Origin of the sequence: Synechocystis sp. PCC 6714, from assembly GCF_000478825.2 — a bacterium.
In the GTDB taxonomy this organism is placed as follows: domain Bacteria; phylum Cyanobacteriota; class Cyanobacteriia; order Cyanobacteriales; family Microcystaceae; genus Synechocystis.
On record NZ_CP007542.1, the window covers coordinates 2,013,119 to 2,243,804 of the forward strand.

Annotated in this window: 212 protein-coding genes, 3 tRNA genes and 1 other RNA gene (2 of these 216 cut by a window edge); 129 read left to right on the plus strand and 87 right to left on the minus strand. The window is 47.7% G+C overall.

The genetic code is table 11. The features are described from left to right. From rfbD to D082_RS09265, 11 genes are all read left to right on the plus strand, one after another. Positions 1–142 carry the end of a dTDP-4-dehydrorhamnose reductase gene (gene rfbD, locus D082_RS09215; RefSeq protein ID WP_028947950.1) on the plus strand. Its footprint begins 749 nt before the window's first position, so the window shows 142 of its 891 coding nt (coding positions 750–891); its start codon lies off the left edge, out of view; it ends in the stop codon at positions 140–142. Positions 143–257: 115 nt separating this feature from the next. Then, positions 258–1,766 carry a ferredoxin--nitrite reductase gene (locus D082_RS09220; protein ID WP_028947949.1) on the plus strand — a complete coding sequence of 503 codons (1,509 nt, stop codon included), beginning with the start codon at positions 258–260 and terminating at the stop codon, positions 1,764–1,766. Positions 1,767–1,939: 173 nt separating this feature from the next. Then, entirely contained in the window at positions 1,940–2,389 is a 450-nt protein-coding gene (cynS, locus tag D082_RS09225) for a cyanase (RefSeq protein ID WP_028947948.1), read from the plus strand. A 15-nt stretch (positions 2,390–2,404) separates the two neighbouring features. After that, positions 2,405–3,577: a molybdopterin molybdotransferase MoeA gene (locus D082_RS09230; protein WP_028947947.1), complete on the plus strand. Its 1,173-nt coding sequence runs from the start codon at positions 2,405–2,407 to the stop codon at positions 3,575–3,577. Beyond that, positions 3,553–4,536 carry a GTP 3',8-cyclase MoaA gene (moaA, locus tag D082_RS09235; protein WP_028947946.1) on the plus strand — a complete coding sequence of 328 codons (984 nt, stop codon included), beginning with the start codon at positions 3,553–3,555 and terminating at the stop codon, positions 4,534–4,536. The genes D082_RS09230 and moaA overlap by 25 nt, the downstream gene beginning before the upstream one ends. Beyond that, positions 4,537–5,580 (plus strand): cyclic pyranopterin monophosphate synthase MoaC, encoded by a 1,044-nt coding sequence (moaC, locus tag D082_RS09240; protein ID WP_028947945.1) that lies wholly within the window; start codon positions 4,537–4,539, stop codon positions 5,578–5,580. Further along, positions 5,564–5,809, plus strand: a complete 246-nt coding sequence (moaD, locus tag D082_RS09245; protein WP_028947944.1) for a molybdopterin converting factor subunit 1 — start codon at positions 5,564–5,566, stop codon at positions 5,807–5,809. The genes moaC and moaD overlap by 17 nt, the downstream gene beginning before the upstream one ends. A gap of 7 nt (positions 5,810–5,816) precedes the next feature. Then, positions 5,817–6,254: a molybdenum cofactor biosynthesis protein MoaE gene (locus tag D082_RS09250; protein WP_028947943.1), complete on the plus strand. Its 438-nt coding sequence runs from the start codon at positions 5,817–5,819 to the stop codon at positions 6,252–6,254. A 101-nt stretch (positions 6,255–6,355) separates the two neighbouring features. Further along, positions 6,356–7,261 (plus strand): carboxylating nicotinate-nucleotide diphosphorylase, encoded by a 906-nt coding sequence (gene nadC, locus D082_RS09255; protein ID WP_051738792.1) that lies wholly within the window; start codon positions 6,356–6,358, stop codon positions 7,259–7,261. A gap of 125 nt (positions 7,262–7,386) precedes the next feature. Next, complete coding sequence (locus tag D082_RS09260; protein WP_028947941.1) at positions 7,387–8,625, plus strand: hypothetical protein; 1,239 nt, start codon at positions 7,387–7,389, stop codon at positions 8,623–8,625. A gap of 82 nt (positions 8,626–8,707) precedes the next feature. Beyond that, positions 8,708–10,087: a Mur ligase family protein gene (locus tag D082_RS09265; RefSeq protein ID WP_028947940.1), complete on the plus strand. Its 1,380-nt coding sequence runs from the start codon at positions 8,708–8,710 to the stop codon at positions 10,085–10,087. A 71-nt stretch (positions 10,088–10,158) separates the two neighbouring features. Here the strand turns inward: D082_RS09265 and D082_RS09270 are convergent, their stop codons facing one another. Further along, the gene (locus D082_RS09270) at positions 10,159–10,815 is read right to left on the minus strand and encodes a cobalt-precorrin-8X methylmutase (protein ID WP_028947939.1); all 657 of its coding nucleotides are present in this window, start codon (positions 10,813–10,815) and stop codon (positions 10,159–10,161) included. Beyond that, complete coding sequence (locus D082_RS09275; RefSeq protein ID WP_028947938.1) at positions 10,816–12,387, minus strand: pitrilysin family protein; 1,572 nt, start codon at positions 12,385–12,387, stop codon at positions 10,816–10,818. 160 nt (positions 12,388–12,547) lie between these two features. Between D082_RS09275 and zds the strand changes: the two genes are divergently transcribed. Beyond that, positions 12,548–14,017: a 9,9'-di-cis-zeta-carotene desaturase gene (zds, locus tag D082_RS09280; RefSeq protein ID WP_028947937.1), complete on the plus strand. Its 1,470-nt coding sequence runs from the start codon at positions 12,548–12,550 to the stop codon at positions 14,015–14,017. Between the two features lie 25 nt (positions 14,018–14,042). Further along, on the plus strand, positions 14,043–14,486 hold the full coding sequence (locus D082_RS09285; protein ID WP_028947936.1) for an SRPBCC family protein: 444 nt from the start codon (positions 14,043–14,045) through the stop codon (positions 14,484–14,486). Positions 14,487–14,885: 399 nt separating this feature from the next. On the opposite strand, the gene D082_RS09290 is transcribed toward D082_RS09285, so the two are convergent. Continuing rightward, entirely contained in the window at positions 14,886–15,440 is a 555-nt protein-coding gene (locus D082_RS09290; RefSeq protein ID WP_028947935.1) for a hypothetical protein, read from the minus strand. 477 nt (positions 15,441–15,917) lie between these two features. Here D082_RS09290 and D082_RS09295 point away from each other — a divergent pair, with 477 nt between their 5' ends. The 9 genes from D082_RS09295 (at position 15,918) to D082_RS09330 (ending at position 25,428) form a co-directional block, all read left to right on the plus strand. After that, a complete protein-coding gene (locus tag D082_RS09295; protein WP_028947934.1) occupies positions 15,918–16,901 on the plus strand; it encodes an aldo/keto reductase in 984 nt (327 codons plus the stop codon). A gap of 85 nt (positions 16,902–16,986) precedes the next feature. After that, positions 16,987–17,889 carry a fructose bisphosphate aldolase gene (locus tag D082_RS09300; protein WP_028947933.1) on the plus strand — a complete coding sequence of 301 codons (903 nt, stop codon included), beginning with the start codon at positions 16,987–16,989 and terminating at the stop codon, positions 17,887–17,889. A 223-nt stretch (positions 17,890–18,112) separates the two neighbouring features. Beyond that, positions 18,113–18,637 (plus strand): ATP-binding protein, encoded by a 525-nt coding sequence (locus tag D082_RS09305; RefSeq protein WP_028947932.1) that lies wholly within the window; start codon positions 18,113–18,115, stop codon positions 18,635–18,637. After that, positions 18,634–18,873: a hypothetical protein gene (locus D082_RS09310; RefSeq protein ID WP_028947931.1), complete on the plus strand. Its 240-nt coding sequence runs from the start codon at positions 18,634–18,636 to the stop codon at positions 18,871–18,873. The genes D082_RS09305 and D082_RS09310 overlap by 4 nt, the downstream gene beginning before the upstream one ends. Then, the gene (locus D082_RS19420) at positions 18,854–18,985 is read left to right on the plus strand and encodes a hypothetical protein (RefSeq protein WP_144428759.1); all 132 of its coding nucleotides are present in this window, start codon (positions 18,854–18,856) and stop codon (positions 18,983–18,985) included. The genes D082_RS09310 and D082_RS19420 overlap by 20 nt, the downstream gene beginning before the upstream one ends. 183 nt (positions 18,986–19,168) lie before the next feature. Further along, positions 19,169–20,359, plus strand: a complete 1,191-nt coding sequence (locus tag D082_RS09315; RefSeq protein WP_238546673.1) for an EAL domain-containing protein — start codon at positions 19,169–19,171, stop codon at positions 20,357–20,359. Next, positions 20,347–23,250: a hybrid sensor histidine kinase/response regulator gene (locus D082_RS09320; protein WP_238546674.1), complete on the plus strand. Its 2,904-nt coding sequence runs from the start codon at positions 20,347–20,349 to the stop codon at positions 23,248–23,250. Before D082_RS09315 ends, D082_RS09320 begins: the two co-directional genes overlap by 13 nt. Positions 23,251–23,452: 202 nt before the next feature. Continuing rightward, a complete protein-coding gene (locus D082_RS09325; protein WP_028947929.1) occupies positions 23,453–23,788 on the plus strand; it encodes a hypothetical protein in 336 nt (111 codons plus the stop codon). 5 nt (positions 23,789–23,793) lie between these two features. After that, positions 23,794–25,428: a CocE/NonD family hydrolase gene (locus D082_RS09330; RefSeq protein WP_238546675.1), complete on the plus strand. Its 1,635-nt coding sequence runs from the start codon at positions 23,794–23,796 to the stop codon at positions 25,426–25,428. On the opposite strand, the gene D082_RS09335 is transcribed toward D082_RS09330, so the two are convergent. Next, positions 25,414–26,013 (minus strand): ribonuclease HII, encoded by a 600-nt coding sequence (locus tag D082_RS09335; protein ID WP_028947927.1) that lies wholly within the window; start codon positions 26,011–26,013, stop codon positions 25,414–25,416. The genes D082_RS09330 and D082_RS09335 overlap by 15 nt on opposite strands. A gap of 83 nt (positions 26,014–26,096) precedes the next feature. Next, complete coding sequence (locus D082_RS09340) at positions 26,097–28,115, minus strand: Rne/Rng family ribonuclease (protein ID WP_028947926.1); 2,019 nt, start codon at positions 28,113–28,115, stop codon at positions 26,097–26,099. 91 nt (positions 28,116–28,206) lie between these two features. On the opposite strand from D082_RS09340, the gene D082_RS09345 reads away from it, so the two are divergent. Beyond that, on the plus strand, positions 28,207–28,452 hold the full coding sequence (locus D082_RS09345) for a hypothetical protein (RefSeq protein ID WP_038530638.1): 246 nt from the start codon (positions 28,207–28,209) through the stop codon (positions 28,450–28,452). A 315-nt stretch (positions 28,453–28,767) separates the two neighbouring features. On the opposite strand, the gene D082_RS09350 is transcribed toward D082_RS09345, so the two are convergent. Together D082_RS09350 and D082_RS09355 are read right to left on the minus strand one after the other, a co-directional pair. Next, on the minus strand, positions 28,768–29,733 hold the full coding sequence (locus D082_RS09350) for an SPFH domain-containing protein (protein WP_028947924.1): 966 nt from the start codon (positions 29,731–29,733) through the stop codon (positions 28,768–28,770). Between the two features lie 196 nt (positions 29,734–29,929). Next, entirely contained in the window at positions 29,930–30,604 is a 675-nt protein-coding gene (locus tag D082_RS09355) for a hypothetical protein (protein ID WP_238546676.1), read from the minus strand. A gap of 216 nt (positions 30,605–30,820) precedes the next feature. Here D082_RS09355 and D082_RS09360 point away from each other — a divergent pair, with 216 nt between their 5' ends. Further along, complete coding sequence (locus tag D082_RS09360; RefSeq protein ID WP_028947922.1) at positions 30,821–32,542, plus strand: transglutaminase family protein; 1,722 nt, start codon at positions 30,821–30,823, stop codon at positions 32,540–32,542. Between the two features lie 131 nt (positions 32,543–32,673). On the opposite strand, the gene psaK is transcribed toward D082_RS09360, so the two are convergent. From psaK to rnpB, 6 genes are all read right to left on the minus strand, one after another. Continuing rightward, the gene (gene psaK / locus D082_RS09365; RefSeq protein WP_028947921.1) at positions 32,674–32,934 is read right to left on the minus strand and encodes a photosystem I reaction center subunit PsaK; all 261 of its coding nucleotides are present in this window, start codon (positions 32,932–32,934) and stop codon (positions 32,674–32,676) included. A 134-nt stretch (positions 32,935–33,068) separates the two neighbouring features. After that, complete coding sequence (cobK, locus tag D082_RS09370) at positions 33,069–33,854, minus strand: precorrin-6A reductase (RefSeq protein WP_028947920.1); 786 nt, start codon at positions 33,852–33,854, stop codon at positions 33,069–33,071. Between the two features lie 23 nt (positions 33,855–33,877). Then, positions 33,878–34,636, minus strand: a complete 759-nt coding sequence (gene lptB / locus D082_RS09375) for an LPS export ABC transporter ATP-binding protein (RefSeq protein ID WP_202963072.1) — start codon at positions 34,634–34,636, stop codon at positions 33,878–33,880. 23 nt (positions 34,637–34,659) lie between these two features. After that, positions 34,660–35,196 carry an LptA/OstA family protein gene (locus D082_RS09380; protein WP_038530646.1) on the minus strand — a complete coding sequence of 179 codons (537 nt, stop codon included), beginning with the start codon at positions 35,194–35,196 and terminating at the stop codon, positions 34,660–34,662. A gap of 158 nt (positions 35,197–35,354) precedes the next feature. After that, positions 35,355–35,717 (minus strand): DUF1818 family protein, encoded by a 363-nt coding sequence (locus tag D082_RS09385; protein ID WP_081857632.1) that lies wholly within the window; start codon positions 35,715–35,717, stop codon positions 35,355–35,357. A gap of 77 nt (positions 35,718–35,794) precedes the next feature. Continuing rightward, an RNA gene (gene rnpB / locus D082_RS17440) (RNase P RNA component class A) lies at positions 35,795–36,230 on the minus strand. A gap of 116 nt (positions 36,231–36,346) precedes the next feature. Here rnpB and D082_RS09390 point away from each other — a divergent pair. Further along, a complete protein-coding gene (locus D082_RS09390) occupies positions 36,347–37,243 on the plus strand; it encodes an amino acid ABC transporter substrate-binding protein (RefSeq protein WP_028947916.1) in 897 nt (298 codons plus the stop codon). Between the two features lie 136 nt (positions 37,244–37,379). Here D082_RS09390 and D082_RS09395 read toward each other — a convergent pair whose 3' ends face one another. From D082_RS09395 to purE, 4 genes are all read right to left on the minus strand, one after another. Further along, positions 37,380–38,315, minus strand: a complete 936-nt coding sequence (locus tag D082_RS09395) for a hypothetical protein (RefSeq protein WP_238546677.1) — start codon at positions 38,313–38,315, stop codon at positions 37,380–37,382. Between the two features lie 325 nt (positions 38,316–38,640). Then, complete coding sequence (locus D082_RS09400) at positions 38,641–39,327, minus strand: TrkA family potassium uptake protein (protein WP_028947914.1); 687 nt, start codon at positions 39,325–39,327, stop codon at positions 38,641–38,643. A gap of 25 nt (positions 39,328–39,352) precedes the next feature. Beyond that, positions 39,353–40,279, minus strand: a complete 927-nt coding sequence (gene argF / locus D082_RS09405) for an ornithine carbamoyltransferase (RefSeq protein ID WP_028947913.1) — start codon at positions 40,277–40,279, stop codon at positions 39,353–39,355. A gap of 109 nt (positions 40,280–40,388) precedes the next feature. Then, positions 40,389–40,919 carry a 5-(carboxyamino)imidazole ribonucleotide mutase gene (gene purE, locus D082_RS09410; RefSeq protein ID WP_028947912.1) on the minus strand — a complete coding sequence of 177 codons (531 nt, stop codon included), beginning with the start codon at positions 40,917–40,919 and terminating at the stop codon, positions 40,389–40,391. 109 nt (positions 40,920–41,028) lie between these two features. Between purE and D082_RS09415 the strand changes: the two genes are divergently transcribed. The 5 genes from D082_RS09415 to D082_RS09435 all read left to right on the plus strand — a co-directional run bounded on the left by D082_RS09415 (position 41,029) and on the right by D082_RS09435 (position 45,751). Next, complete coding sequence (locus D082_RS09415; RefSeq protein WP_028947911.1) at positions 41,029–41,394, plus strand: single-stranded DNA-binding protein; 366 nt, start codon at positions 41,029–41,031, stop codon at positions 41,392–41,394. A 102-nt stretch (positions 41,395–41,496) separates the two neighbouring features. Continuing rightward, positions 41,497–41,730, plus strand: coding sequence for a hypothetical protein (locus D082_RS09420; RefSeq protein WP_028947910.1), 234 nt, complete (start codon positions 41,497–41,499; stop codon positions 41,728–41,730). 21 nt (positions 41,731–41,751) lie between these two features. Then, positions 41,752–42,630 carry a 4-hydroxybenzoate solanesyltransferase gene (locus D082_RS09425; protein WP_028947909.1) on the plus strand — a complete coding sequence of 293 codons (879 nt, stop codon included), beginning with the start codon at positions 41,752–41,754 and terminating at the stop codon, positions 42,628–42,630. Positions 42,631–42,810: 180 nt separating this feature from the next. Next, positions 42,811–43,749, plus strand: coding sequence for a glycosyltransferase family 2 protein (locus D082_RS09430; RefSeq protein WP_028947908.1), 939 nt, complete (start codon positions 42,811–42,813; stop codon positions 43,747–43,749). A gap of 319 nt (positions 43,750–44,068) precedes the next feature. Then, positions 44,069–45,751, plus strand: a complete 1,683-nt coding sequence (locus tag D082_RS09435) for a hypothetical protein (protein WP_028947907.1) — start codon at positions 44,069–44,071, stop codon at positions 45,749–45,751. A gap of 128 nt (positions 45,752–45,879) precedes the next feature. Here D082_RS09435 and D082_RS09440 read toward each other — a convergent pair whose 3' ends face one another. Then, positions 45,880–46,485 (minus strand): thylakoid membrane photosystem I accumulation factor, encoded by a 606-nt coding sequence (locus tag D082_RS09440; protein WP_028947906.1) that lies wholly within the window; start codon positions 46,483–46,485, stop codon positions 45,880–45,882. Between the two features lie 56 nt (positions 46,486–46,541). Here D082_RS09440 and D082_RS09445 point away from each other — a divergent pair, with 56 nt between their 5' ends. Beyond that, positions 46,542–47,072 (plus strand): J domain-containing protein, encoded by a 531-nt coding sequence (locus tag D082_RS09445; RefSeq protein WP_028947905.1) that lies wholly within the window; start codon positions 46,542–46,544, stop codon positions 47,070–47,072. Between the two features lie 117 nt (positions 47,073–47,189). After that, complete coding sequence (locus D082_RS09450; RefSeq protein ID WP_028947904.1) at positions 47,190–47,969, plus strand: tetratricopeptide repeat protein; 780 nt, start codon at positions 47,190–47,192, stop codon at positions 47,967–47,969. Positions 47,970–48,007: 38 nt separating this feature from the next. On the opposite strand, the gene D082_RS09455 is transcribed toward D082_RS09450, so the two are convergent. The 5 genes from D082_RS09455 to D082_RS09475 form a co-directional block, all read right to left on the minus strand. Next, positions 48,008–48,295 carry a DUF2288 domain-containing protein gene (locus tag D082_RS09455; protein ID WP_028947903.1) on the minus strand — a complete coding sequence of 96 codons (288 nt, stop codon included), beginning with the start codon at positions 48,293–48,295 and terminating at the stop codon, positions 48,008–48,010. 124 nt (positions 48,296–48,419) lie between these two features. Then, positions 48,420–49,064, minus strand: a complete 645-nt coding sequence (gene msrA, locus D082_RS09460; RefSeq protein ID WP_028947902.1) for a peptide-methionine (S)-S-oxide reductase MsrA — start codon at positions 49,062–49,064, stop codon at positions 48,420–48,422. A gap of 55 nt (positions 49,065–49,119) precedes the next feature. Continuing rightward, a complete protein-coding gene (locus tag D082_RS09465) occupies positions 49,120–50,208 on the minus strand; it encodes an ArsA family ATPase (protein ID WP_028947901.1) in 1,089 nt (362 codons plus the stop codon). Between the two features lie 135 nt (positions 50,209–50,343). Continuing rightward, positions 50,344–50,541 (minus strand): DUF2862 domain-containing protein, encoded by a 198-nt coding sequence (locus tag D082_RS09470; RefSeq protein ID WP_010871443.1) that lies wholly within the window; start codon positions 50,539–50,541, stop codon positions 50,344–50,346. A 244-nt stretch (positions 50,542–50,785) separates the two neighbouring features. After that, complete coding sequence (locus D082_RS09475; RefSeq protein WP_028947900.1) at positions 50,786–51,961, minus strand: transaldolase; 1,176 nt, start codon at positions 51,959–51,961, stop codon at positions 50,786–50,788. A 180-nt stretch (positions 51,962–52,141) separates the two neighbouring features. On the opposite strand from D082_RS09475, the gene D082_RS09480 reads away from it, so the two are divergent. From D082_RS09480 to hrcA, 3 genes are all read left to right on the plus strand, one after another. Continuing rightward, a complete protein-coding gene (locus tag D082_RS09480) occupies positions 52,142–52,711 on the plus strand; it encodes a shikimate kinase (RefSeq protein ID WP_028947899.1) in 570 nt (189 codons plus the stop codon). A 57-nt stretch (positions 52,712–52,768) separates the two neighbouring features. Next, positions 52,769–52,853 (plus strand) — tRNA-Ser (locus D082_RS09485). A gap of 184 nt (positions 52,854–53,037) precedes the next feature. Next, positions 53,038–54,174 (plus strand): heat-inducible transcriptional repressor HrcA, encoded by a 1,137-nt coding sequence (gene hrcA / locus D082_RS09490; protein WP_028947898.1) that lies wholly within the window; start codon positions 53,038–53,040, stop codon positions 54,172–54,174. A gap of 377 nt (positions 54,175–54,551) precedes the next feature. On the opposite strand, the gene cysH is transcribed toward hrcA, so the two are convergent. The 3 genes from cysH to D082_RS09505 form a co-directional block, all read right to left on the minus strand. After that, entirely contained in the window at positions 54,552–55,301 is a 750-nt protein-coding gene (gene cysH, locus D082_RS09495; RefSeq protein ID WP_028947897.1) for a phosphoadenosine phosphosulfate reductase, read from the minus strand. 153 nt (positions 55,302–55,454) lie between these two features. Next, on the minus strand, positions 55,455–56,036 hold the full coding sequence (gene hemJ, locus D082_RS09500) for a protoporphyrinogen oxidase HemJ (RefSeq protein WP_028947896.1): 582 nt from the start codon (positions 56,034–56,036) through the stop codon (positions 55,455–55,457). 144 nt (positions 56,037–56,180) lie between these two features. Continuing rightward, entirely contained in the window at positions 56,181–57,656 is a 1,476-nt protein-coding gene (locus tag D082_RS09505) for a GH3 auxin-responsive promoter family protein (RefSeq protein ID WP_081857697.1), read from the minus strand. A gap of 261 nt (positions 57,657–57,917) precedes the next feature. Between D082_RS09505 and D082_RS09510 the strand changes: the two genes are divergently transcribed. Beyond that, positions 57,918–58,646, plus strand: coding sequence for a response regulator transcription factor (locus D082_RS09510; RefSeq protein ID WP_028947895.1), 729 nt, complete (start codon positions 57,918–57,920; stop codon positions 58,644–58,646). Between the two features lie 60 nt (positions 58,647–58,706). Here D082_RS09510 and D082_RS09515 read toward each other — a convergent pair whose 3' ends face one another. The 4 genes from D082_RS09515 to D082_RS09530 all read right to left on the minus strand — a co-directional run bounded on the left by D082_RS09515 (position 58,707) and on the right by D082_RS09530 (position 62,331). Continuing rightward, a complete protein-coding gene (locus tag D082_RS09515; RefSeq protein ID WP_028947894.1) occupies positions 58,707–59,597 on the minus strand; it encodes a bile acid:sodium symporter family protein in 891 nt (296 codons plus the stop codon). Between the two features lie 172 nt (positions 59,598–59,769). Further along, positions 59,770–60,873 carry a threonine-phosphate decarboxylase CobD gene (gene cobD / locus D082_RS09520; RefSeq protein ID WP_028947893.1) on the minus strand — a complete coding sequence of 368 codons (1,104 nt, stop codon included), beginning with the start codon at positions 60,871–60,873 and terminating at the stop codon, positions 59,770–59,772. 13 nt (positions 60,874–60,886) lie between these two features. After that, entirely contained in the window at positions 60,887–61,189 is a 303-nt protein-coding gene (locus D082_RS09525; RefSeq protein WP_014407089.1) for an HU family DNA-binding protein, read from the minus strand. Positions 61,190–61,479: 290 nt separating this feature from the next. Further along, the gene (locus D082_RS09530) at positions 61,480–62,331 is read right to left on the minus strand and encodes a GNAT family N-acetyltransferase (protein WP_028947892.1); all 852 of its coding nucleotides are present in this window, start codon (positions 62,329–62,331) and stop codon (positions 61,480–61,482) included. Between the two features lie 181 nt (positions 62,332–62,512). Here D082_RS09530 and D082_RS09535 point away from each other — a divergent pair, with 181 nt between their 5' ends. The 3 genes from D082_RS09535 to D082_RS09545 all read left to right on the plus strand — a co-directional run bounded on the left by D082_RS09535 (position 62,513) and on the right by D082_RS09545 (position 66,131). Beyond that, the gene (locus tag D082_RS09535) at positions 62,513–63,982 is read left to right on the plus strand and encodes a hypothetical protein (RefSeq protein ID WP_028947891.1); all 1,470 of its coding nucleotides are present in this window, start codon (positions 62,513–62,515) and stop codon (positions 63,980–63,982) included. 105 nt (positions 63,983–64,087) lie between these two features. Next, positions 64,088–65,524 carry an ATP-dependent DNA helicase RecQ gene (locus tag D082_RS09540; RefSeq protein WP_028947890.1) on the plus strand — a complete coding sequence of 479 codons (1,437 nt, stop codon included), beginning with the start codon at positions 64,088–64,090 and terminating at the stop codon, positions 65,522–65,524. Between the two features lie 136 nt (positions 65,525–65,660). Next, the gene (locus tag D082_RS09545) at positions 65,661–66,131 is read left to right on the plus strand and encodes a hypothetical protein (protein WP_081857633.1); all 471 of its coding nucleotides are present in this window, start codon (positions 65,661–65,663) and stop codon (positions 66,129–66,131) included. A gap of 459 nt (positions 66,132–66,590) precedes the next feature. Here D082_RS09545 and aroF read toward each other — a convergent pair whose 3' ends face one another. The 10 genes from aroF to D082_RS09600 form a co-directional block, all read right to left on the minus strand. Beyond that, on the minus strand, positions 66,591–67,646 hold the full coding sequence (aroF, locus tag D082_RS09555) for a 3-deoxy-7-phosphoheptulonate synthase (RefSeq protein ID WP_028947887.1): 1,056 nt from the start codon (positions 67,644–67,646) through the stop codon (positions 66,591–66,593). Positions 67,647–67,860: 214 nt separating this feature from the next. Further along, positions 67,861–68,337: a PAM68 family protein gene (locus tag D082_RS09560; RefSeq protein ID WP_028947886.1), complete on the minus strand. Its 477-nt coding sequence runs from the start codon at positions 68,335–68,337 to the stop codon at positions 67,861–67,863. A gap of 17 nt (positions 68,338–68,354) precedes the next feature. Beyond that, the gene (rpsO, locus tag D082_RS09565) at positions 68,355–68,624 is read right to left on the minus strand and encodes a 30S ribosomal protein S15 (RefSeq protein WP_028947885.1); all 270 of its coding nucleotides are present in this window, start codon (positions 68,622–68,624) and stop codon (positions 68,355–68,357) included. A gap of 176 nt (positions 68,625–68,800) precedes the next feature. Next, entirely contained in the window at positions 68,801–69,814 is a 1,014-nt protein-coding gene (locus D082_RS09570; RefSeq protein ID WP_028947884.1) for a permease, read from the minus strand. Between the two features lie 101 nt (positions 69,815–69,915). Next, positions 69,916–70,392, minus strand: coding sequence for a M48 family metallopeptidase (locus D082_RS09575; protein WP_028947883.1), 477 nt, complete (start codon positions 70,390–70,392; stop codon positions 69,916–69,918). A 75-nt stretch (positions 70,393–70,467) separates the two neighbouring features. Continuing rightward, positions 70,468–70,977, minus strand: a complete 510-nt coding sequence (locus tag D082_RS09580; protein WP_081857634.1) for a hypothetical protein — start codon at positions 70,975–70,977, stop codon at positions 70,468–70,470. 94 nt (positions 70,978–71,071) lie between these two features. Further along, positions 71,072–71,557 carry an allophycocyanin subunit alpha-B gene (gene apcD / locus D082_RS09585; RefSeq protein WP_028947882.1) on the minus strand — a complete coding sequence of 162 codons (486 nt, stop codon included), beginning with the start codon at positions 71,555–71,557 and terminating at the stop codon, positions 71,072–71,074. A gap of 111 nt (positions 71,558–71,668) precedes the next feature. Then, positions 71,669–72,931: a methionine adenosyltransferase gene (gene metK / locus D082_RS09590; protein WP_028947881.1), complete on the minus strand. Its 1,263-nt coding sequence runs from the start codon at positions 72,929–72,931 to the stop codon at positions 71,669–71,671. A gap of 123 nt (positions 72,932–73,054) precedes the next feature. After that, the gene (gene dusA, locus D082_RS09595; protein ID WP_028947880.1) at positions 73,055–74,083 is read right to left on the minus strand and encodes a tRNA dihydrouridine(20/20a) synthase DusA; all 1,029 of its coding nucleotides are present in this window, start codon (positions 74,081–74,083) and stop codon (positions 73,055–73,057) included. 12 nt (positions 74,084–74,095) lie between these two features. Then, positions 74,096–74,704, minus strand: a complete 609-nt coding sequence (locus tag D082_RS09600) for a Uma2 family endonuclease (protein ID WP_028947879.1) — start codon at positions 74,702–74,704, stop codon at positions 74,096–74,098. 276 nt (positions 74,705–74,980) lie between these two features. Here D082_RS09600 and infC point away from each other — a divergent pair, with 276 nt between their 5' ends. Next, positions 74,981–75,514, plus strand: coding sequence for a translation initiation factor IF-3 (infC, locus tag D082_RS09605; RefSeq protein ID WP_028947878.1), 534 nt, complete (start codon positions 74,981–74,983; stop codon positions 75,512–75,514). Between the two features lie 178 nt (positions 75,515–75,692). Then, complete coding sequence (locus D082_RS09610; RefSeq protein WP_028947877.1) at positions 75,693–76,550, plus strand: YaaW family protein; 858 nt, start codon at positions 75,693–75,695, stop codon at positions 76,548–76,550. Positions 76,551–76,576: 26 nt separating this feature from the next. Here the strand turns inward: D082_RS09610 and D082_RS09615 are convergent, their stop codons facing one another. Then, a complete protein-coding gene (locus tag D082_RS09615; RefSeq protein ID WP_028947876.1) occupies positions 76,577–77,125 on the minus strand; it encodes a metal-binding protein in 549 nt (182 codons plus the stop codon). Between the two features lie 97 nt (positions 77,126–77,222). On the opposite strand from D082_RS09615, the gene D082_RS09620 reads away from it, so the two are divergent. Next, positions 77,223–77,295, plus strand: a tRNA-Val gene (locus tag D082_RS09620). Positions 77,296–77,355: 60 nt separating this feature from the next. On the opposite strand, the gene D082_RS09625 is transcribed toward D082_RS09620, so the two are convergent. Continuing rightward, complete coding sequence (locus D082_RS09625; protein ID WP_028947875.1) at positions 77,356–79,638, minus strand: exopolysaccharide transport family protein; 2,283 nt, start codon at positions 79,636–79,638, stop codon at positions 77,356–77,358. Between the two features lie 718 nt (positions 79,639–80,356). Between D082_RS09625 and D082_RS09630 the strand changes: the two genes are divergently transcribed. From D082_RS09630 to D082_RS18320, 22 genes are all read left to right on the plus strand, one after another. Then, positions 80,357–81,031 carry a Uma2 family endonuclease gene (locus D082_RS09630; RefSeq protein ID WP_369796145.1) on the plus strand — a complete coding sequence of 225 codons (675 nt, stop codon included), beginning with the start codon at positions 80,357–80,359 and terminating at the stop codon, positions 81,029–81,031. 31 nt (positions 81,032–81,062) lie between these two features. Next, the gene (locus tag D082_RS09635) at positions 81,063–81,893 is read left to right on the plus strand and encodes an ABC transporter permease (protein ID WP_028947874.1); all 831 of its coding nucleotides are present in this window, start codon (positions 81,063–81,065) and stop codon (positions 81,891–81,893) included. Between the two features lie 77 nt (positions 81,894–81,970). Beyond that, on the plus strand, positions 81,971–82,120 hold the full coding sequence (locus D082_RS18575; protein WP_158506506.1) for a hypothetical protein: 150 nt from the start codon (positions 81,971–81,973) through the stop codon (positions 82,118–82,120). Next, positions 82,113–83,081 carry an NAD-dependent epimerase gene (locus D082_RS09640; protein ID WP_028947873.1) on the plus strand — a complete coding sequence of 323 codons (969 nt, stop codon included), beginning with the start codon at positions 82,113–82,115 and terminating at the stop codon, positions 83,079–83,081. Before D082_RS18575 ends, D082_RS09640 begins: the two co-directional genes overlap by 8 nt. A gap of 202 nt (positions 83,082–83,283) precedes the next feature. Continuing rightward, positions 83,284–83,526, plus strand: coding sequence for a hypothetical protein (locus tag D082_RS09645; RefSeq protein ID WP_028947872.1), 243 nt, complete (start codon positions 83,284–83,286; stop codon positions 83,524–83,526). Between the two features lie 10 nt (positions 83,527–83,536). After that, positions 83,537–85,429 carry an ABC transporter ATP-binding protein gene (locus D082_RS09650; protein WP_051738793.1) on the plus strand — a complete coding sequence of 631 codons (1,893 nt, stop codon included), beginning with the start codon at positions 83,537–83,539 and terminating at the stop codon, positions 85,427–85,429. 96 nt (positions 85,430–85,525) lie between these two features. Continuing rightward, positions 85,526–86,200 (plus strand): PD-(D/E)XK nuclease family protein, encoded by a 675-nt coding sequence (locus D082_RS09655; RefSeq protein ID WP_028947870.1) that lies wholly within the window; start codon positions 85,526–85,528, stop codon positions 86,198–86,200. A gap of 46 nt (positions 86,201–86,246) precedes the next feature. Next, positions 86,247–86,810, plus strand: a complete 564-nt coding sequence (locus D082_RS09660; RefSeq protein ID WP_028947869.1) for a Uma2 family endonuclease — start codon at positions 86,247–86,249, stop codon at positions 86,808–86,810. Between the two features lie 132 nt (positions 86,811–86,942). Continuing rightward, positions 86,943–87,893 carry a bifunctional 2-polyprenyl-6-hydroxyphenol methylase/3-demethylubiquinol 3-O-methyltransferase UbiG gene (locus tag D082_RS17365; RefSeq protein ID WP_081857635.1) on the plus strand — a complete coding sequence of 317 codons (951 nt, stop codon included), beginning with the start codon at positions 86,943–86,945 and terminating at the stop codon, positions 87,891–87,893. 27 nt (positions 87,894–87,920) lie between these two features. Then, positions 87,921–88,880: a bifunctional 2-polyprenyl-6-hydroxyphenol methylase/3-demethylubiquinol 3-O-methyltransferase UbiG gene (locus D082_RS09670; RefSeq protein WP_028947867.1), complete on the plus strand. Its 960-nt coding sequence runs from the start codon at positions 87,921–87,923 to the stop codon at positions 88,878–88,880. Between the two features lie 3 nt (positions 88,881–88,883). Continuing rightward, a complete protein-coding gene (locus tag D082_RS17370) occupies positions 88,884–90,131 on the plus strand; it encodes a glycosyltransferase (protein ID WP_028947866.1) in 1,248 nt (415 codons plus the stop codon). 25 nt (positions 90,132–90,156) lie between these two features. Next, the gene (locus tag D082_RS09680) at positions 90,157–91,218 is read left to right on the plus strand and encodes an NAD-dependent epimerase/dehydratase family protein (protein WP_028947865.1); all 1,062 of its coding nucleotides are present in this window, start codon (positions 90,157–90,159) and stop codon (positions 91,216–91,218) included. Continuing rightward, positions 91,215–92,429: a glycosyltransferase gene (locus D082_RS17375; RefSeq protein ID WP_028947864.1), complete on the plus strand. Its 1,215-nt coding sequence runs from the start codon at positions 91,215–91,217 to the stop codon at positions 92,427–92,429. Before D082_RS09680 ends, D082_RS17375 begins: the two co-directional genes overlap by 4 nt. 24 nt (positions 92,430–92,453) lie before the next feature. Beyond that, complete coding sequence (locus D082_RS09690; protein ID WP_028947863.1) at positions 92,454–93,791, plus strand: glycosyltransferase family 4 protein; 1,338 nt, start codon at positions 92,454–92,456, stop codon at positions 93,789–93,791. Between the two features lie 31 nt (positions 93,792–93,822). Beyond that, on the plus strand, positions 93,823–95,145 hold the full coding sequence (locus tag D082_RS17380; RefSeq protein ID WP_028947862.1) for a glycosyltransferase family 4 protein: 1,323 nt from the start codon (positions 93,823–93,825) through the stop codon (positions 95,143–95,145). Continuing rightward, positions 95,145–95,732: an acyltransferase gene (locus D082_RS09700; RefSeq protein WP_038530669.1), complete on the plus strand. Its 588-nt coding sequence runs from the start codon at positions 95,145–95,147 to the stop codon at positions 95,730–95,732. The genes D082_RS17380 and D082_RS09700 overlap by 1 nt, the downstream gene beginning before the upstream one ends. A gap of 3 nt (positions 95,733–95,735) precedes the next feature. Beyond that, the gene (locus tag D082_RS09705; RefSeq protein ID WP_028947861.1) at positions 95,736–96,770 is read left to right on the plus strand and encodes a glycosyltransferase family A protein; all 1,035 of its coding nucleotides are present in this window, start codon (positions 95,736–95,738) and stop codon (positions 96,768–96,770) included. A 39-nt stretch (positions 96,771–96,809) separates the two neighbouring features. Further along, positions 96,810–97,052, plus strand: a complete 243-nt coding sequence (locus D082_RS09710) for a sulfotransferase family protein (RefSeq protein WP_028947860.1) — start codon at positions 96,810–96,812, stop codon at positions 97,050–97,052. A gap of 243 nt (positions 97,053–97,295) precedes the next feature. Further along, a complete protein-coding gene (locus tag D082_RS09715; protein WP_202963073.1) occupies positions 97,296–98,021 on the plus strand; it encodes a CmcI family methyltransferase in 726 nt (241 codons plus the stop codon). Positions 98,022–98,113: 92 nt separating this feature from the next. Further along, positions 98,114–99,112: a glycosyltransferase family 2 protein gene (locus D082_RS17385; protein WP_028947858.1), complete on the plus strand. Its 999-nt coding sequence runs from the start codon at positions 98,114–98,116 to the stop codon at positions 99,110–99,112. Between the two features lie 28 nt (positions 99,113–99,140). Continuing rightward, positions 99,141–100,139 (plus strand): glycosyltransferase family 2 protein, encoded by a 999-nt coding sequence (locus D082_RS09725; RefSeq protein WP_028947857.1) that lies wholly within the window; start codon positions 99,141–99,143, stop codon positions 100,137–100,139. 3 nt (positions 100,140–100,142) lie between these two features. Further along, positions 100,143–100,745 carry a hypothetical protein gene (locus D082_RS18320; protein ID WP_144428729.1) on the plus strand — a complete coding sequence of 201 codons (603 nt, stop codon included), beginning with the start codon at positions 100,143–100,145 and terminating at the stop codon, positions 100,743–100,745. 97 nt (positions 100,746–100,842) lie between these two features. On the opposite strand, the gene D082_RS09730 is transcribed toward D082_RS18320, so the two are convergent. Then, positions 100,843–101,046: a hypothetical protein gene (locus D082_RS09730; RefSeq protein ID WP_038530674.1), complete on the minus strand. Its 204-nt coding sequence runs from the start codon at positions 101,044–101,046 to the stop codon at positions 100,843–100,845. A 16-nt stretch (positions 101,047–101,062) separates the two neighbouring features. Here D082_RS09730 and D082_RS18325 point away from each other — a divergent pair, with 16 nt between their 5' ends. The 14 genes from D082_RS18325 to D082_RS09795 all read left to right on the plus strand — a co-directional run bounded on the left by D082_RS18325 (position 101,063) and on the right by D082_RS09795 (position 113,626). Then, entirely contained in the window at positions 101,063–101,497 is a 435-nt protein-coding gene (locus D082_RS18325; protein WP_144428730.1) for a hypothetical protein, read from the plus strand. A gap of 5 nt (positions 101,498–101,502) precedes the next feature. Then, complete coding sequence (locus D082_RS17390; RefSeq protein ID WP_028947856.1) at positions 101,503–102,486, plus strand: glycosyltransferase family 2 protein; 984 nt, start codon at positions 101,503–101,505, stop codon at positions 102,484–102,486. A gap of 75 nt (positions 102,487–102,561) precedes the next feature. Next, positions 102,562–103,086 carry a Uma2 family endonuclease gene (locus D082_RS09740; protein ID WP_081857636.1) on the plus strand — a complete coding sequence of 175 codons (525 nt, stop codon included), beginning with the start codon at positions 102,562–102,564 and terminating at the stop codon, positions 103,084–103,086. Positions 103,087–103,355: 269 nt separating this feature from the next. Further along, a complete protein-coding gene (locus D082_RS09745) occupies positions 103,356–104,345 on the plus strand; it encodes a glycoside hydrolase family 105 protein (protein ID WP_051738794.1) in 990 nt (329 codons plus the stop codon). A 103-nt stretch (positions 104,346–104,448) separates the two neighbouring features. Continuing rightward, on the plus strand, positions 104,449–106,044 hold the full coding sequence (locus D082_RS09750) for a hypothetical protein (RefSeq protein ID WP_028947854.1): 1,596 nt from the start codon (positions 104,449–104,451) through the stop codon (positions 106,042–106,044). 20 nt (positions 106,045–106,064) lie between these two features. After that, complete coding sequence (locus D082_RS09755; protein WP_028947853.1) at positions 106,065–106,571, plus strand: hypothetical protein; 507 nt, start codon at positions 106,065–106,067, stop codon at positions 106,569–106,571. Between the two features lie 113 nt (positions 106,572–106,684). Continuing rightward, positions 106,685–107,236: a Uma2 family endonuclease gene (locus D082_RS09760; RefSeq protein WP_028947852.1), complete on the plus strand. Its 552-nt coding sequence runs from the start codon at positions 106,685–106,687 to the stop codon at positions 107,234–107,236. 111 nt (positions 107,237–107,347) lie between these two features. Further along, positions 107,348–107,785, plus strand: coding sequence for a DUF29 domain-containing protein (locus tag D082_RS09765; RefSeq protein WP_028947851.1), 438 nt, complete (start codon positions 107,348–107,350; stop codon positions 107,783–107,785). Positions 107,786–107,787: 2 nt separating this feature from the next. Continuing rightward, complete coding sequence (locus D082_RS09770) at positions 107,788–108,762, plus strand: glycosyltransferase family 2 protein (protein ID WP_028947850.1); 975 nt, start codon at positions 107,788–107,790, stop codon at positions 108,760–108,762. Between the two features lie 4 nt (positions 108,763–108,766). Continuing rightward, positions 108,767–109,930, plus strand: a complete 1,164-nt coding sequence (locus D082_RS09775; RefSeq protein WP_028947849.1) for a glycosyltransferase family 4 protein — start codon at positions 108,767–108,769, stop codon at positions 109,928–109,930. 40 nt (positions 109,931–109,970) lie between these two features. After that, positions 109,971–110,951, plus strand: a complete 981-nt coding sequence (locus D082_RS09780) for an FkbM family methyltransferase (protein ID WP_028947848.1) — start codon at positions 109,971–109,973, stop codon at positions 110,949–110,951. Between the two features lie 256 nt (positions 110,952–111,207). Beyond that, positions 111,208–112,131 (plus strand): hypothetical protein, encoded by a 924-nt coding sequence (locus tag D082_RS09785; protein ID WP_144428731.1) that lies wholly within the window; start codon positions 111,208–111,210, stop codon positions 112,129–112,131. 96 nt (positions 112,132–112,227) lie between these two features. Further along, complete coding sequence (locus D082_RS09790; protein ID WP_038530680.1) at positions 112,228–113,106, plus strand: glycosyltransferase family 2 protein; 879 nt, start codon at positions 112,228–112,230, stop codon at positions 113,104–113,106. A gap of 37 nt (positions 113,107–113,143) precedes the next feature. Further along, entirely contained in the window at positions 113,144–113,626 is a 483-nt protein-coding gene (locus D082_RS09795) for a DUF29 domain-containing protein (protein ID WP_028947845.1), read from the plus strand. Positions 113,627–113,694: 68 nt separating this feature from the next. Here D082_RS09795 and D082_RS09800 read toward each other — a convergent pair whose 3' ends face one another. After that, a complete protein-coding gene (locus D082_RS09800) occupies positions 113,695–114,564 on the minus strand; it encodes an ATP-grasp fold amidoligase family protein (protein ID WP_158506507.1) in 870 nt (289 codons plus the stop codon). Between the two features lie 164 nt (positions 114,565–114,728). Between D082_RS09800 and D082_RS09805 the strand changes: the two genes are divergently transcribed. The 9 genes from D082_RS09805 to D082_RS09845 all read left to right on the plus strand — a co-directional run bounded on the left by D082_RS09805 (position 114,729) and on the right by D082_RS09845 (position 124,301). Continuing rightward, the gene (locus D082_RS09805) at positions 114,729–115,844 is read left to right on the plus strand and encodes a glycosyltransferase (RefSeq protein WP_028947843.1); all 1,116 of its coding nucleotides are present in this window, start codon (positions 114,729–114,731) and stop codon (positions 115,842–115,844) included. A gap of 381 nt (positions 115,845–116,225) precedes the next feature. After that, positions 116,226–116,678 (plus strand): hypothetical protein, encoded by a 453-nt coding sequence (locus D082_RS18330; RefSeq protein WP_144428732.1) that lies wholly within the window; start codon positions 116,226–116,228, stop codon positions 116,676–116,678. Between the two features lie 6 nt (positions 116,679–116,684). Beyond that, a complete protein-coding gene (locus tag D082_RS09815; RefSeq protein WP_028947841.1) occupies positions 116,685–117,860 on the plus strand; it encodes a glycosyltransferase family 4 protein in 1,176 nt (391 codons plus the stop codon). Positions 117,861–117,913: 53 nt separating this feature from the next. Beyond that, on the plus strand, positions 117,914–119,320 hold the full coding sequence (locus tag D082_RS09820) for a hypothetical protein (RefSeq protein WP_028947840.1): 1,407 nt from the start codon (positions 117,914–117,916) through the stop codon (positions 119,318–119,320). Continuing rightward, positions 119,317–120,465: a glycosyltransferase family 1 protein gene (locus tag D082_RS09825; protein ID WP_028947839.1), complete on the plus strand. Its 1,149-nt coding sequence runs from the start codon at positions 119,317–119,319 to the stop codon at positions 120,463–120,465. Before D082_RS09820 ends, D082_RS09825 begins: the two co-directional genes overlap by 4 nt. Positions 120,466–120,636: 171 nt before the next feature. Then, positions 120,637–121,422, plus strand: coding sequence for a glycosyltransferase family 2 protein (locus D082_RS09830; protein ID WP_028947838.1), 786 nt, complete (start codon positions 120,637–120,639; stop codon positions 121,420–121,422). Next, positions 121,406–122,401, plus strand: coding sequence for a UDP-glucose 4-epimerase GalE (gene galE / locus D082_RS09835; protein WP_038530685.1), 996 nt, complete (start codon positions 121,406–121,408; stop codon positions 122,399–122,401). The genes D082_RS09830 and galE overlap by 17 nt, the downstream gene beginning before the upstream one ends. 20 nt (positions 122,402–122,421) lie before the next feature. After that, complete coding sequence (locus D082_RS09840) at positions 122,422–122,964, plus strand: WcaF family extracellular polysaccharide biosynthesis acetyltransferase (RefSeq protein ID WP_028947836.1); 543 nt, start codon at positions 122,422–122,424, stop codon at positions 122,962–122,964. A gap of 62 nt (positions 122,965–123,026) precedes the next feature. Then, positions 123,027–124,301: a glycosyltransferase family 4 protein gene (locus D082_RS09845; RefSeq protein WP_051738797.1), complete on the plus strand. Its 1,275-nt coding sequence runs from the start codon at positions 123,027–123,029 to the stop codon at positions 124,299–124,301. Between the two features lie 82 nt (positions 124,302–124,383). Here D082_RS09845 and scpB read toward each other — a convergent pair whose 3' ends face one another. Genes scpB through D082_RS09860 form a run of 3 tightly spaced genes read right to left on the minus strand, consistent with a single transcriptional unit; the run spans position 124,384 to position 126,727 of the window. Then, positions 124,384–124,872, minus strand: coding sequence for an SMC-Scp complex subunit ScpB (gene scpB / locus D082_RS09850; RefSeq protein WP_028947835.1), 489 nt, complete (start codon positions 124,870–124,872; stop codon positions 124,384–124,386). A 49-nt stretch (positions 124,873–124,921) separates the two neighbouring features. Continuing rightward, positions 124,922–125,236 carry a hypothetical protein gene (locus tag D082_RS09855; protein ID WP_028947834.1) on the minus strand — a complete coding sequence of 105 codons (315 nt, stop codon included), beginning with the start codon at positions 125,234–125,236 and terminating at the stop codon, positions 124,922–124,924. Between the two features lie 51 nt (positions 125,237–125,287). Beyond that, positions 125,288–126,727 (minus strand): cyclic nucleotide-binding domain-containing protein, encoded by a 1,440-nt coding sequence (locus D082_RS09860; RefSeq protein ID WP_028947833.1) that lies wholly within the window; start codon positions 126,725–126,727, stop codon positions 125,288–125,290. Between the two features lie 302 nt (positions 126,728–127,029). On the opposite strand from D082_RS09860, the gene remA reads away from it, so the two are divergent. Further along, positions 127,030–127,299, plus strand: coding sequence for an extracellular matrix/biofilm regulator RemA (gene remA / locus D082_RS09865; RefSeq protein WP_028947832.1), 270 nt, complete (start codon positions 127,030–127,032; stop codon positions 127,297–127,299). Positions 127,300–127,448: 149 nt separating this feature from the next. Here the strand turns inward: remA and pgeF are convergent, their stop codons facing one another. Beyond that, entirely contained in the window at positions 127,449–128,243 is a 795-nt protein-coding gene (gene pgeF / locus D082_RS09870) for a peptidoglycan editing factor PgeF (protein ID WP_028947831.1), read from the minus strand. A 303-nt stretch (positions 128,244–128,546) separates the two neighbouring features. Between pgeF and D082_RS09875 the strand changes: the two genes are divergently transcribed. The 9 genes from D082_RS09875 (at position 128,547) to D082_RS18745 (ending at position 137,381) form a co-directional block, all read left to right on the plus strand. After that, positions 128,547–129,431: a methyltransferase domain-containing protein gene (locus D082_RS09875; protein WP_028947830.1), complete on the plus strand. Its 885-nt coding sequence runs from the start codon at positions 128,547–128,549 to the stop codon at positions 129,429–129,431. Between the two features lie 23 nt (positions 129,432–129,454). Further along, positions 129,455–130,474, plus strand: coding sequence for a 4-hydroxyphenylpyruvate dioxygenase (gene hppD / locus D082_RS09880; protein WP_028947829.1), 1,020 nt, complete (start codon positions 129,455–129,457; stop codon positions 130,472–130,474). A 56-nt stretch (positions 130,475–130,530) separates the two neighbouring features. Next, the gene (locus tag D082_RS09885; protein WP_028947828.1) at positions 130,531–131,901 is read left to right on the plus strand and encodes an aldehyde dehydrogenase family protein; all 1,371 of its coding nucleotides are present in this window, start codon (positions 130,531–130,533) and stop codon (positions 131,899–131,901) included. A gap of 8 nt (positions 131,902–131,909) precedes the next feature. Continuing rightward, on the plus strand, positions 131,910–132,659 hold the full coding sequence (locus D082_RS09890; RefSeq protein ID WP_028947827.1) for a TIGR04283 family arsenosugar biosynthesis glycosyltransferase: 750 nt from the start codon (positions 131,910–131,912) through the stop codon (positions 132,657–132,659). Between the two features lie 114 nt (positions 132,660–132,773). After that, positions 132,774–133,769, plus strand: a complete 996-nt coding sequence (locus D082_RS09895; RefSeq protein WP_028947826.1) for a DnaJ C-terminal domain-containing protein — start codon at positions 132,774–132,776, stop codon at positions 133,767–133,769. An 18-nt stretch (positions 133,770–133,787) separates the two neighbouring features. Beyond that, positions 133,788–134,450: a class I SAM-dependent methyltransferase gene (locus tag D082_RS09900; RefSeq protein ID WP_028947825.1), complete on the plus strand. Its 663-nt coding sequence runs from the start codon at positions 133,788–133,790 to the stop codon at positions 134,448–134,450. A gap of 273 nt (positions 134,451–134,723) precedes the next feature. After that, a complete protein-coding gene (locus D082_RS09905) occupies positions 134,724–136,394 on the plus strand; it encodes a SulP family inorganic anion transporter (RefSeq protein WP_028947824.1) in 1,671 nt (556 codons plus the stop codon). A gap of 29 nt (positions 136,395–136,423) precedes the next feature. Next, positions 136,424–137,137, plus strand: a complete 714-nt coding sequence (locus tag D082_RS09910; protein ID WP_028947823.1) for a potassium channel family protein — start codon at positions 136,424–136,426, stop codon at positions 137,135–137,137. Positions 137,138–137,228: 91 nt separating this feature from the next. Beyond that, complete coding sequence (locus tag D082_RS18745) at positions 137,229–137,381, plus strand: hypothetical protein (RefSeq protein WP_193386658.1); 153 nt, start codon at positions 137,229–137,231, stop codon at positions 137,379–137,381. Between the two features lie 26 nt (positions 137,382–137,407). Here D082_RS18745 and D082_RS09915 read toward each other — a convergent pair whose 3' ends face one another. From D082_RS09915 to D082_RS09930, 4 genes are all read right to left on the minus strand, one after another. Then, entirely contained in the window at positions 137,408–138,895 is a 1,488-nt protein-coding gene (locus D082_RS09915; RefSeq protein ID WP_028947822.1) for a hypothetical protein, read from the minus strand. A 293-nt stretch (positions 138,896–139,188) separates the two neighbouring features. Then, entirely contained in the window at positions 139,189–139,638 is a 450-nt protein-coding gene (locus D082_RS09920; protein ID WP_081857638.1) for a hypothetical protein, read from the minus strand. A gap of 284 nt (positions 139,639–139,922) precedes the next feature. Beyond that, the gene (locus D082_RS09925) at positions 139,923–145,859 is read right to left on the minus strand and encodes a translocation/assembly module TamB domain-containing protein (protein ID WP_028947821.1); all 5,937 of its coding nucleotides are present in this window, start codon (positions 145,857–145,859) and stop codon (positions 139,923–139,925) included. A 148-nt stretch (positions 145,860–146,007) separates the two neighbouring features. Continuing rightward, on the minus strand, positions 146,008–147,378 hold the full coding sequence (locus D082_RS09930) for an AAA-like domain-containing protein (protein ID WP_028947820.1): 1,371 nt from the start codon (positions 147,376–147,378) through the stop codon (positions 146,008–146,010). A 126-nt stretch (positions 147,379–147,504) separates the two neighbouring features. Between D082_RS09930 and mscL the strand changes: the two genes are divergently transcribed. Next, a complete protein-coding gene (gene mscL / locus D082_RS09935; RefSeq protein WP_028947819.1) occupies positions 147,505–147,942 on the plus strand; it encodes a large conductance mechanosensitive channel protein MscL in 438 nt (145 codons plus the stop codon). Here mscL and ruvA read toward each other — a convergent pair. Further along, positions 147,936–148,571, minus strand: a complete 636-nt coding sequence (gene ruvA, locus D082_RS09940; RefSeq protein WP_028947818.1) for a Holliday junction branch migration protein RuvA — start codon at positions 148,569–148,571, stop codon at positions 147,936–147,938. The genes mscL and ruvA overlap by 7 nt on opposite strands. 32 nt (positions 148,572–148,603) lie before the next feature. Further along, the gene (locus D082_RS09945; protein ID WP_028947817.1) at positions 148,604–149,380 is read right to left on the minus strand and encodes a TIGR00297 family protein; all 777 of its coding nucleotides are present in this window, start codon (positions 149,378–149,380) and stop codon (positions 148,604–148,606) included. A 178-nt stretch (positions 149,381–149,558) separates the two neighbouring features. On the opposite strand from D082_RS09945, the gene D082_RS09950 reads away from it, so the two are divergent. The 6 genes from D082_RS09950 to D082_RS09975 all read left to right on the plus strand — a co-directional run bounded on the left by D082_RS09950 (position 149,559) and on the right by D082_RS09975 (position 156,172). Then, the gene (locus D082_RS09950; protein WP_028947816.1) at positions 149,559–150,788 is read left to right on the plus strand and encodes an FAD/NAD(P)-binding oxidoreductase; all 1,230 of its coding nucleotides are present in this window, start codon (positions 149,559–149,561) and stop codon (positions 150,786–150,788) included. A gap of 228 nt (positions 150,789–151,016) precedes the next feature. Then, entirely contained in the window at positions 151,017–151,268 is a 252-nt protein-coding gene (locus D082_RS09955) for an RNA-binding protein (protein WP_028947815.1), read from the plus strand. 129 nt (positions 151,269–151,397) lie between these two features. Beyond that, positions 151,398–152,849 carry an Asp-tRNA(Asn)/Glu-tRNA(Gln) amidotransferase subunit GatA gene (gene gatA, locus D082_RS09960; RefSeq protein WP_028947814.1) on the plus strand — a complete coding sequence of 484 codons (1,452 nt, stop codon included), beginning with the start codon at positions 151,398–151,400 and terminating at the stop codon, positions 152,847–152,849. 48 nt (positions 152,850–152,897) lie between these two features. Further along, a complete protein-coding gene (locus tag D082_RS09965; RefSeq protein WP_238546680.1) occupies positions 152,898–153,794 on the plus strand; it encodes a M23 family metallopeptidase in 897 nt (298 codons plus the stop codon). Positions 153,795–153,887: 93 nt separating this feature from the next. Continuing rightward, positions 153,888–154,286 carry a glycine cleavage system protein GcvH gene (gcvH, locus tag D082_RS09970; protein WP_028947812.1) on the plus strand — a complete coding sequence of 133 codons (399 nt, stop codon included), beginning with the start codon at positions 153,888–153,890 and terminating at the stop codon, positions 154,284–154,286. Between the two features lie 104 nt (positions 154,287–154,390). Continuing rightward, positions 154,391–156,172, plus strand: coding sequence for an NFACT family protein (locus tag D082_RS09975; RefSeq protein ID WP_028947811.1), 1,782 nt, complete (start codon positions 154,391–154,393; stop codon positions 156,170–156,172). 116 nt (positions 156,173–156,288) lie between these two features. Here the strand turns inward: D082_RS09975 and nspC are convergent, their stop codons facing one another. Together nspC and D082_RS17750 are read right to left on the minus strand one after the other, a co-directional pair. After that, entirely contained in the window at positions 156,289–157,437 is a 1,149-nt protein-coding gene (nspC, locus tag D082_RS09980) for a carboxynorspermidine decarboxylase (RefSeq protein WP_238546681.1), read from the minus strand. 154 nt (positions 157,438–157,591) lie between these two features. After that, entirely contained in the window at positions 157,592–157,735 is a 144-nt protein-coding gene (locus tag D082_RS17750; protein ID WP_038530698.1) for a chlorophyll A-B-binding protein, read from the minus strand. A gap of 150 nt (positions 157,736–157,885) precedes the next feature. Here D082_RS17750 and D082_RS09990 point away from each other — a divergent pair, with 150 nt between their 5' ends. Next, positions 157,886–158,197, plus strand: a complete 312-nt coding sequence (locus D082_RS09990) for a hypothetical protein (protein WP_028947809.1) — start codon at positions 157,886–157,888, stop codon at positions 158,195–158,197. An 86-nt stretch (positions 158,198–158,283) separates the two neighbouring features. On the opposite strand, the gene D082_RS09995 is transcribed toward D082_RS09990, so the two are convergent. Next, positions 158,284–158,577, minus strand: a complete 294-nt coding sequence (locus D082_RS09995) for a hypothetical protein (protein ID WP_238546682.1) — start codon at positions 158,575–158,577, stop codon at positions 158,284–158,286. A 352-nt stretch (positions 158,578–158,929) separates the two neighbouring features. On the opposite strand from D082_RS09995, the gene D082_RS10000 reads away from it, so the two are divergent. Next, positions 158,930–160,108: an LptF/LptG family permease gene (locus D082_RS10000; RefSeq protein ID WP_028947808.1), complete on the plus strand. Its 1,179-nt coding sequence runs from the start codon at positions 158,930–158,932 to the stop codon at positions 160,106–160,108. A gap of 27 nt (positions 160,109–160,135) precedes the next feature. On the opposite strand, the gene D082_RS18580 is transcribed toward D082_RS10000, so the two are convergent. Next, entirely contained in the window at positions 160,136–160,285 is a 150-nt protein-coding gene (locus D082_RS18580) for a hypothetical protein (protein WP_158506508.1), read from the minus strand. A gap of 336 nt (positions 160,286–160,621) precedes the next feature. On the opposite strand from D082_RS18580, the gene D082_RS10010 reads away from it, so the two are divergent. Further along, the gene (locus D082_RS10010) at positions 160,622–162,088 is read left to right on the plus strand and encodes an LCP family protein (RefSeq protein ID WP_028947806.1); all 1,467 of its coding nucleotides are present in this window, start codon (positions 160,622–160,624) and stop codon (positions 162,086–162,088) included. A 104-nt stretch (positions 162,089–162,192) separates the two neighbouring features. Here the strand turns inward: D082_RS10010 and D082_RS10015 are convergent, their stop codons facing one another. Beyond that, a complete protein-coding gene (locus D082_RS10015) occupies positions 162,193–164,646 on the minus strand; it encodes a GH116 family glycosyl hydrolase (protein WP_028947805.1) in 2,454 nt (817 codons plus the stop codon). Between the two features lie 612 nt (positions 164,647–165,258). On the opposite strand from D082_RS10015, the gene D082_RS10020 reads away from it, so the two are divergent. After that, positions 165,259–167,802, plus strand: a complete 2,544-nt coding sequence (locus tag D082_RS10020) for a PAS domain S-box protein (protein WP_238546683.1) — start codon at positions 165,259–165,261, stop codon at positions 167,800–167,802. Here the strand turns inward: D082_RS10020 and D082_RS10025 are convergent. The 3 genes from D082_RS10025 to D082_RS10035 form a co-directional block, all read right to left on the minus strand. After that, on the minus strand, positions 167,757–169,445 hold the full coding sequence (locus D082_RS10025) for a SulP family inorganic anion transporter (RefSeq protein ID WP_028947803.1): 1,689 nt from the start codon (positions 169,443–169,445) through the stop codon (positions 167,757–167,759). The genes D082_RS10020 and D082_RS10025 overlap by 46 nt on opposite strands. 185 nt (positions 169,446–169,630) lie before the next feature. Continuing rightward, positions 169,631–170,746, minus strand: coding sequence for an ABC transporter permease (locus tag D082_RS10030; RefSeq protein ID WP_028947802.1), 1,116 nt, complete (start codon positions 170,744–170,746; stop codon positions 169,631–169,633). A 13-nt stretch (positions 170,747–170,759) separates the two neighbouring features. Further along, complete coding sequence (locus D082_RS10035) at positions 170,760–171,170, minus strand: pre-16S rRNA-processing nuclease YqgF (protein ID WP_028947801.1); 411 nt, start codon at positions 171,168–171,170, stop codon at positions 170,760–170,762. A 165-nt stretch (positions 171,171–171,335) separates the two neighbouring features. Here D082_RS10035 and D082_RS10040 point away from each other — a divergent pair, with 165 nt between their 5' ends. Further along, positions 171,336–171,857 carry a photosystem I assembly protein Ycf3 gene (locus D082_RS10040; protein WP_010872764.1) on the plus strand — a complete coding sequence of 174 codons (522 nt, stop codon included), beginning with the start codon at positions 171,336–171,338 and terminating at the stop codon, positions 171,855–171,857. Positions 171,858–171,882: 25 nt separating this feature from the next. Here D082_RS10040 and D082_RS10045 read toward each other — a convergent pair whose 3' ends face one another. The 7 genes from D082_RS10045 to rpsB all read right to left on the minus strand — a co-directional run bounded on the left by D082_RS10045 (position 171,883) and on the right by rpsB (position 177,399). After that, on the minus strand, positions 171,883–173,223 hold the full coding sequence (locus D082_RS10045; protein WP_028947800.1) for a GTP-binding protein: 1,341 nt from the start codon (positions 173,221–173,223) through the stop codon (positions 171,883–171,885). Between the two features lie 25 nt (positions 173,224–173,248). After that, positions 173,249–173,692 carry a DUF29 domain-containing protein gene (locus D082_RS10050; protein ID WP_028947799.1) on the minus strand — a complete coding sequence of 148 codons (444 nt, stop codon included), beginning with the start codon at positions 173,690–173,692 and terminating at the stop codon, positions 173,249–173,251. Positions 173,693–173,792: 100 nt separating this feature from the next. Beyond that, a complete protein-coding gene (psb34, locus tag D082_RS10055; protein ID WP_028947798.1) occupies positions 173,793–173,978 on the minus strand; it encodes a photosystem II assembly protein Psb34 in 186 nt (61 codons plus the stop codon). A 101-nt stretch (positions 173,979–174,079) separates the two neighbouring features. Further along, complete coding sequence (locus tag D082_RS10060) at positions 174,080–175,012, minus strand: cation diffusion facilitator family transporter (protein ID WP_028947797.1); 933 nt, start codon at positions 175,010–175,012, stop codon at positions 174,080–174,082. Between the two features lie 64 nt (positions 175,013–175,076). Beyond that, positions 175,077–175,562, minus strand: a complete 486-nt coding sequence (gene ndhN / locus D082_RS10065; RefSeq protein WP_081857639.1) for an NAD(P)H-quinone oxidoreductase subunit N — start codon at positions 175,560–175,562, stop codon at positions 175,077–175,079. 213 nt (positions 175,563–175,775) lie between these two features. Then, complete coding sequence (gene tsf, locus D082_RS10070; protein WP_028947795.1) at positions 175,776–176,432, minus strand: translation elongation factor Ts; 657 nt, start codon at positions 176,430–176,432, stop codon at positions 175,776–175,778. Positions 176,433–176,586: 154 nt separating this feature from the next. Next, on the minus strand, positions 176,587–177,399 hold the full coding sequence (gene rpsB / locus D082_RS10075) for a 30S ribosomal protein S2 (RefSeq protein ID WP_028947794.1): 813 nt from the start codon (positions 177,397–177,399) through the stop codon (positions 176,587–176,589). Positions 177,400–177,451: 52 nt separating this feature from the next. Here rpsB and D082_RS10080 point away from each other — a divergent pair, with 52 nt between their 5' ends. Then, positions 177,452–177,634: a hypothetical protein gene (locus D082_RS10080; protein WP_028947793.1), complete on the plus strand. Its 183-nt coding sequence runs from the start codon at positions 177,452–177,454 to the stop codon at positions 177,632–177,634. 64 nt (positions 177,635–177,698) lie between these two features. Here D082_RS10080 and glnA read toward each other — a convergent pair whose 3' ends face one another. Further along, entirely contained in the window at positions 177,699–179,120 is a 1,422-nt protein-coding gene (gene glnA / locus D082_RS10085; protein WP_028947792.1) for a type I glutamate--ammonia ligase, read from the minus strand. Positions 179,121–179,329: 209 nt separating this feature from the next. Here glnA and D082_RS10090 point away from each other — a divergent pair, with 209 nt between their 5' ends. Further along, complete coding sequence (locus D082_RS10090; protein WP_028947791.1) at positions 179,330–179,848, plus strand: GNAT family N-acetyltransferase; 519 nt, start codon at positions 179,330–179,332, stop codon at positions 179,846–179,848. 34 nt (positions 179,849–179,882) lie between these two features. Here the strand turns inward: D082_RS10090 and D082_RS10095 are convergent, their stop codons facing one another. The 3 genes from D082_RS10095 to D082_RS19045 all read right to left on the minus strand — a co-directional run bounded on the left by D082_RS10095 (position 179,883) and on the right by D082_RS19045 (position 195,122). Beyond that, the gene (locus D082_RS10095) at positions 179,883–180,842 is read right to left on the minus strand and encodes an NAD(P)H-dependent glycerol-3-phosphate dehydrogenase (protein WP_028947790.1); all 960 of its coding nucleotides are present in this window, start codon (positions 180,840–180,842) and stop codon (positions 179,883–179,885) included. 144 nt (positions 180,843–180,986) lie between these two features. Continuing rightward, positions 180,987–186,338: a CHAT domain-containing protein gene (locus D082_RS10100; protein WP_238546684.1), complete on the minus strand. Its 5,352-nt coding sequence runs from the start codon at positions 186,336–186,338 to the stop codon at positions 180,987–180,989. An 87-nt stretch (positions 186,339–186,425) separates the two neighbouring features. Then, entirely contained in the window at positions 186,426–195,122 is an 8,697-nt protein-coding gene (locus D082_RS19045; protein WP_051738801.1) for a CHAT domain-containing protein, read from the minus strand. 289 nt (positions 195,123–195,411) lie between these two features. Here D082_RS19045 and D082_RS10115 point away from each other — a divergent pair, with 289 nt between their 5' ends. The 3 genes from D082_RS10115 (at position 195,412) to D082_RS10125 (ending at position 198,041) form a co-directional block, all read left to right on the plus strand. Then, on the plus strand, positions 195,412–195,684 hold the full coding sequence (locus D082_RS10115) for a hypothetical protein (protein WP_028947789.1): 273 nt from the start codon (positions 195,412–195,414) through the stop codon (positions 195,682–195,684). Between the two features lie 22 nt (positions 195,685–195,706). Next, positions 195,707–196,489: an ABC transporter ATP-binding protein gene (locus tag D082_RS10120; RefSeq protein WP_028947788.1), complete on the plus strand. Its 783-nt coding sequence runs from the start codon at positions 195,707–195,709 to the stop codon at positions 196,487–196,489. A gap of 148 nt (positions 196,490–196,637) precedes the next feature. After that, positions 196,638–198,041 carry an MlaD family protein gene (locus D082_RS10125; protein ID WP_051738803.1) on the plus strand — a complete coding sequence of 468 codons (1,404 nt, stop codon included), beginning with the start codon at positions 196,638–196,640 and terminating at the stop codon, positions 198,039–198,041. Between the two features lie 194 nt (positions 198,042–198,235). Here D082_RS10125 and D082_RS10130 read toward each other — a convergent pair whose 3' ends face one another. Beyond that, entirely contained in the window at positions 198,236–199,768 is a 1,533-nt protein-coding gene (locus D082_RS10130) for a diguanylate cyclase domain-containing protein (protein WP_238546685.1), read from the minus strand. Positions 199,769–199,777: 9 nt separating this feature from the next. Between D082_RS10130 and D082_RS18700 the strand changes: the two genes are divergently transcribed. Next, positions 199,778–200,056, plus strand: a complete 279-nt coding sequence (locus tag D082_RS18700; protein WP_162472467.1) for a hypothetical protein — start codon at positions 199,778–199,780, stop codon at positions 200,054–200,056. Positions 200,057–200,133: 77 nt separating this feature from the next. Here the strand turns inward: D082_RS18700 and D082_RS10135 are convergent, their stop codons facing one another. Beyond that, positions 200,134–200,850 carry a Crp/Fnr family transcriptional regulator gene (locus D082_RS10135; RefSeq protein ID WP_028947786.1) on the minus strand — a complete coding sequence of 239 codons (717 nt, stop codon included), beginning with the start codon at positions 200,848–200,850 and terminating at the stop codon, positions 200,134–200,136. Between the two features lie 890 nt (positions 200,851–201,740). Between D082_RS10135 and D082_RS10140 the strand changes: the two genes are divergently transcribed. Together D082_RS10140 and D082_RS10145 are read left to right on the plus strand one after the other, a co-directional pair. Further along, positions 201,741–203,468, plus strand: coding sequence for an ATP-binding protein (locus D082_RS10140; RefSeq protein ID WP_028947785.1), 1,728 nt, complete (start codon positions 201,741–201,743; stop codon positions 203,466–203,468). A 123-nt stretch (positions 203,469–203,591) separates the two neighbouring features. Further along, the gene (locus D082_RS10145; protein WP_028947784.1) at positions 203,592–204,107 is read left to right on the plus strand and encodes a GNAT family N-acetyltransferase; all 516 of its coding nucleotides are present in this window, start codon (positions 203,592–203,594) and stop codon (positions 204,105–204,107) included. 6 nt (positions 204,108–204,113) lie between these two features. On the opposite strand, the gene D082_RS10150 is transcribed toward D082_RS10145, so the two are convergent. The 4 genes from D082_RS10150 to D082_RS10165 form a co-directional block, all read right to left on the minus strand. Next, positions 204,114–205,571 (minus strand): bifunctional metallophosphatase/5'-nucleotidase, encoded by a 1,458-nt coding sequence (locus D082_RS10150; protein WP_238546686.1) that lies wholly within the window; start codon positions 205,569–205,571, stop codon positions 204,114–204,116. 135 nt (positions 205,572–205,706) lie between these two features. Further along, the gene (locus D082_RS10155) at positions 205,707–205,934 is read right to left on the minus strand and encodes a hypothetical protein (protein ID WP_028947782.1); all 228 of its coding nucleotides are present in this window, start codon (positions 205,932–205,934) and stop codon (positions 205,707–205,709) included. Positions 205,935–205,971: 37 nt separating this feature from the next. Continuing rightward, a complete protein-coding gene (locus tag D082_RS10160; RefSeq protein ID WP_081857640.1) occupies positions 205,972–206,235 on the minus strand; it encodes a DUF6761 family protein in 264 nt (87 codons plus the stop codon). 75 nt (positions 206,236–206,310) lie between these two features. Further along, positions 206,311–206,838, minus strand: coding sequence for an SH3 domain-containing protein (locus D082_RS10165; protein WP_028947780.1), 528 nt, complete (start codon positions 206,836–206,838; stop codon positions 206,311–206,313). A gap of 169 nt (positions 206,839–207,007) precedes the next feature. On the opposite strand from D082_RS10165, the gene D082_RS10170 reads away from it, so the two are divergent. Continuing rightward, the gene (locus tag D082_RS10170) at positions 207,008–207,997 is read left to right on the plus strand and encodes an NAD(P)/FAD-dependent oxidoreductase (RefSeq protein ID WP_028947779.1); all 990 of its coding nucleotides are present in this window, start codon (positions 207,008–207,010) and stop codon (positions 207,995–207,997) included. A gap of 32 nt (positions 207,998–208,029) precedes the next feature. Here the strand turns inward: D082_RS10170 and prfC are convergent, their stop codons facing one another. The 3 genes from prfC to purC form a co-directional block, all read right to left on the minus strand. Next, positions 208,030–209,673: a peptide chain release factor 3 gene (gene prfC / locus D082_RS10175; RefSeq protein ID WP_028947778.1), complete on the minus strand. Its 1,644-nt coding sequence runs from the start codon at positions 209,671–209,673 to the stop codon at positions 208,030–208,032. A gap of 113 nt (positions 209,674–209,786) precedes the next feature. Next, positions 209,787–212,342: a BamA/TamA family outer membrane protein gene (locus tag D082_RS10180; protein ID WP_238546687.1), complete on the minus strand. Its 2,556-nt coding sequence runs from the start codon at positions 212,340–212,342 to the stop codon at positions 209,787–209,789. Between the two features lie 251 nt (positions 212,343–212,593). Beyond that, positions 212,594–213,367 (minus strand): phosphoribosylaminoimidazolesuccinocarboxamide synthase, encoded by a 774-nt coding sequence (gene purC, locus D082_RS10185; protein ID WP_081857641.1) that lies wholly within the window; start codon positions 213,365–213,367, stop codon positions 212,594–212,596. A 117-nt stretch (positions 213,368–213,484) separates the two neighbouring features. On the opposite strand from purC, the gene D082_RS10190 reads away from it, so the two are divergent. Continuing rightward, the gene (locus D082_RS10190) at positions 213,485–214,231 is read left to right on the plus strand and encodes an HAD family phosphatase (protein WP_028947775.1); all 747 of its coding nucleotides are present in this window, start codon (positions 213,485–213,487) and stop codon (positions 214,229–214,231) included. On the opposite strand, the gene D082_RS10195 is transcribed toward D082_RS10190, so the two are convergent. Beyond that, a complete protein-coding gene (locus tag D082_RS10195; protein WP_028947774.1) occupies positions 214,228–215,709 on the minus strand; it encodes a serine/threonine-protein kinase in 1,482 nt (493 codons plus the stop codon). The two genes, D082_RS10190 and D082_RS10195, sit on opposite strands and share 4 nt — an antisense overlap. 69 nt (positions 215,710–215,778) lie before the next feature. Beyond that, complete coding sequence (locus tag D082_RS10200) at positions 215,779–217,584, minus strand: DUF389 domain-containing protein (protein ID WP_028947773.1); 1,806 nt, start codon at positions 217,582–217,584, stop codon at positions 215,779–215,781. 166 nt (positions 217,585–217,750) lie between these two features. Here D082_RS10200 and D082_RS10205 point away from each other — a divergent pair, with 166 nt between their 5' ends. After that, complete coding sequence (locus tag D082_RS10205) at positions 217,751–218,005, plus strand: DUF1816 domain-containing protein (protein ID WP_028947772.1); 255 nt, start codon at positions 217,751–217,753, stop codon at positions 218,003–218,005. Positions 218,006–218,135: 130 nt separating this feature from the next. Here the strand turns inward: D082_RS10205 and D082_RS10210 are convergent, their stop codons facing one another. Beyond that, a complete protein-coding gene (locus tag D082_RS10210) occupies positions 218,136–218,864 on the minus strand; it encodes a Bax inhibitor-1 family protein (protein WP_028947771.1) in 729 nt (242 codons plus the stop codon). A 231-nt stretch (positions 218,865–219,095) separates the two neighbouring features. Between D082_RS10210 and D082_RS10215 the strand changes: the two genes are divergently transcribed. From D082_RS10215 to crtB, 3 genes are all read left to right on the plus strand, one after another. Next, complete coding sequence (locus tag D082_RS10215; RefSeq protein WP_238546688.1) at positions 219,096–219,371, plus strand: hypothetical protein; 276 nt, start codon at positions 219,096–219,098, stop codon at positions 219,369–219,371. Between the two features lie 207 nt (positions 219,372–219,578). Beyond that, complete coding sequence (gene pds, locus D082_RS10220; RefSeq protein WP_028947769.1) at positions 219,579–220,997, plus strand: 15-cis-phytoene desaturase; 1,419 nt, start codon at positions 219,579–219,581, stop codon at positions 220,995–220,997. A gap of 144 nt (positions 220,998–221,141) precedes the next feature. Next, positions 221,142–222,071 (plus strand): 15-cis-phytoene synthase CrtB, encoded by a 930-nt coding sequence (crtB, locus tag D082_RS10225; protein WP_028947768.1) that lies wholly within the window; start codon positions 221,142–221,144, stop codon positions 222,069–222,071. Between the two features lie 174 nt (positions 222,072–222,245). Here the strand turns inward: crtB and D082_RS10230 are convergent, their stop codons facing one another. Beyond that, a complete protein-coding gene (locus D082_RS10230) occupies positions 222,246–222,659 on the minus strand; it encodes an MAPEG family protein (protein WP_028947767.1) in 414 nt (137 codons plus the stop codon). A 176-nt stretch (positions 222,660–222,835) separates the two neighbouring features. On the opposite strand from D082_RS10230, the gene ureA reads away from it, so the two are divergent. The 5 genes from ureA to D082_RS10255 all read left to right on the plus strand — a co-directional run bounded on the left by ureA (position 222,836) and on the right by D082_RS10255 (position 228,223). Next, the gene (gene ureA, locus D082_RS10235; protein ID WP_028947766.1) at positions 222,836–223,138 is read left to right on the plus strand and encodes an urease subunit gamma; all 303 of its coding nucleotides are present in this window, start codon (positions 222,836–222,838) and stop codon (positions 223,136–223,138) included. A 162-nt stretch (positions 223,139–223,300) separates the two neighbouring features. Continuing rightward, positions 223,301–223,373 (plus strand) — tRNA-Glu (locus tag D082_RS10240). 230 nt (positions 223,374–223,603) lie between these two features. Continuing rightward, a complete protein-coding gene (locus tag D082_RS10245; RefSeq protein WP_028947765.1) occupies positions 223,604–224,764 on the plus strand; it encodes a transporter substrate-binding domain-containing protein in 1,161 nt (386 codons plus the stop codon). Positions 224,765–225,112: 348 nt separating this feature from the next. After that, positions 225,113–226,585, plus strand: a complete 1,473-nt coding sequence (locus D082_RS10250; RefSeq protein WP_028947764.1) for a phosphoglucomutase/phosphomannomutase family protein — start codon at positions 225,113–225,115, stop codon at positions 226,583–226,585. 375 nt (positions 226,586–226,960) lie between these two features. After that, entirely contained in the window at positions 226,961–228,223 is a 1,263-nt protein-coding gene (locus D082_RS10255; protein WP_028947763.1) for a bifunctional oligoribonuclease/PAP phosphatase NrnA, read from the plus strand. Here the strand turns inward: D082_RS10255 and D082_RS10260 are convergent, their stop codons facing one another. Beyond that, positions 228,224–229,198 carry a glutaminase gene (locus D082_RS10260; protein WP_028947762.1) on the minus strand — a complete coding sequence of 325 codons (975 nt, stop codon included), beginning with the start codon at positions 229,196–229,198 and terminating at the stop codon, positions 228,224–228,226. It lies immediately after the preceding gene. A gap of 33 nt (positions 229,199–229,231) precedes the next feature. Here D082_RS10260 and D082_RS10265 point away from each other — a divergent pair, with 33 nt between their 5' ends. Beyond that, positions 229,232–230,686, plus strand: the 5' portion of a protein-coding gene (locus D082_RS10265) for a M14 family metallopeptidase (RefSeq protein WP_028947761.1). Its footprint extends 222 nt past the window's final position; 1,455 of the gene's 1,677 nt are visible here — the first part of the coding sequence; it begins with the start codon at positions 229,232–229,234; its stop codon lies off the right edge, out of view.

Genomic DNA, 230,686 nt, shown 5'->3' on the forward strand with positions numbered 1-230,686 from the left:
CCCGGCCCAGCGGCCCGCCTACTCCGTTTTATCTCACCAAAAATTGTTACAGGTTTTACCAGTCCCCCCTCCCCATTGGCGCACTTCATTGCGGGCGATGCTCCACCAAGGGGTTAGCAGTGGGATTTTTACCAAAAACTAACGCATAGATTAAATGCACAAACCGCATAGGCTTGGGCTGACTGTAATTTACGTTACAAAATGTAACAGGAGGAGACTTCTATAGTTGGCGCTACTGTTATCTGGCTTGAAGCGTTGTGGCTAATAAATTTGAGACCGTTAAGGCAACCAAAGATGGTTTGGCTGTCAGGGCTGAGTTGGAACATTTCGCCCAGATTGGTTGGGAAAATATCCCTGAAGAGGACCGGGACCTGCGCCTGAAATGGTTGGGCATTTTTTTTCGCCCGGTCACCCCTGGGGAGTTCATGCTCCGTTTCCGGATTCCCCACGGCTTGCTCACCAGTCAGCAGTTACAGGTCATTGGGGACATCATTAACCGCTATGGCGATCGGGGCAATGGGGACATTACCACTAGGCAAAATTTGCAGATCCGGGGCATTAAAATCGAAGACATTCCCGATATTTTCAGCAAATTAGAAAGCTGTGGCCTGACGTCCGTCCAGTCCGGCATGGATAATGTACGCAACATCACCGGCTCCCCGGTGGCGGGCTTGGAAAAGCATGAATTGATCGATACGAGAGATCTAGTACAGCGGGTGCAGGATATGATCACCAATGGTGGTCAGGGCAATCCTGAATTTACCAACTTGCCCAGAAAATTTAACATTGCCATCGAAGGAAGTCGGGATAATTCTGTCCACGCAGAAATTAACGATGTGGCCTTTGTACCGGCCTATCGGGAAGGAATATTGGGTTTTAATGTGGTGGTGGGAGGCTTTTTCTCTTCCCGTCGCTGTGAGGCGGCCATTCCCCTGGATGCTTGGGTGCAACCGGATCAGCAGGTGGTGGATTTATGCCGTTCCATTTTGGAAGTGTACCGGGACCATGGCCTCCGGGCCAATCGGCAAAAGTCCCGCTTAATGTGGCTCATTGATGAATGGGGATTGACTAAGTTTCGAGAAGAGGTGGCCGCCAAGTTGCCTTTCCCCTTGTTAACGGCGGCTCCAGAGGATGAGTTGGACTGGGATAAGCGGGATCATTTGGGGGTCCATCCCCAGAAACAGGCGGGGCTAAACTATGTGGGGCTCCATGTGCCCGTGGGTCGTCTTTATGCCAGCGACTTTTTTGAGTTTGCTCGTTTGGCCGACACCTATGGCAGTGGAGAAGTGCGACTGACGGTGGAGCAAAATTTGATTTTGGTCAATGTTCCCGATGACAAACTTGATCAGTTGTTGGCGGAACCTCTGCTGACTAAATTCAGGGTAAATCCCCACAATCTGCAGCGGTCCGTGGTGTCCTGTACGGGGGCGCAGTTTTGTAAGTTTGCCTTGATTGAAACAAAAAATCGGGCTTTGGCCATGGTGGACGCCCTGGAAAAAGAGTTGACGGTACCCCAGCCGGTGCGGATCCACTGGACTGGTTGCCCTAATTCCTGTGGCCAACCCCAGGTGGCGGACATTGGTTTGATGGGCACCAAGGTCAGGAAAGATGGCAAAACGGTGGATGGGGCGGATGTCTATTTGGGGGGCAAAGTGGGTAAGGATGCCCGTCTGGGAACCTGTGTCCATAAAAGCATTCCCTGTGATGAGCTCCAACCCCTGTTGGCCCAGATTTTGATTGAACAGTTTGGCGCAGTGCGCCGCTAGTTTACAAGTATTAAGGCCCTATGTTTTACTCGATAGATAAGATAACCCCGCCCTGATGGGTGGTGGCAAATGCTCCCCGGAATTTTTACTGGGAAACTGAGACGGCGGCAGAGTGCCCCGTCAAAAAAACCAATCCATTCAATTAAAACCATTAAATTAATCAGGAACCATCCATGTCGACCACTGTAGTTTCCCCAATCACCACAAAACTTCTGGACGCGAAAAAAGCAAAGGGGATCACGTTCACCGACCTGGAGCAATTGCTCGGACGGGATGAAGTATGGATTGCCGCTGTAATTTATCGGCAAGCGAGCGCCTCTGTCGATGAAGCGACTAAATTGCTTCAATCTTTAGGTTTAAGCGAAGACCTAGTGCCAGAACTGACCACTTCTCCAGTTAAAGGCCTCGGCCCCGTTGTTCCCACCGACCCCCTGATCTACCGCTTTTATGAGATTATGCAGGTCTACGGCATGCCTATGAAGGAGGTAATCCATGAAAAATTTGGGGATGGTATTATGAGTGCCATTGATTTCACATTAGATGTTGAAAAGGAAGCAGATCCAAAGGGCGATCGGGTCAAAGTAACGATGAATGGGAAGTTTCTCCCCTATAAGAAATGGTAATTGGGGGCACCCGAAATGATTTCCGTTGCCGCCGCCGTTGAAATTATCCAAGCCCATTGGCCAGATTTTGGTGACACTACCATTGATGTTGATGGTAGCTATGGGGCAGTTCTAGCGGAATCCATCCATGCTGACCGGGATTATCCCCCCGGCGATCGGGTGATGATGGATGGGGTTGCCCTGGCTTGGTCTGAGTATAGTCAAGGCCGCCGTCAATTCGAGTTATTGGGGACAGTGGCCGCCGGCAATCCGCAATCTAGTTTGCCAAATCCTGCCGGTTGCCTGGAGGTGATGACCGGAGCTTTGTTACCCCACAAGAGTGATTTGGTGATTCCCTACGAAGATGTGGCGATCGCCGATGGTCAGGTGAAAATCATTGATCCTCGGCAGAGAAAACCATGGGAATTTGTTCACCTAAAAGCTAGTGATTGTCAATTGGGAACGGTTATTTTAGAATCCTCCTCGAAACTGAATGGCCCTGCTTGGAGCATTATTAGCTCCTGTGGCAAAGCTAAGGTCAAAGTCAAAAAAAAGCCCCGCATACAAATCATTTCCACTGGCAATGAATTGGTAGAAACTACTCAAAAACCAGAAGCACATCAATTGCGTCGCTCTAATGTTTATGGACTCCAAGTATCTCTGCAGAGTCGAGGCTTTGAGAACATAGGTTTGACTCACTTAGCTGATAACGAAGAGGTAATTATTAGCCATTACCAACGGGCCAAACTGGAATATGACGTTCTGATTTATTCCGGTGGTATTTCCAAAGGTAAATTTGATTACCTACCAAAAGTATGGTCCCAGTTAGGGGTAACTAAATATATCCATGGTGTGGCCCAAAAGCCAGGCAAACCGATGTATTTTGGGGTCGATCACCATAGTCAAACTGTTATCATTGGTCTGCCAGGGAATCCCATTTCTAGCCTGGTTTGTTTACACCGTTACTTTTTAGATAATCCTCCAATGTACGTCCAACTAACTGGGGATTTTACCTTTAAAAAAGACTTGACCTATTTTCTGCCTGTTAAACTGGGTTATACATCCCAGGCTGTAGTTGAGGCAACGATTTTGCCGGTTAAAAATTCTGGGGAATTTGTTGCCCTCGCCAATAGCGATGGTTTCTTAGAGTTACCCCAACATCAGGACTGCTTTCAGGCTGGAGAATGCTTTCCTTTTTATGCCTGGTAGAATTAATATCGCCAATGTACCAGATCTTAGTTGATAATTATGGCCGTCGCATTCGTAAATTAAGGGTTTCCCTAACGGATCAGTGTAATTTGCGTTGCCACTATTGTATGCCAGTGGATGCGGAATTTCTCGATAAATCAACCTATTTATCCTGTGAAGAATATGTAGAGATTATTGCAGAGTTAGTTAACTTTGGTCTCAAAGAAGTGCGTTTAACAGGAGGAGAACCACTACTTAGAAACAACTTTGCTCAAATAGTCCAAGGTATTAGCCAATTAAAACTTAAAAAAATTGGCTTAACCACCAATGGTATTCTTTTAGATAAACATCTGACGACCCTAAGGGAAAACAATATTCTTGATTTGAATGTCAGTCTTGATAGTGTGAACCCCCAAAATTTTGAGCAAATTACCCACGGCAATTACCTTAACAGAATTCTGGGTAATCTGGAATTAGCGAGCATTCAAGGATTTAGAATTAAGCTAAATATGGTGGTAATGAAGGGAATTAATGACCATGAAATTTTTGATTTGATTGAATATGCTCGGCGGTGGGATATGGAAATCAGATTTTTGGAAATTATGCGTATTGGCTATGCGTGTCAACACCAGCAAAATACCTTTATCTCTGCCCAGGAACTACTAACAAGAATTAAGCAAAAATATCATTTGGAACCTATTCAGTCTCCCCTTGATGCCACTGCTTTCCGTTACGTCGCTGACTGTGGGACAAAAATTGGCTTTATTGCTTCTGAATCCAAACCATTTTGTGGTCATTGTTCCCGCTGGCGATTGTCGGTAGATGGAACATTGAGGGCCTGTTTGCTTAAGGATGAAGGGCTTAATATTCGCCATTTTTCCCCTATGGAACGCCAACAAGTTTATCAGCAACTATTGGGTATGAAGCCCTATTTACGCCCCCCGGAGGTTAACCACGCCATGTACCAAATTGGAGGATAAATGTTTACCCATCTCGATGAAAACCAACAGCCCCGCATGGTGGATATTAGCCAAAAAGTAGCTGGCGATCGCCGGGCTGTGGCCCAATGTAAGATTCAGCTACCTAGGGAGATTAAGGATTATTTAACGGGACAGGATATTGTTCTTAAAAAGGGACCGGTGATTCAAACAGCCATTATTGCCGGCACTATGGCGGTGAAAAAAACGGCTGATTTAATTCCCTTTTGCCATACTTTACCAATCCATGGTTGTAAATTTGATGTAAATATTGTTAATCAAGACAAAAATAGTTTAGAAATAATTTTGCAGTGCGCCGTTAATACCAACTATAAAACCGGAGTGGAAATGGAAGCCCTTTGTGGAGCTTCGGTGGCGGCATTGACCATTTATGATATGTGTAAATCCATTAGCTCAGAGATTGTTATTAAGGATACCCAATTAATCGAAAAAACTGGTGGTAAAGCTGATGTTAAGAAAATTCCCCTTTATGGCCTGGTGTTAACTGGAGGAAAAAGTAAACGCATGGGCAAAGACAAGGCCCTAATTAAATATCAAGGGCAATGCCATGGGCAGTATATTTATGATTTATTGTCAAAATATTGTGAACAAGTTTTTCTCTCCGCTCGACCGGGGCAGTGGCAGGGAACTCCGTTGGAAAATTTACCAACCTTAGTGGATGTGGGGGAAAGCGTAGGGCCCATATCAGGAATATTAACAGCTTTGCGAAGTCACCCCAAAGTTAACTGGTTAATCATTGCCTGCGATTTGGCTTACATTAACCATGGAATGATAGAGAAACTAATTATCCACGCCCGACAAGATGTGGTGGCCACTTGTTATGCCAATGGTGATCAAGGTTTCCCTGAAGCCCTTTGCGGTTTCTATACTCCCTCTGCCTTAAAATTGTTTACTAAAGCTAAAAATATTGGTTTACATTGTCCAGTTAAAATTTTGCAAATGGCAGATTGTCAATTAATTAAACCAGATAATTTACTCGACATTACTAACGTTAATACTCCGGAGGAATATGGCCAAGTCAATTAAACTGAGATATTTTGCTTTTCTCCAAGAGCAAGCTAAGGTCGCCGAAGAAAATTTGGTCACGGATTTGGACACTTATCAGGAACTGTACGAATTACTATCAAGGCGTTATGGTTTTAACCTATCCCCTTCCCAGGTTAAAGTTGCTGTCAATGATAATTTTGCCGATATGGATGAAGTAATTTTAGACCGCTCCACCGTTGTCTTTATCCCCCCCGTTGCTGGAGGCTAAAAATTCAATGGAGTTAGTTCTATTTGAAATCACCGATCAAGCGATAAATTCCCAACCTTTAATCGCCACCCTACGCCATGATCAGGCAGGAGCTTTGGTTACCTTTGAGGGCTGGGTCAGAAACCATAATGATGGCAAATCCGTTAGCTCTTTGGAGTACCAAGTTTATCAAGAACTAGCCGTTAAAGAAGGTTTACAAATTATTAATGAAGCAAAGGAAAAATACTCCATTCACCAGGCGATCGCCGTCCATCGCAGTGGTCATTTACAAATTGGAGAAACGGCGGTTTGGGTAGGCACCATAGCTAGCCATCGCCAAGCAGCTTTCCAAGGTGCCCAATACATTATTGACCAAATTAAAGTTAGGTTACCCATTTGGAAAAAAGAACACTATTTGAATCATCCAGCGGAATGGGTTTATTGTCGTCATCACCATGGCAATTAGCGCTTGCGTAGGACAGGTCAACCGTCGTAATCTTCTTTGATCGGGAATGTTTGATATGGCGGTGGGGGACATTGCAATAAATTTTGCCAAGGACAGTTAGCATGAACTATCACGATAAACTAAGAACGCCTGCTTCTTTGGGGCAAGGGATTGTCAACCATTTACCCCCCTGGATAATCATTGACCCTTGGCTCCAGCAATGGTTGGCGGAGGACATTGGCCGGGGAGATTGGTCTACCCAGGGTCTGGGTTTACAGCATCGGGGCCAGGCCCGCTGGGTGGCCAAGGAAAGCGGTGTGATGGCGGGATTACCCATAGCTGCCCGCATTTTCCAGTTATTGGACCCCTCCATGGAGTTTGGGGGACTAGACCAGGAAGGTAAAACTGTGGAGGCTGGGGCCGTAGTGGCCACCATGGCGGGGAATTTAGGTAGTTTACTGACCGGGGAGAGGGTCGCCCTCAATGTGGCCATGGGTTTGAGCGGCATTGCCACCATGACTCAAAAGTATGTCCAGGCGATCGCCGACTATCCCACCCGCTTTGTGGATACCAGAAAAACCACCCCAGGGCTGAGAGTGTTGGAAAAATATGCTAGTCGTTTGGGGGGAGCCATCAACCATCGCCTCGGCTTGGATGATGCGGTGATGGTCAAGGATAACCATATTCAGGCGGCGGGAAGCATTACTAAAGCAGTGCAAACCCTGCGGCAAAACTTGCCCTATCCCCTGGCCATTGAGGTGGAAACCAGCAATTTAGCGGAAGTGCAGGAGGCGATCGCCGCCCAGGTGGAAATCATTATGCTCGACAACATGGATACGGCAACCATGGCCCAAGCGGTGGGGTTAATCCGCCAAGCGAGTCCCCTGATCCGCATTGAAGCTTCCGGTAACGTTACCCTGGCTAACATCACGGCGATCGCCAGCACCGGGGTAGATTTTATTTCCAGCAGTGCCCCCATTACCCGTTCCCCCTGGTTAGACTTGAGTATGCAGATTGGGCAAAATTGAGCTAGTTGGGCAAATTTACAGCCAGGGTTGGAAACTTAAACCTAAGTCTGGCCATCTTCAATAGGCAGTAACGGTTTGTCCGGCAGACCCCCATTGCTTTCTGCTCCCCCCAGCCCAAAGTTTTTATGAATAACTCCGATTTCCTTTCCTTTTTCCCCGATCCTGAAACAAATGGAACAGCGGACTCCAATACCCAAGATTTGGCCATAATATTTGATGGGCTGAACGGAGAAGCATCGGAACAGGGAACTCCAGTGGACAACGACGATTTCAGCGCCATGCTCGACGGCATCGAGATGTTGGAAGAAATGCTGGTGGAAACGGAACTAGCGGGGGAAGAAGCTCTCCAGGAAATGACCCCTTTGGAACAGGAAACATCCGTCATGTTTGAGGGAAATGATTTGCACTACGAAGAAATGGACGAAGATGCCATTTCCCTAACTCCCCCCTTTCTGCGAGCCTATGAAGTTTTGCAAGAACAGGTTATTAGCCTGGGGCAACGTTTGGCCTCCACAGAACAGGAGCTAACGGGCCACCGACGCCGGACTTCCAGTGCCGAAAGCTTGATCGAACAACAGGCGATCGCTTTGACCCAGGCCCAAGAACAACTAGCCCATACGGTAGCGGAATTGCAAATTTACCAAGAGGCCTGTAAACAACAACAGTTACAGGTGGAAACCCTGACGGAACAATTGGCCGCCAGCCAGGAACTGGTCATCTTCCAGCAAAATCAGTTAAACAATGGGGCAGAGAATAATGGGGCAGAAATCCAGGAACTCCGCACCCAAATGGCTAGCTTGGCGGCCGAGAATGGGAAGTTAAAAAGTCAGATCGGTGACCACAGCGGGGAAGTGGCCCGGCTTGAGCAACAACTGACTGAAATGAGTGCCCGCCTACAACGACAACAACGCTACGCTTTGCAATATAAATCGGCTCTGGAACAGTGCTTAGCCCAACCTGATTTCCATCCCCCTGCCGACATTATTGCATTGGTGGCTGGTTTAACGGGGCAATCTAAGGAGTTGAAACCCTGGGCCAGTGTGGGGGATGTGTTGGCTTCCTTTGCCAGTGGCAATACTGAGCCGGCCAGTGCTCCTGTGGTGGATCTCACACCGGGCTTGGTAAACTTTTCCCCCTCTCCGGACAAACAAACTGCTTCCCAACCATTGCCGAGTAACAAGGAGCAAAGAGATTACAAGAATAAAGCAGAGAAGGGAATTGCCTCTGCCCCCTTAGAGCCGGCTAAACCCATTGCCCCTATCCCGGCCATTGACCGACTCAGTTTTGCGGTGAAGGAGCCAAGACCTTCCCGTCGCCCCATTGATTTGCCCGGCTTTTTACCCCGCGCCACTCCGATGGGGTAATCTTCAGCGGTAATGTTGAACAAAGACGGTAGAGATTGATTTTCTTACCTTGCTTGGGGGCAGTTTATTTTTCTTAATATTCATGAGTAATCTTTCGATCGCCGATGGGATACGCCTCGGCATTGCAGTGGGGGTGGCCAAGACTGTTACGGCCGTGGTTAAAGCCCTGCGGTTGGGGTCTGCCAGTGTGTTGCCGGGGGAAATTGCCCGTCGTTTACATCCAAAGATGCTGGGACTGTTAGCCCAACAAGTATCCCAAGGGGTAATTTTAGTGGTGGGTACCAACGGCAAAACCACTACTTCATTGCTGTTACGGAAAATTTTGGTAGACCAAGGCTATCAGGTTACCCACAATGCCACCGGCGCTAATTTAATCAATGGTTTAATTACCGCTCTGCTGGCCGATGCCAACTTATTTGGGCGTTTATCCACCGATTTTGCCATTTTGGAAGTGGATGAAAATGTGCTTCCTCTGGTGCTAAAAGATTGTCAACCCAGAGCGATTTTGGCTTTGAATCTTTTCCGGGATCAACTAGACCGTTACGGCGAAGTGGACAGCATTAGTCAGCGCTGGCAAAAGGCGATCGCCCCTCTGCCGACAGATACCATCATTGCAGTCAATGCCGATGATCCGACCCTTTCCCACCTGGGGCAAAGGTTAACTCAGCAGGTTTGTTACTTTGGCCTAAGTGAACCAGATTTGTACCTGGAAGAAATTCCCCATGCAGTGGATTCTATTTACTGTCCCCAGTGCGGCACTTCCCTCGATTATCAGGGGGTTTACCTTTCCCATTTGGGGGATTTTCAGTGCCCTAGCTGTGGATTCCACAAAAGCCAGCCCGCTTTCCACAGCAGTGAATGGCCCCAAATTCTTATCGGTGTTTATAACAAATACAACACCCTGGCTGCCGGTTTAGTGGCCCAACAATTGGGTATCAACACAGAGAAAATTTTCAACAATATCCGCAGTTTTAAGGCGGCCTTTGGTCGGGCAGAGGAGTTGAACGTAGACGGTAAACACGTCCGCATTCTGCTGTCGAAAAATCCGGTGGGCTTAAATGAAACCATTCGAGCTGTCAATGACCTCAAACTTGAGGGACAATGCTCTACCACTCTATTAGTGCTGAATGATCGCATTGCCGATGGCACCGATGTTTCTTGGATTTGGGATGTGGATACGGAGCCCCTGGTGGCCTCTGGAGGAACCTTTGTCGTCAGCGGCGATCGCCTTTATGACATGGCCCTGCGTTTGCAATATAGCCAGGAAAATTTAATCCAACCGGGTCAAGCTGAAGAACCGTGGGACGGCCAGGTTTCGAGGCTAATTTTGGAAGAAAATCTCGAAAAGGCAGTGCAAATTGCTTTGGAGCTAACCCCAGAAGAGGAAACTCTCCATATTATTCCCACCTACACCGCCATGCTGGAAGTGCGGGGAATTTTAACTGGCCGGAAAATTCTCTAGAAGCCTTTTTGAAGGGTTTTAGTTTTTGCCATCCATCAACTCACTGAAACCCCGGCAATACAGGAAATTGTTTACCGAGATTTCTGCCAAGCCAACATCAGTAATGCATTAACAATTCCCGCCGCCACGGGGGAACCACCCTTATTGCCTTCCACCCTAATTTGGGGACAAGGGAGCACCGATAATGCTTTTTTCGCCTCTAAAACCCCGATGAAGCCTACGGGAACCCCGATTACTAGGGTCGGTTTTGACCTGTTCTCAGAAATGGCCTGACAGAGGGTTAACAAGGCAGTGGGGGCATTACCAACAACGTAGATAGCGTTGGGAAATTGGGCAATACAGCGGTTCATGCCGGTTTCTGTGCGGGTCTTGCCGGGGTCAGCGATGGGAGCAAAATCGATCGCCGTTTGGATGGGGTTGTTAAAAGTCCGCTGGACTAAACCTTGGATGCCCTGTTTGACCATATTCACATCCACCACAATGGTTTGGCCCTGGCGTAAACCCTCTATCCCCCTGGCGATCGCCTGATGTTCCGGCAGATCTGGATCAAATTCAGCCTGGGGTAAATCCGGGGCAAAACGGAGTAAATGCAAAAAATCAAAATCCGCTGTGCTGTGGATCACCCGGCGGGCAATGGCGTATTCCTGGGGAAATAAATTATGAGGCCCCACAGAACGATCGATGTGGGCAAAGCTTTCGAGCAAAATGGGATGTTCTAGGGGGGTCATTTAGTTGCTGGACTCCGGCAAAATCCGACCAATGGTGCTGTTTTCCGGGCGAAAAGTTTCTTTAGCCACCCGTTGAATATCTTCTGGGGTGACAGCGGCGATCGCCTCCAGTTGGGCAAAGAGATTGCGCCAATCCCCCGTGCGGACGTTATATTTCACTAACAGTTGGGCCATGCCCATATTGGAATTGAGGGATTGCAAAACTGAAGTTTGCAGTAAATTTTGGGCCCGTTCCAGTTCTTCCGGGGTCACAGGCTCCGTTTTTAGCCGTTCAATTTCCCCATGTAACGCTTGGCTAAGTTCATCTAAACTGCGACCGGGGGCACTCTGGGCGTAAAACATCAACAAATTGGGAAATTTATCCGCTGGAAAACCGTTAAAGCCCTGGGCCATCAGCGCCAACTGTTGTTCTTCTACCAAAGATTGGTACAAACGGGAAGTGCGCCCACTGCTGAGAATGGTGGTCATCACATCAAACACCGCACTGTCGGGATCATCAAAAGCGGGGCTGTGGTACCCCTCGAAATACCAAGGTTGGGAAGGTAAGGTCAGATTAATTTCTTTCTGTTCCATTTGAGGCGGCTCCACCACCGTTACCTGGGGCGTGGGAGGGCTTTTGGGAAAACGACCAAAATACTTCTGCGCCAAACTTTTCACTTCCTGGGTATTCACATCCCCCACAATGGCAATGGTCATGTTACCAGGGGTGTAATATTTCTCGTAAAAATCCGTCACGTCCTGGCGGGAAAGATTGCGGATATCTTCGTCGTAGCCAATCACTGGGCGGCGGTAGGGATGTTTGGTGAAAGCAGTGTCTAAAAATTCTTCTACCATCTGCCCTACGGGGTTATTTTCTGTCCGCATACGCCTTTCTTCTAGGATTACCTCCTGCTCTTGATAGAATTCCCGAAACACCGGCTCCAAAAATCGTTCCGATTCCAAAGCCATCCACAGTTCGAGCTTATTGGCGGGCAAACTGTAAAAGTAAAAAGTAGCATCGGCGCTGGTGGCCGCATTTAAACCCACCCCCCCGGCCATCTGGATAATTTGCCCAAATTCATTTTGTTGGACTAACGCCTGGGCCTGCTGTTGGATTTGCTCAAATTGCTCTTGTAACTTAGCCTCTGCTGTCTTGTCTCCCTTGGCCCTAGCTTGGGTAATTTTTCCGAATACCTGGTCTAGCTGATCGAGCAATAACTGTTCCTGGGCAAAATCCTTAGTGCCAATGCGTTCTGTGCCCTTAAACGCCATGTGCTCCAAAAAGTGGGCCACCCCCGTTTTTCCCACCGGCTCATCCACTCCCCCCACATCAAAGTAGGTGTAAAAAGACACCACCGGAGCCTCTTTATTTTCCATGACAATAAATTTCAAGCCGTTATCCAGTTGAAACTCCGTTACCCGTTCGATCGCCTGGTTGAGGTAGGGAGTAAGGGTTTGGCTATTGCGGTTATTAGTCGGGGCCAAGTCAGCGGCGATCGCCGGCTGGGGCAACAGTATGGGGCTATGGAGAGCCAGCAGTAAAGCAGTGGCTACAAGACAGCGGGACAAAGAACTCAACACAGACAAGGGCATGGGGAAAATGAATGATCAACACAAACTACTTCTAGCAATCACTTTAGACCATCGACGCTGATAACCTGGGCGCTTGCCGGGAGGGTTCAACGAACATTAAAATTTGTAACAGTGCCAACTTAGCGGGCCAGTTAAAGTCAAATCAGAGGGTGAAGCGGAAATGCGTGTTGCAATTGTGGGAGCAGGATTGGCGGGGATGGCCACCGCTGTGGAATTGGTGGACGCGGGGCACGAAGTGGAACTTTACGAAGCCCGTAGTTTCATCGGCGGTAAAGTGGGCAGTTGGGTAGACGGCGACGGCAACCATATTGAAATGGGTCTGCATGTCTTCTTTGGCTGTTACTACAATCTTTTTGCCTTGATGGAAAAGGTGGGGGCCAAGCAAAATCTACGCCTCAAGGAACATACCCACACCTTTATTAACCAAGGAGGCCGCATTGGGGAACTGGATTTTCGTTTTTTTACCGGCGCTCCCTTCAACGGTTTAAAAGCATTTTTCACCACGTCCCAACTGGATACCAAAGACAAAATCGCCAACTCCATTGCCCTGGCCACCAGTCCCATTGTGCGGGGCTTAGTGGACTTTGACGGAGCCATGAAAACCATCCGGGATTTGGACAGAATTAGCTTTGCGGAATGGTTCCTCGCCAAGGGAGGCAACGAAGGCAGTTTGAAAAAAATGTGGGACCCGATCGCCTATGCGTTGGGTTTTATTGATACGGAAAATATTTCTGCCCGCTGTATGTTGACCATTTTTCAACTGTTTGCCGCCCGCACGGAAGCGTCGGTGTTGCGGATGTTGGAAGGCTCTCCCCAGGAATATTTGCATAAACCGATTCAGGAATATTTGGAAAAACGGGGAGCCAAGTTTTACACCCGGCACAAGGTTAAGGAAATTAAGACCAAAGTTACGGATGGGGAAACCAGGATAACGGGCTTAGTGATTAATGATGGCTCTGACACCAAAACTGTGATCGCCGATGCCTATGTGGCCGCCTGTGACGTGCCGGGCATCAAAAATCTGTTGCCGGAAAGCTGGCGTACCCAATGGGACTTTTTTAACAAAATTTATTACCTGGACACTGTTCCGGTTGCCACAGTACAACTCCGCTTTGACGGTTGGGTAACGGAAATGAATGATCCCGCTAAACGTAAACAGTTAGAACAAGCTTTTGGCCTGGACAACCTTCTCTATACCAGCGATGCGGAATTTTCCTGTTTTGCTGACCTGGCCCTCACTAGTCCCGCCGATTATTACCGACCCGGGGAAGGCTCTCTCCTGCAATTAGTGCTCACCCCCGGTGATCCCTTTATGAAAGAGTCCAACGAGGCGATCGCCTATCGGGTGCTCAAACAAGTCAAAGCTCTCTTTCCCTCGGCGGCGGATTTGAATATGACTTGGTACAGCGTCGTTAAATTAGCCCAATCCCTATACCGGGAAGCGCCGGGCATGGACTTATTCCGTCCCAGCCAAGAAACTCCGATCGCCAACTTCTTTTTAGCCGGTAGCTACACCCAACAGGATTACATCGATAGTATGGAGGGAGCTACCCTGTCCGGTCGCCAAGCGGCCCAGGCCATTTTTGCTAATCAGGCCCGTTTACAAATCCCTGTCCCTTCCCTCCCATAGATTTTTTAAAATCCCATCAAACCCCATGGCTAATTGGTTAGAACATAGTGTGCAAGTGGAAGTGGATGCCCCCATTGACTTGGTGTGGCAACTGTGGTCTGACCTGGAGCAGATGCCCCGCTGGATGAAATGGATTGATTCCGTCACAGTGCTGGAAGACAACCCTGATTTATCCCGTTGGAAACTCGCCACTGGGGGTTGGGAATTCACCTGGCTGTCCCGCATCACTAATTTAATCACCCAGCAAATTATCCAATGGGAATCGGTGGATGGTTTGCCCAACCGGGGAGCAGTGCGCTTTTATGATCGCCATGGCAAAAGCATTGTCCGCCTTACCATTGCCTATAGCGTACCGGGTTGGTTGGGGCTATTGATGGATAATCTTTTCCTCGGTCGGGTGGTGGAATCTACTATCCAAGCGGACTTGGAACGCTTCCGGGAATATATTAATAAGTTGCAGGCTTCATAAAACGGCGATTCTTAATCGGGGTTACCAACAGGAGTTGAAATTTGTCTTGGTGCTGTAGACCAGCTTTAAATATTGGCTATCAGCGTTGACTTCTAGTAAAACCTGGCAATTATAGTCAATCAAAGTAAGGTTGAGACGACTAAGGTCTTTACCAAAGAGGCTTTTAGCTCCGGTCAGTGTCTTACTTTCAATTAAATCAACTATATCTACATCCTCAATGCATGGTAGCAATCTCCGGTGCCATCAAATCCAAACCCCACAAAAAGAGAGGCTGTAGTCAGTCGGACTTGAAATTGTTTTTAGCTGAACGACCTACTTCATTTTTCCCTAGCAATCTCTATTCCTCAATCGACCATCTCAATACGGTCAGTGTGTCAGTAAATTATTAAGCTACCGCAATTATTTTTGATCCATGTCTTTATAGTCTTTAAAATTTTGTTCTGCATACTCTTCTAAGTCTTTGACACACTTGAAATACTGATGTAATCCATTGGCAAATGATAATAAATCTGTGTTATTTATTTTCATGTCAATTATGGTTTTAATGGCAAAAAAATGACTACAATCTTCAATCTTAATAACTAATTTTAAATAGTCAGAATTCAAGAACTGTATTTTCAAGTAAATTTTTGCAATGTTTTCCTCAGTTTTGATTCTGAAGTAGTTTAGATATTGCAGCCAGGTAGCATAATTACCCAGTTGCCCTAAGATAAGAGGTGCTTGATCATAAGGATTTATTAATTTACACATTTCTTGCAAATCAGATAAGCTAGGGTATTCGTCTTCTATATTAATGTTTGTTTTGTTTGCAAAAGCTCTAACTATATTTTTTGCATCACCAATTATTCGATAAGTCTTCTGGGCAATATATTGATACAAATTCTCTCTATCTTTCTGATTTTTTATGTGAACCACAAGAAAAAAAAGACGTAGCTTGATATATAAGATAGGCATAATCTTTCAAAGATTTTTGTGATGTTAGTTCCTCCGGTAAATAACTCAGGAATATTCGAGAATACAAACTCGATAATCACAACACTAAGCAGGCAAACTGCAAGAATAATATTGATTTCAATTCTGACAGACGTAAAGTATTTAAACCAACGCTTTAAACCCATCGATACGACCTCATGAATAATTATTTACTATATCAAAGCTTTCCTTATAACACTCTTCATAGTAATAATACGTAAAAATCTGCGGTAAACTATTGCTTTTGGCAATTACACAAATGATAGCATTGATAGCTTTTGCTTTAGTAACTAGTTCAGGTGTAAATTTAACCCCACGATTTTACGAGGATGTTGGGTTCCATTAATCACTTAACTAGACCCAGAAATCTTGCAGAGAGTCATCTTAAACTTAGGCCAAAGAAGAAATGGGCTTGAAATTTCACCAAACGCTATCCAAATAAGTGAAAATTTAGATACCGTGCAGAGTTTCAATAGGATAAATTCAATGAAATATTTCCATTTGAGCAATGGGGATCAAATGCCTGCCCTAGGTCTGGGAACTTGGAAGTCGTCTCCCCAAGTAGTGGGTCAAGCCGTTGAGCAAGCTTTGGACTTGGGATATCGCCACTTTGACTGTGCCGCCATCTACAGCAATGAAGAAGAAATTGGAGCCACTTTAGCCAAGGCTTTCACCAAGGGTGTGGTAAAGCGAGAGGATCTCTGGATTACCTCCAAGCTGTGGAGCAATGCCCATCATCCCGATCGGGTTTTACCGGCTCTCGAAAAAACGTTGCAGGATTTGGGTCTAGATTATTTGGATCTGTATCTAATTCATTGGCCGGTGGTCATTCAACCTGATGTTGGGTTTCCTGAATCCGGTGATCAGTTGTTGCCATTTACCCAAGCTTCCCTAGAAGGAACATGGCAAGCCTTGGAGAAAGCAGTTGATTTGGGACTCTGTCGCCATATTGGGGTGTCTAATTTCAGCCTGAAAAAGTTAGAAATGGTCCTGTCCATGGCCCGTATTCGTCCCGCCGCCAATCAGGTGGAGCTTCACCCTTATCTCCAGCAATCAGATTTACTGACGTTTGCTGAGTCCCAAAACATTTTACTAACGAGTTATTCTCCCCTTGGCTCTGGCGATCGCCCGGCGGCTTTCCAGAAAGCAGCAGAACCAAAATTACTAACTGACCCAGTGATTAATGGGATTGCGGCTGAACAGGGATATAGTGCAGCCCAAGTCCTTTTAGCCTGGGCCATTCAACGGGGAACCCCGACCATTCCGAAGTCGGTTAATCCTGAACGACTACAACAGAATTTGAACGCGGCAGATATCACCCTGACCGATGCCCAAATGGCGAAAATTGCTCTACTAGACCGTCATTATCGCTACGTGTCAGGAGAATTTTGGACAATACCAGGGAGCCCCTATACGTTACAGAATCTATGGGATGAAATCTGAACTGGAGAGCCATAAACAACCCGGTCTTACCTACGATATTTCCTCATTAAAATGTTAGAGAAACTTACCGCAAAAGGAAGGAAGCGTGATGACTCTCAAACTGAACCAGGAACAACTGGAAAAAATGAAATCCCATCCTGGTTTCATTGCCGCCTTGGATCAAAGTGGAGGTAGCACACCGGTCGCGTTGGCCCATTACGGAATTGAACCGGATACCTACTCTGGTGAGGACGAGATGTTTGCACTAGTGCATGAAATGCGGACCCGGATCATGACTAGTCCAGGCTTCACTGGGGAGCGGATTTTGGCAGCAATCTTATTTGAGGACACCATGGACCGGGAAGTTGAGGGACAGCCCACGGCCAACTACCTTTGGAAGCAGAAACAAATTGTGCCGATTCTGAAAGTAGACAAGGGACTGGCCGAAGAGAAGGATGGAAGCCAGTTGATGAAGCCCATACCTCAGCTTGACGAGCTGCTGATTAAGGCCAGGAAAAAAGGCATCTTCGGTACCAAAATGCGGTCGTTTATCAAACAGGCCAATGCCTCTGGTATCGAGGCGATCGTAAACCAACAATTCGAGTTAGCCCAGCAAATCATTGCCGCCGGACTGGTGCCAATCATTGAACCGGAGGTGGACATTCACTGCCCAGAGAAAGCTCAGGCAGAAACGCTACTCAAGGCTGCCATTCTGAAACATCTCGACCAATTAGCCGAAGGACAGTGGGTGATGCTCAAACTCACCCTGCCGGAGCAAGACAACTTCTATACAGATTGCATCGAACGGGCCAATGTCTTGAGAGTGGTTGCTTTGTCGGGGGGCTACTCCCAAGCGGAAGCCAATGAACGTCTATGCAGGAACCACGGCGTCATAGCAAGCTTTTCACGAGCCTTGACCGAGGGACTGACGGCCCAGCAAAATGATGCTGAGTTCAATGCTACGTTGGACAAATCCATTGAAAAAATCTATCAGGCATCGATCACATAATCTGTGGTATGGCAAAGATCAGGACAGTTAGGACTAAAAATCACTGAAAACCTCTCTAAATTAAGGGTTTTAAAATTGAAAATGCCCTAAATAGCTCACTTTTTGCTATAGGTGACAGGTGAAATTGGCTCCTGCCTTCCTCTCGTCTGACTTAAAAACTTAAAAAAAGGATGAATTAATAAAAAAAGAAGTACATTTAGTTGGGTAACTCAAGATTTTCCCCATGATCACAACAGCGTATATCGTTTGTGGGAGTCCCGGTGCTGGAAAAACCTCCTATGGCAAAGAGCTAGCCAAACTAAAGCAAGCTACTTTCCTTGATATCGATACGGTAACGGAACGCCTTGTGAAGTTATCCCTTGAACTGTCAGGAAAAGATGCCAATGATCGAGACAGTTCTTATTTTAAGACCCATTTTAGGAACCCAATTTATGAGCAACTGTTTGACATCGCCCAAGACAACCTAGCTTGGAATAATGTGGTCATAACAGGGCCTTTTACCAAAGAAATCAAAGACCCAGACTGGACAAATAAGCTATCAACTCGCTTTGGAACTGCTGTTGAAGTTCATTATGTCTTTTGTCCACCTTCGATTCGAGAAGTCCGAATTAGACAGCGGAATAATCCTAGGGACATGGCCAAGTTGGCCTCTTGGGAAGACTACTTAGGATATTACGAGTCAGAACCACCACCAGCCTGTGAGCATATCTTGGTTGACAATACTTTTGACCGAGAAATCAATCAATGAGGAATTCTGCTACGGCGGATTTCATAAAAAATTGCCATTTCAAACTGGCTCGTCAACTCTGCGACCAGGGGGATTCCGTGTTTGTGGAAGACTTAGACTTTCCCTTCATGGCCAAGGAAGTGCTGAGCAACCACACTCTTGACACTGGCTTGGAGCAATTTATTAATCAAATCCTATTTTTAGGTTTGTTTTCAAAGGGGGGTATTCTACAGCAAGATAGATCCCAGGGGGACTAGCCAACAATGTCCTGATTGTGGAGCTAGAGTGTCTAATAACTTTAGTGCTAAAATACGCCATTACCCTGATTTTAGCTCTGTTAAACCGGGGATATTGCCGCTGCTCAAGTAATTTGTCCCCGTGGGCAACAGGGAATTGAAAACGTCTGTGGAGTCGAGGTGACAAGGGCTGTGGTAGCAGAGTCTAGTAAACTGGCTGTGAAGCAGAAACCTTAAATTGTGGAGTCTAGGAATCCTCTCCCTTATAGGACGGCGGACGATGTCAACATCAACGGCAAATATGGAGGTTGCTGTGGTGGATAAAACAGAAATCCCAAGACGTTTGTTGGTCCTTGACGATGAAAACGATGTCGCCGCCACAATTTGCATGATGGCCGCAGCCGCAGACTATGACACTGCCCATATTGATGATGCCGACATTTTTCTAGAGAAAGTAATCTCCTGGACACCGACCTATGTGGCGGTGGACTTACGACTAGCGGATCGTGATGGCATAGAAGTCATCCGTAAACTAGCCGAGATGGAGTGCAAAGCGGCAGTGATCATCATGTCAGGCCTAGGAGGGCGCATATTAGAATCTTCCGCCAGAGCTGTTAGTGAAAACGGACTGCGGCTTTTGGGTACCCTGTCCAAGCCCTTCTCCCGTGCTCAACTTTTGGAGTTGTTGGCAACGGATACCCATGAAACTCATTCAATCCGGAGATCCCCAACTCCTCCTGTTTCCCATGAGCAAATCAGCGATGCACTAAAAGCTTCAGCTTTTATCGCCCACTTTCAGCCCAAAATTTCCTGTCTGACCGGTGAACTGGTGGGATTTGAATGCCTAGCTCGCTGGCCTCAACAGAACGGCACCATGGTACCTCCGGATCAATTCATTGGTTTGGCTGAGCAGACCGGGCTGATTGATATGCTGACCAGGCAAGTTTATGATTACGCCTTAGCTAACTTGCCCCTGCGTAACCATGCATCTCCATTGAAATATGCGTTAAACCTTTCGCCAATTAATTTAAAGGACACAAACTTTCCCCACTGGTTAAGGAATAAATGCCGCGAGCACAGTGTTAAGCCATCACAAATTATCCTGGAAGTCACAGAAACAGCCAGTATGGACAATCCGCTAGCATTATTAGAGCACTTAACGCAGTTTCGCATCCATGGGTTTCAGTTGTCTATTGATGATTTTGGTGTCGGCTACTCCTCCCTTGTCCAACTGGCACGGTTACCTTTTTCAGAATTGAAAGTTGACCAAATGTTTGTCAAAACCCTTTCTAGATCCCAAGAGTCCCGGAAAATTGTCACCGCTGTGGTTGGTCTTGGGAAGTCCATGGGTTTGAACGTAGTGGCGGAGGGGGTGGAAGAGGCCTCTGCTCTGGGCCTATTGCGGGAGCTTGAATGCGACGAAGCCCAAGGATATTTTATTGGCCGGCCCATGGCTCCTGTTGCCATCAAGGATTGGAATGGAGTACCGCAAAAATGGACATGTTGAATCAACCCATGGAGTCTCTATACAAAAGACTCTTCAAAGCATCACCGGGTAAAATTCTCGTACTTGAACCGGACAGGTTTGAGATCATTGCCGTCACGGACGAATATCTTAAGGCAACGGTCACCAATGAAAGTGATATTGTCGGCAAGACCCTATTTGAGGTATTTCCCGACGATCCTGATGACCCTAAGGCAGATGGGGTCAATAGCTTATTTGCCTCCCTCCAGCGGGTTGTATCGCTGAAAGCGGCCGATGTAATGACCATACAACGTTATCCCATACGCTTACCCAGTGGTGCGTTTGAAGAAAGATTTTGGAGTCTGGTAAACAGTCCTGTGTTGGATGAATTCGGAATGGTCGAGTTTATTATGCACAAGGTGGAAGATGTGACGGCGATCGTTCATGAAAATAGTTTTTCTATCCTTACAGAAAGCACGGACAGCAAAAGCCGCATTGCTCTTCAGGATATTATTTTGCAGGCAAACGAACTAAAACAGACTTTATCAAAATTGCAGGAGCATGAAGCTCGCATTCGCACTGCGGAGAGGATGCTCAATCTTGGTACTTGGGAATATAACCCCCAGACTGGCAGTCTGAATTGGTCTAGGCAGGTATTTGACATATACGATGTAGCCCCTACTCAAAAAGCACTGAATGTTGAAGAATATTTTGCCATGGTCCACCCGGATGATCGAGAAGCATCCATTGCAATTTATCAGTCCTTTATAGAAGAACATGCTCCCCAAATTGCTTTTGAGCACCGTGTAATCACCCGTGATGGCGATGTTAGGTATGTTAAAGGGGTTGGTGAATTTCATTTAACACCGGACGGGGAAATCGTTGTTGGTTGCGTTCAGGATATTACCTCGTTTATAAGAAATCGCGACAAACTTACCCAGGCAGAATACCTATTACGTCTAGCTGGTGAGAAAGCCCGGCTAGGGGGCTGGCGGGTCGAACTCGATCCCCTGGTGGTCACTTGGACGTCGGAGACTGCGGCGATTCACGGTATGCCAGCCGGTTACTCCCCCCCCGATGTTGCCACAGCAGTTCAGTTTTATGTGCCCGAATTTCGTGAATTGATTATGGGAGCTTTTGAACGTTGTGTTCAGCAGGGTGAGGCTTTTGATGTCATCTGTCAACTTCAAACACCTGACGGGCGAAGACCTTGGATACGGGCCATTGGCGAGGCCGAACGGGATACCCAAGGCAAAGTGATTGTTGTGCAGGGCGCATTTCAGGATATTTCGACCTTACGCGAGGCCCAGGAACGTTTTCAGTTAATATCCAAAGCCACCAATGATGTGATCTGGGACTGGAATTTTGCCACCAATCAAGTCTGGTGGAATGACTCCATGACGGATGTATTTGGGTATTCTTTATCGAGTCTTGAGCCTGGGCCAGAATCCTGGACCCTCCGCATTCATCCCGATGACCGAGAGCGTGTTCTCCAGAGTATCCACCAAGTTATCGACGGTGAAGATAATTACTGGCAAAGCGATTACCGTTTTATTAGAAGCGACGGCCAGTATGCGAACGTCATAGACCGTGGTTTTGTAACCCGTGATGGACAAGGCAAAGCAACCCGTATGGTGGGTAGTCTGCTGGATGTTACTGAGCGCATGGCAATGGAACAGAGGTTACGGGAATCTCAAAAACTCGAAGCGGTAGGGCACCTGACTGGGGGGGTGGCCCATGATTTCAACAATTTATTGACGATTATTCTGGGGAACGCCGAAATGTTGTCAGAACTGGTGACAGATCCAAACCTACAAAGTATGGCCGAAATGACATTGTCCGCCTCTAAGCGTGGTGCCGAATTAACCCGCCATTTGCTGGCATTTGCCCGCCGCCAACCCCTTGATCCCAAAGTGACCGATGTTAATCAGTTGGTGGAGGCGATGTGGGGACTTATTCGTCGAACCCTGCCTGAAAATATTGAACTTGAATTTATCCCCGACCCTGACCTAGGTATCACCGAGATCGACGCTGGGGAACTGGAAACGGCATTGTTGAATCTGGTCGTCAATGCCCGGGATGCCATGCAAGATGGTGGCAAGTTAACCATTGAAACCTCCACTGCGGTGCTAGATAGGGATTACGCCGATCGCCACTCTGAAGTGATACCGGGTGAGTATGTAATGATTTGTGTTTCAGATACCGGCATTGGCATGGACGAAGATACGGTAAGTCAGGCCTTTGAACCTTTTTTCACCACTAAAGCCGTGGGCAAGGGCAGTGGCCTTGGTTTAAGCATGGTCTTTGGTTTTACTAAGCAATCCGGCGGCCATATAAAAATTTATTCTGAACCCGGTGAAGGTACATCGGTCAAACTCTACTTTCCTCGGGCGGGTAGCGCTCAGCAAATAAATTATCAACCGGTGAAGGAATTATTTCCAGAAGGTGGCACGGAGCATATCCTGATTGCCGAGGACGACGACCTTGTACTGAAGCATCTTGAGGGTCAGTTACGTTCCCTAGGGTATCGAGTCACAGCCGTCACATCTGGCCCCGATGCGCTAAAAGCTCTGAGCGTCCATAGCGATGTTAAGCTTCTGCTCACCGACATCATTATGCCCGGCGGCATGAACGGGCGCGAATTGGCTGATCAGTCCCGGGCAATATACCCTAAACTCAAGGTTTTATTTACCTCTGGCTACACCGAGAACGCCATCATTCACCATGGTCGCCTTGATCCAGGGGTGGATCTGCTAAGTAAACCCTATAATCGTTTAGAATTAGCAACTAAGGTGCGACGGGTGCTGGATAAAGACCTGGACGCAACCACTTACGGCGATTCTTCATCCAGTCAGGACTTTGAGATCTTCCCATCAAAGTCACAGCCAAAAATTGACCAACAGAATTTACCTCAGAGGAGAGACAGGAACTAAGCGCCCTGCGTGAAGGTAATAGATGGCAGTCCTGTCAACCCCAGCAAAAAAAATTCGCGTTACCATTGAGGGCAACAAAATTGGACTTGGGTAGTCTAGATTTCCCAGTCCCCTTGGGGGAAAGTCCCTGTTTTGGCCAAGACCCATAACTCTGGGAGCTTTGGCATTGTTGTTGTTGTTGCCACGAGGCGAAATTTTTGTTATGCACTATACCTTTGATATTTTGGGGGTAACACCGGTTTTCACCTTTTTTAACTATCAACAAGAGGTAGAAAATAATCCCCGCCGCAGTATGGCTTACCTGGGCAGTCCCGAATGCACTTTGGACGGTCTAATTCAAGCCACGGAATTAATTCCCGAAAAACCTGATTGGGACTGGGACGCAGTGGTAAAAACCATGGTCAATTTTTGGCTACACCACGAACCCAATATCCAAGCCTGGCGACGGGAAATGGCCAGCTTTAGTGAAGCGACTCTACTGGTGGCCCGGGTAGCAAATACCCAAGTTCTTCGTCAACAGTTTGAGGCCCTGCTCTAATTACTTTGAGTGCCATCCAACCCATTTGCCAATCTATGGTCACCAGGGATGGGGTCCGCTTAGATAGTGATCTGTACTATCCCAACTCCGGTGGACCATGGCCGGCCCTGTTGATGCGGCAACCCTATGGCCGCCGTTTGGCTTCAACCCTGGTGTACGCCCATCCCCATTGGTACGCTTCCCAGGGTTATTTGGTGGTTATCCAAGATGTGCGGGGTCGGGGCAGTTCGGAGGGAGAGTTTGACCTATTTGCCCGTGAGGTGGAAGACGGGAAGGACTGCCTTGATTGGGTGAGCCAATTGCCCCAATGCGACGGCTCCGTGGCCATGTACGGCTTTTCCTACCAGGGTATGACCCAACTTTACGCGGCGGCCAACCACCATCCCTGTCTGAAAACCATTTGTCCGGCCATGATCGCCTGGGACTTGTACCAGGATTGGGCCTACGAGAATGGGGCGTTTTGTCTGCAAAATAATCTTGGCTGGGCCCTACAGTTGGCGGCAGATTCAGCTAAACATCGGAGAGATGGGGCAACTTTTCAACAATTAATGCGCCTAGCAAGAAGTTACGATTTTTCTGATGTCCAACCAGCTATTCCCGATCGCCTGGGGGAGTTGGCCCCGGATTCTTTTTACCATCAATGGATTAGTCAACCGCCAGAAGCAGATTATTGGCAGTGGCGATCGCCGGATAAGCGATGGCAAATTAGGGAAAAAGTTGATATTCCCGTGTTGCAAATTGGTGGCTGGTTTGACCCCCATCTACGGGGCAATTTGCGTTTATATCAAGCATTGAAAAAACATGGTATTAAGCAAAAATTGGTGGTGGGGCCCTGGGGTCATTTTCCCTGGGGCAGTGGGGCCGGGGAACAAAATTATGGTGACTCCGCTATCAGTGCGATGGATAGGTTGCAACTGGCCTGGTTTGATCATTTCCTCAAAGGCCAAGGGCCTCACTTTGATTCGGCTAGTTTAGAGTTATTCGATCTAGGCATCAAACAATGGCGGTACTTAACCGATTGGCCTTCCACCCAACAAAGCTGGTTTTTGCAATGTTCCGGTTTAGGCACCACCCAGGGTAGTGCTTTAACCCCAGAAGTTCCGGCCCAGGAAAAGTTAACAGAGGTAGTTAACGATGTGTGGGTGCACGACCCCTGGCGGCCAGTAACCAGTTTTGGAGGTCACAGCGGCTATCCCCAAGGAATGAAGGAACGCAGTCAAGTGGATGATCGCAGTGATGTGGTCACCTACACCTCTGAGCCTTTAACCGAGAATTTAACTATCTGCGGTGTTCCCAAAATTTTCCTTACGGTGGAATCCGATCGCCTTAGCTTCGATGTGGCGGTTAGTCTAGCTCAAGTTACTAATACCGGGGAAGTTTTTGCCCTAAGCCATGGTTACTGTACTAGCTGCGAGCAAAAAGCTAATTTGGAAATTTTTCTCCAGGCAATTTGTGTAACATTGTCCCCTGGCGATCGCCTGCGAATTAGTTTAGCTGGGGCAAGTTTTCCTGCCTATGCTGTTAACCCTGGCACGGGAGAAAAGGCAATTTTTACTAGGCTAATAGACCAACAAATTATCACGGTAGCTTTAGTTAACAATGGCAACGTAAATAATTATCTACGTTTACCCACCCTTTAACAGAGGTGGAAAACTGTTCAGATCGCCAACAATTTTGCGACAAAAAAGCTGACGATGGAGGGGGGTTTTTCCCAACGTTTTTAATCCCTGGCGATGTTTAACGGTGCCATAACCCTTGTTTTGAGCCAAATCGTAGCCGGGAAAACGTGCCGCTAAGCGGGTAATTAGGTCATCCCGCCAAACCTTAGCAAGGATGCTGGCGGCACCAATGAGCACCGAATGGTTATCCCCTGCGGTGATGGCCATTTGTGGGAAGGCGTACCTAGGTAAAATATCCCGTCCATCCACCAACAGGTAATCCGGGGCAAGGGGTAGTTTTGCCACTGCCCTTTCCATAGCTAATAAACTGGCTTGGCGGATATTAATGCGCTCAATGGTGGGTACATCGGCAAAGCTAATGGCATAACGGTGCAAATATTCAGGCAATTCCCGGGCCAAATCCCAACGACGGTTGGAGGAAAGTTTTTTACTATCTCTTACCCCCAAAGCCCGTAGTTGTTCTATGGTGCCAATGGGAGCTAGCACCGCCGCCGCCACCACCGGGCCAAATAGGGCACCCCGCCCCACTTCATCCACCCCCGCCACCAGGCGATCGCCGGATAGTTCCCAGTTCTCCTGCCACCACTGGCGATCGTCATAGCAAGTCGAATGGAAAATCAAGTTAATATCTACTCCGCCGAGGAACGCCGCCGTCTTCGGCCAGGACGTTTTTTTGTTTCCACAGGTACAGACACTTCCGCCTTCGGAGAAGATTGCGTATCATCAATCGAGATGGGCAGATCACCTTTTTCTTGATCCATAGTTTCGTTAGTTTCTTTGCCTTGTTCCTCGACGCTTGCTGTTTCAACTTCCGTTAAAACGGTTTTCACCTCATCTGGGGAGCCGTTGCCATTATCCAGTAAGTGTGTCGAGGCACCAACCTGACCGCCATTACCATTGACCTCTGCCCCGGAAGAAGTTCCAGCAGTGATCACCGACACCACAAAAGACCGGGGGTCCTGATCGGCGTACTCGGTTTTAATTAAGGGAGAAATTCCCATGCGGGCATAGATATCCTGCTCCAAGGGTGTCATGGCGATATCCAACGGAACCAGCGGTTTTTCCACCCGACGGGCTGGCCGCTCACGGCGTTGGGGGGCTATGGTGGCGGGCTTCTCCTTAGTGGCTGTGGGGGAAGCCCCTTTACTGCGGGAAGTGCCCAAAGATTTAGTTGTTTCCTTCTCGGGAAAATCTGAACCTCGACGACGGCGACGACGACGGTTAACATCCCGATCGCCCTGCTCTTGATAGTTAGGATGGAAAAGTAAATCCAGGGGACTGGATATTTTCGCCTCTTCTTTCTTCGGAGCTTCACTGACCTTGGGACTGGGGGGGGAAAGAATCGGTTTTTCCACTAACCTGGGGGGAATACTACTGCTAACGGCAGTGGGGGCTAGGGAAACAAAACCCTTTTCCCCGGGCAGTTCTACCAAATGCCCCAGGCCTCCACATTCGGGACAGGTTTGCCCAAATAATTCATACAAATTCTGTCCCTGGCGCTTACGGGTCAACTCCACCAGCCCCAACTCTGTCAGTTGGGCAATTTGAGGCCGAGCCTTGTCCGACTCTAGACAACGATTGAAATGTTCCAAAAGTTGCAGTTGATCCTTATGGGAATCCATGTCAATGAAATCAACAATGACTACCCCACCAATATTTCTCAGTTTTAACTGGCGAGCAATTTCCGTCGCCGCTTCATAGTTAGTCCACAGTACCGTTTCCCGGGAATTGGCCGAATGGGTAAAGGAACCGGAGTTAACGTCGATCACTGTCAAGGCCTCCGTGGGCTCAATGATCACATAGCCTCCCGAAGGTAAGTCAACCCTCGGTTTGAGGGCTTCCCGAATGGTGGCATTGACCCGGAAATACTCCAGAATGCTGAGGGCTTCCCGGTGACAATCAATTAGCACCCCCTCTGGCAAACGACCTTGGTCCCAATTCATTAACTGTTGTTTGACCCGTTTCATCCCCGCCGGAGTGTCCACTACAATGCGATTCACTTCGCTGGAATACATATCCCGCAACACCCGTTTGATGAAATCGTCATCCCGGTCCAATAACATGGGAGCACTACGGGTCATTGCCTGCTGTTGCACCAATTCCCACTGCCTTTGCAGATTTTCCAAATCCTCGATGATGGCGTCTTCCGGCACATCCTCTGCTTCCGTACGTACCAGTAATCCCATGCCTGGGGGCTTAATCAACACCGCCAAAGCCCGTAACCGACTGCGCTCCTCTTCTCGATTTATCCGCCGGGAAAGGTTAACCCCTCGGCCATGGGGCATTAGGACAATGTAACGCCCCGGCATGCTGATGTTGCCAGTCAAGCGTGGGCCTTTGTTGCCCGTGGGCTCCTTCATTACCTGCACCAAAACCCTCTGTTGGGGGGCAAGTAGTTCAGTGATGGACGCAGAGGTGCGCCTTAGTCTGATGGGGCCTAGGTCGCTAACGTGGATAAAGCCATTTTTTTCCGTATCCCCAATGTTGATAAAAGCGGCGTCAATGCTGGGCAGAATATTGTCAACTAAGCCTAAATAAATATCTCCCACCTGTTGGCTGCCCGTAGACACCACCAATTCTTGAATTTGATCCTTCCAAAAAACAGCAGCAACCTGATGTTTCTCAGCAATGACAATTTGTTTTGGCATAAATATATCCCTCAAAAGGCCATCCCAAAACCAGCCCAGCATTGGGGACAGGGGGAAAATAGCCTATGGAAAAATGTTGTAATGTTGGACATTGGGTGAACTGAATATTTTCCTCTCTAGGGTCAACCTAACCCTTGGCCCAGTGGGCTATTCCCATCATCTCCTTTGCCATGCTGTGACTGGCGTTTTGGCCACCATTGCTTCCCGACAAGGTTTAAACAAACAGGGACTTTTTGAGTGGCATAAATACGGTCAACTTGCTGGAAAAATCCGTAGATATTCCCAGGGACATCCCCAGGGGACAACCGCCCATCGCACGGACGGGGGAAATAGATAGGCAAGGGTATTGGAGGCAGTTTAAGACGGAAAAAACTATCTGTTTTTCTACACCGCAAGAACGACAACCGGTAACGATTAGAAAAGAAGAATCGGGGGTTGCTTACGGCGATTCACTACAGGGGCATAACTTGTGCTGGTTATCCCTGGATCAAGGCCAACAATTCTGTTAGGCACTGACCCTGAGGGGTTGAAATCCCTCTCAAATAACCCAGGCACCGTCAGAAGAAATAAGCCTAATGCCCGGGAAATTTAAACTGAATATAACCTGAAATGGTAGCCTTTAGCAAGAAAACACCACGCTCCAGGGATTGGGCTAAACTGCCCGATGGCGATCGACTTTATCCAATGCCGCCGCTAACCCTTCGTCCAGAGCACCGTCCCCCACAATGGAGCGCACCCCCTCTAGGGTGGAAAGAATGTTACGGGGGTCGAGGAACATTACCTTACTGCTGTTGCTACTGCCAATGGCAATCCCCATGTTGAGGTACTGCTGGGCTAAGAGAAACTGGAGGGCTTCCCTAGCGTGGCTATCGGACTTCAATTTTTCGGTCAGAATGGCTAGGGCTTCTGCGGTGGCTTGGGCCTCCAACACCTTTTTCTGCTGTTCGGCTTCGGCATTGAGAATGGCGGCTTTTTTCAATGCTTCGGCTTCCAGTACCCTGGCTTGGGCATCCCCCTGGGCGGAGTTGATGGCGGAATCCCGCTGACCTTCGGAGGTGAGAATGGCGGCCCGTTTTTTCCTTTCCGCCGACATCTGTAATTCCATGGAGTCCAGCACTGCTTTAGAAGGCATAATATCCCGCAGTTCCACCCTCGTGACTTTAACGCCCCAGGGGTCGGTGGAAATGTCTAGTTCTCGCAACAATAATTCGTTGATTTCTGTACGGGCGGTGAAGGTTTGATCCAATTCCAGTTTGCCAATTTCCGAGCGGATCTGAGTCAGCACCAGATTGACCATAGCGGATTGGAGATTTTCCACTTTGTAATATGCTTTCTCCATGTCAACGATGCGCCAATAGACCACTGCATCGGCGGTGATGGCCACGTTGTCTTTAGTAATGCAGGATTGAGGGGGAATATCGATGACCTTTTCCCTGGTGGTTTGCCTATAGACCACCCGATCCAAGATGGGGATGGTGAAATTTAAGCCGGGGGTAAGTTTTTTGTTATAGCTCCCTAGCCGTTCCACTAGGTATTCGTTTTTTTCGTTAACGATTTTGACGGAAGTACCGATCGCCGACCCGAAGAAGACGAGAAAGAAGAGAAAAAAAGCTTCCATGGTTAAGCTCCGCTGTTATTGGGAAAAAGGACGAACTCTGGGTCAATGCCGGTGGGGCAAATGATTAAAGCAATTTATTAACTAAACTTTGCGCTTTGCCAACTGAACAAAATTCATTCAGGCATTCAGGTGTGGAAGATGGAAAAACTGACTGAGTGAAAGGCCCTGGGAAGGGAATAACCAGAGCTAACCAGACCTAGAGTTGGATTTGGAACTGATCCAATGGAGGCTGGAAAGGTTCGTCCTGGTCGCCGGGTAAGGCCTGGCTGGGTAAATCCTGGATATGAATTTCCTGCCGTTGCTGTTCATTGAGGGTGATGGGTTGGAGAGTTCCCGCGACAGCATCCAACTGATAGGCTTCAGAAACCAGGCTGCTGGGACAACATTCGGGGTCTCCCTGCTGGTGTTTCAACATGTTGAGGCGGATTTGTCCATCTTTAATCACTAGACTTTGTACCCGGACCCGATCGCCGAGGAAATAGGTATCGGGGTTAGAGGGGGAACCATTGGGCCCCACGGCCACCACCGCCAGGTAGATCAATTCGTCGGGACTAACTACGCTCTGTCTGCGGAGAATTACCGCCGCATCCTGGTCGCCATCTTGGTCCACATCACCAATGGCAATGGGCTTGATCAAATTAAGGCTAAAAGTTCCTCCGGCAAACACACCATTGTTAAGGGAATATGTACTTTGGTCGGGAATGGTGTAGCTCAGGTTTTTTAGCACGTCCACTGTCAAAGGGGAGGCTCCATTCTGGGCGATCGGGGATGGCCCCACCGGAGGGACCGCCTTCACCACAGGCCCCAGAGCTATACCCCCTGCCATGGCAGCGAATAAACCCAAACCCATAAAACCAATCTTATTAGCCATTATCTCAATCCTTTTGGAACTTTTTCTGACCATTGTGCCCAGACAAAAGCACTTTCCCAGGGCCAAAGGACAGTTTAGCGAGGGTTTTTGTTGCCTTGACTCCATTGTAAAGCCATGGCGGCACTCCCCCCAGGGGTGAAAAACGTTCGTGACGAGCATTAGCCCCACTCCAGCCTTTGTTAGGGTATAGAATTGCCTAAGCTGTCCTGCCATCTGGTGTTTATGGTTGCCGATTCCGTGCCCGATCAGTCCTCTTTTGTGGGGAAAACCATCCGTCCCGTTGCCGCTGTTTCTATCCATGGCATTGTCTTTGACGGGGACCGATTGCTGGCGGTGGATAGTAAAAACGGCTATCTGCTGGAGGTTGATCCCCGCACGAACAATACCAAACTGCTCAATGGTCAGTACTGGCAAGAGTTTATTGGTGCCACGGGTTTGGCGGTACCGCAGGGATTGACTACACAGGACGCCAATGGGCAATTATGGTTCACTGCTGGACAGTACGTTTACACTTGCAACCTGGCGGAGGAAGACCTCAAACCTGAAGTATTTGCTTGGTTTGAAGAGCCGGTCAACGGCGTTGCCATTTGGGAAAACACCGTTTACATCACCTGCCATAAACGGGGCTACATTTGGGTTTATGGACGGGATACCCGCAAGCTAGTGGCAACTTTTTACAGTCCTGGTATTGGTGTGGAGAACATCACTGTGCGGGGGGAAGAACTCTGGGTTTGTGACAGCGCTGAGCAGAGTGTTTATTGCCTCGACCGGGCCACAGGAGAAGTCGAGTTCAGTCTGATTACTCCCTTTGAAAATCCCACAGGATTGGCTTTTTACCACGATCAACCCAGGGGCAAAGAAACCCTTTATGTGGCCTATGTACAACAGGAACCATACATCCGGGACAACCCCAATGCCGATCCTAACCATGAGTTGATGTACCGAGAAACCACGTTTATCCACCCCCTATACTTCCACAACGATCACCAAAAACGCTGTACTTTTTCCAACGGTTACCTGGTGGAAATGCGTTATGCGGAAGAATTAGCTCCTCTGGATCCGGTGGAGCTTAAACAGGTGGAATGGCGAATGGCCTTACCAGCGGAAACCCTCCGGCAAAAAATTCGCACCATTGAACCAGTGGGTCTACCCTTTAGCCGCATTGATGATGTGAACGGACAAAAGGTGGCCGTGTTCGAATTTGACCAGCTCGATTTGGAAAGTAGGGCCGTGTTTGGTTGGCGGGTGGAAATGGAGGTGTGGGGGATCAAGTACCGCCTTAAGCCCAGTGATTGCGAGCATCTACCCGCTTTACCAGAAGGCTTTGCCGATCAGTATTTGGTGGATAACGATAACCTCAGCATGGAAACCGATATCATTATCCGGGCCGCCGCTGAGGCGATCGGTCGAGAGACCAATGTCCTCCGTAAGATGTTTAATATCCGCAATTATGTCTATGATCGCCTTTCCTATGGCATTAAGCCCCACATTGACACCCCTGACTTGGCTCTACGCCGGGGGGTGGGTTCCTGCGGTGAATATGTGGGAGTTCTACTCGCCCTAGCCCGTTTAAACGGCATTGCCTGTCGCACCGCCGGTCGCTACAAATGCCCGCCCCATCCTCTCAAGCGTAATTTACCCATGGAGCCGGACTTCAACCATGTTTGGTTTGAGTTTTATCTCCCCGGCATTGGTTGGCTGCCTATGGAATCGAACCCGGACGACACCAACGACGGTGGCCCTTACCCCACCCGTTTCTTTATGGGTCTAGCTTGGTACCATGCTGAAACCGCTAAAGATGTGCCGTTTGAGCAGTTATTCAGCCAAGGTATTCCTGTTAATAAACAGGTGGTTTCCATCGGTGAGTTGGCCATTAACCATGTGCAATTTACTATTCTGGAGGAACTAGACCCAGCTGCACATCTTGCTGATGGCTAAGTCTTCCCCTTCTTTGTTCGTACAGACCCCTGAAAAAACAACGACCAGGCTGACAATTTTCCCTGATAGCCCGATCGCCGTTGCTATTTTCCCAAAGGACAAATGCTAGTCTGAGCAGACCCCACCTAGCCTTAGAGCACTCCCATATTGGCTAAGCCCAGAATGACCCCAGCGCCCAGGATGTGACCAAAGCTGGCCGTGCCCAGCACAGCCCCCAAACCAAAGCCCCCAAAGAAGTTGGCAGAAGGCATAGGAGTGCCAACATTTTGTTGTTTGATGGTCAATTTGCCAAAGGTGATCGCCAAAATATTACAGGCAATCATCACTCCGGCAATTTTAGGACTCCAGGACAAGGTGGTGGGAACGGCGGCGGCCAGTAAAAAGCTATGCATTGAGATTCTCCAGAATTAAAGATGGTTTTTAAAGCCATAACCCCACACTAATGGGGGTCTTTAAAAGTTTCATCTTACGGGGCGACTTTGCCCCTGGGAAACCAGCTTTGCAATACTTAACAAATTTCCTAGTGTCAGTTTAGAAGATGGGTTTGGCAAAATTCTGTGATCTTGTTTAAATCATCGGTTGTTTGCCCTTGAATCTTTGGAGGACGGGCAATTCTAATCAGGGTTACCCCCAATGCTTCAGCCACTTTTTGCTTAACCAATTCTCCCCCCTGGGCACCGGAAGCTTTCGTCACCACTGATTGAATTTGCCATTGTTGCCACAGGGCTTTTTCCAATGGTTCAGCTACGGGGGGACGCATAGCAATAATTCGGTCGGAAGTAAACCCAGCGGCGATCGCCTGGGCTAGGGCCTGGGGATAGGGCAAAATACGGGCAAATAGAATCGCTTGCCTCTGCAGTGGGCCGAAATGGCTTAACCATCGGGCTCCAACGGTCAACAGCACCCGTTTTCCCATCAAGTAAGGCTGATATTGTCCTGCGGTTAAACTCTGAATGTCGGGCACTTCTAGGGTATTTTTTCCCAAAGCTAGGGACATCCGCTCAAATCGGAGATAGGGAATTTTTTGCTTTCTGGCGATCGCCGTAACCGTGGCGGTAATTTGGGATGCAAAGGGATGGGAAGCATCGACAATGACTGCAATGCCATGGCATTGCAAAAAAGCTGGAATCTGTTCTGGGCTTAGTGCCCCTACTTTCACAGTCAAGCAGGGATGAACAGGATATAGAGGCGCAGCTTCCGGGGTGGTTACCGTCACCAGACAGTTTATTCCCTGGGCAATTAACCCTTCGGCAACGACACGACTATCCGCAGTGCCGCCGATTAACCAAACAGTTGGCAGGGTAATCACTATGGTCAAATTATTCGATGGATTATCTACAACTGGAATTTTTCACCCAAGTAATACTGACGCACCAAGGGATTTTCCGATAGCTCCCCTGCACTGCCGGAAGCCAAAATTTGCCCATCCCGCATAATGTAACCCCGGTTAGTAATAGCTAGGGTTTCCCGCACATTATGGTCGGTGATTAAAATGCCCATATTTCGTTCCCGCAACTGGGCAATGATAGTCTGAATTTCTGCCACCGCAATGGGGTCAACCCCCGCAAAGGGTTCATCTAAGAGCAAAAATTTTGGTCCTTCCACCCCGATCGCCAGAGCCCGGGCCAACTCAGTGCGTCGCCGTTCTCCCCCGGAAATTTGTGAGCCCTGGGTGTTGGCAACTTTTTCCAGGCGAAACTCCGCCAATAGTTGCTCAAGCCGATGCTTCCGTAGGGGCAAAGAAACTCCCGTTTGTTCTAAAGCGAGGAGGATATTATCCCGCACACTCAACTGGCGAAATACGCTGGCCTGTTGAGTTAGGTAGCCTAAACCGAGGTGAGCCCGTTGGTTCAGGGGCAAATTAGTTATGTCCCGCTGGTGGAGCCACACCCGCCCTGTATTCGGCTTTACCAATCCCGTGGCAATGTAAAAAGTGGTGGTTTTTCCCGCTCCGTTAGGGCCAAGTAAGCCAACAATTTCCCCCGGGGCGACTTGGGCATTGACCCGATTGACCACACAACGTTTACCGTAAAGTTTATGGATGTTTTCTAAAACTAGGGTCACGATCGCCGTTCTCGCTAAAGAGCCTTTCACCTAATGCCGTTAGTATCCCACAGCTAAGAACCCAGGGGAGGTAAATCAGGCAAAGTGTCACCGGGGAGGGGATTGGGGCCAGCGGGGGCGGGGCCGCCTTGGTTTTGGGATTCTTCCACTAGATAAATTGATTCCACCTGCTGATTTGCCTGGGGATTGGCGACAAAACGTCCTTCATCCACCAGATAGGTCATGGTTTCCGCCCGCATACTGTTGCCGTCCTGGAGCACATAGACGTTGCCACTGAGCACCAAACGCCTCTCTTGGGAAAAATACTGGGCTTGGGCCGCCGTTGCCTGCAAATTCCGGGCAGGATAGTAAACTTGAACGTTGCCCCTAGCGGTGACCACCCCGGTTTGGGAATTGGCCTCTTGGATGTCGGAACGCACAGTCATGGGGCTAGAAGGAGCGGTTTGGGCTACTACAGAGGATCCGTTGCTGAGGGGTAATGAAGACAAACCCACCAATGAGGCAATGGCGATCGCCAACCAGCGGCCAGAACGGGCGACCAAACTGGAGGTGGAAAAACGTTGAGGGAATACCATGGGCAAACGAACCATAATCGCTAACGGGCAAGCTAGGGAAAGAAGCAGGGGAAGATTGTCAACCCGGTAAAGCCTAGTGTAGCGAATTCAGGCAATTTCTTTGCTCTGCCAAGGCCACAAATCCATCCTCCACCCCTGGGCTAGGGACGTTTAGCCTCGGTTTAGGTTTCCCCTTAGCTATGGGTTTGCAAACTGCTTAACAAGCCTGGTACCATTTCCGCCGGCCAACCGCCCTCTACTTTGCGCCCCTGTTGCAGAATAAATCTCAACCCATAGGCGTGGGCATAGCCCTCAATTTCTAGCCAAATTAGCTCACTGCTCAATTCACAGCAAATTTTTTCCTCCTCCATCAACTCCCCGGCGATCGCCGTTACAGTCTGGGCCAACTCCCTGCTCAAGCGATGGAAATCGGCAAACTCGGCCCCAGTCAACTCCACCGCCCAATCTTCGGAACCAATTAAAAAGGGAAAATCGGAAGCATTGGGATCAAAGCCCCAGCGCCAACCCTCACCTTCCTGAATTGTTCTAATTTTCACCTAAACTTTCACTCTGTCCTGGTTGAACAAACAATCGATAAAGTTTCTGGATTTGCTCGGGAAAATCCTTCCAAGGAAAAAGAGAGTTAGTCGTAAGCCGGGTTCTGTTCCAGGATGCGAGGCACCCTTGGGGAGTTATCTATCTGGGAAATTTGTTACCAAATTCCTCAAGCGGTTCCACCAATAATGGGACAGGGAAAAGACCAACCTTTGCCCCTCCGACCTTGCTTCCAACCGGGGTTTACCGAGCCAGTACCTCTCGATACTGCTGGTGCGCTCTTACCGCACCTTTGCACCCTTACCTTTTTCAGTGATCAGACATCAGATTCCAGGTACTAGTCGGTATTTCAGACTGTTCCCGGTCACTGTTTTGCGAAAAAGGCGGTATTTTTCTGTGGCACTATCCTCACGCTCACGCGCACTGGGCGTTACCCAGCAAGTTTGGCCTTTAGGAAGCCCGGACTTTCCTCAGATTCCCTATGACAGGAATCCGCAACTCCCGCCCTAACTCTCCTTTTCTAGTGTGCCATTGATTAGAACTCTGCGCCGGTATGATTTCCGGCAAAAATTGGTTGAAACTTCATTGCCCCCTCCGTAGTCTTGGGAAATTGGTGCTAGGAGTTGTTCCAATGAAAAAATTTGCCTGTTTAGCTTTGTCCATATTACTCAGTGGAGCTGTGGGTTTGCCCAGTTGGGCTGGGGAGGTATTGGACCGCATTCAACAAACGGGGGTCATCAATGCCGGCACTAGGAAAGATGCGGTGCCCTTTGCCTATGTCGATGAAAAGGGGCAATGGGTGGGGTTTTCCCTCGATATTTTGGAGTTAATTCGCCAGGAAACGGAAGCTCGACTGGGTAAACCGATCAAGTTAAATGTGGTGCAAGCCACCGCCGATGACCGCTTTGATCTGATCACCAATCAAACCATTGACTTGGAATGTGCCTCTTCCACCTTCACCTGGAATAGAACGGAAACGGTGGATTTTTCAGTGAGTTACTTTGCTGATGGGACTAAAATTATCACCGCAGCAGATAGTGATTTAGAATCCGCAGATTCTTTGGCCGGTCGGGCGATCGGCGTTATTCCCGACACCACTAACGAAAAGGCTATTCGCAATTTTCAACCCGGGGCTAGTCTGGTATTTGTCAAAGACCAAGCCGATGGTATGGCCAAGCTTGAAACCGGAGAAATCGAAGCCTTTGCCGGGGATGGTATTGTACTAGCCGGATTACGAAAAACTTCTAGCAACCCCCAACAGTGGAAAGTGGCACCCAGTTTTCCTTACCAATACGAAGCCTATGCTTGCCTATTGCCCAAAGATGATTCTGACTGGCGCAATTTGGTCAACTACAGTCTGATCAAATATATGGAAGGGGTAATCAGCGATCAGACCACGGCGGTGGAAATTTACGAACGCTGGTTTGATGAGGAAACCGGTGTGGCGCCCTATCCTCGGGAAACTATTAACGATTATTACCAAGGTATTGTGGACAGTTTTGAGTGGATTCCTATCATTAGTTATTAGCCATATTAATTGAGCAAAATTCGTAGAAAACGACCCTGCCTGATTGGATGGTAGACAAAATGCGTTTGGTCAGAAGAATTAGTTTTAAAACTAAGCTAAACTAATTAATGATTGCAGTCAGAACTTGTTCGGCAAATCAATTAATTTTAATTAATAAGGTAAAGAAAAATTGTTGACTGTTATAGTCAGCAAAAGATGGGATGTAAACTACCCGTAAATTGACTGGGCTATCAAAGTCAGTTTGTATAAAAGGCAACATAAACGGGAGCACTGGACTGCCCGATAACTCCTGGAGTTGTGTTGTGTAAAGCAATCCCATCCCGGAACCAATTTGAATTGGGCTAGCAAAAATATTTTTTCTTAAACTAAGACCAGCGTACGCTGAAGGGTAGCCAAAGTCTGAATCTCTAAAAATATTAAACTCTAAACTAACCACTGAATCTTCAATCAAGCTATTTAAAAAACCATAATTAGGATTAATAATCTCAAAATCGTAGGCGGCTCCAACACCAAAGGGAAAATTATTGACATCGGGTTCTGTATAATCTATATGCCAGGAAATGGGAGAAATAGTTAGATATTTATCGGTTAAAGACCACAAATTTGTAGATGGTTTAATGTTGGCAGTGGGATTATTACAATTATCATTATCTTTTGGAGATTTCACTTGTTCATCAACCAGGAGTAGCTGGTCTAATTCCGCAATTAAACTAGAATCAGCACCATAATCTTCTAAGTTTTTCTGCTTATTTTTATTAATTAAAATAGCTTGAGTCACCGACTCTAATCCTGAATTTTCTGAATTAGTTGACTCGAATTTACTGTGAAGCCTGATCAAATTTTGTTGGTATTGCCAATTATCTAGGTTACTGAAAAATTTTTCTTCCATCGGTGAATAATCTGAAAATCGACCAATGGATCCATTGTCAATAGTTTTTATGCGCCAATTCGAATCAATCTCAATTTCATTTTGCAAACTTTTTTCCCAAGCGTAAACGGAGTCAGCTTGAAACAGGATAAAAATCAAATTGTAAAAGATAAATTTTATTCTCATTCTTTGGCGGCTAAACAATAATGTTATAGTTGATTTAATTGAAAGTAAGACACTGACCGGAGCTAAAAGCCTCTTTGGTAAAGGACTTGGTAGTCTCAATCTTAATTTGATTGACTATATCTCTCGGTTGATTTGAGTGTAGGGTAAACAGCTAAAAATAAGGAAGCCAAAATCAACAAATATATTTGGCAGGACTAATCAGCTCATGTAAATTTGAAATTTAAGCTAGGAATAAAACCCCGAAAGACCCATAGGTTGTATTTTCACTATGACTAGATTGGCATTTGTTGCTAGTTATAAGGCTGATTAATGTGCTCTAGTTTATTGCGCCCAAAACAAAATATTAGACTAGACGACTGATATCTTCGTTGGAACCTAAGAGGACCAGAATCATGCCCCGTTCTAATCGCTCCTGGGGAGGGGGATTGATTTTAAATTTTTCTTCGTAACCCACTGCTAAAACACTAACCCCATGGTTTTTCCGCAATTGTAATTCCGCTAGGGTCTTATCGCAAAACTCTTCCGGGACGAGAATTTCCACAATGCTGTTGTTGGGGTCTAGTTTGAAGCGGTCAACGATCGCCGGGGTGGTGAGGGTATAGGCCAAATCCTGGCCGGCTTTATGCTCGGGAAAGATAATTAGATCAACCCCAAGGCGCTTAAGAATTTTTTCGTGGGTGTCGGAGGAAACTTTGGCAACAACGGACTTTACTCCCCCTTCCTTGAGATTGAGACAGGTAATGATGCTTTCTTTGAGGTAATTACCGATCGCCACAATTACCGTTTCAATTTCAAAAATGCCAGCTTCCCGCAGGGCCGTGTCATCGGTGGAATCGAGACTGATGGCGTTACCCACCACCCGATCGGCCAATACTTCCGCCACCAGTTTGGGATCCTGGTCAATGCCCAACACCTCATAGCCATTGACGTGGAGAGTCTCGCACACTGCCCGACCAAATCGACCCAGGCCAATCACCGCAAATTGTCGTTTTTCCTGGCGAATTAAACTGAGAAAATGACTAGTTTTCATTAATTTCGTTCTAAATTGAGCTGTGTTATACCAAGCCCAGCAGGGCTACCATCAAAGCCTTTTGGGCGTGCATGCGATTTTCTGCTTGGTCCCAGAGTCGAGATTGGGGCCCTTCCATCACAGCATCAGTGATTTCTTCCCCTCGGTGGGCCGGCAAACAGTGGAGGACAATGGCCTCAGGATCCGCCAGGGCTAAGAGTTCTTGGTTAATCTGATAGGGCTGAAAAATAGGGATACGGCTGTTGGCCAAATCTTCTTGCCCCATGCTAGCCCAGACATCGGTGTAAAGAATATGACTCCCCTGGGCGGCGGCTTTAGGGTCATCGGTCAGTTCCACTTTCCCCCTTGGGGCGGCAATTTGTTGGGCCTGTTCAATAATTTCTGCCAAGGGTTCATAGTTCTTGGGGGTAGCCACCCGCACTGTCATCCCCATCATCACTCCCCCTAGGATTAGGGAATGGGCCACATTGTTACCGTCTCCCAGGTAGGTAACTGTTAACCCTTCCAACTTACCAAAGCACTCTTTGATGGTTTGTAAATCTGCCAAAATTTGACAGGGGTGCTCCAGGTCGCTCAGAGCATTAATGATGGGCATTTTGGCATGGTCGGCAAAGGTTTGCAGATCCGCCTGTTTGAAAGTCCGCACCGCCAAGATGTCAATGTAGCGGTCTAGTACCCTAGCGGTGTCCTGAATGGGTTCCCCCCGACCCACCTGGGTAACGCTGGGATTTAAATCCAACACTTGCCCTCCCAGTTGGTACATGGCAGCGGTGAAAGAAACCCTGGTGCGGGTGGAGGCTTTATAAAACAATAAACCGAGGATTTTTTGACAACGGGGCTTGAGCACACCGGACTTGAGATCCGCCGCCAATTGCAAGAGTGATTTCATTTCCTCGATGGTCAAATCGGCGATCGCCAATAGATCCCTGCCCGCCAACGCCTTAATGCCCATAGCCCTTATCCCCCGTTGTCCAATGTGGTGGTCGAATTAACATCTAAATTAAGCCTCATTTTGCCATACTCGGTTGATGGTCTTTGGGCTGTGGCAAAGATACTAAAAGTCACTGATTTTGCTGATCCAGATAAGCCCTGTAACCCAGGCTCTCCAACTGCTTTTGTTTATCCAAAACCATGGTTTCTAAACTTTGGCGATATTGCTGTACTTTTTCTAGCAAAGCTGGATCATGGCTGGCTAGCATCTGCACCGCCAGGAGCCCCGCATTTTTAGCATTGCCGATCGCCACCGTGGCCACCGGAATGCCCCCCGGCATTTGCACAATGGAATAGAGGGAATCTACCCCCTGTAGGGTTTTAGTCTGCACTGGCACACCGATCACCGGCAGAGGGGTCAGGGCCGCCACCATCCCCGGCAGATGGGCCGCTCCCCCCGCCCCGGCAATGATTACCTTTAAGCCCCGCTGGTGGGCCGTTTGGGCGTATTCCACCATTTTTCCCGGGGTACGATGGGCAGAAATAATGGCCACTTCCGTTGCCACGGCAAATTCTTCACAAATGGCGATCGCCGCTGCCATGGTGGGGAGATCGGAATCGCTTCCCATGATGATACCGACCAGGGGAGAGGGGGAAGTCATAGATTAAATAGATTGGATCGAGATGACGAAGATGGAGGTTTGACTTTAAACTGAGGCTAACCGCTAATAGCGTATCGGAAAATCTTCGAGATCCCAAGGAAAGACTTTTATGTCAATCAACAGTATCCATCTAGTGGGGCGGGCCGGCCGCGACCCGGAAGTGAAATATTTTGAGTCTGGTAATGTGGTGTGCAATTTCACCCTAGCGGTGAACCGACGTACAAGCAAGAAGGATGAACCCCCCGATTGGTTTGACTTGGAAATTTGGGGTAAAACCGCTGAAATAGCCGGTAACTACGTCAAAAAAGGTAGTTTGATTGGTATCCAAGGATCGTTAAAATTTGACCATTGGGAAGACCGTAACTCCGGTACCCCCCGTTCTAAACCAGTGATTCGGGTCAATAATTTGGATTTACTCGGCTCGAAGCGGGATAACGTCGAAGGCACCATGAACAATTACCCCGACGAATTCTAGCTATCCGATCAGTTGCTCCCTGCCTACGTCGGTAAATTACGGCGATCGCCGCTGTTGGTCTTTTAGCTAAAGATTTTTTCCCATTACCCATGCCAGAAACCCATGGAAGTCTTTGACCCTACTCCTCCCCCTTGGGTTGAGGACACCGTCCATGCCAGGGGTTTTTGCTGTCCCCAATGCCAGGCCGGTCCCCGTCAGGCCCTCCGGGCTTGGATCAACCGGCGATCGCCAGTGCTGGGGGATGACCAACGGCGCAAATGGCAGGAATTTTACCAATGTGAATGTGGCCAAGGTTGGTGGGCCTGGAGCAGTGACCGTCCTCCTTCCCCGGAGTAAAGTAACTTTTGAGCTTTGCCTATGATTGCCCAAACCCCTTCTTCTCAGCCCATTTGGTTGACGATCATTTATTTGTTGCGGTGGCATAAACCTGCTGGCCGATTGATTTTGATGATTCCGGCCCTGTGGGCAGTGTGTTTGGCCGCAGAAGGTTTACCCCCCCTGCCTCTGCTGGGCATCATTGCTTTGGGAACTCTAGCCACCAGTGGTTTGGGCTGTGTGGTCAATGACCTTTGGGACCGGGACATTGACCCCCGAGTGGAGCGCACCAAAGAACGTCCCCTAGCGGCTAGAACCCTTTCCGTACAGGTGGGCATTGGGGTGGCATTAGTGGCCCTACTGTGTGCGGCGGGGCTAGCTTTTTACCTTACTCCCCTTAGTTTTTGGCTCTGTGTGGCGGCAGTGCCGGTTATTCTGGCTTACCCTGGGGCAAAAAGAGTTTTTCCCGTGCCCCAATTGGTCCTTTCCCTGGCGTGGGGCTTTGCGGTGCTAATTAGTTGGAGTGCAGTCACAGGGAATTTAACCAATGCTGCCTGGGTGCTTTGGGGGGCCACCGTGTTTTGGACCCTCGGCTTTGACACTGTCTATGCCATGGCGGATCGGGAGGACGATCGCCGCATTGGGGTTAATTCCAGCGCCCTATTTTTCGGTAAATACGTTGGGGAAGCGGTGGGGATCTTTTTTGCCCTCACCATCGGTTGCTTATTTTACTTAGGTATGATTCTGGGGCTCAATCCCCTCTATTGGCTCAGTTTGGCGATCGCCATCATCGGCTGGGTGATCCAATACATTCAGCTCAGTGTTCCCACACCAGAGCCCAGATTATATGGACAAATTTTCGGGCAAAATGTCGTTATCGGCTTTATTTTGTTAGTCGGGATGTTGTTGGGCTGGCTTTGATGGTCAAAGAAACAAATACGAAAAGGATGAACCCTCCACCATCCTTTTCAATCCCCCATCCATTGATTTCCTTCCCTAGTCTCTCCATAGTTGGGTTGTCAGTGTGCGGGTCAGGAAAGGGATCTGCCGCCACATGTTTTGCTAAGCTGAAAATCCCCTCGCAAAAACCTGGGCTTATTTATGTTTTTCAGTGTTGTCATTCCCACCTATAACCGTTTGCCGATCCTGGAAAAATGTCTGCGGGCCCTGGAAAAACAGGTTTTTAACCAAGATTCAATCGCTGGTTATGAAATAGTGGTGGTGGACGATGGCTCCACCGATGGCACCGTAGCCTGGCTAGAAGCCCATCGAGCAGAATTTCCCCATCTGCGGCAATTAACCCAAGACCACCAAGGCCCCGCCGCCGCCCGGAACCTAGGGGTAACCGAAGCCCAGGGGGACACGATTATTTTCATTGACAGCGACCTAGTGGTGACGGAGGTATTTCTCCAGGCCCATGCCGAAGGTTTGCAACGGGGCAAGGAACAACACAATTCTGACCGGGTTTTTACCTATGGCGCTGTGGTCAACACTTGCAATTTTGAGGCGCCGGAATCGGAACCCTATAAACTGACCGACTATTCCGCCGCTTTCTTTGCCACTGGCAACGTGGCGATCGCCAAGAAATGGTTGTTGGAGGCGGGGCTGTTCGATATGGGTTTTCAACTGTATGGTTGGGAAGACCTGGAATTGGGGGTCCGGCTAAAAAATCTGGGCTTGAAACTGGTTAAATGCCCCCGAGCAGTGGGCTATCACTGGCATCCCCCCTTCAGTCTGCAACAAATCCCCAAATTAATTGACCAGGAAGTGCAAAGGGGAAGGATGGGAGTGTTGTTTTACCAGAAACATCCCACCTGGGAAGTGAGGCTAATGATCCAAATGACCAGACTCCATTGGCTAATGTGGGGCCTACTATCCTTGGGAGGCCGCCTAAACGAAAAAACCATGGCTCCCCTCCTCCAGTGGCTCATTGACCATGGACGCCCCCAACTAGCCCTAGAAATTGCCCGCATTTTCCTCAATTGGTATAACGTCCAGGGGGTTTATGCCGCCTTTGCGGAAAGCCAAGCTTCCAGCTAAAACTGATTTAAAGCAGGTCAAAGCAGTGCAAAACTGATCTGTTCTGGTACGTTTTCGGGCAGGATAAGACTAATTTTTCCCGAGCCTGCGGGGGTAATTCTTAAGAAATTTTGACTTAAGGGCACCACTTTCCCAAAATTACCTATCATTTAAGCTAATCTTGGTCATTCAATTTATTTACGTACTGTTAGAGTGAATTGAGTTTTCTGGCCCAACCAAGACCACTTTTCCCCGTTGGTCAACCAGACTAACAATCCGTTACTGCAAAGCTCCCCAAAATGGGTCTTTTCTAACTTAGCTGTCACTTTGGAGACATTACATGCAAACTTTATTTTTGGTGTTGGCGGGAATCATCGGTCTAGTCGTTGGTTTTGCCGGTACCTATTTCACCCTAGTTACTAAACTTCAAAAGAGGCTGGAAAGCACTAAAAGTAAACTGGGCCGGGCCAAAAGTGCCAGTGAAGACACTGAAGCTCTCCAATTTCAGTTAGAAGCCCAAAAAGGGGAAACCAAAGCCCTCCAAGCTAGGCTAGAGGCCCTGGAAGCCAACCATCGCACTCAGCTAGATGAACTCCAAGGGACCCAGGCAGCAACCTTAGCCCAGTTAATAGCAGAAAAAACTGCCCTGGAAGAAGATCTCCAATCCCTTAGGGAAAACGCCCCGGCGTTGAATGAGTTGCCCCCCGACCAGAGTGGAGTGATCGCCACTCTCCAAGCCCGTCTGTTGGAAATGGAGCAGGAACACCAAGCCACAGTGGAGGCTTTGCAGAGCCAGTATCAGGCGGAAATTGAATCCCTCCAGCAATCGCCCCTAGCCCCGGCAGTGGAGCTAGAAGAACCATTGGCCCCTGATTTTGTTCCCCCGGCGATCGCCGATCTAGGGGAAACCACTGACGAAGAATTTATTCCAACGGCCGAGCCTGCCGAAGCAACGGAAACCGAAGAAGAAATTGTAGAACTAGAAGCCGTCATCCCTGAGGCGGAAAACTGGGTTGATGGTTCCACCGAGGTGGAAGCGGGAGAAACTGCAGAACAAGTAGAATCTTTTGAGCAAACGGACACAGAGGAATTTTCCCCCTTCGATGCCCCTCCCCCTGAAATCACTGCAACCCTAGACACTGGTGCTGATCTGGAAAATTGGGTTGATGCCCCCGCCGACTCCTTCACAGAGGAAACATCCGAAACATCTCTGCCGGCCACAGGTTTTGCCAATGAAAGCGACTTGGAATTAGAACTGACGGAATTGTCCAGCCTAGAAACGGCAGAATTCCTTGGGGCAGTGGAAGACAGGGATGACGAATTCTTAGCGGAGCTGACCGGAGAAGAGCAAAGGGCTGAATTGCCCTTGTTCGACGAGAAACCAGTGGAAACCATCGGAGAATTGGAAGCATTCAACCAAGAGCTTTCCTTTACCTCCAGCCATGGCGATGATTTAAACCTGCCTGGGGATTTACTGGAAGATTTTGGCACAGATATTCAGACCCCAGGGCCGACCACGGAAGAAATTTTGCCAGGGGATGCCGATGGTGGTGCAGATGGTCTTGACTTCCTACTGGAATTACAAACAGGGGAGCCGGAAATGTTCCCCGGGCAGGGCGAAGAAGAACTATTGCCGGATTTTTCCGCCGAAGAGTCCATCAGTATGAGTTTTACCGGCATGGAGATGTTGACCGAGCAGGGGGAAGATTTCCCTGATTTACTCGGGGCTAACCCGGAAACCCACGGGGGTGATCCGTTCATCAATATTCTGGATGAGGATCCCAATGCTTCGGATAACGATCTTTTGGCCCTCCTGCAAACTGATGAAGGTGGTGCGGATCAACCGAGGATAGACCAGGGGGAAGAGGATGATCTTTTTCCGAGTTTAGTGGATATGCTTGGCGAAGATGCCCCCAGCGATGGTGGTGAATTAGATGATCTTGATGCTTTATTGGGGGATACCAATCTATCCGGGTCTTCAGGCTCCTTGGATGATTTCGATTTTGGTCCCGAAAATCCTTGACCCTTTTTGCAGTCTAGATAAAGTCAACGGAGCGCCTAAACTTGTGATCCCTAGAAAGAATTAGACCAAGAAACGGATAAAGCCAAATTTAAGGGGCCTATCCGTTTTTTGTTGCCGGAAAGAATTGGTTAGTCAACTAATTCACTGTTGAATTCGTTATAAGTGCGTTGTTGAAGTTCAACGGACTCGGAACGGGGCAATAGGTCAAATAAATCCCGTAGAACATCGTCCACCACTTCAAATTTGAGGACCCCCTGGGCATCAAATACTTTTTTACCGTTTTTATCTAGGATCACCGTCTGGGGTACCCCGCCACTGTAATAGTAACCAGGTTCATCCCGGCGGAAGCGCTTTTGGTCAGGGATACCGTCAACGGAAACAGGAATAATGCTAGCAGCCCGGCCGTAAAATTCCTGCATGCGGGAAACGATGAAGGCATATTGTTTGCAGTCCCTACTGTCGTCGAGGTAGTAAACCAAAATAACTGGTAATTTGCGGTCAAAGGATTCCCTTAAATTTAAGCGGGGGGGCACCAGAGAACCATTGCCAGCATAGACAACAAAAATGTTGCCGTCGTAGCGGTCATCTTCCAGAGCGGCGATCGCCGTACCTTGATCAGAGAGGGAAAAGGGTAGAGTTCCCCAGATGCCGAACATTAAAATAACTAAGGCAAAGGTAGCCACAAGAAAACGCCGACAACGGGCTAACCAGGGGAAATACACAGACATATTCATCGTTGAAAAAACTCAGTCTAAAATAGGGCAAAGCCTTTCCCACTTTAAACTTTCCTGTGTCTTCTCAGCCCCATTCCACCCAATCTCGACCCCGACCGGGGGCATCCCCTTCCCCTTTTGCCAACAGTTATTACGGTGTGTTAGAGCTTCACCCCGCCGCCTCCCCCGTGGCCATCCGTCGGGCCTATCGGGAGTTGAGCAAACGTTATCACCCTGACACCACCCTATTGGCCGCAGACATTGCTACGCTGAAATTTCAGCGCTTGAATGAGGCCTATGCTGTTTTGAGCAATCCCGATCGCCGTTCTGTGTATGACTTGCAAATTGGTTATTCTCGTTGGAATGTAATCCAAGTGCCATCGGATCAACCGTGGGGACAAAATCAGGCCACAGTGGACAATTTTGGCAAAAACTCAGCCTATTTGGATGCTAGCGATCGCCCTTTGTCGGCGGGGGAGTTTTTTGCGCTGGCTCTTTTGGGCCTAACCCTGGGGGGCTGTTTGGCCTTGGCCCTGTTAATTGCCTGGCTGAGGGGAGACCCATTGGTAATTCCTAGCTTGCTACCATGGTTCATCAATCTGGGGTAGGAGAGTTTAATTTCAACCCAAACAAATCCCGTTACCCATGGCGAGTACATTGGCCTAATCTAGGCCAACTAAAGCCCGCCTCTGTCCATTGACCCAATGTTAATTTTGAAAAATCCTATGGCATCCCCACATGTTTTTTCCTGGCCCCAACGCTTGACCCTAATGGCTTTAACCTTTGCTTGGGGCTTGAGCTTGCCGGTGTTGGCCCAAACTAAGTCAGCGGTGCAATGGTACAACGATGGGGTGGATAAGCTAGCGGCGCAAAATTTCTCCGGGGCGATCGCCGATTTCACTGAATCCATTAAGCTTAATGACCAGGATGCCGATGCTTACTATAACCGGGGCTATGCCAAACATGTGCTGGGGCAATACCAAGCGGCCATTACGGACTATAACCAGGCCATTAGTTTAAATCCCCAATTTGCCTATGCCCTAGGTAACCGCTGTTACGCCTATTTTTTACTGAGCCAGTACGACAAAGCCATTCAAGATTGCAGCAATGCCATCGAAATTAATCCCAATTATGCGGACTTTTACGTTTACCGGGGTAATTCCCAGTCCCAATTGGGTAATGCCACCACGGCGATCGCCGACTATAACGATGCGATTCGTATCAATGCCCAGCATGCCAATGCCTATTACAATCGAGCGTTGACCCATAACCGTCTCAAGCAAGACCAACAGGCCCTGGCGGATTATAACCAAAGCATTCAGTTAGATCCCGACTCCGCCGAAGCCCACTTTAATCGGGGCTTAACCCAATACCGTCTGGGGGACGAACCCAAGGCGATCGCCGATCTGACCAAGGCCGCTTCGTTGTTCAATGCCCAGGGCAAGGCAGATATGGCGCAAAAAACGGAGGCCATACTGACCCAAATCCGGGCCATTGAGGCTTAGGTTGGACCTTTTAGAAGCGGTGCTTAAAGCCCATCAATTCAACCGGGCTGTACTAATACATAGGGTTGGACGATCAGGGTTTGAAATTCCCGTTCCGGCTGGTCATTCCAATCCGTTAACTCCTGCTCAGTGGGTTTATGGATCAGCAATTCACTAATCCAATGGTTTACTTGGTTGACTTCATCCTTGGCGATCGCCAGACCGACGGAGAGCAAATCTAAACTACCGTCCACCACAATCACCGCATCCCGTTTGGCATGGGGAATGATGGTGCCCCAATCCATGGGGGCTAATTCTTCTTGTAACTGTTTTTGAATATCCGCCATTGATTTTGGATCAATAATGTCTCTCGTTATTTCGTTTACCTTTGGTACTGGTTGAATGAGCTAAGGGGATTATCCTAGACCCATTTCAACTAGGCGCAACCATTGGTGTGAAGTTCTTTAGGCGTTAACTTTTGACTTTTAGCTTATCACTGTACTGTTGGCGGAATTTGTGTAGTTTAGGCAAATCATGCACCAACACATAGGGATGGGCCGGATTCCGTTGGACAAAATCCTGGTGATAATCTTCTGCTGGGTAAAAGGTATCAAAATCATTTACCTCCGTGGCGATCGCCTGGTCAAAGGCCTGACTTTCTTCTAGCTGGTCAATGTAAGCCTGGGCCACCTGTTTTTGTTCGGGAGTAGTGGCAAAAATGGCAGAACGATATTGGCGACCCTGGTCTACGCCCTGGCGGTTAACTTGGGTGGGATCATGGCCGACGGAAAAGAAAATTTTCAGCAATTCCCCGTAACTTACTTGGGTCGGATCGTAAACAATTTCGATGGACTCCGCATGGTCAGTGCCGCCGCCGCTCACCCTGGAATAGTTAGCAGTGGCCTCTGTGCCGCCGCTGTAGCCCGTTTGTACTCCCTGCACCCCTCGCACTTCCTCAAACATGGCTTCCAAGCCCCAAAAACAGCCCCCGGCAAAAACAGCTTTTTCGGTTCCATTGTTGGGACTAGATACCAGAGTAATATCCACCACCGGATCGGGGATGACTTTGGAAAAAGGATTGATTAAATAACCACCCACGGCGATCGCCATACCCACCAGGGCCAGGGTGAACCAGAAACTACGTCTACGGAGCGATTTGGTCAAGTTAACACTAAAAACTAACAATTAAATATCCTCCTTGGAATTTGGCCCCCGCCACTGCCTTACCCCGTAGGTTACCAGGTAGGTCAATGTTGCGCCGCTGATCCCCCGCTTCAATGGTTAACTCTGGCCCGGACTGGGTTAATTTCACCTGACGTTTATCAAAACCGGGTAAAAATACTTTCACCTGGCGGGCGTTAACATCAATTTCCAATGGTCGGGGGGCAGAACCCATGGCCTGGGGATTGGGCAGCGCATCCATTAGGGGTTGCCAGTTACCTTGGTTGTAACTCGGCAGAGCCGCAATGGGCAACGGATCAAACAAATTAGCATCTAAGTTGCCTGCCCCCAGGGGAGTTTGAATCACCCCCTTCACCGTCACCCCCACCTGCTGGGCTCCGCCCCAATAGCTCTGGGCTGTTTTTTGCGCCAGGGCATCGTTACTGGTTACCAAGTAAGCGGCAAACCGATTGGGATCGGCGATCGCCGTTTTACCCTGCTGGAGAAGGTTTTGGGGCCCATCAGGGTGGTTGAGCATTTGGTCCGGACTCCAGTTAACATTCAGTACCGCACTGGCCACGGGCTGCACAAAGGGGGAAAGGGTCTGCACCACTTCCGAATCCGCCAATACCTTTTGGAAGCGGCGCCAATACCAACTGGCAATTTCAGGGATACCCAACATTCTCAGGGTGGAGAGATTGCCCGGACCGTCGTAAATCAGCACGTCATAGCGGCCGCTCAGTTCGTATTCCCGCAGGGCATTGAGCACCAGCACTTCGTCCATGCCCGGCAGAACCCCCAGTTCTTCTCCGTAGATATTTTTCAGCGCTGGCGATCGCAGATATTGGGCTTCCACTTCCTTGAGCTTTTCCCAGCCCCTTTCCAGCAGATGGGTGGAACTGAGTAGTAAACCATCGATGTTTGCTTCTATCCCCTGGGCTGTTTCCGACAGGGCCACGTCCCATTGCCAGGCCAAACTAGGATCTTGCCCTAGCACCAGCACCCTCTGGCCCCCCTGGGCCAGTTTTTTAGCCGCGGCGATCGCCACCGTGGTGCGGCCAACACCGCCTTTCCCTAAAAAAGTCAGAACTAACGCCACAGAAACTTCCTAGAATCCAGCAAAAACAACAAATATTCCCGAACTAGACCGAAATAACGAATGCCATCGGCGATCGGGAAAAGTGAGCAGAGCAAATGGGGAATGATGGCCCAATGGTTAACTCAACTAAACCACCTAGATGGCCTTGAGTTCGTCCTCAAAGAACCAGGTGGCAGTGCGGTCATCAAAGGAAACCACCGCCCCAATGCCACTGCCGTCCGTCATCTTAAAATCTTTAACGACACCGACTTTGCCCAGTTTACCTACCACATCGGGGGAAACCCGATCCCGCAGACGGTAAACCTTAACTTTTTGACCTATTTCAATCGTCATATTGCTTAAATGGTGGTTAAGTAAAGAAACATTGCAATCCCCCTTAGTTTAGCGGAATCTGCGCCTTTCCCAGTCTTGGCCATGGCGACAAATGGGCAAAAAAATTGGCAACTTCATGGGGCCAGAACCAATCACTTCGATGGGGATAAAACAGGATGCAGAGAAGAAAAGCAAAAAAGGGGAAATTTCCCCCATTGTTTACTTGCACACACTAAAGAAATCCAAACTTTGCTGGGCAGTCAACCTAACCCACAGAAGCCAAACGGAAAGCAGCGCCCAAACCAGCGGACATTTCAGCGGCGGTGATTTTGCCATCATGGTCCCGGTCTAGGGCATCAAAAACGACATCGGTGCCGGCCCATTCTTCCCTGGTGATGAAGCCATCCCCGTCCAAATCGTAGGCATGGAAAATTTCCTCTGCTCCATGCTTGATGTGTTCTTGACCATCCAGAACTTTTAACCGCTCTTCTAACAAATGCTCCAAAACTTCCAACGCTTTGGTAAAGCCGGCAATGCCTTCGGCTAGTTTTTCCGAGGCCATGGGATCTTCGGTGTGCATTTTGTCGAAGGTAGTTTTATCCATAACAATTTTTTCAATGTCCTGGGGCACCCTAGTGGGGTCGAGTTTACGGGGTAAATCTCCTTCCGTGTTCCGCAGTTGATCCAATAATTGGGGGGAAATGGTCAATAGGTCACAGCCAGCCAATTCGATGATTTCGCCAATGTTGCGGAAGCTGGCCCCCATCACCTCAGTTTTGTAGCCAAACCGCTTGTAGTAGTTGTAAATGGTGGTGACGGATTGCACCCCGGGGTCTTCGTGGCTAGCATATTCTTTACCGGTACTTTTTTTGTACCAGTCTAAAATGCGTCCCACAAAGGGGGAAATTAGGGTAACTTTGGCTTCGGCACAGGCGATCGCCTGGTGGAGACCAAACAGCAGAGTCAAATTGCAATGGATGCCTTCTTGTTCCAACACTTCCGCCGCCTTAATACCTTCCCAGGTGGAAGCAATTTTGATCAGAATTCGTTTTTTATCAATGCCGGCTTTGGCATATTCCCCGATGAGATAACGGGCTTTGGCAATGGTGGCTTCCGTATCGTAGGAAAGGCGTGCGTCCACCTCTGTAGAAACCCGGCCGGGGATAATTTGCAGAATTTTGAGGCCAAAGGCCACCGCCAAACGGTCAAATGCTAATTGGACAATGTCTTTAATAGGGGCATTTTCCCCGGCTTCATCTTTAGCTTTGAGCAGGGTGCTGTCCACAATTTCCTGATACTGGGGCATCTGGGCCGCCGCCGTGATCAAGGAAGGATTAGTGGTGGAATCCCTGGGGGTAAAGGTTTCAATGGCTTGGATGTCGCCGGTGTCGGCCACCACCACTGTAAATTGGCGCAGTTGTTCGAGGAGATTCTTACCCATAATGGCGATTAAACAAGTTCAACGTCTTTCCCTCCAATGGTAATGGTGATTCCCGAAAGCGAGCCTTCTTTGGACATCAAGATAATTTAAGCTAGGGAACGCCGATGCATTGCCGAACCCTAGGGGGCAAATCAACTTCGGATTACTGTTTACCATTTTTCAACCTCTGCAACTTTTGCCATGGCCCAGGACTTAATTAAAGAACAATTACAAGGCGTTAACCTGTTTCTAATCGGTATGATGGGCAGTGGTAAATCCACCGTCGGGCCTTTGTTGGCAGAACAGTTGGGGTACCGTTTTTTCGATGCCGATGTGTTGATTGAGCGCGTGGCCGGCAAGGCGATCGCCGACATTTTTGCGGAGGATGGGGAGGAGACTTTCCGGGATTTGGAAACGGAGGTGTTGGGGCATCTGGCGGCCCAGACCAGAAGCGTCATTGCCACCGGGGGCGGGGTGGTGCTAAGGCGACAAAATTGGAGTTATTTACACCATGGCCTTGTCATTTGGCTCGATTGTCCATTAGATCTATTGCTGACCAGGCTCCAGGGAGATGAAGCAAGGCCCCTGCTCCAGGTGGAAAATCTAGAGGCACGGTTAGAAAATTTATTGACCCAACGGCAACCCCTCTACGCCCAGGCGGATCTCCGGTTTCCCTTGCAAGCGGATCAGGACCCCCTGGCGATCGCCGGGGAATTACTGGCTACCATCCCAGGACTGCTTAAACCCCAATGCAGTGCTGAACAAAATTGACTGGGCAATGTCCCTAGGACGACCATGGTAAGATGATTAACTAATCTTTGACCCCTTGGAGAGGTGGCAGAGTGGTCGAATGCGCCCGACTTGAAATCGGGTTTGGGGAAACTCAACGTGGGTTCGAATCCCACCCTCTCCGCTTGTTTAAATTTCAACTCAATCTGATCAGTCTAAATAATCTAAACCTAGGGCTACTTGGTAACGAACCAAGCAAATCCCGGGCGATTATTTTATAATCTAGTTTTTTTAGCGACTTTTTCAATCTCAATCCCGGTTTGACAACTCCAGTTTTAATATCTAGTCTTTAGCCCGCATAGGAAACAATGGTGAAGCCCCTCCGCTTAAACGATCGCCATCAGCAAATTCTCCGCGCCACCGTCCAGCACTACATCGCCACCGCCGAGCCTGTGGGCTCCCAAACCCTGGCCCAGGAATATCAATTTGCCGTCAGTTCCGCCACCATTCGCAATGCCCTCGGCCAGCTAGAAAAAGCCGGTTTGCTCTACCAACCCCATGTGTCCGCCGGCCGGGTTCCCTCTGATTCCGGTTACCGCATTTATGTCGATAATCTTCTGACCTGGAGCGATCGCCAAAGCCGCACGGTCAAACAACGGTTAGAAAGTGAAATTAACGGTGATAATTGGCACTTTGAAGCGCTAATTCAAAGAATGGGTCAGATTTTAGCTAGCTTAAGCGGTTATATCGCCCTAATTACCTTTCCCCAAACAGAAACGGTGCAATTGCGGCATTTACAGTTAATGCTGTTGCCATCCAACCAAATATTAATCATTCTGGTGACCGACAGTTACCACACCCACTCTCTCACCCTTGACTTACCCTCCACCATGGAAGCAAAAGAGCAGGGAGAATTGGAGCAGGAATTGGGGATTTTCTCTAATTTTCTTAATGCCCAATTACGGGGTAAGAATCTTTCCGAGCTAAGCCATTTAGATTGGCGGGAACTAGACCAAAAATTTAGTATCTATGCCGACTTTTTACAGGATTTACAACAGCAACTCAAACCGCTTCTGCAACGACGTATGACAGCCCCCCTGGTAGTTCACGGGGTTTCTAAGGTGATCCAACAACCGGAATTTTCCCAGCTAGAGCAAGTCCAGATGTTGTTGTATCTGCTGGAACAGGAACAGGAGCAATTATTTTCCGTACTATTCGACCCCGATGATTATGGAGATAACCTGGCTAACTTGGGCCAGGAAATCAATTTAGTAACCGGGGAAACTGTCCCTAGACCCCGTCCAGTGGTCACTCTCCGCATTGGCGCAGAAAACCCCCTGGAATCCATGCATCCTTGCACGTTAGTGTCTGCTATTTATTGCCAACAGCAGGTACCAGTGGGGAGTGTGAGCATTTTGGGCCCTACCCGCATGGTCTATCAGCAAACCATTCCGTTGGTGGAAAAGGCCGCTGAATGTTTATCGGCAGCGTTGAGCAAAAATTAGCTCTATAAAAAGGGAGTCCCATAGCCCGCCCCATAGCCCCATAGCCCCATAGCCCCATAGAAAGGGTGGCTCAGTTGAAAGCGGTCAGGATCGTGTCAACTAAACCAGGTGAAGCAACACAACAACAGGACTAGATCACCCAAAGAGTAATGCCAATAGGCTTTGCTCCATCCTTGTGTTAACAATGGAATTTCTAATTTATAAGGTACTGTTATTAACTGAGTATTTGTACGTTTATTTAGAATCAAATGTGGCAAAAAGTGAGCTGTTTAGGGCAATTTCAATTTTAAAATCCTTATTTGGAAAGGGTTCTAATGATTATTCGTCCTAACCGTCCCGATCTTTGCTATGGATGATACGAACCAGTACCTTCCAACTTATAAAGCACTGGAATCCAAACTCTGGCCAGCCTCCGGGGACAAGGGCAAATGTAAACCGCATTCCTGTTTTAGGCCATGGAAACGGGTGTCCCTTTCATCTTCATCGTGGGCCATCAGGGGTCGACTGGAGTGCCAATCCCCCACCGAAACATAACCTTGGTCAAAAAAGGGATGGTAGGGTAAATCGTGGGCAGTGAGATACTCATAAACCATCTTGGAATTCCAATCCAAAATGGGGAGGACCTTATACTGATTACCCTGGAGATCCACTGGTTTCAGATTCTGACGGTGGCGAGTTTGATCCCTCCTCAACCCCGTCAACCAGGCGATCGCCTCTAGTTCTTTTAGCGCCCTCTGCATTGGTTCAACTTTACGAATTTGATCATAGCGGTTGAGGGATTCTATATCCTTCTGTTGCCAGAGCTTGCCGTACAGAGCTTCCATGCGAGCTGGGCTGAGGGGGGATTGGTAGACCTTTAAATTTAGCTGTAACCGTTCAGTCAACTGATCTGCAAACTGATAGGTTTCCAATGGCAAATAGCCCGTATCAATCCAGATAACGGGAATATCGGGAATAACACTGGTCACTAAATGGAGCATCACCGCCGCTTGAATGCCAAAACTTGTACTCATCACCAAGCCGGGGCCAAAGGTCTGGTCTGCCCAGGCAATAATTTGTTGAGCGGTAGCGTTTTCCAACTCCGTTTGCAGGGTAGGTAAATCGAGCTTAGTGAGAGTATTGATCATCAGTGGGCGATGGGAGATCGTAGGTAAAGGTCTTGGTGAAACTGTCGTGCAAGAATAAATGGCAGGACAAAAAATTGTTAACCCCAGTGGGGTCGGGTCAGCAAAAATTGAAGAATGTTAATCTGGTTCACTTACCAACCCCAATGCGAAAGACTAATTCTGGGCCGAAGCTGCCTTTTGCTGTTCCGTTAGCAGTGCCTGATCCCGGCGACGTTTTTTGGCATAGAGTTGGATGGAAGCGGCCATGGCAATAACCAAAGCCACAATTAACCAGGTGGTGGCATCTAGGGGTAAGTTGTTTTTAAAAACCGCCAACAATACAATCACCACCAGCAGAATGGTGGGAGCTTCGTTCAAGGCTCGGAATTGCTGTCCACTCCATTGACATTCTCCCTGGGCCAGTTTTTTCATTACCCAGCCACAGTAAAAATGGTAGAGCAAAAGTAATGCCACAAAGGTGAGTTTGATGTGGAGCCAACCGGATTTGAGGATTTCGGGCTCTGTGGAAATTAGACCGATCGCCATGGCCACACTAACGACCATGCCAGGGGTGGTGATGATGTTGTAGAGCCGTTTTTCCATCAACTCATACTGTTTCTTGAGAATGGTTTTGGCCGGTTCTGGCTCCTGGTCTGCTTCGGCGTGGTAAACGAAAAGACGCACCAGATAGAATAATCCAGCAAACCAAACAACAATGCCAATCAGGTGGAAGGCTTTAAACCAGTAGTAGGCCATGGTGAACGTTGACGGTGGACAGAGGAGGACAAATGCTTGCGGTTGGGAATTCCCCAAGGAAGGGGCGAGTTATTCAATCAAACCCAAGGGGGCCATTATATCGCCTCCCCTAATCCCAAACCATTCTGCCCAGGCCCATCAAGCCTAAAAGCTACCACTCCCACCAGAGGCAGGAATACGGAGGCAATATTTTTTTTCGTCTCCCCAACGGCGCTGGTTTAGCCAATGGGGGATTTGATCCGTCACCACTTGGGCGGGGCCTAGTTGACCCAATTGTCGGGCCCTTTGGTAGTGGAAACTGCATTGCAGGGCATGATCCAATTTCTGGGCCAATGTTTCCTTTCCGGCGATCGCCAAGGATAACCCATACAAAATGTAATGGGGTTGGGGGACTTGGGTTGGCACTAAGTAGAGATGACAATTACTGGGGATAAGCCCCAGATTAGCCAACGTTTGGGCGACAAATTCTTCCGTCAATTTTTCCCCCACCATGTCGCTGACCTGATCGCCACGGCCCACTAACGTTAGACAAGGAGTTTCGAAATACCAATGGGAAACCTGGAGGCGATCGCCAAGGCGGTAACGGTATAACCCCCCCAAAGTCGAAATTATTAATTCATAAATTGGTCCCCTTTTTAACTCCGATAAATCCAAAATAGTGCCATCGGGGGCAATGAATTCCAACACAACTTGATTCACCAAAGGTACAAATCCCTTGGCTTTGATCAGAGGAATAGTAATGGGAGCTTCGGTGGCTAATAATCCCTTACCCTGGATTAATACATTGGGAAAATAAGTTTGTAAAATCCGCGCTTGTTCGGCGGCAAATAGTTGATCCCAGCAGGAAATAAGTTTTAACATCGGCCACACCGCTGACCAATCAATCTCCTCTTTTTGCAAGACTTCACGTCTATTGCCATCAAGGCGATCGCCCAGGGCCATAATTAACCTTTGTCGATGCTGGGCCATGAATTCTAATTGTACGGTCAAAAATGTGGGACTCCAGAGGGAAATAATTTCCAAATCTGGGGTCGCCAATAAAGCTAAAGCTAGAACCCAACGAAAAGCTTCCCCATTGGGGAAATGGGCACCGACCCTAACCAAAAAACGTCGACTGAGCCACCGCAGAGGTCCCGTCAAATAATCGGTGTCGTCAATGCCAGCAGGGCGATCGCCAAGGGTGGGAGAAATACAAGCGTAGGTTTTACCCGTGCAAAAATTGGGACCATGGTGGAGCAAATCATAGGCCCAGACAGAGAACATAAAAGTAAAAGTACTGAGCAGACTACGGGTATAGGGAATGTGTTTATTTGCCCCGGCACTACCCGAAGTTTGTTGCCAAGAGAGAATTTTTTCAGGGGTAATAATGCCTTGTCGAGGCAATGCTTTTTGTTTTTCTAACCAGGGGGAAAAATTCCCATAATTAACCAAGGGAATGGCAGACCAAGGAGAATTTTGTTTAATACCGATAGATTGGCCGTAACTGGTGCGAGCTAAGCGCTTAATAAGCTTGGTTTTTAACTGCTCTTGCTCGACTTGGGGTTGGGCTAATGCGGCTTGAAAACGATTAAAGCTTGGCTGTAGTAGGTATCTACCAATAATTAAAAGAAAATCATCCATGGAAATTAGTTGGCCCACTAATTTTTTGATTGCCTAGTTTTATAACAACCAATCAAACACAATTGAGTAAATACTGAAATTATAGTTGGGTAAAAGTAAATATCAGCTAAAATTGGCTTATTAATCGCATTTTCTCCGTAATTCTGCGGATAAGTTTAGATAAATAATCATGAAGAATTGCTAAGAAGAGAGACTTTGTTCGGTAAACTGGTACCGAATCCTTTATTTTTCCAGTTCCTATGCAGCATCTGTATCTAGACTATGACCTCCACAGCGGTGCCCGATAAAATCCTTGTGGTTGACGACGACCATGCCATTCTTCTCCTAATTTCCCGTTTTCTCCAGAGCCATAATTACCAAGTGGAAACCGCTGACACTGCGGCGATCGCCAGGGAGAAATTTACTCGATTCAAACCGGATTTGGTGATTTTAGATGTTAATCTTCCCGACGGCAATGGTTTTAACCTCTGTCAGGAAATGCGTAGTGTGCGGACATTGGTGATGATGCTCACTTGTCTGAGGGATCGTAACCATATACTCGAAGGTTTTGAACAGGGGGCGGACGCCTACCTCACTAAGCCACTGGATTTGCCCGTGTTCCACGCCAAAATTAGGGCTTTGCTCAACCGTCACCTACCGGTGGTTGAATTCCCCGTGGCATCAACGTTTACCCAGGCCCTGATTACCATTGGTAACCTCACCATCAACGGCGATCGATGCGAAGTCACCCGTAAAGGTAACCTCGTTCCCCTGACCCTTTTGGAGTATCAACTGCTCTATTTTTTGGCTACCCACCCCGAAAAAGTCTGGAGCCGTCAGGAACTAATCACCTCCGTTTGGCAAAATCAGCTTGGGGAAACTGTTGAACGGAAAGTAGATGTACATATTGGGCAAATTCGTCGCAAAATTGGTAGCCCGGAAAATCAGTGTATTCGCACCATTCGCGGTAAGGGTTATGTTTTCCAACACGCCCCCACAGGACAAGATTGAACTCTTGCCTCAAAATCAGTGGGAAACCCAACCTTCGACCATTTTAATCACCGTTGTCAGCTAAAAATATTTTTCTGTCGATCGGATTCCAGCGAAAATTTTCGATTTCAGTAGCCCGGCAAAAATAGCGCTGCTGAGGAACATAACGATGGAATAAATCGCAGCGGGAATGGCCATCATGGGATTGTTTAAAAGGGTTGTGGCAATGGCGATCGCCAACGTGCCGTTTTGGATACCCACTTCAATGGTGATGGATTTTCGCTCTGCCAACCCCAGCCCGACTAGCATCGCAATGCCGTAGCCGAGGGCCATGGTTAGCAAATTTAGAGTGATAGTCACGCCCCCCACCTGCAGGAAAAATCCTGCCAAGTTTTGTCGCTCTTTTACTAGAATAGCAACGATAATAGTGCCGAGAAAAAATAGAGAAAGCCACTTAACATTTTGCTCAATTAATGTAGCTAATTTTGGGAAAAAGTGGTAAAAAATCATCCCCAAACTAACGGGGACAATGGTAATTACGGCAATTTGTAGAACAGTTTTTAAAAAGGGTAGTTGGAGAGCAAACTGTTCCCCCATAAAATAGTTGGCGGACAGGTTAACCACCAGGGGAATGGTAATGATGGTAACTAAACTACTAATGGCAGTTAAAGTAATGGAAAGGGCAACGTTTCCTTTGAGCAAATAGGTAATGACATTGGAAGTAGAGCCACCGGGACAGGCGGCTAGAATCATCACACCTACTGCTAATTCCGGGGATAAGGAGAATAACGATGCCAAGGCAAATCCCACCAGGGGCAACATCACCAATTGAGCGATTAAACCGATCACAACAGCTTTTGGTTCTAGCCAAATTCGGTTAAAGTCCTTAATAGTCAGACCAAGCCCCATGCCAAGCATAATCAAGAAAAGGGCTAGGGGCAAAAAAATTGTTGTTAAAAAATTGGACTCCATGGGAGCAGAATCTGAGTATTAATATAAAGAATATAAAGTTAGTAACGTCGGGGAAGCTACTCGCTAAGCTGAAGAAGTAAACCTGCTTCTCTTTGTTCCAACAACATAAAAAAATAAGAAAAAGTTAAAATAATAAAATTAAAAAAAGAAAGAATTTGATCCCCGAAACCCATCAATATCCCACCGTGGCTGTGATGTGCCCTAGGGCTTGGCCCAATTTCTGGTTATCTGTCATTGTCCTTACTGCTATCCGGAAAAAACTATCCCCTAATTCTGGAAAGCTGAGGCAATCACGGATTAAAATTTGAAATTTAGTTAATAGTTCCCGCTGAATGGTAGAACCGGGAATAGCAGTTTTAACCAGCAAAAAATTAGCCTGACTTGGTAAAGGCCATAGCCCCGGCAAAGTCGTTAGGTCTTGTTGCAAGGCTTGCCGGGTAGAGGGTAACCATTGCCAAACCTGTTGACGAAATTCTTCCGTCTGTAAACTGGCGATCGCCGCCGCTTCGGCCAAAACATTAACTGGCCAGGGATCTCGCCAAGCTTGCCATTGGGTCAAAAGATCTGGGTGGGCCAGGGCATAACCCAGGCGCAATCCGGGCAAACGGTAAAACTTTGTCAGAGAGCGGAGAATAATTAAATTAGGATGTGCCTCCAGGTGGGGTACCAAACTTTGCTCTTGCTCTGGGGGCAGAAAATCCATAAAAGCTTCGTCCAATAACACCCATTGATAGTGGGGCAGGAGAGCAAGAATTTCCTCTTTCGCCAGGAGGGCACCGGAGGGATTATGGGGATTATTGAGAATTAAACCCCGTCTTTGCCGCTGGGTAACAATGGCATCAGGGATATTAGGCGGCGATCGCAATTTTTGCCAAGGCCAGGGCTGATCAACCTGCCAGGGAATAGTTTCTAGTTTGGCTCCTGCTCCCCGCCAACTGCGGTCATAGTCTCCAAAAGCTGGGGTGATTACATAGGTACAGTCTAAATTCGCAAAGGTGCGCCCCGCTAATGTTAACAATTCCGCTGAACCGTTGCCCGGCAACACCCAATCCATCGGTAACTGATGATAATCGGCGATCGCCTGACGGAGGAGTGAATATTCGGGGTCAGGATAATGATGTAGGGCAGGTAAAGCCGACTCAATGGCGGCTAGGACAGAGGAGGGAGGCCCCAAAGGATTAATACTGGCGGAAAAATCTAGTAAAGAAAAAGCTGGACAGCCTGCCATCTGCGCTGCCCAACCCAAATTACCACCGTGGTGGGGTCGCTCAAACAAAGGTCAGTGGCAATTATTTTTTCTCAGGAGCAACTTTATCTTTGAACATTTTGCCTGCGGAGAAAGCTGGCACCTTAGTGGCTGGAATGAGCATTTTGTCCCCGGTTTTGGGGTTGCGGCCTTCCCGTTCCTTCCGTTCCCTGGCTTCAAAGGAACCAAAGCCCACCAGGGTCACTTTTTCCCCTTCGGCCACCACTTCCATGATGCAATCAATGGCGGCTGAAATTACCGCATCTACCTCCTTTTTAGTGATGCTTTCCCCCAGTTGCTCCTTTGCTTTGTCTGTGACCGCATGGACTAATTCGCCTTTATTCATCTGAAAAAATCTCCTTGAGAGTGAGTTTGTTGGAATAGACTCATTTTTTAGGCATTTTCTCCCCATAACAGGGTCATTGGGAGGATCCACAGCCTGGATCGACACAGAAATTTGGCATTAAAAATCCCTGAAATCCCCGCAGACTGGCTGTTTCACTGCCTTATTCTATGCACAAAGTGTGGAAGTAGGATCACTTTTCCCCACGAATTTTTGCAGTTTTTAGGGATTTTGTCACAATCCTTTACGAAAAATCGGGCTTTTATTCTCCCCAGTCTGCCCAGGGGTAAAAGTCACCCTAACTCAAAGGATGTAACCCCGTAAATTTTTTCCAGGGCGATGGGGGGAGCTTGCCCGGTGTACATTCGAGCGGTTTCAAAAACCATTTGCAGGGAATACTTAGCTGCTAGGGCGATCGCCCCTTGGTTAGGTTCAGGCACATCTAGGTAAATAACTGCTCCTGGTTCAGGATTTGCTTTGAGGGCCAAAAAGAGGGTTTCCGCCACCCCCGGAGTATCGGCAAACAGGGGACCAATTTTGTAACCTACCCGACAGGGCCGCACCACCCCGTAACCCCGTAAAATTCCATTTTCCCCATAGGCGATCGCCTGATGCCCCCGTTGATGACACCACGTTCGTAAAAATTCTTCCCTGGGGGCAGAAAAACATTGCCCGTCATAGGTCAGTACGTTTTTCCAAGCAATGGTATGCAGCGGGACTAAATGGGGAGACGGAGGAGCCTCCCCACCGGTAACACCCTGGTAACGAATGTTGCGGTAGGCCAGATGAAAACCGGATTTTTGATAATTGGCCTGTTGAGCCAAAACTCCGTCCAAACCGATATTGCAACCCTGTAGATAAGCCATAGCTTTTTGCCAAATTTGCCAACCGTAGCCCTGGCTTCGATACTCTGGTTTGACAATGTAAAAACCGATAAAACCAAATTCCTCGTTGTATTTCACCGCCGAAATAGTGGCAATGGGTTCTCCGTCCAATAAACCCAACAAAAATCCCTGGCGATCGCCTTGGTAAAAACAGTCCGCATCTTGACAACCGGGATTCCAACCCTCTGCGGCGGCCCAATCCAACGCTAAAGCAATCTCCGCTTCAGCCATAGTTCTGATTAAGTATTTCTGCTCAGCCATTGTATTTAGTCACTGTTAATTTCAACTAATTTCAACGTTTGTTGACTTGGTAAAGGGAATTGTAACTAATGGAGAAACCGCCCCAATGCTAGCATTAGCTTGGATTGTCCATAGATTTTAATCAATTGAAAACCTCGAATCTTAACAATCATTAACTTACTCACCCTGGGAGAAACTGCCGATGGTATCGATCGCCGAACGGAAAAAATTAGAACTGCCTCCCATTGCGGGCCAAGAAGCGGAAATATTAGCGGTGGCCAATGACAACAAGCCGGTATTTTTGGAGCAGACAAATTTACGGCTAGAAGATTTGCAATCAGCCTGTGCCTGTGCTTTGCATATGCATCAACCTACCATTCCCGCTGGGCAAGATGGGGCATTGATTTCCAATCTGCAGTATATGTTTGAGCACCCTGGGGAAGGGGATAACCACAATGCTGAACCCTTTGCCTGGTGCTACCGTCGGTTGGGGGAAATGATTCCCCGCTTGGTGGCGGAAGGTTGCAATCCCCGTATTATGTTGGACTACTCCGGCAACCTGCTCTGGGCCTTTCAGCAAATGGGCCGCAACGATATTCTAGATAACCTCAAACGGTTAGCCTGTGATGCCCAATATCAACCCTACGTGGAATGGTTGGGAACCATGTGGAGCCATGCGGTGGCCCCCTCCACCCCTATCCCAGATTTGAAGTTACACATATTGGCTTGGCAACAGCATTTTGCCGATATTTTTGGTGCCGAAGCTCTGCAACGGGTGAAGGGTTTCTCGCCCCCGGAAATGCATTTGCCCAACCATCCTGACACCTTATTTGAATATGTTAAAGCCCTAAAAGAATGCGGTTACCGTTGGTTAATGGTGCAAGAACATTCCGTGGAAAACCTCGATGGTAGCGGCCTTTCTGGTGATCAAAAATATATACCCAACCGTTTAGTGGCCCGTAATTCCCGGGGAGAAACAGTCAGCATTGTTGCCCTAATCAAAACCCAGGGTTCTGACACCAAATTGGTGGCCCAAATGCAACCCTATTACGAGGCTTTGGGCCGGGGTAAGCAGCCCGTGGGCAACCATCAAATTCCGGCCTGTGTGACCCAGATAGCCGACGGGGAAAATGGTGGGGTAATGATGAATGAATTTCCCCCTGCCTATGAACAAGCCACCCGCAAAATGGCAGAAAATGGAGGTAAGTCGGGCACAGTGGCCATTAATGGCACGGAATACTTAGAACTGCTGGAAGCGGCCGGCGTGCAGAAATCCGATTTTCCCCCTATTCAAGCCATCCAGCAACATAAAATTTGGCAACGGGTTAACCCCGAATCCCCCAGCCATGAACAGGTGGAAGCGGCGATCGCCGACCTCAAGGCCACCGACCATCAATTCACCATGGATGGAGCATCCTGGACCAATGATTTAAGTTGGGTACAGGGCTATGAAAATGTGCTCGAACCGATGAACCAACTCAGTGCTAAATTCCACCAAAAATTTGATCGCCTGGTGGCGGAAGATCCCAGGGTGACCCAGCGGGAGGATTATCAAAACGCCCTGCTGTACCTATTACTGGTGGAAACCAGTTGCTTCCGTTATTGGGGCCAAGGCACCTGGACGGAATATGCCCGGGAATTGTATCGTCGGGGGGAGGCTGCTTTAGCCTAATTTTTTCGATTAATGGGGGGTAATCCATCGGCCCTGGACAGGGTTGCAACAAGACCTGCGCCAATGTTCGAATCCCCCGGTAAATCCCTAGCTCCATTGCTCGCCATGGCCGATCGCCAATTACTGGAAGATGCCCTCCGTCGAATTTGGGGTTATGACCACTTTCGTTATCCCCAGAGAGAAGTAATTGATTGTCTATTGGCCGGGCAGGACTGCCTGGTGGTACTACCCACCGGAGGGGGAAAGTCCATTTGCTTTCAACTACCCGCATTACTAAGGGAGGGCCTAACCCTGGTGGTTTCGCCGTTGGTAGCCCTCATGGAAAACCAGGTGCAAAGTTTACGGAGGCACAATCTGCCCGCCGCCTGTCTCCATAGCCAACTGAGTCGCCCGGAAAGAAAACAGGTATTGCACCAGTTGGGCCAACAAAAACTAAAGCTTCTTTACCTTTCCCCGGAAACATTGCTGAGTGAGCCGGTCTGGAATTTACTCCGACAGCCCCAGGTAAAGTTACAGGGTTTAATGCTCGATGAAGCCCATTGCTTAGTGCAGTGGGGAGATAGTTTTCGCCCCGCCTACCGTCGTTTGGGAGCCCTGCGTCGAGGATTAGGGCAAAACAAAGGAGAAATTCCCCTGGCCGCCTTCACCGCCACAGCCGATCGTCAGCAACAGGATTTAATCATAGCGGGATTAAATTTACGATCGCCAAAATGTTTTCAGGTCAGCCCCTATCGCCCCCAACTGCAACTGAAAGTCAAAACTGTACTGAGTGAATATTGCCGACGGCAACAACTGCGGCGTTTTTTGCTCAAGCATCTCCAGGAAACTGGTTTAATCTATGTCCGTACCCGCACCAAGGCCATCAGCCTAGCCCAATGGTTGCAGGAAAGGGGGTTCGACACAGAGGCCTACCACGGCGGTTTAGGGGCTCACCAGCGGCGACAGTTAGAACAGAAATGGCTGACGGGCAAAATTGCTTCGGTGGTTTGTACGAACGCCTTTGGACTGGGCATAGACAAACCCGATACCCGTTGGATATTGCATTACCAAGCCCCCCTAATGTTGATGGATTATCTCCAGGAAGTGGGGCGGGCCGGTCGGGATTTACAACCAGCAGAATGCCTAGCCCTAATCAGTGAACCCACCGGTTGGTTAGACTCCGGCGATCACCAATTGCGTCAATATTTTCTGGCTCAGGCCAACAAACATCTCCAACGAGCACAAGTCTTGGGCAAGCAAATTCCCGTCCAAGGAAACTTAATAGCATTAAAACCCCATTTTCCCGACCTAGAAATGGCTTTGGCATGGCTTCATCGTCAGAGACGTTTGCACTGGCTGGATCCCTTTAACTACCACATTTCCTCTGGCAATAACCAGACAAATCCCCTAGAGGAACTTAAAAGTCAGTACCACCTTATGGAGCAATACCTAACCAGTGGCCGTTGCCGTTGGCAAACAATTTTGGCGGCTTTTGGTGATGATTCTCCAATGGCACAGCAACCCTGTGGCACTTGCGATAATTGTTTAGCCAAACGTCGATAGTTTAAACGAAATAAAGTTAAATAAATTTTGTAGAAAGAGCATTAATATAAAAAACTGTGAATTTTTGAGAATTTAGGGGAATTTCAAGCAAATAAGTGCTAGTATCAGTCCAATTTTGAATGGAAGACTAAATTAAATGGTTTTAGGTCAGGATAAATGCAATGCAACGGGCAAATTTTTCAGTCCTCAAAAACGAATAAGTCATCTTTCACTGATTTTTCTACCGATTATTTCTGTTCTTACAACGGGAGTTTTCGACTCTGTTGGTGCGGCTCCGTTCAATGGCTGTAATGGTTCTGATTGTGTACAACATAATTTACAGACCCAGACAGTTTGCATTCAAGTGGGAACAGAATCTGCTCCCAATGCACCGGTAGGGCCAGGGCCGGGCTGGGCAAAAGGACTAAATACGGAGATTGATCAAAGTATTCTGAAAGGTAATGTGGTTGCCTACAAAATACAGTGGTCTAGTGGATGGTCAGGGTGGTTTGTAACTGGGGTCAATGATTTGGATATAAAATTCAATACTGATTCGGGTAATATGCGGCGAATGTGGTCTTATTTCACGGATCACCGACACCTTTATATTCTCTGTAAACAGGCTTAAATTCGGGCAGTTATTCGTCTTTTCTCATTGCACCATGGTTAGTCGGCCCCCAGTAAGCATTATTATCCGCGCCTACCGATCTGAAAGCACCATTACCCTAGCTCTCCACAATGTGCCGAAACACACCTAAGACCACTAGCAGGTGGCCATGGGGCGGATTATCTGGAACCGCTGGGCCGATAGGACATTGACGACCCCAGGCTAAAACAAATTTTTATCGATGGTACTAGCCAGGGTAAAACAATCGCCAATTGCGTCAATATTTATTAGCCTAGGGCCAGCAGATATAGTTAATTTAATTGAGAGTAAGACACTTACCAGCGCTAAAAGCGTCATTGGTAAAGACCTTAGTCGTCTCAATCTTACTTTGATTGACTATATCTCCAACGGGCATAAACTTTGAGCAAACAAACCTCGCCCAAGGATATAGGTTCCAAGGGCGATATGTAACTCTCTGCCCTAGGCTAGGGCGGCAACTTTTGGCCAACGTCCCACGGTTTCACCAATGACGGCCAACTGAGCCATGGTCTCATCAAAACGATCAGGGGTCAGGGATTGGGGACCATCGGACATGGCTTTAGCTGGATTGGGGTGTACTTCAATCATCAGGGAATCGGTACCGGCGGCGATCGCCGCCATGGCCATGGAGGGCACATACTCGGACTTGCCAGTGCCGTGGCTGGGGTCAATCATGATGGGCAAATGGGTGAGGGAGCGCAGAACAGGCAACACCGACAAATCTAGGCAATTGCGAGTGTAATGGCTGTCAAAGGTGCGAATACCCCGTTCACAGAGAATTACATTAGGATTACCCGCCGCTAAAATGTATTCCGCCGCCATCAACCATTCATCAATGGTGGCTGCCATACCCCGCTTGAGCAGCACTGGCTTATCCTGGGCTCCTACCTTTTTCAACATGGAGAAGTTTTGCATATTGCGGGCTCCCACCTGGATTACGTCCGCCACTTCCGCAATAATTTCCAAATCCGCCGCATCCATCACTTCGGTGATAATGCCCAGCCCTGTGGCCTCCTTAGCTGCCGCCAATAAACCTAAAGCACTTTCCCCATGGCCTTGGAAAGCGTAGGGAGAAGTACGGGGTTTGAAGGCACCGCCCCGTAAAAACTGAGCCCCAGCGGCCTTAACCCGACGGGCCGTTTCCACAATCATAGTTTCGTTTTCCACTGAACAGGGTCCCGCTACCACCGCCACCGGATGGTTCCGGCCGATCGCCACTGGGCCTGCGGGGGTGGAGACAATTACTTCACTGTATTCCCCATGGCGGAAAGTCAAACTAGCCCGCTTGAATGGTTGCTCTACCCGCAACACATCTTCAATCCAGGGACTTACCTCTTGGATTTGCAATGGATCAAGTCCGGCTGTTTCCCCCACCAACCCCATCACAACTTTGTGCTTACCGACAATTTTTTCGGGGGTGAGGCCCCGTTCGGCAAACTCTTTACCAATGCGCTCAATTTCTATTTCTGGGGTGCCGACTTTCATGACGACGATCATGACAAACTTCCTCTTGCGATAGGGTGAAACGGGGTGGGATTAAAAGCTCAGCTAAAGGTTTTACAACAAGTACGGCCTTGAAAAGCTGAGCTAATGCTAATAATTTTAACGAAATTATTTTTACCGGTAGGATTAGCCAACGGTGGTTGGGCAATTGTTAACTTTGTTGACGAAAATTTACAAAAATTCACGAATATTAAGCATCATTCAATATTCAACGATCGCCATTGTCCTGGGCCGTTTGTTGGGCGTTGCGCCAGACGGCGATGGTACGACCGAGGTTGAGGCGAAATTCTGACCAGCCCCAGACACTGCCGGGTTCATCTTCCCAGGAGGTGGAGAAAATACCATAGCTAAGACCCACTACCCCCAGACCGAAGAACAGTAAGCTCACCGCAAACACCACATAGGTGGGGATCTCAAACCAGTCCCGGCTCACTACGAGGTAAAAAAGCACAAAGGACAACATCCCCAGCCCGGTGGGAATGCCGGAGAACAAGGCCATGCGTTTGACCATCCGCTGACTCACTACGGCGGGAATGCCACTGTCCGCTGAACGGCGGCTCTTTTTCTCTTTGGCGCCGCTGGTTTTATTGCTCGGTGCCGCCACTGAAGGGGGCTTTTTTTCAACCTTTTTCTTTTTGGATTTCCGCTCAAAAGGGAGGCGGTCTTGGTTGGTGGGGTCAGCCATGGAAAAAATAGAAAAACTTAACGACGGATACCGAGGCGTTTGATCAGGGCTTGGTAACGTTCTGGTTCCCGGGCATTGATGAAGCTCAATAAACGCTTACGACGACCAATCATTTTCAGCAGGCCCCGACGGGAAGCGTGGTCTTTGGGGTTAGCTTTGAGGTGCCCTGTGAGCTGGGTAATTCTTTCTGTCAAGAAGGCTACTTGCAGATCAGCGGACCCAGTATCAGTCTCATGGGCTTGATACTCGGTCATCAATTCTTGTTTACGGGTTTGGGTTAAGGACATAGTCTCTGTGGAAAAACCTAAGCTGTAGGATATTAGGCGATAAATTTCGTTGCAATCTCTTACTATATCACGTTTATCCAGGGTCTCCGTTTCCCCACTTTGGCGATCGCCAGGGAGGAAATTTCCCGCCAGTGCATAGGCCCTGGGCACCGTTGGAGGGGTAGGGTGGGTCAAACTCAAAACAGATAACTATGGGCCAAACTGAGCAGAAAGGTTAACTGCCCGGCCAGTAGCAACAGGTAAACAACAATGCGCCGCTGGAAAACGGAAAGCAATAGCCCGATGCTCTTGACGTCAATCATTGGTCCAAAAACCAAAAACGCCAACAAGGAACTGGTGGTAAAGGTGGAGACAAAGGAGAGGGCAAAAAATGAGTCCACCGTGGAGCAGACGGATACCACCACCGAGAGGAGCATCATGGCCAAAATGGAGCTAATGGTGCCCTGCCCCAGTAATAAAATCCATTCCCTGGGAATAAAAACCTGAATGACGGCGGCGATCAAGCTACCAAGGATGAGCATTCCCCCCAATTCCCGCAATTCCTGGACAATATTGTCGGTGAACATTTCCCAACGGCTGGGGGCAATGGGCGGTAATAGGGTTTCCACGGCCTGTTCGTCTAACCTCAGTAGTTGATTGCCGGTACCACTACCCAATAGAAAGGTGCCCGATTGTAAAAGGGGGGATTCACAGGCGATCGCCGTTGGAGCTTCTTCTGAACGGTTGAGGTAGGCTAGTCTACGGCCCAAAGCAGGTTTAAGCAGGGGCACGGCATCGAGCTGACGGCTAAATACCCAGCTGATGATAACGGTAATGATCAAGGAACAGACTACCCGGGCCACCACCATTCCCGGTTGATCTCGAAAAGCCACCCAGGTGGACCAAATGACAATGGGATTGATGGTCGGAGCGGCAAGGAGAAAGGCCACCGCCACGGAAGGGGGTAAACCTTGCATTAAAAATCTTCTGGCCACGGGCACATTGCCACACTCACAAACCGGAAACATAAACCCCACCAAGCTACCGGCGATCGCCCCGAGGAAAGGGTTACGGGGAATATAGGCAATTAGCTTTTTTTCATCGCTGAAGACTAACAGGGCGCTGGAGAGCACTACCCCAAAGGTGAGGAAGGGGATGGCCTCCACCAGCAAGCTCAAAAAAATAGTAAAGGCTTCGTGCAATTGGGTCATAGATTTAAGCAAAGCCAGGCAAAGTCAGCCCAGGGGACAAAGACTTCCTGAAGCTCACGGTGAGAGGAGCAAGAGACGATAATACCAAACTGCGATCTTTCCTAAGGTTGGTCGGGGGAACCTGGGGGCTCTGTCCCTCCGCCGCCATCACTGGAGTCAGCGGGAGCCAAAGGATTTTGGGATGGGGCTAATTGGGGATTTTCCACCTGCAATTTGATGGCCGCCAGCAACTGTTTCAGCCCCTCCTCCTCCGGATAAATTTTGGTCAACTTCTCCATTGGGGCGATCGCCCCCGCCAAATCTCCCATTTGTAAACGGGCCTCCACTAGACCCTGTAGGGCATTGGGGTTATTGGGTTCCCGCTCTAATACCTTTTCATATCCCCCGGCGATCGCCTCTAACTGCTCGATTTCCGCCGCCGTCGGTTGCTGGGGAGCCCCATCCGGTTGAGTTTGGACTTGGGTTTGATTGGCATCACCCCTCAAAACCGTCAGCATCGGCACCGTCATCATGCCCAGAAAAGCCAATCCTGAGGCAATAATGAACGTCTTTTGTAAAATCTTTTTGGTGGAAGCCATAAATAAGGGGAAAATTCCCAATAACAACAAAATTTAAGCTTTAGCTCCGCAAACTAGCCCTAATAATCCTTATCGCTAAATGGGAGGCAACGGATAATAGAAAAAATAACTATAAACCCCCCCAGCAAAGGCCAAGCCACAGATTAGGGCTAATAATAACAAGCTTTGCCCCATGCCCATGCCGAGATTCCGTAACTCAATCCGACCCAGAATAGCCGCCGCCAGTAGCAACAAAAATGAAGTGAAATAGTTAAACCACCGCAGGGCCACCACAAAAACAAAACACCAAAACACCATCGACACCATTGACCGTAATTCTGACTTAGCCCAATTACCCACCACATAGGTCATCAAAGTAATCGGGGTGGTCAAAGCTAAAGTGGTTAGGGTGATGATGAAGAGGGTAAAAATATGAATTAAGGCCAGAATCGTTCTCTGGTCTAGCTCAATCTGCCAACCCCTGAGATGTTCATGGAACATCATGCTCCAGGGCACACTAGCTTCAGCCAACCTCCAGCCAAAGGCAACATAGGTAACAATTACCAATGCAATGGACAAAAAAGGAATGGACTTGAGCCAGACCACAGGCAACTCCTCCCTAAAAAGAAGAAAACGAAGAGGGCATGGTCGGCCACAGAAAACCCACCGCCATCTTCGTTAACCTTTGCCCCAAAACCAATCAGGACATGAACTGAATAATGTAATCAAAGTAGGGAGCTGCCTCATTGGCATCCTCTGCACTCAGCAGTCCCAGCGCTGCATTCTTGAGAGCGGTCACCGCATCCACCATCCCTGGCACCGGCACATTCAAAGAGTTGTACATCTCTTTAACGCCGATTAAACCAGTGGTTTCAATGGGTTCCTTATTGCCCGCCAAAACACCGTAGGTGACCAAGCGTAAATACCAACCGTAATCACGCAGACACTGATTATATTGCCGCTGACCGTAGGCATTACCCCCGGGAGCACGGTATTCAGGGTGTTGCTTGAACAGTTGTTTTTGAGCTTGATCGACTATCTTTTTTTCATTTTCGGCCAAGGTCTCCGCAATGCGAATACGCTGGGCACCGGTGGTTAAAAACGCCTGGATCCCTTTCAATTCACCGCTAGTGGGGTAGCGGAGTTGATCGTCGGCTTGCAAAATAACTTGACTAACTACACTCATGATATCAACAAGAATTTCATATCATACTGTAGTTTAGCCTGAGTTGCCCCATACCGCCCCAGGCTAACTGTAGTCCTCCCTCGGCGGTATATTTGCCCAACGGTTAACTGTCTAGACCGCCACTGCTTGGGGGCTGGAGGCGAAAGCTGCCTTCAACACGTCTACTTTGTCGGTGTATTCCCAGGGTAAATCCAGGTCATTGCGGCCAAAATGGCCATAGGCGGCCACGTCTTGATAGAATCGTCCTCCCCTTTCTGCGGGTAGATTTTGCAGATTTAGGGCTTGGATGATGCCAGCCGGTCGCAGTTCAAAGTTTTCTAACACCACTTTGAGCAGTTTTTCTTCGTCCACTTTACCGGTGCCAAAGGTGTCAATTAAGACACTGACCGGGCGGGCAACCCCAATGGCGTAGCTGACCTGTACTTCACATTTATCAGCTAACCCAGCGGCGACAATGTTTTTGGCCACATAACGGGCGGCATAGGCAGCGGAACGATCTACTTTGGTGGGATCCTTACCGGAAAAAGCTCCTCCCCCATGGCGGGAGTAACCTCCGTAGGTGTCAACGATAATTTTCCGTCCGGTTAAACCGGCATCCCCTTGGGGGCCACCCACCACAAATTTGCCGGTGGGATTAACGATGAAGCGGGTTTTATCAGTGGGCTTGAGGTCAATGTCATTGAAGCAATGGCCCACTACCACTTCCCAAAGGTCAGCTTTGATTTTGGCTTGGACAGCGTCGTTATCGGTGATGTCACCAATGTGCTCGTCATGCTGGGTGGAGATGAGGATGGTGTCTACGGCTACGGGAAGACCATCTTCATACATGATGGACACCTGGGTTTTACCGTCCGGGCGCAGATAGCCCAATTGACCGGATTTACGTACTTCCGAGAGGCGGCGGGCCATGCGGTGGGCCAAACTGATGGGCAAAGGCATCAATTCGGGGGTTTCGTTGCAGGCATAACCGAACATCAAGCCTTGATCGCCAGCACCAATTTTATCTAGCTCGTCATCGCTGAGGGCATGGCGTTGTTCCTGGGCCGCTGTGACCCCTTGGGAAATGTCGGGGGATTGTTCATCGATCGCCAGCATGACAGCACAACTGTTGGCGGAGTAGCCATTATCGGCGTTGGTGTAACCAATTTCGGCAATTTTGTTGCGAATTAGTTCGACAAAGTTAATGTGGGCTTGGGAAGTAATTTCCCCCGTCACCAGGGTTAAACCCGTATTCACGACGCTTTCCGCCGCCACCCGACTTTTGGGATCTAGGGTTAAAAGGGCATCGAGAATGGTATCGGAAATTTGGTCACATACCTTATCGGGATGGCCTTCCGTCACCGACTCGGAAGTAAATAAATAACGCTTAGACAAAGTCTTCAGTCCTCGTACACGAAAAGGCTATTGGGCAAACAAGACCTTCAACAAAGCTTGTTAAGCTAAATTAACATTTCATCATACAGGCTGATTGAAAGTTTGGGTTTGTGGCTTCCGCCTTTAGTGGGTCACTGCAATGACTGACAAATCTAGCGATGGGGTTAGGTTCTGTTGAGCTTGGAGAGCTTTTGCTAATAATTCCGGCCCCGAACAGGAGAGTAAATGGGAATCACTCAGGGTGCGTCGCCAGAATTTAGCCCCCGGCTGACCGTTGAATAAGCTCAGTAAATGACGGGTAATTTGGTTAAGGCGATCGCCGTGTTGTAAACGCTCTTCCACATAAGGCAACATAAGTTCAATAATTTCTGCTCGGCTGGGCACCAAATTTGTTTTTTGGTAGATATCCCGGTCCACCGTGGCGAAAAGGTAAGGATTTTCGTAGGCGGCCCGGCCCACCATCACTGCATCCACACGGCTGAGATGTCGGCGAATTTGCTCAATTTGGGTAATGCCGCCATTGATTTCGATAAATAATTGGGGAAAGTCCTTTTTTAATTGATAAATATCTTCGTAACGTAGGGGGGGAATGGTGCGATTTTCCTTGGGACTAAGACCCTGGAGCCAAGCTTTACGGGCGTGGACGGTGAATCTTTGACAACCGGCGTTGGCCACAATTTCGACAAAATGCACTAAATCTTCATAACTGTCCTGGTTATCAATGCCAATGCGATGTTTAACGGTGACGGGAATTTCCACCGCCCTTTGCATCACTTGCACACATTGGGCCACCAAACCCGGTTGAGCCATTAAACAGGCTCCAAAATTGCCGCTTTGCACCCGATCGCTGGGACAACCCACGTTTAAATTGATTTCGTCATAGCCCCAATCCTGGCCAATGCGGGCACATTCCGCTAGTAGTCGGGGATCATCGCCTCCCAATTGCAACGCTACGGGTTTTTCCTCTGGGCTAAAATCCAATAACCTATGGCGATCGCCGTGGAGGATGGCCTGGGCAGTAATCATTTCGGTGTACAGCAGAATGTAGCGGGTTAACTGCCGTAGAAAATAACGAAAATGGCGATCGGTGTGATCCATCATCGGGGCCACACTGAGGGGATTAACGGCAAAATCAGGGAAAACTTTTGTCATTCAGGGCAATACTTACGTTAAATCGGTCTCTATTCCAACTTCATCCACCAATGCCGGCAGATCCAGAGTGGCATAAATTTCTGCTAAGGGAATTTCTAGGTTAAGGGCCTCAATGTCGGCGATCGCCTCCAGGCCCTCATAGGACTTCAGCAACCAAAAATTCTGGGGAGTACGCTGGAAACACTCCACCAAATATTTTTGGGCATTGACCAAAATGTAAGCCTGTAAGCTAGGCAAAGTGCGGTAGTCCTGAAACTTTTGGCCCCGGTCAAAGCCTTCCGTGGATTCTGACAAAACCTCAATAATCACCCTGGGATATTGAGCTATAGAGGAATTGACATCATCATTGTCTTCGCAAGCAACAACAACATCTGGGTAGTAGTAACGTCTCTGATTTAAAAGCATCACCCTGATGTCCGCCATAAATACCTGACAATTATTCCCCATCAATCGGGAGCGCAAAGCTAAAGCTAAATTAAGAGAAATTATGTTGTGGGCCTTGGTTGACCCGGCCATGGCGTAAATCTGGCCATCTATGTATTCATGCCTAACATCACTGCGGCTTTCCAGCTCTAGGTAATCTTCAGGGGAAAAGTATTCATTGGAGGAGAGAGCAATCATAGATCCTGAATATCCTGCAAAGTTTGCGGAACCTGTTTGTCCCCATTCTATTGCGCTACTCCCTTTCGTTAAATATCTTTACGATCGCCATTGGCCAGCCATGGGGAGCTAGAATACAGGCCGGATAACCCCATTTACCCTTTCCCAAAGCCAGAGTACCCTGGGGGGAAGCGAACAAATAGCGGGCCGAAAAGCCGAAAGAATCGGTAAAATGGCAGAGTTAGCACTTTCGCTTGTAAACCCAACATTACCTACAAACTTCAACAAAAAACACCTGTGGCCGATAAAAGAAGACCCCAACGCGACTTACCTCAAATCAACGAAAGAATACGTTTCCCAGAAATACGAGTCATTGACAGTGACGGTGCCCAGTTGGGGATCATTACCCCCAATGAAGCCATGGAAATCGCCGATGAGCGGGGGCTCGACCTTGTGTTAGTGAGTGAAACCGCCGATCCGCCCGTGTGCCGGATTATGGACTACGGCAAATATAAATTTGAGCAGGAGAAGAAAGCTCGGGAAGCTAAGAAAAAACAGCATACCGCCGATGTTAAGGAAGTAAAAATGCGGTACAAAATCGATGAACACGATTATCAAGTGCGTATTAGCCAGGCAAAACGATTCCTCAAAGCGGGGGATAAAGTTAAAGCAACGGTGAACTTCCGGGGCCGGGAAATTCAGCACGCCCATTTGGCCAAGGAATTACTGGACCGTATGGCGACGGATTTGGCCACTGAAGCGGACATTCAGCAGGCCCCCAAACGGGAAGGCCGCAATATGATGATGTTCCTTTCCCCAAAAAAGGTCTAGCCATACTTGAGTAGTGAAACCGGGCTATTGAAATAGTTTAAACAGTAGTTTTTTTAATCCCCTCAGATTTTCCTGGGGGATTTTTTGTGTAGCTGTTGCAAAACCGTTAATCTTGTCCCCATCCAACCCAAGTTTTCTGCCCCTGTCCTAGAATGGGGAAGTCAGCAAAGCCCCACTGGTGGAGGAAAAGGTCTTGGACGAACTACGCTCAGCGTTGGAGTTGGCGACGGAGGATGAACTGACCCAACTAACGCAAATTCTCTTTTGTAGAAAATTTAATCCTTTGGATTATCTGCAAACCCCTCTGCCGGTGGAGGTGCAAAGCTTGGATCGTCCCCTCTGGGAAAGTTCCTTAGAAGAAAGATTCCGCTACCTGGCCGCCGATGGTCTAACCGTATTGCGGGGCAAGGCTAAACGGTTCAGCTATCGGGATACTTTAATTCGGGTTTGTCAATTCCTCAAGGTGCCCTACGCTCAGCAGATGACCACCTTAGATTTGGAAACGGATATTTTTCTCCACTTGGTCAACCAGGCTTGGCAAAAGTTGCCCCCGACGGAGCAGAGCAATTTAACCCGCAAAATTCAACAATCTTTGATTAACTCCCCCTTGCCGGAACCCCTGCCTCTGCAAATTCAACACAATCCGGTCAATGTTATTCTCAAGGGCGGCGGGGCGATCGCCGTTAGCTCGGTGCTGAGACCCTTACTGTTAGGACGGATTTTACAACAGGTGACGCTACACATTGCCCAATATCAAGTGGCTAAATCGGTGCTGGTGAAGGGGGGGCTAAATGCGGCCACCCAGTTACAAAATCAACTGGCTTTGCAAACGGCTAAGCAGGGGGTCTTGATGGGAACAGCCCGTTATGGGGCGGTGCGGACAATTTTTTCGGTGTTGGGGCCGGCCCTGTGGGGATTATTCCTGGCGGATCTGGGTTGGCGGGCGATCGCCACTAACTATGGCCGCATCATTCCAGTAATTTTTACCCTGGCTCAAATTCGTTTAACGAGGGAAACCTGCTGGCAACTGGCCTAGTTTGGGGAAGGAAAAATAACGAAAAACTAGGAACGGCGGCGGGATTTAGACTCCCCTCGGCTGGGGTGCTTTTTTTGCCTGAGCCTTTTTTTGAGCCAACTACCGCCCCAATCGCTCACACTATGGGCCATGGCCCCTGCTTCTAAGCCAACAAAAATTGTTAGTAGCTCCCAACGGTGGTGCCCCAGCCATTGTCCCAGGACCAACCAGTCAATCCTCTGTAAATCGAGCTTTTGCAACAGTATCAGCACCGTGCCTACACCCGCTGAAACCAGTATTAGCCAGCTGCCTAGATAAAATAAGCGCAAAACAGTACCGATTAAAAAGCCGTGGGAAAGGGGCGATCGATGCCGAATCAAGCGACGATAGGGAAGCCAAATCCACCTCAGCCAGCCCCAACGTTTATATTGACAGGAATGGATATCCAAATCCGGACCAAACATCAGCCCACTAAACCCAAAGGCGATCGCCATTAGCAGGGTCAGTCGGGCGCTACTGGTGCAAATAAAAGTTATAGCCATGACTCCGGGAGTCGCCCCCAGGGTAATGCGGTCATGGGTTTTACCTGCGGGCATAGGACAAGGGGCTGAGAAATTATAAAAGAAGGAAAATTTTGCCGACGGCGATCGAGAAAAACGATAACCTATGATATAGTGATTAAGCGCGAGTAAAGGGCGATTAGCTCAGTTGGTAGAGCGCCTGCCTTACAAGCAGGATGTCGGCGGTTCGAGCCCGTCATCGCCCATATAGTCACTTTTTGTCCTATCTGACTGCTATTGCTTCCAAAGGGCGGGGTTTTGCAGTGCTACTGGTCTGCCTGGGCAAGTTTTTGGCGGCCATAGTAACGGTTGTTGTAGTAGCGCCCATAGTAGTAACCATAACCGCCGGAGGTAGAAGTGATGGCATTGGCCACAATTCCGATGACGTTGAGATCAGCCAAGGCTAATTCCCGGAAAGCTTCCTTGAGGCTATCCTTACGGGTTTTGTTGAGACGCACTACTACCACCAGCCCATCGGTTTGATCTGCAATGAGACGGGAATCGGTTAGACCCAAAATAGGAGGGGTATCAATCAAAATTAAATCGAAAGTCTCTTTCCATTGGTTCATTTTGACGACAAAATTTTGGGAAGCGGAGACTAACTGCTCCGGGGTCATGGTGTCGTCTTGGACTTTGAAGTAGAACAAGTTCTTGCCCAAAAGCTCCGGCAAATCATCGTTTTGACCATTGGAATCCCCCGCCAAGCTGTCGAGCACCCCATTGCCATCCGGGGAAGCATTGTCGCCCCCAAAGCCAGTAATTTTAGCTAACTTTAACCAAGCTTGCTTTTGGGGGAAATAGCGATCGCCATCCACCAGCAGGACTTTTTGTCCCAACTTAGCGGCGGCCTGGGCTAAGAAGAAAGAAGTCGTCGATTTGCCGTCACCGGACTCAGCGGAGGTGACCACAAAGGAATGGCACTGGCGTTTGCGCTTGAGGAAAAACAGATTGGAGTAGAGCCTGGCATAGGACTCCTGCATGGCCTCATTGGGTAAAGGTGACCCATACTTAATGCTAGCTCGCAGTTCCTTTTCCAAGGGGATATAGCCCAGAATGGTGTGACTATAGCTAGACCTTAAGTCTTCAACGCTATGATGTCTGGGGTCTAGTTTATCTAACAACAGTGCGGCGGCGCATCCAGCTAATAGTCCCAGCAGAGTGGAGAAGAGTATGTCCCTGGGGAGGGTATCAATTGGTTGATTGGGCAGAGTAATATTAGAGATCAACCGCCAGGGAACGTAGTTCTTCGTGATCTCTATTTCTAAAGCCTGTCTAGTTGCAGTCAACTGGTCTAGTCCACTCTTCTGTCGATCAAATTCTTGCTTGATGGTCGCATACTGACCAGAAATGGTTGTTATCCTTTCCAATTGTTGCCTTAGCTCTGTTTCTGCTCGAATTAATTCTTGTAGCTCCAGATTCATTACTTCGAGCTCTACGCCAACATTCGCCAGTTCACCTAAAGCCGCCGCCTTGGGGCCGCCTACATCAGTTGAATTAAGCACCTCATCAAGGCTTCTTCTGCCGATGGAACCAGGCGCCCCGCGATCAATCTCGGCTTGGATTAACTGTAGAATACTTGCTTTTTCCTCTTGCAACTGTTGAACTTGGATACTTTCAGGAGTGTAGATGGTCAGGGACTGTACCAGTTTCAAATTTATCTCATTTAAACTGTTGACTAAACCAGCGTAGACTGGTGATTGACCCAAGGAACTTAGGGCAAAAGCCTGGTCATTCCCAACACCGGTTTTCTGTTCTAGAGCTTCTTTTCTAGCGTTCAGTTGTTGTATTTTTAGCTGTAGATTCCTTCTTTGATCGACTATGGTATTTAGTCTGGAGCTAGCATTTTCCCCTGCACTCTCCGGATTGAAGATGTTATTTTCCCTTTGAAGCCTTAAAAGTTGAGACTGAAGAGACCTTACCCTCTCTTCAAATTCTGGTAAACGTTCATTGACAAACCGAAGCCGTTCATTGTCCTGGAAGTCTCTTTGCTCTGCTGCATAGTTGATGTAGGTGTTAGCCAGTTTCTTCAACACGGCCTGAACCCTTTCCCGGTTTTTGTCCCGGTAAGATACGACTATTATGTCAGCATCTGGCATTTTGGTAATGGACAAGTTGGACAATACTTGCTGGTAGCTTAGTCTTTCCGCATTTATGGATGATGGATCTTCATTTTCTATATCATCCCAGACTTGGGAAAGGAGAGTATTACTCTTGAGTAACTCGATCTGAGTGGCAAAATAATTTTGATTATTCTGGCGCCCACCGAGCAACCCACTGGGTTGGATTGCAGTGAGGGGATTTAATCCTTCCACTGGTGGAGGGGTGACCAGTAATCGAAAACTGGACTCGAATATTTCCGGTTTGTCGATTTCCCTTCTAAAATTAAACCCTCCAACAACCAGAGCGACTAGAATGATAACCCACCATCTTCTCCGTAATATTCCCGTCAAGCCAGCGAGGGAAAGAGATTCGGTTTCTTCAGCACCGTATGCTCCGACTAGTGGAGGGGGGGGACTGCCTTGGGGCAATTCTGGGTAACTGTAGGTCATCTTTTTTAGGAATAGCTATAGACGGGGGTGACCAAGGAAATTGGCCATGGTTTAGTACCTAGTATTAGTGGGGGGAGGAGTTTCATTTATCTAGGTCAATGTTACCTTTATTTCCGACGACTGTGCAGGGTGGACTTAGCATGAATTTGTATGGCTCTAGGGGAAGGACTTGCCTTACATCTCCCTAGTTCCTCCGGCGAAACAATAACTTACTTTGGGTGGCGATCGCCTTTAATTGGGAAACCTGGGTATTTAATTCCTTCGCAGCAGAAGCGGTCAACTGGACAAAATCGAGCTAATCAATTAGATTGAACTCCAGTCATGGGCTGCTGAAGGTTTGTTCTGGTCAAGGAATTCCCCGGCAACAGGACTGGACAGTTTAGAGTAAATCAAAAACAACTGAATTTTACACTCATGCTTTAGCCGGAGCCTTGATGATCCCACGGATCTCGGTTTCGTCTGCCGTATTCTTAGAACTGACTAAGAACGTACATAGGGTTCGTGCGGCCAAAACCAAGACGGTGCCACGGGTTTGCTAATTACCAGTGGGGTTCCGGTCGGTGGCAAAGGACTATGATAAAAATTAATTTTTACTTACTCTCTGTAGCCAACAGGAGGACATCATGCCAGCGATGACGGCCCAGGAATTAGAACTGCAAATGCCCGATGCCCGCCAACTGTTGAGTGAAGAACCAGAAATGTGAGTGAAGAACCAGAAATGGAAAGTTCTTTGCACTATACGCAACTTCTCCTGTTGGTAACTAGTTTGGAATGGGCATGGCGAGACCGGGATGATTTTTTTATCGGTGCGAACCTAACCATCTACTTCAGTCGTCAGCAACTTAAGCATCGGGATTTTCGGAGTCCTGACTTTTTCCTGGTCAAAAATACGACAAGGGAACCACGGAACTCTTGGGTGGCATGGGAGGAAGATGGCCGCTACCCTGATTTAGTTATTGAATTTTTGTCGGACTCCACAGCCAAGGTAGACCGCACTACGAAGCGTGAACTTTATGCCACCAGGTTCCACATTCCGGAATATTTTTATTTTTCGCCAGAAAATCTAGAATTTGCTGGTTTTAAACTGGATTTTAACGAGTATGTTCTCCTAATTACCAATGAACAGGGCTGGCTATGGAGTGAGGCTTTGGGTTTCTTCCTGGGCATCCAGAATGGCCAACTACGTTACTTTTCTTTGGAGGGAACTCTAATTCCTACCCCCGATGAGGCGGTGAGGCTTGAAGTTTTAAAAGCTAGCCAAGCTATGACCACGGCGAAATATCAAGGGGAAAGGGCAGAACGGGAAGCGCAAAGGGCAGAATGGGAAAAATCTAAAGCCGATCGCCTGGCGGCTAAGTTAAGGGAGTTGGGATTAGATCCCGATGATATTTAGTTAGTAAACCCGGCAAAAACTTACTTTGACCATGAGTACTTCCCCTCCAGAACTGATTATTGAAGCAGGGCGCACGGAGCGTCAGTATTGGCAAGACCTATGGCGCTATCGGGAGTTATTTTACACCCTGGCCTGGCGGGACATTGCGGTGCGCTACAAACAAACGGCGATCGGTGTGGCCTGGGCCCTGATCCGACCATTTTTGACCATGGTGGTGTTCACGGTGGTGTTTGGTAAGTTGGCCAATTTACCCTCGGAGGGGGTGCCCTACCCGATTCTGGTGTTTGCGGGCATGTTGCCCTGGCAGTTTTTTTCCACTTCCCTTAGTTCCGCCAGCGAGAGCCTAATTACCAATGCTAATTTAATTTCTAAAGTATATTTTCCCCGGTTAGTGGTGCCCACCAGCGCAGTGGTGACCAGTTTTGTCGATTTTTTAATTTCCGGGATGATTATGGTGGGGTTGATGGCTTGGTATAACTTTCTCCCCAGTTGGCATGTGGTCACGTTGCCTTTTTTTATTTTGATTGCCTTTATGGCTTCCATGGGAGCAGGGTTATGGCTTTGTTCCCTCAACGTCAAATACCGAGATTTTCGTTACATTGTGCCGTTTATTGTCCAGTTCGGGCTGTACATTTCCCCGGTGGGTTTTAGCAGTAATGTGGTGCCGGAAAGGTGGCGTTTGCTCTATTCTATTAACCCGATGGTGAGTGTGATTGATGGTTTTCGCTGGGCGATTTTGGGGGGAGAGTCAACTCTGTTTTGGCCGGGATTTTTGTTGTCTTTACTGTTGGTAATAATTATTTTTGTGACGGGCATTCTCTATTTTCGTAAAGTGGAACGAACTTTTGCTGATGTGATCTAGGCCATGAAAACAGGCAGGTGGGTGGTTTTATACCTTTGATAAACAATCGCACATTGAGCTGAGAGATTAGCAACTTTATGGCAGATACGGTTATTTGGGTTGAAAGTTTGGGCAAGAAGTACGTCATTGGCCATCAACAGCAGAAACGTGACACAGCTCTGCGGGATGTGTTGAAGAAAAAATTCTCAGCTTGGAAAACAAACAAAGGCGTAAAACTGTATGAGTAGAGTTTTAGTGACGGGGGCGGCGGGGTTTATTGGTTTCCATTTATGCCAACGTTTATTGGCCGATGGCAAAGTTGTTGTGGGTCTGGATAATCTCAATGATTATTACGATGTTGCCCTTAAGCAGGCCCGTTTGGCTCAATTGCAAGCACAGCCAAATTTTAGCTTCACGAAACTCGATCTAGGCGATCGCCAAGGTATGGCGGAGTTTTTTACCCAGGAAAAGCCAGAGTTGGTGGTGCATTTGGCAGCCCAGGCGGGGGTGAGGCATTCCCTAGAGAATCCTCATGCCTATGTGGACAGTAATCTGGTGGGGTTTGTTAATGTTTTGGAGGGCTGTCGCCACCATTCAGTCAACCATTTGGTCTATGCATCGTCTAGTTCGGTGTATGGGGCGAAGCAAAAAATTCCCTTTGCGGTGACGGACAATGTGGATCAGCCGGTGAGTTTGTACGCGGCAACGAAAAAAGCCAATGAGCTGATGGCCCACACCTATAGCCATCTTTATGGGTTACCGACGACTGGACTCAGGTTTTTTACGGTTTATGGCCCCTGGGGGCGACCGGATATGGCTTATTTTTCTTTTACTAAGGCAATTTTGGCAGGGAAACCGATTAAGGTGTTCAACCAAGGGCAGATGCGGCGGGACTTTACCTATATTGATGATGTGGTTGAAGGATTAGTTCGAGTGTTGCCATCTATTCCCCCCGGGCCGGTGCCCTATCTGCTCTACAACATTGGTAATCACAGTCCGGTGGCTTTGCTGGATTTTATCCAGATACTAGAGGATTGTTTAGGTAAAAAGGGGGAGAAAGTTTTTTTACCAATGCAACCTGGGGATGTGGTAGAGACCTATGCCGATGTGTCTTCCCTAATGGCAGATGTGGGCTTTTCCCCTTCCACTCCCCTGACTCTGGGCTTAAATAAGTTCATCGGTTGGTATCGGCAGTTTTATGGATCATAGGCCTGGCGATCGCCTTAATTGATTGGTATGGTAAGTTACAAAAGAAGCGCACTGATCTGTGGCGTATCTGGTCAGGATAGAGCCTATTTAGCCCAGCTACTTTTGCAGAAAGGCTGACAGGCTCGGGGGACTTCCCGATATGCCAGGGTAGCCAGTAGCCAGCTTCGGCAACCTAGTTCATCAAAACTAAGCCCGGGACAATGTGATTGCCACCGGCAAAAGTAATTCCCTGCGAGATTTTGTCCGCCTTACCTTTGAGGTGCTAGGTTTGGACTGGCAAAAGTATGTGCAAACGGAGTCGGGGCTATTGCGGCCCAACGACATCAGCAAGACCATTGGCGATCCAGATAGGGCTAAGGCGGAGTTAGGCTGCCAGGTCTGTTGGGATTTGCCGATGGTTATTGAAGCTATGGTCAGGCAAAATCTGACCAAAACCAACCCATAGTTCTAACGGTGTGAGCTTGTTAAAGAAAGCCCAGCTTAAGCATTTCCAAGGGAAAACAATCTCCAAATTTGGGGCTCGTTACCTCAAAACCGAGGCTGATCGCCTGATTTTACAATCGGCCTGGGAGAACCGGGGACTAATCCTGGCTAATTTTGCCACGGGCATTGTGGGGGCATTGTTTGAAGGGGGCACCTTTGGCATCATTTTCCTGGCGGTGACCCTATTGAGTGAACCTCAGGAAATAGACTGGAATCGCTATGCGCTGTTGGCGGGGGTGCCGAGACTGACCAATTGGCTAAATGCCCTCGGCCAGGAAACCCTCTTCCTACTGCTCTTGGCATTGGCGGTAACCGCCCAGATTTTGCTTGGCTTATGCAACTATTGGAACGCCGTCACCGCTGGGGATTTGGGGGTCAGACTCCAGGTTAAATTCACGGAGTATCTCCACCGTCTCATTCTCAGTTTCAGCTTTGCCTGTGCCAGCCGCTATAAAGTGGGGGACTTGACTTCCTATGCGGCCAGTGCCGGCCCCACAGTAAAAACTCAGATTACCCTTGCCAATACCCTCATTAGCAACTGTCTTCTGCTTTTGGTTTATCTGGCCATTTTGGTGGCCGTTTCCCCTTGGTTACTGCTGGCGGCCCTGATAACTGCATTGGTTTTCTATGGCATCCAAAAACAGCTACTGCCCCGCATTCGCTACTACTCCAGCGTCAACGAGATGGGGCTGGTGGAAATCAGCAAACAGGTAACGGAAAATTTGCAGGGGTTACGGCTACTGCACACCACAGGACGCCACTGGCGGGCGGTAGACCAGGTGAAAAACCTGGTGGAAGAGGTGAAGCCCGGCTTGCAAAAACAAATCCGTTTACTTAATATCACTAATCCCATCACCCAAACGTTACCGGTGGTTTTGCTGGCGGTTATCGCGGCGATCGCCTTTTTGCTCTTTTCCCAACGCAGTACGGGAGTGTTGCCCAGTTTGGTCACCTTTGTGCTGGCGCTGCAGAGGTTTAACATCCGTTTGCAGGGGGTCATTGGGGCCCTAACCGGTTTTGCCAGTAATCATGGCAGTTTAGGTCGTTTTCAAGCAATTCTCGATCGCCGGGATAAGGAATTTGCCCGTTTGGGGGAAGTACCATTTACAGGACTGGAAACAGACATTCGTTTTGCTGAGGTTAGTTTGTGTTACCAGGTGGAGCAGGGGGAAGTTCTGCGGAATATTGACCTGGTGCTACCCCGGGAGAAAGTAACTGCTCTGGTGGGGCAGTCGGGAGCTGGCAAGTCCAGCTTGGCGGATTTATTGGTGGGGCTTTACGAACCGACCCAGGGCCAAATTTTGGTTAATGGGCGGGATCTGCGGCAATATGATCTCACTAGCTGGCGGCAACGGCTGGGGGTGGTTAGCCAAGATACGTTTCTGTTCAACGCCACCATTCTGGACAATATTCGTTTTACCTGTCCCACGGCTACGGATTGGGAAGTGATCACTGCGGCCAAGGCGGCCCAGGCCGATGGTTTCATTCAGGATCTACCTTTGGGTTATCGCACAGTGGTGGGGGAACGGGGTTACCGGCTCAGTGGTGGGCAACGGCAACGGTTAGCGTTGGCCCGGGCAATTCTGTCGGATCCTGACCTGTTAATTCTCGATGAGGCCACCAGCGCGCTGGATACGGTGTCGGAACGCTTAGTACAGCAAGCCCTAGACAAGTTTGGTAAGAATAGAACCGTGTTGGTCATTGCCCACCGTTTGTCTACCATCGTTAATGCAAACCAAATTGTGGTGATGGAACAAGGTCGCATTGTGGAGCGGGGTAATCACCAGCAGTTGTTAGATCTAGGTGGTTCGTATGCCCATTATTGGTCGTTGCAGTCTGACCAGAGGCTCGAAGTTAATCGGTAAATCGAACTGCGGTTAATTGATTGTGCCCCGTACAATGGTAAGCCAGTGGTTCTATGTATCTAGACTCCAGACTGTAGATGAATAGGAGAAATTGATATGACTGAAGCGGAAATTAGGGCCTTAATCCAAAGAGAACTACCTAGGGCGATCGCCGAAGAACCGGCCATCCGAGATTTTGTTCCGCGGACGGTGTCGGAATACTATGCCCCCCGGACAGAGTTCGACCTGAAATTTGACCGGGTTCTGGATGAGTTACAACGGGACCGGGAAGAGCAAGCCCGTAAATGGGAGAACAATACCCAACGTCTAGACAGACTAGAGGCCCAGAACAGTGCCACTCTGGCGGAAATTCAGAAGGCGAATCGTCGCTATGAAAGCACTATCGGGGCCTTGGGTTCCCGTTGGGGTCTCTACTCTGAAGCTATTTTTCGCAATGGGCTGAAGGCAATTTTGGAAGAATCATTTGGGGTGGAGGTACTTAATCTGAATGAGTACGACCAGGAGGGGATAGTTTTTGGTCGCCCAGACCAAGTGGAAATTGATGTAACTATCAAAAATGGGGTGACTATTCTCTGTGAAATTAAATCTTCCATGAGTAAGTCGGATATGTATATTTTTGATCGTAAGGCTACTTTTTATGCCCAAAGGCACCAACGGCCGGTGACTAGAAAAATTGTCATGTTCCCCATGGTGGATGACCGAGCGAAGCCAGTGGCGGAGGTGTTAGGCATTGAACTGTACAGTTACAACGATCAAGTTCAAGAAATTTAAGACCAAATGTTGTCAAAGTCAGCTTAGTTCTGAAATGTGAATTCCTATGGCTACCGTTTTAGACCTTCAGCCGATTGTTTCCTTGAGTCGAGAGCAGTTTTATCAACTCTGTCAAAATAACCCTGACCTAATCTTAGAAAGAGACCCCCTAGGAAAGCTGATTATCATGTCTCCAGTTGGCGGTGAAAGCGGTGCCCAAGAAGCGAGTCTTATTTTTGAGGTGTCTCTCTGGAATCATCGGCGTCAACTCGGCATTGTTTTTAGTTCTTCGACAATATTTAGTTTGCCCCAAGGCGGCGATCGCTCTCCCGATGTAGCTTGGGTTTCAATGTCAAGGTGGGAACGGTTAACCCCAGAAGAGCGAGAAGGGTTCCCCCCAATTTGCCCTGATTTTGTCATTGAACTAAGGTCAAAAAGTGACCGTCTCAAACCATTACAAGACAAGATGTCAGAGTATCTAGCATCCGGTTTAAAACTAGGTTGGTTAATCAATCTACAACAAAAACAAGTGGAAGTTTACCGCCCAAATCAACCGACAGAAATAGTCAATCTCCCTACAAATTTGTCGGGAGAACAAGTTTTACCGGGGTTTACCATTTCCCTTTCCTAGTCTAAATTTTCAAAATAACAGCCTTTTACCATGGCAAAATACTAGTCTGCTCTTTTTTTGCTTCAGTTTTCCTTTATTCGTCTATCAAATTGTTAATTTAAACTTTTAGAATTCAAGATACTAAGGCTAAAAATGCCCTTCCAGAACAATTCTCTGCTTCCCGTATGCCGGGCATGTGACTCCAATCAGTTAGATTATCTCTGGGACTGTGCTCCTTTCCCCGATCGCCTGTTGGTAGAGATGGGACAATCTACGCTGTCGGCAGGGAAGCTTTACAGGTGTCGGCACTGTGGCCTGGGGCAACGTTGGCCTTGTTTAACAGAGGAGGAGTTACAGCAAATTTATGCTTCTGCCCCTAGTGGAGCCATGGACTATGAGTTTGAACGCAATGGGGCTTGGTCGAAAAGTCGGGAATTATTGCTGAAGCGTTTTGGCAATGAAGAACTGATTTCTGTACTGGATGTGGGTTGTAATGAGGGGAAGTTTTTGGCCAATTTGCCGGAGTGTTGGCATCGCTTTGGGGTTGAGGGGGGTAAAGAACCAGCAAATGTTGCTAAATCTAGGGGCGCTTCCATAATTGCGAGCCGAGTGCAAGATGTGGATTCCCAATGGCATCACTATTTCGATGTGGTGACCCTGTTTGATGTGTTTGAACACTTGCTTAATCCTTTGCAGGGCATTCAACGGGCTAAACAATTGCTGAAACCAGGGGGACTGTTACTGATTAGCACTGGCAATATAGATGCTTGGACTTGGCGATGGTTAAAAGGGCGGCATTGGTATCTACAAACGCCTTTGCATCTTTCCTTTGCCTCCCGCAAATTTTTCCGTTATGTTGAGGCAAATCTCTCTTTTAAAGTGCAGGGTTTTTATAAAATTCCCCATCAGTTGGGAACCCGTCAAGAAATTTGGGATGATCACATTAAGGCAATTTATCACGAGTGTTGGCAAAGGGGCGGTTTGTGGCGATTTCCCCAAAAGATAATATTATCAATGTCTAATTACTCCCACCTTAGACATTCAAGCAGTGTGCCTTGGACAATGAAACTAAACGATCATTTTCTCACTTCCTTTCTTAATTAAATACCACTAATCAATTCAGCTTTATTTATGGATATAATTGAAAAAACCGATGTTAAATGTCCTTTGTGTGGAGGATATTCACAACATAACCGCCACATTGATAGATTTTTTTTAAAGAAAGAGTATCAAACAAAAAACGACAATAGAGATTTTCCACCGGACTTATCCTTCGAGGATTCAGATGAATTTAAATGCACTGAATGCGAGCTAGATTTTTCTTATCCTATGAAGGAAGGAAGTAATCTTTTTTATAAATACATAACAAATGATGGCTCTTACTATGCAAACAATAGATGGGAATGGACGGTACTATTAGATATTTTTTCAAAACAGCTTGTTTCTACTCCTCTAAAAGGCTTAGACATTGGTTGTGGAAATGGCCCATTTTTGAAAAAGACTAGCCAGTTAAATGAGGTAAACTTTGAAGGAATAGATACAAACTCAAATGCGATCACTCAAGCTTGTGCAATGGGATTGAAGGCATCATGTAATAGCATTCGGACCTTAAAGGAAACTCTTAACAATCAAGAAAAATATGATATTGTTACTTCATTTCATACAATGGAACATGTATCTGATCCAGTTGTTTTTGTGAGGGAAGCTTTAAATCTTTTAAAGCCGGGAGGACGATTCTTCTTTAGTTTACCTTTAACACCTTCTGGGCTTGAGATATTTCACTTTACACCTCGGAATCACGCTCCTCACCACTTAACACGTTGGAATACTAAATCATTGAACAAACTTGCTAAATTACTAGATGTTAGTATTGAGTTTCGCTTCCCACCTCCTCAACGCTCAAAAGAGCGTGCATTATATTCACTTGCATATGAGTATCTTCCAAGAAAAGCTTTGTTTGACAGAAGAAAATGGAATCTTCTTCCTTTTCTCCATCCGATAAAATTCATTCTTTATTGGACTACCTACAAAAAGCTTTCCAAAACGAAGCAAATTCATGATGTTGTGCTATGCGAAATCAAAAAACCGTAAAAGATGAAAAATAAACAATTGCTAGAAAAACTTTCTAATCCTTCTAAACTATTCAAAGCAATTTGGTGGAGGATATTTGGTCGAGTTATTGAAAATCACAAAATATACAAAAAACAGCTTGAGCAGAAATATAAAATATATCCAGTTGTATCTGGTATAGGAGACTTATCAAGTTGTTCCCAAAGAGCTCTTTTGTCTTACATAGTTACGCCTTTTCTTGATGGCTTTACAGAAGAGATTTATCGCACTCATACAAATTATCAAAAGACTCAAGAAATTGTTGAAATTCTAAATGCTATGGGTTTTATTGTAGATGTAACTGATTGGCGTAACTTCTACCCACCAAGTATCAGTGATTATGATTTAATAATTGGACAATACTTTGGGTTTGTACAATCTTGTATCAGCTCACCATATAGAAAAATTCCAAAAATCTACCTTGGGACTGGTTGCTATGCTGGATTTATCAAAAAAGCACTCGCTTTAAGAGAAGAAGAAATCAGACGCAGACGCAATTTTATAATTCCACAGTCATATATTGATGACGAAGGCCCAAAGCTGGCTACCGATATATTTTTTGTAGGAAACTCTACAACTCATCGTTCCTACAAAGAAATTACGTCAGCTAAAGTATTGCAGTTGTGTAATCCAGTAGTTAAAGGAATCAAAAATACACTTGACAATAAAGATTTTGCTGCTTCAAGATTTTGTTTTATGTGGATGGCCGCCTATGGTACTGTTAGGCGTTCACTTGATGTATTACTAGAAATATTTGCTGAACATTCTGAGTTTGAGCTTTGGGTATGTGGTGGGATTGAGCACGAAAAAGCATTTTTTAACGCCTATCGTCATGAGTTGTTGGATTTACCTAATATCCATTATGTGGGCTGGTTAGATGTAGCCGGAGAAAAGTATCGACAAATAACTAGCAAATGTGGATTTATGCTATACCCGTCTGTATCAGATGGTATGCCAGGCTCAGTTGTCAATGCTATGTATGCAGGTGTAGTACCGATCGTTACCCCAGAAGCGGGAATGGATTGTGGAGGATATGGATTTGAAATTCCCAAAATTGATCATGAAACTATTTATCAGATCGTATGCAAAGCATCATCTATGTCACCGGAAGAACTAGAAAATGAGTCCCACGCTGTCCATGAATTTACATCCCAGCGATATTCACCTAATGCTTTCAAAGAATCTTTTGCGGAGGCATTAGAAAAAACATTGAAAAGACACGGTTTACTGTAATCTACAACTTTGACCCACGACATATATGAGCTTTAACAGCCAAGTTCTCATAACAGGCTCTGCCGGCCTAATTGGCTCTGAAGCTGTTCGGTACTTCACCCAACTGGGTTGGCACATTAGGGGCATTGACAATAATATGCGGGCTGATTTTTTTGGTCCCGACGGCGACACATCTTGGAACCTAAAGAGGTTAGAGATAGAATGCCCAGACTATCAGCATTACAGCTTAGATATCAGGAACCGCCCAGCAATACTGGATCTGTTCGCAGAACAAAAGTTTGACTTGATTATCCATGCGGCCGCCCAACCGTCCCATGATTTGGCAGCTAGTCGTCCCTTTGATGACTTTGATGTCAATGCTGTTGGTACCCTGAATTTGTTAGAAGCAACTCGGCGACATTGTCCGGAAGCAGTTTTTTGTTTTCTCAGCACCAATAAAGTCTATGGTGATGCCCCCAACGAATTACCCTTGGTAGAACTAAAAACTCGTTGGGACTATGGCAATCCAGAGCACTACGGTGGCATTGCAGAAACCTTTCGTATTGATCAGAGTAAACACAGCCTATTTGGAGCCAGTAAGGTGGCCGCTGATGTGATGGTGCAGGAATATGGGCGTTACTTTGGCATGAAAACCGCTTGTTTTCGGGGAGGATGCCTGACGGGGTCGGCCCACAGTGCCGCTGAGTTACACGGCTTTTTAGCTTACGTGATGCGGGCCTGTGCCGAGGGACGGGAATACAAAATTTACGGCTACAAAGGCAAACAGGTACGGGACAATATTCATGCCTACGACGTGTGTGCACTATTACATCAGTTTTATCTACATCCCCGTTGTGGGGAGGTGTATAACTTAGGGGGCGGCCGGGATAACAGCATCTCCGTCATCGAAGCCATTACCAAGGCAGAACAGCTTTTGGGGGAACCATTCCGCACCATCTATGTTGACAAAAATCGGGAAGGAGATCACATTTGCTATATCAGTGACCTAACCAAAATTAAATCCCATTTTCCTGATTGGCATATCACCCGTAGCATAGACTCAATTCTGGAAGAAATGGCGACTATGTATTTACTCAGTCAAAAATGACTAAAACTCTAATTGTTGTTGGTTCCGTTCCGGGCGGGGCAAATGTGGGACAAATTCTTCTGCGGGATATGTTGGCAAGCCTACCAAAGGAAGATTACTTTGTTGCGGCCCTCCTCGATCCAAAAGAACAATCGGCTTGGCAAGAACAGAATCCAGAGCCTCCAGCTAACCTAGTTTTTTTTCTGAATCGTCCCTCGGAACATGCGGTACGTCCTTGGAATAATCGTGCGGGCGGTTTATGGTCTGGGCTGAAACGTCGACTTTCCTACGATCGCCAAGTAAAAATTTTGGCCAATAGGTTGGAGCAGTACATTGGAGAAGTGGGCATTACCAGACTGTGGGGTATCCTCAATATGACCACCGTGGTGGACGTGCTGTTCGACCTGGGGAAACGGTGTGATTTACCTTTGTTGACCCAAGTGTGGGATGACATTGACTATCTGACCCAGCAACGGGGACTTGATAGCACTCTGCGGCAACGCACCCAGAAACGGTTTGGCCACCTTTTGGCCAAGTCAGTTAAAACTGCGGTGATCTGTGAAGCAATGGCTAAACACTACAGCAAATACTCTGGCGATCACTGTGAAATTATTCGCCATGGTTTAGCGGATCAAGTAACAGCCCAAACTGATTACACTTCTCCCGCGGAATTTTCCATCGGTTTTTCAGGAGGAATGTATGCACCGGAAGCATGGCAGGCATTGTTTGAAGCGTTAGCGTACCTAAACTGGCAGGTGGCCGGGAAATCAATTAAGCTTGTTGTCCTCTCCGGTAAAATCACCCTGCCCTGTCGTAGTCCAGCCAATGTGCAATATTTGGGTTGGCGAAACACGGAGGAAGTGAGAAGTTATCTGGCTCAGTGTGATTTGTTGTATGTGCCCTATCCTTTTGCTTCCCACCTCAGACCCTTAGCTCAGTTGTCATTTCCCACTAAGCTCAGCACCTATGTCAGCCTAGGGCGGCCTGTTTTTGCCCATGTCCCCCAATATGGTTCTTTGGTAGATTTTTATGATAAATATCCCCTGGGAGCCCTTTGCACTTCCTTGGATGCTAAGGTCATTGCCGAAAAAATTGCTGCTCTGGCAGAAGATACTAATCTCTATGAAGCTTCAGCCAAAACAGTGGCATGGGTGGGGGAAAAAGAATTGAGCCAGGCTAATTTTGTCAGGCAAGTTAAAAACTTTATAGGAGCAGAAGCTGTTGCCGGTTAGCTAACTCCGTATTAACATCTTCCAATGCGCTCTTCTATCCGTTTATTATTCCTCCTGCCCACCAGTTCCGTCGCTGGCGGTGTTCAAACCTGGTTGGATGAGATTAATGATTATTTAACAACCCAGAATTTTAAAGTAACCGTTGGACTTTTACGGGGGCAAAAGTTTAACCAACCGGAGCGTTATCATGATGCCCATCCGCAACTATCTACCCTTGAAGTTGACGGTCGGGGTTGTAACCGAGATGGCAGAGTGCGGGCTTTGATGCGTTGCATTAAGAAAGTTAAGCCCGATATTGTGATTCCGTTAGGCATTGCCGATGCTTACGAAGCAGTTATTCGCTGTAAGCAAAAAGGAATGGAAACTCGCTTAGTGATCCATGCTCAAGGTAATTTGGAACCGATGTTGGCAGATTTGGCTATGTATGGCCAATGGATTGACCAAGTAATTTGTCCTGGGTGTTTAACAGCTAAAGTGCTCATTCAATGGGGGGGGATCGTTAATGACCGAGTTCACCACATTCCCAATGGAGCAAACACCCCCAGACTTATAGTCCAGCCATCCCAACAAGGTAATCCCGTCCGCATCGGCTATATTGGCCGTTTGACTAGCCTCGATAAAAGAGCGCTGGATTTAATTGCACTGCATGAAGAACTGGAAAAGCTCAATGTAAATTATCAGTTAGACATTGTGGGGGACGGCCCCTGCTTTGCCCAACTTAGTGAATCCTTGGGGAATCTTGCCCCCAAAGTTAAGCTCCACGGTGCTCTGTCTCGGGACACGGTTTACCAAGAAATATTTCCCAATCTTGATGTATTGGTTTTGCTGTCATCATCGGAAGCCTTTGGCATTGTCATTGTGGAAGCTCTGATGCACGGAGTTATCCCGGTCACCTCCCGTTATGCAGGCTTTTATGCTGAGGGTCTAGTGAAAGAACATGAAACTGGTCTGTCTTTTCCTGTGGGGGATATGGCCCAGGCGGCTCGACAGATCCTGCGTGTAGCAGAGGATAGTGGTTTGCGCCAACGTTTATCAGAAAATGCTCGGATTCATGGCCAACAATATACTTGGGAGAATTCCCTCACCAGTTGGAAAACAGCGTTAGAAGCTGTAATGGAGCGTCCTCCCCTAGTTAGCCTTAGCCTTCATCCCTTACCTCAGATTCCCACTACCTCCGGGAGATTAGATCGATTAGGGGTTCCCGCTGGTGTCATCGATGGAGTTCGTCGTCTGCGTCGCTCTTTAATCGGTTCTCTTGTTCCGGCGGGGGGAGAAGAGTGGCCGTTGTTCTATCGTCATCATTCTGAATCTTTGTTAAAAGAGATTTCGGCGGCTTTAAAAGAGTTAGACGTCAATCCATGAAAGTATACAGGTATTTAAAGTTTCCGTTTTTATGACCCCTCATATCCTCTTTATTGCTCCCTCCGCCTACACCCTTAGTGGTTTAGCCACTTGGTTAGATTACCTGCTACCAGGCCTGGAAAAGTTAGGTTGGCGTACCACCCTGGGACTAGTGGAAGGAGCGCGGGCCCATCGCCCCAAGGATTATTTGGCGGTTCATCCCTGTCAATCGGCGATCGCCATTACTTGTAAGACAGCAACCACCCAAGGACGACGTTGGGCGGTGCAAAGGGCGATTAAGCAATTATCACCGGATATGGTAGTGACGGTTAATATTCCCGATGCAGTAGCGGCAACAGCAGAACTCAGGAATCAAGGGAAAAGCGAAGCTAAAATTGTCATGACTTGCCACGGTATTCAAGAGGATTTATTTGCTGACATGAAATTGTTTAAGCATGCCTTAGATGCTGTGGTTTGCACCAATAAATTAGCCTGTAGGTTAGCGGAGGATTATGCCGGTTTAGATAAAAGATCAATATTTTATGCCCCTTGTGGAACTGACATAAAACCTTTATCTTCCCGTCAAAAACCTAACAATTTATTTACCATTGCCTACTCAGGAAGGCTTGAACAAGGTCAGAAGAGAGTCCATGACTTAGTTGAAATCGTGAATAATTTGAAAAGAGTCGATATAAAGTTTAGATTGTTAATTGCTGGTAGCGGCCCTGAGGAAACTCCCCTCAAAGGCTCCCTGATAGACGCTGAAGAAGTTTTTTTCTTAGGCCAGCTAAGTAAAACTAATTTAGTTACTCAAGTTTATCAACAGGCTGACGCTTTGATAATGCCATCATCTTGGGAAACAGGACCCATTGTCATTTGGGAAGCAATGGCCACAGGGGTTCCAGTAGTGAGTTCCCGCTACGTTGGTAGTGGCTTAGAAAATGCCCTGAGAGATGAAGAAAATTGTTTGTTGTTTGTGGTGGGGGATTGGGCTGGAGCTAGTGAACAAATTTTACGACTTTACCGTGATAAGGAATTATGGCAAAGGATCAGAAAAGCTGGTTGGCAAACAGTCAAACAAAGATATTCCGAGGTAGCGTCAGTGCAACAATGGCATGAGGTGTTTGAGCAAGTTTTATTAAAACCTCTATCAAGTATCCAGGTGGTTAATAGAAGCAATCGCCCCTCTAACAATCGATTAGACCGAGTTTTGGGTCAAGCTAATGCGGAAAAGGTCAGAGTTTTGTTAAACCGTAAGGGGCCCCTTTGTGATCCAGGGGGAGAATGGCCCCATAGTTGGAGTGGAACCCCAACTGAGCAAGAAGAAAATGAGTTTGGCCGTTTGGCTCAAAGGTTAGATCAGTGCCAGCAATAATGTTTGATTTACTTCGAGGTATTTGGCAACTGCGGGATCCCCTGCTTGTTCGTGACTTAGGTGAAAGGCGATTTCACTTGGCGCAAATCCATGCCCTGCGGCAACAGTTTCCCCAAGCTAAGCTCAGCAGTGACATTACTTTGATCAACCATCAACCCCAACGATTAACCCTCACTGGGTCGGTTACCATCAGCGAAAATACCATCCTCGCCTTTGGTGATGACCTCAATGGCTACGGTAATATCGTCATTGGCGATCGCACCTGGATTGGGCAGTACAACAATCTGCGGTCTGGGGGAGGGAACATTGTGATTGGGGAAGACTGTCTCATTAGCCAATTTTGTACCTTGGTGGCTAGCAATCACCAAAAAGCAAAGGATAAGCCGATTAAAATACAGCCATCGGATCAAACTAAGACTGGGGTTATTTTAGGCAATGATGTTTGGTTAGGGGCCGGCGTGACAATATTGCCAGGGGTTAAAATTGGCAACGGTACTGTGGTTGGGGCCAATGCGGTGGTGAACAGAGATCTGCCTGACTATGAAATTTGGGGCGGGGTACCGGCTCGAAAATTGGGGGAGAGATAACCAATGGCAACACTAAAAGAACAGTTGGGTTGTTGGTTAAATGAACGTTGGAAAACAGAGTTGGTATTGAAAGCGCCCAGACTGGCGGAATCCCTTGGCCTGAGCTGGCTAGATTTATGCAATCGTTCTGAGCAGTTACTAATAGATCCAGTTACCGGCGGTAGAATTTGCCAGTGGCAATTTAGCTCTCAGTTAACGGCGGCTCGTTTCTTTCCAGAAGTTGGGCGCAGATTATTGCTCCATTGTCTAGATATTTGGCCAGTTAACTTTCGCCCCATTAATGTAGCCAACGAAAGTTTCAAACCTGAGATAAGTATTATTGTAGGTGTGCGAGGAAAAAGTCGTCTCCCCCAATTTTTTGCTTGCTTAGCCTCATTAGAAGCTCAAGAGGCAATAGATATTGAAGTTATTGTTATTGAGCAGAGTTGGGAGAAAGAATTTGAAAAAATACTACCCCAAAATATCAGATATTTTCATCAAAATATTCCTACTCCCGATATTCCTTATAATCGCTCTTGGGCATTCAATTTTGGTGTAAAACAAGCCCGTGGAAAATATGTTGTTCTCCATGACGCTGATATGCTTGCACCAAAACAATTTGCCCGATCCATTGCCGATGTTTTAGACAAAGGCATAGACGCAGTTCGCCCACCTAGATTGATTTTTTACCTAGATCAATTTACATCTAAACATATCCAAGACAAACATCAACTGCCTGATAAATTGACCATCAGTAAAATTATTGCTAATAACCGTACCCCTGTAGCAACAACAAAGGAAGCCTATTTGAATATCGGCGGGCATGATGAGGCTTTTTGGGGTTGGGGAGGGGAAGATGATGAATTTATGGATAGGTTGAGAACTCTAAATATTGCCGAGGGGGGCTGGTTACCCATAATCCACCTTTGGCATCCTGTGGCCCCGAAGAAAGCTAGCGGCGATCGTAATGCCCAGTTGTGTGATACTCGGTTAAAAATGCCTGTGCAACAAAGAATTGATGAGTTGCGAGCACGGGCTTGGGGAGAAACTAAGCCATAAACCATCGGTAAACTACGCTTTTTTCAAACCATCATAATTATGAATTGGAAGCTGACAACGGGTAAAGTAATTAAAGCGTGGCAAGACTACCCCGAACAACGGCAAGAAATAGCTCGGGTTCCCGCCGGTCGACCTATTTTTGTGACAGGAACCCACCGCAGTGGTACAACTTGGTTTGCTAGCATGTTAGCCGCATCGGGAATTTGGTATGTTCATGAACCATTTAGTCCCCTCAAGAAAAAGTGGGTAGAATGGTTAAGTTATCAATCCCCAAAAACATAGCTCATCTAAACAAAATGGTTAAATCAATAACTCCAAACTATACTTTTATTCAACAAAAAATATCAGCTATTTCTTTGGAAACAGGAACTGAGCTGATAAAAATAGCTAATAAATTACCAATCAATCCTTCCCTGTGATAACTTTGTAGGGAATATAGTGGCAGTTCTTCCATGAAATATTTGTGCTGACAACTTAAGATCTCGTTCAGCTAATCCATTAGCTATAGCTATCAGGAGTTTTATTGTGATTAATCAGTTTAGAAAAATTAAAAATAAAATTTTCAGAAATCAAAATAATCCGAATGCTTTACCCTGGAAAAATCCTGCAAATCACAAGCAAATAATAGATGATTTTCACGGTCTATACTATGATTCTTTCCGTAGTGGTAAAACTTGGGCAGATACATGGTTTTTAGGAGTTAAAACAGAGAAATGCCCGCTTGATTTATGGTTATATCAAGAATTAATTTTCAATCTTAAACCGGACTTAATTATTGAGACTGGCACTAGATTTGGGGGGTCGGCTTTATTTCTTGCAAGTATATGTGATTTAGTAAATAAAGGCTTAGTTGTAACCATTGATATAGATACTGAACCAGAGAGACCTAATCACTCAAGGATTAAATATATTTCAGGTTCGTCAACTGATCCATTGATTCTTCAAAAATTAAAATCTGATTTCAACATAGATAACCTTGAAAGTATTTTAGTCATTCTGGATTCAGACCATTCTGAATCCCATGTATTTGAAGAATTAAAGCTTTATTCACCGCTAGTAACTATAGGTTCTTATATAATTGTTGAGGATAGTAATATTAACGGAAACCCTGTCCTTCCTAACTGTGGTCCTGGGCCAATGGAGGCAATTCAGCGATTTGTCAACAATAACAAACTATTTATTATCGACTCTTTTAATGAAAAATTGCTATTGTCTTTTAGCCCATCTGGCTTTCTTAAACGAGTTCAATAATTGAACCTAGTTTTTAATATTTGAAGACCTCAACTCTCTTATTATATTTAACCTTTATTCAAATAAAAATTCGAGTAGCTTTTTTTGCACTAATGAAAAAACCTAAAGTTAGCGTTGTGATTGCAAGCTATAATACTGCTCGCTTTATAGGTAGAGCTATAGAGTCAGTAATTGCAACGGAATATCCTAATCTGGATTTAATAATTGTTGATGATGGTTCTACAGATGAAAGTTTAAATGTTATCAGCAGTTATACCTCTCGTACTAAATGGATAAGACTATTAGAGCATCCTAATCGAAATAACAAAGGAATTGCAGAAACTCGTAATCTGGGAATTGATCAGGCATTAGGAGAATATATTACTTTTTTAGATGCTGATGATACATACAGAAAAAACAGATTTGAAATAGCTATTCCAATGATGGAAAGTAATCAAGCAATTAATACAGTTTGCGAACCATATGCTTTGGTTAGAGAAACAGTTAATTTGTTAAGTAATGACTTTTTAAATGAAAATGAATCTCAATTTTTAGTGTCAAGTATTTTCGAAAACCAATCAGATTCACTAAAAATGATTGAGGAGATACTTAAAGGTGGAGCATTACCCCAAACCAATGCGATCACAGTCAGAAGAAATGCTTTACACAAAGCTGGAATGTTTCCAACTAATCTTAAATATTGTTTAGAGCGTCCTCTTTGGTTGAAACTTTTTTGCTTAGGTGGCTTTGTTTCGGCCGGAACGGAAGCAAACAGCAGATATCACTTACATGACAAGTCTACCTGTGCAACGAACCAATCAACCGCTGCTTTTCGCTGGGAAGATACTATGTCTTACATTAATGTCTACTCCTGGCTAAAGAAAAATAATTTAGACCCTCAATTTCAAGATATTCTTAAACATAAAATAATTAATAAATATTTTCACTATACGACCTATGCTAGAGGAGTAAAGCATAAAATGAACAATATCTTGTTTCCTCCTATGCAAATGGTAGTTTCAAATCCTGAACTTTTGTTTTTACCTAAATTCTGGAAATCCTCATTCAATATGCTCTTAGGTAAATATAACCCAGACCATGTAAGTCTTTAGAACTTTAGAAATCAAAATAGTTGCACAAATGCAAAGGAAGTCAAGCGTCACGGTAATTATTCCCGTTTGTAACAATGAAAAAACAATTATCGATTCATTGCAATCTATTTTAGATACTTCATATGAAAACTTAAAAATTATTGTTTTTGATGATGGGTCTACAGATTCAAGTATTGAAAAAGTTTACGAATTCAGGAATCAGAATAAAAATTTAGAAATTAAGGTTTTCACTCATTCCAATAATCAAAACAAGGGGGTAAGCTTCACAAGAAATCAGGCTCTAAAGCACACTGATAGTACTTACGTGTCTTTCCTAGATGCTGATGATATTTACTTTTCCAATCGTTTTGATGAAGTAATTTCACTGCTGGATAATGATTTAAGTATTGATGCGGCATTTGGACTGTTTGAGAGATACCAGGAACCTTGTCCCACATTGTCTACTCCTTTCTTGAAATCCAATTATCCAAACTCTAACTTTTTGATAAATAATTTCTCCGACTTACAAATTGGAGAGCCTGTTTCGCTTGCTAGCTTTTTTTCTGGGGGCTCTGGTATCCATATCAGTACTATAACCTTTAGAAACAGTAGTCTACAAAAGCTGGAAGGGTTCCCTGATTTAAAATTTAGCGAAGATCATGCTCTTTTCATACGGGCTATATCTACACAAAAAATCGTGAAAGCCACCAATCAATCTGTGTCAATTTATCGAATTAATAGTCAATCATCGTGCTTTAAAGGCAAGAATACAATAGAATTTAATTACTCAAATATTTTGGCCTATTACGACACTATAAACTGGTTGCAAAAAAAATCACCTTCTAACATAGCCATTAGGATTTTGAAAGAGAAAATACCTGGCAAGTTATTTTTTTCTTACTCGAAGCCACTTCAAACCGCTCAATCAAATCAAGCAATTATGAATATTTTTATAAATGCACTTGTTTTTAACCCTAGTTTATTTTTCAATTTAAATTTCCATAAAATTTTACTAAAGTCTGTGATCTTTATTCTACTCAAATTTTAGCTAATGAACATCACTTCACAATTAAACTACAAATATTTATTTACATCTTTTTCTTGTGCACTAGTCACTACTATTTTAGTCTATTTCCTAAATAAAAACTCTCTTGTTATAAGCTTTGATAGTTGGTCTTATTGGGAAGCCGCAACTTCAATAGCACAAGGGACAGGATACAAAAGTTTACTAGGAAAATCTATAGTTGCGTGGCCGCCTTTATTTTCTCTTTACTTATCTATATGGACAGGAACAGATAAATATTTGTCTTTAGCTGAAATTAAAACTTCAATTCTTTCTCTTGCTTTTATGTGTGCCTTTGTTTGGTCTATGCTGATAAACTCAGAGTTTAAAGAGAAATTGTATATAGTCTTAGTCAGCAACATTTTTATCATATTCGCTATTCCACAACTTTATACTTCTCTACTTTCAGAAACTTTATGGTTTCCCCTTGTTGGTTGTTTGTTTTTAATTATTAGCCTTAAAAAAAATTCAAGTTTTGCTAAAGAATCAACAATTTACAATATTTCATTTTCATTTATGATTTTCTTGTGCTTGATGACAAGAAATTCTTCTGTGATTTTGGGTCCACTTTTTCTTTTTTTGTTTACCTAGATTGCAACATAAAAGTAGCTTTCCGACTATTTTTATTTCTACTTCCCTCTTATCTTGGTTGGTTTAGTTGGCGTTATTTTTCAGGACAGTCTTCAAGTCATTCTCCCACACCTAAACTTTCTCTTTTTTTCGATTCTGCTAGTAATTTATTTGTTATTTTTTTAGATTTCCTATCCCCACGATACTTTTTCTTAAATCTGCTTGGTTTTTTATTATTGTCTGCTGTATATATACTTTCTTCTTTTAATTTTACTAAACCTCCTACAATCAATACGCAATTTTTAAAATCCAAGTCTTTCAACTATTTTCAATTTTCTTTGGGTTATTTATTTTGTTCTTTCTTGCTTTCTTTTTTGATTGGAATACCAACTAATGAGCCAAGATTTTATTATCTTTCTGTTTTGACTTTGTTTATTTCCTTGGTTCATTTTACTTTATTTAAAAATCGTCAATTAAGCACTCCAAACAAGCTCAATATAGCATCAAAACTACGCTTGATAGCAAAATACCTAATATTGATTTTAATCTTTACCTATCTCTACAGAAATCTTTTTTTCATTGATCTTTCACGATCCTATTCTCCAAATTTTTCTGACAATTTCTACTTGTCAAAAGAATATATTACAAATTTAATCTTAGAAATAAATGAAGCATCTAATCGTGGCGAGAGCATAGAGACTTTAGCACAAGACAATGGCATATCTATGAATAGGTATTTAGTCTGGAAAAAAGATTTTGAGCGTTATGAGTAGCTGCTATGGATTTTAAGTTTCAAAAAAACCACTTACAGTCTGGACTGGTAACTATTATTATTCCTTCTTTTAATAGAGTTAATCTTTTAAGAGATTGTTTGACTTCAGTTTTTAAGCAAATCTATAAGACCACTGAAATTATTGTTGTAGATGATGGTTCCACTGATAACACTTCAGAACAGATCAATGGAATAGAGTCAAATAGCCCGGTGCCAATTCAATATATCTACCAAGCTAATGCCGGGCAGGCGATCGCCAGGAATACCGGGTTAGCCCATGCTAGAGGAGAATTTATCCAATACCTAGATTCGGACGATTTATTAGAACCCACCAAACTGGAGTTACAGGTCAAAGCCCTCAGGAATAATCCTGATGCGGGGGTAGCCTATGGCATTACCCTGAGAAAAAACATGCTAACGGGGGAAACGAAGCCCTGGGCCAGAACAACAGAGAAGATAGACAGTATTTTTCCTGATTTTTTGCCCCAACGGGGTTGGGACACCAATGCCCCACTATGGCGGCGGAGTGTGTGTGAAGTCATTGGCCCTTGGGGGAATTTTCGTTGCATGGAAGATTGGGAACATGACCTACGGGCTGGGATGTTAGGGGTCAAAACAGTCCATGTACCCGAAGTGGCGGTAATTGTCCGAGACCACCAAGGCGATCGGGCCAGTGGCATGGGTTCTGGGTTTACTCCCAATTTGACTAGAGACTTCTTCCGGGCCCATAAATCAATTTGGCTGAGGATGAAAGCCCAGGGACTTACGGATTGGAGTTATTTGGAACAGTTTTCACGAAAAATGTTTTGGATTGCCCGCATGTGTGGGGAAAGGGAACTGATCCCAGAAGCCAATGAAGCTCTGACTTTTGCCACAGAGATGGTCGCTATTCACAAAACTCCCTGGGAAATGAGAACCTTTAAAGCCTTAACAAAAACCCTAGGTTGGCCCAGGGCTGTTACTTGGATGGAAGCCATCAAAAAAGGTTGAAAAAGCTTCATTCGGCGATCGCCATTGGTGTGAACTAAAATAGCCTTTATATGAGATTCAGGGGAAGCAGTAGAGATGTTTGTCGAAGAGAAAACTAGCGCCAACCCACCCCAGTTGGAAAAGCTTGTTACCCTAGGGGAATTCCTGGATTGGTATCCCGACGGTTACGAAGGGCGGTTCGAATTACACCGTGGAGTAATCATTCAAATGCAACCAACTGGCACCCATGAACAGGTAGCTGGTTTTTTGGCATCAAAATTATCTGTTTATATCGAACGCTTCAACTTACCATTGCTGATTCCCTGCCAGAGCCTAGTCAAGGCAATCAACACAGATAAATCAGCCTATATCCCCGATGTTATGGTGCTGGATAATGAGGCTCTTAAACAGAAAGAACCAATGTGGAAGCGGCGATCTACCATTACCCAAGGAGAAACCGTTAAATTGGCGATCGAGGTGGTAAGCGCCAATTGGCAAGATGATTATTTGCTCAAATTAGGGTTACAAGTATGGCCACAAAGGAGCAATCAAGGAAACAGGGTTGTCACCCGATCTCTTTCCCGCTATTTTTCCTTACTCCTGGCAACAATTAATGAATGATCTTTTTTATCCTGATTAAGTAATCGAACAAAAACTTAAAAAGTTCTTTTTACAAACATTAGCAAGAACTTAATAACTATCTTGCAATATCTGAAGTTATTCTTAATTTATTAAAAATAATGTCGCCATATTCGTGGTTTCAATGCCATAACAAAAAATGGAGATGGAAAATTTTTCTTGCTTTTCTAATTAGTTTTGTGCTTGTGCTGGGATGTCAATCTCCCCCTCCCCTATCCCCGAATTTAACTACATCTGCAGTTACCCAAGCAATGCATAGAGTAGCCGATTGGCAATTGAAGCATCCTTCCAAACACCCCCCAACTCATTGGACTCAGGCGACTTATTACACGGGGATGATGGCATTAGCGTCAGTATCTGATGATCAGCGCTATCTAAAAGCCATGCGAAAAATGGCCAGTAAAAATGCTTATCAACCTGGTTCTAATCGTTTATTTGCGGACGATCAAGCTGTGATCCAAACCTATGCCCAACTATATTCCATTGATCGTAAACCAGAAATTTTAGATCCGAGCATAGAACTATTTGATTGGATGTTAACGTTGCCTTTTGATGAATCATTAACCTGGAATAACAATATTCATAATCGGGAGTGGGCCTGGTGTGATGCTCTTTTCATGGCTCCTCCTGCTTTAGCTTTAGTTAGCCAAGCTACTGCGAATGAAAATTACCTGCGCTTAATGGATCGTTTGTGGTGGAAGACTACTGACTACCTTTATGATCCCCAGGAGAACCTTTATTCTCGAGATAGTCGATTTTTTGAGCAACGTGAACCCAATGGGAAAAAAGTTTTCTGGAGCCGTGGTAATGGTTGGGTTTTAGCGGGTTTAGTACGAGTGTTGCAGGCTATGCCTCCAGATTTTCCTTCCCGTCCTCGTTATGAAAACCTTTACAAAGAAATGGCGAAAAAAATAGCAACCTTACAGAGCGAAGACGGTTACTGGCGCTCCAGTTTACTAGATCCTAAACATCTACCCAATCCAGAAACCAGCGGTACTGCCTTTTTTGTTTATGCTTTAACTTGGGGAATCAATCATGATTACCTACCCAAAGAACAGTACCAAGATAGTGTTGAACTTGGTTGGAATGCCTTAATTCAAGCAATTCATCCCAATGGCAAGTTGGGCTATGTTCAAACCATGTCAGTCAAGCCTGGAGCTACTAGCTATGAAACCACCGAAGTTTATGGAGTCGGGGGGTTTTTGTTGGCCGGTAGTCAACTGCTCCAAATGATCAGATAACACTAGTCGATAATTTGGGGGGCTCAAGGATTATAACTCACCGACAAAAATGGTTGAAAACAACCTTTAATTTCATTTGGAGCAATGACTTATTGGACCTTCAATGACACCAAGTTTTTGGTTTCGTGACACCCTGATAATTCTTGGTGTCATCCTAGCGGGAATTAACCTTTGGCAACCGACCTTACCCTGGTTACGACAAGGCAAAATTTACGTATCCCCCCAAGGGAAAGACTGGTATTTAGGTGGTAGTTCCCAAACCGCAGTGAGAACCATCCAACGGGCCGCCAACCTGACCGCTCCAGGGGAAGAAATTATTATTTTGCCGGGTATTTATCGGGAAGAGTTGCGTATCCGCAGAGGTGGTCGGCCCAATCGCCCCATAACCTTTCGGGCCGAGCAACCCGGCACCGTTACCATCACCAACCAAGCCCCCACAGAAGTAACAGCAAGCTTAGTCTGGCAAGCTGAGGGAGGAGGTATTTATTCAGCGGCAACCCTCTGGCCCATCTACTTTGCCCTCTATGGGAACAGAATTTTGTACCATGTCCGCTGGGGAGGGCTGGAACGCCTGCAAACATTAACGGCCCAGCCTAACGCCTACGGAGCTTTTACCTTTGACCCCAACGGCAACCGCTTGTATCTGTTTTTACCCAATGGAGAAAACCCGGATAACAATAAATTAGCAATTCACCGTCGGATCCCTTCCCCCCGAGAATGGGGTAACAGCCGAGTGGCCAACATTTGGCTGGAAGCAAAACATCTCGTCTTTGACGGCCTAAATTTAGAACTGGGGGTTGGCTCTAGCTTTCTACTCTGGGATAGTGGCCACGTTACCATCAAAAATTGCCTACTGACCGGTGCCAGTATTGGCATTAGCGGACAACCCCACCTCCAGGCCCCATCCCATCTGACCGTTGAGCATAATCTGTACCATAACTATCCCCAATATAAATGGCTGAGGCAATGGCTTCCTTGGCGAGATGTGTACGCCCACTACTCCACCTCCAGCTTGATTTCCTCCAGTGCGCCCCACCTAACTGTCCGCCATAACCTTGTTACCCATAGCGGCGATGCTCTGCAAATTTCCCCCCGCTTAAACTACCCCGACCAAAATGGGGCTGATATTTACGGCAACCTGCTCATGTACGGCACCGACGACGCCATCGAAATGGACGGCCTCGCCCAGCAGATCCACTTTCACCGGAACCTGGTGTACGACTTTTATCAAAACTTAGGCACCAGCCCCGTACTAACCGGCCCAGTGTTGGTGGAAAATAACCGCTTTCTCCATCCCGCCGGGGGAGTGAACGGTTCCCAAGTCAAATTGCTCAATCCTTGGTATAAACCCGGTGCTCCCGATAACCGTAGCCCGATCCAAAATATTCACATTCGCGATAATACCTTTGTGGGCAATTATTTGGCCTATTGGGGGCCGCCGGTGGAAAACGTAGTGGTGGAGGATAACACCTTCGCCGTGCAGGGCAGTAAAGATCCCCCTTGGCATCCTGGGGTAACAGTCCGTGACAATCGGATGATTACGCTACCCCGCAGTGGTCACCCCAACCCCGGCACAGATCCCCAATGGTGGGCTGGTTGGTCCATTCCTCGCCCAGGGCCCCATTGGCTAAATTACGATCAGCACCCCGCCACCCAAGAAATTCCCCAAGTTCTTTCCCCGGCACTGTTCAAAGAGTAAATTCTCTGAGACATTTTCCTATGAGCCAAAAATTTGGTTTGCCCCGTAGCAGGTTTCTGCACGATCGCCCTTGGTATCCCCTGCTGAGTTGGTTGGTGTTGGTTAGCTTGGGGTCCACATTGGGGGCGGTCGGAGGCTTAGTGTTGGGTAAAATGCTCCATCGTCTTAGTTACGACTACATTGTTATTCCTTACGAATACCAAGATTGGGGACTGCGTTTTGGACTGTTTGTTGGCACCCTATTAGCAGCGGCTCAAACCGTCGGCCGGCGATCGCCGTTAGCCCTTGGGCGCCCCTTACTGGGTTTATTGGCGGTGGCCACCATCACCGGCATCGGCATTGGTCTGGGGGCATTTGGGTCCCACATCCTCTATCAAACGGGCCTGTGGCAACCGATGCAATGGCAGTTACCCAATCCTAGTCGTCAGGCTATTTTGGTGGGGGCGATAATGGGCCGTAATGGGGGTGCAGTGGTGGGCATAACCCTCACTCTGTTGTGGTTACGGTGTTTCCCCAGGCAAATCTAGCCAGAAAAGCCAGAAAAGCCAGAAAAGCCAGAAAAGCCAGAAAAGCCAGAAAAGCCAGAAAAGCCAGAAAAGAATGATAATTGGCATGGCACTCCGTTAATCTACAGTCAACCATGGCGTTAACTACTTATAAATGGACCACCGAAAAATATCACCAAGCCATTGACCAAGGACTATGGTCTGATGAACGGGTGGAGCTATTACGGGGAGAAATTATCGTTATGGCACCGGAACGGGAGCCCCATGCCTACGCCAACACTGAAGTCGCCGACTACTTGCGCCGCCAATTGCAGGGGCAAGCCCAAATTAGGGACGCCAAACCCATTACCCTGCCCAACTATTCCGAGCCTGAGCCGGACATTGCCGTCGTTCAGCCTCTGGGACCAGCATACCGCCAGCACCATCCTTACCCCGAAAATATTTACCTGATTATTGAGTTGTCCTACGCCACCCTGAGCAAGGACCTCAACGAAAAAAAATCTATCTATGCAGAAGCGGGCATCCCGGAATACTGGGTTGTGGACTTGCAACATAGACAACTATGGGTATTTCGGACTGTGATAAATGGACAATATACCGCTGAAGAGAGATTAACCTCTGGCACCATCACCCCCATGGCTTTCCCCGCCCACACCCTGGAGGTACAGCAACTCATCGATCCCTAGTTGCCCATTGCCCTCAACTCCCCCGCTGATATAGGCCTGGCACCGACTCAGGATAAAGGCACAAAAAATGCCTAGACCTAAGTTTTCCCATTAGGGCAAAGAATCACACCAATGAACCAACCTCTTTACGAACGAGATTTTTATAGCTGGACCATTGAACAGGCCCAAGCCTTGGCTGACCACAACATCGGGCAATTGGATTGGCAACACTTAGCGGAGGAGTTAGAGGATTTGGGCAACCGCCATTATGACCAGTTAAGTTCTCGCCTCAGTATCTTGATCGCCCATCTGCTCAAATGGCAATACCAGAGCGACCAGCAATCCAATTCCTGGAGGGCTACCATTCGGGAACAGCGTCGCAAAATTGATCGCCTCCTACGCCGTAATCCAGGCCTCAAAAGTCGTTGGCAAGAGGCACTGGCGGACGCATGGCCCGACGCGCTAGATTTAGCGATCCGGGAAACTGGCTTGGACGAGGAGTTTTTTCCCCAGCACTTTCCCTTTACTACCCAGCAACTGCAAGATCCTAATTTTTGGCCGCAAAAGTAATTATGCCGACTATCTCCGTGGTGATGAGCGTTTATAACGACGCCCAAAGGGTACAAGCTTCGGTAGCGAGTATTCTCGGGCAAACGTTCACGGATTTTGAGTTCATTGTCATTAATGATGGTTCCACCGATGGCACGGGGGAAATTTTGGATCTCCTAGCAGCCCAGGATGGCCGCCTGCAGGTCATTCACCAAGAAAATACAGGATTGACTAAAGCTTTGATCCGGGGTTGTGCCACCGCCAAGGGGGAATTTATTGCCCGCCAGGATGCGGATGATTACTCCTTGCCCGATCGCCTGGGGCAACAGTTGGCCTTGATAAATAGCAACAGCCGCCTTGGTTTCGTATCCTGTACTACCCAATACATTGGCCCCCAAGGTGAACCCTTATCAATAATTAAAAGATCTGAAACGCCCGAGCACGCTACCCAAGAGTTATTGCACCATCGCCAGGGCCCCCCCGCCCATGGCAGTGTACTTTTCCGTAGTTCTGTTTATGATGCTGTTAGTGGTTATCGTCCGGAGTTTTATTTTGCCCAGGACTCGGACCTCTGGCTCCGTATGGCCCAAAAAGTGCAGTTTGCCAGTGTGCCAGCCGTACTGTACGTCCACCGTCGGGAAATGGGTTCCACTTCTGGCCTGAATCGAGTTATTCAAGCCCGTTTTGGGGAATTAGGGCAACTATGCAAAACAGCTCGTCTCCAGGGAAAATCTGAAGTACCCTACCTGGAAGAAGCCCAACATTTACGGACCCAGATACTAACCCGTCGGGGCCAAAAAGAGACCCCTGATCGCCGGGCCCTGGCCAGAGCTGCCTACTTTCTAGGTTCCCAACTACTCACCAATGGCGATCGGCGGGCGATCGGCTATCTTTGGCAGACAGTGAGTCTTTGTCCCACCCATTGGAGGAGTTGGTGCCGTTTAGCCCAGAGCCTTGTCCAATTTCCCTTTGCTAAAGTCCATTCCCTAACCTATTAACCCCATGTCCCCCTCCCCGTTGCGTATTTTGACGGTTGCTGATACCCCCTGTGACCCCAATTCTGGGGCGGCCGGCACAGTCTACTACACCAACCAAGCTCTACGACAATTGGGCCATGAAGTGGACGAAATTTGGGCTGATGACCTGGGGCCTAGGCGCATTGCCCACGGTAATCTCCATTCCCTATTGGAGCAACCCAGAGCCTATCGTCATGCTGTGATGAAAGCCGTCAGCAAAAAAAAGTATGATGTTGTGCAAATGAGTCAGCCCCAGGCTTATTTAGCGGCCAAAGCTTTAAAACAATCTGGCTTCAAAGGTTTGGTCATTAACCGCAGTCATGGTGTGGAACTTAGGGTTGATGAAGTTTTACCCTATTGGTATAAAAAACTGGGGATAAAAGAATCTCGATTTCCTACATTTGTTACCGCTACTCTACGTAAACTGCTGCAACGACAATGGCATGAAGTGGTCAAATATTGTGATGGGATTATTGTGGGGTGCCAGTTAGATTGTGACTTCCTCAATTCTAAGTTTAGTCTTAGCAATTGCCATATTATCAAAATTCACCATGGAGTATCGGATATATTGTTTGAAGTTCCAATAAATAAAGGAAATAAAACAACAAGCAGTAAAAATAAAATTCTTCATGTTGGACAGTATGCTTTTTTTAAGGGATCAGAAATTTTAATTGAAATCATCAATAACATACTAAATGAAAATAGAGACTTACAATTTACTTGGGTTTGTGCACAGCAAAATCATAATCAAATTAAATCGAAGATCAGTGATTCGCTCTCTGAGCGTGTGCAGCTCCTGGATTATCGCCCAATTGAAAAACTGGTGGAGGTGTATGATTCACATGACATATTTCTATTTCCCAGTTTTTACGAAGGGTTTGGAAAAGCTCCCTTTGAAGCTATGGCAAGGGGATTATGTGTGGTTGCATCAGATGAAGGGGGCATGCATGATTACATTCAATCTGGTGTGAACGGTTATTTGTGTGAAGTTGGTAATGTGCCTGAATTTGTCAAAACCTTAAGAAGAATTGTAACCGAAGTAGACAATCAAAATGTGGAAAATAAGGCTATCATTCAATCCAAGTCATTGTCGTGGAAGTTATCGGCGATAGAAATGTCTAATTTTTATAAATCCTTGTTTAATTCCTAGTTACCGCACAGATAACTTCAAAAAAATTGTATAAAGAATAATGCAAATTATAAAAGCAAATAACTGGTCTGACTCCCCAGAATTCACTCAATTCCCCCTCCTATTCCGTCTCTGGTTATGGTGGTGTTCCAAAGGTAGAAAGCGAAGTAATGGAGGAACTTTTGGTGGCAATCAACTATTCACAATTGCAAAAAAATATTTCTCAATTTTTCCCTATAAAACCAAAAACTTGATTTCGATTTGGATAGAAAGGTGGCAATTATACATTGTTTTAAATTTACTTGATTTTCAAGTTTATCAACACACCATTCCGTCTATTTCCAATAATAAAAGCGAATTTCTATTGCAAGAAATGTTATTGAAATCAGGAGATGTTTTTCTAGACATAGGTGCCAACTATGGCATGTTCACCCTATTTGCTTCAACACTAGTCGGCGGTGAAGGAAAAGTAATCGCCATAGAACCTCAACCCCGTCTTGCTGAAGCGTTAAGGCAAAGTAAAATTCAGAACCAACTCAAACAAATGTCAGTTCTTGAAATTGCGCTGAGTAATCAAACTGGACTGGAAGAATTTGCTGTGCCCAGCCGTTCCTCTGGTATTGGTTCTTTGTTCCAAGAACATGCTGGAGGTTCTTCCAAAACCACTAAGATTAATGTCAATGTTAAAACTTTGGATCAGATCACCGAAGAAATGCAACTCTCAAAAGTCAATCTAATCAAGGTTGATGTTGAGGGAGCTGAACTATTAGTTTTTCAGGGAGGTCAATTATTTTTGAAAGAACAATTTCCCTTTATTTGGTTTGAAGTAAATCCTGGAGCTCAAAGCATAGCTGGTGTTTCAATATGTGAAATACTAGATTTCTTAAAAAAATTAGGCTATTGTAAATTTTATGAAATATCTAGCTTAGTGCAAGGAAATTTAATAGAACCAAAAGAATTTTCCAAACTCACAAATTTATTGGCTGTTCATCAAGAACAACTATCTGAGTTTGAGAACCTTACTCCTAATTTTGAATACTAATTTTAAGTACAGATTTAAAAATCATCAAAATAAGCAAGCTATTCTAAAAAAGAAAGTCACTCAAATCTTTAAATGTTAGTTGCTTTTACCGTAATTTCTTGGCAACTTAGCTCCACCAATTCGACTTATAGTTGATTTAATTAAAAGTAAGACACTGACCAGAGCTAAAAGCGTCTTTGGTAAAGACCTTGGTTGTCTCAATCTTACTTTGATTGACTATAACATATAAAACCTTAATATAATTCACTGAAAATTTATGGCTAATCCTATTGTATTAACAATATCCACTGGACGTTGTGGCACGACTTTTTTGTATAAAAGCTTTCAAAATATACCTCAATTAAACGCATATGTGTTTCACGAAAGTCTTCATGCAAATGTAGCAAAACCTGCTATGTATCATAGGTCGTATACATCAAATTTACAAAAAACCATGCTTGATAATCTGTCCATCAGTAGACAAGTTGAAAAATGGTTAGAATTAGCGGATGGTCGCCCGGTTATTGAATTTGGTTGGACTACATCTGCTTTAGTGCCATTACTCCATTCACTTATAGGTAATCAATTAAAAGTTTTAGTGTTACATCGCCACCCTATTGCTGTTGCAGGATCATTAACCAACAAAGGACACTATACCAAAAATAAAAACCCCGCTTGGGCAATATCACCGATGCATTCAAGGGTCTTATTCCCGGAATTCAGTGCCCGCTGGCCAACTATGAGCCCCTTCGAAAAAAGTTTATATCGATGGCTAGAAATAACAGCCTATGGTTTTGAAATAGCTAAACTGTATTCTGACATTGAAATCATGAATATTTCCAGCAATAAACTTTTCAACGATGAAACCTTACTTTCTCACATTGCTGATTTTTGTCGAATAGCCAAACCAAATTTGGTTGCTCCATCCACTTATAAAAATAAAACTAGTGGCCATGACCGTGAAATTCGTCCCGTTGGCGAGGAATGGCAAAATTATCATCGGCATCCTGAGTTCTTAGACTTTGCTACTAAAATAGGCTATGACATGTCGATGAATAAAGTAAAAGAGATAGTATCGAGTTATCAAATGCCAGACGAATTTTTTCCAACTTTCAGAAAATATACCAAATACTGGCAGATTCGTTTCTACCTAGGTTCTTTGATAAAAGATCTAACAAAGAAAAATATTTGGTTAGACTAGACGTTGAATTGTTCGCCATCAAGGTGCAATGGCATGACTGTGACAAGAGACCAAACAGTTATCTATTCCGACATTGATGGTCAATCCACGAGCATAATGAAACTTTCCGTTATTATTCCCACCTACCAGCGAAGCCAAGTCTTGCTGGATTCTATCCACGCTTTGACGGAGTTGCTCACCCCGGAATCTGAGCTATTAATTGTTGATCAAACTCCCCAGCATCCCGTGGAAGTAGAAAGGCAACTACAGGAATTAGATATGCAGAAAAAAATTCGTTGGTTAAAGTTGCCAGAACCATCTATTCCCGTCGCTATGAATCGGGGTTTACAGGAAGCAAAGGGAAAAATTGTCCTCTTCCTCGATGATGATATTATTCCCGATCGCCAACTGTTAACGGCCCACATCCAAGCTCAACAAATAGCGGATTTAGTGGCGGGGCAAGTACTACAGCCGAGGGAAAAATCTGAACCTTTGCAACCGGGGGAACCATTTCGTTTCAACAGCACAAGTCCTGAACAAATTAGGGAATTTATGGGCGGTAACTTTTCCATCAAACGCAACTTAGCCATTGCCCTAGGGGGCTTTGACCAAAACTTTGTTGGGGCGGCCTACCGCTACGAAGCTGAATTTGCCCACCGTTATTGTCAAAAGTATGGGCTAATTGCCTACGAACCCCAAGCCCGAATCCACCATCTCCGGGCTGAAAGAGGGGGCACCCGAAGTTACGGCCATCACCTCAGAACCGCCCAGCCGGCCCATACTTTTGGTGCCTACTACTACCTACTCAAATCAAAGCCCCCAGGGTGGCTAAGGCAGTTACTCTGGCGACCTCTGAGGTCAATTCGCACCAAGCATCATTTCACCCATCCTTGGTGGATCATTCCTTCCCTACTGGCGGAAGTGAGGGGCTTTGTTAAAGCCCTTGGTAAAGTCCAACAGGGGCCTGATTACCCCAACTTTGACCAGGAAAATTAAGCTAAAATCTAAGCTAAAACCAGACTAGAACAAGTTTATGTCCTCTTTAAATCTAACTGACCTCTACGAACATGACTTTTATCAGTGGCTGACAGAAACATCTAAATGTCTTAACGAAGGTAATTTTGAAGCGGTTGATACTGCCCACTTAATCGAGGAACTAAATGACTTGGGTAATTCTAGTAAGGTAGCCCTAGAAAGTAACTTAGCAGTTTTAATTGCCTATTTGCTCAAATTGACTGTTCAATCGGATGCGCCTGATACTACGAAAAATAGTTGGTATAATTCCATCGACGAGCATCGCCAACGAGTACAGAAACAACTGAAAAAAAACCCCTCCCTAAAATCCTATTGGGACACAGCCTTAGCAGAAGCTTATGGAGATGCCAGAAAACTGGCCATCAAAGAAAGTCAACGGGCTAAGTTTGGCGTTCCTGTGCATGGAGCTAGTGACTACCCTCAGCAATGTCCTTTTTCCCAAGCTCAGATTCTTGATGATGACTTTTATGGGCTTTTTTGATTTCCCTATGTAAGATTTCTCCCTTATTAAATAGAGTCAGGCCGGAGACGAACCAATATAACAGAAACTCAACTAAGCTCAAGTTGCCAAAATTTGCCTAGCCAACGTTCGTGGTTTGAGTCTCGAAATTTTTCCGTTCCTGCTTCTGGAAACATGGTCATTTCCCCAATGGTTAAATGGGGCCGACTGTCATACAAATCCACCCGGACAAAATCAATGTCCCTACCCACCGCTTCAGCCAAAGCAATCATCTCTTCCCATAGGTCGGGACGAGAAGGAATAGTTATCCCCGGCGGATAAATGGAAATAGCTGGCATAAACTGCCAATCTGCTGTGAATCGAAAGGAAGATTTGGTCTCTTTTAATGCTCGGTCAGTGTCAACTTGCACCATGGCGCACTTACCAGCAAAAACGAAAAAGCGATAATCCCACGGCACCCCCAGATCATCCTGGGAATCAGCGTCAATCCAGGCTTCCACCATTAATTGGCGGGGTTCAATTTGGGTATAGGCCCACTCCCAAGAATCAACACCATAATTTTTCCCTAACCAGCCATTGACTTCCTTTATCAATTCATCCCGCTTAACCTCCGATTTATTGGCAATTAATTTGACAAACCCGGAGCCATGGTTGGCCTTAAGCACAAAGCGCCCTGGCAAACTTTCCCAGGGTAAAGCATGGAGATTTTCCCCCTCCCAGAGTAACTCACTGACATGTTGAGCACCAACTTTACTGGCCACATATTGCCGACAAAGTAATTTATCGCTGAGGGTGATCAATAATGGTCGACGATCCAAAGCTAAGCGTAACATTAGCTTTTCATTAAATAATTTGGGATTAATCAGCAAAGAAAACCGCCGATGAATCACCATATATTTAAGGGCAAAGCGCAACCGAATGGGCAAAACTTTGAGCAGGAGAGAACGGAACTTCTTCACGGCGGTGGTTAAGAATAGTAAACAGCCTAATTGGATTCTTGAATTAAGAAAAATTTTCAACATAAACAACATCATCCCATCCCATCCATCAGTCCATTTGCTATGCTGACACTGAGCCAGGGGCCCAATTCCACCTCCGACATTGAGACCAAAGACCTAACTAGATGAATATTGTCATCGACGCCCTGCCCATTAATCATTTGTCCGGCCGCCACGTCATTTCCGGACATCTCCGCATGCTAGCCAAGTATCAAGGCGATCGCCATCAGTTTTACGTTCTGCATCACCACAATAACCGAGACCTATGCTGTGACCTGGGGCCAAACTTCCATTGGCTGGAGTGCCCCAACTTTGGCGAAAACTGGCCCGCTCGGCTCTGGTGGCAATTTACCCAATTGGATTCCCTGCTTAAAAAACTAAAGGCGGAACTAATTATTTCCACCTCTGGGGCATTGGTGCCAGGCACCCAATTACCACAAATTGTAATTGCCCAAAATCCCTGGTGTTACATTTCCCGGTTCCATTACAGTCCAGCGGATAAACTCAAAGCTTGGCTCCAACGTAAGGGATACCGACAGGCTCAAGAAAAGGCCCAGGCTATGTTTTACCTATCGAGTTACGTGGCTAAATTGTATGAACAGGATAGCGGTGCTAAACCCCAGACCGGAGAGATTCTTTATGTGGGTATTGATGACGCTACCTATCTCAATGCCCAAACCCATTATCTTGATTTTGCCGAACGGCCGCTGGAAATACTGACGGTTTCCGCCATGACTCCCCATAAGGTTATTGAAGAGGTGGTGCAACTGCTGGCTCAGCTACACCAACAGGGTACTCCTGCCCGACTTATCCTGGTGGGCCCCTGGAGTAGTGACGGTTACCGCTCAAAAATTATGACTCTCATAGAGGAATTGAACCTAAAAGCCTTTGTCATCATTACCGACAAAGTTTCGGTGGGGCAACTCCAGGAATACTATCGCCGAGCAAGGGTTTTTTGTCTGCTCAGCCGCTCTGAATCCTTTGGCATACCAGCAGTCGAAGCCCAGGCTTTTGGCACCCCCACGGTGGTAGCGGACGTGTGTGCCCCTCCAGAGGTGGCGGGACCTGGGGGTCTGATTATCACCCCTGGGGACTTGGACCATGGTGTCAGTTGCCTGCAATCCCTTTTAACTGATCAGCAAATATGGCAAACCTATTCCGCCCAAGCATTGACCAATGCAGAACGCTTTCGTTGGTCCAAAGTCTCCCAACCCCTTAATCAATTTTTGCTCAATGTTTAGATAATATAAGGGTATTGTGTTCAGTTAAGGAATCACTGCTTGTTTACCTTCCTTATTCCTTTTTTGGCAAAATGCACAACGAACAAATGGAAAAGAGCTTGCCAAATTCTAGAAGAAACCCTGCGTTCCGCTTGCAATCAAACAGACCAGAGATTTCGAGTTTTAATTATCTGTCATGAAGTTCCTGATGTAAGTTTTGACAAGCAAAAATGTGAATTTATCCAAGTCAATCTGCCAATAATTTATCCCTTGACAGCTAGCCCTGCCCAACAAATGATTTTTATGCAAAGGTCAGACAAGGGTAGAAAAATTTTAGCTGGGATTAAGGAATCCCGCCGGAATAGCTCTCATTACTTTATGGTATTGGATGCAGATGATCTTGTGTCATCCAATCTAGTATCATACTGTCTTAATCAACAAAATCCCAATGGTTATTTTATTAATAGGGGCTATCGCAACGATGCCCAACTGCCCGGCTATTTATTCCAACGTAAGAATTTTTACCATGAATGTGGCAGTAGCTTTATCCTCAATCCCTACAGGGCTCCCTATCCAGATACTAACATTGACCTAACCAAAGAAACTGGTGAAAACTATTTTGTGCGTCGCTATGTAGTTCATGCCTATGTCCCATCCTGCATGGAAAAAATGGGTTTTCCCCTTCAGCCCATTCCCTTCCCCGCCGCCATTTACCGTTTCCACGACAGCAACATTTATGCCACTACCCTACGCCCGCCGGACTCAGCCTTGCGACGGTATGGCCGACTTTTACTGAAAGGGAAAAAAATTACCCATCAGTTACGCACAGAATTTACCATTCCCCCCTCCATGTGATCAGTTATGCCCCTTAAGGTTGGAGTCTTAACAACCCATCCCATTCAATATCAAGTGCCCTGGTTTCGCCTGCTGGCCCAGAAGCCAGGTATTGATCTACAGGTTTTCTTTGCCCTGATTCCCAACGCTGCCCAACAGGGAGACGGTTTTGGGGTGGCTTTTGAGTGGGACATTCCTCTGCTAGACAGCTATCCATACCAAGTGTTGACCAATGTGGCCCAGGCCCCATCGGTGACTAGTTTTAATGGCTGTGATACCCCCGAGATTTTTGCCATTGTCAGACGTCAGCCTTGGGATGCATTCATCGTCAATGGTTGGGTGGCCAAAAGTTGTGTGCAACTGCTGGCGGCCTGTCGTCTGAATCAAGTGCCCTGTATTGTGCGGGGGGAGTCCAATAATTTGAGCTGGCGGCCGGGCTGGAAAAGGCAACTGCAACGTCTCTTAGTTGCCCAGTATGGAGCCTGTTTATACATTGGCCAGGCTAACCAACGGTTTTATCTCGACAGCGGCGTACCGCCGGAAAAATTGTTTTTTACTCCCTACTGCATTGAGAATGACCGCTTTGCTCATCAGGCGGATCATCTTCGTGGTCAGAAAAGTACCCTACGGAAAAAATTTCATCTAGACCTCCACACCGTTACCTTTCTCTACTGTGCCAAATTTGTGCCGAAAAAACGTCCCCTAGATTTATTGCAAGCGATCGCCGGGTTGAAAGAGCATGGTAAAGCAACGGGACAGGTATTAATGGTGGGGGATGGCCAACTGCGGCCTGCCTGTGAAGCCTTCGTCCAGGAGCATCATTTGCCGGTGCAATTTACAGGCTTCCTCAATCAAGCGGAAATTGTGGCGGCCTACGTTGCCGCCGATTGTCTGGTGTTACCGTCCGATGCAGGGGAAACCTGGGGCCTCGTGGTCAATGAAGCCATGGCCTGTGGCTTACCAGCTATCGTCTCCGACCAAGTGGGGTGCTATGCTGACCTGATTTCACCGGGACAGACCGGTTGGACTTACCCTCTAGGACAAATTGATCAACTAGGCGATCGCCTAACCACTGCCATTGATCTTAGTTCCATCGGTCTAGCTACCATGGGTAAAAGCGCCCAGCAAAAAGTTATGGCAGAGTATAACTACCAAAAGGTTGTGGCTGGCATTAGCCAAGCTCTCAATTTTGTCTCTGGCTGATATGTGTTTTCTCTATTTCTATTGGTCGATCCCTGGCGATCGACATTAATCCTATGGCATTCGGAGCAGTCATACTGATTGCATTTTTGGGCACCATCTCCAGTTTGAGCAATTGGCGTACAGGCCCCTACTGGTTGATCTTCCTTACGGCAGTCCAGGACCCCCTACGGAAAATGATTCCCGGTGCCCCCAGCATTGTACTACTGGCATCGGCCCCCATTATGTTGGCCATGCTGGTGGGACTATTGGGCAAAAGAAACTGGTTTGGTCAGATCAGAAGTTTATACCCCATTGCCAGTAACCGCCTTAATCTATTTCTGCTTGCCTGTATTCCCGCCGCCTTCATCTCCCTGACCTACAGTGCTAACTCCTGGCTACTGACCGTTTTTGGCATCTATGCCTATGGTATTTTTTTTATTTCCATCGCCTTTGGCTTTCACTTTGCTCGCTCCCCCCAAGACATCCGCAAATTAATTAGCTTTTATTGTCTTATCTCCACCATAATGTTGAGCGGGACTTTTTTAGAATACTTCAACCTCAGGCCTGGCTGGATTACCCTGGGCACCAAGGCCTTCGAAATGAACTGGATTCGCTACAGCGGCAACTATGTGGTCGAGCTAGTGGCCGGTTTCTATCGATCGCCAGACGTGATGGGGTGGCATGCCGCCGCCACCTCTATGCTGAGTTTTTTCCTAGCCACCACCAGCAAACCGCCCCGTCGCTTCCTCTGGCTGATTATCTGTTCCATAGCCATTGTGGCCCTATTTTTCTGTGGTCGACGGAAAATGTTTTACATGTTGCCCGTGGCAGCCATCATCCTTTTCTTGATCTATTTGAGAGCGAGGAACACTTCTCAGCTCTTTAACCTGGTGCCCATTGTGGTTATCCCCGCCCTGATCATGCTTTACACCAGCAACATCCTCGGCGATGATTCCACCTACGTCAGTTACTACCGGGATAATCTCACCGACACAACGGACCAACTGCAAAAACATGGCTTCCAAAGTTTAATTGCCACAGTTCAGCAATCAGGCTTTTTCGGCAGTGGCCTAGGCTCCGCCTCCCCGGGTACCCATAATCTCAACGTGGTTCGCCCTCGCACATGGCAAGAGAGTGGTCCCAGTCGGATCATGGTAGAACTAGGGGTTCCCGGCTTCTTTGCCCTGATGTTTTTCATGGTCGCCCTACTGCGTTCAGCTTGGTCGGAAGTGCAAACTTTGTTAAGTCTGCGGAGTTACTTGGCTATGTATGGTGCCGGGTTATTGGCATTTTTGCTGGCCAATATAGGTGGTCTAATTGTCTCGGGGCAAATCCTAGCTGATGCCTTTATTACTTTTTTCCTCGGCTTTTCCCTGGGGTTAATCTTATCTTTTGCCAAGGATCGGCAGGCTCTTTTGTACCGCCCTCCCTACCCATGGCCTCCTCTGCAACCGGCCAATACCTCCCCAGCTGAAAGATGAAACAACCGCCTTTGGCCGTGGCTCTGGTCACCACTTGCTCTAGCAAAACCCCCAACAGCATGGGGATCTACACCCAGATGCTAATGGAAGTTTTGTCAGCCCACACTGATAAGGTTAAGCTGACCCGAATTGATTTGCTAGACCTGATTCCTCGTCTTCCCCTTCTAAGCCCCACATTGGAGCGGAGATTCCAGCAACTCTGGCTAACTTTCATTTCCCCTTGGCAACTGCGGAGCTACTCGGCTTCAGCGGATCTATTTCATTTGACTGACGGCAGTACCTCCTATGTCCTCAATAAACTTGACCCCAAAAAATGTGTCGTCACTCTCCATGACTTAATTCCCCTACTACAGCAACAGGGACATTTTCCCATTGCCCCCCCTGGTATTTTTGCCCGTTGGCTGATTGAGCAGAATCTACGATCCCTTAAGAACCAAAAAAATATTTGTGTTGTTAGTAATTGCACTGGCAAAGATCTGCAAGACAATATCGGTAAAACCAAATCTTTAAAATGTATTACTTCCACAATTAGAGGGGAAATTCTGACCCTCCTCCCCAATTCAATTCCTGCTTGGAAAGAAAGGATTGAGCAAGGCAAAAGGCTGATTCTTCATATTGGTAATGGCGGCTTTTATAAAAACCAGACTACTGTAGTTAAAGTTTTTGCTGAGTTAATAAAAAATCATGCCCTTGAGTTAATCATGGCGGGGGGGAAGCCGAATAGAGAATTAAAACTAATCATTCAAGAACTAGAGCTAGCGGAAAAAATCAAATTTGTACCCCATCCCGATGACCAAGCCCTGGCCAAACTCTATCTCAGTGCTTCCCTCCTTTTATTTCCCAGTCACTATGAAGGTTTTGGTTGGCCTCCCCTAGAAGCCATGGCCTTTGGCTGTCCAGTGGTATGTTCCAATGCCGGTTCTTTGCCGGAAATAGTGGGTAATGGCGCCCTAACAACTTTTCCTAATGATGTGGCCGGTTTAGTCAGCCACTGCCGCTCTGTACTGGAAGATACAAACGGAACAATGGAATTGATTAAAGCTGGTTTAGAAAATGCCAAACGTTTTAGCCCGGAAATTATGGCAGAAAAATTACTAGAGTTGTACGATTCAGTGGGGCAACATCGGCGATCGCCGGTTAGCTGAACTACAATCATGGCAAGTTTTCTGCCCTTACCAAAGCCTATCAAGTTGGTACAAGGCAAGTGCTAATTGACCTGAAAGCATCGCTAAAATGGGCGTGCTGTAAGTTTGCTCATTCCGTTGCCCTATTCCCTGACCATTTTCCCTGACCATTTTCCCTGATCCTTTGACGCTATGGATTTAGCTCTGATCACCCCACTTATTCTTACTTATAACGAAGCTCCTAATATTGGTCGTACCCTTTCCGCCCTCACTTGGGCTAAAGAAATTGTAGTGGTGGATAGTTTTAGTACCGATGAAACCCTAGAAATATTACAATCCCATCCACAAGTTATCCTATGGCAAAGAAAATTTGATTCTTTTGCCACCCAATGTAACTATGGTCTATCTAAAATTAGAACTGAGTGGGTACTCTCTTTAGATGCTGATTACATCATTACGGCAAGTCTGATAGAAGCAGTGAAAAAACAAACAATAAACACGCAGGTAAATGGTTATAGGGTTCCCTTCAAATATTGCATTTTTGGCAAACCACTCCGGGGCACTTTACTACCACCAAGAACCGTTTTGTATAGAGTCGATCAAGCCTCTTATGAAAATGATGGCCATGGTCACCGTGTTAGGGTAAACGGCATTTGTCAGCAATTAGCCGGTTATCTTCACCATGATGATCGTAAACCCTTAAGCCGTTGGTTGTGGGCCCAAGAGCGCTATATGAAACTAGAAACGGAGAAAATAATCAACACCCCGTTTGCCCAACTCAGTGCCAGCGACAAAATTAGGAAAACGAAAATTTTTGCTCCCCCCATCGTTTTTCTCTACTGCCTCATCCTCAAGCAAGGTATCTTCGATGGTTGGCAGGGTTGGTACTACGCATGGCAAAGAACCCTAGCAGAAATCTTGTTGGCAATTCACTTAATTGAAGCAGAAAAATTAAAAAATAATGCACCAACAATTTGATCGATTTACCATTCTTATTACTGGAGGGGCAGGCTACATTGGTTCCCACACTGTTTTAGAGTTAAAAAATGGTGGCTATGATTGTCTTGTGTTGGATAACTTGGTCTACGGCCACCAAAATATAGTCCAAGAAGTATTAGAAGTCCCACTAATTATCGGTGATATTGGCGACAAGCTCCTACTAAACTCAATTTTTGAAAGCTATAATATTGCCGCTGTAATTCATTTTGCCGCCTATGCCTATGTGGGAGAATCTATCACCAATCCCCAAAAATATTATTACAACAACGTTGTCAAAACCTTGAATTTAATCGATGCCATGGTGGAAGCAGATGTAAAAAAAATTGTCTTTTCATCTACCTGTGCTACCTATGGTATTCCCACCACTATCCCCATTCCAGAGAACCACCCCCAACACCCCATTAATCCCTATGGTCGTAGCAAATATATGGTGGAACAAATTTTGCAGGACTATGACCAGGCCTATGGGCTCAAATCCATCATCCTCCGTTATTTTAATGCCGCCGGAGCCCATCCCCATGCTTTATTAGGAGAAAACCATCAACCCGAAACGCATCTCATTCCCCTAGTTTTAATGACTGCCCTTGGTCTGTGTCCCCACATTGCCATTTATGGCCAAGATTACCCTACCCCTGATGGTACCTGCATCCGCGATTATATCCACGTTGAAGATCTTGCTTCCGCCCATCACCTAAGCCTAGAAAAATTATTGGCTGACAACACCAGTGACATTTTCAATCTGGGCAACGGCCAAGGCTACTCTGTGCAACAGGTGATTGATGCCGCCCAAAGGGTTACCGGCCAATCTATTCCCGTTGAGTTGACCCCCCGCCGCCCCGGTGACCCCCCAGTATTAGTGGGGAGCAGTGAAAAAGCCCGCACCGTCCTGGGTTGGAATCCCCAATATATTGATTTGGACACAATTATTAGCCACGCCTGGAGCTGGCACTGCAGTTAATTTTCCAGTCAATTATTGCCATGCAACTTAATCAATATCAGCAGGGAAACTATAGCCCTGGAGCCCCGCTAATTAAACAACTTTTATGGCACTTTGTCGGGGATTTTTTTGTACAAACTCCCCTGCTTCCCATCACTCAACTAAAAGTGGCCATCCTAAGGTTATTTGGCGCCCAAATTGGCACAGGAGTGAACATTAAACCTCACGTCAAGATCAAATTTCCCTGGCGCTTAACCATCGGCAATTACGTTTGGCTGGGGGAAAGATGTTGGATTGATAATCTTGCTCCAGTAACTATCGAGTCCCATGTTTGTCTCTCCCAAGGGGTGTACCTCTGCACGGGTAACCACAATTGGAGCAAGCCGAGTTTTGACCTCATTATCCAGCCAATTTATATTGCAACGGGCAGTTGGATCGGCGCCCATACTATTATCGGTCCTGGGGTACAAGTAAACGAAAGTGCAGTTTTAACCTTAGGGTCTGTGGCGGTGAAATCCTTGGAGGCCATGACCATCTACTCCGGTAATCCCTGTCAGCCCATTAGAAAACGTAAATTTACGTAAAAACACAGTGGTAGAAAGTTTAGTTTAATTGCTACCTTTCTCAGTAATGGCTCTAACTATTAATGAAGCTCACAATTCTCAGTCAGTTTTATCCCCCCGACTATGCGGCTACAGGGCAACTACTAGAAGAACTTGCAGTTGAACTATCCAAAAAGCGCCTTGAAGTTCAAGTTTTTACTGGGCAACCCGGCTACGCCTTTGACCAAGCCCTGGCCCCAGCGGTGGAGTTATCCAAGGGGGTGGTCATCAGCCGGACTCGCACTTCCCGCATCTGGCCCCAAAGACTACGGGGGAGGGCGATCGCCGGACTTTTGTATTGTTTGAGGGCGATCGTTAAACTGAGACGAAGGGAAAGATTGGGGGATTTAATTATTGTCACCACGGAGCCCCCCTATCTGATGGTGGTGGCTTACATTTTGTCTTGGCTCTACAAGACCCCTTACATCTGTTTGATTTACGACCTTTACCCCGACGTAGCAGTACAACTGGGGGTGGTGAAGGAAAAAGACCCCATTGTTAAGTTCTGGCGTTGGTTGAACCGTTTAACTTGGCAAAGGGCTGAGGCAATTATTGTTCTTAGTCAAAGCATGGCCAGGGTGCTTACCGCGCACGAACCGGCCCTGGCAACCAAAATTGAGGTGGTCCACAACTGGGCCGATGGGGTACTAATCCAACCTAGGCAAAAAACTAACAATTGGTTTGCCCAACGCCATGGCCTGGACCGAGTTTTTACCGTACTGTATTCCGGCAATATGGGGCGGTGTCATGACCTGGAAACTGTGATGCAGGCTACCTACTTCTTAAAGCAAGAAGCCATACGGTTTATTTTTATTGGCGCCGGGGCCAAGTCCTCTATCTGTAAGGAATTTGTGCAGCGCCACAATTTGACTAATTGCTCATTTCTGCCTTTTCAGCCCAAGGAGGTGTTGCCCTTTTCCCTTACCGCCTGTGATCTCAGCTTAGTGTCCATTTTGCCCCAGGTGGAAGGCCTTGTTGTGCCCAGTAAATTCTATGGTTGCCTGGCCGCCGGAACGACGATCGCCGCCATTTGTCCACCCCATTCCTATCTGCGGGAAATCATTGCCGAAGCCCAGTGTGGTGCCACCATCAATAACGGTGACGGAGAAGGTTTGGCCGAATTTATTCTTGAGCTGAAAAATAATCCCCACCAGGCCAAAACCATGGGTAGGAGGGGTAGAAAGTACTTTGAAGCAAACTTCACCCTGGATACTATAACCAATCGCTACCTATCAGTTATTACAAATGTGGCCAAAGACAGATTGAAAAGGCAAAAAAACGCCACAGCCCGTGATTTTCGTAGTGCTAGATTGTTTTAGCTGACTATTAATCGATTGGCACCAAAGGGAATAAGCTTTTTCAGCTCCAGTAATCGCAAATATCGCGCATTCAATTTGTGGCTTATTTTTGGTTGGTTTCACCAAAATCCGTGGGTAAATGGTCGATTTCAAAATATTGGTGGAACTTATCGGTGATTTCCAGCCAGTAGGAGCGGCCGTCTGTTTGTTTCCTTTTACGGATAAAACCCGCTTCCACCAATTCTTGCACCTGTTGGTAGGCCCCACTGCCCCGCAGTTCGATTAACTCCGTTTGTACCAGGGGAGATTTGATGGCGATCGCCGCCAGGGTACGGAGGCTAGCAGTGCTGAGGTCAGCGGGCACAAAATCTTGGATTAGATGTTGAAAAACAGCCCGCAATTGCAAGCTGTAACCTTGATTCGTTTCCACAATTTCCAGGGCACTGTCCCGGTGAGCGTAATCCTCCATCAACTCCATTAACGCATCTTCCACCGAGGCCCTTTCCTGGCCACTAATGGTAACCAAATCGGCGATCGCCACTGGTTTAGCTTGGAGGTAAAGAATCGCTTCAATGGTGGTGGCAAGGCGCATTGGCAGGACAAATTATTGAGGTTCTGAGGTTGTTTAGTGACAAAAAGGTCTAGCGCCCAATTAGTTTCATCGCTTGGCCTGGGCATTGCTTGATCACTTCTGGACGTAACTTTTGGCGTACATTGTCGGCATTGAGCAAACTCCTACTCCCCACTTCACTGATTAAATAAGCCCTGGCTGCATCCCTGGCCACATCGGGGGATTTCCCCTCACCCAAGGCTTGGCAAACAAGTTTAGCGGCCGTTTCTAATTGGGCTGGGGTTGGTTCATTGGCCAGGGCGGAAAAATTAGGGCCAAGGAAAAAGGAAAAAGCCAAGGTCAAACCCATCGCGGCCCATCCTTTCAAGCTGGATAAATTGCCCATAATAACCTCAAAAATAGTGGAAAAAATCTGTGGCCACTGCGATGGCGATTTTCAACCAAATAAGCGCTGGAGCCGTTTACGGACCCAGTTCATAATATTACTATCTTCCTCCTCCAAGGCAAGGAGCCCCTTGGCTGCCAGTTCTTCTTTGCGACGCATTAACTCCCCCTGATGTTCTCCCAAAGCATTGATGATAGCTTCACGGAAATCGGGATTACCTTGTAACAATTGCTCGAATTGGGGAAATCTCACCACAAATAGAAGGGACTTTTCCTTTGCTCTGACTGAAGCAGTGCGGGGAATGCCCAACATCAAAGCTAGCTCCCCAAAAAAGCTCCCCGGCCCCAGACTGGCCAGTACCCGACCCAGTTTCTCCGTATAGACTTCCACCAACCCAGAAATGACAATGTAAAAGCCATCGGCGGGATCCTGTTCCCGAAAGAGCACCTGCTCCGATAGCAGAGATTGCAACTGACCAATTTCCACCAACTGCCGAATTTCCAGCTCATTTAAGCTACTGAAATAGTCACTCGACTTTAAGACCTTACTAAGGGAAATGATCGGTTCTTGGGGCACCGAGTCAGACGGGGTGGGCAAATCCAAATCCGGGTGAAAATATTTGGCGATCGCCTCGGGATTTTTCAGCCACAGTTCCCGCTGGGGCCAGGGAATGCCAATGCCGTTGCGCTTAAAGTAGAAGCAAATGGTGTAGCGTAGAGCGCTGAGAATCTCCGGATGCTGGCCCATATATCGCTCTTCAATCCAGACCCAAAGCTCAAATTCCAACGCATTGTCACCAAAGTTCTGGAAAATAACCTGGGCCGGGGGAGTTGTAACCACACAGGCTTGGCTATAGGCACACATCAACAGGGTTTCCGTCACCAACACCGGATCCGTGCCATAGGCCACCCCCACTGCCACCGTTAAACGCACCGTTTGCGTTTCGTAGTGATAGTTAATCACCTGATTTTCGATCAGCATACTGCTGGGTAAAATTACCTTGGAGCCATCCTTAAGCCCCACCACCACCGCCCTAGTAGATACCTCCCGCACGTAACCCTGAATATTCTGAAAGCGGATGTAGTCACCAATTTTGACTTTTTGCTCCACCAGTAGGGTCACCCCACTGACAAAATTGCGAGTCACATTTTGCAAACCCAAACCAATGCCTAGCCCTAGGGTGCCCCCCACCACCGTCAGGGAAGAAAGGTTAACACCGCTGGCCTGGAGCATGGCGATGAGGAGAAAGGAACCTAGGCCATAGCTCAACAGATTAGCAACAATGTAGCGAATGCCCTGTTCGTAAATAAACCGCTGGAGAACAATGCCCCGCAAAACCCGGTTGAAGTAATGGGTCACCAAGAAAATAGCCAAGGCCGATAGGGCCATCTGGAACACATCCAACAAGGAAAGTTGAGTCAGCCCAAAACTTAAAGTAGTGGCTTCCAGGGCATCAAAAATCTTGGTAATGGCAGCGGCAAAAAAGAACATGAAGAGGATCTGAAAACTAACAAAGGGACGCTGGAGTGGGGAGAGGCAAAAATACTGGGCAAATTGACGACAAATCCGGTGTTTAGTCCCATTTTCCAGATCAATCTATCTCTAGATAGACGCGGAAAAAGGCCCGAAAGCTGAAATTGAAGGAAGGGATGGGCTGAAATTGGCAATAATTGGACTTGGTTAGCTAAATTAACATGGCAAATAACTGTTTCCTCTTGGGGGCTAACCATTGCTTCTAATAAATACCTGATTGATCATTCCCCTCTTCTCCTCTTTCCCATCCACCCTAATCTATGGAAATTCAACTTATCAACATCGGCTTTGGCAATATTGTTTCTGGTAATCGGGTCATTGCCATTGTCAGTCCAGAATCCGCTCCTATCAAAAGAATTATTAGCGACGCCAAGGAGCGCAGTCAGTTAATTGATGCCACCTACGGCAGACGCACCCGGGCTGTCATCATTATGGACTCTAACCAGGTGATTCTTTCGGCCATTCAACCGGAAACTGTGGCCAACCGCTTTGTGGTGGACAAGGATTTTAAGGAAAATGCGAAAAAATAAGGGAAGGGTGGCATCAGGACATAATGCCATTGCCTCGGCAAATCTAGGCCCCTTCCAGAGCCTGGCTGGAAAATTTTAACTTCCCCCAACCCCTTGCCAAAAACTGGGAATACTGGGGGAATCTCGTTTCATTGTCCCCAGGCCCAGACTTAGCCGCTGACAATGCCTGACCATTGCACTTCTTTGGTGTGGGTACGGCGGTAGGAGAAAAAAAGTTCTTCTCCTTGGAAGGTACAGTGGGGGGCCACGGCGACCTGTGCCGGGGTTAGTCCCAATTCCAGCAGTTGCAGTTGATTGACCCGACGTACGTCAAGGCGACATTTTTCTGGTTCCCCATCGGGTAATACGGGGGGATTGGGTATGGTGTATAAATAATCCCATTGCCGTTCTTCCGTGGGTAGTCTTTGCACCACCTCCAGGCTCTGTGATACCCCTAGGGCCACCCAGGGATCGACTTGATACACTTCTCCGGCGATCGCCGGCCCGAGGGCAATGCGTAAATCCTTTAATTCACTGCCCAGAGCTAAAAATTTATCGATGGTTTTGGGCACAATTTTAGCCTTGGTGCCCCGCCAGCCCGCATGGACCGCCGCCACCCGCTTAGTGATTACATCACCAATTAATACTGGAGTGCAATCTGCACTGGCCACCCAGACTCCTTGGTGGGGGGCGTCACTAATTACGCCATCGGCCGGAGGATGAACGCTGTTTGGGGCCGCTGGAGTTTGGCTAATCTCCCTTGCTGTTAAGCTCACATCCCCATGGACCTGTTTGACCCGGAATGCCGTACCCTGGGGATCAAGATAGTTAATCAGCACTTCTGGTAGTCGAGGATAAAAACCCCTAGTGAAAAAACCATGGGGCCAGGGCGCCAACAAAGTACACGTAAGATAGGGTATGCCATCCGCCGTTTGCCATGCCCATAGATTTTCCCCCATTGTCATCGGTATAGCCCAAAAAAATTGTGATGTTTGAGTGGCTTTAATTTCAGAAGCAGATCCTAGCTCGTCCAACTCTGAATTTTGCTACCGCCTTAATTTATTTTGCCCCAAAGACCCATTTCCAGTCCGGATAGCCCAATTTAAACTGATTGCTCAGACTCTGGGCCGAAGGTTTTTGGGTTAATGGTTTACCATGTAGGCGTGCAAGGTGCTCGAAAGGATTTTCGCTGGGCCTTACCCCTGGAGCCGCTCTTCCCATTGTCATCTTGCCCATATCTGCTATTTGTTATTTCCCTCCCCATAACCATGGCCAGCGCCTCCACCGTCAGTACAGACCTTTACGAAAAAATTAAAGACTTCTACGACGACTCCAGCGGTCTCTGGGAAAATGTCTGGGGTGAGCACATGCACCACGGCTACTATGGTCCCCACGGCACCTATCGGATTGATCGTCGCCAGGCGCAAATTGATTTAATCACAGAATTATTAGCCTGGGCAGTGCCCCAGGAAAGTCCGAAACCGAAGAAAATTCTCGATTTGGGCTGTGGCATCGGCGGTAGCAGCTTGTATTTGGCCCAGCAATACCAAGCAGAGGTGATGGGAGTAAGTCTTTCTCCCGTGCAGGTGGAACGGGCCGGAGAACGAGGCAGAGCGCTGGGGTTAGGGTCAATCTGTCAGTTTCAAGTGGCCAATGCCCTGGCGTTACCATTTCCTTCCAACTCTTTCGACTGGGTTTGGTCTTTGGAAAGCGGGGAGCATATGCCCAACAAAGCCCAATTTTTGCAAGGAGCGTGGCGGGTGCTCAAGCCCGGCGGCAGATTGATTTTAGCTACCTGGTGTCACCGTCCCCTTGACCCCGGCAATGGCCCCCTCAGCGCCGATGAGCGTCGCCATCTCCAAGCCATTTATGACGTGTACTGCCTACCCTATGTGGTTTCTCTGCCAGATTACGAGGCGATCGCCAGAGAATGTGGCTTTGGGGAAATTAAAACTGCCGATTGGTCTGTGGCAGTGGCACCTTTTTGGGATCGGGTGATTGAGTCTGCCTTTGATCCCCAGGTGTTATGGGCGTTGGGGCAAGCCGGGCCAAAAATTATCAATGCTGCCCTCTGCTTACGGTTAATGAAATGGGGCTATGAAAGAGGATTAGTGCGCTTTGGCCTATTAACGGGGACAAAACCTTTAGTTTGAAGTCCACAATTTCTTGGTTAATTATGGAATTCGACTACCTTCATTTATATGTTGACGATTATCCCACCGCGGACCATTGCTATCAACACCAATGGGGCTTCACTTGCTTAAATAAAGTTAATACTGACCAAGGAATTACTGGCATTTACCAACAGGGGCAAATTCTTCTCCTAATTTCGGCACCAGCATCTAGTTTGAGTCAATATAACGACTATCTCCAGAAACATCCCCCCGGCATAGGCGAGGTGGCTTGGCAGGTGGATAACTGGCAAAGTTTTCAGCATCAATTAACAGAACTACAAATAGAAACTAGACCAACTATTCATCCCCTGACTAAAGCAAAAGGATTAACTTTTTTGCTCTGGGGAGATGTAAGCCATAGCATTTATCCTGTTCGTTCTGGGCTAAATCAAAACAAAACGTTGGATGGTGTTGGTTTAACTGCCATTGACCATGTGGTGGTGAATATTGCTGGGGAACAATTTGGCCAAACTTCCCAATGGTATCAACAAATTTTTGGCTGGTCAGTGCAACAGAGTTTTACCATCAATACGCCCCATTCTGGTCTTTACAGCGAAGCCCTGGCCAGTGCCAATGGTAAAGTTCAATTTAACCTCAATTGTCCCACCGACAAAAGTTCCCAAATTCAAACTTTTTTAGCCAATAACCATGGAGCTGGCATTCAACATGTTGCTTTTTCCACTACTAGTATTACGCAAACTATAGCCCATCTGCAGGAAAGAGGCGTAAACTTTTTAAAAATCCCCACTGTTTATTATCAACAGCAACGCAAGGACAACTATTTTAATTATTCAAATTTAGACTGGGATATTTTACAGCGCTTAGAAATTTTGCTGGATGATCAAGATGATACGGGGAAGCGATTGCTGCTGCAAATTTTTAGTCAGCCTTGCTATGGAGTTGGTACTCTGTTTTGGGAAATTATTGAACGTCGCCACCGGGCGGAAGGGTTTGGACAAGGAAATTTTCAAGCTCTCTATGAAGCGGTGGAAGCTTTAGAAAAACAGCTAGAAGTGCCATAATAACTTCGGTTAGATTATCAATAACTTTTGTATGTTACTAAACTATAATTAGCATTATGAATATTGCTAAAACTATTGTTGTCGAGCAAAGAAACTTTTTTCGACAAAATAAAACTAAATCTATGCGAGAGAGGTTGATGGCCCTGACAAAATTGAAAGGGCATATTCAAGCTCAGGAAGAGGAAATTATTACGGCGCTTAAGCAAGATTTTGGCAAGCCGCCCTTTGAAAGCTATGTGAATGAAATTTTAGGGGTAATTAGGGAAATTAATTATTATCAAAAACATCTCAAAGAATGGTCCCGGTCCCGAAGGGTAGGCACGAATCTAATGGTTTTTCCGGCCAGCGCCCAGTTAAGACCAGAACCCCTCGGTGTAGTGCTAATTATTAGCCCCTGGAATTATCCTTTTTATCTTTGTTTAATGCCCTTAATTGGGGCGATCGCCGCTGGAAATTGTGTGGTAATTAAACCATCAGAATATACCCCAGCCACCAGTGCTGTAATTGCACAGTTGATTGAGTCCGTATTTCCTCCGTCCTGGGCAACGGTGTTGGAGGGGGATGAAACCATTAGCCAACAACTGCTACAGGAAAAATTTGACCATATTTTCTTTACCGGCAGTCCTAGGGTAGGTCGGTTAATTATGGCGGCGGCGGCGGACAATCTAACCCCGGTAACATTGGAATTGGGGGGTAAATCTCCCTGTGTGGTGGATAGGGAAATCAACCTCCAGGAAACAGCAAAACGCATTATTTGGGGCAAGCTAGTCAATGCTGGCCAAACCTGTGTGGCACCGGATTATTTATTGGTGGAGCAATCCTGCCTGGAACAACTTTTACCAGCTTTACAACAAGCAATTAAGACACTTTTCGGAGAAAATCCAGCCCATAGCCCTGACTACACTCGCATTGTTAACCAACGACAATGGTCACGACTAGTAAGTCTATTAAGCCATGGCAAAGTATTTACGGGGGGAGAACATAACGAAGGCGATCGCTACATTGCCCCAACTTTAATCATCGATCCAGATTTGAATTCTCCCCTAATGCAAGGGGAAATATTTGGCCCAATTTTGCCAATTTTAACTTATCAGAGTTTATCAGAAGCAATAGATTTTATTAACACCAAACCTAAACCTTTGGCACTTTACTTTTTTAGTAACAATGGGCAAAAACAGGAACAAATTTTGCAATCTACCAGCTCCGGTAGTGTTTGTTTCAATGATATTTTGCTCCATTTAACTGTGGCAGACTTACCCTTTGGTGGGGTAGGAGAAAGCGGTATGGGCCGTTACCATGGTAAAGCTACCTTTGACACATTTAGCAACTATAAAAGTATTTTAAGGCGACCTTTTTGGGGAGAGACCAATTTACGCTATCCTCCCTATGGCAAAAAAATGAATTTAATCAAAAAGTTGTTCTCCTAGAGTAACCCATGGTTGAATTTCCCCAGTTGAGCATTGTCATTCCTGTACTTAATGAAGCAAAAATTGCTGAGCAGTATTTGCGGCAATTTAATCATGATCCGCGGCTGGAAATATTAATTATTGATGGGGGTAGCCGGGATAGCACAGTGGAGTTATGCCAGACCTATGCTGATTGTTTACCTTTGCAAGTTTTGGTTAGCCCCCGACCAGGCAGGGCCTGCCAAATGAATTACGGTGCTAGTTTAGCCCAGGGTGAATGGCTGTTATTTTTACACTTAGATAGCATTTTACCGGGGGATTTTTTTGATCAAATTGCTCAAATTCTCGATCACCCTGAATATATTGCCGGAGCTTTTGGCTTAGCTATTGATCTACCGGGATGGCCCTATCGCTGGCTAGAAAAATTAATCCTTTGGCGCTCTATTTATGCCCAATTCCCCTACGGAGATCAAGGTTTGTTTATCCGACGGCGAGATTTTCAACGGTTGGGAGGGTTTGCTGATTTGCCCATCATGGAAGACTACCAGTTTATGCAAATGCTAGGAAAACAACGGGGAAAAGTGGCGATCGCCAAGGGGAAAGTAACTACCTCCGGACGGCGGTGGCAAAAGCTGGGACTACTGCGGACTACGGCCATTAACCAAGCTGTGGTGGTGGGCTATCATTTGGGCATTACTCCCCCAACTTTGGCTAAGTGGTACCGGGGCACAAAACCGAATCGGGGGAACCGGACAAACTGGGACGGTACTTCTTGTTAGAGTAGGTTGTGGGGCAAAGCTTAGGCTAGTTGAGTAATTCCATTGCTGGTTAGGAAAAGATTTTCCTGACTTTGCTCCATGGCGGCAGTTTCAGGTCACAGGAGGGACACTTGTATGGCATCAACGGATTTCAAAGACTATTACCAAATTTTAGGAGTGGCCAAAACCGCTTCAGAAGCTGAAATCAAAAAACAGTTTCGTAAATTGGCGCTCAAATATCATCCCGATAAGAATCCTGGCGATAAGGCGGCGGAAGAAAAATTTAAGGAAATTAGCGAAGCCTACGAAGTGCTTTCCGATCCGGAGAAACGGCAGAAATATGATCAATTTGGCCGCTATTGGCAACAGGCTGGGGCGACGGGACAACCCGGTGGTAGCTATGGCCCTGGGGTGGGAGTGGATTTTGGCGGCTTTGACTTTAGCCAGTATGGCAATTTTGACGAATTTATTAATGAACTGTTGGGACGGTTCAATACCCCCGGTGCTGGCCCCAGGACTTCCTACAGCTATTCCACCGGCGGCCCCGGCTTCAATGATTTTGGTGGCTTTGGTAATGCCCAGGCTTCCGTTGGCGATCGGGAAGCAACCCTACAGTTAACTTTGGCAGAAGCTTTTCGGGGAGTGGAAAAACGTCTCAACTTAGGGGAAGAAATGGTCACCGTGCGGATTCCTGCCGGGGCAAAAAATGGCAGTCGGGTCAGGGTTAAAGGTAAAGGTATGGCTAATGCCTACGGCCAGAGGGGGGATTTGTATCTCAACTTGCAATTAACACCCCATCCCTTTTTCCAATTTGAAGGGGATAATTTGGTCTGTGAATTGGCGATCGCCCCCGATGAAGCGGTGTTGGGGGCCGACATTGATGTGCCCACCCCCGATGGCATGGTGCGAATGAAAGTACCCCCAGGGGTAAAATCCGGTCAATCCCTACGGTTAAAGGGCAAAGGTTGGCCTAGCCCCAAACAGGGCCGGGGCGATCAATTGGTGCGTTTAATCATCACTGCTCCGAAAAATCCGACTGCCCTTGAACGGGAATGCTACGAGAAAATCCGCAGTCAAAGGACAGAAAATCCCCGCCAAGCAGTGGAGAAATACGCTAATTTGTTGGCTTAAAATTCGACAAAATAAACCATGGGTAAAGGTATCACCGGTTTTGATCCTAGTCTTTACTCCTATCTGCAAAATATTAGTGCAGAGGAGTCAGTGCATTTGGCACAATTGCGACGGGAAACGGCCCATTTACCCGGTGCCTCCATGCAAATTACGCCTGAACAGGGCCAATTCCTTGCCTTGCTGATCGGTTTGACCAGGGCCAAACGAGTGCTGGAAATTGGTGTTTTTCGGGGATACAGTACCCTAGCCATGGCATTACAACTTCCCTCCGACGGTCAAATCATTGCCTGTGACCAAGATCCCAACGCCACGGCGATCGCCAAGGAATATTGGCAGAGGGCTGGGGTGGCAGAAAAAATTAGTTTAAGGTTGGGGCCGGCACTGGCAACATTGGAAGAATTAGCCGAGATCAAGCCATTGCCTCAATTTGACCTGATTTTTATTGATGCCGATAAAAGAAACTATCCCCACTACTACGAAGTCAGCTTGAATTTATTACGGCGGGGAGGATTAGTTGTTATTGACAATGTACTCTGGCAAGGAAAAGTGGCGGAAGTTGACCCCCAAGAACCCCAAACTAGAGTTTTGCAACAATTTAACCGTAATCTAGCCCAGGATGAACGGGTAAGGATCAGCGTGATTCCCCTGGGGGATGGTATGACGTTGGCGGTTAAGCGATAGCGATTATCCAAACTCCGAGTAATAAAGTTTAGATCCGCCCCTCAAATCTCCCCACTAAAGCGACCGAAATACCGGGGTCGGGGTATCTTCTTCGATTTTCTATCCAAATTAGGGTCCCTTGTCAAACGTTCCCTTAGAAATGGGGAATGGGGAATATGGATGAGGATAGAACTTAATTCCTGTCCGGAAATGCTGATGGTTGCCGGTTCCAGATTTATGACCCTGGTCTATGCTGACCATTAGCAACATCAATGCAATTTTCCCTCCCTTTCCATGGCTACTACCCTACTTTCCCCCACCCGTTTTGTCCATGGGCTTCGTTTCGATAATCTGCGGGGGGATATTTTCGGTGGCATCACAGCGGCGATCGTGGCCTTACCCTTAGCCCTGGCTTTTGGGGTCGCTTCCGGAGCTGGGCCCATGGCAGGATTGTACGGAGCTATTTGTACAGGATTTTTCGCTGCTCTGTTTGGGGGAACGCCAGCCCAAATTAGTGGCCCAACGGGACCGATGACGGTGGTAATAGCTTCAACTTTTGCCAATTTAACCGCCAGTAATCCAGAAAATAGTTGGGCTATGGCCCTAACGGTGGTGATGTTCGGTGGCATTTTCCAGGTGGTTTTGGGGCTACTCGGTTTGGGTAAATACATTACCTTTATGCCCTACACCGTCATTTCTGGTTTTATGTCCGGCATTGGCGTGATCATCGTGATTTTGCAAATTGCCCCTCTATTGGGACACCAAACAGCCCCGGGTGTGGTGGCTTCCCTGCAAGCAATTCCCACTTATCTCAGTGATGTCAACTTTGCCGCCCTGGGTTTAGGCTTAGTGGCCCTGGCCATCGTCTTTTTTTCCCCACCCCGTATTAACCGGATTTTGCCTGCTCCCCTCATTGCCCTGGTGCTGGGAACGGTAATTTCAGTTATTTTTTTCGGGCATGTACCTTTGCCCCGCATTGGCGAAATTCCTTCCGGTCTGCCCAGTCTCCATTTGCCCTATCTCAGTTGGGGCAGTTTGCAACAAATGTTGCTTTACAGCATCATGCTGGCGGTGTTAGGTTCCCTGGACTCTTTGCTGACTTCCCTAGTGGCAGACAACATTAGTCGTAGTCATCACGATTCGGATCGGGAATTGGTAGGGCAGGGCATTGGCAATTTTATCTCTGGTTTATGTGGTGGTTTACCTGGGGCTGGGGCCACCATGCGGACGGTGATCAATATCAATTCCGGTGGCAGGACTCCGATCGCCGGGATGATTCATGCGTTGATTTTACTCATTATCGTTCTCAAAGCAGGACAGTTAACGGAACCTATTCCCCACGCTGTTTTGGCCGGCATTCTGATCAAAGTGGGCATTGACATTGTCGATTGGAGTTTTCTCAAGCGGGCTCACCAGCTTTCCACCAAGGGAGCAGGGTTAATGTATCTGGTGTTGGGGTTGACGGTGTTTGTGGATTTGATTACTGCAGTGGCGGTGGGGGTGTTTGTCGCGAATTTATTTACTGTGAAAAATTTGACCGATCTTCAACTCGATTCCATTAAAAGCGTGACCCGAGCCGATGGAGAAGACTGGCTTTTGGAAGAAGAACAGCAAATTTTGCGGGAAGCCAATGGGCGCATTTTTATGTTCCATCTCAGTGGCCCCATGAGCTTTGGGGCGGCTAAATCCATTGCCCGTCGGCTAGCCATTGTGGAAAATTACGACGTGCTCATCCTGGACCTAGCCACAGTGCCTCGTCTCGGTATCACTGCCCTGTTGGCGATCGAAACCATGCTCAAGGATGCGTTGGCCAAACAAAGGGAAGTTTTTTTGGTGGGGGCCAAGGGCCAGGTGCAAGCTCGATTGCAACAGTTGCCGGTGTTGGGCCAATTGTCACCCCATCATCGCTTGGAAAGTCGTTTGTTGGCTTTACAAATGGCCGCCGCCTGCATCAATGTTGATTAGGTGCTTAGTGGCCATGGAGCTAGGGATTTATGTTTGGCAAATTTGGCAAATATCGACAGAAAAATCTTGATAACTGGCATTATCGCAATCTGTTTTGGTCAATTGTTTTATTGCTGATTTTCACTTCCTTTGTGCAAACAGCCCTGGAGGGGATTATTACTTCCCTTCTGCTAACGGTTACCATTTTGGTGATGGTAAATAATCTGGCCATTACCCCCCAGTGGAAACATTGTTTGCGGGGGCTGCTGGCGATCGCCCTTGGTTGTGACCTATTGACCTTACTGATCAGTAGTCCGATTATTTCCCAAAAGTTGTTTACCTTGGCGGACATAGTTTATGCCGTTTTTCTCGGTGCAGCCATAGTCACGATCAGTCAACAGTTGAATAAAGCCCACAAAGTCGATCAAAATATCTTGCTTGGCGCGATTAGCGTTTATCTACTGATCGGAATTTTGTGGTTTTTGCTCTATCGCATCGCCTACATCATCTCCCCCAGTAATTTTGATGGCCTACAAAACGATGGCATCAATAATTTTATTTTGCTCTATTTCAGTTTTACGACCCTGACTACTTTGGGCTATGGCGACATAACCCCCACCGACTCCATTGCTATGGGACTCTCCAACATGGAAGCCATTATCGGACAAATGTATTCAGTGATTTTCGTTGCTCGCCTGGTCAGTCTTTACACCACGGATATGAACCAACATCCGCAATCCTCGGACGACAGCCGGGCCGATTGATGGTTTTTTCCAGGCAAAGTATGCGAGAAAACTGATCCCTTGGCACAATAGGGGGAAGAACACCCCAGCAAAATCGCTAATTCCACTCCCCATGGTTGCCCCACCAAATGCCCACTCCGGCGATCACCAAAGCCCATCTGCCCCAGCACCGGAGTCGGAACCGATCCTTTGCCCCCACTGTCGCCGCACTGCTAGCAACGGCATTAAGTGCAAAGGAATTTGCGTGGCAGATAGTGACTATTAGGCCGTTAATTTTTTGAGTCTAGTTGTCTATTGGGCCTGGGAAACTTCAAGTTCTTGCCAACTGGTCACTTTCTGTAAAGCTGGGGTGGACATTTTCATCGGTTGAAGTTCAGGGGGTAGCTTATCCCAGGTTTCATTTTGCTCTAGCACAACTTGATTGCCGCTAGAACCACAATTGCTAATTTTGCCCCAACTTTTTACCCAAAGACTGCCTACAAATTTGCCGTTACCGTTAACGCCAGCTTTGTAGTTAGGAGCAAGAATAAAGCCATTAACTATATCAGATCCATTCAAACAAAGTTCCGGATCCGTGGCAGTACTAATACCATAAATACGAAAATTACTGGGAGTACAGCCAGTGACGCCGGTGCAACTGTGGGCAATGTTGGTTCCCCGGACGATATTGCCGTTTAGATAAATAACTACCTTTTGGCCGGGGGTAATGGTCAAAGTACTGCTTCCACTCAAATTGATGTCACCGTTGACTCTGTAATAGTACACTCCGTCGATGGGGCTGTCGGTAATTACACCAGCGGCGTTCCTTCTCGGCAGAGTCATTGTGCCGTTGATCCCACTGAAAACTTGACCACTGGGGATAGTTGGCTGAGGGGGAACTGCAGGCATAGGAAAAGAAGCCTTATATGCTTTTTTGTCTCCCACTAAAATTGGAGAGTTGGGAGTTTTGTCATTGACAAAGTCCATGTACTGCTGGTTAATCGTGTCGGTGCAGTCATTGAAAACCACGTCAGCATCGTATCTTTGGTTCCCCAGGGAATTATTGGAAAAGGGAGGGGCTGGTTCTGTACCATTGGCCAAACCTTGCTCCTTCATCCACAATCCGGGAATAGTGGGCCCGAGATCTTGGCGTTGGGAAGGATTGCTGGATATGGGAATCTGTACCCGGAGTCTTGTGCCGGAGGTGGTACCAGTGGAAGAAAAACCTTCAATGGTCAAGGTGCCGGTCTGAGGGGTAGTAGATAACACCCCCTGGGTGCCGCCATACTCATAGCTAACTAGCCGATAGGAAAGGTCTGATTGGATTGGTAATGAAGCTTGGGTTACCGTGTTTTTGAACGGCACAAGTTTGCCCTGTAATGCGGTCATTGCCGTGGCAGTATTTCCCGTACAGGTGAATTCTTTTGTCTGTTTGGCCAGTTCCGTTAGGTAGTTGGTAAGGGTAGCGGCCAGGGTGGCGTTAGCTGAAGAGTTAACACTGCCATCATTATTGAGTAGGTTATTCCATTGACTGGAGTTGTACAAAGCCATATAGCGGGCCGCAGGGGAACTAACCATCGTTGCTTTGATTCTCTCAATGCCGGTTTCTGCGGCTTCCCGACTGGAGTTTTTAGCTTTTTGGGCTGTTACCTGATTTTGATCATTCATGCCCTTCATGGCGATCGCCGCCGCGGCTACGGTAATGACCAACCCTGCCATAATCACTAGGGGCAGGGCAAAGCCAGCAGGGCTTTTTTTCGTGCCGACACTGAGAAAATCTAAGATAAAACGAGGTTTCATATCAGTCACCCTTCAATCCCTAGTAAAAGTAAAAATAACCAACGGTGGCAGGGGACTTATGTGGGCCAAAAAACCTTCACTAATTCAGGAAAAGGGTACCCATTGCCTAGCCCCAAACGAACGAATGCAACTACCACTCGATTTCCATTGTAGTTGCCCAGGTTGCGACAACCTGTGACCCAGATCACAATCAGTGGGTGATCCGGGTCATCTCAATGGGCTAATGGGGATGGCGCAATGACGTAAGACCGAATGGGAAGGCTTGCCATCGGATCAATTAGATCAACTCTAAATCAACTCAGCCAACCATTTTGCCGGCCGGGGATGGTGGGGGCAAAAACCTGGAGCCGTTCAAACTGGGCTTCCCGAATTTCATACATCAGACTGATTAAAGCGTCCGCTTGGGGAGAAGCGAGGATTTTTTGTTTAATTTCTTCAAAACCTTCGTCCAGAATATTGTTAGCCTCGTCCAAGTCATCCGCTGCCTGTAGTTGTTGCTCCAGCCCAGCGAACTTAGTTTTTAATATTTGTCCCTCAGTATTAGCGGGAAAAGCGGCCACCATTTCCCCAATGGCCACCTGCAACTGTTTCAGTTCCGCCTGCTCGGCCATGGGACCGGCGATCGCCTGGGTTTGCTCCAAGGCAGGAGGCATGGCATCAATGCTTAGTCCATCGGGTAGGGGAGTCTCCGTGGCGGGCATAAAGAGGGTGAAAGCAGAAACAACAAAGCAACCAACACACATGGGACTAATTCTCCTAACACAATTTGGAAGTATGGGTTAACGAGGATATCTGAAAAGTCCAGGTTTGTCCCTAAATCCCCCGATACGGGAGGAATTAGACTTAGGTTTTCCCCATAATTAGGGGCCAGGGGGGCTTCTCAAATGTCCTCTAGGAAGTTAAAAATTGGTGATTTGGATTAGCTGGGAATCGAAATGTCCCATTTTTTTGGAAACCACCAGACCATCAAAACCTAAATTTGCCCCACCTTAGCAAAAAATATCCTCCACCTTCTAGGGGGCCAGTTTTAGAACTGTTTCTCATAGCGAATGATGAACTGGCTGAAATTGTAGTCGTAGGTGAAACGCATATAACCCTTATCTTCCACCTCATAAATCGCTTCTAGGAAGGGCACCACCCGGAAATCGGTGCTTTTGATTTTGTCGCTGATGGCGGTTTCCACATCATAAACCAAACCTTGGAAAATCATGGGGATAGCTAATTGGGTAATGCCCACTTGCAACAACTGGCTGGAGTTTTTCCCCTGGAGTGCATCCACTAAGACAATGACCTGTTCCCCCAATAGGCGGACAATTTCCCCCTCCGTCCGGGGAGGGCTACTGGTGAGACTCAGGGCTGGATTACTGAAAATTTGCTCATTTTGCACCCCCTGGGCCGCTAAAATTTGTAGACAACGGGAAAGGCGGTCTAGCTGAAATTCATCGAAACTACCCACCCCTGTCAGCGGTCGAAAAGTAACAGTGGGGTCACAAACAGCGCTGTAGCGGGGATTAATATTGGGCAAAATCTGGCTCAAACTGCCGTCAATGGTCAGGCGCACATCAATCCGTTCAATTTGGTTCAGACTATCATCGGGATACTCATTGGTTTCCTGGGAGCGCATGCGGGCCGACTGGGGCAAGTCCGACACAATGGTACGCATGGCGATGTTCAAACTGGGATTAATTAACTCCTCGTCGGAATAAAACGTAATCGTGTTGGGGGCCCGGCGATCGAGCAAAAAACGGGTGTCAAAAAAGCTGACCCTCCCCCGGTCGAGGTTGATGGTGCCATCGGCCCGTAAATCATCGAAGTTGGTCAGGGGACCATTAACTGTTAGCCCACCGCCAAAGTTAAAAACGTAGAGGGGTTCCTGTTCGATATACAAATTATCCAGGGTGATACGCAGATTATTTAACTTGGGTTCCACCATTGGCGATCGCCTCGTGCCCTTGAACCAACCTAGGCTGGTGCGTAACTCCGCAATGCGGCTCGGTTGATTTTCTAAGCTCCGGTCTGGCACAAAAAACCGGCCGTTGGCCAGGGCAACGTCCCCCGTCAAACTGGGGGCAAGGGCAGAGCCCTGTACGGTGACAAACCCGGCTAAATTACCCTGGTAGAGATTGGGAATAGTGATATTAGTGGGCTTAATGCTCACCTGTAGCGGATTTTCCAAACCCGGCTGGGGCTCAAATAGGGGCAACACCCCCGCCACCTCAATGCGGCTCTGATCCAGTTGTCCTGTTAATTGTTCAATGGCGATCGTGGTGTTATCAAAAAGGATTTCCCCGTCTACCTGTACCGGTGTAGGCAGGGCAGCACTTTTAATCTGCGCTCCATTAAGGCTCACCTTGCCCAGGGCCCGGAGATCAGTGATGCCAATGCCATTATTTTGGTCAATTTCCCCTTCCACTTTCAGATCTGCGGCTCCTTCTCCACCAAGCCAAACCAATTGTTCTTGGCTGACTACGTCCAACAACTCCAAGGAATTGGGGGGAATTTTGAATTCAGCCCGGAAGGTGTTGGGGCCTTCCGCCGCTCTAGCTTCCTGGGGATTCCAATAAAAAGGAATATCTGCCCGTAGGTAGAGAGGGGATGTTTCCGATGTCACCAATTGCAATAAATTGTTTTGGTAATCAAATCTGCCTCCCACCTCTTCCGGCACTGAGCGAGCATTGAGGTTAATTTGATCAAGGTTAAATTGTCCTGATAGTGCAGGGCCAGTGGCCGTTAAGGCAATGCTTCCCTGGGCATTAAGGCGGGCCCCAAAGACAGGGGAAATTTCCACAAAGGAGTCCAGGTTATTCAGATTGAAATCTTTGACAGACCATTGCAGTTCGCTTTTTTCTAGGGAGACAATCCCCTCAGCACCGAGGCGGGATTCTCGGATCTGCACAAAGGAGGGCAGAAGGGCCAAGCGACCATCGGCAAATTGAGCGTTGAGTTGAAATTGTTCAATGGGCAAGAAGCGGGTTTGATTCATCACCAAACCAATGGGGGGAACTATGTTGGGGAAAGGAGCCTGGGGATACCAACTCCAATGGTTACCTTGCACTTTTAGTTCTAGGGAAGGATCCCTGAGGGTTCCCCCCAGATCAAGGTTGGCATCGAAATTCCCCTGAATATTTAATTGGGTGGGCACACCTCCCCGTTCGTACTGCTGGGCTAGGGCAATGATGCGTTGGTCAATGACGTAGAGGAGGTTGAGTTGATTTTCCAATGCTCCATCGGAATTACCCAAACTGAGGGGGCCAATGGTGTCAGCGGGGCCTTTGGCCGGGGAGTCCAAACCCGTTAGCCGTAGTAGGGAGCCAACGTCAGAAATATTGGCCGCTGATAACAAAGGGGCAATTTCCCCGTCCTTGACGTTTACCCTAGCTTGGATAGCTTCAGTTTTAAAGTTGAGGGAACCCTGGGCTTGATATAGGCCAATGGGGGTTTTGACTTGGCCTTGTTTAAGTTGCAGAGTTTGATTTTGGTAGTTCAAGGCCGCTGTAACCTGACCGATCGCCGTGGTGCCAAGACTGACGGCATCGATGGCTAAATTGCCTTGGCCATTGCCATTGCGGAGGTTAACCACTAGGTCACCATTAAAGTTGCCGTCCAGTTGTCCAGGAATTTGATACCGTAGGCCGGGCTGGAGGTCCAAGAGGGCGAGGGGAAAATCCTCCACTTCCATGGCCAGACGATCGCCGTTGAGTTTGCCCTGGGCGAGGATTGGTTGCTCCCGGCCATAGGCTTGGCGCAGGTTAAAGCTGGTGGGGAGATAGGGGAATAGGCAATTGCCCCGGCAAGGTTTGAGATTCACCGCTAGGCGATCGGTTTCCCCCTGGAGATCGATCAGAACATTCTTGTTTAACTGGACCGATAGGGGACCCTGCAATTGGGGTTCAAAGCCAAAACCATTGACCGTTAAATTACTGACCGCTAAATTACCAGCTAGTTTTAAATCTCCCAACCCTGTGACATTGCGTCCTGTTAATTGGCCGGTAAATTGACTATTGCCCTCCAGGGCCAAAGCTTGGGGTCGGAATTCCGGTGCCAAAGGTAGTTGAGTTAACAGGGCATTAACGGGCAGTTGGCCAAAACTTAAGCCATTGCGGACATTGAGGTTGACATTGGTCAATGCGAGCCTTTGGTTAAAATTGCCCACACTCACCTTGCCCTGGGCGGAGACGGTTTGCTCTCCACTCCGGAACAAGGCTTGTTGTACTGTGACGGGGATTGTGTCTAAATTTGCCCCATTGGTAAATACATTGCCGAAGTTGCCCGCCAGCCTAACTTCCCCCTCCACCGGCGCGAGGGAAATTCCATCACTGCCGCCGTATTGAGCCAGAACGGGATTGAGATTAATATCTTTCGCGGTGAGTCGACTTTGCCAGGCTAAGTTTTTCAGGGCGCTGACACTGGTCACGGAGCCCCCCGCCACCCGCAGATCCACATTGGCGATCGCCTCTACTCTGCTCAGATCCGGTTCCCTTTGCCACAGATCCGCTAAGTTTGCTCCCAGGGAGATTCGACCCCTTTGCACTTCGGCCGGTACAGGAATTTGCGGCGCTAGGGCGTTGAGGGGAATGGCCCCCACATTGGCGATCGCCGCTAGATTGCCATTGAGCAAAGAACCGTTCACCGCCACGGGGCCATCGGCAACGCTGAGGTTTAACTGTCCTTGGCCTTGGAGACGGTTGAGGTCAAAGTTCCGTAAAGCTTGCCAGCTATTAATGTCCCCCACAAAGGCTTGGGCTTGGATTTCCCCGTTGTTCAATCTGGCCGCCACCGGCAACTCCGGCAAAAAGGCATTGAGAGAAACAGACCCTAGATTGGCATTGGTTTGCACTGTGCCCCCCGTCAGTTGAGCACTGGCCGTAACTTGGCGATCTTCCACTAGGGCCGTGAATTGGGTACGACCCTCTATTTGTCCCAGGGGTAATTGGCCATCCAGCAAAGGAGCTAACGGTAATTGGCTTTGGGCGGTGAGTTGGCTTAGGGCCACCGGAGCGGCTAAAGCAGGTAAGTAATTATTAACGGCCACATTGCGGGCTTCCACCTCGGCCTGGATTTGGCCCCCTTGGAGGTTGGCATTGATGGTGGCGGTTTGTTGGTTACTGGTTAATTGCAGTTCGGCATTGCCCTGCCAACGGTTGGGGTTAAAAGTGAAAATTTCCCCACTTACATTGCCTTGGCCCTGGCGGAGGGTGAGGGGTTGGGCCGCCAGTCGGGGTAGACAAAAATTGCTCTTTTCCAAGCCACAGAGGGTTTGCAGAAAGGGTTGCAGGGGAAACTGGGTTGTGTTCCAGCGGGCCTGCCAACGATCCTGGGCAAAATTGGCCTGGCCCTCCACGTTGAAAGAGCCTTCGTTGGTGTTTATCTCCGCTCCAGTTAAGGTCAATTGGGGGCCGACTAAATTAGCTTGGCCGCGACTGCCCACATTCAAACGACCCTGGCGATCGCCTTTGATGGTTTGCCATTGCACATTGAACCGGGGATTGCCTAAAGTGCCCCCCGCCTGGCCCGAAAAACCCAGGTTGCCAATTTCCACCTGTTGCAAATTCAGGTCATAGGTATTTAATAAAGCCATGGTGGTGATCGCCCCGGAGACTTGCCCGGCAACGGGAATGGTTTGCCACTGCCATTGGTCTGCTTCTGGGGTTAATAATTGGCGCAGTTTCCATGGGGCCTGCACCCGGGCTTGGATTTGTCCTCCGCTGGTGGGTTGAACACTGACATTGGCTAAAGCAATTTGATCTAGATCAGCCTGGAAATTAATCCCCAGACGCTCCAAAGGAACTCGGTCCACGGTTAACGCAGCCACACTGGTTAGCTGGCCCTGGATGCGAGGGCTGGTGAGGGTACCTTGCAATTGTCCCTGGGCCTGCACTGTTCCTGTGATGGTTAAAGGTAGGGGCACCGCAATGGTATCTAGGAAAGCGGCGGCGTCAATGGCCTTAGTGGTGAATTGCAGATCGTAGCCCGATCGCCAATCAATGGTGCCCTGGAGAGCGGCATTGAGGGGGCCGAGGTTGATCAAACCCTGGTTAATTTGCAACTTTTGCCCGGTAAACCCTAGGTCTAAACCCACTTGCAAAGGAGCTTTAACCTTATCAATGCGGGCTTGCAGTTGCTTCAACTCGACATTGCCAAGAGTTTGTAACGCTGACCACTGTCGCCAACCGGGTAAACTGCCCTGTACCTGGCCGGAAATTTCTCCGGTTTCCAAGGCCACTGGTAAAGGAGGTAATAGGCCAGCTAAAGCTGGTAAATCGAGGCGATTAATAGTGACATTGGTTTGACTTTTCCCCGTGTTGAGCACCGTTTGGCCCTGGGCCTCGAGGTCACTGCCCAACGATTGCACCCCCAAGTCATAGCTAACGGTTTGGCGATCGCCTTGGCGTTGGTATTGATAACCCCCTTGGCCGGCCACCTTAACTTGTACTGGTTGTTGCAATCCTTGGGGTAACAGTTGCAATTGGGCATTTTCCAAATTAACCGCCACTGTCAGGTCCAGAGGCAGGGAAAAGGATTTGTCCCCCTCCGGTAACTTAATCGTGGTCCATGACCCCGTAGGTTGTTGTTCTAGGGTGACCTGGGGATTAACGATGGTGGTACTAACTTCCACCGGTTGTCCCACCAGGAAAGGAAGGGGATTGACATCTATCTCAATGGCTTCAATGGCGATCGCCGTGGCATCATCAACTGTCCGGGGTAGGGAAGAAGCCCCCAGCCGTACCCCCAGTAAGCGAAAATCTTCCACCGGGCCAATGTCCACCGGCCGCCCCAACAACCTGGATAATTCCGACTCTAAAAATGGGGATGCTTCTCGATAGGCCAAGTGTTGCCCCCCTAGATAGAGGCCTGTACCCGCCACCGTCAACCCCCCCAGGGTAATCAAGGTACTGGGTCTAGTTAGCCAACGTTTCAATTTGGCGATCGCCCCCGCACTGTTAGGGGAAGGATTGTTAGTCATGGGCACTTGGCAAAATCAACTCAGTTCATAACTCACTGACCATGGGGTCTAAACGGCCTAGACCGTGACCCGGGATGGTTAGTTTCTGCCCCAGCAGAGAACGGAAAAAGTTAGCCAGTGGTTCAGTTAACTAGAGTTCAACTAAAGTTTAAAGCTGTTCATGGAAGTAGCGCTGGTAAAGGGGGCAACTGGCACTACATTGATCGCCACCGAGGGTCACCAGGCCCATGCTTTCCAAACGGTAGGCGATGGGGGGGTCTAACTGCACCGGATTTTCACTGTTCACCACCTGCTTCATGCTAGCCGCTAAATCCGGAACCCCCGTCAGCAAGCCCCACAGACGACGGAGATGGTTACTATAAATACCGCTCTGGGTCACTGCGTTGGCCAAAATTGCCCCCAGGTCAACGCTGGTTTTTTGCACCGCATCCAACGCCAAACGAATTAAATACGGGTGGCCGCCCACCAATTTGCCGAGGGTTAATAATTGTTCTTCGTCGACTTGACTGTCATCAAAACCATAGGCTGCTTTGAGCTGTAAAATTTGCTCTTTAGTAAAGCCGGTTAATTTCCATTGGCGACCTACATTAAAAGGGGATTGGTTGGCATCTAGCTTCACATAAGCTTCGGTGGAATTGGCAATAATTAAACGCAGCTTTTGCCACTGGGATAAGTTATTACTTTCTTCGTGCCAATAGCGCAGCATCGGTAGAAAATCCTGGGCAATAACTGGAAATTCAAATAGACGGTCTAGGTTGTCAATGGCCAGCACCAAAGCTCGTTCTGTTTGACTAAGTAAATAATCCTGTACGTAGGTTTTGCAACTAACTAAACTACCAAATAATTCTTCATCCCAATAGTCATCCAAATTAGGTTTAATGCCCAATTCCCTACTCAAGTTGGCACAGAACCAGCGCAGAAATTTATCTAAACTACTAAACATGGCCGTTTCGGCCGTGTGTAGATTGAGATAAACATGGCGATCGCCTGTTGCTTCTACCTCTGCCAGCAAAAATTGTAGGAGGGAAGTTTTGCCCATTTTCTCAGGGGCTTTAATCCGCAATAATGCTCCACCCCGGGTAATTTCCTCCAGGCATTGTTGTTCTGTGGGCAAGCGCAAAATATAGATGGAGTTATCCCCGAAACCATTGCCACGGCCGACGGCCAAAGCTGGGGCAAGGCTATTGACCCCAAGGGAAAATTGTTCGCTTTGCCATTGGGGATACTTGACTTCTTTAAACCAATCTCTGAGTAGTTGAAATTTACCTGGGCCACGACTACTAGCGTCCAATTCCGGGCAACCATTGGGTTTATCGTTGGCAAAAGCCCCATAAATTTGGGTCATTTGTTTTTTGTAGGTTTCATGGCTGGCGGCCTCAGCAATCTCCCATACTTCCAGGTCGGACTTGCGCCAATGTTCGTAGGCAAAGCGGGCCAAAAACACCTCTTTTAGCTTGCCTCGCAGATTGTAGTCGTGGGTAATGTCCAGTAAAAATTGGTTCCAACCAGTTGGTTTCATCGACAAATATGGTCTCGGTAATTAGGGGCCGGGCTTTCGCTCAAGCCATTTAATGGTAGCGCTGAAAACTGCTATGATACCACTGACTAATTAAGAATATTTTAGTACAAAAGAGGAGTTAAACCCATGGCTAAAAGTGGACGGCAAGGGGCCGGTGGATTCTGGCGGGACTTCAAAGATTTTATCCTGCGGGGCAATGTAGTAGATCTGGCCGTAGCCGTAGTAATTGGTGGAGCTTTTACCAACATTGTCAATGCTTTTGTGGCCTGGTTAATGGGGGTTTTACTGCAACCAGTACTGGAACGAGCCGGTGTGAATCAACTCCAGGATTTGCCCTTGGGTTTAGGAGAATTCGTCATTGCAGTGGTTAACTTTTTAATCGTTGCTTTTGTCATTTTCCTGATTATTAAAGCCATCGAAAAAATGCAGCGCAAAAAAGCAGTGGAAGAAGAAATTGTGGCGGAAGCAGAACCGGATCCCGTGGTGGAAGCCCAAACCAATTTAACTGACTCCATTAATCGTTTAATTGCTACTTTAGAAAGTCAGCAATCGTCACCTCAATGATCGCTTAACCAACCGATCGCCCGGCGGATCCACACCTCGGGATCTTCGCTCTGGGCCACATCAGGCCACTGACTAACCATGGCGATCGCCTGCTGGATTTCCGTTTGGGTGTAACCTAGGGCCAGCAGGGTCATTTCCAGGTCATCCAATAGTGCCGTTTGGGGTCTTTGCTGATTTATCTCACTGTCCTCCATCTGTAACTTGTGCCATTGGGATAACTTCGTTTTTAGTTCCAGGGCTAACCTTTCCGCTCCCTTTTTACCGACCCCCGGCGTTTGGCACAATTGTTTAATATTGGCCGTTACTACCGCCTGCACTAAGCCCTCAAAGCCCAACGTTTCAATTAAGGCGATCGCCAACTGGGCGCCAATGCCGGTTACCCCCATTAGTTGTCCAAATAAATCCCTTTCCGCCAGGCGAGCAAAACCAAATAAAGCAAGTTGATCCTGACGCACTAAGAGGTAAGTAAAAATCTGTTGCGGTTCCGGTGGGAGCGGGGTCCATTGTTGCGCTAAAGAATGGGGCACTTGCAACTCATAACCCACCCCATTAACGGAGAGAATTAAAAACCAACGGTTCTGGATATTTTTGGTAACGGCAACAACCTGGCCCTGGAGAAATTGGATCATCCTAGTTCAGAGTTAAATCAGTTAGTTCAGAGTCAAATCAACTGGGCTGTGGCTTGCATGGCAATGGCGATCGCCGCACCGAGGAAAGTGTTAATGCCGTTAACTACTTCATTGGTCAGCCAAGGCCATTTATTTTGCAAAGTTGCGCCAATTACGCTCTCCAGATTGGTGGCAATGAAAGCGGCCAGGGTGGAAAAAATTATTCCCCCGACGGAAATTAGACCCACGCCGTACCCCAAAATTGCCAGGGCCAACCCCGCCATAAACCCCGCCATCGTTCCTTCCAAACTCACGGCCCCCTCCGTTCCCCTGGGAACCGGTTGCAGAGTGGTGATTAAAAAGGTGCTTTTACCGTAGGCCTTGCCCACTTCGCTGGCGGTGGTGTCCGATAGCTTAGTGCTAAAGCTAGCCACGTAACCCAACGCTAACCAGGGTTGCCCCGCTTCCGGCCCAAAGGCGATCGCCAGGGCACAGAGGGCAGCGATTAAGGCAGAACCCCAAACATTTTCTGGACCCCGTTGGCCGGATCTTTTTTCGGCAATGCCCGCGGCTTCTTTTTCCTTTTGACCAATGCGGGTAACGGCGGAACCCACGAAAAAGTAGGCTAAAACCACCAAGTAGCCCCGCCAGCCTAGGGCCGCCCAAATGATTACCCCCAGTCCCCAGGCATGGCCGTAACCAGCGGCAGTTAAAAGCTTCTTCGGGGCGATCGCCGCTAAAGCTAGCAAAAAACTGTTGAGAATAACAGCGCTAAGCCAGGGAAAAGTCAGACTTTGCCGCCAAATTTCACTGAGCAGGGAATCATCCATAGAAATAAGCCGAAAAACGTCCATGGTACCAAGGGCAAAAGTCAAGGAAATTAGACGGCGATCGCCAGAAAAAGGGGCTAAATTTTTTCCGGGGGCCGGGCCCTAGGGCAGAATAAAGATTGAACTGTGCCAAAACAGTCTGACGCAAATGAGATTTATCGGATTTTAGCCAAACACCATGAGTGCATTGAACCATCAAATTATCGTTGTTGGGGGAGGAGCGGCCGGCATCACCGTGGCGGCCCAATTATTAAAACAGCAACCTAAACTCGACCTGGCGATCGTAGAACCCTGCGATAAACACTATTACCAACCCGCCTGGACCCTAGTGGGGGGCGGAACCTTCGCCATGGAAGACACCATCAAACCGGAGCAGGATTGCATTCCCAGCGGCGCTAAATGGATCAAAGCCAGCGTGGCCAGTTTCGACCCGGAAAATAATTGTCTCACCCTCCAGGACGGCCGCAGTCTCAGCTACGAATATCTGGTGGTTTGTCCCGGCATTCAAATTAATTGGCATCTGATTCCCGGGCTGCAGGAATCCCTTGGTAAAAATAGTGTTACAAGCAACTACGATCGCCGTTATGCCCCCTACACCTGGGAACTGTTGCAAAACTTTAAAGGCGGCAATGCCCTGTTCACTTTTCCGGCCACCCCGATTAAATGTGCCGGTGCACCCCAAAAAATAATGTATTTGGCCGATGAAACCTTCCGCAAAAATGGCGTGCGGGAAAAAACCAATATTACCTACGGGGTAGCGGTGGGAAAAATCTTCGGCATTCCCGGCTACTGCGAATCCTTGGAAAAGGTGGCGGCCAAGAAGAATATTGATGTGCGCTATCACCATAATTTGAAAGCCATTAACCCCGATGCAAAGGAAGCTACCTTCACCGTAAACGGCGAAACGGAAGTTACCATCCCCTACGACATAATTCATGTGGCGCCCCCGATGTCAGCCCCTGATTTCATTAAAAACAGCCCCTTAGCGGCGGAAAACGGCGGTTGGGTTGATGTGGACAAATTCACCCTGCAACATAATCGCTACGGCAACGTATTTAGCTTGGGCGATGCTTCTTCCCTGCCCACTTCCCGGACAGCGGCGGCGGTGCGGAAACAGGCTCCCGTGGTGGCGACCAATCTTTTGGCACTGTTGAACAATAAAAAACCAGCGGAACAATACGGCGGTTACACCTGCTGTCCCTTGGTCACCGGCTACGGCAAAACCATCATGGCGGAGTTTGACTATGATGGTCAGCCCAAATCCAGTTTCCCCTTTGACCCTACCCAGGAGCGATGGAGTATGTGGCTAGTGAAACGCTACGTCTTGCCCTGGCTGTACTGGAACCGGATGTTGAAGGGGGAAGCCTTTGAACCGGACAAATGGAAGCCCCTTTTGGGTAAATCCTAAGCCCAGTGGATGGGTTGCTAGGGAGGGTTTTGGCTAAAATTCTCCCTTGTGAAGACATCTAGACAAATTAGCCATCAAATTCTGGCGGTAGGTGCTATGATCAGCCAGTGAGATTAAGGATCGGTAGACGCACTTGTTATGAGTGTTAGTGCATTGTTTATGGTTACGCTTAGCAGGCTTCTCTCCGAAACCCACTCTCTTTCTTTTCTCTGGTTTTGGAGCTAATTTATGTCCATTTATGTCGGGAACCTTTCTTATCAAGCCACCGAAGATGACGTTTTAACTGTCTTCTCCGAGTATGGCACTGTTAAGCGGGTTCAACTCCCCACTGATCGGGAAACTGGTCGTATGCGGGGTTTTGGTTTCGTTGAAATGTCTTCCGAAACGGAAGAAGCGGCCGCCATTGAAGCTCTGGATGGAGCCGAATGGATGGGGCGGGATCTCAAAGTTAATAAAGCAAGACCGAGAACCCCTCGTTAAGTTTTTGCCTAATTACTTCAATTATAAAGATTTCAGTCGTTGTGAAGGGGAAGGTGCTTGAGTCATCTTTCCTTTTTTGCTAGGCAAGCTTACTGATAGACTGGGGGAGGTAAATCTGGCTCTTTCCCTATGTCGCTTATTCGTGCGCTGCACCAAAAATTAATAGATCAAGAAATTTCTGCTGTTGCCGTTGCCCAGGCCAGTTTGACAAGAATCGAAGCACTGGAAGGCAAGTTAAAAAGTTTTTTGCAGGTGACGGGTCCCCAGGCGATCGCCCAGGCAGAAAGGGTGGATGCCCAGATTGCAGCGGGGGAACCCATTAACTTACTGGCGGGCATTCCCATTGGCATTAAAGATAATCTTTGCACCAAGGGCATTGTTACCACCTGTGCTTCCCAAATTTTGCAGGGTTTTGTGCCTCCCTACGAGTCCAGTGTGACGGCAAAGTTACAGAATGTTGGGGCAGTAATGGTGGGCAAAACCAACCTGGATGAGTTTGCCATGGGCAGTTCCACGGAAAATTCCGGTTACCAGGTCACTGCTAACCCTTGGGATCTAACCAGGGTGCCGGGGGGATCTTCCGGTGGCTCCGCCGCCGCCGTGGCCGCCGATGAATGTTTGATTGCTTTGGGTTCTGACACTGGGGGCTCCATCCGTCAGCCCGCTTCCCTCTGTGGCGTAGTGGGCATGAAACCCACCTATGGCCTGGTTTCCCGTTTCGGCTTAGTGGCCTATGCTTCCTCTTTGGATCAAATTGGTCCCTTTGCCCGCCGGGTGGAGGATGCGGCCATTCTGCTCCAGGCGATCGCCGGCTACGACAGTAAGGATTCCACCAGTTTAAATGTGCCTATCCCTGATTACACCCAAGCCCTCAAGCCAGACTTAAAGGGGGTGAAAGTGGGGGTGATTATGGATGCCTTTGGGGAAGGATTAGATGATACGGTCAATGAAGCAGTGCAAACGGCGATCGCCAAACTGAAGGAATTGGGGGCCACCATTGAGGAAATCCATTGTCCCCGGTTCCGTTCCGGCATTGCGGCCTATTACGTCATTGCCCCTTCCGAAGCATCGGCTAATCTGGCCCGTTACGACGCAGTGCGCTACGGCCTGCGGACAGAGGCGGATAATTTGATGGAAATGTACACTCAGACCAGAGCTAAGGGTTTTGGTGCGGAGGTCAAACGGCGCATTATGCTGGGCACCTATGCTCTCTCCGCCGGTTATTACGATGCCTATTACCTCAAGGCCCAAAAGGTAAGAACCCTGATTAAACAGGATTTCGATCAAGCCTTCACCAAAGTAGATGTGCTGGTTTGCCCCACCGCCCCCACTACGGCCTTCAAAGCTGGGGAAAAAACCGACGATCCCCTCAGCATGTACCTATCCGATTTAATGACCATTCCCGTTAACTTAGCTGGTTTACCGGCCATGAGTGTGCCCTGCGGCTTTGACGACAATAATTTGCCCATTGGGCTCCAGTTGGTGGGTAATGCACTGGGAGAAGAAATGCTGTTCCGGGTGGGCTATGCCTATGAACAAGCCACCACATGGCACGATCGCCAACCGGATTTATCGGCCTAGTATTTTATTGTTCAGCTGCTTTTCCGCAGGTCTAGCAATATTTTGAAATTGAAGCTGCAATCAAAACGGCAACGGCGATCGCCAAGGAAAATAATTTTCTTTCTCTCGGCGTTCCTGCTCCTTGGGCCTTTTTTCTGCGGTGGTAGTCCCGCCCAGGAGCTAACCGTTCCTCTCACTGACCTGTGTCCCGAACCCATCACCGAAAGAATGACTCCCCACGTGGTGAAAGCCGGGGAAACCATTGACAGCATCGCCGGCCAATATCAACTGGTGCCTGCCACCCTCATCAGTGTTAACAGTCAGTTGTCCAGTGGCCAAGTTACCCCAGGGCAGACGATTTTGATTCCCCCTTTCAACGGTCGTTTTGTCTCCGTACCAGCGGGGGCCACTTGGCGGGATTTGGCCTCTGCCTATGGTTTGCGGGCAGATATTTTATTTGAAATCAACGGTTGCACAGAAAAACCCAGTCGTGCCTTTATCCCTGGCATCAGTTGGAGTGCCAATGCCCCTAGCAATGTGGATAACTACACGGGCTTGGCCCAATGGCCTATCCAACCGACTCCCAAAATTGGCTTAGATTACGGTTGGCAAAATCAAGCTGCAGGGCAAGATGCCTTTTTTCACAGTGGGGTGGATCTGTTGGCACCTCTGGATACCCCTGTTACGGCCGCCGCGGCTGGGGAGGTAATTTTGGTCAGTCAAGAAGGAGCCTATGGTTTTCTAGTGGTCATTGACCATGGTAATGGCCGCCAAACCCGCTATGCTCATCTGGCTCGATTTGCGGTAGGTCCTGGGGAAAGGGTGACCCCTGGTACTGTGATTGGCTACGTGGGCAGCACTGGCCGACCGGATATGGCCGAATCCCATCTCCATTTTGAAGTGCGGGTTCAGTCCCCCGTGGGTTGGGCCGCCCAGGATCCCAAATTGCATTTACCCCGTAATTAAAAAATCTTTCTCCCCCTTAAGCCCGGGACCAAGGCTTTTCAGCGCCGTACTTTTTGGTAAACTAGCAACGCTGTTACCTTTAGCGGTTTTGCCATGGAACTGGAACATCCCGACGATCTCTATTATTTGGATTCCCACGAGTATGTCCGCTTTGATGGGGAAACGGCCACCGTTGGCCTGAGTGCCTTTGCGGTGGATGAGTTGGGGGATATTGTCTTTGTGGAGTTACCCGAAGAAGGGGACAAAGTGGAATTTGAGCAGGCCATGGGGGCGGTGGAATCGGTTAAAGCCGCATCGGATTTATATTCCCCCGTTACGGGCACTGTGATCGAAAAAAACACAGCCTTGGAAGATCAGCCGGAATTGCTCAATCAAGACCCCTACGGCGAAGAAGGTTGGTTAATTAAAGTGCGGCTGGATGATGTGGAAGATGCCCAAGAAGGATTACTAACTGCTGGGGATTACCGGGCAACATTGGAAACGGGGGATTAGAGCATCTACCATTTTTTTTGGGCGATCGCCATTTAGCCATGGCTTGGCCGGGGTTTGACCCGGGTAGGAAATACGTATTTTGAGCAACAGGGCAGGAAATCATTATGCAATCCGTTGATTACACCACCCTGATGGCCATTTGTGCTGAACTCCAGCCCCATTGGTTGCCCGCCCGCATCGAACAAGTTTACCAGCACGATCGCCATGGTTTATCCTTAGCCCTACGTACGTTGGAAAACCGGGGTTGGTTGACCCTCGCCTGGCATCCCCAGGGAGCAAGGATTTGTTTAGATACTCCCCCGCCCCAGGAACCGGACACGTTTACTTTTAGCGATCAACTGCGGCATCAGCTCAAGGGTCTAGCGTTGATTTCCTTAGAACCCCTGCAACCCTGGGAACGGGTCATTGACCTGGCGATCGCCAAACGGCCGGGGGATGAACCTCTATACCATCTTTTTTTGGAGGTGATGGGCAAATATAGCAATCTGATTTTGACCGATGCCCAAGAGCAAATTATTACTGTAGCTCACCAAGTTAACGCCCAACAATCTCGGGTTAGAACAGTGCAAACGGGACAACCCTATCAACCTCCACCGGCCTTATTGGCCACGCCCCCCTCGTTGACGGAAAGTTTTAGTAATTGGCAGGAACGGGTACAGTTAATTCCGGGTTTGTTAAGTAAACAATTGCTCAAAAGTTACCGGGGAGTCAGTCCCATGGTGGTACGAAGCTTATTAAATCAAGCGGGTCTTGATTCCCAGATTAATAACCAAAATTTAACCGGCGAGCAATGGCAAAGTCTTTTTACTGCTTGGCAAAATTGGCTACAAAGACTGGAAAAATCAGATTTTCAAGGGAAAAAAATATCCTCTGGTTACACGGTATTGGGAAAAAATTCTGTTGTTAACGAAGTCAAAAAAATTGATGCAGTTCCACCGCAGCAAACTGCCGATACATTACCCATTAATCAACTTATCAGTGAATATTACCGAACAGAGTTGGGAAGAGAAGATTTCCAACAATTGCGCCATCAAATTCAACAAAAATTGGCTAACTTAATTGCTAAACTACAACAAAAAGCTGACACTTTTAAACAACGGTTAGCGGCGGCGGCCAATGCCCAACAATATCAACAGCAGGCGGATTTGTTGATGGCTTACCTCCACCAAGGGCAACCGGGTTTAAACTCCATCACTTTGCCGGATTTTACCGATCAATCCCCCGTCACCATTCCTCTGCAACCGGATAAAACCCTGATCCAAAATGCCCAGCGCCTTTATAAACAACAACAAAAACTGAACCGGGCTGAAGCGGCGATTCTACCCTTATTAGCGGCAGTTAAGCAGGAGTTAGCCTACCTGACCCAGGTGGAAACTAGTGTGCAGGCTCTAACGAAATTTGATAATCTCACCGACTGGCAAACGTTAACGGAAATCCGGGATGAGTTGGCGGAACAAAACTATTTGACCCTGGGCCATAGCCGTCCCCGCCGTAAGGAAACGGAGACTTTTCAGCCCCAACAGGTGTTAACCCCCTCTGGTTTTCCGGTCTGGATTGGTCGCAACAATCGTCAAAATGATTACCTTACCTTTCGGGTTGCCACCGAGTATGACCTGTGGTTCCACGCCCAGGAAATTGCCGGTAGTCATGTTCTACTGCGGTTACCCCCAGGGGCGATCGCCGAAGACCGGGATCTGCAATCAGCGGCGGACTGGGCGGCCTATTACAGCCGGGGACGGGGGGAGGAACAGGTACCCGTGGTTTATACCGAGCCTAAATATGTGTTTAAACCCAAGGGCAGTAAGCCGGGCATGGTGATTTATCAACAGGAAACCGTTATTTGGGGTAAACCGGGAGCCATTAATTTGGAATTGGCTAAAAGTTAACAATTATAGTCATTTCAAATAATTGCGAGACTGCTTAAGTCTTTATTGACAAGCTTTTCGGTGAATTTGAATGTCTCAGTCTTACTAAAAATGACTATACTAATTTGCTTAATTGCTTAACCAAGACGGTTGCGGTAATCTTCATAGCCAAAAGTTCGCCACAGCTCAAACTCCCCCGATCGCCGCAGGCAACCAATGGCGGGATGGTGTACCCCATTAAAGGTGGTGGTTTTGACCATGGTGTAGTGCATCATATCTTCAAAAATTAGGCGATCGCCTACCTGCAGAGGCTGATCAAAGGCATAATCCCCGAGAAAATCCCCTGCTAGACAACTGGAACCCCCCAGACGATAAACTTTGTCTCCCTTTTTAGGAATCCTAGCTCCCCTTACTTCTGGCCGATAGGGCATTTCCAAGCAGTCTGGCATATGGGCAGTGAAGGAAACATCCAGCATGGCGTGGGTAAATTCCGGCGTGGCAATTAAATCCTCCACTGTACTAATTAAAAACCCTGTCTGCCAGGCGATCGCCGACCCCGGCTCCATAATCAACCGCAGATGGGGATGGCGTTGGTGGAATTCCCTAATTACTTCAATGGCATAGTCCACGTCATAGCCTTGGCTGGTCATTAAATGTCCGCCGCCTAGGTTTAACCATTCAATTTGGGGTAAATATTGACCAAATAATTTTTCAATTTGGGCCAAGGTTTTTGCAAGCGCTAAATGATCGCTTTCACAGAGATTATGGGAGAGAAAACCGCTAATACCTGCTGGCAGACTCCCCGCTAACATTGCCCCCTGAACCCCCAATCGAGAACCGGGCACGCAGGGATTGTAAAGATCCGTTTGCACTGGCGAATATTCCGGATTAATTCGTAAACCCGCCTTTGCTTTTGTCCCTTGGAGTAAATCTCCATATCTCTGCCACTGGCCCAGGGAATTAAAGGTTATGTGGCTAGCCAAGGGAATGATGGCTGGCAAATCATCAGGGCGATAGGTGGGGGCATAAACGTGCACTTCCTTGCCAAATTCCTCCGCCGCCAGCCGTGCTTCCCATAGGGAACTAGCGGAGGCTCCAGCCAGACCGGATCGCAACCAAGGAAAACAGTGAAAGAGGGCAAAACCTTTGAGGGCCAACATCACTTCGATGGGAGCGGACCTTTGCAGACGCTCAAAAACCTCTAAGTTACGTTGCAACAATTCCTCTTCCAGCACAAAACAGGGGGAAGGTAGGCTAGATAAAACCGGCTTTTGGACGATACTCACCTTGAAACTGCTCACTCCAGCTAGAACAAAGAAAAAAGACTACTGTTAAAACAGTAGCCCAATCAAGTCTTGAGATTAACGGAGGTTGCCGGAGCTATGGGTTCACAATGCTCTGGGCGAAAAAACCTGAAAAAAGTTAAATATAGTTAAATATTTAGAGAATGCCGAAGAAGTGGAGCACACCTTGACCAGAAACAAGCTCAAGGATCAAAGCGGAAGAAAAGCCGATCATAGCCAAGCGGCCATTCCAGTTTTCGGCGAAAGCGGTGAATCCAAATTTAGAGTTTTCGTTGTTCATGGTTAAGAATGTTGTTACGAGCTGGGAGGGTTGTCTATGTAAATAAATGTAACAGAGTATTGCGTGAATAGCAAGTCTGTGGTGAAAAAGCCGACGGAAGGATGATGTTAGGCTCGAACAGGAGTTACATATCCCTGGGGGAATGAAGTGATGTTGTCTACAATCCTGGCGATCGCCCTATTGCTGGGGCTGTTCTGGTGGGCTAGACATAGGGCAGGTCGAAAAATTTCCTGGAGCAGAGGACGACGGCGATCATCGGGGTTTCAACAGGCCATTGACAATTCCCGTTCAACATCCACTAGGGTTCCCGGTAGATTGCGGCGAGATCTAATCCGCATTGCCGGTAATGCCCAAATAGCGGAGAGGTTAGTGCGAAATCTGCGGGCCAAGCATCCCGATCGCCCGGAGAACTGGTATTGGGAAAAGGCAATTTTTGATCTGGAACGCGATCGCCATTATTAGTTCGATTGGGAGAGTTTTCCTCCCCCTCCCAGCGGCCCCCCTATTAGTTTGCCTGGGGTTTAGGGCCATGGGAACAACCAACTTGCCTATTTTTTGACCGATTCTAGGACTTTGAGAACCTGAATTTTTTGTTGGGGGGACAAATTGAGAGTTGGCAAAATAGCTTTAACTTCTTGGCCCTGGGCCAAACCAGCTTCGAGTTTACCTTTCTGTTGCTCATCAAGAATCGCACCCAATTTTTCGAGCACTTCTAGTTTTTCAGGGCTAATTTGCGGAGCCGCAGTGCCGGTCATGGTTTGGGCAAATGCTCCATAAAAGGGAGTAAAGGTGGTTAATGCTAAGGATAACCCTAGAATTAGGGATTTTAAAATTAATTTCATCGGCAATACCATTAATTTTTCAAATTTTGAGGAATTTACTGTCAATTATAGCCCCAGCCAATAGAACTGATTGCTAGTCTTTAAGGTAGCCTCAGTAAATCCCAAACAAAGCAAGGAAAATAAGCCATGTAATGATACCCATGGCCGTAACCCAACTTCCATTAGTCAGCCATGATTGAACTGTCATCCCCCGGGACCCCTTTGGCCAAGTTCTTGATTAAGCTCTGGAAAGGGGCCCGCCCGCTCCGTTGCCCTTACCCTATGCTTGGTATGGTGGAAACCGCGAATTTTTACTATTTTCCCAACCTAGGCTGAATTAGATATTATTTGCCCTAACTTTTTATTTTTGACTATGGCCGTTGGCACCTTCAAACAAAGTAGATTTCAAATTCCTTTGCCCCGCCTTTCCGTCATGGATCGGTACCTGTTTGTGGAACTGTTCCTGCCCTTCATTTTTGGCATGGGCATGTTCACGTCCCTGGCCCTATCCATTGGCACCCTATTTGACCTGGTGCGACGGGTGACGGAATCGGGACTTCCCATGGACATTGCGGTGAAGATTCTCTTCTTAAAGATGCCGGAGTTTGTCGTGCTGGCATTTCCCATGTCCATGCTGTTGGCAAGTTTGATGGCCTATAGCCGTTTGTCCAGTGACAGTGAATTGATTGCCCTGCGTAGCATTGGGGTGAGCATTTATCGTCTGGTGGTGCCGGCCTTACTGTTTGGCATGATAGTTACGGGCATTGCCTTTATTTTTAACGACCGCATTACTCCGGCGGCGAGCTACGAAGCTTTGGCCACGTTGGATCGGGCTGTGAACGAAGACCGCCCCCCCCGCCAGGAACAAAATATTATTTATCCGGAATATGGCCCAGTGCGCCAGCCAGATGGCAATGAAAAGACTATTTTGAAGCGATTGTTCTATGCTGAAGAGTTCAACGGCAGTGATATGACGGGGCTAACCATCCTCGACCGTACCCAGAGCGGAGTTAATCAAGTGCTGACAGCGGAGCGGGCCAGTTGGAATATTTCTGAAAATACTTGGGATTTTTACGATGGCACAGTGTACCTCATTGCCCCCGATGGCTCTTACCGCAATATTGTCCGTTTCCGTCACCAACAATTGGCTTTGCCCCGGGCTCCCCTAGATTTAGCTAGTCAGGAACGCAAGGACGGAGAAATGACCATTGCCCAGTCCCGCCGCTACCTGGAAGTACTACGCCTAAGTGGGGATGACAAAAAAGTCCGTAAGCTGGAAGTCCGCATCCAAAAGAAATATGCTCTGCCCTTTGTCTGCTTTGTGTTTGGCCTCATCGGGGCGGCGATCGGGGTCCGGCCGCAAAACACCAACAAGGCCACCAGCTTTGGCATCTGTGTGGGTCTAATTTTCTTCTATTACCTACTTTCTTTCCTGAGTGAGTCCATGGGGATTTGGGGAGCACTGGACCCCATCACTGCCGCTTGGTTCCCCAACATCCTCGGACTGATTGCGGGCACCATTCTGCTGGTGCAATCTTCCCGCCTGCGTTGAAGTTGTTCCGATGTCCAGTTTCCAGCCCTAGTCTTCTTTTTGTCCACAGGTCTGGAGCTGGCGCAGAAGCACATTCAGTTCCGCTTCAAGGTAGAGATATTGTACCTGTTGGGGCGTTTGGTAAACTTGTTTTTGGTGATCGCCTACTGGCTTGGCAAGAACGGCAGATTTACTCATGAAGGTATTTTTATAAAGGGTTTTATCAAGCGAGGGCATTATACTGCTTTTTCGATGAAAAAACACAAACTTTTGTGACGATTTTTGTGACTGACCATCCTGCATTGCCCTAAAGTATCGGTTTAACTAGATGCAACCAGGGCATCCTAGGGGAAAACGAACAAGAATCCGGCAAAACGGTAACTTTCCCCACTGTTAGGTTAAGCAAAAATACTCAATAATTTCCTCCAGGACCGTTGTTGTCTGGGGTTGACCAGTGGAACAATGGGCTCTTTGGTGTTATCTGTATAGGTTAAGTTTCAGCTTGTTAACAAATCAGTGTGGTGTTGAGGTTGTATGACGAATGGTACCGAGTCTGCTTCGTTGCAGTCCTCCAGCACAGTCAAGGTTCGTTCCCATTATCGACCCAACAGCGGCACTGGTTCCCCCGGGGGACGTCCCCGCCCCAAAAGGGGTTTTCCTCCCCTGGGCAAGGGCTTAGTTTGGGGTGGTTTGGTAACTTTGACCGCCACCGTAGCGGCGATCGCCGGTGTGGGTATCGGCTTTTTTTCCCCCTGGACTAGGGGCCTAGTTCAGCAAATTGTGCCGGGGCAATCCGGTGCATTGGAACAGAGTCAGGGAGACCTATTTCCCTATCACATCAGTCGTCCAATCAATATTTTGGTCATGGGCATTGACCGGGTGGAGCCGACGGAAGCGGAACCAAATGTGGATGAGTTTGGTGGCCGCAGTGACACCATGCTGTTGGTGCGGTTTGATCCCCGGGAGAATAGTCTGAAATTGCTCTCCATTCCCAGGGACACTAGGGTTTTTATTCCCGATGTAGGCTATACCAAAATCAATGACGCCAATGCCTATGGCGGCCCCCAATTGGCGGCGAGAGTGATTAATCGCAACTTGGGGGAAGTCCCCATCGACCGCTATGTCAGGGTTACCACCGACGCATTACAAGAATTGGTGGATTTGGTGGGAGGGGTAGAAGTATTTGTGCCCCGCCCCATGTTTTATGAGGATAAAACCCAGCAGTTGTTGATTGATTTGCCCGCTGGCTTACAAACCCTCAATGGGCAACAGGCAGAGCAATTTGTCCGTTTTCGCTACGACGCCAACGGGGATATTGGTCGGGTACAACGGCAGGAAACCCTACTGAAAGCGTTGCAAAATCGCCTTAGCCATCCCAGTATGATCGCCCGCATTCCCAAAGCCATTGGCATTATGCACAAAACCGTTGATACTAATCTGACCATGGAAGAAATCCTCGCCTTGGTTAATTTTGGCCGTCAGCTCGATCGCCAGGAAGTACAGATGGTGATGTTACCGGGGCGTTTCAGTCAAGAGTCGGAATTTGATGGGCGCAGTTATTGGGTCATGTCCGATGCGGGCAAAAGGCAGGTGCTGAGGAATTATTTTGATGTGATTGAAGAAGTTCCCACCTGGGCGGAGACCCCCGGGCGATCGCCGGAAAGATTACGCATTGCCCTGCAAAACGCCACTGACGATCCCCAGGCATTGGAGCGGGTCAAAGAATATTTACTTGCCAAGGATTTTCGTAATTTTTATGAGACCTCGGAATCACCTCAGTTATTGGCGGAGACAAAAATTTTGGTCCAGCGGGGGGATTTGGACGGGGCCCATTATCTCCAACAAACCCTAGGAGGTGGTGTGGTGGAGGCTTCCTCCGTCGGCGATTTGGGTTCAGATTTAACTATCCAAGTAGGTCTGGATATTAATCAGTGGTTGCAAAACCCCGCCACAACGGACAATCTTTCCCCCCAGCCGCAATCTGGAGAACCTGGTTTCTAGACGTAAAGATTCCCTGGGGATATGTCTATTTTTTCGTGTTCAAGATTGATTGTTTAATGACGCTCCCTACGGATCAATCCAGCGGTATTCCCGTGCCATGGGTTTTAATAAAAATCGCCAGTGGGCACCTCGTCATCCTCTGGGGCGATGGGTAAATTAGCAAAGCCTTCCAGTAAACCATACACAGCCCAAATGGCCATGGCCCGCAGGTAATGGCTAGCTCGGAAAGTCCCCACAGCAGTGATCGCCTCCGGGGTACGGAATTGTAAGCCGTTGCCATAAACCTGGTTAACAACTTTTTCTGTCATGGTCAGCGCCTCCTCTTTTTTGCCCATTTGAATTAAAAAGGCCGCCAAACCAAAATTAATACCTGTCCACACCTCCAAAGGATGGGTATCGTTGGGATTTTGGGGGGAACCATCGGGCAAAAGACCGTTGGCCGCCCCTAGCTGACCGTTGGCAAATTTAAGGAAACAGGTATCATAAACCTTTGCTAAAGCCTTTTCCGCGTACTGATTTTCCACCACGTCCGGCAGATCTAATAACCGGGCATAAAATTGCCCACAGAGTTGATCGGCCATCACCACTTGGGAACCGCTTTGGCTATCCAGGTTGTAATATTCCCCATTCCATAGGGTGTCGTGGTATAAACTCCGGGCTTGGGCTAACCATTGCTGATATTTGGCGATCGCCATTGCCATATCCCCGGGATCTAAATGGGTTTGTTGGGGAGGGTTGTCCAAGAGGTATTTACCCATAACCAAAGCGGCTTCTAGGGCCGCAATCCAAAGACCACCACAATAGGCACTAATACCCTGTAACCGCCAATCGTCAAAGGTTTGATCCGGTGCGCCGGAATTTTCGGGAATACCATCGTTATCAAGATCAAATCCTTTCAGATAATCCAACGCTGCCACAATGCTGGGCCAACATTCTCCTAAAAATTCCCCATCGGCATCGGGTAATAGGAGAAAATCTCGATACACCAACAGAACAAAATCACTGCCTAAATCCTTCCACAAATTACAATCCTGGTAAGCGGTGTAATTGCTCCTTTCCCAGGGATGCTCATTGGGCGCTCCCAAATCGTGGGGCGTGGCATTTTTGACCTTGCGGGGGGCGAGGGAAAGATTATAACCAATGACCCGTTCCTTTGGATCTTCGGTGGGAATGGCCCGAGCAAAGGCCAACATCACCGCCTTCTCCAGTTTTGGCCAGTGCATCAGCAACCCAAAGGAGCCGTAAAGCCGCACGTCTAAGCTTTCATACCAGCGGTAATCCATACATTCACAGACCCCGAACTGCCCCACCGGATCATTTTCCGTGGCCGCAGTCCATAAAGTTCCCCCCTGGGTCAATAGATATAACTCGTTGAATAGGGACATTTTTAGCCAATCCGGTAAACGAGGATTTTCCAGAATGAGGGCTTGCCAAGCTTCAATTTTTTTCCGCCAAGTATCGCTATGTTTCAAAGCCGTGCGGATCATGGACCAGACATTTTTGCCGTTGCGGCCGTAGAAATCCGTATAACGCCGGTAATAGGTCACCCCCTGGGCAAATTCCGTAATGGGCAAATCCCAGGCCAACAGGAAAGGAATTTTCTTTGTTTTTCCCGGTCGCACAGTGAAGCGCAAACAGAATGCCCCAGCAATTTGTTCCCCCGGTTCCGCTGCGGTTTCGTCTTGAATATCCGGTAGGGAACCATTCCCGGCAAACCAGTCCCACACTGCCGAGCCATCGCCACTGGGATTCCAACGGTTATGGTAAAACACTTCTACACTGGGATTGCTGACGCTGGCGATGCACATTTGCCCTTCCCCTTCCCGGAGAGCATCGTGGGGTTGCACTCGATTAAAAAGACAACCGATCCGGAAACCATCCTGGATCCATTGGTTAAAATTCCCCGTACTATCCCCCCAGCGGGGTTGATACTCATACTCCGGGCTACCGTCATCCCGCAATTTGACAGTGGGGGATTTGATGGCATTGGTAAACCAACCAACACTGTTTTGCCAGGTGAGCATAATGCTCAGGGTAATGGGCTTATCGGTGGGATTGTGGACAGTCCAATCAAAAACCGCTAGGGGATAACTACTTTCTTGATAGTTTCCGCCCCACACCGGGGAAAATTGCTCACAAATCAGTTCACTTTTAAAAACGCCCTGATATTCATACCAACTACGGGGATAGAGGGCGCTGTATTGTCCTTTTTCTTTGGGATACCATTGCCAACGGCTGAGACTACCATCTTCCGGAGCTTCGGTGGCCATGGCGTAGGCTTGGGCTTGTTCCCCTTCTACCTGCTCGTAAACGCTGAACTGACAAGCCGGCAAGTTTTTAAAAATATGGTTGCCCCCATCCAAATGCCAGAGGTTAAATTTCCCCGTTGGCGATCGCCCGATGCAACCGGCCCCAAACCCCCCTAGGGGCATGCCGTGGTCGGGGCCATCGTCAAGGTTACTGGCATAGCGTACGGTGTAGGGCTTTTCCCAATCTTTACCAATGGGTCGTTGCCAAGCACAGGATGGAATTTCTGGTTTTTGGACTAGCAGGGACATTTGGGGGCAGGGGCGATAAATTTGGCTGATCAGCTGTCCGCATCATGGTAATGGAATAGGGCGAATGGGGGAAGGTACGACGTTTTTCTATCGACATTCTTCCCCATCAATGGCGGCCATGGGTGAGTCGGAGTAAAGGAACTTTTCAAATGTATCATAGGGGGAATATAAGGTGATATGAGGGGAAAGATCTGCCATTACCGGCATCGGTGGTTAGGGCTAAAAAATAGGGAGTAAGCATTTAATTCCATAACAAATTCATCAAAAAATCAGTCAACTAAGGAGATTTAAACACCGTGCAAATTTATTTGATATATATAGTTGATTTAATTGAAAGTAAGACATTACCAGAGCTAAAAGCGTCTTTGGCAAAGACTTTAGTCGTCTCAATTTTACTTTGATTGATTATATCTTTATTTTTTTAGCCAGACTGATGAAAGAAAGATTTTTTGCCTTAAATAAACTAAAAGTTAATACAAAAATTTATACTTGCCCACTGGCCAAGGGCATAGGGGCGATCACCCAGAAAATAAATTAAGTAAGATAATGATTGCATAACGGTAGACTATGGGCGTCTGCAGGTATTTGTTTAAACGTTTCCTCTGAACCAAATTGAGTGTTCCCCCCCCTAAATGGCAAATTTCGTTGCACTGGGTCTCGGTTTTCCCCTTTGTGCTCCAAATTGTCGGGGCCGGGGTGTTGGTGTTGATATTTGCGCCGAAATTTAATTTTTTAAACCAATTGGACGGCGATCGCCAGCTTTTCCTGTTATTTGCCATTGTCATTTTTTTAATTCCTGTCCTAGTTAGCCTCTACATTGCCCACTCAGTTGCCAGACCCCTACAAAGGCTAACTGACACCATTCACAACCTACGACAAGGTCATTGGCATCGGCCAATATCCGAGGACATTCCCATTGCCGAAATTCAGCAATTATTTAGTACATTTAATCGAATGGCCGTGGGTCTACAAAAATCCCTGGAACAAGCCAGGGAAGAACTCCAGGGCTCCAGGGAGTTGTATCAACAGGTGGTGCAAAGTCAAACGGATTTTATTTTGCGCTCCCAACCGGATACCACCATAACCTTTGCCAATGATGCCCTTTGCCAAGCTCTGGGTCTTTCCCTCTCGGAAGTAATTGGTTTGCGATGGCTGGATTTTGTTGAGGAGGAAGACCTCAAAGGAGTAATGGAGAAAATCGCTTCCTTAAGGCCAGAGCAATCCCAGTTCATTAATGAGAATCGGGATCAAAGGGCGGAGGCAGTGGTGGGCTACACCCAATGGATTAACCAAGGCATTTTTGACGAAAGGGGCAACTTACTTGAAATTCAGTCCGTTGGTCGGGATATTTCTGCCTTGAAAGAAACCCAATTGGAATTAAGAAAAAGTCAAAAATTCATTGAAAGTATTGCCGAAGCAACCCCTAGCCTTCTTTATATTTATGATCATATTAAACAAGCCAATGCCTATAGTAATCGCTCCGTTGCGGAAATTCTTGGTTATTCCCCTGAGCAAATCAAAGCCATGGGGGCTAGTTTATTTATCAATATCTGCCATCCAGAGGATTTATCTCGGGTTTTAGCCGCAGTGGAAAAGTGCTCCACTTTAGCCGATGGAGAAATGATCGAAATTGAGTACCGAGTCAAAAATGCCCAAGGTCAGTGGCGTTGGCTGCTGAGCCGGGACTTAGTATTCAGTCGCACCGAAACAGGGGCAGTCTGGCAAACTTTAGGGACAGCCCAGGATATTACCCAACGCAAAGAAGCAGAGCTTGAACTGCAAAAAATCAAAAGCTTCCTTGCTTCCATTGTAGAAAATATTCCTGATATGATTTTTGTTAAAGATGCAGAAACTTTAAAGTATTTAGAATTAAATAAAACCGGAGAAAACCTGATTGGCTGTAGCAAAGAGGAGGTACTAGGGAAAAATGATTACGACCTATTCCCCCAGGAGCAAGCTGACTGGTTTTATCAAGAGGATCAGGAGGTTTTGCTATCCGGGCAAGTTAAAAATATTCCAATGGCAACTATCCAAACTCGCATCCTGGGCCCACGAATTTTACACACCAAGAAAATTCCTATTTTTAATGATCTAGGTCGAATTCAATATTTATTAGGCATCTCCGCTGACGTCACTGATTTACGAGAATTGGAACAGCGTTTACGGGAGTTAGCCCGTCATATTCCTGGGGTTATTTATCAGTTTAGGATGCGCCCCGATGGAACTTTTCACTTTCCCTACGCCAGTGAAGGCATCCGTGATATTTATGGTGTTACCCCTGAGGAAATGCTGGAAAGTTCTGACGGATTATTAAAAGTGCTCCATCCAGATGAGGTAGAGGAAATTTTCCAATCAATTTACAGGTCAGCGGCCACTTTAACCCCTTGGCATCATGAGTATCGAGTTTGTTTTCCCGATGGAAGAATTATCTGGGTGCTGGGCCATGCCACACCACAACGGCAAAGTGATGGGGGAACTATTTGGCACGGTTACATTAAAGACATTACCGAACAAAAAGAAAAAGAATATCTATTAGTCACAGAAAAAGAAAGGGCAGAAAATGCTGAGAAAATTCTTCAAAAAGCTCAGATTCGTCTGGAAAGATTTAATAAAAAGCTGAGTCAGTTGGTGGACATTGATGGACTCACAAAGGTTGCCAACCGTCGCTGTTTCAATATCCGCATCAAACAGGAATGGCGTAGATTATCTCGCTCCCAACAGCCATTGTCGTTAATTTTATTTGACATTGATTATTTTAAAAACTACAACGATTACTATGGCCACCCAGAAGGAGACAACTGTTTAATCAAGGTAGCCCATGGGGTACGACGGGTTGTTAGTCGTCCAGCGGATTTACTTGCCCGCTTTGGGGGGGAAGAGTTTGCCATTATACTGCCGGAAACCAGTGGGGATGGGGTTCTACCAGTGGCGGAAAGAGTTACCGATGCCATTGCCCAATTGGCGATCGCCCATGCCGGTTCGGCCATCAGTGATCAAATCACCGTTAGTTTGGGCATTAGCACCCAGTATCCTTCCCGGGAAAATTACCCCAGGGCCATCATTGAACAGGCAGATCAGGCCCTGTACGAAGCAAAACGTCGGGGCAGAAATCAATACGTGGTTTGGACTGAAGAACTGGCCGAAGAATCTTCGTAGGGTCCCAGGGCCAGCACGGCATTTTTCAAGGCCTCAGAACGATCGCCATAGCAATGACTTTCGGGCACAAAACGAAATACCTGGAGTTTTTCCAAGCGCCGTTTAGTTTGGCCCGCCGCTCCGACAATGTACACCGCTCGACCTTTTTCCGCCGCCTCTTCGATAGCATTTTCTAAAGCCAGGGAAGCGGTTACTCCCAAATGGGGCACATCACTGACATCAAAAACAATGGCCGCACATTCTTTAATGGCATTATGTTCCCTGGCGATCGCCTTGGCAACACCAAAAATCATCGGACCACTGAGTTGGAAAAGTAAAACCCTGCCATTGCCTTCGTCCAACCAACGTTTTTCATTGGGGGAAAGGAGAATTTCATCATCGGCATCGGTAATACTTTTGACTGATTTAGACTGCAGCGCACTCATGCGGTCAATGGTGAGAATATTGGCAATAAATACTCCAATACCAACCGCCGCAATCAGATCCACCAACACCGTCAGGGCAATGACCGCGTACATGATCAACGCCCCCTTGATGGAGACGTGGTGGGCCCGTTTCAGGAAGCCCCAATCAATAATGTCCACCCCCACCTTGAAGGCGATGCCCGCCAATACTGCTAGGGGAATGGTGGCGGCCAAGTTAGCTGCACCCAAAATTACCACCAACAGCACCATGGCCCGAATTAAACCCGACAGGGCTGTGCGACCACCGGACTGGATATTCACCACTGTTCCCATGGTGGCTCCCGCTCCCCCAAGGCCCCCAAACAAACCGGACATGAGGTTGCCAATGCCTTGGCCGACTAATTCTTTATTGGAGTCATGTTCTGTACGGGTCAAACTATCCGCCACCACCGAGGTCAACAGGGCATCAATACAGCCCAACATCCCCAGCACCGCGGCATCAATCAGCATTCTCTGGATTTGATCCGGTTGAAACAGGGGCAATTGCAAAGCCGGTAAGCCCGCTTGGATCTCACCAATGCGACGAATATCTAAATCACTAAATATGGTGACGGAAATGATGGTGCCCAACACCAGAGCAACTAACTGGGGCGGAGCAAACTTTTTCCATTTCGAAGGCATAAACCAAATAATGCCCACCGTCATCAAGGCCAGTAGGGTTTCCACCGGTCTGACATTGGTCACCAGGGTTGGTAGAGCCTGCAGGGTTCCAATGACGCCCCCTTTGGGACTAGCCTGGCCCAGAAAAGGAGCCAACTGCAAAATCACCAGAATAATGCCAATGCCGGACATAAAACCGGAAATGACCGTGTAGGGCATCATGGTGACGTATTTGCCCAGCTTGAGAAAACCAAAGGCAATTTGGAATAATCCCGCCATCATGACCACGGTGAAGGCCATAGCCATGCCATTTTCCGGATCCGCCGCCACCAAACTAGCAATTACTGCCGTCTGTACCACTGTCATGGGCCCCGTCGGCTCGGAAATTAAGGTGGGGGTACCGCCAAACAGGGCCGCAAAAAAGCCGACAATTACAGCTCCCCAGAGTCCCGCCGTTGCCCCCGCCCCAGAGGCAATTCCGAAGGCCAGGGCCATGGGCAGAGCAATAACCGCCGCTGTTAAGCCGCCGAAAATGTCCCCCTGCAGGTTCCTAAAGTGAATTTTATTTGTTATCTGCATTATTCAATTCCCAAAAAATGGGTTAGTCATAGTCTTTAGTCTATTAAAAATAGATTTCCATAGAGGATATTCTAGGGGTGCTTTTCAATTCAGGCAATGATGTGGATAAACTCAAGCCCCATAAATTACCGATGGTTAGGGCTAAGGGAAACTTATCAAAGTCAAAGGGAGGAACAATAATGGTTTCACCGGCTCAAACTACGGGGATCTAGGGCATCTCGCAAACCATCCCCCACTAAGTTGAAAGCTAACACTGTCAAAATAATCAGCAAAGCTGGGGGCCAGACTAGCCAAGGTTGCAATACTAGTACAGAAGCATTAGTGGCAATGGAAAGTAAATTTCCCCAACTGGGATCCGGTTGTTGAATACCCAGGCCAATTAAGCTCAGTACGGATTCCGCCACAATGAAGCTGGGCACCGCTAAAGTTGCGGAGATGATAATGTAACTGGCGGTTTGGGGCAAAATATGGCGCACAATAATTCGCCCTGAACCAGCGCCCATGGCTTGGGCCGCTTGGACGTATTCCTGTTGTTTAAGGGAAAGTACCTGGCCTCGAATTACCCTAGCCAATCCTGACCAACTAATAAAGGATGTGATCACCACAATGAGTAAGAACCTTTGGGCACTGCTTAAGCCGGGGGGCAACACTGCGGCCAAGGCCACCAACAGGTAGATACCAGGAATGGTCATTAGCACCTCCACTAGGCGCATTAGAACAACGTCTAGCCAGCCGCCAAAGTAGCCCGCCACTCCTCCCACCAGCATGCCGAGGGGAAAGGAAATGGTAATGCCCACCAGGCCGATGAATAAGCTAATGCGGCCCCCAAAGAGGAGACGACTGAATTGATCTCGCCCCTGTTCATCGGTGCCGAGAAAATTCAACTTGCCCGGGCCTAGGGTGCCAATTAAATGGCGATCGCCTTGGATGCCGGAAAAAATTTCCACTGGGGTAAAACTGGGCGGTAAGGGCAGTTTAATTTGTCCCCAAACGTAACTATCCCCTTTGACCCAGAAGCGCACTGGGGACGGTTGATTAAAATCTATCTCTAAAGGCCTTAATCCCGTTGCTAGATCCGTGGGTAACTGACGGGTGGGATAGACCGTGGGGCCAATCCATCTCCCCTCCGGCGATCGCCAATGGATTTGGGTCGGGGGTAATAGGGAACCATCTACTTGGGCGTTGTAGGGATTATAAGGAGCAAAAATATCTGCCCCAATGACAGCAATGTAAAAGAATAAGAGTAAAATTGACCCCCAACGGGCCAGGCTATTGCGCCGCAGTTTTTTCCACCAATCCATAAAGATTTATCCCCTAGCAACGGCCGCTATCCACATCCAGATAACGTTCAATCAACAAAATAGCAACAATATCGTCCACCGGCCGGGGAGGAGTTCTCAAACCTAGGGGCACTAGGCGCCCTAACCCTTGGGGGGGATACATTTGCCAATATCTCTGCCTCGCTTCCACGGTGCTGTTTTTTTCATCCACCAACGTTAAGGCCATGGCCGGGGGGAGATAACTTTTTAATTGTTTTTGCCATTGTTTGGCGGTGGTTTGGTTGCCCATCACCACTTGCCCCACCTGATATTGCTCACATAGGGCAGGTAACTGTTGGGACACCGTTTGCGAGGGCACTGTGGCATGGTACAAAATCTGGCGATCGCCGGTCATGACAGCCACCCCACATTTATCCCGACCGGGATCAAATCCCAAATAATTCATAACTTTTCTCAATTTTTCTTGATTTTTCAGCTAGACCAACGCTCCATGGTAGCCGTTAGGCCCTAAATCTTCTAGAAAATGACCCAGACAATCTCACTCTGGCGATCGCCATTAGCCCCAACGCATTAGATTAGAATGGATGCCAGAGAAAATCATTGAATAACTATGCCCCGTACCCAACGTAACGATAACTTCATTGATAAGTCCTTTACCGTTATGGCGGACATTATCCTAAAAATTCTGCCCACTAACCAAAAAGCCAAGGAAGCCTTTGTTTACTATCGGGATGGCATGTCAGCCCAGGCGGACGGGGAATACGCAGAGGCGCTGGATAACTACGAAGAGGCGTTACGGTTGGAGGAAAATCCCAATGACCGCAGTTACATTCTCTATAACATGGCCCTGATCCACGCCAGTAACGGTGACCATGAAAAAGCCTTGGGACTTTATCAAGAAGCCATTGAACTAAACCCGAAAATGCCTTCGGCGTTGAATAACATTGCCGTGATCTACCATTTTCAAGGGGAAAAGGCCAAGGAAGCAGGGCAGGAGGACGACGCAGAAAATTTGTTTGATAAGGCGGCGGAGTATTGGAAACAAGCCATACGTCTAGCCCCCAACAATTACATTGAGGCCCAAAACTGGCTCAAGATCACCGGGCGATCGGAAATGGACGTATTTTTCTAACTTTTCCTAACTCCGTCTACTCCGTTCAACTAGGATTATCCACTCCATCGACCAACCGCCTGAGCATACTTTCCGGAGGAGCAGAATTTTGGATTTTGGCGATCGCCGTGCTGGTGCCGGTATTGCCCCAACTGGCCCCCTGGGCCAAATAAATTTTTGTTCCTTCCCCAACAATGTAAGTACTGTAGGCGGCCACTCCTCCCTGGAGTACTGCTCCGCCAGCATAGGCTGCTAGGTTACCGGGGTTTTCAAAAAGACTGACGGTTTTTTGTAAGCCTAAAAATAAAGCTGATACCCATTGGCTCAATAAAATGCCGCCGGAACCGATCAGCACCTTTTTCCAAATGCGTCCCGCTTCGTGGCTGGTGATGGGCAAACCGTAAAGCCGAGCTAAGCCTCGAATTAGCAACAAGTCGGTGATTAAACTGGCGGCCAAATCCAACAAGCCGATGGGATTCGCGGCGATCGCCAGGGCTTTATAGCGCATATATTTACTAATCAGCTGATCTGCTTCAGCGGTACGGATCTGAATGGTTTTAGTGGCAATATTTTGTTCTGCCTGTTCCACCTGGCGCAGGGCATTAAGGGCCAATAGTTGACTGCCATCCCGGTTGAGAATGGTAAAAATTTTCTGCCGTAGCTGGTCCAGTTGGGGTTCCGGTTTTTCCCACCGTTCCTCCGTTGGGCGATCGCCATATTCCAGCCGCACCGGGATAGGGGGGGGATCGGCGGAAACCAAGACAATGTCCTGGGGCGAAAAAATAGGAGTATCCTCTCCGGGGGGCGTTAGGGCCTGTAACTGCTCAAAAATTTGTCCTTGATCCTGCTCTGGATATAAATCAATTTTATTGAATACCAGCAGCAGAGGTTTTTGGGCCCGGCGCAATGTCTGGAGAGCTATAAATTCCGTTTGGGTAATATCCCCCGCAATGACAAACAAAATTAAATCTGCCTGTTGAGCTACGGTTTGGGCCATGGCGGCCCGAGCTCCCCCGGCAATTTCGTCCAACCCTGGCGTGTCAATTAAATCAATTTGAATTTTGTCGTTACTGGACCACCGCACCGATTGGGGCCATTGGGTTACGCCGTGGAGAGGCCCTGTTTCCAGGCGTTTTTCCCCCAACAAAGCATTAATGACAGTGGACTTGCCCCGGCTGACCAAGCCAAAGGCAGCAATTTTAAAGATCCTTTGCTCTAATTTGGCCAGGGCTTGATTCATGGCTTGAATGTCCTGCCGCACCGCCCCCTGCAATTCCGGATTAGGGGGGTAGTTCCAATGGCGACGCTGGCTGGCATACCAATTTAAGGATTGTTGGATGCTGGCGATCGCCGCAGAGAGGGCAGAATCAGGGACAAAAGAACTCATTCAGCTACGGGAATTACGGAAAAAACTAATCGGGAAAGAATTCTGCATCAAGGACTTCCGCCAGGGAAAAGGGACAATCCACCGGAAAGTTCGAGAGATGTAAGGATGTCTCCCTGGCCGCATCCCTACGGGCAACTTGATAACAATCGGGAAAATGATCGGCCAAAAACGGCTTCAAACTAGGGCTATCGCCGGTAATCAAGTCTAGCTGACGGCGTTGTTCGTTAATAGTCGCTGTCCAACTGTTAGAGCGCTTTTTCGGCTGATAACACCATTTAAGCAAATGAGTAATTAAAACGATAAGCCTATTTTTAACTTCCCGCCTATCACTGCGACCCATGGACTCTATTTCTTCAATCAAATTCTCTAAATCCAGGGATTGCCAATCACCCTGTTTAAGCTGACCCACGGTTTGCTCAATCCAAAGATTGAAATCGGTATCGTACAGAGTCGCGGTTTGTTGCCCCATGCTTTTTCTTCCTCTGCTTTAACTCACCCCTAAAAGCTCACCGGCCACCGCAGAAATAAACCGACGATGGCGATGCTCCAAGATTAGATTAATTGGACTATTAAGTGCTTGCTCCCGAAGCCACCACCGCCACTGCAATTAGCCCCGCCACCAGAACAACGGTAATGGCCGCCATAATCAAATAATTCCGTTTGTCGGCTTTGCTGGGGGCATCGGCCGCATAGATCTTGGGTTCGACGGCAAAATTATTCAGCCGTCCATCATCGTCTTTAGTATATTTGTTCATATTTTAAAGGTTCTCCTGTCGTCGCAAGGGACAAAAAAGTTTGTTATGCTACCCGGGGCCGGAATCTGCCGGAGCCAAGTTTTTGCATAATACCCCAAAACCTAATCGGGCTTGTCCTGGTCTAAAGGGGGAGATGGGGGAAATTCATCGGGATGTTGCCAAGATTTAGGGTCTTCCAGGGGTTCTAAATGGGTAGTCACCCTGGAACCAGCAATGCGTTCGGCGATCGCCGTTTCGATGGATTCACAGAGATCATGGCCCTGTTGAACAGTCCAATGCCCTGGCACCAGGATGTGGAAGGAGATAAAAGACTGGGAGCCGGCCTGTCTAGTTTGCAATAAATGAAAACGAACTCCTTGGTCTTCGTAGGGCAAAAAACAGTTAGTGATTTCCTGCAGTTGGGCCGGGGGCAAAGATTGATCCATTAAGCTGGAGATGGTTTCCCTGAGTAAATTAACCCCAGTCCAAAGCACATTGAGGCCCACCCCTAGGGCAATGAGGGGGTCTAACCATTGCCAACCAGTGAAAAAAATTAACACTACCGCCACCACCACCCCTACCGAAGTCCACACATCCGTCAACAGATGATAGGCATCGGCCCGCAGGGTAATGGAATTTAATCTTTTGCCAGTCCCCATCAAAATCCAAGCCACTACCCCGTTAATCCCAGTGGCGGCGATCGCCAGACCAATACCGAGGATACTTTGCTCCAAAGGTTGGGGGCTGAGCAAACGTTCCACTGCGCTGTAACCGATACCAAAGGCCGCCACCAGAATAAAAGCCCCCTCTAGGCCACTGGAAAAGTATTCCGCTTTACTATGGCCAAAGGGGTGTTCGAAATCCGCTGGGGTCGCCGCCAAAGACAGGGCCCAAAAGGCCATGATCGCCGAAGCCAGATTCACAGTGGATTCCAGCGCATCGGACAACAGGCCTACGGAACCAGTGATGGCGTAGGCCCCCAACTTCAAACCCATGGTGGCCAAGGCCGCACCGATGGAAAGAACCGCATAGGGACGGGCGATACGGGCGGTCATTGGGTTCAAAAATTAAGACTAAAAGACAGTGGCTAGCAAATTAGGCTGGTTGAAAGACAAAAACCTAGGCCGCCCGCAAACAATCCAGTAAAGGTTGCCAACGGAAAACTCGATCGCCGCCCATTTCCAAAATGATCTTCAGCCGGGGTTCCCGTTTGGTCAGGCTAATTAAATCTTGAATTTCCGTTTGGGAGAGGATATAACCCTCCAAAACCCAGAGCACTAATCCTTTACTCTGGGGCGGCAAATTGTCCAACTGATAACCGGCCATGGGCTGGGCAAAGTAAATTGGACCCACCGCCCCTTCCTGGGCAATATTTTTCTTACCTAGATGGGCTGGACGCACCCCATGGACCTCCATGAGATAGGCTCCCACATCCCCCAATCCGCGGGCTGAAAGGGAAATACTGCTGTAGCCATGGGCCCGCAACCGCCTTTGGTAACGACCTTCATAACCACCCTCCAGGGGAGCATAGACCGCCAAAGCTCCGGCATTTTCCAAAGCGCGGATAAATCCTTTTCCGTTGGCAATTAATGGCAATGGCAACATGGCAATAATCAAAGGTTACGGGGAACTAGAGCAGATTAATCACCAACGATTTTGACACACTCTCCGGGCAAAACAAAGATGGGTCGGCAAGATTTTCCCAAACTTACCCCCAAAGAAAAACCCAAATCTCCCCTGGCCTGTGGCGGTGGAAATTCGGGTTCCGTGGGCTTACAAATTTAACTAAAAATTAGCCTGGCAAGGAAGCCTGACCCATTAGCCTTTGACGGCGGCGGCCACTTCTTCCGCAAAGTTGGTTTCCGCTTTTTCAATGCCTTCCCCGAGGTTAAAGCGAATGAAACGACGGACTTGGATGTTTTCCCCCAACTCGGCGATCGCCTGTTTGACCAATTCTTCAATGGTGATATTTTGGTCTTTGATGTAGGGCTGATCCAGCAAAGATAACTCCTTCAGACGCTTATCAATGCGGCCTTGGACAATTTTTTCCTTGATGTTGGCAGGCTTTTTCCCAAGGTCATCCCGACCCATTTCAATTTCTTTTTCTTTGGCCACCATTTCCTGGGGAATATCGGCAACGCTGACGTATTCCACATTAGGACAAGCGGCAATCTGCATCGCCACATCATTGACCAAATCTTTAAAACGATCGCCCCGGGCAACGAAGTCAGTTTCGCAATTTACTTCCACCAACACGCCAATGCGACCACCAAAGTGGATATAGCTATGGACTAAACCTTCAGCGGCGGTGCGGCCAGATTTTTTATCCGCTGAGGCAATGCCCTTCTGGCGGAGCCATTCAATGGACTTTTCTAAATTACCCTCATTTTCCTTTAGGGCTTTTTTACAGTCCATCATGCCTGCGCCGGTTTTTTCACGCAGTTCCTTAACGAGTTGAGCGGTAATTTCTGCCATGGTTATTGTTCCTAATCAATTTTTCTATAATTGCACGGTAATTATCGAGCCGAGGGACAAAGAGTAATGGAAAACACCAACTATTTATCCCCCAGCACCAAAACTACATTTTTCTCAAGTCTAGGGTTAGGGGAAGGGGGCAAAGAGCTGTAACCTAAGCTTCTGGAGTACCTTCGGTTTCCGCTTCGGCCACTTCATCCGCCACATCTTCAGCGACATCCATTTCCAAGCTGTCCCCATCCAAACCTTCGTCAAACTCTTCGTAGTCATCGCTGACATCCGGTTGACCGTGGCGACCTTCGTAGATGGCATCGGCCAGTTTGCCCACAATCAGCTTAATGGAACGGATAGCATCGTCGTTGGCGGGAATGGGTACATCCACCACATCGGGGTCACAGTTGGTATCCAACATGGCAATGATGGGAATGCCCAGCTTTTGGCATTCATGGATGGCGTTATGTTCCCGTCGTTGGTCCACAATGACCACCACGTCGGGGAGTTTACGCATATTTTTAATGCCGCCGAGGTACTTTTGCAATTTGCCCAATTCCCGCCGGAGCATGGAACCTTCTTTTTTGGGGCGGCGGTCAATGGCACCACTGCTTTCCAGGGCTTCCAATTCCTTCAGGCGATCAACCCGTTTGCGGATGGTTTCCCAGTTGGTTAGCATGCCCCCCAACCAGCGTTGGTTAACATAATGGGCGCCACAGCGTTGGGCCTCTTGGGAAATAATGCCGGCAGCCTGGCGTTTAGTCCCGACGAATAAAAACTTTTTGCCGTTAATGGTGGAAGACCGGACATATTCATAGGCCTCCTCCATTAGTTGGGCGGTTTGCACTAGATCAATAATATGCACACCATTGCGGGCAGTGTAGATATATTGATCCATGCGGGGGTTCCAGCGGCGGGTTTGATGGCCGAAGTGAACACCGGACTCCAGCAAATCTGCGAGAGAGACTACGGGCATGTTAAATTTTCTCCTATTCGGGTTTATCCTTCATCCAAGGGAATTTTCGTCTGTGACAAAAACACCCGAAAGCTTGGATGTGCGAATTTTTGACAACCTTCCCAGTTTAGCAGGCGATCGCCATGGTTACCAATGGCGGGTAACTCTGGTTGCGCTCCATAGAGGTGGAAATCCTTCAGTAGCCACAAAAAACAGCATGGCCAACCTAGTCTTTGTTCAACTCTTGGTGAACTAGGTCGGCCATTCAAATGGGTTCCAGGAATTTCTACCCGTAATAAAAGGTCAGAAGACTTCCCGGTCTAGCAATCGTAGTAGAGGGAGAATTCATAGGGGTGGGGACGAAGACGCATGGGGTTAACTTCGTTATCGAGTTTGTACTCAATCCAACTCTCGACAAAATCGAGAGAAAATACACCAGTGCCGGTAAGGAACTCGTGGTCTTTTTCCAATGCCTCCAGCGCCGCTTCCAGGGAGCCGGGGGTAGAAGGAATCTTGGCCAATTCTTCCGGGCTTAGGTCATAGATGTCTACATCCAATGGTTCACCGGGGTCAATCTGGTTTTTAATCCCGTCAATACCAGCGCAGAGCATGGCAGCAAAAGCCAGATAGGGATTAGAGGTGGCATCGGGGCAACGGAATTCTAGGCGTTTAGCCTTGGGGTTACCACCGGAGAGGGGAATCCGCACGGAGGCGGAACGGTTGCCCTGGGAGTAGGCCAAGTTAACGGGGGCTTCAAAGCCGGGCACCAGGCGTTTGTAGGAGTTGGTGGTGGGGTTGGTGAAGGCCAACAGAGCAGGGGCGTGTTTCAAAATACCACCGATGTACCACAGACCCATTTGGCTAAAGCCAGCGTATTTATCCCCGGCAAAGAGGGGTTGACCATCTTTCCAGAGGGACTGGTGCACATGCATGCCAGAACCGTTATCATTGAAGATGGGCTTGGGCATAAAGGTAACGGTCTTGCCGTACTTTTTCGCCACGTTTTTGATCACATATTTATAGATCATCAAGTTGTCAGCGGAATTAACCAACTTGTCGAACTTGATGCCCAACTCGTTTTGACCACCGGAAGCCACTTCGTGGTGATGCTTTTCGATGGGGACGCCGAAGGCCGCCATGGTCAACAACATTTCGGTGCGGATGTCCTGGGCGGTGTCGGTGGGAGCAACGGGAAAATAACCTTGTTTGTAGCCGGGTTTGTAGCCGAGGTTGCCCCCTTCTTCTTCTCGACCGGTGTTCCAACGGCCTTCAACGCTGTCGGCAAAGTAGTAGCTGGAGTTTTCTGTTTGCCCAAAGCGAATGTCATCGAAGAGAAAAAATTCTGCTTCGGGGCCAAAATAGACGGTGTCGGCAATGCCGGTACTGCGGAGATATTCAGCGGCTTTAGCGGCAATGGTGCGGGGGTCCCGGTTATACCATTCCCCGGTGCGGGGCTCCTTGATGCTACAAATCATAGTCAAGGTAGGTTCTTTACAGAAGGGATCGATGGTGGCGGTGTTTGGGTCGGGCACCATGCACATGTCGGATTCGTTAATGGCTTTCCACCCCCGGATACTGGAGCCATCAAAGGGGATACCTTCGACGAAGGAGTTTTCGTCTAGTTGATCGTAGTAGAAGGAGCAGTGCTGCCAGATCCCCGGCGTGTCAATAAATTTCAGGTCGATGATCTTAATTTTTTCGTCTTGGATCCACTTGAGGACTTCCTGGGGGGTTTTAGCCATTTTTTCTCCTTAGTGCAGTCAGATAGATTACGATTTTGCGCTGCGTCGACTATCCATCCTAAAGAGTCAAGTAGTTAGAAAATGTATTTTTAGCTACCAATTTTTTCGGTGTCACTTTGGCGATCGCCGAGAAATGGAGGAAACAATGGCAAATCCCATTAACATTTAGATCAGTGACCATATCAAACCCGCAAGCACTTAATATTGCTGTGATCCCATCTGACCTTTTCCTCCGGGATGCCATCATTACGGATTTAGATTCCATTGTTGCTATCTATAATGCCAACATTCCCCAAAATGTAGCCACCGGAGACACCGATGCGATCACGGTGGAGAGTCGTCGTCAGTGGTTTGCGGATCATAGCCCGGACACCTATCCCCTCTGGGTTTTGGCCACTGAGAAAAAACAAATCTTGGGTTGGTTGGGCTTTCAAAGGTTTTATGGTCGTCCGGCCTACCACCGCACTGCGGAGTTAAGCATCTATATTGATCCCCAATGGCATCACCGTGGCCTAGGGCAGTATTTACTAAAAATGGCGATCGCCAAGGCGCCCCAATTGGGCTTAAAAACCTTACTGGGATATATTTTTGCCCATAATCAACCCAGCGTTCGTTTGTTCCAACACCATGGCTTTGAACAATGGGGCTTATTACCAAAGGTAGCGGAGTTGGGAGGACAGGAAAGGGATTTGCTAATTCTCGGCCTACGGTTGACAGAATCAGAATGATAGCTTTTTTATTTGGATTTAGATAAAGAAGTATTTAAAGATCAAAATCTTCAAATTCCGCTTTCAATTCCCTTTCCATCAAAGCTTCCACCGCCTGGGGAGGGGTGATTTTACCGTGGAGTAAACGGTAGACTTGCCTAGTGATGGGCACAGCAATTTTTTCCCGATTGGCAATTTTGATTAGTACGTTAGTGGTGTTTACCCCTTCGGCGGTACCTCCCAAATTAAGCAAAATTTCCTCCAAGGATTGACCTTTGGATAAGCCGTAGCCCACCCGGTAGTTACGGCTGAGCATACTAGAACAGGTGGCCAAAAGGTCTCCTAACCCCGCCAGTCCCCAAAAGGTGTCCGGTTGAGCACCAAAATGTAGCCCCACCCTAGTGATTTCCGGCAGTGCCCTAGTGATCAGGGCGGATTTGGCATTGGTCCCCAGCCCTAGCCCCTCACACACTCCAACGGCGATCGCCATAACATTTTTTAAGGTGCCCCCCAACTCCGTGCCTAGGGGATCATTGTTGGTGTAGACCCGGAAGTTCTCCGACGCAAAAATTGTCTGTATTTCCTCCGCCGCCTGCTGGTTACTGCTGGCCACTACCGTTGCCGCCGGCAAACCCTGATCAATTTCCTTGGATAGATTGGGCCCCGACAGAACGGCGATCGGCTGGGAGGGGAGAGATTGTTGCCAAATTTGGGAAGGGGTCATCATAGTCTGGGGATCTAAACCTTTGGTAGCGGTGACCAAAATGATCCGCCGTTGGAGGTCCATGGCTTGTAACCGAGCCGCCACCGATGGCACCCCCTTAATGGAAACCGCAGAGACAATTACATCCGCCCCAGCCACCATCGATTCCAAGCTTTGTTGGGGATCCCTACCGCGAGACCACACTTGGGTGGAGATACCATTGCTATCTAGCAGATAGGTAAGACTAGAGCCCCAGGCCCCAGCCCCTAGAACGGTGACATGGAGAGGAGCATTAGTATTGACAAAGGACATGGTAGTTTTTGGTAATTCGTCTTCGCTTCCATTATGGCCATGGATTGGTACTCCCATTGCCCCTGTTTGTAATTTAGTAAATATGCTTCAAACCCCAAGGAAGTTCATGAAGCGTCTCCGTTGATCTATGATCTATGGGCCTCTCTACCAAGGGCTACCCACCAGGGTGAAACTACTCCAGAAATAGGGGTGGCTCAAATCGTCCGTTACTAAGCGTTGCCGAATATCCGGCGGTAAGTTCGCCAAGGAAATGGTGGTACCATCCCCAAGGACTAGATTGCCGTCGACCACCTTGATCTTCTTCTGGAGCAGACTGAGTTGAGCCTGCTGTAAGGCTTTAGCCTTAATTGGGGCGTGTTGTAGTCGGTCATATAAACTGGTCATCAAAGCAAAAGTCCCCTCATCGCTGACATACCACAGACTACCGATCGCCGTTTTAACTCCGGTTTTTACCGCCAGACCAGCAAAGCCCAATTCTGCATCGAAGTCCCCAACCGCGGTGCGACAGGCCGATAGAACCATCAAGTCAATAGGTTTATTTAAACCAACGTTGGCAAATTGGTCTAAATCTAAGGATCTGTCACTAAAAACGATAAAGGAATTGTTACGATTGCCGGGCAAAAATTCCCCATGGGTGGCTAGGTGTACCAGTCGATATTCCTGGGTAGCAAGGGACTGCACAAAATTATCCACAGTAAATTGCTCGTTCAGGAAGGCACTGCCCCGCCAGAGTTGATTGGTGATGGTATCCACCTCCACCGCCGCCGCTGGCAATGGATTTTGGTTGGCAAATGTCTCCGCCCCCATGGCTAGAATCCGGGCCCCATTTAGGGGAGCATAATCCCGGTTGGTGAGGGCCAAACTAGGCATTAGTCCCACACTGTATTGTTCGATTAGGTATTGCTCCGACTGGCGATCGTACATCGCAGCCATGGGTAAAGAACGTAACCCTCGATCGAGAATAAAGCTAATATTTTCAATTTCCCTTTCTTTATTCCTCAAAATCGGCATAATTGGCCTAATTAACCAGTCATATAACTGAGATGCTTGGGCTTGGTAATTGTCTCCTCGATTTGCCGCAGTTAGGTTCCGGTTCAGAATCTCCACTTGGCGGATTACTTCCCGACGGCTGACATTGACTGGAATCGGCTCGGTAATGCCATCTTCCGTCACCACCACAATCACCAATTGATCATCGGGCTGGGGACTGTTATTGGGAGGAATTATAAGTTGTTCGGCCGATGCTACCCGCCAATCTCTAATCTGGGGATAGAGTGCCACAGGGGGAATAGCGCCTTCATTGTTCGAAGAAAATTGCCATTCAGGAAGAATTTCCTCCAAAGTTCCTGGGGGATAGAAATAGATGTAAACCAAGGCAGAATTAACCCCAGTGTTAAGGTTCAATTCTCCCAGCACTTCAACGGGATTAACTAGTTCAAGCTCAACATTCAAATTAAGGTGACTGGTAAACTGTGCAGAAATTCTTTCCTCTACGTTTTCATTGAGTTGTTGTTGTAAAGCAACTTGATTAGAAGGGAAATTAACCCCCATATTACCGGTGAAAAGATTAATACCCGGAACGCTGTCTTGGCTCTGAATTTCCAGACTTGGGGTATTAGTAACAGTGGATCGCTCAATCTCAAACGATATCTGCCTCTCATCATCGACTTCTTCAACATCCGGAGGAGTCGGGGGCTCCACAGATATGGGAGGAGTTGGCGGCTCGGGTTCAGGTTCCGGCTCGGGCTCAGGTTCAGGTTCTGGCTCGGGCTCGGGTTCCGGTTCAGGTTCCGGCTCGGGCTCAGGTTCCGGTTCCGGTTCCGGCTCGGGCTCAGGTTCCGGCTCAGGTTCCGGCTCGGGTTCCGGTTCAGGTTCAGGTTCCGGCTCGGGCTCAGGTTCAGGTTCTGGCTCGGGCTCGGGTTCAGGTTCTGGCTCGGGTTCCGGTTCAGGTTCTGGCTCAGGCTCGGGTTCAGGTTCTGGCTCGGGTTCCGGTTCAGGTTCCGGCTCGGGCTCAGGTTCAGGTTCCGGCTCGGGTTCAGGTTCCGGCTCGGGTTCAGGTTCCGGCTCGGGTTCAGGTTCCGGCTCGGGCTCAGGTTCCGGCTCGGGTTCAGGTTCCGGCTCGGGTTCAGGTTCCGGCTCGGGTTCAGGTTCCGGCTCGGGTTCAGGTTCCGGCTCGGGTTCAGGTTCCGGCTCGGGTTCAGGTTCAGGTTCAGGTTCAGGTTCCGGCTCGGGTTCAGGTTCCGGCTCGGGCTCAGGTTCCGGCTCGGGTTCAGGTTCCGGCTCGGGTTCAGGTTCCGGCTCGGGTTCAGGTTCCGGCTCGGGTTCAGGTTCCGGCTCGGGTTCAGGTTCCGGCTCGGGTTCAGGTTCAGGTTCAGGTTCAGGTTCCGGCTCGGGTTCAGTAGTTATGGTTATATTATCAAGGGTAAAAGTATCAAAAATGGGGGGTGTACCGATTGGCACAGTATTGTCGTCTCCCGAACTAATTGCCCCAAGAGTCCCATTGGTAATGGGATTACCAACGATGAAAGGTTCAGTTCCACCAAACTGAATGTAGACCGATCCTCCAGCTGTGGCGCCAGCCGTATAAATACTGAGAGGCAGTGCTTCTTCACCTAGGAAAAAGCCATCGATCGCCCGAAAATAACGAGCAGCCTCAACATAGACGTCCCCTCCCGTACCTTCATACCCTTTGGTGAATAAATAACCAACTTCGATATCTCCCCCCGACTGAATAAAAATATCACCACCATTGACTGCCGACGTATCTATGTAACTAGTGGTAATATCTCCCCCTGCTTGTAGGAATACATTCCCTGGTGCCCCATTCCCCCCAGTGTATATGTAGGAGCCAATTAAAATGTTCAGCGGAGCCTCAACATATACATCTCCACTGGTTTGACTGCCATAGGTATTTAAATAATCAATGATCTGTATATTCTGGCCCGCCTGAAAGAAAATATCGCCTCCATTTTTGCCAGCGGTGAATATGTAATTCGTGGTAATGCTACCATCTGCTGTGAGGAAAACATTTCCTCCCGTACCTTCATTGAGAGATTCACTCGAATAGGCCCCAGTATCAATAAAGGCAGTGGTAATGTCTCCCTTGCTTTCGATAGAAACAGCTCCCCCCAAGCTGTCTATTTCTAAGCCATCTCCAAATCCTCGAGCATCAATGTAGGCAGTATTAGTATCACCACCGGAAGATAGGGTGACGTTACCGCCATTGGTTCCCGATGTTTCTATATAGCCAGTGGCGAGATTTCCCCCAGCATTAAGGACTACATTACCTGCGGAGCCACTCAATGGAGAGGTAACTATTGATCCAGTTGAAATATTGCCCAAAGCTTGTATGTCTAAATTTCCACCCTGGGTGTTGATATTACCAAAAGAAACATTCTTCCCCGCGCTAAGCAGTACATCGGATGCTATTTCCGCCGCGCCAATAGAAAAAGAAGAGAGGGTAATTGTATTGAGAAAAGAAGAAAATGGGCTAGTTATATTTTGAGCAGCCTGAACCTGAAGACCTCCATTAACTAGAATATTGTTAGTGAAAATCACTGAGCCCACACTACTGGTCAAATTGACCGGCTGTAACCCATAGAATATCCCGTCAAAAATTTGATTTTCCTGGGCAAGGATATCATTACTAACATAAATCTCCGTAGCGGTGACACCGAAACTTTTCAGGGGAGTAGTAGTACCAGCTCCGTTATCAAAATAAATAAAGTTAGCGTTGCCTAATAGATCAAATCCACCGTTGACAGCCTTACGGAAATAAATATCGTATCCCGGAGCAGTAAATGTTGTGTTGGCATTGAGTTGAATTTTATTGTCAAAATTTAAATTGGTGAAAGGGGATGTGACTAATGTATTTCCAGTATCAATAGGCCCTGTGTTGGCAAAAATGATCGAACCTGTTCCTAAAAATACCGGCGCCTCTAGGGTGACTAGGGACGAATCAAAAGTGATGTTATTAGGGGAATTTGTAGCAAATATCGGCTGACTGACAGCAATGGATTTGTCTGCCTGGAGGACAACATTGCTCAAAAGCAAATTACTTTCAACGGTGGAAGCGGAAATAAGACCAGGCTCAGCATTAGGATTATTGACAAGACCAACAATCAATTCCTGGGGATCCAACAACCAAATCCCTGTTTCCCCCATGGTTGCTAAGGTATTTACCCTGGCAGTGTCGCCAATAATCAAACTTTTAGCACCGGAGGTCTCCACCAAACCTCCGTCCCCCCCCATGGTTCCGCCCTGGGCAAAAATGTTGCCACTAAAACGGGTAGAGTCATCGGCCCAAACAATAACGGTCCCCCCATCCCCTGCTAATAGACCATCGGCTTTAATTACCGAATTACTATCCACCAGGGCTTGGGATGCACTAGGGAAAGTAGGTTGACCCTGAAAATCACCACCAATACGGACTGTACCGCCGCCGCCATTGCCTGAAACATCCACCGTAGCCCCTTGCAATGCAACCCGATCGCCGGCGATCGCCACTTGGCCCCCGGAGGAAATATTAGTGCTTTTACCACTGGCATCAACATTGCCCGATACGGTGACAGAACCCGGTAATGAAGAAATCGTTGTATTTGTACTTGTGTTAATTACACTGCCATCAGGTTGCACCGCTAAACCTAGATCGAGATTTTGTGCTCCCCGGGTCAACAGGGTCGGTAGATCCAGCACCGAAAAAGAACCATTTTTGCCAATCTGGGGAGCAACTTCCACCTCCAAACTCAGTAGACTGCCGACTTGGGAAATGCGGATACGATTTTGCCCTGGCACGGCGGCCACGGTGATACTTCCCCCCGGTGCTGACAATGAACCAGTGTTGACAACGGTACTTCCCAAAAAGGTGATACTTTTACCTTCCGTGACTGATAAATCCCCAGCATTAATGATCAGCCCAGGGTTAGCCAAATCAAAGGCAAATTGGCTTGGATTGCCTATCAATGAACTGTAATCATTGTCAGAAAAAGCCTGGAACCATTGGTCATTACCAAAACCGATCGCCGAGCCGGTGGTGACGACAAAATCTCCCGGTACATTGATGCTGGCATTGGGACCAAAAATCATCCCTGCTGGGTTCATCAAAAAGAGATTGGAATTGCCCCCGGTAACTTGGATGAGACCGTTAATAATCGACGCATCCCCCCCCACAATTCGGGTGAGAATGTTCCGAATATCGGGGTTAGAAAGGAAATTGGCAATTTGTCCTTGGTCTAGCCCAAACTGTTGCAAACTGTGGAATAAATTCTTCCCATCGCCCGATAAACTGCCCCCACCAATGTTGAATTGATTTCCCTGGCTATCAACCGTTGTGCCAGTGCCGTCCGCAGCTGGGGTGATGTTCTGGGCCAGCGTACTCGGCATAGTACCAGTCAAACAAACCAGCAAACTCGAGCCGAACAAGCGGAGCAAGCGGAAAGGGGGGATGAACACAGCTATTTCCAGCAAAATGGGACGCTGACGACAATTAATGGACAAAATAGACCCACTAACTACCCATCGATTATATCCAACCCTTCGCCGGGACGACATCTGAAATTAAATGGGGCTCGAAAAGACGGACAATTACCACGGGCTACCCACTAAAGTAAAACCACTCCAGAAGTAAGGATGACTCAATTCATGGGTGGCTAACTGTTCTTGAAGTTTGATTGGTAATTCCGCCAGGGAAATAGTTATTCCATTCCCCAAGATTAAATTTCCGTCTTCCACTCGGATTTCTCGATTCAGCAGACTGAGTTGAGCCTGTTGTAGAGCCTTAGCTTTAATGGGAGACCCCTGCAAATGGTTATAGAAACTACTCATCAGCGCAAAGGTCCCTTCGTCACTAACAAACCAAAGGCTACCAATCGCCGTTTTAACTCCGGTTTTTACCGCCAATCCAGCAAAGCCCAATTCCGCGTCAAAGTCCCCCACGGCTGTGCGACAGGCTGATAGCACCATTAAGTCGATGGGCTTGTCCAAACCAACATTGGCAAATTGGTCTAAATTCAAAGACCTATCACTGAAAACCACAAAGGAATTGTTACGATTACCAGGCAAGAATTCCCCATGGGTAGCTAGGTGCACCAGTCGATATTCGTTGGTAGCAAGGGACTGCACAAAATTATCTACAGTAAATTGCTCGTTCAAGAAAGCACTGCCCCGCCAGAGTTGACTAGTGATGGTATCCACTTCTACCGCCGCCGCCGGCAGTGGACTTTGGTTTGCAAATCTCTCTGCTCCCATGGCCAATATCTGGGCTCCAGTTAATGGTGCATACTCCCGGTTAGTTAAAGCCAAACTAGGCATTAACCCCACGCTATAGTCCTCAATCAAATACCGCCCCAACTGGCGATCGTACATAGTTGCCATCGGCAGAGACCGCAGACCCCGGTCGAGAACAAAACTAATATGTTGAACTTTGCGTTGCTCCAAAATTGACTTAATAGGTCTAATCAACCAGTCATATAGCTGGGAAGCTTGAATTTGATAGTCATCACTCTGACTGACAGCCGTTAAATTGCGGTGTAACAACTCCGTCTGGCGCACCACTTCCCGACGAGTAATGTTCAGGGGAATAGGTTTGGCAATGCCATCCGCTGTCACTACCACAATCACCAATTGATCATCTCCTTGGGGATCATTATTGGGGGGAATAATCAATTGTTCCGTCGAAGCAATCTGCCATTCATGTAACTTCTGGGCGATCGCCACTGGGGGAATAACTTCTCCATCTAAAAAGGAAAATTGCCATTCCGGCACACTTTCTTCCGCTTTACCTGGGGGATAGAAGTAAATATAAACCAGTGATGACTTAACCCCCGTTTGGGCATCAAGATCCTGGAGGGCTTGTTGGACATTCACTGGTTCAACAATTACGTCAATGTCTAGGTAATTGATGAATTCAGAGGCGATCGTCTCCTCCACATTATCGAACAGTTGTTGCTCGAGGGTGAGCTGATCAAAAGGCAAACTTTGACCGACGGTAAGCTCAGAAGATTGATTTTGCTGGGTTAGATTTGTTTCAAGAGTAAAACGGGCTAACTCCTCCATTTGCAAATTGGGGGTATTGAGGTTAGTGGATCTTTCTACGTCGAAGAAAATCGGCCGTCCATCATCCCTGTCATCGACATCTGGAGGAACGGGTCTTTCCGGCTCGGGTTCAGGTTCCGGCTCGGGTTCAGGTTCCGGCTCGGGTTCAGGTTCCGGCTCGGGTTCAGGTTCCGGCTCGGGTTCAGGTTCCGGCTCGGGTTCAGGTTCCGGCTCGGGTTCAGGTTCCGGCTCGGGTTCAGGTTCCGGCTCGGGTTCAGGTTCCGGCTCGGGTTCAGGTTCCGGCTCGGGTTCAGGTTCCGGCTCGGGTTCAGGTTCCGGCTCGGGTTCAGGTTCCGGCTCGGGTTCAGGTTCCGGCTCGGGTTCAGGTTCCGGCTCGGGTTCAGGTTCCGGCTCGGGTTCAGGTTCCGGCTCGGGTTCAGGTTCCGGCTCGGGTTCAGGTTCCGGCTCGGGTTCAGGTTCCGGCTCGGGTTCAGGTTCCGGCTCGGGTTCAGGTTCCGGCTCGGGTTCAGGTTCCGGCTCAGGTTCAGGTTCCGGCTCGGGTTCAGGTTCCGGCTCAGGTTCAGGTTCCGGCTCGGGTTCAGGTTCCGGCTCGGGTTCAGGTTCCGGCTCGGGTTCAGGTTCCGGCTCGGGTTCAGGTTCCGGCTCGGGTTCAGGTTCCGGCTCGGGTTCAGGTTCCGGCTCGGGTTCAGGTTCCGGCTCGGGTTCAGGTTCCGGCTCGGGTTCAGGTTCCGGCTCGGGTTCAGGTTCCGGCTCGGGTTCAGGTTCCGGCTCGGGTTCAGGTTCCGGCTCGGGTTCAGGTTCCGGCTCGGGTTCAGGTTCCGGCTCGGGTTCAGGTTCCGGCTCGGGTTCAGGTTCCGGCTCGGGTTCAGGTTCCGGCTCGGGTTCAGGTTCCGGCTCGGGTTCAGGTTCCGGCTCAGGTTCAGGTTCCGGCTCGGGTTCAGGTTCCGGCTCAGATGGGAGATCTCCAATGGCAATAGTAATATCGCCGTCAACAGTGGTTTCGAAAAAAGACGTACCGATACTGATTGTATTGTCCGTGCCGGTGGTCAACGTTCCGGCCGTACCATTAACACTGGCATCTCCCACAATGAATGGTGCTGTGTCACTACCAACTTGGATAAAAATTTGTCCACGACCATCGCCAAAGGTTGTAATTACGGGACCAAGTTGAGAAGCAGTGGAAATACTTGCATTATTAAAGTCATCAATGATGCCCAGTGCACGGAAGGTATTGCCTGCAACGATTTTGACATTACCGCCAAATCCATTTAATCCCTCGGCATTGATGAATTTGACTGTAATATTTTTACCGGCCGTTAGAGTAACATCGCCGCCATTATCTCCCGTTACGACAATATCTTCTGTTGTGATACTTCCCGACACGGCTTCTAGATTTACATTTCCTCCAAAACTATTTAGGGCTGTTGCTTCTGTAGAAATCGAGCCCGTCTGAATACTACCACCGGCTTTTAGAGATATTTCACCGCCAGCTGCGGATGCAAAAGTGTTAATTTCTTCCGTTGTAATGTTCCCCGTTGTGGAGCTTAAAGTGACATTGCCGGCATTTTGATTAGACCCAAAGGCCTCTATGGCTTTTGTGGTAATGTTACCCGCAGAATTGATGGTTACATTACCTCCGGATCCCCCGACCCCAAGTGAATAGGCGCCTATTGTATTTGTTGCTTCAATACTGCCTCCAAAGGAAGTAATGTTGATGTCTCCGGCAAATGCATTGGCACTCCAAGTTTCCATCTTGCCGACGCTAATATCTCCATTGGCTGTTAAGTCTATGATCCCTCCGTCAAATCCCCCAGTAGCAGAATAAGCTTCTATTCCCCCCATTGTGATGTTGCCCACAGCACTAAGGCTCACATTACCTACTGCAGCGCCAATTGCAATCGTGCTTATTTGCCCTGGGAAGGTGATGTTGCCCGCAGAATTCAGTGTTACGTCCCCCCCAGCCCCAGAGCCCCCCACTAGCGAGTTGGCGTCTATATTCCCTGTTACAGCAATATCGCCGGAAAGGGAAGTTATGGTCACGTCCCCAGCAGATGTATTGGTGGTGGTGGTGTTAGAAGTCCGGGTGGAAATACTATCCACCTGAACATTGTCTCCCATAATGTTGACTTCCCCACCAGAACCAGTGAATCCTTGGGAATCGATGGAGCTAACGATAATACCCTGACCAGCTGTTAGTTCAACTTTACCGCCAATATTGCCTTTAGTTAAAATATCCCCTATGTCTGCACTGTCCTTGGCATCAATCAAAACAATGCCAGATGTCCCCCCTGTCTCTGTATCCAAAGCGGAGGCATTTACATCCCCTGCCACCACTTTACCCGCAGAATTTAGCGTTACGTTACCTCCAAATCCAGATGGAGCAAACTGTGCAGTGGCATCTATTTCCCCTACTGTAATGTCGCCGGCAAAGGAAGTGATGCTCACATCCCCAGCGGATGTAATTTCAGTGGTGGAATTGGACGTCAGAGTGGAGATGCTATCTACCTCAACACTTTCACCCAAAATGGTGACCTTACCACCGGAGCCGACGTTCCCCTCGGTGTCGATGATACTCACAGCAACAGCTTGACCGGCTTGCAAATTGACATTGCCGCCATTGTTCCCGTCGGTCAAAATTTCCTGTACGTTGATGGTGCCCCCAGCATCGATGAAGACGCTCCCTCCCGTGCTCTCAGATCCCGTAATAGCGGCCGAGGTATCTATCTGCCTCACCACAACTGAACCCGCAGAGTTTAGTGTTACATTACCCCCAGATTTACCAAATTCAAATGTGTCTATAACATCCATGGAAATGTTAGCGGATTTTACAACTTCCAGATTCCCGCCACGGGTCCTAATATCCCCCATGGCAATTTCATTTCCTGCCTCCAGAGTTATATTGACAGTTGCTTCTTCAGGTTGTAGGGATAACAAAGATGGACTGGTAATATTTTGTCCGGCAATGATTTTGAAGTCTCTATTGATCGAGATCTTATCGGTGAAGATTATCGATTCATTGATACTTTCTAGAGTTATTGGTTGAAGCTGTCCACTAAATGCCCCACTAAAAAGTTGGCTGCCCTGGGTGGTTATGTCATCGCCAACGTATATGCCTAAAGCCTTAGCTTCCAAGCTTCTGAGTGGAATAATATCCCCCAATTTTTTATTAAAATAAATATTGTCGGCCTCAATAATTAAGGCAAATTCACCGTTAATGGAGTCATCAAAAGTAATATCGTTGCCTAGAATATTAAAAGTTGCGTTGGCATCCAGTTCAATTCTATTTTCAATAGTTAGCTTGGTGGGTGATGTGATTAATATATTTCCAGTATTATTGATGGATGTATTAGCTAAGGTAATGAATCCTGTGCCTAGGGAAATTGGCGAAACCGGTGAAGTAATTTCTACTGTGGGGGAATCAAAAGTGAGGTTGCCACCGTCGCCATTCTTTGCTTGGGCATCAATCGAACCAACCGTAATTCCTTGACTAGCTTTTAAGTTTATATCGCCTGCTTTAAAACCACCTTTTGTATCTATGTCGCCAATGGCGATATTCCCTTCTCCAGTTATATCAATTCGTCCCCCTGCACTAGCGTTGTTGTCAAAGGTTCCAGAGGAAAAGAGATCTCCAGTTTGTATATCTCCAATAGCCTGAAGATTAATAGAACCGGCGGTAGTTTCCCCTGCTGTATTTATGGTTTCGGTATCAATAGTGCCATCGGCAATTAGGTTAACGCTCCCTCCACTAAGCCCAGGATCTGTGGAGCGCCCAGAAGATAAATTTTTAGTTGTTATATTTTCCCCAGCGCTGAGATTAATTTGCCCACTGCTAAATTTTCCGACGGTGGTTATGTCCCCTGTCTCGATGGTCCCATCTGCAACTATGTCAACATTGCCTCCATTGGTGCCGACGGGAGTTTCTAGAAGACTAAAGGTTTTTAAATCTCCAGTTGTTACACTCCCACTGGATTGGAGATTAATATAACCTCCCGAAAATCCACCCATTGTGTCTATGAAACCGGTATTGATATTGCCGTCCGCAATGATGTCAATACTGCCTCCATTGCTACCCAAAACCAAAAAAGAACCAAAAGCAGTTATGTCTCCTGTTGTTACGTTGGCGCTGGATTCAAAATTGATAGAACCTCCGCCAGAGCCAGCTAGGGTGTCGATGGAACCAGTAATGATATCGCCTTGGCTGTTAACCACCACGTCCCCGCCAAAACCGCCAGGATCCTCTGTTCCTTTCGTGTTTATATTTCCTATGTCAACGACACCATCGGCAGTAATAAAGATATCTCCCCCCTGCACACCAGATGTCTCGACATCCCCGTCAATAAAGACATCAACCCCTGCATTAATATCAACTAATCTGCCGCTGGTTAAAATACGCGTTCCTGTTACTGTGCCCCCATCTGCCCGAAAACTTCCCTTTGTGGTTGTTACTATTACCTTGCCAGTCTCATTTGCTTTACCAGTTTTTAAGGAAACAACATCAATATCTCCCTCTGCTGTAAGTTTGATATCACCACTACTTGCGACGCTATTCGTATTGATTGAATCTGTGGTGATCTTTCCCTGGCTTTCAATTAAAACATCTCCACCAAAACCTTCATTTCCTGAACCATCATCAAATCCACCGGTATTTATAGTTCCAGTGGTTGTGTCGCTTCCCGATACGATGGTTACACCTCCCCCATTTACTCCACTAGTATCTATTAAACCAGTTCTAGTTATGCCTGAAGAAGTAATGTTTACTAGTCCACCATTTCCAATGCCTTGACCGTTAGAAAATATATCTTGAATATCTATGTTGCCTAGGGAAGAAAGTATATTTATATTTCCACCGTTACCATTGGAACCTCCTGTAGATAAACTATTAAGCTCAATACTACCCAAGGCGTTAATGGTTATATCTCCACCATCAATACCATAAGTATCTATCGCACCTAATGTGATCGCTGAGTTGGAAAATATATCAACTTTACCGCCAGTAAAATTCTCGCCGAAAGCGCTTAAGAATCCTGAAGAAATTATGTCATCTCCCGACTTAAGGGTAATGTTACCACCGCTTTGAAAGCTAGATGCATTTATATTATTTAAAATAATCTCACCCACTGCCTGGATGTCAACATTGCCTCCCTTAATACCTCCGCTCCCCAATGCTGAAACGGAAATATCACCAACCTGGATATTGCCTCCTGATTTTAAATTCACATCTCCACCATTACCATCAGGAAATTCAGATAATATTCTGGATGTTGATATGTCCCCTTCTGCAATGATGTTGATTGGACTACCAAGACCAGAAAATATATCAAATGTTGAAATACTACCAGTGTTGCTAACCAACTCTAGTGGATTAGCCTGGGTAAAAATGTCATTTCTAAAAACTTGATCTCCCTGTGTAGTTATCTTATTGCTAAGAAAAATATTTACCGCTTTAACATCAAGACTTGCTAGTGAATTGACATTTCCAGCTCCGTTGTTGAAGTAGACCGAGCCCGCCTCAATATCAACTAAAAGGTCAAAATTGCCATTTACAGACTCCCCAAAAGTGATGTCATATCCCGAAACCCTGAACGTTGTATCGGCGTTAAGCTCAACGTTGTTTTCAAAATTTAAGCCAGTAGATGAAGATGTGACTAATGTTTTTCCAGTATCAATAGGCCCTGTATTAGCAAAAATAATTGAGCCAGTTCCTAAAGAAAAAAGGGCATCGATAGTGGTCGTGGGAGAATCGAAAGTGAGATTACCAGGGGCTGACGGATCTGCACTAAAATTTGACTGAACGGCAATGGATTCATCTGCTTGAAGGATGACATTACCAGTGTCCAAGGCGGTTGTAATTGTGAATACAGAAACAAGCTTTGGTTCAGCAAAGAAATCATCAGTAGTTCCGACAATTATTTCTAGGGGATCTAGCAACCAAGTACCTAGTTCCCCCATAGTCGCCAAGGTATTTACCCTGGCAGTTTCATCAACCATCAAATTCTTAGCGCCGGAGGTTTCTACAAAACCCCCATCACCACCCAACAATCCCCCTCGAGCATTGATAGTGCCCCCAAAACGAGCAGAATCATCGGCCCAAACGATAACTGTTCCTCCATCCCCTGCGCCTAGGGCATCGGCGTTTATTGTCGATCCGGCATCTACAAGGGTTTGAGTTGCGCCAGGCAGATTGGGTTGGCCCTGAAAATCACCACCAATACGGACTGTACCGCCGCCGCCATTGCCTAAAACATCCACCGTAGCCCCTTGCACTGCAACCCGATCGCCGGCGATCGCCACTTGGCCACCGGAGGAAATATTAGTGCTTTTACCACTGGCATCAACATTGCCCGATACGGTGACAGAACCCGGTAATGAAGAAATCGTTGTATTTGTACTTGTGTTAATTACACTGCCATCGGGTTGCACCGCTAAACCTAGATCGAGATTTTGTGCTCCCCGGGTCAACAGGGTCGGTAGATCCAGCACCGAAAAAGAACCATTTTTGCCAATCTGGGGAGAAACTTCCACCTCCAAACTCAGTAGACTGCCGACTTGGGAAATGCGGATACGATTTTGCCCTGGCACGGCGGCCACGGTGATACTTCCCCCCGGTGCTGACAATGAACCAGTGTTGACAACGGTACTTCCCAAAAAGGTGAGACTTTTACCTTCCGTGACTGATAAATCCCCAGCATTAATGATCAGCCCAGGGTTAGCCAAATCAAAGGCAAATTGGCTTGGATTGCCTATCAATGAACTGTAATCATTGTCAGAAAAAGCCTGGAACCATTGGTCATTACCAAAACCGATCGCCGAGCCGGTGGTGACGACAAAATCTCCCGGTACATTGATGCTGGCATTGGGACCAAAAATCATCCCCGCTGGGTTCATCAAAAAGAGATTGGAATTGCCCCCGGTAACTTGGATGAGACCGTTAATAATCGACGCATCCCCCCCCACAATTCGGGTGAGAATGTTACGAATATCGGGATTAGAAAGGAAATTGGCAATTTGTCCTTGGTCTAGCCCAAACTGTTGCAAACTGTGGAATAAATTCTTCCCATCGCCCGACAAACTGCCCCCACCAATGTTGAATTGATTTCCCTGGCTATCAACTGTTGTGCCAGTGCCGTCCGCAGCTGGGGTGATGTTCTGGGCCAAGACATTGGAGGGAAAACCAGGCAAACAAGCCAGTAAAGCTAGGCAAAAGAGGCGGAAACTGCGGTGCAACACAACTATCAGGAGCTAAATTAACAACATTTCCACCACAAAGCCCAGGGACAGGGACTTTTTGGCCAGTCCATTATAGCGGCCACCCAGGTGGAGTTGGCCATGGAAAAGAATGAATTATTTTAGTACTTTAGATAGTTCTTTGCTTCCTAGACTGTTAAATTTAACTCAGAAAAGCAAAAAGTGTTTTATTTGAGCATCCTTTTTCGGGAAACTGGTTAAGATGTGGAAGGGAAAATTCCCCCAGATATGGTTCTAGATTGCTCTTGGAGTACTATTCGCAGGCATTGTTATGGAAAATATTATCAATAATGTGGAAGAGTATCTGTTATCGAGGGAAGAACGGATCCTCCAGGTGCGTAATTTAGTGGAAACCCTACGGGCCGCTGAAGAAATTGCCAAGCAGGGCTACTTAATTACCAGTTCAGAGTTGGCAGATTTAATGGATATTAACCCCAGTGCTGTCACTAGCCGGGGAGATCATTGGTCTTGGCGCAATTGGGTGGTGTCTCGGGTGAGAAGGGAGGGGAACCAAATTCTCTGGCAGTTGGAGCGGGTGGATTAGGGTTTGGGCCGGATTATTCAATATGACAGAACCCCTCATTCAACTTCGGGGCATTAGTAAGTCCTTTGGCGATCGCCAAATTTTGGACAATGTGAACTTGGATTTATATCCAGGGGAAGCATTGGTGGTGATTGGGCCCTCCGGCACAGGAAAGTCCACTATCTTGCGGATTATTGCTGGACTATTGTCACCGGACAGTGGGGAAGTGATTATTAAAGCCCAACCCCGGCGGGGCCTTGTGGAAGACGACAATGAACGCATCCGCATCGCCCTAGTGTTCCAACAATCAGCCCTATTTGATTCCCTCACTGTGGCGGAAAATGTCGGCTTTTTTCTACTGGAGCATTCTTCCCTGTCCAAGGAAATAATTCGGGAGCAGGTGGCCCAAAAACTGGCTCTGGTGGGTTTAACCGGCATTGAGGATTATTATCCAGCCCAACTATCGGGGGGTATGCGTAAACGAGTTAGCTTTGCCCGGGCCATTATGTCCAATCCCCATCAACCGGAGGATAACCCGGAGGTGATTTTGTACGATGAACCCACCGCCGGTTTAGATCCCATCGCCTCCACGGTGATTGAGGACTTAGTGCGACGGTTACAAAGATCCCCGGAGGGTTGTGGCACCTATATTATGGTGAGTCATCAAGAAAGTACCATTCGTCGGACAGCGGATCGGGTGGTCTTGCTCTACGACGGTAGAATTCAATGGCAGGGGTCAGTCAAAGCCATCGACGAAACTGATAATCCTTTGGTGCGCCAATTCTTTGAGGCCAAGGTGGATGGCCCCATCCGAATTTTGGATTAGCCAACACGGGGGTAAGATGGGGGAACCCTTTGCCCTCCTGAGGTTTCCTAGGAATAGAAGGCGAGGGTGAGCGAACTTTTACCATTGTTACCATTGGTAGAAAGCTACGCGGATCGCCCTGTTTTTTCGGATCTATTTAGACATCGTTATGCTCAGACCCCGCACCATCAAAGAAGGCTCCGTTGGTCTGTTTGCCCTATTGGGGCTATTTATCATTGGTGGCATAGCATTGTGGCTAAGGGGGGGCGGCTTTGGCAATCCAGGCTATCAAGTTTTGGTGAGGTTCACCGATGCCAGTGGACTCCAGGTGGGGGGACCTGTGCGTTATCGAGGGGTGCCAGTGGGGCGTGTGGCCAAGCTCATCCCAGGTAGTAATGGAATTTTAGCCCAGCTAGAAATTAGTTCCACTCAGTTACGCATTCCCGCTGATGTGCAAGTGGAAATTAGTCGTTACGGCTTGCTGGGGGAAGCGGCCATTGAGATGATTCCCGATCGCCAATTGTCTGAAGCCGCTTTAGCTATTGATCCCCTCAGTGCAGACTGTACCGAAAGCGGTAAAATCCTCTGCAATGGAGATGAGTTGGTGGGACAATCTGGTAGTCAATTGACCAATAGCGTTGCCCGTTTGGCCCAGGCCTACAGTGATCCCCAGTTCGTGGCCGATATCAATGCCACCGTCAAAAGTGCCAACCTGGCCGCCGCCCGCATTGCCACCATGAGCGAGGAAATTACCGCCCTCAGCAAAACCGCTAATCAACAGGTGCGAGGCTTTGGCCGTACCTCTGAGGCGATCGCCAACGCCGCTGACAACGCTTCTTTGCTGACCAGCCGGGTCAACCAAGTGGTGCTGACCAACCAAGACCACATCAATCGCACCATTGAAGAAGCTTCCCTCTTAATGGTTAACCTCAATCAACTGGTGGGGGAAAATCGAGCCCAGGTGAACCTAACTCTGAAAAGTATTGAAACCACTAACCAAGACCTCCAGGCGATCGGCCGGGAAATCAATACTGCGGTGGCCACTATCAACCATGGGCTAGCGGCGATCGACACCCAAAAACTAACCAGAGACCTGGCTCTGTTGATGGAAAATGCTGCTGTCACCAGCAATAATATCCGGCAAATTTCTGCGGACCTCAGCAACCCCACCCTTTTGCTTACCCTGCAACAAACCCTGGATGCGGCTCGACTCACCTTTGAAAATGCCCAGAAAATCACCAGCGATGTGGAGCAACTGACCGGCGACCCTGCTTTCCGTGACAACCTGAGAAAATTGGTGGACGGTCTGGGGCAACTGGTTTCCTCCACCGAAAATCTTCAGGAACAGGTTTACACGGCCCACACCCTGGAACGGAGTAGTCAACAATTACGATTTCAATTGGATCATCAACAACAATTGGCTTTGTACTATCAAAGGTGGGGGGCAGTTAATCCCATGGGGACATCCCAGGGCCAATGGGGCCAATTAGCTCAACCCGCCAAAATCAAGCTTTCCCACCCCGGAGAAAGTAATTTAACAGAGAACTTTTCGGCACCAGCAGGAAAAAATTAGTTGCTAAAACCTGTGTGTACAGTCTTGATTGATCCCCTAAATCTCCTCGGGCAACACTGGAGAATTTTTGCCTAGTTTCTCCCAAAAACTTGGGAAGCTATTAAAACACACTCTTAGCTTCAGCTATTTTGTGGGTTACTGGGGTCATGGGGCCTTGGTTGATTCCAAAACGGTTTTCTATACTGTGTTTTTGACTATGTATTTTCAGCCCCAAAGTCAGAAGAGCCAGAAAGATCAAACACTGGCATGGGGTGAGACTTACCATTGGCAGAGGGCTGAATATCATCGAAAACCACAAATAACATACCGTTCTTTTTAGCTTCGTACATGGCCACGTCAGCATGGTGGACTAGGCGATCGTGGTCGGTATGGGAACCGTTGCCGATAACAATGCCCACACTGGCCGACACCGAGAGGCGATGATTATCCAGCACCATAGGTTGGGAAAAAGCATGGTGGATACGGTAAGCACAGTTTTTGGCATCGTTCACCGATTGGATCGATTTGAGAACGATTACAAATTCATCCCCACTTAGACGAGCTACCTGGTCTCCATCCCTTACACACTTTAGAAGATTTTCCGCCACTTTTATTAGAACTTTATCGCCAAAATCATGGCCAAATTGATCATTAATTCGCTTGAATTTATTTAAATCTAAAAGTAAAAGTGCAAATAATTGTTTTTGGGAATGGCAATTGCTACTGAGTAACTCTGTTAAAAAATGGGAGAGAGAGCGACGATTTGGCAAACTGGTTAAAGTATCATGACGAGAGTCATAATAAAGTTGATCGTTCATAGACTTCAATGAAGTCGTATCATTGAGTAACCAATAAAAACCAATTACTTTTCCCTGGGTATCCCGTTGTTGGCTCACTTGAATATCTACACTGATGGGGGCGATCGCCAAGGTTTGTAATTGCATCGACCAACGATAGGGAATTGACCATTTTTCCTCATCATTGACCATGGTCTTGAGTTGATTTTCAAAGATTAAAATTTGTTGTTGGGGCACATAATAAACTAATGGTTCTCCTTGCAAAACATTGACGGGAAAGTTTAGCAAACGACAAGTATTAGCATTAGCATCTTTGATTCTGCCTTGCAAATCAGTGGTCAAATAATTACCCGGTAGCCAATTTAGTTGCCAAGATGATGGCGTATGTAAAACTTGAAGTTCTGACTTTTGTCGATAAAGTCTTTTACAATTTTCCCAAAGTCTTTTTTGATCTTCCTTAAGTTCTTCTGGGCAATCAATTATCGTTAATTTATCTGGATTACCCTGATAAATACTGGTAAAAATTCCCACAGCCTTTTCCGCTCTTAAATCTTCCCTATACCCTGGAGCAAAAATTTTGGCTTCTCCCTTGTCCACAAATGGACCAAAATAGTAGGTAACACAGGGAATCATGGTATGTATTTTTACCCAGCAATTGGCATGAGATACCTGTTCAGAACCACCGTTACCATTATCAATACTGTTGGAAATATTACTTTGCACAGGGGAAAATTCCAGTAAAGAAAGATCATTTTTCCTGCCGTTAATCATTTCTGGCATAACTTGCCGAATTTCATTTTCAATGGCTAATCTTTCAGTGATGATATTTGATATATAATAGTCAGAGGAAAACTGCGAACTTTTCTCCCCTCTAGTTTTATGGCGGTTGGGGATTTTACTCAGGATTCTGGCTTTTAGCTCCAGACGGAAATAGGGAATGGACAAAGCCATGGCAAAAGGATGATTCTGGGGAAATTCAAGCAAGAACTGGTCGATTTCTTCATCGACAATCATCAGAGTTTCGTTGACAAGATAGTGGGGCACCCTATTGAACCGCCAGAATATGGTATAAATACATCAAAAATCGCACCTAAAGCTACCTTCATTCCTAAAAATTTGTCCTACCTCGCAAAACCCATTGCCCAAAAATCAAACAAAATAAAAACTAAAGACCGTTTATATTTGCATCCTCAAGTTTTAAAAAACTACTCTGACACTCTTTCAGTGGCACAGCAATAGAACTAAAATTTATTTCTATCCACTCCCCATTCCAAGGTACACAAAATATCATTTTTTGTCTGTACGATTATGATCCTTTACCCCCGACGGAACCCCAGCAAACGAATATATTCATCCTGGACCAATTTATAACACTCGCAGCTAGTTTGTTTGAGAGCATCGTAGTCCAACAAAGTTATTTTTCCCCGGCGATAGGTAATCATGCCGGACTGTTGTAGAGAATTGGCCGCAATGGTTACCCCCGATCGCCTGACTCCGAGCATATTAGCCACAAATTCCTGGGTGAGGGGAATTTCATCTGCCTGGACACAATCATGGACAGACATTAACCAGCGGGCCAAACGCTCTTCAATTTTATGCTGGCGGTTACAGGCTGCGCTTTGGGAAACCTGAGTTAGTCTGGCTTGGGTATAGAGCAACAAAATTCTTTGGGTAGGGGGAGACTGCTGAAACTCCCGGAGTAGAATTTCTGCACTCAGTTTCCATGTTTCTCCCGACACCTGGACGATCACCCGACTAATATTTTGCTTTCCCCCCAAAATAATTGGCAATCCCACCATGCCTTCATTGCCAATCAAACCAATTTCTGTGGTGGAGCCATCTTCCATAATTGAAACAACCGAGATCATGGCCGTGTTGGGAAAATAAGCAAAATCCATTACCTCATTGGGTTCGTAGAGTACTGTTCCGCTCTTATAGGAAACTTTTTGCAGATGGGGAGCTAAACGTTCATAACTTTCAACGGGTAGAAGTCCTAATAACTGGTTGAGTTTTAGGGGACGGTTTTGGTTCATTGGGAACGGACTTTTGGGAAAAATAAGTGCCTTTAATTACTTAAGAACACAAGTAGTTTAATTCTAATTTGAATTGATGAATTTTGGCGGTTTTGCTGAACAGAGTAATGGGGGCTTAGATCACCAGAGATTCCAAAAACGACTGTGAGCCTGTTCTGCACTGAAGTTAAGCTAGATCTCAATTACTAAAAATTATTGTGGAAATTTTACTTAAAACAGTGATTATTCGCCTGGGAAAGGACCAAAACTGCCTCCGACAAAAAAATGCAGCATCAAGACAGAGCACTAGTTCCATAAGCAGACGTGACGATCAAACTCATTTTCATAACTAAAAGTATATCTTCATAACTATTCTTTCATCTGTACGAAATATGACTTTAGGGAAAATTATTTAGAATAAAAATATTTTTTAAGAGTAAATGAAGCCTCTATTTTCGTTGATAATAATAGCTTTTGCGCTATGATTTAAACAAACAATAATTCTATTTTGTGAGTTTTGTGGTCTTCTATTGGCCCTTCTTTTTACTCTCTCTAAACAATTTGTAAAAAAATATATGCATTTTCAATGGGTAATATCCATTCATTTTTTATTTGAATCTCTACACTTCTAGAAATCAATTTGAATCTAAATCTGACTCTTGTTGAGTGTGTTTGAATTTATAAATTGGCAAATTTAGACCACAAAAAATAAAAGCTATCTTAAAATCTGTTTGTAGAGCGTTTTATTTATTAATACAAATTTTCGATATGACTACTCCCAATGGTCCAATCGATGATTGGGATATGGGGTTCTCGTCGAGGTTAGCCCGGAACTGAAGTATGCAAAGCAAAAGATGGCCTCAGACCTGCTTTTTGCTAGATTGAAGGGGTGATTTGTGTTTTCAATACTTATGCCAGACCATGCCCTCGGCTCTGTTACCCAAGGTTCCCTTAGTAAAGGCTTGGAAGTACGTCTCCATGCGGACGTTTCCGTGGAAGAAATGCGGGTAGGAAAATTTCTAGTTATTCAAGGTCGGCGATCGCGCTTTTTTTGTTTGCTCACCGATGTTTCTTTGGGAACGGCAAATCCAAGAATTTTGGCTAATCCTCCTAACATTAACGATGATTTTTTGATTGACGTGTTGGCCGGCAGCGGGACCTACGGCACCCTAGAATTGGCCCCCATGTTGATGTTAACGGAGTCAGAAAAAGAAACTGGTTCTAGTTCAACAAAGGGAGAAAGTTCAACTGAGCAAAATAACGGTAATGGCGTTGCTTCCTACCAAGCTAACAGTAATGCGGACGTGGAATTATTACCAGTGAAGACAATTCCAGCCCATTTTAGCCAGGTTTTTGAAGCTAGTGAACGGGATTTTCGGATGGTTTTTGGCTGGGAAGATGACCCTTTTTGCCGTAATTTTGCCATTGGTGAACCGTTAGATATGGCGGTGCCAGTTTGTTTAGACTTAGACCGTTTTGTGGAACGGAGCAATGGGGTATTCGGGAAATCAGGCACTGGGAAATCTTTTTTAACTAGATTATTAATTTCCGGCATTATCCACAAACAGGCAGCGGTTAATTTGATGTTTGATATGCACTCGGAGTATGGTTGGGAGGCCATGAAGGAAGGCAAAACCGTTTCCACTGTTAAGGGTCTGCGGCAACTCTTTCCGGGAGAAGTGGAAATTTTTACCCTCGATGCAGAATCCACTAAACGGCGGGGGGTGAGGGGTGCCCAGGAACTCTATTTAAGCTTTGATCAAATTGAAATTGAAGACATTCGTTTAGTGGGTTTTGAGTTAGGCCTATCGGAAGCAGCATTGGACAATGCCAATATTTTATTTTCTGAATTTGGCTCTAGTTGGATTTCCCGTTTATTGGTGATGACTAATGAAGAAATTAAGGTTTTTTGTGAAGAAAAACAAGGACATCCCGGTTCTATTATGTCTTTGCAAAGAAAGTTAAAACGGTTGGAAAATTTAAAATACTTAAAACAAATTAGTACCCATAACTACATTGACCAACTGTTGCAATGTTTGGAAGCGGGTAAACATGTGGTAATTGAATTTGGTTCCCAATCTAATTTGCTTTCCTACATGTTGGCTACCAACATGATCACCAGACGTATCCATGGTATTTACGTTAAAAAAGCAGAAAAATTTCTCCAAACTAAACACGTTGGCGATCGCCCGAGGCAATTGGTGATCACCATTGAGGAAGCCCACCGCTTTTTGGATTCTGCCATTGTCCACCAAACTATTTTTGGCACCATTGCTAGGGAAATGCGGAAATACTTTGTCACTTTGTTGGTGGTGGACCAGCGGCCGTCTGGCATTGACAATGAGGTTATGTCCCAAATTGGCACCCGCATCACTTGTTTACTGAACGACGAAAAGGATATTGAAGCCATTTTTACTGGGGTATCAGGGGGGCAAAACTTACGTTCCGTGCTGGCCAAGCTGGATTCCAAGCAACAGGCTTTGGTGTTGGGCCATGCGGTGCCTATGCCCGTGGTAGTGCGGACCCGGGCCTACGACCAGCAGTTTTATAGTGAAATTGGTTGCAGTGATTGGGGCGAGAAAACCGATGCGGAAGTGTTGGCCGAAGCGGCGATCGCCAGGGAGGATCTAGGCTTTTAGAGATTCACCAGGGGGAAGCAATCAGAGCTTATACTTAGAATTTGAAGCCCATTGTCCACGTTGCAGTCCTGCCTAGTCTTTTTCCCTTTGTCCACCCCAGCTTGTTCTTAAACGCCCAACGGCATGGTTTTTTGGAAACGCTTTTTTAATCCTGATTCAGCTAGTTCACCATCCCTGGGCACAGCGGGGGCAGAAGAATTTCTCACCAATGACAACGATAAAGGGCGGATATTTTTCAGCACTGACCGGGAAATTGACCTCTACGAGCTAGAAGAACTCTGTGATGCAGTGGGTTGGGCCCGGCGTCCCATTCGCAAAGTCAAAAAAGCCGTAGAGTGTAGTTTCTTAGTGGTCACCATGTGGGAAATCCGGGGTAATCGGCGGCGGTTAGTGGGTTTTGCCCGGGCCACTTCCGACCATGCTTTTAATGCCACAGTTTGGGATGTGGTGGTCCACCCCAGTTTACAGAGTAAAGGTTTGGGCAAAGCTCTGATGCAATATATCATCCGCAAATTACGCCATTACGACATCAGTAATATCACCCTCTTTGCCGACCCCCAAGTGGTAGATTTTTATCGCCGTCTGGGTTTTGTGCTGGACCCGGAAGGCATTAAGGGCATGTTTTGGTATCCGGATTAGTTCACCCTACGGTTCCCCCAAATCGGTAAAAGCTTGCTGGGCATTGTTTTGTAGATAGTCCACCAGTATGGAACGGATATCTCGACCGTAGTCAATCACTTTTAATCCAGGGTTGTTGACGGTGAGATAATCCAAGCCCACCTCCTGGCCGGTTAGCAAATATTCCATCAATGCCACCCGGTAAGTTTTGCTCAGTTCAATAGTGTTTGGAGCTATGCCCCCTAGCTGGAGATAGCCACCGGTACCGTTATTTTTCTCCCCTTGGGCTAATACTTTTTGCAACAAAGTCCCGTCCATTTCCACTGTTACTACCCGACCACCAAAGGGTAAGAGGCGGATAATATCGTATTGAGTGATGGCTCCGGCACTGAGTAGGTCATCGAGGCGTACCATGCCGCCATTGAAAATCACCATGGCCGCATTGGGGTTTTCCTGCTCCATGGCCTTGGTAATTAACCGGGTGAGATTGGTGGGGGCACTACGCACATGGGCGTCAAGGGCATCAAGGCTGATGGGAGAGTTCACCACCACCGCCATTGGCTCAAATCCCTGTTGGCGAAAAGCATTAAAGCCAATTTCCTGCCATTGCTCAACCACTTTTTCCGTGGCCGGATCACTGGCGATCGCCGCGGTGATGGGTTGGAGTTGGGAATCAATCTGTAAACATTGCCGGTCAGTGTCGTAGGTTAGTTGGTGAATGTAAACTGTGCGGGCATTGGCATCGGCTTTAAAAATCGGTGTTTGGGCCCGGGGACAACTGGGGGAACTGTTGGGCTTAATAATTAAATGGTTGCGCTGGATGTTTTCATGCTCATGGCCGCCCAAAATTAAATCCAGTTCGGGAATAGCTTCTGCCAAGGCCAAATCTTCAGCCAGGGAAAGATGGGTTAAGGCCACCCAAACATCCACTTCTCCCTTGAGATTATCTACGTAACCGCGAGCCGTGGTAATGGGATCGCTGTAGGTGACATAGTCAACGGGGTTACTGGCAATGGTCAGGGTCAAAATGCCCACTTTTACTTCTTCCCCTGCCGCCCCAGGAATGGTCAGAATCTTGTAAGGTTCAATGCCGGAAAACCTATTGCCTGCGGCATCGGCAATATTGGCTGATAACCATTGAAATTCTGATTCCCCAATGCGTTGCAAAAATTGTTGGGCATTAACGTCAAATTCATGGTTGCCCACAGCAGCATAGTCCAAGCCCATAGCATTGAGCACCGCCACCATTTGTCTGCCCGCTAGGCGATCGCCATTGTAGGGAGCAGTACCTAGGGCCGAAGGACTGAGGAAATCCCCCGCAAGGACAGTGTAGGTGTGGGGATTAGCCTGTTGTAACTGCCGGCGTAAATGTGCCACCCGGGCCAAGCCGCCCCACCGGCCATTATCAATGGGGGCAATTTCATAGACATCATTAAGCTGGAGTAGAGTGAAGGGAATGGTTTCGGCCCGACAAACCGTTGCCATTACTCCCCAGATCAGTAGGCTCCACAGTCCCCGAGTTAGACTAACGGTCTTATTTTTAGCCATCATCTACAACAATTTCCAGAAAACAGTCAAATTCCAGACTAACTCGGCTTTTGGGTGATTTAACCTAATTCATCATTTAGTTTGCCACCATTCCCAAACATTAACCCCCAGATAAATGGCCAACACCGCCGGAGTAATCCAGCCAGAAATGTACAACGCCCCCAGGCCACAGGCCATGGCCACAATTAAAAAAGCCCAGGAAAAAGACCCAGCTAAATCATCCGATAACCAGGCAAAACCAAGGGAAATGACTCCAGCGGCGATCGCCCCGATAAAAAAATGGACTAGATAGGTGAACAATTAATCAATCAACTTAGCCATATTTTTCTAGCCGCTTCTAGAAATAGTCGTAGTCCTTTTCCGTTTCAAAAGCGGAGTAATTAAAGTTAGAAGGGTCCCTTAAAAAAGCAAAGACCTCCTCCTCCAGACGATGAACCAAATAGGGTTCAATGTACTCGGTGTAACGCAGACAGGCAATAAACCCATCGACATAGAGGCGGATTTCGTCCATTGAACGGCTACGGTTCCATAGATCCACCATTGCATCGGTTAACTTTTGATAAAAACGAATGGTCTGGGGGTCTTGCAACATTATGGACATGGCTTTTGATTGACTATTCTCAGGTATCACCTTTGATTCTACCGAGACTGTAATGCCTTTGGAAAGTTTCGCCTCCTAGGGACAAACGTAACGCTCCGTCACCCAGCCTCTCAAACCATTGATGGTTTCCACCAAGAAGAAACCATTACTGTTGCTTTCTGTGCTGACGGCGGTGCCATTGCTTAGAGTTCGATTAGCATTTTGGCTGGCATTACTGGGTCGATCACGTAAATACACTCGTCCCGTCTCAGCGCCGCAAATATAGGAGGGATAGCCTCCAAAGGAGGAACTGCCACAAAGGTACCGTTCTGTGACCCAGCCGGAAGATCCATTGGCTGTTTGCACAAAAATAAAACCATTACTAATTTCATACCCCTGTACGGAAGTACCATTACTCAGGGTTCGATTGGCATTCTGGCTGGCATTACTGGGACGATCCCTCAAATATACCCGTCCCGTCTCAGCTCCACAGATGGTGAGGGCCCTTTGGGCTAACGCTGGGGCCTGGAGAAACCAAGCCTGAACCAGTAGACTCGCTGTGGCCATGAGTGGAAAGATTTGGTTAGAAGAAATATTCATCCTTGCATTGACGTGGCCTGCCATGGTGATGCACCACTGAATTCGACAAAAATAAAAATACTGAAAAGATTTTGATTGCCCCCCATATTATCTAACATTATAGTTGGACAATTATGACAGGTTAAAGTAGGTGTTAACTGGCTTAACAAATAAGCCCAATTAGGTAGCCCAAATTAACAAGAAATTAAGAAAAATGAAGCAATTATCTGTGATTGTTGTTGGTGGGGGCCTGTGCGGTTTAATGGCGGCGGTGGTGCTTCAACGTCAGGGCCTGGGGGTGACGGTGCTCGATAAGGGTAAAGGCATTGGCGGTAGACTTGCCTCCCGGAGACTGCGCCATGGGGACATCCTGGGTTGTTGCGATTTTGGAGCCCAATATTTCAAGGCTCAACATCCCCTTTTTCTGGCTTGGGTAGAGGATTGGCTGAAAACCGGTGTGGTCAAGGTTTGGGCTGAAGGCATGGGAACAGAAACGGGAGCAATACGCAGTGAGGGGGTAAAACTGTATCGAGGGGAGCCGAGTAACCGTAGTTTAGCCCAATACTTAGCCCAAGATTTAAAGGTAATTAACCAGGAAAGGGTAAATTCTTTCCACTGGCAGGATGGTATTTGGCAAGTTCGTTGTGACTCAGGGCAGTTTTACGTAGGCGATCGCCTGATTGTGACGGCCCCGTTACCCCAGACCCTAGAATTATTGACAACATCCAACATCAATTTGCCTGCCGATATTCAACAGACCTTAACCGGGGTGGTATATGACCCTTGCTTTAGTTTGTCTTTACTATTAGAGCAGCCCAGCTTGGTCCCTGATCCCGGTGGACTCTGGTTATCGGGCGAACCTCTGGCATGGATTGCTTGCAGTACGAAAAAAGGTATTTCCCCCCAAGGTTACGGGGTGACGGTGCAGGCCGGTCCAGAGTTTAGTCGTCATCATTTAAAAACCGATGCCGAACAAGTTATCCAGTTAATGACCGAAGCGGCTCACCCCTGGTTGGGCTCTAAAGTACTAAATTCCCATCTCCATCTCTGGCGCTATAGCCACCCCCAAAACTCCCTAGATCAACCCTTCCTGTTTGGAGATTTTCCCGGGCCAGTTTACTTTGGGGGAGATGCTTTCTGTGGTGGCAAAGTGGAGGGGGCCGCCCTATCGGGACTGGCGATCGCCGAACATCTATTGGGTTGAGTACAAACTATCAGATTCGTTGCTGCAATCTTTCAAATGGAAGGGGGAATGGCGATCGCACTTAATTTTAAATCTGGGCAATCCCCTGCAACTTGCTCTAAATTCCACTGATTTTTAAACAGTAAGACCGGAGCATCCCAACGGTCTTTGACCACCACTGTATTGAATAGTCTTCCCGCTTTTTCTAGGGCATCCCAACCTTCCACTACCCAGCGGGCGAGGGAGAATCCCAACGGTTCCAGGCGGGTTTCCACTCCGTATTCTTCCTGCAAACGATACTGCACCACTTCAAATTGTAGTTGTCCCACAGCCGCTAAAATGGGATCCCGTTTACTTTCATCGAGGGATTGGAGAATTTGCACCGCCCCTTCTTCCTGTAACTCTGCTACCCCTTTCTTAAAGTTTTTATACTGACTAGGATCGGTGGATTTGAGGTAGGCAAATAGCTCAGGAGAAAAGGAAGGAATGGGGGGATAAATTAACTTTTCCCCAGTGTGTACCGTGTCCCCAATGGTAAACGCCCCCGGATTATTCAATCCAATTACATCCCCTGCATAGGCAATGTCCACCGATTCCCTTTCTTGGGCAAAAAGCTTTTGGGGCCTGGACAAACGCACTGTTTTTCCCGTTCTGGGATGCTTGACCACCATGTCCTTTTCAAATTTGCCAGAACAAACCCGCAAAAAGGCAATGCGGTCCCGGTGTTTGGGGTCCATATTAGCCTGGAGTTTGAAGACAAAACCAGAAAATTCTTCGTAGGTGGGTTCAATGGTGCCCCGGTTACTGTCGTGGGCTTCCGGCTTGGCGGCGTACTGCAAAAAAGCTTGCAAAAATAGTTCTACGCCAAAGTTATTCATGGCACTGCCGAAAAACACTGGGGTCATTTCTCCAGCATGGACCGCAGGCAAATTGAATTCTGCCCCCACTTCTTCAATTAATTCCAACTCATCTTGAAATTCGGCATATAAATCACTGCCCAGCAAATGTTCCAACTGCGGATCATCCAGGGCAACGGTTTGATCAGAAGCTTTTTTACTGCCATGGGTACCCGTACGCTCAAAGAGATGAATGGTTTGGCTCAAACGGTCATACACCCCCCGGAAACGATCACCGGTGCCGATGGGATAGTTCACCGCATAGGTGGTCATGCCCAGTTCCTGCTCAATTTCGTCCATCAACTCCAGGGGGGTCAAACTGGGGCGATCAAGCTTGTTGATAAAGGTAAAAATGGGTAAATGGCGCAGACGGCAGACTTCAAAAAGTTTACGGGTCTGGGTTTCTAAACCCTTAGCAGCGTCAATTAACATCACCGCATTATCCGCCGCCGCTAGAGTACGGTAGGTATCTTCACTGAAATCTTGGTGCCCCGGGGTATCCAACAAATTAAGAATTTTGCCCCGGTAGTCGAACTGCAGCACGGTGGAAGTGATGGAAATACCCCGCTGTTGCTCCATGGCCATCCAGTCGGAAGTGGCACTGCGCTGACTACGGCGGGCTTTCACTGCCCCTGCTTCTTGGATTGCTCCACCATAAAGCAATAATTTTTCCGTCAGGGTGGTTTTACCCGCATCGGGGTGGGAAATGATAGCAAAGTTACGACGGCGATCGACTTCTTGCAAAAGATCGTCCAGAGCTTTATCCGCAGACGGAATGGTTGAAGACAGGGAAGTTTGCATGGATGGAAAAAAGTAAGCGGGCATTAGCAATGGGCCCACTCTACCTAGGCTTTAGCTGGGAATATTGTCTCAAGTTACCGGCGGATCTGTCCAATGGCAGTTTTGGCTTTCTCCTAGAACTTCTCGCCAATGCCGAAGTTAATGCGGGATTCCCCTTCACCAGTAAAGCCGAGGTCAATGCGGATGGGGCCCACGGGGGATTGAATCCTTACCCCTAAACCATAACCAACCCCGGAACCGGGCAGCCCCCGCACGATCGCCGGAAAACCGGGCACTGCTCCCTGGGAACCCAGGTTAGAACCGTAATCCACAAATAGGGCCCCTCCCACCGCCGCAATAATGGGAAAACGATATTCCGCTGTGGCTTGGAAGAAACTGCGACCGTTGCCCAGCTCCCCTTCTTGGTAACCCCTTACAGAATTACTGCCCCCTAAGATAAACGCTTCATAGGGCGGCAAATCCCCCAACACAGTGCCCGCCTGGACATTGAATGCTACCGTTTGGGGCTGGGTGGATTCCACCAAACCAAAGCCAGTTAAATCTAGCCAGTCCACAGGAATGTAATAACTGTAACTCCCCCGCAACCGGGTCATCATAATATTGCCTGTACCAACGGGAATGGTTTGTTCCGCCCCAAAGCGCACGAGGGAACCACTGGTGGGTTGGAGGGGGTTGTTACGGTTATCTTGGGAAGCTCCAAAGGAAAGGGTGAACAGTTCATCCACCCCATAGTCACTGAAGGACAGGGGCTGGGAATCAAAACCATTCAGGGGGGCTGAAAAGGGAGACAGGGCCCCGGCGGCATTTTCTACCCGGACATTTTGGTAACCAAACCCTGCTGATAGGCGCCAATCGGGAGGGGAAAACACATCATCGGCGATCGGTCTAAAAAAGGTCAGCCCTAAACCCGTACGTACAACCCTAGGACTGTCAAAGCCGTTAAAGGTACGAATAGAGGAATCAGCCCCGTCAAACACCAGGGAGATGGTCCGGCGACGGAACAGATTGGCGGTGTAGGAAGTGCGGAAGGGATCGCCGCCAATCCAGGGATCAGTGAAACTGACATCAAATAACAATTCCCGCTGACCCACCTGGGCTTCCACGCCGAGGGTTTGGTTATTACCCCCCAGGTTTTTCTCTTGGTAACTGATGGTTCCAAACAAACCACTGGTGCTACTAATTCCCCCCCCAGCAGCGATGGAACCTGTATTACCTTCCACCACATCAACGTTGACAATTACTTCGGTGGGGTCACTGCCAGGATTAAAGGACAGCCGCACGTCTTCAAACAAACCAAGACTATACACCCGTTGCAAATCTGTCTGGGCCCGGTTGCGGTTAAACACATCCCCCGGTTTAAGGCGCATTTCCCTGGTGATGATGAAATCCCTAGTCCTGCCCTGTACCGGTTCATCTTCGGAATCAAAGAAGCGCACTTGGATATTTTCCACAATGCCCTCGGCAATGACTAGGGTAACCTGGCCATCGGCCCCTACCTGGGGAGACCCCACCACCTGGGCTAGGTCGTAGCCTTGGCTGGAATACCATTCATTGATGGCTTTAATCCCTTCCTGTAATTCTCGGAGGTTGAGGATTTTACCGTACTGTTCTCCAAAGGTTTCATCCACCACTTCCTGGGGCAGGATACGTTCCTTCCCTTCCGCCACTTCGGGCACTGTGCGGATATCGATACCGGTGAAAACTGGGTTGGCCTGTACCTCAAAAGTCACCCTCACCCCCAAGGGAGTATCACTGGGGGCTACCCGCACATTACTGAAATAGCCCGTGGCATAGATGGCGTTAACATCTTCCTGCAATTGACTGCGGGTGGTGGTGCGCCCGGGTTGGGTACGTATGGCGTTATAGACCAATAACTCCAGTTCGGGGGTGGTGCCGGTGATCAAAACCTCACTGACCAAAACCCTTGGTTCTTCCTGGGCTGGAGCGGGGGTAGTGGTGCTGGGGCCACTAGGGGGCGTAGGCGTAAAGCTGGGTAGGCTTTGGGTGGGGCCAGGAGTCCCTTCGGTGGTGGTGGGAGGGGCATCGGGGGTAAAGGAGGGGGTTGCCTGTGGCGCTTCTTCCGTTGTTTCGGTGGTTTCTTCCGTCGCCTCCATCTCCACCGCTTCAACTTCTTCTTCCACCACGGCTTGGGCCATTAGTGGTGATTGCGGCTCAACTTGACCGATCTGATTATCTGTCCTTGCTTCTGCGGTTAAATTTTCCTGTTCTGCCTGCTGGGCTACCGTCGGAGCAACCTGTCCAACGGTAGTGCTATGGGGTAATTTGTTAGCTTGGTCTAATTGAACGGAATCGATGGAGGGAAAATCATCAACTCCACCATCTAAATTTCCGGCATTGATCTCCATTGTCTGGCCCAGGCGATCGCCGTCAATTTGCTCAATTTCAGCAGGGATAACACTGATCTGGCCATCAAGAGCATTTACGGCGGAGGGGGCAGCTTCCTGGAGAGTTGAATAATTAAAAGCTTCGGACTCGGAAGTAGGGCCAGGAAAATTGAGGTCTGCAGAGGGGGGAACTAATAACTCGGTGTTTTGCCCCTCCTCTAGCATATTCAAGGGAGAAAATGGCTGAGTTGCCTGGGCTGGAGATGCCCCCAGAACAAGACCACTGGTTAACAAAAGAAGTCGATAGTAAGGAGAAAGAGTCACGCTTTTGTTCTGGTTTGACACGTCCTGACACCCAATTCAAGCCATCAATGTTGATAAAGATATAAACGAAGTATGGGAAAATTCCCAATAACAACGCCGCGACTGGCTAGGGTTTCGCCGCGATTGCTTGCCCATTATCGAGTCCAGTCGGTTTCCTGACAAGTGATTTGTGCAAGGTCTTAAACTGGTAGGTTGACCCAGACCCAGTGGAAAGGTTCCAATCAAGGCAAAGGGGAACAGGAACGGCCGATTCAAGTCTGAAGGCGCTCAATTTGGCTCAAAACCCGTTTTTCCACCGTTTGGTAGGCGGACTCAATTTGGCCCAAATCCCGCCGAAACCGGTCTTTATCTAGCACCCTAGCCTGGGGATCGCTCTGGGTGTTGTCCCACAAACGGCAGGTATCGGGGCTAATTTCATCGGCTAAAATGATCCTCCCCTGGCGATCGCCCCCGAATTCCAATTTGAAGTCCACCAGGGTAATGTCGCACTGGGCAAAAAAACGCCGCAGATGTTGGTTAATGTTGAGGGCTAAATCCCTGAGAGTCTGTAATCCCGCTTCATCGGTTACGCCCAACAGCAAGGCCCGTTCCCAGGTCAGCAGAGGATCCCCCAGGGCATCGTCTTTGAGATAAAACTCCACCAACGGAGTTGGCAACACTAAACCTTCTTTTAGACCTGTTTGCTTGCACAAACTACCGGCGGCAATGTTACGCACCACCACCTCTAGGGGAATAATCTGCACAGCTTTGACCAACATTTGGTCTTCCTGGGGGCAGTCAATGTAGTGGGTGGGAATTCCTAGGGTTTCTAGCCAGCGGAATAGGGCCGCTGAGATGGTGCAATTGATGGCTCCTTTGCCCTGGATTTGGCCCTTTTTTTGGGCATTGAACGCGGTGGCATCATCCTTAAAAATGGTCAGGAGGACGTCGGGATTCTCTGTGGGGTAGAGGATTTTTGCTTTGCCTTCGTACAGTTTTTCCATGGAAAAGTTACAAAAATGGACGGAGACCCCTAGGGGCCGCATCTGAACCGATTTTAGCTGAGATGGGTATTAATACTTGGTGCTGAAGCAGAAAAGATTATCATGGGGTTGTGGGCATGGCCCGTTCCATTGCCCTAGGGAGAAAGAGGCAGGATTTAAATGTTAAAGGCAGTGTTATTGGACTTCAATGGTGTGGTGATCAATGACGAAGCCATTCACCGGGCCCTCATTGACGATTTATTGCTGAGTGAAAATTTACGCCCCCTCACCCCGGCCGATTATCAACAGTTTTGTCTGGGCCGCAGTGACCGGGCTTGTTTGGTAGATTTGTTTGAACATCGTGGCCGGGGTTTGACGGAAGCCTATCTGCAAAAGCTAATTGACCGCAAGGCAGAAAATTACCATCAAAAATTGGTGGCCTTGGAAACCCTACCCATTTATGATGGACTGCCTGAGTTTTTGGCCCATCTACAACTACGGCGGTTGGCGATCGCCTTGGTGACGGGGGCCGTGAGAGCAGAGGTGGAATATATCCTAGACCGGGCAGGGCTGAAAACTTACTTTCCGGTTATTGTGGCCGGGGACGACATCACTGCCAGTAAACCCCAACCGGATGGTTATCAGTTGGCCATTAATAAGCTCAACCAATGGCGCCAAAGCCAAGCTGTGGCCAATAGTCTAACCAATGATACCACTCCCCTTTTGCCGGAAAATTGTTTGGCGATTGAGGACACCTTTGCGGGCATTGAAGCGGCCAAAAAAGCTGGTGTAGCCGTGGTGGGCATTGCCCACACCTATCCCTATCACTTCATGCAAAGGCAAGCTAACTGGGCGGTGGATCGCTTTGATCAACTAGACCTAGATCGTTTACAGGTAATTTTTTGCCGCCGTAAACAGCCAGCTTAAACTTTACTTAAAATCGCAAATAAGAGTTTTAGAATAAGTAAAAATAGGGCAATGGTAATTACCACGGCGATCGCCCCGGCAAGGGCCGCAACAATTACCGTAACTAGGACAGGGAAATCTAACTGGGCCGCCAATGCTAAGATCCATGGCCAGCGGCTCAGACCCGGTATGGCCAACAAAGCCAAAATGGTTAGGGTATTAAGGCTCAACATTTCCGTTACTTCTAACAGTCGTTTAAATTGAGCCAAAAGCATCAATGCCACCGCCATCCCCAAAATGCCCAAACTGATATTAGTTTGCGGAAAAATACTCAGAGCAATGATGCCCCAAAAAACGATGGCTGAACCAGTTAAAGCCCCCTGGAACAAAACTTTAACTACAGGCAAATTTTGCACTGCTTGGCTGATTTTACCCGGTGTTTTTGGCGCCACTGGCGTTGGGATAGAACTGGCTGAAGCTGGTTGAATTTGGGTCTTAGAACCCTGGGATACGTTTGCGACAGTTCCCGATTGACCTTTATTTCCTTTGCTCCCATCGAGGGCCGATAAAACTTCCTCCGCACTGCTGTAGCGGTCCTTAGGAGTGGGCAACAGCAGACGATCAATCACCTCCGCCAAGGACTGACTAACCTTTAAACCAGGCGATCGCCAATTCCATTGGTTATGGTAAGCGTCATATAAATCCTGGGCTGTTTTACCCGTCAATAAATAAAGACAGGTGACGGCTAGGGAATATAAATCCGTTGCGGGGTAGACCTGACTGCCGGTCATTTGTTCTGGCGGAGCAAAACCCATGGAGTAAATGCCGGTGGAACTTTCATTACCTGTCCCTACCCCCGCTGTTACCTGCTTAACGGCGCCAAAATCCAACAGGTATAATTTACCCTCTTGATCCCGCATTAAATTAGAGGGTTTAATGTCCCGATGAATAGCTCCGGTGCCATGGACAAAACTGAGAATATTGAGCATTTCCGTCAACACCCAACGCACTTCCGATTCTTGCATTGGGCCATGTTTTTCAATGGTCTTTTCTAAGTCCTGGCCATTAATAAATTCCTGTACCAAATAAAAAAATTGATCCTGTCTCCCCGTACGGGGATTGTCTACCAGGAGGGGAAAGTAGGCAAACAAATCGGGAATCTGACCATGGCGATTGCCCAACTTTTCCAACACCACCGCTTCCCTTTCAAACAGGGACAAAGCCAAATCCAATTGTTGCTGATTTAAATTGCCCGACGGCTGAAACTGTTTAACTACGCAAAAGGGCATGGTGGGGGTAAATCGGTCCAGGGCTAGATAGGCTGCTCCAAACCCTCCCTGGCCTAATAATTTAACCGGCAAATATCGGCCCGCCAAGATTAAAGGCATCCGACAACTGGTGCAAAACTTTTGTGGCGCCGTTTGCAGAGTGTTGCGGTTATCTAGGTCAGGAAAAGAATTTAAACGGGCACAACCGGGGCGGGTGCAGAGCAGATCCATTGGCTGGTGGCGGTTTGATAGGTTTAGGCACAGAACTCAGCCCCAGTTTATCTTGTTTTTTTACTTGCCCTACTGGGCCCCAATATCGTCCCCTAAAAAAATACGGAGGGAGACCTGGGTTGGTTCCCCTACTTTTGTGGTTTCCTGGACTCGGTTATCGGAAATTTGCCAGTTATCGCTCAGATAGGCTCTAATTTGCTCTGTTTGGGAAAAAAGACTGGCGGGATTGCTATCTGGGGGACGTTGGATGGCAAGCCGTAAATACAGAGAGGGATGGGATCGGAGAATTTGTCCCACATTGTCGAGCACTGCTTGGGTCTGGCTGGAAAGTTTCAGGGGAGCACTGGCGATCGCCGCAGTTTCATCCACAATGGTGAGGGGAATAAGCCCTTGGTCGATGGCGAGACGTTGGTATTCCACAATGGCATCATTGATCTGTAACGATCGCCGAATTTGATTGGTAAGAATAACCTGGGCATCTTCCTGTAGGTCCCGGTCACCAAGGTACACAACCACCAGCTTAAAAGCGGAATTATCGCTCCGGAGTACTACTTGGTAATCTGCTAATTGCAGAGCGTCAGGCAAGCTCACCAGGGCGAGGGAACGACTAATTTCCCCCATTAATTCCCCCCGTAGATTCGGTAGATAACTAACCTGGGTAATGACCGGAATGGATTCCGTATTGACCGCTTGACTAGTGGGAATTTGCACAAACCGCAAAGTAATGTCACTGGGGCTAAGGTCGAGGGCAGAGGCCAACTTGTCCACAAAGCGGTCTTCATCTTCCCGGCTGTAGAGCTTGTCGGTCACCACCTGGAGTTGCACTGTCACTTGGTTGTCATCCCGTTTCGCTTTCACCTGGTCAATGTAAGAACGAAATTCATCATCGCCCCCGTCAAAATTATCCTGCCAGACCTGTTTAATGGTGGAATTAAGTTGGTTTTCTTCCCGTTGGTGGGTCACTTGGCGTCGCACCTGTTCCAGGGATTTGGTCAAAGGAAAGGAAATCATCCCTAGGGTAACCAGGATCAAGAAAAAGCGACTGGGCAATCCCCCCACCCGCTGGAAGGTCGTATAGGCAGGGAAATTCCTCAGCCAAGCACTAACCGCGCGACTTTCTGGATTTTCCTGTTTCCATTCCCCAATGGCTTCCCGCACCGCCCGCACGTCGAAGTTGACAAAAAAGAACACGATCATGGCGGTGAAAATAATGGCCACTAGGTTGGTGATAAATAACAATCCTCCCCCCCTGGCCACGGTCAAGCCCTGGGAAGAACCCAAGCTGAAATAGGTGCCAATGCCATAGCCCACCACGCATAATGGCGGCATCAATGCTACGGCGATCGCCACCCCCGGTAAAGAAGCAGCCACCCCCTTGGCCTGTTTACAGGTGGCCACCGAGCCCACGGCCCCGGAAAATAGGGCCACAATTAGGTCTAACAGGGTAGGGTTAGTTCTAGCTAAAATTTCCGGAGTAATTTCCTTAAAAGGAACGATGACCACCAGAATGGTGGCGAAAACAATGGCTAAACTACAGCTCAGTAATAAATTGAGCGCCGCCCTCAACCACAGCACCACGTCCCCCGATGCCAACCCCATACCATTGGACAAAATTGGCCCCATCAAAGGGGAAATCAGCATTGCGCCAATGATTACCGCCGGACTATTGAGTACCAAACCCAGGGTGGCAATGCCCGCCGCAAATAAAACCTCAATCCAATAGCTTATGTCCCTGAGGCTAACGGACTCACATAACTGGGTGTAGATTTGCACCTTATGTCCATCGGTCAAATCCAAATTAGTCGTAAAGCCACGGCGCAGACGCAGTAACATCAGCAGGGAAAAACGGTGGCCGGAGGACTTGGACTTTGACATAGGCGGGGATGGGGTTAATCGTCTCCATTGTGCTTGACCAATACTATACTCTGGGGAGAGTTGGCTGAATTATTGCTATCCACCTTTTCGGGGTCGGGCTATCCCAGGTTATATTGCCTTACATTATCCCCATATCATTCATTATTTCCCATCGAGCGAGTTGTTTATGTTTGGCGTTCTGCTGTTCCTTGTTTTCTTCTGTGCCGTCAGTCTAGCCTTTTTTGCCAACCGTAAATGGTGGATTCGTGTTTCCACCCAATCTCCCCGCTGTATCTACTATTTTGGCCCCTTTACTTCCCAAGAAGAGGCGATCGCCCACCACCAAGGTTACCTCCAGGATTTGGAAATGGAGGGAGCCCAGGGCATCGAATATAAGATAGAACTCTCCCATAAACCGAAAAAATTAACCGTCGAAGATTAAGAAAACCACAAGCAATGGGGAGGCTGTTGGATAATTTCTCCCCAAAGTAAAAATCCCCTAGTTATTCTTTAACCAGGGGATCCGGCCTATGTTCTAGCTAGAATTCGGAGCAACGAGGCCCTGCTAAAAATTAGTCCCGACCGTTAAGGGCGATCAATAGACGCAGAATGAAAATGAACAGGTTGATATAGGTCAAATACATGGAGAGGGAAGCGGCCAAATACTGATCATCCCGATAGGTGCGGGGCAAAACAAAAAAGTCCACCACCGAAACCCCAGCAAACAGCAACACACCGAAGCCAGAAATAGCTACTTCCAAAAAGGTGGGGGTAATGACTCCAAAAAAGCTCAGCACTATTTGGAGAAGCATCACCACTACTAAGCCAATTAAGGCTAAGCTGACGGTTTTGCTCAGGGCAATGCCATCTTCTTCCGATAAGTTAGAACCAATACTACGGGCCACCACAAAGGTTACGCCACAGCCCAAGGCCGCCACACCAATGCCTTGGATACCTACCCCACTGGTTTGCAGGGCCAGGTAAATAATGCCACTCAGGGTATAACCAGATAGCAAACTATACAGGGTTAACAGGGGCAAAGCTGTTGCGTTATTGCCACTTTCCGCCACCCGCATGGCAACAAAAAAGAGAATAAAGTTGCCGATTAAAGCAGCCCAAAAAGTGGGCATAAATAGGCCGGGATTACCCTGAATAATGCTGAGACCACCGAAGGTTCCCGCCGCCGTCAGCACCAAACCTCCGCCAAGATAGGGGAGGGCATTTTTTATCACGTTTGGCCCGATCAGACTTTGGCCTTTTGCCTCCGCCATGATCTGACGAAAATTGCTGGTATTACTCATAAAAAGTAGATTTTTGATTAGGATAATCACAGGGGAGAAAAGTTTTTTCCCTTCTACCTAATATACTATCGACAACCATAGCCTTGCTTTAAGTGCTGGTAAGTCCCCCTGAGCGTTGATTATTTGGGCATTGTCTGGGCTATTTTCGCCCCTGGATCCCGCCGGCTGAGCTAAGCATGAACTGTGTATTGTTCTATATTTCAGACTTTCAGACCAGGAGGCCCTAACCCTATGAATTACCGTGTTGTTGTCCTGAGCGGTGTTATGACTGCCCTATTGGGAACTGTGTTTGGTTGGGGCATGGGACAGATTGCCCTACGTCAACGCCCCAGCCAGGTTCAAGTTACGATGAGCCAGCCCTATCGCATTTTCTACGGACGACGGTTAATCTGGTTCGGGGCGATCGCCGGTTTTGTACTGGGGGCGGGCCAAGCTTGTGTGTTAGCAGAAAGGAAAAGGGAAAAAGAGGAAATGGAAAAAGCAGAGGCCGAGGAAGACTACTCCTGAGTCTGTTAGCCACAATGAACCCCTAGCCAAAATTGGCCATTATCCCCCAAATTACCCTGGGCGCTGGATTTCTTCGGCCAGGCGATCGCCATGGCGACATTTGATACAAACTAGCTATCTTGGCAAAATTCGCCGAAATATTACGAAACGTAAAGTATAATAACAACCAATCTGTAAACCCCAAATGCCTTAGCGAGACAGTAACCCATGCGCGTTGTGATCGCCGGAGCCGGATTAGCCGGACTAGCCTGTGCCAAATACTTAGCCGATGCGGGATTTACCCCCATTGTGTTGGAACGTCGGGATGTATTGGGCGGGAAGATCGCCGCATGGAAGGATGAAGACGGGGATTGGTACGAAACTGGCCTGCATATTTTCTTTGGGGCTTATCCCAATATGTTGCAGTTGTTTAAGGAATTGGACATCGAAGATCGGCTGCAATGGAAAGAGCACAGCATGATCTTCAATCAACCAGAAAAACCTGGTACTTACTCCCGTTTTGATTTTCCTGACATTCCCGCTCCCATCAACGGTTTGGTGGCCATTCTCCGTAATAACGATATGTTGACCTGGCCGGAAAAGATTCGTTTTGGCCTAGGTTTATTGCCCGCCATTGTCCAGGGCCAAAGCTATGTGGAAGAGATGGATAAATACACTTGGTCGGAGTGGATGGCAAAGCAAAATATTCCGCCCCGCATCGAAAAAGAAGTGTTCATTGCCATGAGTAAGGCATTGAATTTTATTGACCCTGATGAAATTTCCGCCACCATTTTACTGACCGCATTAAACCGCTTTTTGCAGGAAAAAGATGGCTCCAAAATGGCTTTTCTTGACGGTGCACCGCCGGAACGTCTTTGCCAACCATTGGTAGATTACATCGCTGAGCGGGGTGGAGAGGTTCACCTAAATAAACCCCTCAAAGAAATTTTGTTAAATGAGGATGGTTCCGTACAAGGTTACCTAATCCGGGGTTTGGATGGGGCGGCCGATGAGGTAATTCAAGCTGATTTGTACGTGTCTGCCATGCCGGTGGATCCGCTAAAAACCATGGTGCCAGAACCTTGGCGGGAATACCCTGAGTTTAAGCAAATTCAAGGTTTAGAAGGAGTACCGGTAATTAATCTCCACCTTTGGTTTGATCGTAAGCTAACGGACATTGACCATCTGCTTTTTTCGCGATCGCCGTTGTTAAGCGTTTATGCCGACATGAGCAATACCTGCCGGGAATATAGTGACCCGGATAAATCCATGTTGGAATTGGTACTGGCTCCGGCCCAGGATTGGATCGGTAAATCCGACGAAGAAATTGTGGCGGCCACCATGGCAGAGATTGAAAAGCTGTTTCCCCAGCATTTTGCCGGTGATAACTCGGCTAAATTACTCAAATCCCATGTGGTTAAAACCCCCCGTTCCGTTTACAAAGCGACCCCTGGCCGCCAGGCTTGTCGCCCTGACCAACGCACTTCGGTGCCTAACTTTTACCTCGCTGGGGACTTCACCATGCAAAAATACTTGGGCAGCATGGAAGGGGCCGTACTTTCTGGCAAACAATGCGCCCAGGCGATCGCCGCTGATTTTACCCCCCAAGCCGTTCCCCTAGCCCCCGAAATAGTTACCGTGGGGTAAAGATCCCAGGCTCATTGGCAATCTTCCTGACAAATGGCAACCCTAATGCGACAATGCTAAATGGCTAACGGTCAAATTTCCCCCCAGCGTGCAGTTACCAAACCCCAATCCCGGTGGCTGACTTCCGAACCCCGTCCGTCCTTAATGTTACAACTGCCCAAACCGTCTCCATCTGCAAAGCCCTGTGCTTCTGTTGAGGAAGCCTACGAAATTTGTCGTCAAGTAACCGCCCAGTACGCAAAAACCTTTTATCTGGGAACTTTGTTGATGCCGACCGCCAAAAGAAGGGCGATTTGGGCCATTTACCTCTGGTGCCGCAGGACTGACGAACTAGTGGATGGACCCCAGGCGGCCACCACCACTCCGGAGACATTGGATCATTGGGAACGACGATTGGAGTCCATTTTTGCCGGTCAGCCCCAGGACGACGCCGATGTGGCCTTGGTGGATACCCTGGAAACTTTTCCCCTGGATATCCAGCCCTTCCGGGATATGATCGCCGGTCAGCGAATGGACCTTTACCGTTCCCGCTACCAGACCTTTGAAGAATTAGATTTATATTGTTATCGGGTGGCAGGCACCGTCGGTTTGATGTCCAGTGCCGTTTTGGGGGTAGATACAGGCAACGGCCAAACTCCCTGGCAACCGGATGCGGTCTACATTCCCCAGGAAGAGGCGATCGCCTTAGGCGTAGCGAACCAGCTGACCAACATTTTGCGGGACGTGGGGGAAGACGTGGAACGGGGCCGAATTTATCTACCCCTGGAAGATCTGGAAAAGTTTAATTATAGCGAACAGGATTTACTCAACGGGGTAAACGACGACCGTTGGCGTAGTCTAATGAAATTTGAAATTGACCGGGCCCGGCGTTATTTTGAAGATGCGGAACGGGGTATCCGGGCTTTAAATCGAGATGCCCGTTGGCCCGTATGGACAGCATTAATGTTGTATAAAGGCATTCTGGATGTTATCGAAGCCAACGATTACAATGTGTTTGATCGCCGGGCCTATGTGCCTACCCCCAAGAAGCTATTATATTTGCCAGTGGCTTGGTTGCGAGCCCAGGTGCTTTAATGATTTTTCCAACTACTGATCGATGGTTGATCTGATCCTGACTTACCGCTGAAAAAAAGCCCCCAACCGTTCCAGGCTAAGGACTCACTTTATGAAGGGTTCAAACTACTAGTGTAGCGAACAAAGGCGATCGCCCCGGCGTTTCCCCCAGGAGAGGAGAATTACAGGGTTTGTTCAAAACTGGGATATTTGCCCCAACTGCCAAAGGATTGAGAGCAGTGCCCCCAAAACTAAAATTATGGAACTAAGGGAACCAAGGGCAAAACCAACCATTCTTTTTTCCGCCGCCCGGTAATAGCCCCAGGCATAGAGGATGCGCCCCAATATCCAAAGCCCCCCTAAAATGCTGGCAATAATCGGATCTCGGTAAATGGCAAACAACCATAATCCGGGCAAGAACAAGGCCAACTGCTCTAGGGTATTATATTGCACCCTCAATACCCGCTCAAAATCTTCATTGCCGGTGGTGGCTGGTGGCATTACCCCATATTTAGCCCGAGCCCGCCCCACATTAATGACCAGCACTAGGTAAAGCACCGCTGTCAAAGCAGTGATCAAGGCTGGCCAGAGTAAATCTGTTTTTGTCATTGGTCACGCCTAGAAAATATCTAGAAAATGTATAGTTTCAGACTAGCCCAAAAAGCCCCACTGCCCCCAAACCATTAACATTGACCCAATATTGGTCGGACTAATCGCTATACTAACGGTCAGGAAACCAACCAACTTTTTTTTGCTCTCCCCATCAAGCTCTTTACTTTCATCCCATGCAGTTAAGTCCCCAAGAAAAAGATAAATTATTGATTTTTACCGCCAGCCTGGTGGCGGAACGTCGCAAAGCCCGGGGCTTGAAATTGAATTATCCTGAAGCTGTGGCCTATATTTCTGCCGCTATTCTTGAAGGAGCTAGGGATGGACGCACCGTGGCGGATTTGATGGACTACGGCGCCACCCTCTTAAACCGGGATGACGTGATGGAAGGAATACCGGAAATGTTGCCCGAAGTGCAGGTGGAAGCAACTTTTCCCGATGGCACCAAATTGGTAACGGTCCACAATCCCATTCGCTAACTATGCCGATGGCGACCACTAACCCCGTCCAGCTATTTTTTGACCCTTGACCGTGGTTTAAGAGAAGACGGAAAAAATTAATTGCTTAGGGTTGACAGCGATCAATCTTTATCGCTATATTTAAAAACGTCTGAAATAACGTCTCGTTACCAAGACCGCCTAGCCCCCATCGTCTAGAGGCCTAGGACACCTCCCTTTCACGGAGGCGACAGGGATTCGAATTCCCTTGGGGGTATTAAAAAAAAAGAAAAAGCAAAAGGAAGTTCTTCGGATCTTCTTTTTTGTTGCTGCCATGAATTATTCAACAATGTCCCAGAGAAGTTTTAGAACATGCCATAAATGCCCACATATTTATCCATCCAATTAAGGGCAAGTCTTATCGTCCAGGTAAAAGATACCATAAAGTTCAAACTGTATGGCAGTATGGGGGGCGTAGCTCTTGTTGTCTGAGTCCTTGTTTGGCTAATGTTAATCCTGCGTCGCCTAATTCTGGTGGTCTCCCTTAGTTTTGCCACGATCGCCGTTGATTTGACCACAGGCCAATGGACTGAACCAGTGCAGGGCCAGGACATAGTCAGTTCGCAAACATTAAAAGTAGGAGTAGTGGGTAATCCTCCATTTGTGGTTTATGGTGAGAATGATATAGATGCTACTGGCATTAGTCTGGATGTCTGGCAGGCCATAGCCCAATCCCAGCAATGGGACTCGCAATACTTACGTCAGAAATCAATTTCCGAAGGCATTAAAGCAGTAGCAGAAGGAGAATTGGATATTTTGATCGGCCCCATCAGCATCACCCCGGAACGGGCCGCCATAAAGGGTATTATTTTCTCCCAACCCTATTTTAGTAGTGGGATTGGCCTTTTAATTCCCGGGAAACCGGCCAGCTTGTGGGAAAGGTTAGCTCCTTTTTTCGGCCTGGCGGCCCTATCTTCGGCAGGTATTCTCATTCTCCTATTGTTTTTGGTGGGCAACTTAATTTGGCTAGCGGAGCATCGTGCCAATCCAGAACAGTTTCCCCCCCACTACCCAGATGGGTTACACAATGGTATGTGGTTTGCCCTTGTAACTCTGACAACGGTGGGCTATGGCGATCAATCGCCGAAAACAAAATTGGGACAACTGGTAGCAGGCGTCTGGATGGTGGTGGCATTGCTGAGCTTTTCTTCCATTACGGCGGGTTTGGCCTCAGCTTTTACCACCGCTCTTTCCGAAGCCAATGCAACCCCTGCGTTTAGAAGTGTGGGTGACTTAAAAAATAAAGATGTGGCAGTGGTGCAGGATACCACAGCAGTAGATTGGGCCAAATTTTATCGAGCCGAAATCACCGAGGTCAGCAGCTTAAAGGGGGCAGTAACCCTACTAGAACGAAAGCAAGTTGATGCAGTGATGTTTGATCGACCAGCATTAATTTACTATACTAGACGAAATCCCCATATTAACTTGGAAGTAACGGAGATTCGTGTTTCTCTAGAACCCTATGGTTTTGTGCTCAGGGAAAATAGCCCCATGCAAAGAGTTATCAATGTACAAATACTAGATCTACTCTACGGTAGGGTAATTACTCGATTTACGGAACGCTGGCTGGGGGCGGAGGTGGAGGAAAATCAAGACCTAGTTCAATAACACCCCCATCTTTAAGGAAAGAGAATTTTTGAACCAAAATTTCCCCTGACTGGGATTCCTTACGAAGTCCTAAGCAACGGTGATTCCATTCCTAACCGTTACTTTCCCATTCCCTGTAAATAGTTAAGATAAATTAAGGATTTTTGACTTAAAACACTAAATTTTGAGACTCTTCGCCCAGTTCCTGCAAGGATTTTACCCATATCAAGTCTATCAAAAGGCCGTCCTTGAGGGCGAGGTTTGTATCCCATTTTCCTTGGCTAACTTTCTCTTTCTGGACAAAGCAAACGTTGGGGTAAAATAGCCACGGTTAACAGATCCACCAACTCTAACAACAATAGGTCTGCCATGGTTTATACTCCTGCTCCGATTAAATTTGGTACTGATGGTTGGCGGGGGGTAATCGCGGCAGAATTTACCTTTGAGCGAGTAGCTAGGGTGGCATCGGTGGCGGCCCAGGTTTTGGCGGAAGAATTTGGTGGAAATGCTCTCCCACATCGCCTCATTGTCGGCTATGACCGCCGGTTTATGGCGGAACAATTTGCCCAGTTAGTTGCCCAGACCGTGAAGGAATTGGGCTTTGAGGTGTGGCTGAGTGAAAGCTATGCCCCCACCCCTGCATTCAGTTGGGCGGCCCACCAGGAAAAGGCCATCGGTGCTTTGGTATTGACCGCCAGCCATAATCCTGCCAATTATTTAGGTTTAAAAGTTAAGGGAGCCTTTGGTGGTTCCGTCGGTGCAGAAATTACCGAGAAGATAGAAGCTCAATTAGAAAATGCCCTACCCCAGCCCCAAGAAGGGGGAAGTTTGCATTATTTTGATCCCTGGCCTAGCTATTGCCAAGGCTTGCAAGCAAAGGTGGATGTGTCCCCCATTCGGCAGGCAATTCACCAAGGAAAATTGCGGGTATTTGCCGATGTGATGCACGGGGCGGCGGCCACTGGCCTAGAGAGATTGCTGGGTTGTCCCATTGATGAAATTAACGGCGATCGGGATCCCCTATTTGGTGGTGGCTCCCCAGAACCCCTACCCAAGTATGTGCCTAAATTATTGGCAGCCCTGAAAATAGCTGCCCAGGATGGAGCGTCGGGGCTACGGGTGGGTTTAATTTTTGACGGAGACGCCGACCGCATTGCCGCAGTGGATGGCCAGGGCAATTTCCTCAGTTCCCAAGGACTCATTCCCATTTTGATTTACCACCTAGCCACACAAAAGGGACTACAGGGGGAAATTGTTAAAACCGTTAGCGGCTCTGACCTAATTCCCAAGCTGGCGGAACTGTACGGCATTCCCCTAACTGAAACGGCGATCGGCTATAAATACATTGCTGACAGAATGTTGACTAGTCCGGTTTTAATTGGTGGGGAGGAATCCGGCGGCATCGGTTATGGGGGGCATATCCCTGAACGGGACGCATTATTATCCGCTCTGTACGTGTTGGAAACGGTGGTGCAGTGTCAGCAGGATATTAGTGAACAGTACCAACGCCTCCAGCAAAAGGTTGGTTTTGTCAGTGAATATGACCGCATCGATTTACCTTTATCTAGCATGGATGTTCGCACTGCTTTGGTGCAAACCCTCAATAACAATCCCCTGACGGCGATCGCCGGGGAAGAAGTGACGGATTTAATTACCACCGATGGCTACAAATTCCGTATGGCTGGGGGCGGTTGGTTATTAATTCGTTTTAGTGGGACGGAACCTTTACTGAGGCTTTATTGCGAGGCTCCCACCAGTTCCCGGGTGCAGACGGTGCTCCACTGGGCAAAGGATTGGGCAAATGGGGTAGCATCTGCCATGCCTGGGTCAACATCTCACTGAGCAGATCCCTCTGCACATAATCCAATAGGCCGTCTTCCGCAAGGATTTCTCTGACCACATCGTCCAAGGACCGGTCATTGGCCCGGGCCCAGTTAATTACCCCGGCGATCGCCACTGCCACCAATTCCTCATTAGCGGGCAAACGACGTAGGGCATCTAATTCGGCATAGGTTTTGGGAATGGCGTAGTGCATAGGGTTGGAAGCTTAGCACAATTTTCCCCGTTAAGCAACAGTTAACCAATGGTGATGGTGTGGGGCCATCCATGGTTCTTTACTTTGGCCTTTAACTAGACTACCGGCATTCAGGTTACTAGTACATTGAAGCTAAATGTTATGATCTGTTTAACGTCCCTCCCTATTCCACTTTTTCGGCAATGGATTCCGTTTCCTCCCGGCCCACTAACGGCATTTCTGCTCCAGAATCCAGTCCAATGCAGTGCCCGGGCCCAAATGCTACCAGTACTCGCAAGGACATTGGTTGTTCCCCAGCCCTAGACACCATTTCTTCGCGCATCCCCTCCGCCAATACAGCCCAGATTATCAAACTCCAACACCATTTGGAGTGCCACCGGGGGCAAAGATTTATCTTAGTAATTCAAGATTTCCCTGACCCCGATGCCCTCTCCAGCGCCTGGGCTTTTCAGTTGATTGCAGCTCAGTACGAAATCCAGTGTGACATTGTCTATGCCGGTACCCTTTCCCACCAAGAGAATATTGCCTTGGTGAAGTTGACCGGCCTCCCTGCCAAACGTTGGGGGCCACAAATGCTCAAGGATATTGACCTCTCGGACTACGAAGGCTGTGTGCTAGTGGACAGTCAAGGCACCAACAGTCAGCTAATGCCTTTAGTACAAGAAGCCAGGATCCCCATTGTGGTAATCATCGATCACCACAGTCAACAGGACGATTTTGAAGTGGAAAATGCTTTTGTGGATATTCGCACTGGTAGTCGTTCCACTGCCACTATTTTGACGGAATATCTGCAGGGAGGCATGTTGGATTTCAATAACAGTAATCCCACCCACGTTAAATGCGCCACTGCTCTGATGCACGGTTTACGCTCCGACACCATCAATTTACTCCAGGCCCAGGAAGCGGAATTTATGGCAGCGGCCTACCTTAGTCGTATTTACGATGCCCAGTTGTTAAATGCGGTGTTGCAGTCGGCTCGTTCTAAACGGGTAATGGAGGTGATTGAGCGCTCTTTACAAAACCGTGTGGTACAAAATAATTTTTCTTTGGCCGGGGTAGGCTATCTCCGCTACGAAGAACGAGACGCTATTCCCCAGGCGGCGGATTTTTTGGCCACGGAAGAAAACGTACATACCGCTTTGGTTTACGGTATTGTCCACGACCGCGCTAATGACATCGAGTTGGTCATTGGTTCTCTCCGTACTAATAAATTAACCTTGGACCCCGACGAGTTTTTAAAGGAAAGTTTGGGCATGGATAATGCGGGGCGCTACTACGGTGGCGGTCGGGATATGGCAGGGGGTTTTGAAATTCCTGTGGGTTTCCTAACGGGATGCAATGACCAAGCGGAATATACCAAGCTGAAATGGGAAGTATTTGATCGCCAATTAAAGCAAAAGTTTTTCCGGCTCATTAACCCTGACCATCGAGTGGTTCATTCCTAGTTAGCTTTTGCCCGCCAGGGCTAAAAACTCCAATAATGCCAGGGGAGCCACAGGATTACCATCTTCATTCAAAGGTGGACTATAACAGGCAAAAATGGTCGGTGACTGGGCCGGCAAGCAAGCCAAAATCAAACCACTTACCCCGGATTTGCAGATGAAACCAGTACGTTGAAAAAATAATTCTGACATTTCATAAAGTCCTGCTTTGGCCATGGTGGCTTTGACCCTGGCAGTGGTGTCCGGCTGTAAGGGCAGTCGGGGACACTGTAGGGCGAGGCCCAGCTTGAACAAATCCTTGAGGCAACCACTCAAACAACAAAGTTGATTATAGGTGTCCAAGGCTAGGGCAGCATCTTCCACGTAGCCTTTTTCTGTCAGCAGATGGGCGATGGCCAGATTGCGGGGATTGGGGAGGGAATGGATAGAGGCTAATAGTTCTTGGTCAAGCCAAAGTTGACATTGGGCAGTGTGGTTTAACCAAGTAAGGAAATTTTCACACCGTTGGTCTGCCGTTGCCCCTGGAATCTGACCTGCTAGGCAGATGGCCCCACTGTTAACCATGGTATTGCGGGGATAACCCCCATCCTGCTCCAATTGCTCCACGGAATTAAATGGTAAATGGGAAGGGCGATCGCCAACTTTTTGCTGGGCCCACTGCCAACCCCGGTGATGGAGTATGTAAAGCCAGAGGAAAGGTTTGACCACACTCATCAAACTGAATGTTAAATCAGTATTCCCCGCCTCGTAAATAATACCGTTCTGATCACCAATATCTAGGGCAAAATTAGCCGCATTGACCAAGCTCAACTGGGGAATGTATTGGGGCAACTTACCTTTGAGGGCCTGGCGCCGGGCCGCTGCCACCCATCCTTGCCACTGGGTTTTCGTAATGGTTCTGTAATTGGCGATCGCCATGGTGTTGGGTATAGATTGATGGTGTACGACTTTGGGATCTGAGTTTAAGCCAATCCCCATTGTTTCCATCCTTTGTACCAGTGTTTTGTCCCCATGACCGTTCCCCCCTTTGATTTCAGTCACTATTTCACCTACCAAGAGATAGACCAATTTTTGCAACAACTACAGAGTGACTACAACTCCCTGCTAACGGTGCAGACCATTGGCCAAAGCTACGAAGGCCGGGACATTTGGGTGGCGATCGCCACAAATCAAGCTACGGGGGATTATCGCCATAAACCCGGTTATTGGATCGATGCCAACACCCACGCCGGGGAAGTGACGGGATCAGCGGTGGCCCTTTATTGTCTATACCAACTGATGACCAGGTATGGGGATGATGCCCAAATTACCCATTTGCTGGATCATCACACCATCTATGTTCTGCCCCGATTAGCCATGGACGGAGCGGAGAAGTATTTGACCACCCCCTACCTGTTGCGCTCCAGTGTGCGGCCCTATCCCTACCCCGAAGAACGGGATGGTTTATACGCAGAAGATGTGAACGGTGACGGTTTAATTTTGCAGATGCGTCTTCCCGATCCCTGTGGTGCCTGGAAAATTTCTGACCAAGATCCCAGGGTCATGGTCGGGCGATCGCCCGAGGAATTTGGCGGTGAATACTATACTTTGTTACCGGAAGGCCTGATCCGGAACCATGACGGCTACGAATTTGACTTAGCCCCCAGCCAGGAAGGATTGGACTTTAATCGCAACTATCCCCACCAATGGGCCCCGGAAGGACAACAGCAAGGAGCCGGGGATTTTCCCTTTTCCGAGCCGGAAACCAGAGCTGAAGCGGAATTTTGGCAACAGCACCGCAACATCAACGGTTTTATCAGCTACCACACCTACTCAGCGGTAATTTTGCGCCCCTACGCTTCCCAAGCAGACGAAAATTTACCCGTAGAAGACCTAGAGGTGTACAAAATTCTCGGGGAAAAAGGCAAAGCATTAACTGGGTACAATTGCATTTCCGCCTACCACGATTTCCGTTACCATCCCAAGGAAGTAATCTACGGTGTGATGGATGACTATGCCTATGACCATTACGGCTGGTTCGGCTTCACTGTCGAACTTTGGGACGCCCCCACCGCCGCTGGCATTCAAAAAGAAGACTTAATCGAATGGTTCCGTTGGCATCCCCCGGAGGACGACTATAAACTGATGCAATGGAATGACCAAGCATTGAATGGAGAAGGCTTTATTAATTGGCAGCCCTTTAATCATCCCCAACTGGGGGAAGTGGAAATTGGCGGTTGGAGTTTTAAAACCATGTGGCAGAACGCCCCCGCCCAGTTTTTACCGGAACTATGTGAGCAACAGTTTCGCTTTGCTTTGACCCATGCCCTGATGTCTCCCCGCCTAGTGGTCTCCAAAACGGAAATTATTCCCCAGGGGGCAGGAATTTATCAAATTACAGTGCAATGGGAAAATCAAGGTTTTCTCCCCACCTACACCAGCCAAAAAACATTAGAAAGGAAAGCAGTGCGCCCTATTAAAATTAGC

What these genes read in the sequence shown, in the direction of transcription:
- D082_RS09435 (WP_028947907.1), top strand. Translation starts at nt 44,069, where the DNA reads ATGCAAACTTTATTTTTGGTGTTGGCGGGAATCATCGGTCTAGTCGTT.
- D082_RS09285 (WP_028947936.1), top strand. Translation starts at nt 14,043, where the DNA reads ATGGCTAATTGGTTAGAACATAGTGTGCAAGTGGAAGTGGATGCCCCC.
- D082_RS09655 (WP_028947870.1), top strand. Translation starts at nt 85,526, where the DNA reads ATGACTGAAGCGGAAATTAGGGCCTTAATCCAAAGAGAACTACCTAGG.
- D082_RS09250 (WP_028947943.1), top strand. Translation starts at nt 5,817, where the DNA reads ATGGAGTTAGTTCTATTTGAAATCACCGATCAAGCGATAAATTCCCAA.
- D082_RS09265 (WP_028947940.1), top strand. Translation starts at nt 8,708, where the DNA reads ATGAGTAATCTTTCGATCGCCGATGGGATACGCCTCGGCATTGCAGTG.
- D082_RS10205 (WP_028947772.1), top strand. Translation starts at nt 217,751, where the DNA reads ATGTTTGGCGTTCTGCTGTTCCTTGTTTTCTTCTGTGCCGTCAGTCTA.
- D082_RS09750 (WP_028947854.1), top strand. Translation starts at nt 104,449, where the DNA reads ATGACACCAAGTTTTTGGTTTCGTGACACCCTGATAATTCTTGGTGTC.
- D082_RS09785 (WP_144428731.1), top strand. Translation starts at nt 111,208, where the DNA reads ATGGCTAATCCTATTGTATTAACAATATCCACTGGACGTTGTGGCACG.
- moaA (WP_028947946.1), top strand. Translation starts at nt 3,553, where the DNA reads ATGCTTTCCTTTTTATGCCTGGTAGAATTAATATCGCCAATGTACCAG.
- D082_RS10260 (WP_028947762.1), bottom strand. Translation starts at nt 229,198, where the DNA reads ATGGGGATTGGCTTAAACTCAGATCCCAAAGTCGTACACCATCAATCT.
- moaC (WP_028947945.1), top strand. Translation starts at nt 4,537, where the DNA reads ATGTTTACCCATCTCGATGAAAACCAACAGCCCCGCATGGTGGATATT.
- argF (WP_028947913.1), bottom strand. Translation starts at nt 40,279, where the DNA reads ATGGGCATTAAGGCGTTGGCGGGCAGGGATCTATTGGCGATCGCCGAT.
- D082_RS09515 (WP_028947894.1), bottom strand. Translation starts at nt 59,597, where the DNA reads ATGGAGTCCAATTTTTTAACAACAATTTTTTTGCCCCTAGCCCTTTTC.
- D082_RS09845 (WP_051738797.1), top strand. Translation starts at nt 123,027, where the DNA reads ATGAAGCTCACAATTCTCAGTCAGTTTTATCCCCCCGACTATGCGGCT.
- D082_RS09710 (WP_028947860.1), top strand. Translation starts at nt 96,810, where the DNA reads ATGAATTGGAAGCTGACAACGGGTAAAGTAATTAAAGCGTGGCAAGAC.
- D082_RS09260 (WP_028947941.1), top strand. Translation starts at nt 7,387, where the DNA reads ATGAATAACTCCGATTTCCTTTCCTTTTTCCCCGATCCTGAAACAAAT.
- rpsO (WP_028947885.1), bottom strand. Translation starts at nt 68,624, where the DNA reads ATGTCCTTAACCCAAACCCGTAAACAAGAATTGATGACCGAGTATCAA.
- tsf (WP_028947795.1), bottom strand. Translation starts at nt 176,432, where the DNA reads ATGGCAGAAATTACCGCTCAACTCGTTAAGGAACTGCGTGAAAAAACC.
- hppD (WP_028947829.1), top strand. Translation starts at nt 129,455, where the DNA reads ATGGAATTCGACTACCTTCATTTATATGTTGACGATTATCCCACCGCG.
- D082_RS09670 (WP_028947867.1), top strand. Translation starts at nt 87,921, where the DNA reads ATGGATATAATTGAAAAAACCGATGTTAAATGTCCTTTGTGTGGAGGA.
- D082_RS09390 (WP_028947916.1), top strand. Translation starts at nt 36,347, where the DNA reads ATGAAAAAATTTGCCTGTTTAGCTTTGTCCATATTACTCAGTGGAGCT.
- D082_RS09780 (WP_028947848.1), top strand. Translation starts at nt 109,971, where the DNA reads ATGCAAATTATAAAAGCAAATAACTGGTCTGACTCCCCAGAATTCACT.
- D082_RS18320 (WP_144428729.1), top strand. Translation starts at nt 100,143, where the DNA reads ATGAACATCACTTCACAATTAAACTACAAATATTTATTTACATCTTTT.
- D082_RS10050 (WP_028947799.1), bottom strand. Translation starts at nt 173,692, where the DNA reads ATGGGGCAACAAACCGCGACTCTGTACGATACCGATTTCAATCTTTGG.
- ureA (WP_028947766.1), top strand. Translation starts at nt 222,836, where the DNA reads ATGCAGTTAAGTCCCCAAGAAAAAGATAAATTATTGATTTTTACCGCC.
- D082_RS09325 (WP_028947929.1), top strand. Translation starts at nt 23,453, where the DNA reads ATGCACTATACCTTTGATATTTTGGGGGTAACACCGGTTTTCACCTTT.
- D082_RS17370 (WP_028947866.1), top strand. Translation starts at nt 88,884, where the DNA reads ATGAAAAATAAACAATTGCTAGAAAAACTTTCTAATCCTTCTAAACTA.
- D082_RS09725 (WP_028947857.1), top strand. Translation starts at nt 99,141, where the DNA reads ATGCAAAGGAAGTCAAGCGTCACGGTAATTATTCCCGTTTGTAACAAT.
- D082_RS09755 (WP_028947853.1), top strand. Translation starts at nt 106,065, where the DNA reads ATGAGCCAAAAATTTGGTTTGCCCCGTAGCAGGTTTCTGCACGATCGC.
- D082_RS10125 (WP_051738803.1), top strand. Translation starts at nt 196,638, where the DNA reads ATGCTCAGACCCCGCACCATCAAAGAAGGCTCCGTTGGTCTGTTTGCC.
- D082_RS10140 (WP_028947785.1), top strand. Translation starts at nt 201,741, where the DNA reads ATGCCAGACCATGCCCTCGGCTCTGTTACCCAAGGTTCCCTTAGTAAA.
- D082_RS10040 (WP_010872764.1), top strand. Translation starts at nt 171,336, where the DNA reads ATGCCCCGTACCCAACGTAACGATAACTTCATTGATAAGTCCTTTACC.
- pds (WP_028947769.1), top strand. Translation starts at nt 219,579, where the DNA reads ATGCGCGTTGTGATCGCCGGAGCCGGATTAGCCGGACTAGCCTGTGCC.
- D082_RS09575 (WP_028947883.1), bottom strand. Translation starts at nt 70,392, where the DNA reads ATGGCTTCCACCAAAAAGATTTTACAAAAGACGTTCATTATTGCCTCA.
- D082_RS09950 (WP_028947816.1), top strand. Translation starts at nt 149,559, where the DNA reads ATGAGTGCATTGAACCATCAAATTATCGTTGTTGGGGGAGGAGCGGCC.
- D082_RS10195 (WP_028947774.1), bottom strand. Translation starts at nt 215,709, where the DNA reads ATGGATCTGCTCTGCACCCGCCCCGGTTGTGCCCGTTTAAATTCTTTT.
- D082_RS09805 (WP_028947843.1), top strand. Translation starts at nt 114,729, where the DNA reads ATGAATATTGTCATCGACGCCCTGCCCATTAATCATTTGTCCGGCCGC.
- D082_RS09420 (WP_028947910.1), top strand. Translation starts at nt 41,497, where the DNA reads ATGGAAGTCTTTGACCCTACTCCTCCCCCTTGGGTTGAGGACACCGTC.
- mscL (WP_028947819.1), top strand. Translation starts at nt 147,505, where the DNA reads ATGGCTAAAAGTGGACGGCAAGGGGCCGGTGGATTCTGGCGGGACTTC.
- galE (WP_038530685.1), top strand. Translation starts at nt 121,406, where the DNA reads ATGCACCAACAATTTGATCGATTTACCATTCTTATTACTGGAGGGGCA.
- D082_RS09630 (WP_369796145.1), top strand. Translation starts at nt 80,357, where the DNA reads ATGGAAAGTTCTTTGCACTATACGCAACTTCTCCTGTTGGTAACTAGT.
- D082_RS09625 (WP_028947875.1), bottom strand. Translation starts at nt 79,638, where the DNA reads ATGACCTACAGTTACCCAGAATTGCCCCAAGGCAGTCCCCCCCCTCCA.
- D082_RS10120 (WP_028947788.1), top strand. Translation starts at nt 195,707, where the DNA reads ATGACAGAACCCCTCATTCAACTTCGGGGCATTAGTAAGTCCTTTGGC.
- D082_RS09340 (WP_028947926.1), bottom strand. Translation starts at nt 28,115, where the DNA reads ATGCCAAAACAAATTGTCATTGCTGAGAAACATCAGGTTGCTGCTGTT.
- gatA (WP_028947814.1), top strand. Translation starts at nt 151,398, where the DNA reads ATGTCGCTTATTCGTGCGCTGCACCAAAAATTAATAGATCAAGAAATT.
- D082_RS17750 (WP_038530698.1), bottom strand. Translation starts at nt 157,735, where the DNA reads ATGAACAACGAAAACTCTAAATTTGGATTCACCGCTTTCGCCGAAAAC.
- D082_RS09570 (WP_028947884.1), bottom strand. Translation starts at nt 69,814, where the DNA reads ATGACCCAATTGCACGAAGCCTTTACTATTTTTTTGAGCTTGCTGGTG.
- D082_RS10035 (WP_028947801.1), bottom strand. Translation starts at nt 171,170, where the DNA reads ATGAATTATTTGGGATTTGATCCCGGTCGGGATAAATGTGGGGTGGCT.
- D082_RS09920 (WP_081857638.1), bottom strand. Translation starts at nt 139,638, where the DNA reads ATGTGTGTTGGTTGCTTTGTTGTTTCTGCTTTCACCCTCTTTATGCCC.
- ruvA (WP_028947818.1), bottom strand. Translation starts at nt 148,571, where the DNA reads ATGATCCAATTTCTCCAGGGCCAGGTTGTTGCCGTTACCAAAAATATC.
- D082_RS09640 (WP_028947873.1), top strand. Translation starts at nt 82,113, where the DNA reads ATGAGTAGAGTTTTAGTGACGGGGGCGGCGGGGTTTATTGGTTTCCAT.
- D082_RS09905 (WP_028947824.1), top strand. Translation starts at nt 134,724, where the DNA reads ATGGCTACTACCCTACTTTCCCCCACCCGTTTTGTCCATGGGCTTCGT.
- D082_RS09635 (WP_028947874.1), top strand. Translation starts at nt 81,063, where the DNA reads ATGAGTACTTCCCCTCCAGAACTGATTATTGAAGCAGGGCGCACGGAG.
- D082_RS09540 (WP_028947890.1), top strand. Translation starts at nt 64,088, where the DNA reads ATGGCCGATCGCCAATTACTGGAAGATGCCCTCCGTCGAATTTGGGGT.
- D082_RS10165 (WP_028947780.1), bottom strand. Translation starts at nt 206,838, where the DNA reads ATGGCAGGCCACGTCAATGCAAGGATGAATATTTCTTCTAACCAAATC.
- D082_RS17385 (WP_028947858.1), top strand. Translation starts at nt 98,114, where the DNA reads ATGAAAAAACCTAAAGTTAGCGTTGTGATTGCAAGCTATAATACTGCT.
- D082_RS09925 (WP_028947821.1), bottom strand. Translation starts at nt 145,859, where the DNA reads ATGACTAACAATCCTTCCCCTAACAGTGCGGGGGCGATCGCCAAATTG.
- D082_RS09895 (WP_028947826.1), top strand. Translation starts at nt 132,774, where the DNA reads ATGGCATCAACGGATTTCAAAGACTATTACCAAATTTTAGGAGTGGCC.
- D082_RS10045 (WP_028947800.1), bottom strand. Translation starts at nt 173,223, where the DNA reads ATGAGTTCTTTTGTCCCTGATTCTGCCCTCTCTGCGGCGATCGCCAGC.
- D082_RS09475 (WP_028947900.1), bottom strand. Translation starts at nt 51,961, where the DNA reads ATGGGTAAGAATCTCCTCGAACAACTGCGCCAATTTACAGTGGTGGTG.
- D082_RS09795 (WP_028947845.1), top strand. Translation starts at nt 113,144, where the DNA reads ATGTCCTCTTTAAATCTAACTGACCTCTACGAACATGACTTTTATCAG.
- D082_RS09560 (WP_028947886.1), bottom strand. Translation starts at nt 68,337, where the DNA reads ATGGCTGACCCCACCAACCAAGACCGCCTCCCTTTTGAGCGGAAATCC.
- psb34 (WP_028947798.1), bottom strand. Translation starts at nt 173,978, where the DNA reads ATGAACAAATATACTAAAGACGATGATGGACGGCTGAATAATTTTGCC.
- D082_RS10200 (WP_028947773.1), bottom strand. Translation starts at nt 217,584, where the DNA reads ATGTCAAAGTCCAAGTCCTCCGGCCACCGTTTTTCCCTGCTGATGTTA.
- D082_RS09770 (WP_028947850.1), top strand. Translation starts at nt 107,788, where the DNA reads ATGCCGACTATCTCCGTGGTGATGAGCGTTTATAACGACGCCCAAAGG.
- D082_RS09930 (WP_028947820.1), bottom strand. Translation starts at nt 147,378, where the DNA reads ATGAAACCAACTGGTTGGAACCAATTTTTACTGGACATTACCCACGAC.
- aroF (WP_028947887.1), bottom strand. Translation starts at nt 67,646, where the DNA reads ATGATCGTCGTCATGAAAGTCGGCACCCCAGAAATAGAAATTGAGCGC.
- D082_RS09505 (WP_081857697.1), bottom strand. Translation starts at nt 57,656, where the DNA reads ATGGATGATTTTCTTTTAATTATTGGTAGATACCTACTACAGCCAAGC.
- D082_RS09275 (WP_028947938.1), bottom strand. Translation starts at nt 12,387, where the DNA reads ATGCCCTTGTCTGTGTTGAGTTCTTTGTCCCGCTGTCTTGTAGCCACT.
- D082_RS10060 (WP_028947797.1), bottom strand. Translation starts at nt 175,012, where the DNA reads ATGACCGCCCGTATCGCCCGTCCCTATGCGGTTCTTTCCATCGGTGCG.
- D082_RS09230 (WP_028947947.1), top strand. Translation starts at nt 2,405, where the DNA reads ATGATTTCCGTTGCCGCCGCCGTTGAAATTATCCAAGCCCATTGGCCA.
- D082_RS09915 (WP_028947822.1), bottom strand. Translation starts at nt 138,895, where the DNA reads ATGAAACCTCGTTTTATCTTAGATTTTCTCAGTGTCGGCACGAAAAAA.
- glnA (WP_028947792.1), bottom strand. Translation starts at nt 179,120, where the DNA reads ATGGCTAAAACCCCCCAGGAAGTCCTCAAGTGGATCCAAGACGAAAAA.
- D082_RS09380 (WP_038530646.1), bottom strand. Translation starts at nt 35,196, where the DNA reads ATGGTTCGTTTGCCCATGGTATTCCCTCAACGTTTTTCCACCTCCAGT.
- D082_RS10135 (WP_028947786.1), bottom strand. Translation starts at nt 200,850, where the DNA reads ATGAACCAAAACCGTCCCCTAAAACTCAACCAGTTATTAGGACTTCTA.
- D082_RS09480 (WP_028947899.1), top strand. Translation starts at nt 52,142, where the DNA reads ATGGCCCAGGACTTAATTAAAGAACAATTACAAGGCGTTAACCTGTTT.
- D082_RS10130 (WP_238546685.1), bottom strand. Translation starts at nt 199,768, where the DNA reads ATGGCTTTGTCCATTCCCTATTTCCGTCTGGAGCTAAAAGCCAGAATC.
- D082_RS09350 (WP_028947924.1), bottom strand. Translation starts at nt 29,733, where the DNA reads ATGGAAGCTTTTTTTCTCTTCTTTCTCGTCTTCTTCGGGTCGGCGATC.
- D082_RS09415 (WP_028947911.1), top strand. Translation starts at nt 41,029, where the DNA reads ATGTCAATCAACAGTATCCATCTAGTGGGGCGGGCCGGCCGCGACCCG.
- hrcA (WP_028947898.1), top strand. Translation starts at nt 53,038, where the DNA reads ATGGTGAAGCCCCTCCGCTTAAACGATCGCCATCAGCAAATTCTCCGC.
- D082_RS18745 (WP_193386658.1), top strand. Translation starts at nt 137,229, where the DNA reads ATGGTTGCCCCACCAAATGCCCACTCCGGCGATCACCAAAGCCCATCT.
- D082_RS09320 (WP_238546674.1), top strand. Translation starts at nt 20,347, where the DNA reads ATGGACATGTTGAATCAACCCATGGAGTCTCTATACAAAAGACTCTTC.
- D082_RS10115 (WP_028947789.1), top strand. Translation starts at nt 195,412, where the DNA reads ATGGAAAATATTATCAATAATGTGGAAGAGTATCTGTTATCGAGGGAA.
- D082_RS09990 (WP_028947809.1), top strand. Translation starts at nt 157,886, where the DNA reads ATGTTGTCTACAATCCTGGCGATCGCCCTATTGCTGGGGCTGTTCTGG.
- D082_RS09290 (WP_028947935.1), bottom strand. Translation starts at nt 15,440, where the DNA reads ATGCCTATCTTATATATCAAGCTACGTCTTTTTTTTCTTGTGGTTCAC.
- apcD (WP_028947882.1), bottom strand. Translation starts at nt 71,557, where the DNA reads ATGAGTGTAGTTAGTCAAGTTATTTTGCAAGCCGACGATCAACTCCGC.
- ndhN (WP_081857639.1), bottom strand. Translation starts at nt 175,562, where the DNA reads ATGTTGCCATTGCCATTAATTGCCAACGGAAAAGGATTTATCCGCGCT.
- rpsB (WP_028947794.1), bottom strand. Translation starts at nt 177,399, where the DNA reads ATGCCCGTAGTCTCTCTCGCAGATTTGCTGGAGTCCGGTGTTCACTTC.
- gcvH (WP_028947812.1), top strand. Translation starts at nt 153,888, where the DNA reads ATGGAACTGGAACATCCCGACGATCTCTATTATTTGGATTCCCACGAG.
- D082_RS09705 (WP_028947861.1), top strand. Translation starts at nt 95,736, where the DNA reads ATGGCAACACTAAAAGAACAGTTGGGTTGTTGGTTAAATGAACGTTGG.
- D082_RS10095 (WP_028947790.1), bottom strand. Translation starts at nt 180,842, where the DNA reads ATGTCCTTTGTCAATACTAATGCTCCTCTCCATGTCACCGTTCTAGGG.
- D082_RS09425 (WP_028947909.1), top strand. Translation starts at nt 41,752, where the DNA reads ATGATTGCCCAAACCCCTTCTTCTCAGCCCATTTGGTTGACGATCATT.
- D082_RS09545 (WP_081857633.1), top strand. Translation starts at nt 65,661, where the DNA reads ATGGTTTTAGGTCAGGATAAATGCAATGCAACGGGCAAATTTTTCAGT.
- D082_RS10160 (WP_081857640.1), bottom strand. Translation starts at nt 206,235, where the DNA reads ATGTCCATAATGTTGCAAGACCCCCAGACCATTCGTTTTTATCAAAAG.
- D082_RS10170 (WP_028947779.1), top strand. Translation starts at nt 207,008, where the DNA reads ATGAAGCAATTATCTGTGATTGTTGTTGGTGGGGGCCTGTGCGGTTTA.
- D082_RS10190 (WP_028947775.1), top strand. Translation starts at nt 213,485, where the DNA reads ATGTTAAAGGCAGTGTTATTGGACTTCAATGGTGTGGTGATCAATGAC.
- D082_RS09775 (WP_028947849.1), top strand. Translation starts at nt 108,767, where the DNA reads ATGTCCCCCTCCCCGTTGCGTATTTTGACGGTTGCTGATACCCCCTGT.
- D082_RS09885 (WP_028947828.1), top strand. Translation starts at nt 130,531, where the DNA reads ATGAATATTGCTAAAACTATTGTTGTCGAGCAAAGAAACTTTTTTCGA.
- D082_RS09615 (WP_028947876.1), bottom strand. Translation starts at nt 77,125, where the DNA reads ATGCCCGCAGGTAAAACCCATGACCGCATTACCCTGGGGGCGACTCCC.
- D082_RS09745 (WP_051738794.1), top strand. Translation starts at nt 103,356, where the DNA reads ATGCATAGAGTAGCCGATTGGCAATTGAAGCATCCTTCCAAACACCCC.
- D082_RS09305 (WP_028947932.1), top strand. Translation starts at nt 18,113, where the DNA reads ATGATCACAACAGCGTATATCGTTTGTGGGAGTCCCGGTGCTGGAAAA.
- D082_RS09995 (WP_238546682.1), bottom strand. Translation starts at nt 158,577, where the DNA reads ATGAAATTAATTTTAAAATCCCTAATTCTAGGGTTATCCTTAGCATTA.
- D082_RS09400 (WP_028947914.1), bottom strand. Translation starts at nt 39,327, where the DNA reads ATGAAAACTAGTCATTTTCTCAGTTTAATTCGCCAGGAAAAACGACAA.
- D082_RS09600 (WP_028947879.1), bottom strand. Translation starts at nt 74,704, where the DNA reads ATGATTGCTCTCTCCTCCAATGAATACTTTTCCCCTGAAGATTACCTA.
- D082_RS09310 (WP_028947931.1), top strand. Translation starts at nt 18,634, where the DNA reads ATGAGGAATTCTGCTACGGCGGATTTCATAAAAAATTGCCATTTCAAA.
- D082_RS09440 (WP_028947906.1), bottom strand. Translation starts at nt 46,485, where the DNA reads ATGAATATGTCTGTGTATTTCCCCTGGTTAGCCCGTTGTCGGCGTTTT.
- D082_RS09690 (WP_028947863.1), top strand. Translation starts at nt 92,454, where the DNA reads ATGCGCTCTTCTATCCGTTTATTATTCCTCCTGCCCACCAGTTCCGTC.
- D082_RS09820 (WP_028947840.1), top strand. Translation starts at nt 117,914, where the DNA reads ATGGCATTCGGAGCAGTCATACTGATTGCATTTTTGGGCACCATCTCC.
- D082_RS09700 (WP_038530669.1), top strand. Translation starts at nt 95,145, where the DNA reads ATGTTTGATTTACTTCGAGGTATTTGGCAACTGCGGGATCCCCTGCTT.
- D082_RS10215 (WP_238546688.1), top strand. Translation starts at nt 219,096, where the DNA reads ATGAATTACCGTGTTGTTGTCCTGAGCGGTGTTATGACTGCCCTATTG.
- D082_RS09450 (WP_028947904.1), top strand. Translation starts at nt 47,190, where the DNA reads ATGGCATCCCCACATGTTTTTTCCTGGCCCCAACGCTTGACCCTAATG.
- dusA (WP_028947880.1), bottom strand. Translation starts at nt 74,083, where the DNA reads ATGACAAAAGTTTTCCCTGATTTTGCCGTTAATCCCCTCAGTGTGGCC.
- D082_RS09680 (WP_028947865.1), top strand. Translation starts at nt 90,157, where the DNA reads ATGAGCTTTAACAGCCAAGTTCTCATAACAGGCTCTGCCGGCCTAATT.
- D082_RS09890 (WP_028947827.1), top strand. Translation starts at nt 131,910, where the DNA reads ATGGTTGAATTTCCCCAGTTGAGCATTGTCATTCCTGTACTTAATGAA.
- D082_RS09470 (WP_010871443.1), bottom strand. Translation starts at nt 50,541, where the DNA reads ATGACGATTGAAATAGGTCAAAAAGTTAAGGTTTACCGTCTGCGGGAT.
- D082_RS09525 (WP_014407089.1), bottom strand. Translation starts at nt 61,189, where the DNA reads ATGAATAAAGGCGAATTAGTCCATGCGGTCACAGACAAAGCAAAGGAG.
- zds (WP_028947937.1), top strand. Translation starts at nt 12,548, where the DNA reads ATGCGTGTTGCAATTGTGGGAGCAGGATTGGCGGGGATGGCCACCGCT.
- crtB (WP_028947768.1), top strand. Translation starts at nt 221,142, where the DNA reads ATGTTACAACTGCCCAAACCGTCTCCATCTGCAAAGCCCTGTGCTTCT.
- D082_RS17365 (WP_081857635.1), top strand. Translation starts at nt 86,943, where the DNA reads ATGCCCTTCCAGAACAATTCTCTGCTTCCCGTATGCCGGGCATGTGAC.
- D082_RS10025 (WP_028947803.1), bottom strand. Translation starts at nt 169,445, where the DNA reads ATGCAGATAACAAATAAAATTCACTTTAGGAACCTGCAGGGGGACATT.
- D082_RS10230 (WP_028947767.1), bottom strand. Translation starts at nt 222,659, where the DNA reads ATGACAAAAACAGATTTACTCTGGCCAGCCTTGATCACTGCTTTGACA.
- D082_RS10210 (WP_028947771.1), bottom strand. Translation starts at nt 218,864, where the DNA reads ATGAGTAATACCAGCAATTTTCGTCAGATCATGGCGGAGGCAAAAGGC.
- D082_RS10150 (WP_238546686.1), bottom strand. Translation starts at nt 205,571, where the DNA reads ATGGCAACGGTTTGTCGGGCCGAAACCATTCCCTTCACTCTACTCCAG.
- cysH (WP_028947897.1), bottom strand. Translation starts at nt 55,301, where the DNA reads ATGATCAATACTCTCACTAAGCTCGATTTACCTACCCTGCAAACGGAG.
- D082_RS09660 (WP_028947869.1), top strand. Translation starts at nt 86,247, where the DNA reads ATGGCTACCGTTTTAGACCTTCAGCCGATTGTTTCCTTGAGTCGAGAG.
- D082_RS09760 (WP_028947852.1), top strand. Translation starts at nt 106,685, where the DNA reads ATGGCGTTAACTACTTATAAATGGACCACCGAAAAATATCACCAAGCC.
- D082_RS10250 (WP_028947764.1), top strand. Translation starts at nt 225,113, where the DNA reads ATGGTTTATACTCCTGCTCCGATTAAATTTGGTACTGATGGTTGGCGG.
- D082_RS09910 (WP_028947823.1), top strand. Translation starts at nt 136,424, where the DNA reads ATGTTTGGCAAATTTGGCAAATATCGACAGAAAAATCTTGATAACTGG.
- hemJ (WP_028947896.1), bottom strand. Translation starts at nt 56,036, where the DNA reads ATGGCCTACTACTGGTTTAAAGCCTTCCACCTGATTGGCATTGTTGTT.
- purE (WP_028947912.1), bottom strand. Translation starts at nt 40,919, where the DNA reads ATGACTTCCCCCTCTCCCCTGGTCGGTATCATCATGGGAAGCGATTCC.
- D082_RS09830 (WP_028947838.1), top strand. Translation starts at nt 120,637, where the DNA reads ATGGATTTAGCTCTGATCACCCCACTTATTCTTACTTATAACGAAGCT.
- D082_RS09355 (WP_238546676.1), bottom strand. Translation starts at nt 30,604, where the DNA reads ATGGCTAATAAGATTGGTTTTATGGGTTTGGGTTTATTCGCTGCCATG.
- cynS (WP_028947948.1), top strand. Translation starts at nt 1,940, where the DNA reads ATGTCGACCACTGTAGTTTCCCCAATCACCACAAAACTTCTGGACGCG.
- D082_RS17390 (WP_028947856.1), top strand. Translation starts at nt 101,503, where the DNA reads ATGGATTTTAAGTTTCAAAAAAACCACTTACAGTCTGGACTGGTAACT.
- D082_RS17380 (WP_028947862.1), top strand. Translation starts at nt 93,823, where the DNA reads ATGACCCCTCATATCCTCTTTATTGCTCCCTCCGCCTACACCCTTAGT.
- D082_RS17375 (WP_028947864.1), top strand. Translation starts at nt 91,215, where the DNA reads ATGACTAAAACTCTAATTGTTGTTGGTTCCGTTCCGGGCGGGGCAAAT.
- D082_RS09815 (WP_028947841.1), top strand. Translation starts at nt 116,685, where the DNA reads ATGCCCCTTAAGGTTGGAGTCTTAACAACCCATCCCATTCAATATCAA.
- D082_RS09855 (WP_028947834.1), bottom strand. Translation starts at nt 125,236, where the DNA reads ATGGGCAATTTATCCAGCTTGAAAGGATGGGCCGCGATGGGTTTGACC.
- pgeF (WP_028947831.1), bottom strand. Translation starts at nt 128,243, where the DNA reads ATGACAATGGGGGAAAATCTATGGGCATGGCAAACGGCGGATGGCATA.
- purC (WP_081857641.1), bottom strand. Translation starts at nt 213,367, where the DNA reads ATGCGGCCCCTAGGGGTCTCCGTCCATTTTTGTAACTTTTCCATGGAA.
- D082_RS10010 (WP_028947806.1), top strand. Translation starts at nt 160,622, where the DNA reads ATGACGAATGGTACCGAGTCTGCTTCGTTGCAGTCCTCCAGCACAGTC.
- D082_RS18700 (WP_162472467.1), top strand. Translation starts at nt 199,778, where the DNA reads ATGATTCTGGGGAAATTCAAGCAAGAACTGGTCGATTTCTTCATCGAC.
- D082_RS09790 (WP_038530680.1), top strand. Translation starts at nt 112,228, where the DNA reads ATGAAACTTTCCGTTATTATTCCCACCTACCAGCGAAGCCAAGTCTTG.
- D082_RS10015 (WP_028947805.1), bottom strand. Translation starts at nt 164,646, where the DNA reads ATGTCCCTGCTAGTCCAAAAACCAGAAATTCCATCCTGTGCTTGGCAA.
- D082_RS10145 (WP_028947784.1), top strand. Translation starts at nt 203,592, where the DNA reads ATGGTTTTTTGGAAACGCTTTTTTAATCCTGATTCAGCTAGTTCACCA.
- prfC (WP_028947778.1), bottom strand. Translation starts at nt 209,673, where the DNA reads ATGCAAACTTCCCTGTCTTCAACCATTCCGTCTGCGGATAAAGCTCTG.
- D082_RS09430 (WP_028947908.1), top strand. Translation starts at nt 42,811, where the DNA reads ATGTTTTTCAGTGTTGTCATTCCCACCTATAACCGTTTGCCGATCCTG.
- D082_RS18580 (WP_158506508.1), bottom strand. Translation starts at nt 160,285, where the DNA reads ATGAGTAAATCTGCCGTTCTTGCCAAGCCAGTAGGCGATCACCAAAAA.
- D082_RS09740 (WP_081857636.1), top strand. Translation starts at nt 102,562, where the DNA reads ATGTTTGTCGAAGAGAAAACTAGCGCCAACCCACCCCAGTTGGAAAAG.
- nadC (WP_051738792.1), top strand. Translation starts at nt 6,356, where the DNA reads ATGAACTATCACGATAAACTAAGAACGCCTGCTTCTTTGGGGCAAGGG.
- D082_RS09840 (WP_028947836.1), top strand. Translation starts at nt 122,422, where the DNA reads ATGCAACTTAATCAATATCAGCAGGGAAACTATAGCCCTGGAGCCCCG.
- D082_RS10245 (WP_028947765.1), top strand. Translation starts at nt 223,604, where the DNA reads ATGTTAATCCTGCGTCGCCTAATTCTGGTGGTCTCCCTTAGTTTTGCC.
- D082_RS09975 (WP_028947811.1), top strand. Translation starts at nt 154,391, where the DNA reads ATGCAATCCGTTGATTACACCACCCTGATGGCCATTTGTGCTGAACTC.
- D082_RS09535 (WP_028947891.1), top strand. Translation starts at nt 62,513, where the DNA reads ATGGTATCGATCGCCGAACGGAAAAAATTAGAACTGCCTCCCATTGCG.
- D082_RS09825 (WP_028947839.1), top strand. Translation starts at nt 119,317, where the DNA reads ATGAAACAACCGCCTTTGGCCGTGGCTCTGGTCACCACTTGCTCTAGC.
- D082_RS10030 (WP_028947802.1), bottom strand. Translation starts at nt 170,746, where the DNA reads ATGGATTGGTGGAAAAAACTGCGGCGCAATAGCCTGGCCCGTTGGGGG.
- psaK (WP_028947921.1), bottom strand. Translation starts at nt 32,934, where the DNA reads ATGCATAGCTTTTTACTGGCCGCCGCCGTTCCCACCACCTTGTCCTGG.
- moaD (WP_028947944.1), top strand. Translation starts at nt 5,564, where the DNA reads ATGGCCAAGTCAATTAAACTGAGATATTTTGCTTTTCTCCAAGAGCAA.
- D082_RS09900 (WP_028947825.1), top strand. Translation starts at nt 133,788, where the DNA reads ATGGGTAAAGGTATCACCGGTTTTGATCCTAGTCTTTACTCCTATCTG.
- D082_RS09945 (WP_028947817.1), bottom strand. Translation starts at nt 149,380, where the DNA reads ATGGATGATTCCCTGCTCAGTGAAATTTGGCGGCAAAGTCTGACTTTT.
- remA (WP_028947832.1), top strand. Translation starts at nt 127,030, where the DNA reads ATGGAAATTCAACTTATCAACATCGGCTTTGGCAATATTGTTTCTGGT.
- D082_RS09510 (WP_028947895.1), top strand. Translation starts at nt 57,918, where the DNA reads ATGACCTCCACAGCGGTGCCCGATAAAATCCTTGTGGTTGACGACGAC.
- D082_RS09860 (WP_028947833.1), bottom strand. Translation starts at nt 126,727, where the DNA reads ATGTTCTTTTTTGCCGCTGCCATTACCAAGATTTTTGATGCCCTGGAA.
- D082_RS18575 (WP_158506506.1), top strand. Translation starts at nt 81,971, where the DNA reads ATGGCAGATACGGTTATTTGGGTTGAAAGTTTGGGCAAGAAGTACGTC.
- D082_RS09530 (WP_028947892.1), bottom strand. Translation starts at nt 62,331, where the DNA reads ATGGCTGAGCAGAAATACTTAATCAGAACTATGGCTGAAGCGGAGATT.
- D082_RS10000 (WP_028947808.1), top strand. Translation starts at nt 158,930, where the DNA reads ATGGCCGTTGGCACCTTCAAACAAAGTAGATTTCAAATTCCTTTGCCC.
- D082_RS09875 (WP_028947830.1), top strand. Translation starts at nt 128,547, where the DNA reads ATGGCCAGCGCCTCCACCGTCAGTACAGACCTTTACGAAAAAATTAAA.
- D082_RS09270 (WP_028947939.1), bottom strand. Translation starts at nt 10,815, where the DNA reads ATGACCCCCCTAGAACATCCCATTTTGCTCGAAAGCTTTGCCCACATC.
- scpB (WP_028947835.1), bottom strand. Translation starts at nt 124,872, where the DNA reads ATGCGCCTTGCCACCACCATTGAAGCGATTCTTTACCTCCAAGCTAAA.
- D082_RS10255 (WP_028947763.1), top strand. Translation starts at nt 226,961, where the DNA reads ATGGATTCCGTTTCCTCCCGGCCCACTAACGGCATTTCTGCTCCAGAA.
- D082_RS09455 (WP_028947903.1), bottom strand. Translation starts at nt 48,295, where the DNA reads ATGGCGGATATTCAAAAACAGTTACAAGAAGAATTAGCCCCCATGGAT.
- D082_RS09765 (WP_028947851.1), top strand. Translation starts at nt 107,348, where the DNA reads ATGAACCAACCTCTTTACGAACGAGATTTTTATAGCTGGACCATTGAA.
- D082_RS09955 (WP_028947815.1), top strand. Translation starts at nt 151,017, where the DNA reads ATGTCCATTTATGTCGGGAACCTTTCTTATCAAGCCACCGAAGATGAC.